We start from the raw sequence: 224,781 nt of genomic DNA, 5'->3' as shown, positions 1-224,781 counted from the left end.
ACCAAGATCCAAGGCTTCTGTTCGACACGTGGGCCAGACTGCTCCCCTTGATCGCTCAAAGCCACGAGAGTGACGGCAGCCAGCCATTTGCGACCGGGATCGTCCGCTCGCGCGATCATGGATCCCGGCGGTTGGCTGGCTGAGCGTATGGTTGCAATATAGGAAGCAATCGCGCGCGGACCAGAACGCTGTTCATCGCAGACATTCTTAGGGTGCCATTGCAGAGATTTCAGCTTTTGAGGAATAAAATTTCAGTGCAAGACGGTCCATTGCAGAAAAATTTGACTTGCGACTGACGCAACGCAGAAATTGCTGATGCACGGATGATGCAATGCAGAGATTACCGGCTAACAGATGCTGCAGCCCAGCCGGCCAACTGAGGGCTTTGCCCGATGGACGAGCCGTTACTCTTGCCTGCAGATCACGATTCTAGGATGACTTGTGCCTCAATCGGCTGACCAGGATCGGGCGTCTGTGCTGGAGGGCTCCTTAGAGCTCTTGGGTGAAATTCGAGCCGCTTGGATGGAGATAGAGCATGGACGTGACCGAAGATCGACGGCGGTGGCGGCACTTTGCCAGATGTCCCTTGATCACGCCGTGGCAGTACAGTCCCTGATCGCTACTCTGCCCCAGTCAGCAATCTCGCTGGTCCGGTCCCAGTATGAGGCCCTCGTGCGTGCAACCTGGGCATGTTATGCAGCTACCGACACCGACATCGAGAAGCTTCTTGCGCCCCTGACTCTGGAGAGTCAGCAAGCGGCAAAGAGGCTCCCTGGCGTTCAGGACATGCTCGTAAAGCTTGAGTCCTCTGGGCCCCGAGGAGCATCACAGTTGTTGGGCAGAGCCAGACAATGCCTTTATGTCGGCTTGAACTCCTATCTCCATGCCGGGATTCACCCCTTGGCAAGGCAGTTAAATGGCTACCCGGGCGCGCTTCTGGCGGGGGTGGCCATGAACAGCAATGCGCTTGCCATGCTAACCCTTCTGAATCTGGCGCACCTGTGGCCAGGCGAACCAGTTCTGGCATGGATGAATGCACTGCATCATCAATTTGGGGGTGTTTTGCCAGAGTTGGAGCCATTGACCCCCCATCAGCCCTCGCCATAGAGCTGTCCCGGATCGCCTGCGCGTCTAGGGTGGGGTCTGTGGTGAGTGACTAGGCAGTTGGGCCTCGCCCCCCTCTGGGGGCACGGGGAGAACATCACGGGCGCATAAGCAGTTGCCCCGGATTTCTCGTTGGGGCAAGTCCTGGCAGTTGATCTGTGTCGGGGGCCTGTCGGGCGACTGTCATGTTTCCAAGTTCGGCACCCTCCTAATCTGGGCTCCCTACCCCTCCGGAGTTATCTTCTATGACCACCAAGACCCCGCCTCGCCTGCTTACCGCTGCTGAGGTTGGCGCCTGCATTCGCCAGTTCCGCCAGTTGCGTCATTGGTCGCAAGAACAATTGGCCGAGATCTCGGGCCTGAACGTGCGAACAGTTCAGCGGGTTGAGCAGGGTGACTCGGCCAGTTTCGACACCCGTCGCGCACTGGCGCGCGCCTTCGATTTCAATGACATCGATGCACTCAACAAGCCTTTCTCGCTGCCGACAGACGAGGAACTGCAGGCGGCGCAAGCGCAGTTTGAGCGCGACTACATCACCCTGGCGGTGTCCCCGCTTGCTGCTGGGCGCGAGCTGGCCAGCCTGATCGTTTCGTGCGACATGGATCTGTCCGAACCGGCTTTCGAGCTGTCGCGCGAGGCGGCGAGCGAGTTTGCTGCACTGGTCGACTACTACCGTGAGTATCGCGACTGCCAAGACCTGTATTCAGAAGTCGACAAGCTAGACATCTACGACGGGCTGCAGCAGCGCATTGAGGTCCTGCGGGAACTGGGAGTATCACTGTCGCACGGTCAGCGTAAGGTCGTCATTCGGATGGGCTCAGGTATGCCGATGGATGCCACGGTCCTGTACGTCGTGGCGTTTCGCCTCGGCCACGAGTGCAGTCAGATCGTAACTCCTAAGGCAGCACGCATCGGCTGAGTCAGCATTCATTAGATCGATAGTGGTGGCGATACATCTGACAGATGTCTATTGATCGCGCCGTCGCAGTACAGTCCCTGGAGGTTGCCCTGCCTTAGTCAGCGATAGCGCTGGTCCGGCCCCAGCACAAGACCCTGATTCGTGCGACAGCAAGGTTCTTAGCTTTCGAGGCAGCGAATTTTTGATGTGCCCTGAACCCTCGCGAAGATCCACTATGGAGACGCCGTCGATTTCTGGATCCAGACCTAAGAAGCCCTCGAGTTCTGGATCCACAGGCAACTCGTCCTTGAGTTCCTGACTGCGCACCTGAGTGGTCAAGCTCCGCCCGGGTGAAGGCTCTGCGCCCAGTACTCTAGGAACTCCTCTTGAGCAATCGTTTCGATTGCGCCTGGCCTGGCATGCCGCACCATGTGGATGGCATCCGATGCCCGCTTGGCCTCGCCAGACTGCAGCAAAAGCATGGCAGCGACCGTTCCCGCGCGTCCCAACCCCCCCTTGCAGTGGACCACGATCCTTTGACCGCTCAGCATGTCAGCGACGAGCTCAGCACTTAGCTGTAGCCAATCTTTGAGGAGTCTGTCGTCTGGTGCGGCTCCATCAGTGATTGGCAGTCCATGCCAAGAGATGCCCTTCCCCGCCACTATCGCCGGTAAGCTCTCGATTCGAAGGTCCTTGAGCTCCCAAGGCTCAAGCAAGGTGACTAGGTGAGTGGCACCCCAGTCCTGAATAGCCGAGACGTCCACATCTAGGTCTCTCGCCCATGCTCCAGTCATGGCGACTTCCTGGTACTTGCCTGGCGCAAATGTCACCCCTATGCCGCCTCCATGGGCTCCAACAGGCAACTCTGCAATCAGTAACGGGTGGCTAGCGCTGGTGCGCATCATTTCGGCTCTCCCAACATGCGGTAACGTTCTGCGTCGTGCGCCGGGGCGCTCCCCGCTCATTCGCTGCACGGCTAGGATATCGGATGTTCAGATATCGTTGAACTGGAGAGAACACCTAAGGGTCAATATCGGAAAGTCAGATAGACAGTCTGTGGGCAGGTTGATATCCTGACAACTGGTATCGCGATTTGAGGGCTGTGTGGCCTATGTCGTTAGCCAACCGACCCTCATCGCGCCCTGGCCAGAACTGGACAATTTCGTTCGTTCAATAGGTCCCTTTCTTGCGTGCGCGTGGTGCGCGCTAGAGCGCTCAAGAACGGCTAGTTCGCCGGTAGCTGCTGAGGGGTTGGCCTCGCAGGCACTTGACACGCTTGCGACGCTGCGCGTCCTCCATCGCGAACCAGTCGAATGTTCTCGGCTTGCCGCAAGATCTCTGTATGAGCCCCTGGCTTGGTCCTACAAATCTCCGTGGTCTCGCAGTGACTTGAACCTTGAGTCGGCATTGACCCGGTCGCTCACCCAGTGGGCGGCTGAGTGCACGCCCAGTGCGAGGCGGAATCTCGGAATTTCACTGGCATCCACCGAAGCTCGAGCGTACTTGGCAAACCTTCTGCGGAAGCATCGGTTGGACCCGAAGCTAGGCGACGGGCTTCAGTCGATTGGATCGCCTGAATGGAATGCGCTCAGCTTGGGGCGTAAGCGCTACGTGCTGTGGGCGAGCATGCGAAATTCTGCCTCGGAGTTCATACAAAGCGGTTTGGATGAGCATGCCGCGAGGCGAGCACTTGATCGCGAGATAAAACGCAGATGCATCTGGTTAGCTGGACGCGAGCAAGCTGGAACCCTCGCCCGGAAGGATTTTTGCTTCTTGCCTGGTCAGGGTTGGCGTCAGCCGTTGATCCTGGACGTTGCAATGGAGACTTTCCTGCCGCTGGGCATGGCGTACTGGCTGGAACCTAGCGGCAGTTGGCAGCTTTAGCTTCTAGTCTGAGTAGACCGACCAGCTGCCACGGGTCCATGAGATGGTTTGAGGGGGCTCAGGACTCTATCGCGGTAAACGCCCCCCCAGGTCTATATCGACGGTTCTCCAACGAAGCGCTGGACCTTGGTTGACCGGCGAGCCTGTGGCCCATTGGACGCTGGCCAAGAGATGGCCCTCTAGTACTCGTTCAGTCGCTTACGGATTGCCTCGATGGCATCGTCCAGTCCCGCGTCGTCCTCGGGGTAAGGAGAACAAAACAGTTGAACCGGGACCCAGCAATGTTCCTGTCCCGGTTGTACATAGGGGGCGTAATCATCTAGTAGCCATGCAGAGCCGATGGGCTGGGAAACGTTGGCAAGATCCTTCGTCGGCCCAGTCCAGTCTATGTATGGCAAGCGGGCAAACCAACCCGGGGCCGCTCCTTCGCAAGCCAATAGGTCGGCAATCTCGCGAAATCTAGGCTCCGGAACTGTGGTGAAGATGACTAGACCCTCAAAGAGCGACTTTGCCGACTCCAGAAATTCGTAGAGGCCCGGGCGCGGGATCTGGCTTACAGCGTTGGAAATCAGCGTTCCTTCTAAGTCCAAGGCGAGGATGGACGGGCGCATTGTGTAATGGTCCTCTTTGGCGGGGGTGAACGTCGGTACCGCTACCAAGCCCCGCCGGAGGGTGATCCGCCGGCGGGGCTTGGTAGCATCAGACATCTTCGAACTCGCTCGCTTGCTTGAGTTGGTTCTCAAGGAAATCAATGCGCTTCTGAAGATCGGCACTTAGATAGGCTTTGTCCGTAAAGTCCATTGCTGTCTCAGGGATCATCTCCAGCTCGACGCGTGTGGATGTAGCTTGACGAATCGCCAAGGTGGTCCAGGCCTTATCGCCCTTGACGAATCCGACAGTGAATCGAGCCGTAACATGGTGTTCGGGCTTGAGGCCTTCGATGGAACGGAAATCGCTGCGCACCTTCGACGTGGCTACAGGCTGTACATCGCCATTGATGTACAGCGCCGCATTCCAGCTCGCTTCGCTCAATGGCAGTGTTGAGCGGTTGATGATGCGGGCGGTGATGACTGGCTTGGGCCCAAAGAAGCTGTTTTCCATCCGGAACTCTGGATCAACCGCACTGACCCTCTTTAGCTCGGCGATAGTAGGAAGTTGATCGTTGGCCTCCTGTCGTAGCGCTTCTATCTCCTTGGGATTGCTATCCCTGATGTGCTTAACCTGCCCTCTCACCACCTGCCTTACGGAAGCGTTTGGGTAGGTCTGGTTCAGTTTTTCAAGAAGGTCGGCAGGGATTCGTGAGAAAAACAGCCGAATCGTCTCTAACACCATGATTCAACGAGGAAACACCCCTCGACGTCAGGCAGTTCGTGGATTACAGACCTAGGCTTGATTGAACCAGAAGCCGCGTGACACAGGCATTCCTGGAGTACTGCTCAGGCACGCGTGCCCTTCTTGAATATTGGATTCAAGAGTTTCCACGCTCCTGACCCAACGGAAACCTTCAAGAAGGCTCTGACCGTCGCCTGATCCATTGCAGTAGTTCCTCGTGCGGGATCGTACGTCCAGCGTCGACGTCGGCCATACCCTCGCGGGTCCGCCGTTCCTTCTCTTCCTCGGTCAATCCCGGAAGGAGTGCTAGTAGCTTATCTTCAGGGCTCATAGGCCGATGAGCTGTGCTCAAGTTGGCTTGATTCTCGTGAAAAAATATGGGCAGGATCTGGGGATCATCCAAGCCCGCCGGCAAAGGCAGCGATACGTCGTGGACCGCCAAGTCGATGATGACGTCCAAATCTGAGCATAAGGGCTGTATGGCGGTGGTCACCAGACGAGCCGCCCGCTCGGCGAAAGCCAGGTCCACCACCAGCCAGATCAACAGACCGGGAGGCTGTTCGACGCCCCCTGACGAGTGAGTTTCCAGGAGATAGGCCGACGAGACGAAGTCGGCGTGCTCAAGGCTGCCGCTGATGGCCGGAGCGAGCCAAGCCGGCGCGGCCTGGGCAGGTCTCACCGCGAACTCCGCCGGCGCCAGACGTTCCACCCTGGCCAGAAAGCCCGTATCCAACAATGTCGCAACCTCTTCCGGGTACAGGACAACGCCGCCGTAGTTGGGATTGAGCATCAACGTCGCGCCGCGAGTACCGGTTAGCAGCTCACGGCCTGAAACTCCCAGAATTCTGACAGCAGACGAGCTGGCCGCCTGCGCCTTGTCGAGCGAGGTAAAGAAAGGGATCGCATCGAAACCGTCAGGATGGCGGAACTGGACCAGCCGCAGTGTCTGCGCGTCGTCCGAGATGGGCGCATGCACGTACACGATCGCATCCATCAGTCGCTTGAAGAATGCGCGTTCCTCGGCCGCACTGTCGCGGGCCCGTTCAAAGGAAGCCTCCAGCGCTGTCTCCGCAGACGTAGTCCCTCTTCCACGCGGCCTGCTCGGTTGCTTCATGGTCAGATGCGATGAGGGCCAAGCGGGTACCCGGAGAACCAATCCGCCTCGATCTCGCTGCTCAGGTAGGGTCGTACGAAGGCCGACTGGGTCAGCGCTCGCAGCCGCTCTTCGTGCTCAGCAATCGCCTCGATGTCGCTGACGGTTGGATAGTGCCGCAGCAGTCGATATGCCTCTTGCCGCACCTCTTTAGGCACGGCTTGGCTGGCCGCTAGCTGCCTGAGGAACGCGCCCGCCTGCAGCACATTGCGGGTGCGCTCAGATGGCATCGTCATGACATCAAGAATGACTAGCACTAAGGAATGCTTAGCTTATCGCGTTTGTGGCCGGCCAGGGCACGGTGCAACTACAGACCTTGCGATTCCTGTATTAATGTAATATAATCAATAACTTAATTCGCATAAGTGAGCGTTATGTCCATGGAGTGAGGGCCAATAGGAACGAGCAGGTAGCCTGAGCCTTCCCATGATGGGAAGGTCAACAACGCGGGACGGATTACCACTCAACTTGCCTGTCGTTTGACCTTCCCACCGTGGGAAGGCTCATCGTCACGCCGTCGGCAAACCGCCGATGCTTTTGGAGGGTTGTCCATGAATCTCGTTGTTGAAGGTATGACCTGTGGTCACTGTGTCCGAACGGTCACCCAAGCCATTCAGGCCCTTGACCCCCACGCCCAGGTGGACGTCGATCTGGGCAGTGGCGTGGTCAAGATCGAGGGCCTGCTTGCCGTAGAACAGGCGGTTGAGGCTATCCAGCGGCAAGGCTATGTGATCGCTGCGGTGCTCCCTTCTGAGGCTGGTACGCCGGCCGCCCCGGCCGTCGCATCCTCCTGCTGCGGCGGATGCCACCGCTGAGTCCGCGCGAGGGCTTGATCCTGATCAATGACAGTCGGCCCCAAGAGGGCTAGACTGGCCATCATGAGAGCTCGCACGTCCCCTGCCCTGATCTGCCCAGCGTCCGCAGGCGCTGCTTCGGGCGTGCGGGAGCTGTCATGGTGAGGCTGCTGAGGCGATGGCGGCGACCCCGTTCTCGTGCCCGACTGGCATGGCTGGGACTGTGGGCGCTGCTGCTGCAGCAACTCGCGCTGGTGGCTTACGCCTGTCCGCTGGAATCGGTGGAAGCTGGACAAGCGACCCTGATGGTCGGTTGCGAAGAGATGTCCACGCCGGATCCCGATGCTCCGGCGTTGTGCGACCAGCATTGCCAGCGCGATCACATCGCCACGGCCGATGCGAAGGCCCCTCAAGTGCCTTACCAGCCCGCGCTGGCCGCCTTCGCGCTGGTGCAGGCTCTGTTGCCACCGGTACACGCGCAGTTGTATCGGGATGTTCCGGTGTGCGTGTCCGATCCGCCTCCCCTGCAGCGCTTCTGTAGCCTGCTGATTTAAGCCCCCTCCTGGATTGACCCGTGCTCGTGCTGCATGCGTTGCAGCGCGCTCGTTGTCGTTTCCCGGAGGTCTTATGGAGATGTCTTTCTTCTTGCGTGCAAGGCGCAAGATGGCGTGTGGGTTCGTGTTTGCCCTGGCGCTCAGTGGTCCTGTGCTGGCGGCATCGCCCGCTATCCCGATCAGCTACACAGAAGCCCTACAACGGGCGCTTGCTAACGCCCCAACCCTGCAGGTGCGCCGATCGCAGATCGATGCCAGTACCGAAGAAGCCACGCGTGCTGGCGCGCTTCCCGACCCACGTTTGATCGTGGGGCTGGCGAACTGGCCCGTCAGCGGACCCGATGCCTTCAGCTTGCGGGCCGATGAGATGACCACCCAGCAAATCGGTCTGATGCAGGAGTTTCCTGCGCGTGCGAAACGACGTGCCGAGCACGCGTTGGCGCAAGCGACGCTGGCGCAAGCGCGCTCACTGTCGATGGCCGAACAGCAGATGGTGGCCCAAGCGGCCGCGCTGGCCTGGATCGAGCTGTGGAGTACGCAGCAAGCCGTAGATGCGTTGGAAGGTCTGCGCGAGCCGGCCCGTATAGCCGAGCGTGCGGCGCGTGCTCGCTTGGCAGGCGGCACGGCCGGGGCCAGTGATGTGCTTGCCGCCCAGGCCGCCCTACTGCAGTTGGACAATCGCCTGGAGCAGGTACATGCGGAGCACGCCGCCGCGCAGGCCGGCCTGGCGCGGTGGTTGGGTATTGCACCAGAGGCGATCTTGGCCAGTGGTGCGGCACCGGATTTTTCGCAGTTGCCATTGGAGCCCACCCAACTGCTGGCCAAACTGGACCAACACACGCCACTACTGGGCTGGGAGGCACGCGAGAGCTTAGCCCAGGCCCAGGTGGATGCGGCCGTGGCCGAAACCCGCCCGGATTGGAGTGTGGAGCTCACCTACGGACGTCGCGAGCGCGCACCCGACGGCATGGCGCGCAGCGACATGCTCATGGTGGAAGTGGGTGTGGGCCTGCCGCTGTTCCAGAAGAACCGCCAAGCACGAGGCATCGCGGCACGGCGGGCCGAGCTGGAGGCGGTGTCCGCAGAGCGCGATGAGGCCCGGCGCATCCAAGCCGAGTCGGTGCAACGCGCGATAGCGCGATGGCGCGGGTTAACCGGCCAGTTGGAGCGCCAGAACACGCAGAGCCTGCCTTTGGCGCGCGATCGTGCACGCACGGCGTTGGCCGCCTACGGCGCCGGTGCCGACCTGCAGCCGTGGCTGGAAGCGCGGCGCGATGAGATCGAATTGCACCTGGAGAACGCCCGTCTGCTGGGCGAACAGGGCCGTGCCTGGGCGGCACTGGCCTATCTGCTACCCCATGAGGAGAACACGCCATGAGCCCGACCAAGACGCGTCTCACACAGCTCGCCGTGGCCCTCGGGTTGCTGGCGCTCGGCTTTGCCGGCGGCTACGCCTGGATGACTCGAACCTCTGATACCACCCCGCCCCCCGGCACGAGCGTCGCAGATCAAGCACGCAAGGTGCTGTACTGGTACGACCCCATGGCGCCGGAGCAGCGATTCGACAAGCCGGGCAAATCTCCGTTCATGGATATGGAGTTGCTGCCCAAATACGCAGATGAGGCCATAGGGGGCGGAACGCAGATCGATCCGCGCCTGCAGCAGAACGTGGGCATACGCACTCAGGAAGTGACGGTAGAGTTACTAGGGACTGCCGTACGCGTGCCGGGCACACTGACGTGGGATCTGACCCAGGAAAGCGTGATCAGTGCGCGCATGGAAGGCTTGATCACCCACGTGCAGGTAAAGGCGCCGTTTACCGAGGTTCGTCGTGGTCAAACGCTGGCCACCGTGCAGGCCCCGGCATGGAACGCGGCCATCGCCGAAGCACATGCCCTGAGCCAAGCTCAGTCCGCGGGCGCGCGTGAGCTGCAGGGTGCGGCGCAACAACGGTTGCGTTCGTTGGGTGTTCCTTCTGGCGCCTCGGCCAGAAGTGGCGTCGTGCTTAGCGCAGACCACAGTGGTGTCGTGACCGAGATCCTGGCACGCGAGGGACAGACGGTGATGCCCGGTACGCCACTGTTCAAGATCAATGGGCTGGACACGTTGTGGCTGGAGGCCTCGGTACCCCAGGCAGCGCTGGGCACCTTGCGGCCGGGGACCTCAGTGCAGGCCACGGTCAGTGCCTGGCCGGCAGAGCGCTTTGCCGGACAGATCCAGGCGTTGCTTCCCCAGGTCGACATGGCTAGTCGCACGCAGCGGGCGCGAATTGTGCTGCGCAACCCGCAGCGTCGGCTGGTGCCGGGCATGTTCGCCGAGGTTCTGGTGCAGCCCGACGCCGAGCAGGCCCTGCCAGTCGTTCCCACGGAGGCGCTGATCGCCACCGGGCGGGACAGCCGGGTCATCGTGCAGGATCCGGACGGGAGCTTCCGGCCAGTGCGGGTGAGTGTGGGACGTAGCGTGCAAGGGCGCACGCAGATCGTGGCAGGCTTGGCCGGTGGTGAACGCGTGGTCGTCTCGGGTCAGTTCTTGCTCGACTCCGAAGCCAGTCTCTCCGGTGCGTTGGAGCGCCTGGGTGCTGCACAACCGACACGCCCTGCCAGCGCATCAGGTGTGCACGAGCGCCATGACGCCGGGCACGAACCACGCACTGTCGTGCCGTCACCGTCCAGACAGCCGGCGCCTGTCGCGCCAGACACCTCCACCTCTACGCCGCCGCGCTGCCCGGTGCAGTACTGGTATGACCCGATGGTGCCGGAGAAGCATTTCGACAAGCCGGGCAAGTCACCGTTCATGGATATGCAGTTGGTACCCAAGTTCGGCCCCGCCGCAGCCGCTGATTGCCAGGCAAGCGAGGTCATGTCCGAAGCGATGGAGGGCACACCATGATCGCGCGCCTGATCCATGCTTGCATCGCCAATCGCGTGCTGGTGCTGGTTGCCGCCGCGCTGCTGGCGGTGGTCGGTATCTGGTCGGTAAAGAACACGCCGCTGGATGCGCTGCCGGACCTGTCCGATACCCAGGTCATCATCCGCACGCAATGGGCGGGGCAAACCCCGCGCATCATCGAAGACCAGGTCACCTACCCGTTGGCCACCACGATGTTGTCCGTGCCGGGCGTGAAGGCGGTACGCGGCTTCTCCTTCTTCGGTGATTCATTCGTCTACATCCTGTTTGACGATGCCACTGATCTTTACTGGGCGCGCTCTCGAGTGCTCGAGTACTTGAGCCAGGTACGCGATCGACTTCCGCCGAATGTGAATCCGGCGCTGGGTCCTGATGCGACAGGACTGGGCTGGATCTACCAGTACGCCTTGGTGGATCGGACAGGTCAACGTGATGTGGGGCAGCTGCGTGCGTTGCAGGACTGGTTTCTTCGTTATGAGCTAAAAACCGTGCCGGACGTGGCTGAAGTAGCCAGTGTGGGCGGTGCGGTGCGCGCCTGGCAGATCCAGCCCGATCCGCAGGCGTTGGCGGCCCGTGGACTGACGGTGGCCGAGCTCATCGAGGCGGTGGATGCGGCCAACGGCGCTACCGGGGGCTCGGTGATCGAACAAGGCGAAGCCGAACTGATGGTGCGCAGCGAAGGCTACCTGCGCACACAGGAGGCGTTCGAACAGGTGCCGGTAACCGGCAACGACGGCATCCCCGTCCTGCTCGGCGAGGTGGCCACGATCAGTCGCGGGCCGGTCTTCCGTCGTGGTATCGCAGAGTTGGATGGTCAAGGTGAGGTGGCCGGCGGCGTGATCGTCCTGCGGACCGGCAAGGATGCCTTGGGGGCCATTCGGAACGTCAAAGCGCGACTGCAGGCGTTGCAATCCAGCTTGCCCGAGGGCGTGGAAGTGGTGCCGGTGTACGACCGCTCCGAGCTGATCCAGGATGCGGTACGCAACCTCACCCACAAGCTTGGCGAAGAGTTTCTGGTCGTAGCGCTGGTATGCCTGCTGTTCCTGTGGCACCTACGCTCGGCGTTGGTGGCCGTCATCACCCTGCCTTTGGGTATCCTGGCGGCCTTCATCGTGATGCACGCCCAGGGGATCTCCGCCAACTTGCTGTCATTAGGCGGCATCGCCATCGCCATTGGTGCGATGGTCGATGCAGCGGTGGTGATGATCGAAAATGCACACAAGCATCTGGAGCACTGGCGGGAGGCGCACGGCCGGGAACCTCAGGGTGAGGAGCGCTGGCAGCTGATGGCCCGCTCGGCGGCCGAGGTCGGACCGGCCCTGTTCGCCAGCTTGCTGGTCATCACCCTGTCTTTCGTGCCGGTTTTTGCCCTGCAGGCGCAGGAAGGGCGATTGTTCTCGCCTCTGGCCTACACCAAGACCTACGCGATGGCCGCCGCAGCAGGGTTGTCGGTGACCTTGATCCCCGTCTTGATGGGCTACCTGATCCGCGGCCGCATCCGCCCGGAACAGCAGAACCCCATCAATCGCATCCTGATCGCTGGCTATCGGCCCATCCTGCTGTGGGTCCTCAAACATCCCGGTGTCACCTTGCTGCTCAGCGGCCTGCTGCTAGTGCTCACCTTGATCCCCTTTAGCCGGTTGGGCAGTGAGTTCATGCCGCCCTTGGAAGAAGGCAGCCTGTTGTACATGCCCACGGCCCTGCCCGGCCTGTCCGCCGACAAGGCCCGTCAGTTGCTCCAGCTCTCGGGCCGGATGATCAAGACCGTACCGGAGGTTGAGCACGTGTTCGGCAAGGCGGGCCGTGCCGAAAGTGCGACCGATCCGGCACCGATCGAAATGTTTGAGACCACCGTGACCTTCAAGCCGCGGGATCAATGGCGCCCGGGCATGACCCCCCAGAAGCTACGCCAGGAGTTGGACGCAGCGGTCAAGATTCCCGGTCTGACCAACCTATGGGTCCCGCCCATTCGCAATCGCATCGATATGTTGGCCACCGGCATCAAGAGCCCGATTGGGATCAAGGTCTCCGGACCCGATGTGGAGCAGATCGAGCGCCTGAGCCAGCAGATCGAGCAGGTGGCCAAGACTGTGCCCGGCGTGAGTTCGGCACTGGCCGAACGCGTCACGGGTGGGCGCTATGTCGATGTACAGGTGCGCCCGGAAATCGCTGCACGTTACGGATTCACTCAAGGCCAACTCCAGCAACTGATTGCCACGGTCGTTGGCGGTGATCCAATCGGGGAAACGATCGAGGGGCGCGAACGCTATCCCATCGTCTTGCGCTACCCCCGTGGCCAGCGTGACTCGTTGCAGGCCTTGCAGGATCTGCCGCTGATCGCGCCAGGCGGTGTGCAACTGACCTTGAGCCAGGTGGCGGAGCTGTCAATCAGCCCAGGCCCGCCGATGCTCAAGAGCGATAACGGCCGGTTGGTGGGCTACATCTACGTGGATGTGGCCGATCGCGACTTGGGATCGGTGGTCCAGGAACTGCAAGCCGCGGTGCAGACCCAGGTGAGTTTGCCTGCCGGCTATGGTCTGGCGTGGTCGGGGCAGTACGAGTATCTGCAACGGGCTTTGGCACGCCTGCAATGGGTGGTGCCCGCGGCGTTGGCGATCATCTTCCTGGTCATCTGGATGGTATTTCGCCGGCTTAGCGATGTATCCATCATCCTGCTCAGCTTGCCCTTGGCGTTGGTGGGCGGTTTCTGGTTGATCTGGGGGCTGGGCCATGCGATTTCGGTGGCCAGCATGATCGGATTCATCGCCCTGGGCGGCGTTGCGGCTGAGTTCGGCGTCATCATGCTGCTGTACCTGCGTCATGCCTGGGAGCAGCGCTTGGCCAGCGGTGCGCCGGAAGATGTGTCTACCCTGCAAGAGGCTATCTACGAAGGCGCCGTGCAACGGGTGCGCCCGAAGGCGATGACGGTAGCCGTCATCCTGGCCGGGTTGTTTCCGCTTTTCGTCGGTGCCGGTGCCGGCTCGGAGGTCATGCAACGTATCGCCGCGCCGATGCTGGGTGGCATGCTCACCGCACCGGTGCTCTCTATGGTGGTGATTCCCGCAGCGTTCTATCTAGTGCGGCGACGTGGATTGCGCGCGGCGCGGGGCGACCAATGAGAGACAGACTGAGCACTTGAGGTAAGTCCCCACAAAAAGACGCCAGTCATGGAAGAAGTCATGACTGGCGTCAAAGGGGAGAGTACCGCCTACATGCTTACTTATCAGTGCCCGGCGTGCGGGGAAATCTCAAAGCTCAGCGACGCCCGATCCGACACAAAATCCAAACCCTTTTGTGTAGAGGGCACCATGTGATTGGTGTGGATGTACCAGGTCTTGGCGGTGGTCACCTGGAAACTGGCTTGGCCTTGGGCATCGGTGCGCAGGAGCGTAGCGCTACCGTGCCCACCCTTGACCGGTGCGTCAGCACGATGACCGACGTACACGCGTAGGTTGGGCACTGGCGTGCCCTGCTGCAGCACCTGGAACGACAGCTGTTCGCCGACCTTCACGCTTCCAGGATTGCGGGCCAAGCGGATCTCCAGCGGATAGCCCAGCGAGGCAGCGAAATCGTCGGTCAGTTTTGTGCCCACCTGTCCAATGGTACGAGCATGCTTGGTATAGCTATAGGTGACCCCTTTGGGAAACTTGCTCGCATCATAGGTGGCCAGGGTATCGGGCAAGTCTTCCAACTCCAGGTACTTGCCGAACTCGCTGGCCGTACGCGTGCTGGTGGAGGCCATCGTCGAGACCCCCAGCAGATAGGTGCCCTCGCCCGCCGGATGCACGGTGAGCTGGCTCTGCTTGCCGACCTCTTTCCAACTGGCCAAGTCCGGTGCAGTCTTAGCGCCGCCCTGACTCAGCGAAACGTCCTGTAGACGCGCTCGGGTGACTGCACCTGCACTTTCATCGAAGGTGCCATTGTTCACCAACGCTGTGTTCGCCTCGCCCGCTGCGGTGCCAGGCTTGGAGAAAGCGACAAACAGGTCGTGCGCACCGGCACTGCCGGCCACAGCGAACAGCAGTAGTGTGGCGGATAGTTGCGTGTTTCTCATGATGTGTAGCTCCTCGTGATCGTGGCTTACCAGTGGTAACCAAAGCGGACATTCCAGCGACGACCCAGCAAGTCGTACGTCATGGTGTCGGTGTCGGTGTTGGGGTTGTTCTTCACGAACGGCGCCTTCTTATCGAGCACTTTTTCAACGCCGGCGGAGATATCCCACTTCTTCTTGATGCCGTAGCTCAGTTGCAGGCTGTGGTACACCACGCTGGACACATGCGAGCCGATCGTGTCGGGCACGGCGATGATGTCGTCCGCGCTGCCGATGTACTGCGCCGAATAGACGCCGGTCCAACGGTTCTTGCCCATACGCAGTGAGCCCAAGCCACGCCACTGGGTGTAGCTACCCAAGCCGCTGGTGATCTTGCCGGCGTACTCAATGGTGGTGGCCCCGGGCGTGAGCGCCCCCAACCCACGCGGGGTGAGTCTGGAGGTCCTGGAAGCCCTGCTGGATCTGGTCATGGCCTCGGGCAAGGTACGTGTGGTCGACGTGGCGGAACTGTGTCCGCCCCTGGATCCGGATCAAGCCACCGCACGTGTGGCCGCGCGTTTGATCCACCGAATGGTCAGTGCGCAGGCTCAGTGAAGTGATATCGGCTGGCAAAAGGCAGTGAGCTAATGGGAACGCTCAGCCAGCAACTGCTTCATTTGCGCGATCTCCTGTGTCTGCGAGGTAATAATGTCCTGGCAGAGCTTCACCAACTCAGGATCCTTCAGACGATTCTCCTCACACATCAGGATGGCGCCAGCGTGGTGGGGAATCATCGAACGGATGAACTGTTTGTCAGTGACCGCTGCTTGAGTGCGAATGCCCCACCAGCAGAACAGCATGAACGCCACCGTCAGACCAGCCAGAATCAGATTGCGTCGGCGATCGGGGTACATGCTGGACATTAGCCACAGCTCGATCAGCAGCATGGGAGCGGCCATCAGGCCCGCCATGTAGAACTGGTTCACGTTGTTATAGACGTTAGCCCACTGATCGACCATTGCGTACATCAATGCGTACATGGCCACGAAAGACAGGCCCATCATCAACAACAGGCGGCCGTAATGGCCTTGATGCCCTTGTTGTGCCTGGTGGGCAGGTTGGTGTGAGGCGTGCGGTTTTGCGTGCTGGGACTGCGGGTCTTGCGCGTTTTCGTGCGTACCGTGCGAAGAGGACATAACAATCTCCGTGGGAATGGCAGAACGGCGGAAGAACCCGCGAACTGTTGGAACAGCTCCCGGGCTGAGAACACTTACATACCCTTGCCGGCAGCGAATTCCTGCGGGCTCAGCTTGCCATCTTTGTTGCTATCGAGCATGCCAAAGTGCGGCGCCAGCTTGTGCTTGGCCAGTTCTTCCTTGGACAGCGAGCCGTCCTTGTTGGCATCGAGCTTGGTGAAATCGGCATCGGCCGCCGCCGGCTTGTGCTGACCGTGGTCGGTGGTGGGCGTGGTGGTCTGGCCGCCGGCGAAGGCCGCGCCCGCCATCAGGAACAAGGCCATCATCGAGAGGGAGGCATAACGCTTCATTGCAGTACTCCTTGTGGGATATGAGCCATCAGTGACAGGAATGGCCGCGCGCAGGCTCATCGGCGCGGTCAGGGTGGGGGGTGGCAACAACGGTGGAGCCGGACAAACGCAGGGCATTGGTGACCACCGAAACCGAGCTCAGGCTCATGGCCAGGGCCGCCATCATCGGACTGAGCAAAAGGCCGAAGCTGGGATACAGCAAGCCGGCGGCGATAGGCACGCCGATGGCGTTGTAGACGAAGGCGAAGCCCAGGTTCTGCTTCATATTGGCCACCGTCAAAGACGAGATGGCACGGGCTTGCACGATGCGCCTCAAATCACCCTTGACCAGGGTGAGCTGGGCGCTGGACATGGCCACATCCGTGCCCGTCCCCATCGCGATGCCCACATCGGCTGCCGCCAGGGCCGGCGCATCGTTGATGCCATCGCCAGCCATGGCCACGCGACGACCCTGGGCTTTGAGTTGCTGGACCAGGTCGGCCTTGTCCTGCGGCTTGACGCCACCACGCACATCCTCGATGCCCAGCGTGCGCCCCACGGCCTCGGCCGTCGCCTGTGCGTCACCGGAGGCCATCACCACGTGCAGGCCATCGGCACGTAGCAGGTTCAAGGCAGGCAAGGTCGTGGCTTTGATGGGATCAGCCACCGCAATGGCGCCGGCCAACCGACCATTGACCGCCAGGAACATCACGCTAGCGCCTTCTTTCCGAAGACGCTCGGCGCTGCTTTGCAAAGGTGCTACATCGGCGCCAACCGACGCCATCAGGCTTTGGTTGCCGAGCACGACATCCTGATCGGACACGCGCCCGCGGACGCCTTGGCCGGTGAGCGAATCAAAATCTTGGGCGGCCACCAGGTTCAAGCCACGTCGCTGGGCTTCAGCCACGATGGCCTCGGCCAAGGGGTGCTCACTGCCCTGCTCCAAGCTGCCGGCCAAACAAAGGATCTGATCGGCGTCGAAGCCGGCGTTGGAGAGCGTGTCGCGAAAGGCTGGACGCCCCTCGGTCAACGTACCGGTCTTGTCCACGATCAACGTGTCGATCAGACGTAGCTGCTCGATCGCCTGAGCATCGCGGAACAGGACCCCGACCTGCGCAGCGCGGCCAGTGGCGACCATGATCGACATGGGGGTAGCCAAACCCAAGGCACACGGGCAAGCAATGATCAGAACCGATACGGCATTGAGGACGGCAAAGGTCCAGGACGGTTCGGGTCCAAACAGACCCCATCCGAAGAACGTGAGCACCGCCGTGGCCAGCACGGCCAGGACAAACCAGTACGCCACCTTGTCCGCCATACGCTGCATCGGCGCGCGGGAGCGCTGGGCTTGGGCTACCAACTGCACAATCTGCGCCAGTACCGTCCCGGATCCGACTTTGTCCGCCCGGATGACTAAGGCGCCCGTCCCGTTGAGCGTGGCGCCTATAACGTGATCACCGACAGCCTTCTCCACCGGAATGGGTTCACCGGTCAGCATCGACTCATCGACACTGGCGCGGCCTTCGATGACTTCCCCATCGACCGGCACCTTCTCGCCCGGTCGTACGCGAAGCAGATCACCCACGTGCACGTGATCCAGCGCAACGTCCTCTTCGCCCCCATCGGGTTTGACGCGGCGAGCCGTCTTGGGCGCCAATCCCAGCAGGGACTTGATGGCCGCCGAGGTTTTGGAACGCGCCCGCAGTTCCAGCAGCTGTCCGAGCAGGGTGAGCGAGACGATGACCGCTGCCGCCTCGAAGTAGACCCCTACCCGTCCATGCTCGCGGAAAGAGTCCGGAAACAGGTCCGGTGCCACGGTGGCCACCACGCTGTAGCCAAACGCGGCGGCCACGCCGATGCCGATCAGCGTCCACATGTTGGGGCTGCGATTGCCGATGGACTGTAGGCAGCGCTCAAAGAAAGGCCACCCCGCCCAGAGCACCACCGGGGCGCTCAGCACGAGCTCAATCCAGGTGCGCGCCTGCGTGGACAAGCCGGGCAGACGGTGTCCCAGCATGGCCAAGACCAGGACGATCAACGTCAAAGGCAACGTCCACCAGAACCTTCGGGTGAAATCGCGTAACTCTGGATTGTCGTCCTCCTCCAGCGAGGGCATCTCCGGCTCCAGCGCCATGCCGCAGATCGGACAGGTGCCGGGACCTGGCTGACGAATCTGCGGATGCATCGGGCAGGTGTAGACCGTGGCGTGGGTACCGCTGGGTTGGGCCACCGCTGCTGGGGCGGTCACTTCAACTTGCTGGGGAGCATCGTCCGTATAGCGGACGGGATTGATGATGACCCGTCCATCCGCAGCCTCGACAGGGGCTGCGCCTGCAGAATGGTGATGGTCATGGGACGACGGTGAGTTCATGCCGATGCTCGCTTTAGTGGGGATGGACTGCCAAGGCAGTGTGCCATTGCGGGTTACACAGCTATTCGGGGCTGAGCGTCCCGAGCACTGAAACAACAATCAGGATCAAGATGGCCAGCGCGGCCTCAGCCGTAACACTCTGCCGCAAAGCCCGCACCTCCTGCGCGGGATCTCCGCTGGTCAGCGCTCGTTCCAAGCGCGGCACCAGCGTCCATCGGTGCAGCGCTCCCAAACCCAGCATTCCAGCGAACAGGGCCAGTTTGAAAAGCAGCAACTTCCCGTAGGTGCTCTGGAACAGGGCCGAAAACGACCACGCGGTGAGATCCCCGTAGTGCGCGATGCCGGACACGATGAGCGCACCAACGAAGATCGTTCCCAGCGTCGAAAAACCATGCAGAAAGTCATGCGTTGATCGCAGACGCCCGCTGCCGTTCGTCTCTTTGCCGCGCAGCAGCATGGCAAGGAACATCAGGACCGCTGCGATCCAGCCGCCTGCCGCGAGAAGATGGACGATGCCTGCAGCAAGCCGGACCGCGCCTGCCAAGCCCTCGCCAGCGGCGGCGTGGCCGTTCCATGCCAGCGAAGCGAGTGCGCCGCCCGCCAGCATCGCCCCCAGCGGGAAGGCGGTCTCCACCTTCCCGCGGCGACGATGCCATCCGAGCACGAACATCAGGGCGACCAGCAGCGCGCCTCTCGCCATGGCTGCCCGGCCCGCGGACGTCTCGAGCAGATACCAGCCAAGCGATGCGCGATCAACCTCGGCAAGCGGCATTCCCATGATGCCCGCGGTCTTGAAGACGACATCGAGCCCGGTGAGCACGAGACCGGCTACGGCACCCGCCAATAGAACGCCCATGAGTGACCACCCGGCCAAGGCGTCGGCGAGTGCCGATCGACGCGACCCGTACCAACCGAAGAGTGGAACCCCGAAAAGAACCATGATGACAAGGTATTCCAAGAATCTCAGTGCATAAGCCGACAGGTCGAACATTCGCGACTCCTCAGCGCACCGTGAAGCTGAAGCTGCCCGGCATGGGGTGGTTGTCACCACCGACGGCGCGGTATTCCACGGTATAGACGCCCGGAGCCAGCGGTCCAGGCAACTTGGCACGCAGGGTCTTGCCGTTGTTGACGATCTCGGTCGTGAAATTCTCGATCGGCATGGTGGAACTGCCGTGCTTCATGAGCAACTTGAGACGCGACGCCCGCGAAATCAATGTCTCGTTGAACACGAGATCGATCTGGCCTGGCGAGGCCACCACCGCATTTGCCGCCGGTGTGGACTGCTGCAGCGCGGCGTGGGCGTGCGCGACCTGCAGCGAAAACTGCCCGGCCGCGATTGCGAGGACGAGCGCGAAGGAGCGAATGACGTTGGACGACTTCATATGGATAAATCCTCATTGGAATGTGATGCAAAGCCCGTTCGGGAGGGGCCGCGCTGTGTTCGATGCGACAAGCGTTAGATGTCGGACTGTCACTGAAACCACGATTTGTCGGATTTTCTTGATACTTCCGCTTTCGCGAGACGAGGATCCCACCGGCTCAGGCGGGATCCTCGACGCATTACGCTGCCATGGCGCTGCAGCTTTCCGCGCAGCGGCGACAAACTTCGGCGCAGCGCGTCATCTCAGGGTCGTTCATGGCGTCGCATGCATCGGCGCACTGGCGGCAGATCTCCGCGCAGGCACCGCAAACCACGTCGTGAACGCTGGCACCGCGCAGCATCGCGTCGGCACTGGTTGCGCAGGTATCGGCACACGTCGCCAACAGGGCGATGTGCTCCGGGGCCGCGTGAACACCTCCTTTGGTCAGGCAGTAGTTGATGGTCTCCAGGCAGATCGCATGGCATTGCGTGCAGTTGTCGATGCACTCGTTCATGGCCTGGGGCCGGTGTGCTGCGGAATGGTGAGTCATGTAGTTCTCCTTCTTCCTCGCGGGCGAGAATCGGCGCGCCCGCAACACCGTCCCCTGTTGCTGCGACGGATCAGTGCTGTGCGAACGGTTCAGTGGTTCCGTCGCGATGTATCAGCTCGACCGTGAACGGCTGCTGGCGTCCCTCCGGGACCTCCATGCCCGGAGAACCAAGCGGCATCCCTGGGAGGACCAGGCCGCGTGCGTTCGGCTTTTCTTCGAGGAGACGCTTGATGTCCGCGGCCGGAACGTGGCCTTCGATGACGTATCCGCCGATCTCGGCCGTGTGGCAGGAGCCCTTTGCATAGGGGACACCCAACCGCTCCTTGACCAGACCCAGGTCATCCATGTCGTGCACATCCACGGTGAATCCCGCCTTCTGCACGTGGTCGATCCAGACACCGCAGCACCCGCAGGTCGGGGTCTTGTGGACGGTCATGCGTGGCAGGGCTGCTGGAGTCGCGTCGGCTGATTGGACGACAACCTGTGCGGAGGGCGAGGTTGTGGGTTGCGCGGATGAAGCATCCTGGGTGCAAGCACCCAGACCAGCCACGGCAAGGACCACAAAAGTCAGACGGTGCAATGTGAGCGTAGTCATTTCAATCTCTCGACTCAGCGCTTGGTCCGCGAGGACCAGTGGATGTGGACGATCCGCCAGCCGTCCGCGGTCTCCTTCAGCACCATCGTCTCGTCGCTCTGGACGGTCAGTGGCTGGCCATCCTTCTGGGCATGCAACTCGCTTTCGGTTCCGACCCACGCGAACTCGCCAGCGGCTCGTGCGCGCTGACGGAGCAGCTGGCGATGGGCGCCCTTGAGGAACGCCGCATCGCTGACTGCGTGATGGCCCATGTATTCCTCGCGGCTGCGTTCGGCGCCCCCGGACTCGAGGATGAGAACGTCGGCAGCGAGCAGGGCTTCGACCGTGGCCAGATCGCCGCTAGACAGGGCCCTGTTGAAACGCTCCGCTACGGCGACCGCGGCCTCTGCAGTGACTGGGACGTCGACGTCCGCAGATGCCGCGGCAGCGGGGTGATGTGCGTGCGGCTGTGTCGCCTGCGCCATTGCGGGGGACACGACGGCCAGTGCCAGTGCGAGGGTGAACGAGATTGCTGTTGCGTTCATTGCGTGGGCTCCAAGAAGATCAATGGGGGTGCGCATGGCCGTCATCGGCCACGGGCGTGTGTGGTGCAGGGTGCGACTCCACCTTGCCGTCGGGATGGCCGTGGCTCACCAACCCGACTTCCGTGTCGCTGGGTGTCGGGCCGTGGTGATCGTCGTCCACGCCCGGCGGGTGCGCATGCGGCATGGAGTTGTTGCCCGGCTCGAATAAGGCAGGGTGATCCTCGGCCTTTTCGTCGTCATGGTGGCCTTGCGTCTCGCCGCCGCCATGCGAATGGCCCTCGCTGCTGTCGACAAGTTCCTTGTACGCAGTCGCGTCCAGCGTGGGCAACTTCTGCAGGAAGGCCGACATGTTCCATATGAACTCATCGTCCATGCTGCCGCCCCAAGCGGGCATGCCGCTGGCCTTGATGCCGTGCTTGATCACCCAGAACGCCTCAGCTGGAGCGACCGGCTGTTTGCTTAGGTTCGGTGGCGCGGGGTACAGGCCCTTGCTCATCTCGGTGGCCGCCGCGTCTGGTGAAAGATGGCAGGTCACGCACATGGCGTTGTAGTTGCCCGCACCCTGGCGGATACGCTCAGGATCATCAAGGTTCGTGGGTAGCTGAAGCTTGGCGGCGCGCACCTCAATGGAACGCTCGCGCGCCGTTTCAAGTAGCGCATACACCGGGCGACTATGCGGATCGTCGGCGGCCACGTTGTACACGCCCAGAGAGAGCGTGGCGGTTGCGACCACCGCAACCAATGCCACGCCGGCACCGAGCCATACCCACATCTTTTTGTTGGATTTCATTGTCAGTTCCCCTTAGAACCAGGTACGAAGGCCGATGACCAAGCGCGTGTCTTCAAAGGACTCGCCATGCTCGCGTCGCATGTCTGCGGTATTGCCAAACGCGCGCTCGTACACCACGCCGATGTAGGGAGCGAACTTTCGGGTGAACTCATAGCGAAGTCGTAGCCCCGCCTCAGCGGCACTCAGACCCGAACCTATCCCGCGCAATGGATCGTTCTTGCCATAGGCGGTGACTTCCACCAGCGGCTGCAAGATCAGCCGGTTGGTTAGCAGCAATTCGTACTCGGCCTCGACATTGGCGGCAGTCTGGCCCCCTTCGCCGAGATAGGCTGTGGCGGACACTTCGAACTTCATCGGCGCCAAGCCCTGTACACCGATAGCGGCGAAGTTCTGCGATGCCCCAGGCTTGAAGTCATGACGCACACCGGCCACCACATCCCACCACGTGGAGATACTGCGGCCGTAAAGCACTTCCAGATCAGCCGACTCGGTCTGACCATCCGTGCGTTCGCCTTCACTGCGGAGCCAGACGCGATTGAGGTCCGTACCGATCCAGCCCTGGCCCTCCCAGCCCAGCCCGGTGCCCGGATCGGCATCCCAGGTTTCCAGGCGATTGAGCAGCACGTAGCTCTTGATCGAGTTGTCATGCACCGGATGCGCGTGTTCCGGCGCGATGGCCGCCTTGCGATCCGCGTCCGTCACCGCGGGAATCGGGGTGCGCGGCTGCGTTGGCGCTGCAGGCCCGTGTCCCATCTGACTGTGGTCCATGCCCTCCATCGATTGCATTCCCGCTTCTGGTGTAGCGGGCGCGGGCGAATCATGGCCCATCTGCGAATGGTCCATCCCCTGCATCGCAGGCGTGGCCGTGCCGGAGGTGTCGGCTGCAGCGGGCTGTGCCATCTGACTGTGATCCATGCCCTGCATCGACTGCGCCTGCGCTGTGGGCGCCGCAGGTGTGCTCGCGGGCGAGCCGTGCCCCATCTGCGAATGGTCCATGCCCTGCATGGCAGGCTCGGCTGCGTTAGCCTGCGGCTCGGCGTGGCCCATCGCCGCATGATCGATCGTCGCTTCGCTCGTCTTGGCCGGTGTTGCAGGCTTTTGGGCTGGCGCAGGTTTTGATGTCGGTGCCTGATGTGCAGAGTGATCCTGAGTCTGGGTCTGCGCGCCCTGCTCCATCTGCATGGAGCCGTGCTGCATAGATTGGGCGCTGGCCGCATTGGCCAGGGCCAGCGAGATAGCCGTCAGCGCAGTCAGGGTGGTATCGCGTCTATTGATGTTCATTCGTCGACCCTCACCGTGCGCATCATTCCGGCTTCCATGTGATAAAGCAGGTGGCAATGGAACGCCCAGCTGCCCAACGCATCGGCACGCACGCGATACGTGCGTCGGCTACCTGGCGGCATATCCACCGTGTGCTTGCGCACCATGAAGTTGCCGTTGTCGTCCTCCACGTCACTCCACATGCCGTGCAAATGGATGGGATGGGTCATCATCGTGTCGTTAACCAATACGATGCGCATACGCTCGCCGTAGTTCAGCCGCAGCGGCTCGACATCGGAAAACTTCTGACCGTTGAAGCCCCAGGAGAATTTCTCCATGTGTCCGGTCAGATGCAGCTCGATCTCGCGACCGGGGTCGCGTCCGTCAGGGTCTTCAAAGGTGCTCTTGAGCATGGAATACGTCAGCACATGACGGCCGTTATCGCGCAGGCCATTGCCCGGATCATCCAAGCGCGAACTCACGCTCATGGCTTGGTTGTCCAACAGGGGATTGTTGGTCTCGCTAGCAGGGTGTGATTGCATGCCCCCGTGCTGCATGCCTGCCATGGCACCATCGCCGGCGGCGGGCATCGCATGGCCTGCATGGGCCGAGGTCGCGTTACCGCTGACAGGTGGGGTCATGCCAGGCATGCCCATGGCCGCACCACAGCCGCCTTCCATGCCCTTGCTGCCGCCAGACATATCCATCGACCCATGATCCATGCCCATGTCTGCCATCGTCAGCAGCGGCCGGGGATCCACAGACGGAACGGGCGCGCGTAATCCTTCGCGCACAGCGAGCGTGCCGCTGATGTAGCCGGTGCGACCGGAGTCTTGGGCAAAGATGGTGAATGCGTCCTGCCCGGAGGGCTCCACGATCACATCGAAGGTTTCTGCTACCGCGATGCGGAACTCGTCGACGGAAACCGGATGGACATACAAGCCATCTGCCGCCACCACGGTCATCTTCAGCCCCGGAATACGCACATCGAAGTACGTCATGGCAGAGCCATTGATGAAACGCAGGCGCACCTTCTCGCCACTTCGGAACAAACCGGTCCAGTTGCCCAGTGAGGTCGTGCCGTTCATCAGGTAGGTGTAGGTGTTGGCGTTGACGTCGGACAGGTCCGTGGGCGTCATCCGCATCACGCCCCACATCTTGCGATCTTCCAACGTGGCCGACAGGCCGTTGCGCTTCACATCGCGCGCAAAATCGCCGACCGTGCGCTTGTAGTAATTGTCATGGCCCGGCATCTTCTTCAAACGATCGAACAGGGCCGTCGGGTCCAGGTCTGTCCAATCGCTCAGCATCACGACGTAGTCGCGATCGAAACTGAAGGGCTCCGGCTCCAATGGGTCGATGACGATCGGGCCATAGAGCCCGGCTTGTTCCTGGAACCCTGAGTGGCTGTGGTACCAGTAGGTTCCGCCCTGATGCAGGGTGAACCGGTAGTGGTAGGTCTCACCACGTCCGATACCGTCAAAGCTCAGACCCGGCACGCCGTCCATGTTGGCCGGCAAAATGATGCCGTGCCAATGGATGGAGGTGTCCGCGCCATGGATGGAGTTAGCGGGCAATGCATTAGAGACGCGCAAGTTGACCGTGGTGCCTTCCCGCCACCGCAGCAACGGCGCCGGAACGGACCCGTTGACCGTGATCGCGGTGCGGGTCTTGCCGGTGAAGTTCATCGGCGTCTCGCCAATGGTCAGGTCAAACTCAGTGCCCGATAGTACGTTGGGTTGTCCCGGCCCCTTGAGCGCCCAACTGGCTTTGGGCCAGAAACCTAATCCTGCGACTGCGCCTCCCAAGGCCAAGCCTTGGACAAATCGCCGCCGCGAAGGCAGCAGCGGTCCACCGCGTGGACCACGAAAATCATCATGCGACATGAAAATGCTCCAAGCGTCGTGTTGCCACCGGCGGGCGGTGGTACAGAGCGGGCGGCTGGCCTAAACAGGCATGCAAGCCACACCAACGGCGCCATTGCGGCGCCTAGGGACGCTTAGCCGATCGGTGGTCGGATCAGATGAGGCAAGGCAGGTGCCGCATGCCCTAGGGGCAGCGGCATGACATCCAGGCCCAAGGCCAGTTGCACCGAAACATGCAGGCGCGCAGGAAGTGCGCTCGCGCAAGCGTGTACGCAGGCGCACCGGCACGCAGAAGACTTGCAACAGTCGGGACCGGCATGGTCGCCATGCCCAGTGCCAGCCTTTTCAATCGATGTGGCATCGGGATGATGCTCAGCACTGTGATGGGCGAAGCAGTCTTCGTCGACTTGCACCGCGGCAGCCACTTCGCTGGCCTGCTCTTCCATGACCGGGTTCATACTGACGGACGCAAACGCCGACCACGCGCCGTTAAGCACGAGCATGGCGATCAGGAACAGTCGCAGTAGAAGTGAGGAGGCTGACACGGGCGACATGGTATATCACTTTAGACAAGGCGCGTGTGTATCGGTCGTGAACAAAATCTCAAGTAAGCCTGAGATGTCGCGACTTGTCAGTCGCACTAGCCGCGGACACTGCAGCTCCCTCCAGAAGCGCCCAAAGGGCGGGTTGAGGCGAAGAGTTGCCCATAGGGCGAGCGCTTGTTCGGTTTACTTCTCGGGCGTGGCCTCGATCAGCTTCACCAACTCGCGCTTCTGCTGCTTGCTTAGCGAGCCCCAGCGCAGGAGCAACTTGGCCAGCAGATCATCGTCGGTGTAAAGGAAGGCGGCGGGGATCCCCAACGCTTGGGCCAACCGCTCAGCAATCTCCAGCATGGGCTCGTGCTTGCCACGCTCGTACTGGTTGATTCGGGGGCTGGCCACGTGAGGATCCAGACCGGCCCGGATGCCCAACTCCTTCTGCGACAAACCCGTGTGCAGGCGGGCTTGTTTGAGGCGTCGAGCGAAGGTCGGTGTTGAGTCGACGGACAAAGTCACGCGCGCACCCCATGGAGACCCCATAAGGATGGCGGATGTACCCTGCCTTGCATACTAAGATATTCTTAGCTTTGAGGCAACCGGCGACACCGGTAGCGCCGCCCCCCCCCCCAGGAGCCACGCCGCCCCCCCCCCCCAGGAGCCACGCCGCTCCCTCATCCCCGGAAACCGCATGCCCGGAACCTCGTCAATGACGCCATCTGGGGTCGCCAGCATCGAGGAGTTGGGCCTTCGTGGCACCCTTTTCCTAGCCGCACTGTTAGCCGCGCAGCTACGACGCCTACCGGTGGCGCCCACACGCCGCTCCACCTTGCTGGTGCTGGACACGCTGCGAGACTTGGCCTTGATCCAAGTTCCCTGGCCAGCGGATCGATGGCAGATCCGCCCCGATGCCGAGGTCACGCCCATCGAAGATCTGCAATGGGCTTTCGCCTGGTCTACCCACGAGCGCAGGCACCTGCTCCCGGTGCTGGAAGACCAACTCGGCGATATGGCACACGATGTAGACTTGGCGGACGCGAAACTGGAGCTGTGGGATGAACTTGCACTCTGGGAGACCGAGCAGTTTCTGGAGCAGCAATTGCTCAAACATCACTTCGACCCAGGCTGGGCACGTGATGTGGGGTTCGTCTTTCAATCCGGACCGCGGGGCTTGCCGATCGCGCGGTGGCGTTACTGCTGCTGGGCGGCGGTACGCCAAGGTGCCTCGGTGGCGATGCGTCTTGGCGTGCACGACAGCGCCCATGTGCGGGAAGCCATCTTTCAGGAGGTCCAGAAGCGCCTGCGCTACCTGATGACCAGTTCGCCCGAGCAAGGCATGTTCAAGCCCTATCATTTGGCACCGGAGTCCTCAGTAGCCAAACTGTTTGTAGATTGGGTCGTCCCTATGGAATGGGCGTACTGGACAGGTGAGCGCCACCCCAGCCGCTAGCAGACAAACGAGCAGCCTCGTCAGTCGGCTCCCCCATCTTGCGCATGGCCGCGCCGAGTTTTCTTCACCGCATTTTGTGCTGGCGTCAGTTGATTCAGTAGAGGCTCTAGCGCTTCAAGACGTGCATTGGCACGCAACGCATCGGCTTCAGCGCTCTCGCGGCGCTCACGCTCCCGCGCAAGGGTGTCTTGAACTTGAGCTAGCTCGTTGCGCATGGTATCCAAGGTCTTGGCGTCAGTCTTCCAGCGCTCCTGCAGTGCCAAATAGTCCGTCGCGGTCTGGCGCAACGCCACGACCTCGCTGTGTTGGCCTTCGTGGGCCTGTCGTAGCTGGGCAAGCTTACGCTCAATCCGCCCGTGGCGCTCCAGCCATTGACCATTGTCGCGGTTCAGCACCAACAGCTCCTGATTCTTCGCGCCCAAGGCTTCATTGGCCTGACGTAAGGCTACTTGCAGCTCTTGGACCTGATGCTCGTGACGGCGAAGCTCTTGCTCACGCTGCTCTTTGGTTGAAGTGCGGTAGTGCTCAAGCGCTTCCCGGGCATGGGCATGCTTGTCCTCCAGAGAACGCGTATGCGCCTCATGATCAGCCAGCCGCACCGTCATGCCAGCGATGCGCTCGTTCAACTGGGCGATTTCCGCGATCCTGTCACCTAGATTCTGTTGAAGGAGGGCGTGAGCAGCTTGCTCTTGGTGCAGGCTTGCTTCGGTGCGCTGCAGCCGACTGCTCAAGGCGGCAGCCTCCTCTTGGGCACCGGAAAGCGCCTGTTGCCGACTGTGGAGCTCAGCCTGATGGCGCTCACGCTCCTGGGTGAGGATGGCCTCTGCTTCCTCCTGGAGCCGCGAGGCCAAGCGCGCAACCAAGTCCTGCAAAGCATCACTAACGGCTACCGTCCTCGCCGGACCGCCGCCTTCCTCTCCTTCCAGTTCACGCAAGTAGCGGTGGATCGTGGTCTTGGAGCCCGTGTTGCCCAAGGCCACTCGCACCGCGTCGACTGACGGCTTCTTGCGTTGGGCCAGCAGCGCGTCGCGCGCCTTCTGGACGTCACTCTTATAGAGTCCTGCGCGCGCCATCGTGCCACCTCACTTTATTTCGTAATGTATTACATACCATGTAATTACATACTATTAAAGCAGGTAGACGACCGCTCGTCGGCGAAAATAATTATACGGGATAATATTGAATTATCCCGCGTAAGGCGGATTCTGACCCTTCCCCGCGTCCCAAGCAGTACGAAACCGCCCAGGGCCGGCGATCGCTGGGTAGTATGGCCCAGAGCGGAAAGGAGGCCAGCCAGGGTGCAGGCAGGCTCCGCCACCGAGCCCGTTGGCCATCAAAGGACTGTGCATGCCGATCGAACGTATCGTCATCGACAACTTCAAGTCGTTTCGCCATCTGGACCTGCCCCTCAATGCCCACATGAACCTGGTGGTGGGCGACAACGAGGTCGGTAAATCCACCCTGCTGGAGGCCATCCACGCGGTGGTCACCGGCCAGCTGCATGGGCGCAATCTTGCCTACGAGCTCACGCCCTACCTGTTCCACCAGCCCATGGTGCAGGAGTACTTGGGAGCGCTTGCCACGGGCACGCCGGCCTCGCCGCCACGGATCTCCATCGAAGCCTATTTGGGCGCCGACGCCGCGCTGGCGTCGTTACGCGGCACCAACAACTCCCTGCGTCTGGATACCGCCGGCATCCGGCTGCTGGTCGAGCTCAACGACGACTACCGCGAGGAGTTCAACGCCTACCTGCAGCAGCACCAGGGCGCGGTCAGCCTGCCGGTGGAGTACTACACGGTGCGCTGGTACTCCTTCGCCAACAATGGCGTCACCGCCCGTAGTATTCCGTTCGACTCGACCATCATCGACACGCACGGCATCAAGACCTTGTCCGGTGCCGATCGCTATATCGCCGGCATCATCGAGCAGGCACTGACGCCTGCGCAGCGCGTCTCGCTGTCGCTGAGCTTCCGCCGCATGCGGCAGAGCTTTTCCGAAGAAGCGGATGTGGCAGCGATCAATGCCTACTTGACCGAGCACACCGGGGACATCAGCCACAGGGCATTGACGGTAGGCGTGGACACATCGCCGCGCTCAACGTGGGAAACCAGCCTGTCACCCTACCTGGATGAGCTCCCGTTCATCCAGGCCGGCAAGGGCGAGCAAAGCGCGGTGAAGATGAAGCTGGCGATGCACGCGGCCGGCGCGGCTCACGTGCTGCTGATCGAGGAGCCGGAGAACCATCTGTCCTATTCCAGCATGACCCAGCTGATCGACAAGATTGCGGCCCACTCCACCGCCCAGCAGGTGATCATCGCCACCCACAGCAGCTTCGTGTTGAACAAGCTGGGCGTGGACAACGTGATCCTGTTCAGCGCGCAAGGCCAGATGAAGCTGGACCAGCTGCCCAGCGATACCCACGACTATTTCATGAAGCTGCCGGGCCACGACACGCTGCGGTTGATCCTGGCCAAGCAGGCGATCCTGGTGGAAGGCCCTTCCGACGAACTGATCGTGCAGCGTGCCTACAGTGACCATCACGGCGTGGCGCCGATGGCTCACGGCGTAGACATCATTTCGGTCAAGTCGTTGGCATTCAAACGCTTCTTGCAGATTGCCGATCGACTGAGGATTCAGGCCAAGGTGATCACCGACAACGACGGTGATATCGCAGTTGTGCAAGAGCGCTATGCCGAGCACATCAACGCGATCTATTACGATTCCGACGAGAGCGCCCCTTCGCTGGAAGAGCAGCTGATCAAAGCCAACTCGCTGGCCGAACTCAATACCGTGCTGGGCAAGGCCTTTGCCGATGAGGTGGCGCTGCTCAAGTACATGAAGGGCCATAAGACCGATACGGCCTTGGCGATTTTCAATAGCCCGCACTCGATCAGGTTCCCGGACTATGTCCAGCGTGCCATCACCTAACCGGGTCCTGCTCTCGGCAGCCGGCTCGGGCAAGACCACGTTGCTGGTCCGGCAGGCCTTGGAGCGACCTGGGCGCCGCATCGCGATTGTCACCTACACGCTGGAAAACCTAGAAGAGATCCGGCGCTCGTTTGAGGCCCACGCAGGCGCGGTCCCCGCGCATGTCACCTTGCACAGCTGGTATGGCTTTCTGCTGCGCCAGTGCATTCGCCCGTACCAAGCTGCGCTTTGCCCTGAGCCTCGCATCGAGACCATCCTGTTCGTAGAAGGTGTCACCAACAACCGCGCCCCACGCACCCAGGTGGCGCGCCACTACCTGGCGGGCAACCGGATGTATTCGGACCGAGCGGCCGATTTCGCTGTGCGCTGCGATGAGCTGACCCAAGGCCAGGTCGTGGCGCGATTGGCGGCGATGTACGACGAGCTCTACATCGACGAAGTCCAGGATCTGGCCGGCTTTGATCTGGATCTGGTCGAACGGCTGTTGAAGAGCGAGATTGCCATCACGTTGGTAGGCGATACGCGCCAAGCCACGTATGCCACCAACTATGCGCAAAGGTACAGCCAATACCGTGGTCCGAATCTGGCAGCGCTGTTTCAGATTTGGGAGGCCGACGACTTATGCCGGCTGGATCACCGCCTCACCAGTCTGCGCTGCGTCCAGGCCCTGTGCGATATGGCTGACACGCTCTATCCGCAGATGCCGCGGACCCAATCAGGCAATGGCGAGGTCACCGGACACGATGGCATCTACCTCGTCGCTCCAGGGGATGTGGCCGCGTACATGCAGGAGTTCGCCCCCACCGTGCTCCGGCATGACCGGCGGCAGGCGTGCGACGGACTGCCGGCGGTGAACTTTGGGCAGTGCAAGGGCCGCACCTACAGTCGGGTCCTCATCTTTCCGAACGGGCCGTTGACGCAGTACCTGCGCACGGCCGATGCAGCGCGTATCACCGCGCCGCCGAAATACTACGTGGCCTTCGCCCGGGCGCGGCAAAGCGTGGCCTTTGTGTATGCCGGCGCGTGCGCGTTGCCGGGTCATCAGCTCTATGCGCCTGCCAGCGCAGACGCATAGAGCCAGGGGCTGCGATCACATCTTCTTTAACGGCGCCGCGGTGGGCGGCGGCGGTACCGGGCCCGGGTCGTTGAAACACAGCATGATCTGATCGATGCCGAATTGATCGGCCAGGACCTGGGCAATCACAGCATGTACCAGGTCCAGGTCGACCGAGGGCGCCGCGACCGTGATGGTGGCCGCGATCGCACGGCCATGCTCACCGGCGACCAGGCGCAGGTCGTCCACCGCTTTCACGCCCGGGTCGGTAAACATCGCCGCACGGACCTGTTCCAGGTTGAGCTCGTTCATGGGGACTCCAAAGCAGTGCTACCGGCGCGGGGAGCTCGGTCGCGATGCAGCCAACGATAGAGCACCGGCAGCACCAACAAGGTCAATGCGGTGGATGAGACGATGCCGCCGATGACGACAGTGGCCAGCGGCCGCTGCACTTCCGAGCCAGCACCGACATTCAAGGCCATGGGTAGGAAGCCCAGCGAGGCTACCAGGGCGGTCATCAACACCGGTCGCAGGCGTCCAAGGGCGCCGTCGCGCACAGCGTCGTCTAGCGGATCGCCCTGTTCGCGCAGACGGCGGATGAAGGCGATCATGACCAGCCCGTTGAGTACGGCCACGCCCGACAGCGCGATGAAGCCCACACCGGCAGAGATCGACAACGGAATCCCGCGCAGAGCCAGTGCCAGCACACCGCCGGTCAGCGCCAGCGGCACGCCACTGAACACAATGGCCGCATCCTTGGCCGAGCCGAAGGCCATGAATAGCAGAGCGAAGATCAACGCCAGTGTCACCGGAACGACCACGCCCAGGCGTTGGGTGGCCGAGATCAGCTGCTCGAAGGTGCCGCCGTAATCGATCCAGTAGCCCTCTGGAAGCGCGGCATCCTGGCCGATGCGTGTGCGCAACTCGCCGACGAACCCGCCCAGATCGCGCTCGCGCACGTTGGCGGTGATCACCACGCGGCGCTTGCCGTTCTCGCGGTTGATCTGATTGGGCCCGCGCTCTACCTGGATCTTCGCCACTTCCCGCAGCGGCACCGTGCGAGGCCCCCCATTGGCGCCGGCGGCCAGACGGCTGGACTCATCGACACTGGTGCTTGCCGGCAGCGGAATGGGCAGATCTGCCAGCACAGCGGGGTCTTGGCGCTGCGCTTCGGGCAGGCGCACGACCAGGTCGAAGCGGCGGTCGCCCTCGATCAACTGGCCGGCAACACTGCCCCCAATGGCGGTGGCCACCGTTTCCTGCACATCGCCCGGGTTCAGGCCATACCGTGCCAATGCCGCCGGATCTGGCATGATGGTCAGCAGCGGCAGGCCGGAGACCTGCTCGGCCTTGACGTCTTCGGCGCCGGGGACGCTACGCATGACCCGCTCGACCCGGCTGGCCAGGCGCGTCAACTGGTCAAGGTTGTCGCCGTAGACCTTGACCGCCACGTCCGAACGGACGCCGGAGATCAACTCGTTGGTGCGCATCTGGATGGGCTGGGTGAACTCGTAGTTGCTGCCCGGGATTTCCTTGGCCGCCGCCTCCAGCTCTTCCACCAGCTCGGCCTTGGGCTTGCGCGGGTCGGGCCACTGGTCGCGGGGCTTGAGCATCAGGAAGGTGTCGGCCATCGACGGCGGCATAGGATCGGTGGCCACCTCGGCGGTGCCGATCTTTGAGAAGATGTTGGCCACCTCCGGGAACTGGGCCAGGCGCTTCTCCAGCGTTTCCTGCATGGCCACCGACTGCTCCAAGCTGGTGCCGGGAATACGCATGGGCTGCAAGGTGATGTCGCCCTCATCCAGGCTCGGCACGAACTCCGAACCCAAGCGGGTGGCCAGCACGCCACAGCCCACCACCAGCACGGCCGCGCCGGCCAGCACCACCACGCGCCGACGCAGGGCCCAATCCAGCAGCGGCGTATAACGGGCACGCGACCAGCGCATCAGGCGGTTGTCGTGCTCAGCCACACGGCCGCGCAGGAAGCTGGCGATCGCCGCCGGCACGAAGGTCAGCGACAACACCATGGCGCCGGTCAGGGCCAGCACCACCGTGATCGCCATCGGGTGGAACATTTTTCCTTCTACCCCGGACAGCGCGAAGATCGGCAGGTAGACCGCGGCGATGATGCCCAGGCCAAACAAGCTGGGACGGATCACCTCGGCGGTGGCCGAGGCGGTCAGGTCATAGCGCTCTTCATCGTTGAGCTGGCGGCCCAGCGCGTGCTGCGCCTCGCCGAACCGGCGCAGACAGTTCTCGATGATGATCACCGCCCCGTCCACGATCAGGCCGAAGTCCAGCGCGCCCAGGCTCATCAGGTTGCCCGACACGCCGCCACGCACCATGCCGATGATGGTGAACAGCATCGCCAACGGGATCACCGCCGCGGTGATCAACGAGGCGCGCACATTGCCCAGCAGCAGGAACAGCACCACCACCACCAGCAGCGCGCCCTCGATCAGGTTCTTGGACACCGTGCCGATGGTGCGATCCACCAGTGCGGTGCGGTCATAGACGGCCTTGGCATGGACGCCGGCAGGCAGGCTGGCGTTGGCGGCATCCAGCTTGGCCGCGGCCGCCTGGGAGACTTCCCGGCTGTTGGCGCCGAACAACATGAAGGCGGTACCGACCACGACCTCGTGGCCATTCTGGGTGGCCGCGCCCGTGCGCAGCTCCTTGCCTTCGCCCACGCTAGCGACGTCGCGCACCCGAATGGGCACGCCATCGCGCCGGTCCAGCACGATGTTGCCGATTGCCTCCAGATTGGCTAGCTGGCCCGGCACGCGCACCAGGAACTGCTGTCCGTTGCGCTCGATGTAGCCGGCGCCGATGTTCTGGTTGTTGCGCATGACCGCGGCGACCACGTCGTTCAACGTGAAGCCCAGCGCCACCAACTGAGCTGGATCGGGAGTGATGTGGATCTGCCGCTCGAAGCCGCCGATGGTGTTGACCTCGGTGACGCCGGGCGTGGTGCGCAGCTGCGGCCGGATCACCCAGTCCTGCAGGGTGCGCAGGTCCGTGGCCGTGTACGGGGTGCCGTCGGGCTTGCGAGCGTTGGGCTCGGCCTCCACGGTGTACATGAAGATCTCGCCCAACCCGGTGGAGATCGGCCCCATTTCCGGGTCCAACCCTTCGGGAAGCTGGGAGGCGATCTGCTGCAGGCGCTCGGCGACCTGCTGGCGGGCAAAGTACAGGTCGGTGCCGTCCTTGAAGACGACGGTGACCTGCGAAAGCCCGTAGCGCGACAGCGAGCGGCTGTAGTCCAGCTTGGGCAGACCGGCCATGGCCGTTTCGATGGCAAAGGTGACCCGTTGTTCGGCCTCCAGCGGCGAGTAACCCGGGGCCTGGGTGTTGATCTGGACCTGGACGTTGGTGATGTCGGGTGTGGCGTCAATGGAAAGGTGACGGTAGCTCCACACGCCCAGCGCAACCAGCGCAGCGGTGAGCACTAGCGTCAGCCAGCGATGGCGGATGGACAGCCCAATGAGGCGTTCGAGCATGGCGGGCCTCATTCTTCTTCCACGGTGGACTTTTCGATGTCGGCCTTGATCAGGAAGCTTTGGGCCACCACCACCTGTTCACCGGCCTTGAGGCCTTCCAGCACTTCGGCGCGTTCGGCGTCGCGGCGCCCCAGCTTCACCGGCCGGGTGTGGTAGGTTTCGCCCTGCTGCACGTAGACCACGTCCTGGTCTTCTGCGGTCTGCAGCGCCGTGATCGGCACCACCAACGCTGCCGATTGGCGATCCACGGTGACCCGCGCCTTGACCGCCGACCCCGGCCGCCACAGGCCATCGGTGTTGGCCACCGTGCCGCGCGCAATGGTGCTTTGGCTGGCGGTGGCGGTGCCGGGCAGGACGCGCTCCAAGGTGGTCTGTGCGGTGACGCCATCGCTCAAGCGGGTAATCGTCACCGGCACGCCAGCACCGATGTGCTGGGCGTCGGCGCCGAAGATGTGCAGGTCCACCCACAGCGTGGACAGGTCGGCGACCTCAAACAGCGGCGCGCCCTCAGCGGCGGCCATGCCTACGGCGGCCGTGCGCGCCATGACCACGCCACTGATCGGCGCGGTGACGGTATAGGTGGTCAGGCTCAGGTTGCTCTCTACCGTGGCCAGTGCCTGGCCGGCCCGTACCTGATCACCCACGCCCGCACGCACGGAGCGGACCGGTCCGGGGAAGCGTGCCGTGACCTGCGCGATGCGACCGTCAATCGGGGTCAACAGCCCTTGCACCTCATGCTCGTCAGCAATCTCACCGGGGCCTGCCGGTGCGACCTGGATACCCGCTGCCTGCGCAGCTTTGGCGGCAATCTTGGTTTCCAGCGGCGCTTCCTCGTGCTCGCCGTGCTCTTCGCCCTCAGCGGCGGCGCCGCCTTCGGACGCTTCGTTGGGGGCCGACGCGTTGCAGGCGGCCAGCATCATCAGGGCCATGCCCAGTGCGGTCCAGGAAAAGCGATTCATGGGGTCTCTCCGGTGGAAGCAGCCGCCGGCGGCGCGACAAGCGCCTGGCCGGTCAGGCGTTGAATTTCGATCAGGGCGCGCTGCGCATCGAGCGCCACGTCCAGCTGCTGCTGGGCCATGGCCGTGCGTTCGGACTGCAGCTGTGCCCATTCCAGGTAGCTGATCGCGCCGGCGCGATAGGCGCGCTCGGCGGCCTGCTCAGCCCGGGCCAACTTCGGCAGCACCTCGCCTTGCAGCCGTGCCACCTCGGCCTGCGCCACGGTGTAGCGACCATGGGCTTCGACCAGCGTGGAATACAGCGACAGGCCCTTGGCCTCGCGCTCGATCGTCAGAACCTCCAGCTCGGCTTCGCCGGCGCGGATCTCCGGCTGCGCGCGGCTGCGGCTGCCCAGTGGCATGGACAGGCTGGCCACCAGCGCGGTGTCGTCAGTCTCCTGCAGGCGGCGCACGCCCAGCTGCCACGACAAGTCCGGCGAGGCCGCCGAACGCGCCAGCTGCAGTCGTGCCTGCGCGATCCGGCGGGCATCGGCAAACTGCGCCAACTCGGGAGTGCGCTCCAATTCCTCGGCCAGCGACTGCATGGACGCGATCGCCGGCAGGGTCATGGGATCCGCCGCGGCCACCTCGAAGCTCGGAGCACGTTCGCCCCAGAGGGCAGCAAGGTGCTGCCGGGCGGCAATGCGCTGCTGCTCGGCCCGATCACGGGTCAATTCTGCTCTCGCCAGTGCTGCTTGTGCGGTGAGCATCACCGATTCGGGAGACGCGCCAGCCTGCAGGCGCTGCCGGGCAGCGGCGACGGTCCGCTGGCGCTGGCCGACATCCATGTTCGCCAGGCTGCGTTGCCGGTCGGCACCGACAACGGCCAAATAGCGCTGCGCCGTCTCGGCGAGCAGGTCCAGCCGCCCGGTCTCGCGCTGCACGGCCAGTGCATCAATCCGGCTTTGGGCCAAGGTGCGGCGGGCGTCGAGCTTGCCGCCGCGCTCCAGGACCGAGCTCAGGCTCAAGGTCAACTCCGCGCTGTCCAGGCCACGGGCCGCGCCCGTGCCCAGCGCATTTTCAACCTCCGCCCCCAACGTCCACGGTGGCCGCTGCACGGCCTGGTCGCGCTCGGCAGCGAGCACCGTGGCTCGCGCATCGACCAGGCGCAGCTCGGGGTGGGTTTGGGCCACGCGTGCAAACGCGTCGTCCAAGGTCATCAGCTCTTCTGCTGTCGCCGGCGTTGCCGCCGCGCTCAACAGTAGCCACGCGGCCAGGGCCGCCAATCGCACATGCATGAAGTACTCCAGAATTTTCGATAGCCAACAGGGATCCGGCGCACGCCGGCGCGCATCACCCTGCGACCGGCGGCCGGAACGGCGCGAGCAGGTGCTCATGCCGATATCTGTCCGCATGGGCTGTCGCCGACGGCCAATGCCGGCCGATATGAGCAATGGCCAACACTATTTCTGGAGCCGGCGCGGCCTGGCTACAGCACAGCACCAGCTGCTGTAGCCGGTGCAGCGCGGCGTCTACGCCACGCTCGGAAGCTGGTGATGCCACTGCCGGGTCATGGTCGGCCGCGGCCAGATGGGTTTGAGCATGGAGCTCGCCAACCACTGCCAGCACCGGCTGCGTCACAAGGCCCACGGCCAAGTGCGCCAGCAGCAGCCAGCGCAGGCCACAGCTCAGCCGGCCAAGCGCTGTCATGCAGGCGTTTTGCGCGCGTCGGCACGCGCCCGGCGAGCATCACCCAAGATCTCGAAAGCCTCCTTGATCACATACAGGCCGATCAGGGCGCCGATCACGAAATCCGGGTAGGGGCTGGCCAGCCACCACACCAACAGGCCGGCCAGAATCACCCCAACGTTGGCCACCACATCGGCGCGGGTAAACAGCCAGGTCGCTCGCAGATGCACTTCGCCAGACTTCAAGGGGGCGAGCATACGGAGCACCTTCAGGTTCACGGCCAGCGAGACCAGAGCGGTACCGATCATCCAACCGCTGACCGGCTCGGCGCCGTACATCACCCGGCGGCCGACTTCGACCAGCACGCCTACGCCCAGCACCAGCAGCACGCTGCCACTGACCCACGCGGCGTTGGCCTTGAAGCGCGCCGTGCGCCCGATAGCGACCAGGCCAATGGCATAGGCGGTGGCGTCAGACAGCATGTCCAGCGCGTCAGCCAGCAGCCCGGTGGAATGGGCAATCCAGCCGGCAATGCCGCCGATCACGGCCATCGCTGCATTCAGGACCAAGGCGATCCAGAGGATGCGTCGCTCCTCCTTGTTCTTGGCTTCGTGGTGGCACCCGCAATCACTCATGTCTTGGTCCTCTGCTGTGTTGTTTCATTGCTTGTTTGCGCCTGGCTGTCTACGCACACCGGAACGGGCATTGGCGAGGAACCCCACGATGGCGGCGGTGCCTACCAATACCTGCGCCAGCAGCGACTGCCAGGTGGGATACAGGCCGATCCACTCGATGCGCGGCAACGCGAGCGGTGTTTGAGAGATCCAGCCCGCTTCCTGCAACGCGGCCACGCCTTTACCGATCAGGATGACCGCCATCACCGCGATGAGAATCGAGCTGATCGAAAAGAACCGGCCAATCGGCAGCCGCCTGCTCATGCGCAGCATCCAGTACGCCACCGCAGCCAACACCGCGATTCCCGCCACCAGGCCTGCGAGGATGGCGGTGGACGCCTGATCGCTCCACATCGCGATGTAGAACAAGATCGTCTCAAACACCTCGCGGTACACCGCGACAAAGGCCAGCATGAACAGGAAAACAGCCGAGCGCCGTGTCAGCGCAGTCGTCAGCTTGGCGTGCAGGTACTCCTGCCACCGCCCTGCAAGGCTCTTTTGGTGCATCCAGATGCCTACGCTGAGCAGGACAGCGGCAGCGAACAAGGCCGAGACGCCCTCAGTGACTTCCCGGTTCGCACCGCTGATATCAACAAAGTAAGTGGCCACTGCCCAGGTAGCTGCGCCTGCCAACAACGCGCAGATCCAACCCGCATGCACATACGGCAACACATCAGACCGCTCGGCTTTACGCAAGAACGCCACGATACCAATCACGATCAGCAGCGCTTCCAGTCCTTCGCGTACCAAGATGGTAAAGCTGCCTAGAAACGCGGTGCTGGCGCCTATTCGGGTGTCCTGCAGCGCCACGTCCGCGCGATCAAACAGCTGGGCAATTTGCGCTGCCTGCCCGGCAACGTCAGCCGCGGGCGCATGCTGATCCAGCTGCGCGCGGTAGCCTGCCATGGCCGTCTCGATCTCTCGCAGCAATGACGGATTGCGCGTGGCCAGCGTGGGTTCAAGCGGCTCTACACCATCCAGATAGGACGAGAGCGCAAGCTTTTTGGCTTGAGCCAGGTCCTCATCAGCGTAAGCGCGCTGGCTGGCGGCCAGTCGCTGCCGCGCCACCGCAAAGCGATCGGCTCCTGGTACCGCTTCGTTTACTGCCTGTGGCTGCGAACGCAGGTAGGCGATGATCGCGTTTGCCTGATCGGCGGGCATCGTGGTGGCAAGATCGGCCTCTCGCGTGCGTGTCAGCGCTTCGAGCGAGGGAATGTGCGTATGGGCCTCGGCACTGGTGCGCCATAACGCCTCACCTTGAGCCTTGGCTTGCGAGGAGTACCCCAAGCTGCCCACATAGAATGCCAACGCCCAGCGATCACTTTCTGACAGCCCAGAGAAGCTGACCATGCCGGTACCCGGCACACCCTGGGAAATGACCTCGTACAACGACAGCGGCGTTCGCTGCGCGGCGCGAGTGGCATCGGTGAACGCGATCGGCGGCGGACTTAACGCTTGCGCGGCGGGGCCATCACCGTGACCTGTGGGGCCGTGACAGGCCGCGCACTGCTGGCTGTAGATGGACGCGGCCTGGGAGGTCTTCGGCGCGCTCGCCGGAACAGCGCCGATCGGGTAGCGGGCCAACAGCGTCGTGCCGAGCCCGCGCGCCAACGTTGCCACTTGCGCCGGGTCGGCCTTCTCTGCCACCGCCTGGACCAGGCGGTCGGCCTGGGCCGTCAGCTCCTGCTGGTTCTGGCCACCGGGCAATGCTGCCAGCTGACTGCGCACGGCGCCGGCAAACTCGCTCATTTCGGCGTATTCGTTGGGGGCAATTACGCGACCGGCCTGGACCGCGCCGGGGTAGTCGACCGCGATGTAATCGAGCATCTGCCAGGTTTGGCGCAGGTCTGCTGCGGCAGGCTCCGCCTGAGCAGAAGCGGGCAGAACCCAGCCGATCAGCAAGGCAATCAGGCAGTAGCGAATCAAGGCGATGGGCAGTGGCATGGTCGTCACATGCAGCGCCGCGGCCGGAGTGGCGGCGGATACGGGTTCAGCGTAAAGTCCGTAGCTACTACGGAGTCAAGCGTACTACGAATGAAAATCAGTGAGGCTGCCGACGCCAGCGGATGCCACTTGGAGACGATTCGCTATTACGAGCGGATCGGGTTGCTGCCGCGCCCGGGGCGCACGGGCAACGGCTACCGGGTCTATGGCCCGGCCGACATCGAGCGGCTGCGCTTCATTGCGCGTGGCCGGGACCTGGGCTTCAGCCTGGAGGAGGTCCGCAGCCTGCTGCAGCTGGCCGGCGATGAGGAGCTTTCGTGCGGGGACGTGGACCGGTTGGCCCGCAGCCATCTGGCCGACGTGCGCGCCCGCATGGCCGACCTGCAGCGCATGGCCAGCGAGCTGGAACGGGTGATTGCCAGTTGCCATGGCGGGCAGCGGGCGGAATGCACCATCCTGTCGACGCTGCGCCAGACGACCTCGGTGGAGGCCACGCGCCAGTGACCGAACTGGACCGCTACCTCGATGCGGCCACGCGCCAGAACACGGTGCGCAGCTATGCGTCGGCGCTGCGGCACTTCGAGGTTGAATGGCAAGGCCACCTCCCAGCGACACCTGACAGCGTGGCCCGGTACCTGGCCGCTTATGCGCAGACCTTGGCGACCAGCACCCTCCGCCAACGTCTGGCGGCCATCGCCTCTTGGCACCGCGACCACGGCTTTGTCGACCCGACCCGATCGCCGCTGGTGCGCAAGGTGCTCAAAGGCATCCAGACCCTGCACCCGGGCCAGGTCAAGCAAGCCGCGCCGCTCCAGATTCGGCGGCTGGTCGAGCTCGATGACTGGCTGGCCGCGGCGATCGCTGCGGCACATGCCCGGGGCGATGGGCCGGCGGCGCTGCGCCATCAACGAGACCGAGCGCTGGTGCTGCTCGGGTTCCGCACTCTGGAGCTGGCCGCCATCGGCGCCCGTGAGCGGGTCAATCTGGGCTACTACCGCAGCATCAGCCACGCGCTGACGCCTGCCACGCGCACGCTCATCGACGAACTGCTGCGCGCACCGGAAGGGTCCAGGTTCACCGGCTGGCAATCACTCAAGCGCGAGCCCGGCCGGCCCACCAACAAGGAAGTTCGGTTCTACCTGCAGCACATCCGCATGCTGCAGCAGTTGGCCGACCAGCTGCCTCCCATCGATGTGCCGGTGCCCAAGCTCAAGCAGTTCCGTGCAATGGCTCGGGCCTATGACGCCAGCGAGCTGGCCGAACTGGCTCCGGACAAGCGCTATGCGCTGGCCACCATCTTCATTCGCGCCCAGCATGCCAAGACACTGGATGATGCAGCCGAGTTGTTCATCAAGCAGGTGCGCGGGCTGGAGAACACGGCCCAGCAGAAATTGCTGGCCTACCAGCTCGAACATGCCAAACGGGCCGACTTCCTCATCGGCCAGCTCAAGGAAATCCTGCAGGCCTATCAGCTAGACGGCAGCGATAGTCAGCGCGTGGATGCCATCGACAACAGCCTGGAAGCGGAAGTGTCGACCTTGCTGGCCGAATGCGAAGAACATATGGCCTACGCCGGGAAGAACTACCTGCCTTTCATGCTGCAGCCCTATGGCGCGGTCAGGCCGCTGCTGTTCAATGGGCTGGAGCTGATGAAACTTCGGGCGACCAGCCACGACGCCGGCATGGAGCCGCTGATCGCAGCGGTGCTCTCGCTGCGCAACCAGCGCCGTGAGCTGATCGAGGTCGCCTCCCTCGGTTTGGACCCGGAAAAGGACTTTGACTGGATGTCCAAGCTCTGGTGTCAGCACGTGTTCGGCAAGCGGGCCAGTGCAGCCGGCGCCGGCTGGATGCACCGTAAGTACTTCGAGCTGGCCGTGCTGGTGCAGGTCAAGGACGAACTGAAGTCCGGAGATCTCTTCATTCCCAGCAGCGAACGGTTTGATGACTACCGTGAGCAGCTGGTCGATGAAGCCACCTTGGCCCAGGAACTGGAAGCCTACGGCCAGGTGTCAGGCCTGCCCACCGACGCCGAGTCTTTCGTGGCGGGATTACGTGCACAACTGACCTCCCTGGCCGATGAGGTCGACGCGCGTTTCCCGGAGAACGTACATGCGGACATCCTGGATGGGCGCCTGGTGCTGCGGAAGGGGCAACGCGCCGAAGTCTCCAGCGCGATTACCACGGTGGATCGCCTCATCGCCGAACGGCTTCCAGAATCCAGCATCGTCGATGTCCTGATCGATGCCAGCCAATGGCTGGATCTGCACCGTTTCTTCCGCCCGATCGCCGGCACCGAGAGCCAGGTCGAAGATCTGCCCCGACGTGTGATCACCACGCTATTCTGCTATGGCTGCAACCTGGGGCCGACGCAGACGGCGCGGTCGATCAAGGGCTTCAGCCGGCGCCAAGTCGCTTGGCTCAACCTGAAATACGTGACCGAGGATGTGCTTGAGAAGGCCATCGTGGAGGTCATCAATACCTACAACAAATTCGACCTGCCTGGCTATTGGGGCAGCGGCAAGAGCGCATCAGCTGATGGCACGAAGTGGAGCGTCTACGAGGACAACCTGCTGTCGGAGTATCACATCCGCTACGGCGGCTACGGTGGCATCGGCTACTGCCACGTGTCCGACAAATACGTAGCGCCGTTCAGCCACTTCATTCCCTGTGGCGTGCACGAGGGCATCTACATCCTCGACGGTCTGTTGGCCAACACTTCCGACATCCAGCCTGAGATCGTCCATGGCGACACGCAGGCCCAAAGCTATCCGGTCTTCGGCCTGGCCCACATGCTGGGCATCCAGCTGATGCCCCGGATCCGGAACATCAAGGACCTGACATTCTTTCGGCCCGAACCGGGTAGGGCTTATAAGAACATCCAGGCACTGTTCGGGGACAGCATCGACTGGCAACTGATCGCCACCCATCTCCACGACATGCTGCGGGTGGTGATCTCAATCCGATTGGGCAAGATCACCGCGTCCTCGATCCTGCGCCGGCTGGGCACCTACAGCCGGAAGAACAAGCTGTACTTCGCCTTCCGGGAACTTGGCAAGGCCGTTCGAACGCTGTTCTTGCTGCGCTACATTGATGACAATGAGATCCGCAAAACGATCCATGCTGCCACCAACAAGAGCGAGGAATACAACGGCTTCGTGAAATGGGTGTTCTTTGGCAGCCAGGGGATCATTGCTGAGAACGTCCAACACGAGCAGCGCAAGATCATCAAGTACAGCCAGCTGGTGGCCAACATGATCATCCTCCACAACGTGGAAGGCATGAGCCGGACCTTGGCCGAGATGAGGAAGGAGGGGATTGAACTGACGCCCGAGATCCTGGCCGGCCTGTCGCCTTATCGGACCAGCCACATCAATCGCTTCGGCGACTACCACCTGGATCTTGAAAGGGAAGTGGCGCCGCTGAGCTACACAGCCAAGGTGCTTGAACAGACCCCATAGATGGGGAGAACCTGATCGAGAGACGAGCAATCAACTTTGAAATTCAGTCGCTTAGGCAGCTTTTGGCCCTGTACGTAATGATTCCCTGCCGACCCTCTTCAAGGTTCATCCCAGCGACTGCCCAGTTGAAGGCCGCTCTTTCGTGGGCATTGAGTTCCGCGTCGATAGCGTCAATTGACTGCCGGTATTGCTGCTGGGTTCCATTCGTAACCATCTTCTTGTCTGTCGGACCGCTGCAGGCAGCTAGCAGTGCTGATGCTGCCAGGATCAGTGTTGCTCTGCTTCTGGCCGCGGTGATGAAGCGGTATGGCTGTTCGCTCATGCGTCCCCCTGTCAATGAAGAAGACAGAATATCGGGTTTTTAGATATCGGAGAACTGGATATAGCTTTCTAGGCCGCTCAGCCAAGGCGCGGTCGTGTCGAAGTCCATCCATCGAAAAGAGTACGCTGCCCTCATTGAGGCTGTTCGCGAGGCGCGGCTAGCTGCCGGTCTGACCCAGGCCCAGGTGTCCAGCATGCTGGGCCGCAGCCAGTCATTCATCAGCGACGTCGAAACAGGCAAGAGAAGGGTTGATGTGGTGGAGCTGAGAGATATCGCCCGCCTGACAGGCCTTTCGCTGGGCAAGTTGATCACAAACTTTGAGAAGCGAATCAAAGGCTAAAGCCCCTTAGGGTGTAGCGGTAGGTTCGCGCTTCTTGCCGGCCGGTCGGGACCAGGCGCACACGCCAGTGACAGACGGCCAACCGGATGGAAGGGGCACGCCCTGCCGGAAATCCCTGACGTAGATCGGCCTCGGCGTGCCGGGTCGAAACTTTAGGCTGTTTTGTGGAACCGTGGGGTCTGAACCCTCGTGTAGATCCGGGTGAAGCGACGTCTTTACAGTTGTTGATGTGAAGACATTTCTCCGGCCCACTCCACAGCAGCTCCACAGGTCGCTAAAGCGAACCCCTAAATGCCTCCGATGGGCTTGTCGCGGGGCCTATACCCTTTCGGCGCGACTGTCTGACGTGGAGGATTGCGCCCTACACAAGCTTCGAGACGCAAAGGCTATCGCTTGAGCGCTTGGCAAAGCGCGAGCTAGGGATGGGGTTCGGAGAGTGGCGCAGTCGGCTTCGTTTTCTGAGGGCAATTGATGCCTTGGGTTCAGACCGATCAATTACGCAGATTGCAGACGATCTGGGCTATGCAAACTCAACGTCTTTCAGTGAGATGTTCAAGCGACACTCTGGCCGGACCCCAGACCAGTATAGAAGGGGCCTCAGTCCGCTCCAGCGAGAGGTGGAGCCCTCCTCCCGCTGAATCGAGGCAGGCCTCGAAGCTGTTGGGTCAACCATTTAGCTGGCCCAGACAGTGGCCATTCGGATCGATGGATCATCCAGAGGGTGTCAACCACCGGAGATCCACAGTCAACCACCTCAATTGCGTCTTGCCGAGCGAAGGATTCACGGGCGTGTCGCGGAATGACAGTGAATCCCAGCCCGAGCGATACCGGCTCAAGGATGAGCGCAACCTGATTGGTGAAGCCGTGTATAGGAAGCGCGCGTACGCCTGGATTTCCTGGGAACTTGCGGGCGAGAAGGCGGGTGGCCATAGCCTGGCCATCTGGATGATCAACGAAACCCAACTTTTGAAGATCCGCCCAGCTGTCCGCGCAGGCACCTCTCGGAACTACCAGCTCAAGCGCCTCCTCGGTGAAGGGCTCAGCCCGCAGCCGAGGGTCATCCGGCCGAAGTGCAAGTAGACCCACCTCGTACTTCTTCTCCAGTACCGCCGATAGGATTTCTGGGTCCGGCGAGAAGCGATGACGAATGATCAAGCCGGGATGGGTGCGCTGGAAGTCCAGCAACACCGGGTAAAGAGCAAGGCCAACACTCCCGGGGGTTATCAGCGCAAACTCCCCCTGATCGCTGTCCGCGCTCGCGAGCTTGGCTTGAAGCCGGCGATCGGCCGAATCCATCTCTTGGCAGTACTGCAATAGAGCCATTCCCGCCGGCGTCAGTTCAATAAATCGTGGTCTGCGCAGAAACAGGGCACCCAGCTGTTGCTCAAGATGACGTACATGCTGACTGACCGCAGCCTGGGTGAGCTGCAGCTGGCCTGCGGCCCTGGTAAAGCTCCCGACCTCTGCGATAGCCCGAAAGGATCGGAGCCAATGCTCATTCAGCATAAGAATATTTTATCAATCTGATAAAAATGGATCAGATCATGGTTGAGTTGCAGGGTCTAATCTTGCGGCTACCCCTCTCTTCAGTGGTGTGCCGTGCCTGCCCTACCCCCTCCCTACCCTCGCGCCTTCTCCCACATCGGCCTGTCTGTTACCGATCTCGATGCCGCGGTTTCCTTCTATACAGAAGTCTTGGGCTGGTACCTCGTCATGCCGCCGACCAGGATTGCTGAAGACGAAAGCGCAATTGGCGTGATGTGCACGGATGTGTTTGGGCCTGGATGGGGCAGCTTCCGCATTGCACATCTATCCACTGGTGACCGGGTTGGAGTCGAAATCTTCCAGTTCAATAACGCCGAGCGTCCCGCGAACAACTTCGAGTACTGGAAGTCGGGCGTCTTCCACTTCTGTATTCAGGATCCGGACGTTGAAGGCCTGGCCGCTCGGATTGTGGCAGCTGGTGGAAAGCAGCGAATGCCGGTTCGAGAGTACTTCCCAGGGGAGAAGCCCTATCGGATGGTTTACATGGAGGATCCGCTGGGCAACATCCTGGAGATCTACAGCCACAGCTACGAGCTTACGTATTCAGCTGGCGCGTACGTCTAGCTCCACGCACACCCTCAGCCAGCTTTCGACTGCCAGGCAGTCCTCGCCAAACTGAGACACGACGGTACGGAGCAAGTGTCTCGGCTGTAGAAGTCAGAGGTCTGCAAGTTAGAAGCTGGCGAACGTAATTTTAACGATTCATCGGCGAGCCGCGCCGCTAGCCCTAAGGAGCATATGATGAAAATGAACGGCATTCGTTGGCCGGAAGGCTACCTTCCTGGTTACACCGAAAACTTTGTCTCGAATGAGCTGATCGTCCTCGGCCTTGCCGCAGCTGATGTTTGGCCGTTGCTTGAAGAGCCACGTCTGTGGCCGACCTACTACGGAAATTCAGCCAATGTGCGCTTCCACGATGGCGCCGGCCCTCTGTTGCGAAACGGGGATCGATTCTACTTTGAAACCTTTGGCTTCCCCGTGGAGGCTCAATGCGTCGAGCATGAGGCTCCTACCTCCGAGGGTCCGGGCCGGATCGCTTGGCATGGCTGGGCCGGTGAGCCCGGGTCTGCCGATCGACTTGACGTTCATCATGCGTGGATTACCGCGTAGTTGTAACGAACAGCATTTGCATGGGCTATTCATTAGGCAGCACGATTGTGTCGTAGTTGAAGTCTCGAGGCCGCTGACCGGTTGCCTTGATTGCTTCTTCGACGGCTCTATCGAGCATGAGCAGGTACTTTTTAACGATCTCGCTCCCCCGCCCCTTTTTCATCTCTTCTTTTCTCAGAAAGAGTTCCTGGATCTCCTTAAGTGCACTCACAGCCGTTGCTGATTGCTGCAGCGCAATCGCCAAGGATCGGTTCGGCACGTCAACATAGTTGACTGAATCGAAAGCCTTATGAAGCTGGGTCAGATGCGCCAAGATCAGCCGGGGGCCGCCGAATCCTCCCTCGAACTGCGCCAGCATCAGTGTCGCTGGAAATCGCGCATAGGAAATCAGCTCTATGAGGGACTGTGTGACCTCCCGTCTCCTGACTCTGGCGTGCCAAAGGGGGATCAGTCCCGCGGCGATGATGGCTGCGATGCTGCCGATCGCTTGCACCCACGCCGGCCAGTCAAGCGCTAACGTGGCGGATTTGGGACTCGGCTTGCTCATGAGTGCCCAAGTCAAGACGGCTCCTGCGGCAAAGGTCATCACAGCGACCACCGCCCAATCTCTGTCAGTTCTTCCCTGCTTCATGGCGTTCCTCCTCCGGCGTGCTGGTTTCTACCGTTCGTACGGGGCCTGTCGCGCCGTGCTCTCGGGCGCGGTCGAGGATGAACTTTGGGGGGGGGCGTGTACGTCCTCCAAGTCTTTCGGGGAAAGAAGCCTTGATCGAATGGATGGCCTCAAGTCTTAGATTTCCTGCTATTGGATTCTTGTGTCGGCTCGCCCACTCTTCTGGGCGCGGTGCGGCGTGGCTTGCTTTGCCTGCTTGGCGTTGCCGTGTTCGCTCTCCCTTGTCGGAGTGCCTCGGTAACTTGCCGAGTGGTTTCCTTCAGTGACGTCAGCTGCGCCTCCAAGCCATCAGCCCGCGCGTTCACGCCTTCCAGTCGGCGCAATGCCTGTTGCTCGCGGTTGGCAGCAGCAATGGCTTGTTGCTCGCTCTCTCGCAATGAGGTGGCCAAGGCCATGCGCTCCCGCCCCCACTCCTGCTCGGCTGACCGCAACGCCTGGCGATGCCGGTCAACCTCCGTATGGGCACGATCCTCCACTGCCCTGACGTGCGCCTGGAGCGCCCTCCTCTCTTCTTCGTGAGCGGCCGCGGCCTCGCCCAGACTGCGGCGTACGGCATCCAGTTCCTGCTCGAGTCGCTCCGCCCGTCCATAGGCTCCATCGCGTTGGCGCAGCAGGTCTTGTACTTGTGCCGTCATCTGGGAGACCTGTGCCGCCAACTGCTCCGCGGTGGTGGCGGCGGCCTGAGTCTGGACCTGAGCCTCCCTTTCGCGCTTCTGGCTGGCCTCAATCGCCAGCGTCAGGGCCACCCGGTCCTCCTCCAGCAGGCGCTCGCGTTCCTCCAGTGCGTGCCTGGTCGACTCCAGCTGGGTCTGAGCGAGCTCGCCGGCATCCTGCAGCGCGGCCTGCCACAAACGCTGGCTCAGGTGAGCTACCCGCTCTGGGATGCCTGGAACCGCCGCCTCAATGGCGCGCTGGCGCAGGCGAAAGCCTACGGTCTGCCACCAGGTCTCCAGCCAACGCGTGACGGTGTTGGGCGAGCCGGTGCCCAAGTGGGCTCGGATTCGCTCGACGGTGGGACGTTCGCCGGCGGCGATGATGTCGTCCGCTGCCTGGTGCACATCCAGTTCGCTGATGCCCTTGGCCATTGGGTGTCCTTCTGCGGAACGGTGAGAATTGGCAGGCCATGTCTGATAAGGCATATTTATCAGATGTAGCTCAACCTAATCATAGTGCACAATACATAGTACATATGAATAATATCACTGCTGCGTCAGGGGAACTCGTTTCGGGGCTGGTTCCGGAGCGGCTGGCCACTTCCGCCGCAGAAGCGGTGCGAGACATCCTGCAGGAGGCCGAAGCGCCTAACACCATTCGCAGCTACGCCGGCGCCCTGCGCTATTGGGCGGGCTGGTTCGAAGGGCGCTATGGCAGGCCCATCGCCCTACCCGTCCCCCCGGCGGCAGTGGTTCAGTTCATCGTGGATCACATGGGGCGCTCAGGCGATTTGGGGCTTCGTTGGGATCTGCCTGCAGACTTGGATAGTGCCTTGGTGCATGCGGGCCTGAAGAAGAAGCCTGGGCCGCTGGCGTTCTCCAGCCTGGTCCACCGGGTGGCGGTCTTGTCGGCGGCCCACAAGCAGGCCCGCCAAGACAACCCTTGCGAGGATCGCGCCGTGAGGACCCTACTGTCCAAGGGGCGCAGGGCTTCTCACAAACGAGGCGAGCGCCCGGCCAAGAAGACCGCGCTGTCAGCCGCAGATCTGCGCGCAATGGCGGCCACCTGCGACACCTCGCTCAAGGGGAAGCGCGATCGCGCCCTGCTTTACTTTGCCTTTGCTAGCGGCGGGCGCCGCCGCAGCGAAGTCGCCGAGGCGACGGTGAATCACCTCACCCGACTGCCCGAAGGCGGCTACACCTATCGCTTGGATCACGGAAAAACCTTGCAGTCCGGGCCAGTGGTTGGCAGCAGCCCCGACAAGCCCATCCTGGGAGAGGCAGCCACCGCACTGCAGGACTGGCTGGACGTGGCCGAGATTACCGACGGCCCCCTGTTCCGGCGCGTCTGGCCACGGTCATTGGGCGGCGCGCTCAGCGGCAAGGCGGTCGCCGCCATCGTTAAGGACCGGGCGCGGTTGGCCGGTCTGGACGGGGACTTTGCCGGCCACAGCCTGCGCTCGGGCTTTGTTACCGAAGGTGCGCGGCGTGGGGTGGCCCTGCCGGCGCTGATGGCGATGACCGATCACCGCTCCGTGGCCAGCGTGATCGGATATTTCCAGCAGGGCGGCGTCGGCAGCAACCCCGCCGCGCGCCTGATGGATGAGGACTGAGCCTCCGGCCCGAGCTGCCAGCAGTGCGCGTTGAATGTGCCCCGCTCGGGCCCTATCCTGCACAAGACGCGCACCATCCACGGCAGGAATCAGGGGGCAGCATGAAGCTAGTCAAGGCACGGATCCGAAACTTCCGTTCTGCAGAGGATTCCGGAACGTTCGATGTCGGAGAGCTGACCTGCTTGGTCGGTAAGAACGAGGCGGGCAAGACTGCAATTCTGACGGCGTTGTTTGGTACCCGTCCCATCGCCGACCAGTTTGCTTACGACACGGTGCGCGATTACCCCCGCCGCTTCCTCACGCGGTATGAGGAACGCCACGACGACGAACCCGCACCGGTTGCCACCCTGACCTGGGAGCTCAGCCACGAAGACCAAAAGGCGGTCGCCGACGTCCTGGGTGCCGGCGCGTTAAGTAGTACGACCGTTGACGTAACGACAGATTACAGTGGCCACAGCACTTGGAGCATTCACGTCGATCCCAACGTGGTGCGCGCGTTTCTGCTCGACCAGCACGGTGTGGCAGGCGAAGAGCGGGAGAAGTTTTCCAAGATATTGCTGGATCGACTCGTGGTCGAGATAGATGCGCACCCCGAGCCGTCTGACCAATTGCAGGCGGTCAAGCGGTCCATCAGCGGCTTCCGCAAGGGGAAACCAGTGCTGGCGGCCATCGATATCCTGCAGAAAAGGATGCCGGCGTTCTTCTATACCTCTCACTTTGATCGCATGTCCGGGGAGATATCGCTGGACAAGCTGTCTCGTGACACCCAAAGCGGCGCGACGATCTCCCCGGGTGACCAGATTTTCCTCGACTTCCTCGAGTACGCCGGGACGTCGGTCAGCGAATTGCAGTCCAGCACACGCCTGGAAGAGCTCAACGCACGTTGCCAAGCCGCCTCCAATGAAATTACCGATGAGATCTTCGAGTTTTGGAGTCAGAACGACGCGCTCAGTGTAGAGATAGCGCTTGCCCAAGGCCTCTCCGAGGATCCCGCCCCCTTCAATAGCGGGACTGTTGCCAAAATCCGCATTCGGAATGACAACCACAAGGTTTCGGTGCCCCTGTCTGAGCGCAGCGCCGGATTCGTCTGGTTCTTCTCCTTCCTGTCGCAGTTCAAGCAGATGCGAAAGAGGAACCCCGGTGCGATCATCCTTCTGGATGAGCCTGGATTGACGCTACATGGAAAGGCGCAAGCTGATCTGCTCCGCTACATCATTGAGCGTCTACTCCCCGACCACCAGGTCATCTACAGCACCCACTCGCCCTTTATGGTGCCGGCCGATCGTCTTGCGGACGTTCGCGTCGTCGAGGACGTTGTCACCTACGACCAGCGTCGCCGCCCCACCGTTAAGGGCACACAGGTCTCCGCGGACGTCCTGAGCGTCGATCAGGACACGCTGTTCCCCCTTCAGGCCCATCTCGGTTACGAGGTTACCCAAAGCCTGTTTGTGGGAGCGCATACCCTGTTGGTCGAAGGACCTTCGGATGTGCTCTATCTTCAGGCGGCATCGCACGCGCTCAAGCAACGCAAGCGCCAAGGCTTGGACAGCCGGTGGGTGATCTGCCCCACAGGCGGCATAGACAAAGTGCAATCGTTCGCCTCGCTCTTCTCTGGCAAGGGCATCCACATGGTCGCCTTGTGTGACTACGGCAATGGCGATAAAGGCAAGGTGCAGCGGCTGAGGGAGTCTCAGATCATGAAGACTTCCGGCGTCTTGGTAGCCACGGATTTCACCGGAAAGGCGGAGAGCGACATTGAGGACTTCTTCGCACCCGCCGTCTTCGCCGACATCCTCAACGGTGCCTACGGTCTGAAGGGAAAAGGGCAAATTTCCGCCCGGCAGTTCAGCCAAGACGGTGCCCTGACGCGCCAGGTCAAACAGGCCGAAGCACTGTTTAATGTCATGGGGGCTTCCGTTCCGCCCCTGGATCATTTCACTCCCGCCAACTGGCTCATCCAGAATCAGCACGTGCTGGCCGCGGAAACTACGGCCATCAATGAAACGCTGGAGCGCTTTGAGAAGGCCTTCGCTGAGATCAATGCGGCGCTAGGGGCCGGTGCGTAGATGAACCTCTGCCAGAGCTCCGCAATGGCAGCGGGTTCCTCTCCCGGCGCGCACTCATCGGAGGGCAGGACTCGGCTGCCTGACTCCCGCGCCATGAAATCGGCCTCTAACAGTGCGCCCTTTCCCTGCCATGCTGGCCCTGCGAATGCCGGGTCCGCAGAGGGCGCTTTAGACGCGCCAAGCCCAGTCTGATCCGTGAATGCGGCGACCACCCTGCCGGTTCCAGCGGAACGCCTCCCACATCAGAGTCGGCGGCGTTCCACCGTACTTCAACTCATCAGCCAACCGGATGAACACCTCATCGGTAATCCAGGTTGACGGGGCAAGGTCCAGGTCCGTGAGCTTGGCCGCATGATTGGCCGCGCGTCCAACCCAGACGATGTCGTTGCCGCCTCGAATACCCGTGCGAGCAGCTCGGATTGGGCTGCTGTCGATTCCGACGACATGCCTCACGGTACCTGTCCAGTCGGGGTACTGCTGTTTCAACGCTGGCATGACGATCATCTTGACCGCATAGTTGATTTTCAACCCGGCCTTAGCCGCCGGCGTGGCTTGCCGGTCACCCACCCAGATGCCCATGACACGATCTCCGTCGTAGGAGGTGATCTTGCCGCCCTCTTTCCTGATGATCGTCGCTGCACAGTGCAGGAACGCTTTGTAGATCTCTGCACTCAACTGCCAGGCTTCGGTGTCGACCATATTCGTTGAGCCGTTCAGGTCCGCGTACAAAACAGTGGCACGATCAAACTCCACTGCGTCATTGCCCAATCGCACATCTTCTGGATCGGGTACAACTTGACCTCTCCGTGTAGACCATCGGGTTTGTGCTATCGCCTGCACGGCGGCCGTCATCTCTTCCAGCAGTGCCACCGTCAGTCCCTCGGCCCAGCTTCGAGAATGCGGGAGCGAATTTGTTCGCATGCCGGTGCAATCAAAGCCCGGGCGTCCGGGCCAGGGGTGTATCGGTAGGGGACGGTCGTGAGCCCCGTGAGATCACTGGGAAGCTTCAGCTTGTCTTCGCGCGGCTCCATCAAGAAGGCGCGCCGACGCCCCAGGAATCCAATGAACATACCCAGTTCAAAGACGACGTTGTCGCGCATGACAGGCCACTCGTCACCGCGGCTGATGACCATGTCATCCGCGTGGGCCACGGCAATGGCAAAGTCTGCCTGTTCCAGCTGGCGCTCGAGCTCGTCAAGTGTGTAGTTGGCGGCGCGGAACACCCCGTGGTCCCATACCACCGTCAGGAACGGGTCGTGCTCGAAGTGCTGTACCAGCAACCGCGTGACAGGGAGCGCCTCCACCGACGACATCACAAAGACCCGGACCTGTCCGCGAGGTTGGGTAATCATGTGATTGCGCTCTTTTAGACGGCGCGAAAGGGTCGCGGCCAGCCGCCGCCAGATGACGGGGTGTGAATCCGCAATCCTGCTGAAATCGATTTCCGGCACCTTTAGCACTACGGTCGGCTCGCGTGCAGTAACAGTTGCCGCCCGCAGTTGCGCCGGTTCGATGGCTGCCATTTCGCCGACGTGGTCCCCAGCCCTTCGGGTATTAACCACTTTGCCGTTGACCAGCACGTCCACGGAGCCGGAGACAATGAAGAAAACGTCGGTCTCTGGGGCGCCCTGAGTGATAAAGGCCTGCCCTGTCCCCACGTCGAGCAATTCCCCGGCCTGTGCCAGCTGGGCTGCGGCCGCGTCCAAGCCGGCCAGCAGGCGGAACTCAGCCAAGGCGGCGATCAGTCGCCTGCCATCATCCGCCGCGAGGCGCTCGACGATCCCAGTCCCCATACTGCCCCCTTGAAAGTGTGAACTGGGTCCCAATATACGCCCAAAGGAGCTGGAATGAATCCGGCTGCCAGCCACGCCGTAGGCGACGCGACCCGCCCGGCCTGGCCTCCTCTTGGGCGCAGGGAGTAGCACGATGGGACACAGCTGGAAAAAAGATCGCACCAAGAAGCGCATTGCCACCCGTTACGCCGAAGTCCGCGACGTGGACATCCGCGATTACAAGCGGGAAACCTCGCTGGTGGATATTCCAGTCAATCGCGCCTATCGCGTCCAAGGGGCGCATGTCTACATCGACATCGTCAATCTGGCGGACATGCTTAGCTGCACTGACATCGAAGGCGAAACCTGCCACAAGCGGGCCCTTCGATTCCTGAATCAGCACTACCGCGCCGTCCATCGCATCCTCGTTGAAAGTGATGCCATCCGTGTGGACTTTCACAACCAGCGGCTGCATGCGGTTGTGACCAAGCCGTACGGCGATGCCAACGAACGCGCCCGGATCGAGCGCGCGGTTGCGATCGCCCAGCTCGCCATCGATGTGCTGGCTGAAACGGGCGACTCGGACGCGCACATCCCCAATGCCCAGGTTCGTGTCGGCATTGACAGCGGGATGGCGTTGGCCGTCAACAATGGTCGTCGCGCCAGCCGAGAACCTCTTTTCTTAGGCTCCCCAGCCAATCAGGCGGCCAAGTGTGCCGGGCATGGAGGGGCTGAAGGCATCTACCTGACGCACGGCGCACGTGCCGTGCTTGAACTGCCTACCTTGACCGGCAACAAGGACCGCACCACTTCGCTGACCGATGCTCAGATTTCCGCATGCGTCGAGGCCGCTGCACTCGGCATTTCCAAGTCGCGCATCATCGAACTCTGGAAAGATGAACAGGCCGAGCTCCCTATCGGCGAATTCAAGTTCAGTCGACCGACGCCTCCGCTTTCTGATCTGGACTTCTCCCTGCTCAGCGCGGCGAACTCAAGGCGATTTGATGGCGTTTCGATCTATGCCGACATTGACGGATTCACCGACTTCGTGGACAAGCACTTAGAGGAGGATCCCGAACATCTGGTTCGAACACTGCACGTATTGCGCTCTGAGCTGGATGCGGTCGTACACGAGGATTTTGGAGGGCGTCGTGTCCGTTTTATTGGCGACTGCCTTCATGGGGTGCTGCTGGAGGGCACGTCACAGACGACAGATGCGCAGGACACGGTCAGCACCGCTGCCCAGTGCGCGGGTGCATTGCGCAGCAGTTTCTCCACTGCCCTAGAGCAACTGAGCGCCGAAGGCGCGGAAGTGGCAGAGCTGGGATTGGCCATTGGCTTCGAACTTGGCCCCCTTGCCATTTCCCGCCTGGGCATGAAGGGGAGCCTTCTGCGGTGTGCCACGGGGCGAGCGGTGTTGGAATCTGAAGCCCAACAACGACTCTGCGACGGTGTGGAGACGGCCATTGGTGAAAATGCCTACAAGGCCGCCAGCGCCGCGATACGGACCGTCTTTACCGACAAGCGAAAGGCGGCGAACCTAGACTATGCCGCAGCGGTGGAGGAACTCGCCGCATCCGGGGACCGCGTGGCGAAGGCAACACTGGAGGCACACTACGCTGAAGTGGCACCCGCAGTGGCTCCTGCGCTCGCGCAGCCGATCCGTCCTCATGTGGCCGCGACGTGACGCCAAGGCCTTTGGAGCTGCTGCAGCGCGTGGCACCGGACTACGGTGCCACGTTGATCGTAGACCCTGTCGGGGGGCTGGTTGGGATCACAGTGGTTCGGGCCGGCGGAGCCGAGTACGCATTTAGATTGCTCGTCTCCGTTGCAGGCGAGCACGTCTCAGTGCGCGAGATCGCCGACCCCGGCATGCTGCCGGGGTTCTGTCCCGATCGGCATATCAACGGTGACCGTAGCTTCTGCCTCGGCTGGGGAGAAGACAATCCGAGCCGGATCCAAGACGAAGCAGCAGCGAGGCATTGGTGGGCCACGGTCTACCAGTACCTGACCTACCAGATCGGCGCGAACGCCCGCCGGGTCTTTCCTGGAGCGGAGAACGGCCGCGCGCACGGTCGTGCTGCGCAGCATCAGGCCAATGCTGAGCAGGCAGCCGAACGACTGGGTCCGGCATTCAAGGCAGATGTGCTCGCGGGGCAGTTCATGGTCCGCAAGGATTCGCGCCCTCAGAAGCGGAGGCTCGAGCTCTGGCACGGCAAACTACTCCTTGCTCGGGTGTCGACGCGCACTGAAACCTTGGTCGGGAGACCCCCAGTCTGCCCATGTGGCCGCGATCCTGACGGTGCGATCACTGCATGTGGCGACCACGCTGCGGCCCTGGTCACTTTCATCTTGGAACAGCACCGATGTGCGCTGGCCGACACAGCTTTCCTCGAGGATTGTGCGGCTGCAGGAGCGCGCTGCTGCGGAACGCTGGACATCTGCGGTCTTCGATCTGCCATCAAACGAACACAAACCGTATCCCTCAAGACAGAGAACTCACCCCGTGCAAGAACCTCAAAATTCTGGCGGCCACCCGCCAAATCAAAGCGACCGCGTTAGTGCCGCTTGGCAGCAGCTGAATTTGGTCTTGGGCTTCTTCTCCCGTGTAGACACAAAACTCTCGGTCGGCCTGGGTATCAACCTGGGCATGCTTGCCATGATCGCGACGCGGCTGCCGAAACTTGATGAACTAACGGCCCTGATCTCGGTTGTGGGCGTTTTGTTCCTTACACCGCTTACTGTTAGCTTCTGGCACCTGTGGTACGGATATTTTCCGGAACTGCGAGGCGGGTCAAATTCGCTCATCTTCTTTGAACGGGTGTCGAGCATGGCCGAGCACGAGTTCTTGCAGAAGTGCGCGGAGCGTACGCTGATGGAGTTCGAGGAAGACCTCCTGGGTCAATGTTGGCGCAATTCCAAGATTCTCTCGTCAAAATTCAGCTGTTTGAAGTACGCGTACATTGCCACTGTTCTGGCAATCGCCCCATGGATGGCACTCATCGTTGTGCTGCCTCCGCCGGCAAAGTGACACACAAGTGGCTTCTGCTCATCCAGTTGTTGAGCCGGAGCCCCGGGCAGCGCTGACAGGGCCGGGCCTTCCGGCCCAAGTCGGCCCAAGGTGAGAAACGGTGCTGGCCATTGCCGGAGTTTGGCCATCGGCTATCACACGCACGTCGCAGTTAGCTCCCTTTCGGAAGGGGATGCCAGCCTAGACGTGCAGCAAACTCACGACGATAGACGGTGTCAATCTGGGGCGGGGCTCGCCGGACGTACTCTTCTGCGAGCGTCGCAGTTTGCCCTGAGAGGCTTGCGAGGTAGGCAACTGCTTCTTCCACTGATGGGACGCGTTGATTTTCCCCGTTGAACTTCGGTGGCAGCGCCGTCCATAGCACAGTGGTAATCCCGCGAGCAGCGGCCCAGTCAGCGAGCCCAGGAATACTCGCCGGTGCTGGACAGCCATGTGTCCAGACCCCCAAGTGTCGCTCCATGTTCTTTGAGGGAATGGCTTCCCGCTCACGCAAGGCTCGCTTGGCGTCGCCCTCGTCGTCGGTACCAGCCTCAACCCAGAAGGAGGTGACAGCAGACGCGGCCGCATGCATGACCAACGTAAGCCGTCCATTGCCGGATTGCCTTAAAAACTCTACGCAAACCGTTGGCCCGTCTGCCAGCCACTGTCCACGAACCGGTAGACCGTCGGGTTGCCATACCAGCGACCCCCAACCAAGATAGGCAATCATCTTGAGCCTCTACTCGACTGCGACAGCCGTGCCGCCCACCACAAGCGGCTCATTTCGTAATCGGTCGAGCCTTTAGTCTCTGCGCTCACCATCCTGGATGCCTCCTCGTCTCAACAAGACTCTGTATTGATAGCGCTACCGCGCCATCTGCCGCGATGTTGCGCTGCAGGGTCCGACGCCGGGCGAGAAGAAGCGCGAAGACGGAGCATGCTGCTGATTGCGGACTACCCGCAAGAGCGGGTGACGCATGCCTGGGAGATAGTCGAACCCGCTGTCTTCAAGCTCAAGTACGAGGCGGGAGAGAACCTCATGCTGCAGGAGCAAGCGGCGTCGCGACGATGCAATCCGAACACCCCGGCACCCTGTGAAAGGAAGCACGAAATGGCTGAAGTACCAGAACAGCTCTTCGGCAATAAGCTGGATGGGACTATCCTGCCCCACCAGTAGCAGGCAATCGTGCAGTGCACGCCCCAAGGCAAAGCAGTCATGCCGTCTGCCCTGCTCATGGGCGACCCTCAACATCACCACTAGTGCCGCCAGGCTATCCAGAGTGCCCAGCCCGCACAAGCCCTCGGTGATCTCTCGTAACCGACGGTCTCGGCGGACAAACATGCCGGCTCGCAAGCTCGCTCCGCTGAACACTTCCAGTTGCACAGGTGCACTGAGCGACATGAGTATTGATTCTCCACAACCGCCAAGTGCCTCGTGGACATTCAGAGCGGCCCAGACCGGTGAACATAGAACCATGCGGGAGCCGGGATAGCGCGCCTCGGCTGCTGCCTGCGTCGCCTGGGACGGGACGTGTTCCGCATGGGCATATTTCACCCACACATTGGAGTGGCAGCCGGGACGCTCCGGGGATATCGACTGTCCGAGCGCGTATGCGCTGGATAGGCCCATTCGGCTTCGCAAGCATTCAAACCACAATCCGACACTGAGTGATCGCAGGCAGTACGGCACGGCTCGGTTGGCGGGAAGTATGCTCGTGCTTGCACGCATGCGGGCAAGTCGCGCCTCGCCGTAAAAGGGTATCTCTTTGAGCGCCATGGCCGTGCCCCTCCCCATTCACCTTTGATGGGTAACGAAACGCGAGTTTGTTACTCCTTCCACCATCCGTATTAGAGGGGCAGAATCAGGAGGACACAAGCGACGGGGTGTGACCACGCCATGACGGAGCGGACCAACGAATCAATCCTGGCCCCGGAACGCCGTGAGATCGAAAGAGAATTGACCTTTCATTTCGGGCCTCTCATCGGCTATGAAAACTTGCCGCGAGCTCTTGGCTATCGCTCCAGCCACGCGCTCCGCCAAGCAGAGGCACGCGGAACCTTGCCCGTGAAGATATTCAAAGTGCCCGGCCGCCGCGGCAAATTTGCCTTTGCGATGGACATCGCCGACTGGATGGTTGGGCTGAGGGCCGCAATCAGTCCGCCGGCAGTATCTGGCACCCCGCAAGATGAAGCGGCTGCTCTGAAGCCCAACCAGGAATGACGCCCCACAACCCAAACTCAAGGGGCCGGGCTTGTAGCGTTTCAAGAACAGACTCAAGACGTCCCCGAAGATGCGCTCGCCGAGCGCCGAGGAGAGTACCAAGAGCCGGAAACTAACATCTCCGAACCCTGGAAATGACTTGCCCCCGTTGGCGCGGGGGCAAGTGACATCTGTTGGAGCAGATGGTGGTGAAACTCAGCCTGTACCCTGAGGCTCACCCTTTTCCTTGACAAAGTCAAGCGACTTCCCGTTCGCGCGGAGGGGTGCGCCCATTTCCTCCCCATCTCATATGGCGGAGGCGAACCTGAATGGGCACCTTGTTCCAATCTCGAGACCGGGCAGACGTTCGCAAGCCGACGGCTGAGGAGCAGGATGATGACCGCAGGAAAAAGCGCGACCGCCAAACCGACGGACGAAGACCGCCGTGAGGGGCATCTGCCCCATTCCCCTCTCGAGCTAGCACGCGGCAAGCGCGACCGCCGCGAAATCTTTGTATTTCAGTCCCCGAAGAATGGGCGGACCGTAACGGTGGCCGACCTGGTCAACTTTTGCCAGGCGCTGATGCTCGAATTTGACCCCCAGGTGGAGATGTATGTTGAGAGGCCGCGTCGAATCACGGTAGGCGAGAAGCGCGACCTTGAGTTGAGCTTCTGGGTCGGGCGGAGGGATGGCACCCAGCACTACCAGTTTGTAATCCCTACAAAACGGGTGGCTTCACTGAGCGTTGGCTTAGTCAAGCTTCCCGCAGATGACGAGCTCATCCACATGGCCTTGAATCAAGGGCTCGTATTGCGACTTGTCCACGAAAACTCTCTGGCATCTCGCGCCAGCGAGGTCGCTGTTGCCTACGAACTACTTCCGCTTGTCTGGGCCAATGCAAAGATCGCGGGGGCCAGGCAGTTGGAAGTGAGGATTGAGGACATGCTCCAGAACGTTGAGCGCCTCACCATGAGCGCATTACAACTGCAGACGGGCCAGGCCCGGTTCGCAGTGGCTTGCGCAGTGGCAAGCCTCGTCTACACCGGCCGCGTACAACTCGTGGACTATCGCCCAGGGGATCCGGATGCCCTCGTGGAGGTGCGTCATGGCTAGGTACGAAATCTATGATCAGGCGACACTCGACGAGTGGTACTCCCCACATCCGGTTGATATTGCACCAGATCATCTCTCCAAGTTCCGCGTGGCCAAGGAAGCACTCACCGCCTTGCTTCTGGGCCGTTCCACCATCACCGCTATATCCCGGAGATATGGAATCTGCCACAAACGCCTGAAGCGCATGGCAATGAAAGCGCCCACGATAGCCCACGATGGCATGCCGCACGGATTTCGCGTATGCATTCCATGGGGCAGTTACTCGACTGAGCTTTCCTTCGAACCCGCGGAATTGCCGCTGGTTCCAGGAAGATTTGCGTGGCACAAAGTCTCCGAAGCTGTGCCAAGTGTTAAAGCCTTGATCGATGGCTTTGCAACCCATCTGCCGCCGGGCCGCCCTCCAAGCGCGTTCGTAAAATTGCACCAACGAGTCCTTGCGGAGCTGAAGCAGCACAACCTGGAGGACAAATTCCCCCTGAACGATCCTGGCAAGGGGAAGCGCTCGCTGCTTGCTTTGCTCAAGCGGCGGCAGTCGGCAGTAGCCGACGTGGACCTTTATGAACCTCAATCGGCATCGAACGCTCCTGTCGCTTTGGAGCAAGCAGTACGGATGGGCCTGTTCGCCAGAACGGAGTTTGACGCGCACCAAATCGATGTTGAATGCAAGATCTCCATCGATATGCCCAATGGCGCGCGTGTTACGCGCAAAGTGTCACGGCTATGGCTTCTCATCGAAATAGAGACTGAATCCAGGGCGGTAACGGGATGGCTTCTCTGTGTCGGCCAGAGCTATGACAATCTTGATGTAGCGCTCTGCTTGTCCAAGTCAATGGAACCCTGGGCTCCCAGGGACCTGACGATCCCGGACCTCTTCTACGCACCTGGCGCTGGAATGCCCGTCTATCAGGCAGCAACGCCGATAGTCACGCGCTCGGCCGCTGTCGCACTGGACAACTTCCTTGCGCACTCGGCCCATGCACTCGAAGCAGCATTCTGCAGGGCTCGGGGAGGTGTGATGATCTTCGGAAAGTCGCACACACCGCGCTCACGACCCATTGTAGAGCAATTCTTCTCGCGCTTGGAACGTGGTGCGCTGCGTAAGATCCCCGGCGGTTTTGAGCCCGCCAAACGGCTGGGGGAAAACAAGATCAGGATCAGCAACTTCTCTCCGGATGCCCATCCCATCCAGATGCACCTTCTCGAGGAGCTCCTGGACGTCATCATAGCCAACTACAACGCGACGCCTCACTCCGCACTCGGACAGATGACGCCGCTAGCGTATCTCACGAATCGCAAAGAGTCAGCGTTTGCGTTTGCGCCGGAAACCTGTGGCCTGGATGCTGCAGATATGGCTTCGACAATCGTAAGCCTGCCCGTAAAAGGCAACAAGGATAATGGGGAGTTGCCCCATGTCACCTACTTGTATGCGGACTACCGATCCCCTTCCCTTAACGATAAATGGGGACTGATTGGCACCAGGATTCTTGCGCGCGTGAATAGGCGCGATCTTCGTTCAATCGTGCTACTTCAAAGTGCCACCGTGCCATTCGGAGTGGCTACCGCGCGAGCGCCTTGGTCGCGCGCGCCGCATGACGAGAGGACGCGAAGGATCATCTGTCGTTGGTCCAAACAGCGCAGTGATTTCTCAATCGCTGGCGTGGAGTGTGCAATTGAAGCCTTCATAGCGCATCTTCGATCTACTGCAGACACGTCCCAACCCGCAGTCGACCAACTTGCGCGCTTGCAGCAGTTGCACTTCGGCCGTCTGCCCGACATTCGGTCCCAGCCAGCTCACATCCCGGTAAGAGTCCCCCGGGGAGGCAAGGTGAATCTTGATGACTAGATCGGACCTTGCGGAGGCCATCATGGCCGTCCGTCGCCTTGACCCCGACCATCCACTTTTCATTGAGTCTGGCTACCGTATCAACACGAAGCCTGTCGAACGCATGGCGGATTTCGTTCTGTACAACATTCAGCAGGGTCATCATGGGTGCTCTCTTTATTCAGAGAGCGGGGTTGGCAAATCCACGGCGCAAGACTATCTAGTCGAAACCGACTGGCGCTGGCTCGTGGAGGACGGACGCCGCGCAGGTGTGGCCAGGGCAATCGTCGCAACCTCAGATGCATGCAGGAGCCCGCTGAGCTTCTGGCACGCGCTTTCACATCAACTGGGAATGCCGCGCTGGTCATCGGCCAGGCCTCACGAGCTGAGGGCACGAATACACAATCACATGCGCGCCGCGTGTGGGCACGCCGACGTACGCAGGTACGTATTGTTCATCGACAGTGCTCAACGGCTCACCAATCTTGAGTTTCAGTGCTTAGAAGATCTTGATAACTTGATGAGCAAGGACAAGCTTACTCTCTTTTTGGTCTTTGTGTACCAAAGTGACCAGCAGGGCATCGAGCTTGGCGACATGTGGCAGCACCATCCGTCACATGTTGTTCGCCGGTGGTTTCTGGACTCAGCCCCATTTCTTCCTCTTGCGGCGCGAGATGAGGTCAGGCATGCCCTGTCGCGCTACGACGGCGCAGCATGGTGGCCGACAGAGGACATGCCATTTTCTAGATACTTCGCCACCGACGCATTTGATCGCGGATGGCGGCTGGAATCTGAAACGGAGATGATTTGCGATGCTGTGTCCGCCCTCCGGAGGGAGGTGGGACTTCCCGAACATAGTGGCTGGCCGATGTGCTCCTTCACATCGACCGTGCGGAATCTGCTAACGAACGCTTGGTTTCAGCAGAGTTTCGAACGCTTCACTCCATCTGACGTCCGTGCTGCGCTTGTGCATGTCGGGTACCTGCGAACCGAGTTCATTCGCATGCGCGAGAAGATGTCCGACAAGGCAATCGCCATCATTGAGAAGATACAGAATACGGCAAACCAGGTAGGGGGAAGCAATGAATAGCTCTCGCGCCGTAAATCCTTCTACGCCTCGGATTGTCGGCGCAGAGCATGAGTTCTATCCATACATATCGGGCTACGGCGTGCTGCAGCGGATCGTTGCACTGGGCATGCCAACAAGTGAGCAACTCATGATCATGGGGGTGAGGCGTAAGACTGGGCGCTCCATGCTCCGCCCTTTGCTTCTGCCGGGCCGGGTGCAGGATACTTTTGCGTCAGCCATCGAAGTCCGTGACGTCACAACGAAGAATCTATGGAATCCGGCCGCGTGGCTTCCAGTTCAATCACTTCGACTTCTCGCGGGTAGTGAGCTTCCATATATGCGGTGCCCCGCATGCGCACTTCACGGCTACCATTGTTCACTATTTCTCCTTCCTTCCATCTCTGCGTGCCCTTGGCATGGCGAGAAGCTCATCAGCCACTGCGAGGCATGCGGAAGGACGCTGGGCACCAGTTTTGACCACTCCGGTGGTCTCGGGACTTGTACTTGTGGATTTCAGCCAATCGACGCCCACACAGCGCTACTGGACGTCAGGCAATTTCCCGCTCGTGAAGTGTCGCAGTGGGTGGATGACTACCTTCATTGGGCATCACGCCAGCGGGCAGGCCGAGTGATTCACTTCCCCAGTGATGCGCAAAGCTGGCCTTCAGCTCTGGCGCGCCTGATTGATAGAACGACTCCTATGCCGCCCGTCCACCAGGACGATGGCAATGCTCACGTAAGGTATGAGGCTTTCCAGCCATCCGCTGACGATCCGGAGCCAGGGGCGTTCTGGGGCTGGGCAATGATTGGCGGCAACTCGGGCCTCATGTGCGCTCCGCTCCCATTGATGGCCTACGATGCTTTGACGCGGGCCACTGCAGCGGCATGCGCCAGGGTCGGACTTGAAGGCCTATCTGTCCTGAGCTTCCGCTCAACGCACTACGACACCCAAGGACCCACTGAGGTAGAGCGGCACGAGTCGTTCCTAGCTCCCTATGGTGTTTCTGCCAGCGGCGCGACTTGGCTCAATCTCTCGGTTGTCGACCCGATGGTAACGTTAGCGTGCGGCACAGCGCTGGAGCTGGCCGCTGCGGCCTTTGGTATCGCGAACGACAAGCCGGATAGGTCCCCTTCCGTAATCGTCGCTTCGGTATTGGACAGCATTAAGGGAAGATCCGCCTTGGTCGACGCGCTTGTGTGGGTTCTGGCAACCGCTTATGAGGAAGGCTTGGCGTTGACGCTTGCAAGGGTGTTCAAGCTGAATCCGAAGGATGTACTGCCTTCAGGTGGGTATCCGGTCATCGAGCTTCAGGGTTCCGCCCGTTCCTTGAGAGAAGTCCGGGTCGCCTGGGTGACACCTCGAAAAACAGCTAGAATCCAGCAGAAATCCTAAGGCAGGCAGTTCTTAGCAATTTTTGCCATCATTGGGGCAACGGCACTGTCTCGTGCCGGACTGCGAACGGCAGTAGCCTTCATGCGAGTACGCAACACAAGGGGAGGCTTTGCCGCCGCGTGGGCTAATTGGCAATTCTAATGAACCCCCGGCAGTCGTGGGCGTGTTTTATGGGCTTCCGGAACTGTTGGGCGTTATTTATGTACTTCTGGAAATGCCGGGCGTCTTTGGTGAACTTCCGGGAATATCGGGCATCTTTGGTGGACTTCCGGAAATATCGGGCATCTTTGGTGGACGGAAGCTGCCAGGAAGAGGCTAAGCTCACCCCATCCATATCTTCTACAATCAATGCGTTAGAGGCCGGGCGTTTTCGGTGCGGCAGACAACATGTTCACCCCCGAAGGTCATCAGCTAGAGCCATGCGACATGACCTGGTGGTCCCTGACCTGCAACATTGCGCGGGAATGGCGACTGATGATGGCTGAGGCGGCTCCCCGGAGACCAGCTGCACGAAAAGCTTCGGCCACGGCGAAATCCAGCGTCATCTACCTAGCCGAAGCGCTCAGAATTCGCCGAGAACGGCGGTCCGGCGTGCGTGATCCCGGCCCCGGCGCCGAGACGTCCAATGTGGTCTACATGAGTCGTGGGCCGAAGCCGCGTCAGCGCGTGTAAAGCGCTTCCGTAGGGGCGCTGCCCCTACACCCCCAGTACAATGCAATCTGGACGTGATTGGGGGGCGTATGGAACGCAAACGGCCTGAGTACCTTCCGCCGATTGAGCGGAAGCGTTGGAATTTCCCGTGGCTGATTACCGGATTTTTGACTCTGGTGAGTCTTGCAACCATTGGCGTGCTTACGCTGGGTCGCACAAACAGTGCCTGGAGTGAGCGTTTTGAGGGTGTGCGGCGATCCATTGAGGTCGCTGAGCAGCCGTCGACGGCTAGGACTGATCTGCCGACGGCCAATAGCCCGGTGCCGTCGGCGCTTCCAGAACGTCAGCACGCACAGCCATTCCAGAATGCGCAGAATCTGCGCTGTATCAATGGAATGTTCTTCCGTCGAATTGAGGGGGGCTGGGAGAACCTTCCGGGCTCTCGGTGTGGCGATATCCCGGAAAGTACTGTCCAGTGCTTTGCAGGAAAGCCGTACAGGCAAATGTCTGCTGATGGAGGCTGGGTTCTCTCACCGCGAGATCGCTGCCCGTGACGCGTCACGATAATCAGAGGGTCGCCGGGTAAGGTGGCGTCTCCGGGAACGTCCCCATTGAGCGTTTCCCGACCTCAACCAGCGCATGTGGTTACGGCTCGGGTGTCCCGGATGGCGATGACTGAGCGATGCCGCGATCTGGGTGATCCTGACTCGACTCCGATTCCTGGCGTGGTGCGCGATACGGGTTGTAGGCCGGGCCATCGCGTGCGATCGCCACGCATACCGGTAGAGAAATCTTTGCCTTGGTGCCCTGCTCTGTGACACACGTGCAGGTGGTGTCCTGCTCGGTGGTGCCGGAGGCCATGCAATACAGCTCAGGTTGCGATTGCACGGTGCGATCATCGAAGGCGGGGGGCAGACCACGGCTGAAACTCCACACGTGGTTTGTGTTTTTGCACGTATTCTTCGCGGGTGAGGGGCCGTGCCGCCGGCATGCCCGCGCCCAAGGGCGCCAGGGCACCTGCCGCCGGCAAAGCTCCGGCCCCCTGCTCTTCCTTCTTCGCAGCCTGTGCGTTGGAGGGTTTGATCAGGAACAGCCAGCCCAACCACAGTATGCCTATCAAGGCGACGGCCACTGACAGGCCCTGCCAGACTCGCTTAAGCACCTTGAACTTGTGACTGACCGTGTGCAGCGTTGCGCTGCGATACCTGTCATAGAGGTTCTTCGGGTAGACCCAGATTTCTTCTTCGGCCTTGTCGCGTATGCGCTCGTGTAGGGATCAGCCTGCGCGCGGGTCCACGTCAGAACACCCGAACGCTGCATGCCAAACGCACGATTCATGTGGGTGTGCGAGCCAATCAGGCTGCGCACCTGGTGGTGGATCTTGCTGGGCCACTGGGTGACGAACGCTAGATCGAAACCGCGATGCCGGTGCGTGGACATCGAGCGAATGCGTGGATGTTCCGATTCACCCGGCTTGCCGGTGGACGGGAACAGCCTGCCATAGCGTTCCAGTCCCTGAGTGTTGCCATCCGAATGAGCTTCGTCATACAGCACGAAGGAGCCATCGGGAAGCTGGGGCCAGTCGTTGTGGTCAGGCAGCTTTTCGAACCATGGGAAGGCGTCCGGATTCTCCTCCATGGTTGCACCGGCGACGTTGGTGAAGCTGAAGAGTCAGCCCAGACCCTGGCGGCTGGCCACCCTCACCCATCGCGTCTCGGTGCTGAGCAAGGTCCATCAGCTGCAGCAGCTGGCCAACCCCATCGACAGCGCAGAGGTGCGGCAGCTGCTGGCCAGCGCCCGCCGCGGCGCGCACAAACGCGGCGAGCGCCCGCACAAAAAGGCCGCAATTACCCGGATCGAGCTGCAGGCGCTGCTGGCCACGTGCGGCGACGATTTGGCCGGGGTGCGTGATCGGGCCCTGCTCTACTTCGGCTTTGCCAGCGGCGGCCGCCGTCGCAGTGAGGTGGCGGCGGCAAGTCTGACTCATCTGCGTCAGCTGCCCGACGGCGGATTCGTCTACCACCTGGACCAAGGCAAGACTCTCCAGAGCGGCCCCAAAGTCGGTGACAGTCCGGACAAGCCGCTGCTGGGCGCGGCTGCGACCGCGCTTCAGGCCTGGCTGGACGCCGCCCAGCTCACCGAAGGGGCGCTGTTCCGCCGGGTCTGGGGAAAGCGGATCGGTTCGGCGCTGAGTGATCGAGCCATCGCGCTGATCATCCAGCGCCGCGCCGCGCGGCGCTGGATGGCCTTGAAGGCGATTTCGGCGGGCACAGCCTGCGCTCGGGGTTTGTCACCGAGGGCGCCAGGCAGGGCGTGGCACTGCCCGCGCTAATGGCCGTGACCGATCACCGCTCGGTGGCCAGTGTGATTGGCTACTACCAGCATGGCCGTGTGGCCGAAAACCCGGTCGCGCACCTGCTGGAGGAGCGCTGATCGCCTATGGCGGGCGCACCCGTTGCCGCCGCAGGCGCCCGTCTGCAGGGTGCCGGGGTCTGCCGGCTCGATTGTAGGCGTGCCGCAGTACAATCGGACGCAGCACCATGTGCGCGGAGTTCGCACTGAAGGAGGGGGGGGGTGGATCCATCTGGTTTCCCGCACCAAGACTACGTTGGACGTGGCTTCGAGCGTTTGGTGACGAAGCGCCACGTCGCTGTCGGAGAGGTCATCGTCCGGCACAGTCCCATCGACCTTGACCGGCACGCTGCCAAGCGGCCGGTTGACGTCCACATCGTTCAACGACCTGCCCTCGCCATCTTCACTGCGAACTGCCCTGCGCCTTGGGCAGCCTTGATGCGGCGCTGGCGGGACGGATGCTGAACATAGGAACTGATCTGAAAAGCGTGCCCTGAAGGCCCGTCTTGGCGCACCTGCCTGGCATTCAGCGGCGCGATACATTGGCACCGACACACAACTACGAGAACAGGGGAGTTCAGTAATGGAGCGTACGTCGCAAGGGGCGCTGTGGAGAGTATGGGACTTCCACTGCCATACGCCGGCATCGTATCAATGGAGTGGCTCACCCAAATTGCGTGGAGCGGTTGGCGAGGCTAGGCAGGCGATCGTCGAACAGACGGTCCTTTCACTGAAGAATGCCGAACCAGATGTCTTTGTGATCATGGACTACTGGACATTCGACGGTTACCTGGCGGTAGCTGATCACGTGCGCCAGCACCCAGAAGAGCTGCCGAACAAGCAGGTCTTCCCCGGTATCGAACTGCGTGTCGAGAGCTCGCTGGACAAGCGGCTCAATGTGCATTTGGTCATCGATCCCACGGTGGAGCGGCAGGTCCTCCAGGACGTTTTGAATGATCTAAAAGTGAGCCTTCGTGCCGGCGAACGAGGGCTGAGCGAGGCATGTCTGATGCAGTACGCTCGGGAGTTGGGTGCAGACAAACTCACCCCTCACGGCTTCGATCCTGCACGTGTAGCCCAAGATGCTGAGTACGCTCTGACGGTCGGGTGGCAAACCGCAATGGTGACGCCTCAGTCTCTGTCCAAGGCGCTGGAGACGCTGGGCTCGCGTGGACTACTCTTGATGCCCTGGGACACCTATGGCGGCCTTAAAGACATCAAGTCGGGGCCGCACTATGCGGAGGTCAGGCGTCACATGACAGCCGCGAGCATCTTCGAGTGCAAGGACCAGGGCAATCGCGACGCCTTTCATGGCGTCAGGTCGGCTGCCAATGAGAAGTACTTTAATGCGTTCTGGGAAGCGCTGGGGTCGAGCCCGCGCTTGTGTGTGCGCGGCACCGATGCCCACAAGCATGCGGACTACGGCGTGTTTCCGGACGGCATGAAGACGTGGATCAAGGCTGAGCCAACCTTCCAGGGAATGTGCCACGCGATCAAGGAGCCGTCGTTCCGCTCCTACATCGGGGACATTCCGCCCAAACTGGCGCAGGTGAGAGACAACGGCCGCCTCTTCATGAAAGGGCTGACGGTCACGCGCAAACCATCGGCCACGCTCGCCGAGGCTTGGTTTGACGGCACGGATATTGAGCTGAATCCGGATCTGGTTGCGATCATCGGCAACAAGGGCTCAGGCAAGAGCGGCTTGGCGGAAGTGTTGGCCTTGGCCGGAAATTCCAAAGCTCATGAATACTTCACCTTCCTGATCGATGACCGTTTCAAGAGCGGGGCAACTCAACGAGCCGCAGCATTTGATGCAGCGTTGACATGGTGTAACGACGACGTCGGGCAAGTGTCGTTGGACCACAGGTTCAAAGAGGATCAACCTGAACGCGTGAAGTACATCTCGCAGGACTACTTCGAGATGCTCTGCAACGATCACATCAACGGACAGTCCGATCAGTTCAGTGCAGAGATTCGGCAAGTGCTTTTCTCGCACTTGGATAGCGCTGACAAGGGCTCGCACGCTGGCTTGGATGAGTACCTCGCGGACAAGGAGCGCCCCACACTGGAGCGCATAAGCGCGCACCGAGTTGCACTCGGCGAGATCAATCGCGCACTCGCTGATCTAGAGCGGCAAGCAAGTGCAGGCCATCTCAATGAACTTAGGGAGCGTCTGGCATCCAAGGAGCTCGAACTCGGCGATCACAACGCCAAGATGCCCGCCGAGGTGCCGAAACCTGAAGCTGGCGGGGATGAAGCATCGCCGGAAGGTGAGCGGCTGAAGGCTATTGCCGAAGAGCTCGCGGCTACAGAGTCGACGCGCCAAAACTCCGAAGCAACCAGGCGCATGCTTGCGTCACGCCGCACCAAGGTGGTCAGCGTTGCGCAGCGCCTGGACGACCATGTCGCATTGGCCGCACAGCTAGGGGCGAGCCTAGAAAAGGAGCTGGCAGAAGTGGCTGTCGACATCCGGCCGCTGATCACCGTTGAAGTGAAATCAGGGCTTCTGCGGGAAGTGGCGGCAGAGGATGCGCTTCACATTGAGCAGCTTGTTAATCGCGAGCTGGAGCATCAAGCCGTTCGCCAGAGACTGGAAGCCGAGCAGAAGCAGCTTCAGGAGAAGCTGGACGGCCCCTCCAAAGCGTACCAGGAGTACCTCACCGCTCGCGCGACGTGGGATCGCGTTCGCGCCCAGATCGTTGGCACGGATGGCCAGACAGACACCGTGGCGTTCTACAAGGCCAGAATTGCAGACCTATCCACCCTGCCCGACCGGTGCAAAGGACTGCAGGAAAAACAGGACGAGATTGTGCGCCAAATTCATAAAGAGCTCCTCTCGATTGCGGATTCGCGCCGACCGCTCTTCAATGGGGTTGAGGAGATTGTAAGGTCAGTGCCTGGTGTAGCTGAAGAGCTCAAAGTAGCGTTCCAGAGCGCCCTGTTCTTTGATCGGGCTGCGTTCTTCGACAGCTTCTTTGGGCAGGTAAAGCAGAACACAGGCGGCTTCCGGGGCGAGGTGGAAGGCGCATCGAAACTCAATGGACTCCTCCGCTCGATTGACTTCAATGACACAGAAAGTGTTGTTGCTGGCCTCCGATCCGTTCGCAACGAGATCACGCAGAATGGCGACAACGAACTGCCGTTGCAGCCGATCCTTCGCGCAAAGACTGAGGTGGAGGATTTCTATGACTCCCTGTTCGACCTTCGGAATTTGGAGGCAAAATTCTCTCTGAGCTTGGCAGGCACAAGCATCCAGCAAATGTCCCCCGGACAACGGGGTGCATTGCTGCTGATCTTCTACCTGCTGGTCGACACTGACCCCACCCCTCTGATCCTGGATCAGCCAGAGGAGAACCTCGACAACCAAACGGTCTATTCGATGTTGGTTCCGATCATCCAGCGGGCTAAGCAGACTCGGCAAATCGTGATGGTCACCCACAATGCCAACTTGGCCGTGTGCTGTGATGCTGAGCAGATCATCCATGCGGAGTTTGATCGCGCTGCCGGCTTCGCTTTGCGTTATCAAAGCGGGGCGATTGAGAGCATGGAACTGAATCGGTCGGTACTCAACGTGCTTGAGGGGACCACTCCAGCATTTGAGAATCGGCAGGCAAAGTACCTGCATTGATGGAGGCACCGGCGCTCGCTGCCTTGCGAGCGTCGGCCGGCCCACGCCCAATTCCCGGTGCATTTCAAGGTAGAAAATCCGGCGTTCTACGGCACCCTGGAGTTCGCAAGGGACCCGTGTTTCATGGCGAATTCTTCCGGGGTTTTCCATCCTAGTGCACTGTGGGGACGTTCTTCGTTATAGAAGCGCCGCCACCCTTCGATCTTGCTTCGTGCGTCGGCCACCCTACTCTTGATAGCGCACGCTTATCGCGAGTCGCGCGGCAGGATTTAATTCAATTAACGTGACGCGTCACGCCAAATCGCCCCGCCCATTGGCGGCCCACCCCTCCCCCACTATAGTTCCACCCCTCACAAGGACGAGGCGGCGCACATGCCCTATATCGGAATCGGACTCCACGCACTGGCCGCCATCTACTTCGCGGTGCACGCCATCCGCTCGGGCCAGAGCCTCTACTGGCTTATCCTGCTCTTCTCGTTCCCACTGCTCGGCAGCGTCGTCTACTTCCTGGCGATCTACTTCCCTGAAGTCCGTCGCTCACGCGGCGCCCGAAAGGCCATCCGCTCCGCCAAGCAGTTGATGGACCCGGGCCAGGACCTGCGCAATGCCCGCGCCGAACTGGCCCGCACGCCCACCGTGCAGAACCGGGTTCGCCTGGGCATGACGCTGCTGGATGCCGGCCAGGCCGAGGAGGCCAGAACCCTGCTTGAGCAGGCAGCCAGCTCAAGCTGGGCGACGATCCCTACATCCTGACCGGCCTTGCCCGTGCCCGCCTCGAGTCCGGGCACGCTGCGCTTGCGGTGGAGACGCTGGACGGCCTGTTCGCACGCCACCCGGACGTGCGCCGCAAACCGGAACAGACCTTGCTGTACGCGCAGACATTGGCAACCGCGCAAGCCCCCGGTGCCCGCGCCGCATTCGAGCGCGCCGTGGAATGCGGAAACGACGCGGCCGCCCGCTGCCTGTACGCCGAATGGCTGATGACGCAGCCCAAGCCCGCTGACCGCGAGCAGGCCCGCAGCCTGTTCGCCAGCATCATCGATGATGCCCAGCATTGGTCGCGCCACGCACGCAGCCACAACGCCGCATGGCTGGAGCGGACCAAAGCCGCGTTGAAGGGCTACTGACGCCTGACGGCCTTTGGCAAACCTGTCGCATCCGCCTCGCTCACAGCCTCGCCGGGCGGATGCCGACAGTCGGCAGACTTGCACCACCGACATCGCCGATAGCATTGCAGCGCAAGGCTCCAGCTTCATTGCGCCATATGCAACGATTCTGAAAATGTTGAAAGTGGTGACGTCATCGGCCTTACTGCATTGGCATCGCACGCAACCGGGCGTATTCCTTTTCGCGCCGCCAATACATCGGTGGTCGGGGCTCGAAATCCCGGTAACGCGACTGTAGTTTGCGCTTGCCAGTCGGCACCACGCTTTGTGGTGCCGGCTGGCAATCCGTCGGCCGGCTATGGCGGGCGGTGCGTGGGGGCCTCGTGCCCACCGGGCCTAGTCGCGTACCGGATTTCGAGCCACGCATCGTCCGCCACCTTTATCGGTGGCGGCTTCTGCATGCACGCAAGGAGCCCAGCCATGACCCAGCCCCACTCCCCTGCCCCGCACCCTATCCACGACGTGCCCGCGAACGGCCCTGCGCTGGATCCAAACACGCTCATCGCCCTGCTGCACAGCATCGGCGCCGGTGCCGCCTCCGATGGCCAGCCGTGGCCGGAACGCCACCAGATGCCCGGTCGACGCATCGCCTTGGCAGATACCGATTGCTCGCTGGCCGGCCTTCGGGTGGTGCTGGAGATCCTGCTGGCCGCGCAGCGCGCCCGCGAAAATGGCGAGCTGGAGCAGTACGTTGGCCCGCGCGTGATGGAAGGGCTGATCATGGCCGGAATCGGCCTTACCGCACACGCCAGTACCCGACTGCATCCGGAGGGCTGAGTGGACTGGTGGCGCTGGGCGGCCGCCGCGCTCTGTCTTTTGGTGGTGATTGCGGCACAGACGCAGTGGCTGGTATCGCCCCTGCCCTCGCCTATCGGTTTCCACAGCATCCCCGGCGATCGCTTTCTGCAGTTGCGCCGCCAAGCCATGCAGTTCGTGGAGGATCGGCCACGACAGGGCTTCCAGTTCGTCGAGCGGCATCAAAACGCCGGATTCCAGATTCACTGTGGAGGCGTTCCAGTGCTGTGGCTGGAGAGGCGCTCGCACCATCTGCTGTTGCAGGCCTCACTGGACGCGAAGCAGCGGGCGCCCGCGGTTGTGCGGTTGCGGGCGCTCCTCCAATGGCAGTTGGAGCCGTTGGATTACCTGGAGCAGGTACTGGCTGACGTGCCGGAACCTATTCTGTTGGATCGGGTGCTGCAGATTCTTGCCAGTGATGTGCCTGATGGGGCGCGATGTGGCGTGCCGTAGCCGAGCATGGCCCGACTCTACAGGGCTGGGGGGCAGCGAGGGTTCGGGCTCCAGCCCTGCCGCTCGTCACCTGCGCGACAGGCATTGGTCCAGTGATCATGCGAGTCACCTCCCGGCATCGATCCATCCCGCATCGCGCGCACGCGCAAGATCTTCTGGCGTATCGATATCCAGGCCCAGCTCCGGCGCTTGAAGGGCATGCACGGCATTGCTGGGAAGCTGCCTCAAGCGCGTTCCGAAGCCGCGGTCACCGGCTGCACCGACGTGGGCGAACCAGGCACGCGGCACTACTGCAGGAATGCCAAGCGCGTCTCCATGACGGGTGCCAGCGCACCCTGACGCCGAGACGCGGGCACCCGAAAGCAGCGCCTGCAGATGGGAGCGCTCGATTGCGGGCTGGTCGCATGCCACGACCATCACCGCGGTCACCGTGGGCAGCAGGTGCGCGCCGGCAACCTGCAGGCTGCTCGCCAGGCCGCGTTCCCAGTGGGGGTTGGTTACCGGAGTGGCATGCAGCCCGGCAATGCTGGATGTCACGACCTGTGCGTTCGAGCCCACCACGACCAGGACCTGCGCTGGCGCGAGCTCGCGTGCCAACCGCACCACGCGATGTATCAGGGTCTCGCCCTGCCGGGTCAGAAGCTGCTTGGGCTGGCCAAGCCGGGTGCTCCCGCCGGCAGCAAGCACGACGACCGCATGCGCGTCAGTCACCTGCCGTGCGCGCTTCGCCATTGCTGCAGCTGCGCAGCGATGCTGAGCGAAATCGCCTCGGGCCCTCGGCCGCCTATGTTCAGGCCGACCGGTGATCGAAGTCTCGGGGACAGGCGGTGGCGCTGATCCGGTGTCAGCAGCTTGAACAGGTCCTCGCGCCTTCGCCGCGGACCAAGCAGTCCAATGAACGCAACTTTGGTATCAGCCAGGGCCACCAGCGCCTCCCGGTCCAGTTCGAAATCGTGATGCATCACCAGTACCGCGTCGCACGGGGCGCCGTGAAGGGCCTCGGCCGGGCTGGTCTGAAGATGCGCATCTGCGCACTGCCCGGCTGTGGCCCAGCGCGCTCGCCGTTCGGCCACGCTCACCCGCCACCCCAGGCCCCTCAGCAACGGAACCAGCAAGGGCGTTTCGGGACCGCCCCCCAACACCAGGGCCCGCGGAAGCCGGGGCAACGGCAAATGCCATGCGCCCTCGCCAAAGGACTGCGCCCCGTCCATCGGATGCAGCTGCCATGCCTGCTCGCGATGGCCGGCGCGGAAAACGACCTGCCCCGACGTACGAAGGTCGCGCTGGAGTGACACACCTTCGCGCAACCAAGCCTCGATGACGGCGTCGATGCCGGCCATGGCACGCAATGGCAGGAGCGCAATCCGCAGCCGGCCGCGGCAGCCGAGCGCGGACCCGCTCAACAGGTCGTCGTCACTGCGGGTGTCGATCTCGATCCAGTCGACCCGCCCTGCCGCGCTCACCTGCTCCGCGCGTCGCGCGAGCTCGGGCTCCAGGCATCCGCCGCTGAGCCAGCCGACCTGGCTGCCGTTGCAGAACAGCACCATGTCGCCGGCACCGGCGTAAGTGGAGCCATCGGTTTCCAGCACCAGCGCGAGCACGGCGTGCTCCCCCGCGCGCACGCGCGTCAAGGCCGTCTCGAGTACGCCGCGCGGGCTGCCTTCGGCGAGGAAGCCCGGGGCTGCGGACAGGTCCCCGGCAAGATCGCCGGGCTCCCCTCCGCCTGCGGAGGAGGCCTCCAGAGTGGGCGAGGCTGCGGGTCGGTCCATGCGCAAGGGTCAGCCCACGTCGGGCAAGCCGGGCAGCAGCTTGTCCAGGGTAATGGGATAGTTGCGCACGCGCACGCCGGTTGCGTTGTAGACCGCATTGGCGATCGCGGCGCCGACCCCGCAGATGCCCAGTTCACCCACACCCTTGGCCTTCATCGGCGAGATCACCGGATCCAGCGTGTCGAGGAAGACCACTTCCTGGTACGGGATGTCGGCGTGCACGGGAACCTCGTAGCCGGCCAGGTCATGGTTGATGAACAAGCCCAGCCGTTTGTCGACCACCAGCTCCTCCATCAGGGTCGCGCCCGCACCCATCACCATCCCGCCGATGACCTGGCTGCGTGCGGAGAGCGGATTGAGGATCCGGCCGCCATCGCATACGGCAAGCATGCGGCGGATGCGCGTCTCTCCCGTGTAGGCATGCACGGCGACCTCGCAGAAATGCCCTGCATAGGTGCCGACGTCGTAGCCTTGCTTGAAGTCGCCGAAGGCAATGCCGTCCTCCGCCGACAGTGTCCCCGCCTCCGCCAGCTTGATCGTCCGCCCACCCACCTGGATGCGGCCATTGGCGAAGTCTGCGGTGTCGCCGTCGAAGCCCAGTTTCTCGCCCACCTTGCGGCGCAGGCTGACGCACGCCGCGTACACGCCCGCGGTGGAGCTTGCCGCGCCCCACTGGCCGCCGGAACCGGCGGAGGCGGGATGACGGGAGTCGCCGAGGGTCACCTGGACCCGTTCCAGCGGCACGCCCATGGTCTCGGCTGCCGTCTGCGCGATGATTGTGTAGGAGCCGGTGCCGATGTCGGTCATGTCGGTCTCGACAATCACCCCGCCCTGGCCGTCAAGCCGGACCCGCGCCGCCGACTTCATCGTCGGTGCGCCGCGATAGCCCGCAGATACGCCCATGCCGACCAGCCAGTCCCCTTCCCTGACCTGCGCCGGCCTGGGGTTGCGCTTGTTCCAGTTGAAGCGCTCCGCGCCTTCGCGCAGGCAGCGCACCAGGTTGCGGTCGGAGAACTTCTTGGACGGATCGCCGGGCACGACCTCGGGCTCGTTGAGGATGCGGAACGCGATCGGGTCCAGACCCAGCTTCTCGGCCATTTCGTCCATCGCCACTTCCAGCGCCATGTGGCCCGGTGCTTCGCCCGGTGCACGCATCGCATTGCCTTCGGGCATGTCGAGCGTGGCAATGTAGTTGGCCACCAGGCGGTTGGCGCCTGCATAGAGCTTGGGCGTCTGCAGGGTGCCGTTTTCGCCATCCTCGCCGTTGATGTTGCCCGACCAGTTCTCATGGGCGATGGCGGAGATCCGGCCATCCTTTCCGCAGCCGATCCGGATGCGTTGAATTGTCGCGTGCCGGTGGGTGGTGTTGTTGGGCATCAACGGGCGTTGCAGCGCGATCTTCACCGGCCGCCCGACCTGCTTGGCCGCCAACGCGGCCAGCACTGCGTCGGCACGGATGAACAGCTTGCCGCCGAAGCCGCCGCCGATATAGGGCGAGTCCACACGCACCTTGGCAGGATCGATGCCGAGGATCGCCGCCATGCCCTGCCTGGCCCAGTCGATCATCTGGTTCGCCGTCCACAGCGTAAGCGTGTCACCCTCCCAGGCGGCGATGGTGGCGTGCGGCTCCATCATCGAATGACTTTCGTCGGAGGTGTGGTAAGTCTCGTCGAGCTTGACCGCGGCGCTCGCGTAAGCGGTGTCGAAATCGCCGAGCGTCTGTCGGTCGGGCTTGCCACCGCGCCCCTTTGCCAGCGGCGCGGACGGTGCCAGTGCGGGAAAATCGAAGCGGCCCTTGCTGCGCTCGTAGCGGGTACGGATCAACGCCGCGGCGGCGCGGGCCTGCTCGAAGGTCTCTGCCACCACGCAGGCGATGGCCTGATGGTAGTGGGCCACCTCGGCTCCGCCGAACAACGGTGCATTGTTCCAGTTCGATTTGCCAACCGGCTTGGTTTCCGGTGCGGTGATGACCGCCAGTACGCCGGGCGCGGCACGTGCGCGGGAGGCATCCATCGAAATGATGCGCCCCTTGCCGATGCCCGCACCGACGATGTAGCCGTAGGCCTGGTTCGGCGCCACGTCATGGCGCTCGTAGGCATAGGGGGCGGTACCGGTGGTCTTGCGTGGACCGTCGATGCGCGGCGTCGACTTGCCGACGACCTTGGCCTTGTCGAACAGGTTGTCGCCGGCGGGGGCGTTGAATTCAAGGGGCATCAGCGCTCTCCTTCCACCAGCACGGCTGCGAGAGTGCGCTCGGCGAGCGCGATCTTGAACGCGTTCTCCCGCGTCGGGCGGGCACCGGCGAACACCTGCCGGGTCGCGGCCTTTACGCCATCGCGCAGCAGCGGTTCGACTGCCTCGACGCGCCACGGCTTCGGCGCGACCCCACCGAAGGCGAACCGCGCCGAGCCGTCACGCTGCACGACCGCGGCGACCGACACCAGTGCGAACGCATAGGACGCGCGGTCACGTACCTTGTGGTACACGTGCCGACCGCCCAGGGGTTCTGGCAGCGTGACGTGGGTGATCAGCTCACCGCGCTGCAGCACGTTGTCCTGCTGCGGCTTGTCGCCGGGGGAACGATGGAAATCGGCAATCGGGATGCTGCGCGTACTGCCGTCACCCCTGACGGTCTGGATCGAGGCGTCCAGCACCCGCAGGGCCACCGCCATGTCGCCCGGATAGGTCGCGATGCAGCTGTCCGAGGTGCCGATCACGCCCATCTGCCGGGAGAACCCCTCGAGTGCGCCGCAGCCGGATCCGGGCAGGCGCTTGTTGCAGGGCAGATTGGGGTCGTAGAAATACGGGCAGCGCGTGCGCTGCAGCAGGTTGCCGCCGGTGGTGGCTTTGTTGCGCAACTGCCCGGAGGCACCTGCCACGATCGCGCGGGTCAGCACCGCGTAGTCGCGGCGCACGCGCTCATGCGACGCCAGTGCGGTATTGGTGACCAGCGTGCCGATGCGCAGGCCGCCTTCGTCGGTGGGTTCGATCCTGTCCAGGCCGATGTCCTGCACATCGACCAGGTGCGCTGGCGTCTCGACCTCAAGCTTCATCAGGTCGAGCAGGTTGGTCCCTCCGGCCAGGAACTTCGCGCCCTCGGTACCGGCGACGGCCTTGGCGGCCTCGGCCGGGGATTTGGCGCGTTCGTAACTGAAGGCCCTCATGAGCGCCTCCCTGCAGAGGTCACGCCAGCGACCTCTGCCATCGCCTCGGCAATATTGGAATAGGCACCGCAGCGGCAGAGGTTGCCGCTCATGCGTTCGCGCATCTCCATGTTGGTGGCCCGGGGCCGTGCACTGACGTCTGCCTGTACATGGCTGGGGACGCCCCGCTTGATCTCGTCCAGTACCGCCACCGCCGAGCAGATCTGCCCTGGCGTGCAGTACCCGCACTGGTAGCCGTCATGCTTGATGAAGGCGGCCTGCATCGGATGCAGGTCATCGGGAGTTCCGAGACCTTCGATGGTGGTGATGGCATCGCCCTGGTGCTGTACCGCCAGGCTGAGGCAGGCATTGATGCGCTCACCGTTGACCAGCACGGTACAGGCGCCGCATTGACCGTGGTCGCAGCCCTTTTTCGTTCCAGTCAGCTTCAGATGTTCGCGCAGGGCATCGAGCAGCGTGGTCCGGGTGTCGAGCTCAAGCTCCCGCCGCTCGCCGTTGACGGTCAAGGCCACTGTGCTGATGACCGGCGGCCTGGGCGGCGGGGGCGCCGCCAGTTCGGCGGCGAGCGATGAGGCCCCCGGTGCGGCGGACATCGCCACGGTCGTGACGCCGCCGGCGATCACCTGGCGACGCGTCAACTTCATTCCTTCATCACAACTTGGCACAGTGACCTCCTGGCGTTCGGGGAAACCCCGTGGCTGGATGGACGCGCTCACACTACCGAAGGGCCACTATGCCCATCTGCGGGGTACAGATCTGTGAAGTCGGCGAAATGTACGACCCTGCCCACTTGGGCCATGCGTATGCCTCACTGGATGGCTCACAATCCTGTTTGTCCCTCAACATGAAGAACACGATGGGCCGACGCTACAAGGGCGTTGGCTGTGAGGGTTCGGGCTCGTGGATGGAGCCCTCCAACAAGGCAACGTAGGTATCGAGCCTGGTGCGAAGGCCGATCAGCATCCAGCCCAGCAGGTACAGCAGCACCATGGCGAAGATAAGTAGTGCACCCAGCGGGCCAACATCGAAAGCGCCCGCCCAGTCGCCCCATTTCCATCCGCGGAACTGCAGGTAGAGGGCAATCAACAGCGGGAATGGTCCCAGCCGCTGCAGGCCGCCATACATCATGCCCATGCGCTCAATCATGTTTGTGCGCAAGGTGCTGACGAACTTGAGTCGCCGCTCGCGCTGGACGCGCGGGAATCCGCGAAGCTCGGTCACCACCGCTTGCCAGTGAGCGAAGTCTTCATCCATCTCCCGGGCGTGCGAGAGCCGCGGCTGGCTGAACTGGCGAATGCCCCTGCGGGCGGCCAGGACGCCACCGACAATGAACCCTCCGATTTCGATTGCCAGGCAGGCAACAACCACCTGGAGCACTACACCAAGAGGCAGCCATCGATCCGGAAGCTGCCCCATGAGAATGCCGATGATCGCCGCACCCACGCCGATGCGAAACGCCCACGTCTCCACCCTGCCCGCCTTGGGGTAGATGCTGTGCTCAACCAGTCCCTGCACCCGCTGGTAGAGCCAGTGGAATGTCAGTTCCTGCGAATCGGTCTTTGCCGGCGGATCGAATCCGCCCCCTGCCTGCATGTCCATTGCGCCCCCTTCCCCCGGCCGGCGCAGACGCCGGCCACCCCATCGTACCTGAGCGTGCTTCGGATGGCGCCTCAGCGGGAATCACATACCCAGCTCCGACAACCCCGGGTGATCATCCGGGCGACGCCCCAGCGGCCAATGGAACTTGCGGTCGCTCTCCTTGATCGGCATGTCGTTGATACACGAGAAGCGGCGCTGCATCAGGCCATCCTCTCCAAATTCCCAGTTTTCGTTGCCATAGGAACGGAACCAGTTGCCGGAGTCGTCGTGCCATTCGTACGCGTAGCGGACCGCAATGCGGTTTTCGGTAAAGGCCCAGAGCTCCTTGATCAGGCGGTACTCGAGCTCCTTGTTCCATTTGCGTGCCAGGAACTGCCGGGCTTCCTCCCGACCGTTGGTGAGTTCGGCACGGTTACGCCACTGGGTGTCGAGCGAATAGGCAAGCGAGACCTTGTCGGCATCGCGGGAGTTCCAGCCATCCTCGGCAAGACGCACTTTCTGCGTGGCCGATTCAAGGGTGAACGGAGGAAGCGGTGGACGGGGTTGTTCAGCGGACACGGGGAAACCTCCAATCGAAATGGATATACGGGTTGCTTCAACGGATCTGGGGTACCCAGGCGCTAACGCTTGGCCTGTTCCAATAACAGCTTCGCGACATCCTTCGCGGTGTCTGCGGCGTCGAAATCACCCATCACGCGCGACAGGGTGATGGCGCCTTCCATCAGGACCAGCAGCTGACGGGCCAGGTCCGCCGGCTGCTCCACCTCCAGTTGCTCGGTAAGTTCCAGCGTGTAATCGAGCAGCTTCTGCTTGTGATCACGCGCGATCTGCCGGATCGGATCGGCCGGGTCGCCGACCTCCCCGGCAGTATTGATGAACGCACATCCGCGATAGCCCTCGGACTGGAACCATTCCTTGAGCACGGTGAACAGGCCGAGGATGCGTGCTTCCGGGGTGTCCGCTTTATCGCACTCGTGCCGGAACCAGGCCAGCCAACGCACGTCGCGGGCCCTGAGCGCAGCGGCGGCCACGTCGTCCTTGTTCTCGAAGTGGCGGTAGATGCTCTTCCGCGCCACGCCTGAGGTCTTCACCAGCAGGTCCATGCCGGTGGCATGGATCCCGTTCTGGTAGATCAGCGCCTCGGCCGTGGCCAGGATCTTCTGCGGGGTGTCGGTGCTGCTCTTGCTCATGGCTGCAAGGTAGAACGGTCGTTCTCCCTTGTCAACGGGCGATCGCGAGCGATTCGCTTGCCCACATCCGCGCAAGACGATCTATCAAGAAATTCGGACTTGTCATATCCCTGGCGCCTGATCGCGGGCGCAAAGTACGTCCCACCACCCACCCATGAGAGTTCCCGCATGAACACCTTCGCCCGTACCCTGGCCGTTGCCACCCTCGCCCTCTCGGTCCAGGCCGGCCTGTCCGCGCAGGCCGCCGAACCGGCCACGCCGGAGGCAGTCACCAGCATCGCGCGCACCGCCAGCTACATCACCACCGCCGATGGCGTGCAGCTGTACTACAAGGACTGGGGCCCGAAGAACGGTCCGGTCGTGACCTTCAGCCACGGCTGGCCGTTGAACTCGGACAGCTGGGAATCGCAGATGATCTTCCTGGCCAACCACGGCTACCGCGTCATTGCCCATGACCGTCGCGGCCACGGCCGTTCCAGCCAGCCGTGGGATGGCAACGACATGGATCACTACGCCGATGACCTGGCCACGGTGATCAATACGCTGGACCTGCACGATGTGACCTTGGTGGGCTTCTCCACCGGTGGCGGCGAAGTGGCGCGCTACATCGGCCGGCATGGCACCGGGCGGGTGAAGAAGGCCGTGCTGATCAGCTCTGTACCGCCGTTCATGCTGAAGACCGCCGACAACCCGAACGGCCTGCCGATCGAAGTGTTCGATGGCATCCGCAAGGCACAGATGGATAACCGCGCGCAGCTGTACAAGGACATTCCGTCGGGCCCGTTCTATGGCTTCAACCGCCCGGGCGCGAAGGTGTCGCAGGGGCTGATCGATGCGTGGTGGGCACAGGGCATGCAGGGCGGCCACAAGAACACCTACGACTCGATCGCTGCGTTCTCGGCCACCGATTTCCGCGCAGACCTGAAGAAATTCGATGTGCCCACCCTGGTCATCCACGGTGACGACGACCAGATCGTGCCGATCGATATCTCAGGCCGCCAATCGGCGAAGCTCATCAAGGGCGCAAAGCTGATTGTCTACCCGGGTGCGCCGCACGGCCTGACCGACACCCACAAGGACAAGGTCAACCAGGACCTGCTGGCGTTCCTGCAGGAAAAGTGAGCCGCCAGGGGTTCCGGCGATGCGCCGGAGCCCGCTTTCTGTTGAAAGGCGCGGCCTGCATGCTGGACTTCCGGCGCTGGGGATCGATAGCCGAGCATGGCTCGGCTCTACAGTGGAGCCAGCTCGCGCGCAAGGAACGGTGCCGTCCTGCTGCCCTTGGCGTGGGCCACCTGATGCGGCGTCCCAGCCGCCACGATGGTGCCGCCCGCGCCGCCAGCGCCCGGGCCGACGTCGATCACCCAGTCGGCCTGTGCGACAGAACGCATGTCGTGCTCGATCATCACTACCGTGTTGCCTGCGTCCACCAGCCGCTGAAGCTGCATCAGCAGCCTGTCCGCGTCTGCTGCATGCAGGCCGGTGGTGGGTTCGTCCAGCACGTACAGCGTGCGCCCGCGCTGGCTGCGCTGCAACTCTGTGGCCAGCTTGATGCGTTGCGCCTCACCCCCTGAAAGCTCCGTGGCCGGCTGGCCCAGCCGCAGGTAGCCCAGGCCGATCTCCTGCAGCAACTGCAGCGGGCGGGCGATGGCCTCTTCCTCGGCGAAGAAGCCATGGGCCTGGTCCACCGTCATCTGCAGCACCTCGGCGATGTTGCGGCCGTTCCACTGCACCCTCAGCGTGGCTTCGTTGTAGCGGGCGCCGTGGCAGGTGGGGCATGGTGCATAGACGCTGGGCATGAACAGCAGTTCGACGCTGACGAAGCCCTCGCCTTCGCAGGTTTCGCATCGGCCCTTGGCCACGTTGAACGAAAAGCGACCCGCGTCAAATCGGCGGCGGCGCGCGTCGGGTGTCGCGGCGAACAGCTTGCGCACGTGATCGAACAGGCCGGTGTAGGTGGCCAGGTTGGAGCGTGGCGTGCGCCCGATGGGCTTCTGGTCTACCTGCACCACGCGCTGGATGGCGTCCACGTCGCCGGCCAGCTGGCCCCGCGTGGCTTCGATTACGGTGGGTCCTTCGGCAGGTGCGCTGTCAGCGCTGTCGTCTACCGTCTCATGCCCGAGGTGCAGCAGTATCAGCTCGGGCAGCGCTTGTGCCATCAGGCTGGACTTGCCCGATCCGGAAATGCCGGTCACTGCGGTCAGAAGCCCCAGCGGCACCTGCGCGTCCACGCCCTGCAGGTTATGGCGATGGATACCCTTCAGCTCCAGCCAGCTGATGGCACTGCGCTGCCGGCTGGCCGGCGCAGGCACCTGGTCGAACAGGTACTGCGCCGTGCGCGAATCCTGAACGTTGCGCAGGCCGTCGGGCTCGCCACTGTAGAGAACGCGTCCGCCATGTTCCCCTGCCTGCGGGCCCACATCCACCAGCCACTGCGCGCGACGCATCAGCTCCAGATCGTGTTCAACAACGAACACCGAGTTACCGCCGTCGCGCAGGCGTTCCAGCGCGTCGTACAGCGCCTGGCTGTCGGCCGGATGCAGGCCGGCCGAGGGTTCGTCGAGCACGTACAGCACGCCGAACAGCAGCGAGCTGAGCTGCGTGGCCAGGCGCAGGCGCTGCAGTTCGCCGGCCGACAGCGTGGGCGTGGCGCGATCCAGCGAGAGATAGCCCAGGCCGAGCTCGCGAAGTTGTCGTACCCGCGCCATGACCCCACCCGCCAGCCGTTGTGCCGCCAGGCGCTTTTCCTCTGACAGGGCTGAGGTCAGGCGCACGTCGGGGGCGCCTTCGTGGGTCGCGCGGCCACTTGCTGCCCGCTTGGCGCGATCGCGGGGCGTTGCACGCCTGCTGGTACGCGCGCCGTGGCTGTGTGCACTGAAATCGCCCTGCGCGATGGGCTCGAGCAAGGCCGCCAGCTGGTCCAGCGGCAGCCGCATGAACTCGCCGATGTCCACGCCGGCGAAGGTGACCGAAAGCGCTTCCGGCTTCAGGCGCTTTCCCTGGCAGGCGGGGCACAGGCGGCCTTCCATGTAGCGGGAAACACGCTTGCGCATCAGCGCGCTCTGGGTGTTGGCAAAGGTGTGCAGCACGTAGCGGCGTGCGCCGGTGTACGTGCCCATGTAGCTGGGCTCCAGCTTGCGCTTGAGCGCGGCGCGGGTCTCGGCCGGCGTGAAGCCGGCATAGACCGGCACCGTGGGCGTTTCCTCGGTGAACAGGATCCAGTCCCGGTCCTTCTTCGGCAGCTTCTTCCACGGCGCGTCGATGTCGTAGCCCAGCGTGACCAGGATGTCGCGCAGGTTCTGGCCATGCCATGCCGGTGGCCAGGAGGCGATGGCGCGCTCGCGGATGCTCAGCGATGGGTCCGGCACCATCAGTGCTTCGGTCACCTCGTAGACGTGCCCCAGGCCGTGGCAGGTGCTGCAGGCACCCTGTGGGGTGTTGGGCGAGAAGTCTTCGGCGTACAGCATGGGCTGGTGGGCCGGGTAGGCCCCTGCCCGCGAGTACATCATGCGCACCAGGCTGGACAACGTCGTCACGCTGCCCACCGATGAGCGCGCATTGCTGGCACCGCGTTGCTGCTGCAGGGCGACCGCCGGTGGCAGCCCGTCAATGGCATCCACGTCGGGCACGCCGGCCTGATCGATCAGGCGACGCGCGTAGGGCGCGACGGATTCGAAGTAGCGCCGCTGCGCCTCGGCGAAGACCGTGCCGAAGGCCAGCGAGGACTTGCCGGACCCCGACACGCCGGAGAACACCACCAGTGCATTGCGTGGAATGGAGACATCGACATTCTTCAGGTTGTGCTCGCGCGCACCGCGCACCTCGATGCAGCCGCTGGCTGCGGCAGCACATGACGATTCGCCAAAGGGGGTGTTGGACATCTCAGCATTCCTGCATTCGGTGGGCGGATCGCGCATGGTGCGCCCGAGCGGCCATTGTCGCCGCTGTGGAGTGAATGGCGCGAGGGCGCCGGAGGCGGGATGTTGTCTTCACCTCCCCTTCGTACGGCGTTGCCCAGCCAGGGGCTAGCGTGGGGTGCCCACACATCGGAGGCCCTCATGCATCCCGACGTACTTGGCTGGGCCGCCACGGCGGTGCTGATGGCAACCCTGATCCGGCAGATGGTGAAGCAGTGGCAGTCGTCCCACCCGGAAGCCGTATCCAGGTGGCTGTTCGCGGGCCAGATGACCGCTTCTGCGCTGTTCACGGTGTACAGCGCGATGCTGGGGAGCGTGGTCTTCGTGGTGACCAATGCGATGCTGCTGTTGACGGCGGTGGTGGGCCAGGTGATGGCGTGGCGCCGCCGCGGCAGACGCCGGGCTCCTCCACCCTGCTGATTGTTAACGCGTGTTGCCTGAAGGTTTGACATCACGTTGCCCCACTCTTGATGGGGCCGCTCGCAGCGCACTCCTATGCTGGGCCCGCCACCTGAGGGGTGGTGATCAACCTGGAGATGCACCATGCAACGCGACCAGAAAGACCTTCCCCATCCGGACCAGGAGGCGCAGCGCCCCGATCCTGTCAGTCCGCTGCAGGCGAGGCTGCACAACCGCCGCAATCATGACGAGGCGCTGCAGGAAACCTTCCCCGCCAGTGACCCGATCTCCCCCTTCGTCGCTGCGCCAACGCCGGAAGAGCAGGACAAGCGCCTCGGGGAGCGGGTCAAACTGCCAGACCGGCACACGGATGAGGAGGCCGCGGGAGGTGACCAGTGATCCGGCGCGGTTTCGCCCGTGTCGCGGCCGCGACGGCGCGATTGTCCGGCAGCCTGGGGGCATTCGTCGCAGCGCTGGGGGTGATCATCGCCTGGGCTGCCAGCGGGCCGGCCTTCCACTTCAATGACACGTGGCAGCTGGTGGTGAACACAGGAACCACCATCGTGACTTTCCTGATGGTGTTCCTGATCCAGCATACGCAGAACGCCGATACCGCCGCGCTGCACATCAAGCTGGACGAACTGATCCGCGTGAGCAAGGACGCCAACCAGGAGTTGTTGAACCTGGAGTCGATGGAGCCGGCCCATCTTGAAGAGATACGCCAGCGTTACGAGGCACTGGCCAAGACCGCTGCAGACATCAAGTCCAAGAAGGAGCGCTGCATGCCCTGCGATGCGGACGCGGCCGCCGAAGCCTGAGGTCGCGGCTCCGGCGGCTACCTGCACCTATCACTGTTCTGGCGTGAGGCCCTGCCTGGCAGGGCCTTCCAGCAGCGCTCCGGTGGCCGAAAAGCGGCTGCCGTGGCAAGGGCAGTCCCATGTGCGCTCATGGCCATTCCATTGGACAACGCACTTCAGGTGCGGGCAGAGCGCCGACATCGTGTGCAGGCGCCCACCCTCGTCGCGGTAGACCGCAGTGCGCTTTCCATCCACGTCCAGCAGTGCGCCGCAACCACGGGCCAGCTCACTGGGCGAGCGCGAGGACGCCGTGGCAAGGCGATCTCCCACCATGTGCCGCGCCACCGTGGCGTTGGTGCGGGCCCAACCAGAGGCCGAGCGCACCGGGGTGAAACGCATGGGGCTGAGCAGCTGCTCGATCTCGCTGGCCGTGCCGATGATTCCCTCGGTGATCGCGCGCGCGGCCACGCCTGCCCAGGTCAAACCGTCCGGCCCATAGCCGGTAGCGACCCACACATTATCGTGCGCGCTGCTGCCGATGTAGGGCAGCTGGTCGGCTGCACGGAACTGCTGCGCGGACCAGCACAGCGGCTCTCCCTGCACGGTGAAATTGCGATGCGCGTCGGCGACCAGATGCTGGGCTGGATCCATCGGCGGCGTTTCGCCGGTGCGGTGGGTCTCGCCGACCAGCACCAGCCAGTCACGGCCATCAGTACCGCGCACCCCGCGCAGCGATCGGTGCCGATCGGCAATCCAATGAATGCCTGCCGCGGGCGGCGTGGCAACCGGTACCGCCACGCCGTATTCGCGGTAGACCTCCATCTCGGCCTGCACCAGGTTGAAACCTGCTGGCGAATGGGTGGCCAGCACGAAGTGCCTGGCGTGGATGCGGGCGCCGTCGGCCGTCGCAACGCCGGCGGATGCCTCGATGCTGTTGATCCGGGTCCAGTCGTGGATGCGCACCCGGCCCGCCAGATGTCGCGCCAGCTCAATGCAGAACGCCGCCGGATCCAATTGCGCCTGATCTGCAACGCGGAAGGCGTGGCCCAAGGTGAACGGCAACCCGGACTGGTGGTGTTCGCACTGAAGGCCGACGCGCTGATAGGCCTGCAGCTCACGCTCGAATCGCGCAGTGACCTCGCGGGTGCGTTCCTGCATGCCGTACTGCATGGCCACGCGTTCGAAGCCACAGCGCAGATCGTAGCGGTGAACCAGTGTTTCGATGGACCGCAGCGCCTGCTGCCGCCACTGCACGACACGGCTGGCCGTGTCACCGCCCCAACGGGAGACCAGATCGGCCAGCCGGGAGACGGGCGCGTAAAGATTGCCGGTGGACATCACCGTGTTGCGCCCACCGATGGGCCCCGCATCGACCACCAGCACATCCAGCCCGGCATCGGCCAGGCGGGCCGCTGTCAACAGGCCGGTCATGCCGGCGCCAACCACCAGCACGTCCGCCCGCGTGGTTCCGGCAAGTGGGCGAAAGCTGTTCGAATCGCTATCACGGGACCATAGGCTGGCGCGCAGTAACGGGTCGGTCATGAAATGCACCCTTGCAGAGTCAGCTGGAAGTCTTCCCTGATACGCCGCCGGGGGTGAAACAGCCGTGGGGCGACCGTGCAGAAAATCCTCACACACGTAGCCGTAGCGATGCCGAGCAGGGGGTGGCTGAACATCGCGTAGACGGCACGCCTGCGTCCGCTGTGCGGCCCACAACACCCTTCTTGCGGTGCGCGCGGTTGCCAGCTTGCCCGGAAGGGGGAAACCGCAGTGAGCACGCACCTGGAGATCGACCTGATGATCCCGCAACTGGAGGAAATGCTGCCGGAATGGGCGGCGTTCTACCTGGAGCAGCAGTTCATGCGCATGCTCGCCGAAGCGCTGGACTACATTGCTGCCAGTGCGGACCCGGAGGCCCGGCTGTACTGCGTGATGCGCACCGGGCACCTCCATCTGTGCAGCGGAGAGATTCCGTGGCCGGCGGGCCATGGAGGCCCTGGCCGTTTGCTACGGGTCTGCCTGCGCCCATCGCGCGAGATTCTGTTTCACTTTTCCGATGTCGGCCCACGGGTCCTTGCGGCGTCGTTTGAGCTTTGCCGGCACATCCTTGATCGTGAACCCGTCGGCGCGCTTGAGTTTTGACAGATCACTCCATGCAATCGGCAGCGCCACCGGTGCCCCCGGCCTGGCCCGCAGCGAGTAGGACGCGACCGCCGTTGCACCGCGCCCATTGCGCAGGTAGTCGACGAAGATCCGCTTGTTGCGCAGGCTTTTGGTGGCCGTTGCCACGAACCGCTGGGGCTCGGATTGCGCCAGCGCTTCGGCGAAGCCTCTGGCGAAGCGCTTGGTCAGGTCCCAATCACATCCCGGATCGAGCGGCACGACCACGTGCAGGCCCTTGCCGCCGGATACCCGGAGGAACGACTCCAGTTCCAGCTGCGCCAGCAGTTTGCGGATGTCGGTGGCCGCTTTCCTGACCTCGGCAAAGGGAACGCCGGGTCCTGGATCCAGATCGAACACCACCCGATCGGCCTTGTCGGGCGTTTCGGCGTGGCTGCCCCACGGGTGGAATTCCAATGCGTTGAACTGCACCAGTTCCAGCAGGCTGGCCGGGTCACGCACCACCAGGTAATGGGCGTTTATCCCGCTTTCCTCCTTGAGCTTTACTGCGTCGACCAGCTCCAGCCCGGCCGTATGGTGTTTCTGGAAGAAGCAGGGCTTTGTGGCGCCACTGGGGCATCGGATGATCGAGAGCGGGCGATCAATCACCTCGGGAAGCAGGTGCTCCATCACTGCCGTGTAGTAATTCCACACGTCCTGCTTGGTGTAACCGTCGCCGGGGAACAGGATCTTGCCCGGAGAGGACAGCGATGGCGCCGCGCGATCCGCCACCGGTGCCAGCCTGGTCTTGCGCGCAGGTCGCGGGGGTGCCGGTGTGCGCGCCGCCAGGGCCGTTCCAGCGCGATCGGAATCGGCGAGGTCGGCGATATCCTTGTCCGCGCGCACCGCCTTCAGCGACGCCTGGCGCAACAGCTTCTGCCCGCCGATGCCGCGGTAGAAGACCTCCACCACGAATCGCGGCTCGAACCAGGTCGCAGCGCGCAGGTCGGTGTCCTGGGTGGGCACGTACGCGGTTGGCTTGCGGCCGCCACCGCCCTTGATGCGCTTGCTGATCTCGCCGATCAGCTCGTCCGAGAACCCGGACCCCACCCGGCCGGCGTAAAGCCAGCCGTGCTCCGCATCTGGCCGGGCCAGCAGCAGCGCCCCGAAGCCGGCACGGCTGCCTTTGGGTGCGGTGTAGCCCACCACCGCAAACTCGTCGCTGGCAAGCTGTTTGGTCTTGCGCCAGTCATCACTGCGGCCGCTGTGGTAGCTGCGGTCGGCGCGCTTGGAAATGATGCCTTCGAAATGCTGCTCACCGGCCAGGCGATAGGCCTCGTCGCCATCGCCCTGCACATGGGAACTGAACGCCAACGGGCTGCCCTGCCCTTCCAGCAAGGACTGCAGCAAGGCCTTGCGTTCCAATAGCGGCGCATCGGCGACGTCCACGCCATCAAGATGCAGCAGATCAAACAGGGCATACGTCAGCACGCCCTGGCGCTCGCCGGAGAGCGTGGCCTGCAGCAGGTTGAAGTCCTCCTTGGTGCCGGCGCCGGCGATGAGCTCACCGTCCAGTGCGGCTGAAGTCAGGCCCAGCGCCGCCACCGCGTCACGTATCTCGGGGATCTTGCCGGTCCATTCCAGTGCATTGCGGGACCACAGCTGCACCTCGCCCTTGGCGACCGTGGCAAGGATGCGGTACCCGTCCCACTTGATTTCGTGGACCCACTGCTCGCCCTGGGGCGGCGCGTCTCCCAGCTTGGCCAACTGCGGTTCGAATGGACCGGACGGCGCTGCGGCCTTTCTTGCCTTGCTGAGCGCCAGCGCCTTCTTCGCCCAGTTCGTTCGCCGGGTACGCTTGGCGGGTACTGCGGTGAGCCGCTTCTTCGCGTTCTTGCCTGACCCGGCCCGCTTCAGATCTTCCGCGGGCGCTTCAGCGACATCCGCCAGCAGATCATCTGCCTCGATGTCGCTGGCGAATTCGTCGTCATCCTTGAACAGCAGCCACTGCGGTTGGCGCGCCGGCTTCCCGGAGCGGACCAGATGCCATCCGCCCTTCAGTTTGGCGCCGAACAGTTCGAATCGCAGATGGCCCTTGGCGAGCTGGGCTTCCGGGTCGCCCTGCGTCGCCCACACGCCATGGTCGAACTGGGCCACATGGCCACCGCCGTACTGGCCTTTGGGGATTTCGCCTTCGAAGGCCGCATAGTCGACAGGATGATCTTCCACCTCCACCGCCATGCGCTTGACCTTCGGGTCGTAACTGGGCCCCTTGGGCACGGCCCAACTCTTCAGCGCGTCCCCTACCTGAAGGCGGAAGTCATAGTGCCTCCGGCTGGCATGGTGCAGCTGCACCACGAAAATGGCGCGTTGCCCTTTCGGTAGCGCCTTGCCCGGCTCGGGCTCCTTGGTCTTGTCAAAACTGCGCTTGCGGCGGTACTCGACCAGGGACATGGGCAACTCCGCGCTATTTTCCCAGATGCTTGCGGACAGCAACGACGGTGGGTCCGACCGCCGCCACAGCAGCACGAAGTTCCTTGGCGGACACGCCCAGCGTGGTGGTCCAGTACTGCAGCTCGTAATCTTCGTTGACGTTGATGCGATCCCGGTCCGGACGGCCGGTTTTCTGCTTGTCATCGCTCATGGGAGTCTCCGCGCGTGGTCGGGCGTGAAGTGACCGTACCGGCCGGTGCATGGGCACGAGGCGATGCCATTGTGAAGCCATGGCGAAGGCCTGGCGGCACCGGCGCCAACCCGCAGTGGCGGTTCCCGCATCGTGAAGGGCACGCGCACGGTTCACGTGGACCTTCACATGCCGCCTTCACCTGGCACCTGCCTGATCGCAACCGGGAAGACCCTACGCTGATCGCTCCACTCACTGCGGAGCCCAGTATGGCTATCAAGACGGCGGAAGACCTGTTCATCCACGAACTCTCGGATATCTACAGCGCCGAGAAGCAGCTGACCAAGGCCCTCCCACGCCTGGCCCGTGCGGCCGAGAATCCGGACCTGGCCACGGCGTTTGAGACGCACCTGGAAGAGACCCAGGGCCAGATCGAACGCATCGACCAGGTTGTCGAGATCCTGGGCATTCGCCTGAAGCGCATCAAGTGCGCGGCGATGGAGGGCCTGGTGGAGGAAGGCAAGGAAGTGATCGACAGCATCGACAAGGGCCCTGTGCGGGATGCTGCGCTGATCGGCGGCGCGCAGAAGGTCGAGCATTACGAGATTGCGTCCTACGGGACCATTGCCGCGCTGGCCAAGCAGCTGGGCTACAAGGACGCCCTGCCGCTGCTGCTGGAGACGCTTGAGGAAGAGAAGGCCACCGACGAAAAGCTGACCCTGCTGGCCAAGGGCGGCGGCAACGCCAAGGCCGCGCAGGCCGCCTGATCGGCGCGCCTTGGAACCCGGCTGCCACGGACGGCGGCCTCAGTGCCCGTAGAGCACCTGATCATTGGGGCAGAAGAACGTGCGCCGCCGCGTGGTCCCCATGTAGAGCTTGCTGATTGGGCCACCGCACAGGGGACAGACCTTCTTCGTGTGCACCTGCCAATGCTTCTTCAGCTCGAAGCGCCGCTTCCATTCCAGAAAGTCGAAGCTGTAGGCGCGCGCCTGTTCGATCAGCGCGGTAAGCCTGCGTGGCGGCAGGTCGCCCAAGCGGGTGGCGGGGTGCACGCCTGTACGGAACAGCACCTCGTTCTTGATGATGTTGCCCACGCCGGCAAAGACCGTCTGGTCCAGAAGCGCATCGCAGACCATGACTTCCGGCATTGCCTTCAGTTTGCGCCGGGCCAGCTTCGGATCCCAGGCATCGTTCATCACGTCCGCGCGCCAGTCGTAGACGTCGTCCAACGGCTCGTCGATCAGCCGCACGGAACACGCATAGAAGTTCAGCTCGCCATTGTCGAACAGCAGGGATACACGCGCCGGGGTTGGCTTCCGTTCGTCGATGCGCCAGCTGCCGAACATCATCAGATGGATGCGCAGTGTGTGGCGGCTGAATTCCAGCAGGAAGTGCTTGCCCCAACTGCGGACCGCCTTGACCCTTCGGCCCTGCAGCGGCGACAGGTCGATGCGGCTGTTTCCGGAGACGGTGCGGACCACGTGCCCTTTGAAATGGCTAGTGGCTTCGCGCAGCAGTACGATGGAAGGACCTTCAGGCATGGGCGTTCTCCTGCAGCAGCGCCTGCAGGCGCAGTGCGTTGCCGGTGGCATGGCCCAGTGCTGTATTGTCCAGTACGAACCAGGACGGCCGTTGCGCATCAGCTTCGCGCCGCAGCCCTTGCGCCAGTTCCGCCAGGGCCTGTTCGCTGTACGCACTGCGATAGATCTGCGGCTGGCCGTGCCAGCGCCAGTAGCTCCACGCACGATCACCGCCGGGAACCGCTGCCGCCGGCACACGTGCCGGATCTGCGGCTACCCGTGCAACACCATGCGCGCTCAGCAGCGCATCCACGTCCGCCGTGAACCAACTCGGATGCCGCGGCTCGCACGCTACATCGGCCTGCGTGCGCGCGCGCAGGCCCCGCAGGAAGGCTTCGGCCGTGGCCGTGTCGTACACCAGGCTGGGCGGCAGCTGCAGCAGCAACGGACCGAGCTTTCCACCCAGCTGCAGCACGACCTCAAGGAACTGTTCGAGCGGCTGCATTGCATCGCGCAGCCGACGCTCATGGCTGATCTCGCGCGGGAGTTTCACCGCGAACCGGAAGCCCTCCGGAACGCTCGCCGCCCATCGCGCGTAAGTCCTGGGCTGGTGCGGTCGATAGAAGGAAGAGTTGATCTCCACCATCGACAGGCGTGTGGCATAGCGATGCAGTAGGCTGTCGCCCGCGCCGAACGCTTCCTGATCCGCCCGCGGCAGCGACCATCCCGCACAACCGACGCGTGGTGGGCCGGACGCAACCGGGGCGGCTGTGGCCTTCATCGTGCCAGCTGCCCGTCTGGCTCGATGATGCCACCCGCGCTTGCTTCCGTCTGCGATTGCGAAACCGACAGTAGTCGATCCAGGGCACTGGTGCCCGACTGCAGCGCCGACGCGCTGCGCACGAATCCGGTCCAGTCGGAAATGGCGATCTTTCCCAGCGCGAGCTCATCCACCCGCACGCTGCGCATCCGCCAGCGCGGAAACTGTCGGCGACCCACCCTGCCCCGGTTCAGTTCGACGATTCCGCTGTGGCTGCTTGCAGCCAGAATGCGCGTGTACACCGCCTTGACCCCTGCCTCCGGGCCTTCCAGGTACTGCAGGAAGCGCGAGCCATCGAACAGCAATGTGCCGGTGACATCGGCGGACTCGTTGAACTGCACCGCCTCCGCCACGAGTTGCTGCAGCCGCTGTTCCGTCAGGTTGCGGGAGGCTTCACTTACATAGGCAATCGCTCTGAAGGGCATGGCACCACCGGTTGTTGCAGACCGCTCTACCTTAGCCACACCGATCGTACGCGCGGTGAGACCGGTGTGGAGGCTGCGTCGAACTGTGGCGTGTACCTTCCGCATCGCGTTGACGCACGGTTGGGCCGCCGAACGTGTGTCTGCCACTGTGCGCACGCGTGCAGGGATGTTCGTGGAGGCCGGATGAGGAATCAGAGCCTTCCGGATGACGCGACGTTGGCGGTCGTGCCACCGCCGTCTAGCGCCGGATCTGGAAGATGGTCGCTGCCGCCAATGAGGCGGCTGAACCCAAGGAGACTTTCCATGGCCAACCAGAACCAGAACCAGGGCACCAGCAACCGCGGTTTCGCTTCGATGGACGAGGACAAGCAGCGCGAGATCGCCGCCAAGGGTGGACGTGCCGCGCACGAGTCAGGCAACGCCCATGAATTCAGCTCGGAAGAAGCACGCGAAGCCGGCCGCAAGGGCGGCGAAGCAGTGAGCCAGGACCGCCAGCACATGGCTGACATCGGCCGCGAAGGCGGCCAGAACAGTCGCGGTGGTGGCAACCAGGGCGGCAACCAGGGCGGCGGGCAGCAACAGCAGGAACGCGGCGGCGGCAACAACCGCGGTGGCCAGCAGCGCTGATCGGCGCTGAAACCCGTTGCATCCCTTCGTGGGCGGACGTGATGTCCGCCCACTTTTGTACGCCCCACGCGGCTCAGGGGCGTTGCAACCGGAGCGCCGCGAACGGGCGCCCCGGCTTCTTTCACGGCTCGCGTGGCGGCAGGTCCAGTGCACCTGCACCCGGGCCTGCCCCCAGCTCGGCCCCGGTGGCCGGCCGCGCTTCCGGGTCGGAGAGCGTGCGCAGGGTCATGGCCTGCACCGCCGCTTGTTCGCGCGGGTCCAGGTCCACCGTGCCGCCGCCGTCGCCACCATCCACAGCGGCCTGTGCGTCGCGGTCGCTGACCCGCTCCCAGAGCTCGCCGCTGTTCCAGCTGCCCTGCAGATCGTCGGCGCCGTCACCCTGCGACATGTCCATGTACAGGTCGGTGAACGCCGGATCCCCCGGCAGCTTGCCCGGTGGGAAGTTGGGCTGGATGCTGTGCAGCGCTTTCTCGAACGACTTCATGTGCGCGATCTCGCGGGTCATCAGGAAGCGCAGCGCATCCTTGATGCCCGGGTCGTCGGTAACGTTGATCAGGCGCTCATACACCAGCTTGGCGCGCGCTTCGGCCGCGATGTTCGAGCGCAGGTCGGCGGTGGGGTCGCCGATCGAGTCGATGTAGGCGGCTGTCCACGGCACCCCGCTGGAATTGACCAGCGCGGAGCCGCCGCCGTACAGGATCTGTTCGGTGTGGCTGGTGCTGTTCTGGCCCAGCAGCCGCATGTCCTCGGCCTCGGCAAGCCCTTCGGACTGGATCGCCTTGGGCCCGCGGTTGAGCATGGCGATGATGGTGCCGATGATCTCCAGATGACTGATCTCCTCGGTGGCGATGTCCATCAACAGGTCCTTGCGCCCGGGATCGCATTCGCCAAGTCCCTGGGTGAAGTAGCGCATCGCGGCGGCCAACTCGCCCTGTGGGCCGCCGAACTGTTCAAGCATGAGGCTGGCGAGCTGCGGGTTGGATTCGCGGACGCGCACGGTATACATCAGTTTCTTGTGATGAAAGAACATGAGGGCTTCTCCGGTGGCTGGTGTGGGCTGGCTTCGGGGTCAACGCTTGGCCTGGGCGCCGGGCGTTTCGTCACGGTTGAGGAACGCTCCGACCAGGCCGTCCTGGTGGTCCTCCAGCCAGTGCGCCATGGCAACCTCTTCCTGCAGGATCTGGCCGCACACCGCCGCAATGTCGGGCGCGCCGGCGCGCTCGGCAGCGATTACCAGCGCCCTGTACGTGGCGATCTCGGTGTTCTCGAAGCCAAATGAAAGGCCCACGCTCTTGACCACCTCGTCCTCCATGAGCGTGTTGCCGGCGGCGTGGATGGCGGCGGTCATGCTCGCGAACAATCCCTTCGCGGTGGGCACGCTTCCTCCCAGCGCCTCAATGCACTGCCGCAGTGAGGCAGCCTGCCCCTGCGTCTCCTGGACGTGCTGGCTGATGCGTGCGGCAAGCTGGGGATAGTTCTCGATCCGCGAAGCCATGGCCTTCATCATGGTCTCCGCTTCCTGTTCCATGGCGTAGGCGTCCTGCAGCCACTTCAGCAGGCGCTCGCTTCGGGCGGTGTTCTGGTCTGCCATCTCGATCTCCGGTGCGGGGCGACATGCCTCCGGAGACCATCGTGGAGCGAGCGCAATCACCGCGTTGTCGGGCGATGTGAGCCGCCGCAGGTTGGCATTGCACGCGGCGCTGATGCAGCGATAACATCCGCACCCCGGACTGGACCCGGGGCGCCCTCAGGTCGCCAGGGCGCTCGATGCGACCGCGCCCGCCCTGGGGCCCCGGGGGCGGGTGTTCGAAGCGCCCCCGCCGTCCGCCGCCATCACGGCCTGCATCACGCGGTGTTGAGCGCGGTGCCCACCCCCGTCCACGCCCACGACATAGACAAAACGGCCATCAAATTTGGCCTGTGCGCCTTCAAGGGCATCGTCGGCCTGCAATGCCCGCTTCAGCGACTTCATCCACGTCCGTTCAGGCGTACGGTCCAGTTCCACGACAATGGCGGCGCCGCCACAATCGAGCGGCATGCACTCGATACGCAGCACGCCTGGAGAGGCCGCTTCGTTTCCGGATAGAGGCATGACAGAAACTCCGATACAGGGGTCGGCGGCAGTATCCACAGCGCATGCCAAGAAGCCGTCAACGAGATCCATAAGGCCGTCCACGCCTCCTCCACGAGGTTGGCACGCGCGCAAGGCTTCGCGCCGGACTGACAATGCGCACGCAGGATCTTGATGCAGCACAGCAGAAACTCGTGTTCCCAGGACAACACAGGCATGTACGCATGCAATCCGCAATGAGCCAGCGCAGATGCAACCTGCTGCTGGTGGAAGACCAACTCGACCTGGCCGCACTCATGGAGCACGCCCTTGAGGACGTCGGCGATCAGGTGACGCATGCCTACAGCGTGTTCGACGCTCTCGGGCTGCTGGACACACAGCGATTCGACGGGGCCGTGCTCGATGTCGAACTTCGCGACGGTGTGGTCTTTCCCGTCGCTGATCGCCTGGCAGAGCTCGGCATCCCCTACCTGTTCGTCTCTGCGGTCTACGACCAGCTGGTGCCGCAGCGCCACCGGCGCGCAGCCTTCGTTGCCAAACCGTTCCATGTGAGTCAATTGCAGGACACGGTTCGGCGCGTGCTGGGCGATACCTGCGCGCAGCCGCCCCCGCATTGAATCCATGCAACCGTCACCCCAGGTGCGGGGCTACCACCAGGCCCAGCTGGCGCAGCGCGCCACCACGGGAGAGGCCATCCCAGTTGCCGTGCGCGACGCTGCGGATCTCGGAGGCCTCAACCCACAGCAATCGCATCGACCAATAGGGAAAGAACCTCCCGGAAACCCTGCCGCGGCCCAGTTCGATCAGCTCGCGATGGCTGCGGGCACTGAGAATGCGGCTGTACACCACGTTGATGCTGTCTTCCGGCCCCTCGATGTACTGCAGGCAGCGGAGCCCGTCATAAAGAAGCACACCCGTAACGCCGGCTTCAAGGTTGAAGCGGGCGGCGGCCCTGGCGAGGTCATCCACATGGTCCATGGAAAGCCCCGATGTCGCCTCACTTGCGTAGGCGACTGCACGGAGGGGCACATTCGTTCCTTCTGGCGCAGGAAATTTCCTGCTCGTCCATCATCGCTTCGCGGAGGTAGGCAGGGATGAGGGCCTTCGCAGCCTGCCCTGTCCCAACGCTCTCCTCAACCGCACGCTCCGATAACACGGGGCGTTTGCGTGACGGAGTGGCTGCCCCTCAGGTGATCGGGACCGATGCTTCCGGGCCAGAGCGCTCGCCACCCAGCGCCGCCAGATAAGCGGAGAATCCGCCTGTAGCGCGCCCCTGCAGACGCGCACTGGTCATCACCACGGGAGCGCCGGCCCATCGCACCACCGCACCGCAGCGTTGCAGCGCTCTGACAAGCGCCACGTCTTCACTACAGTGCAGGGGAGCAAAGCCGCCAACGGCCCGATAGGAACAGGCAGAGACGCCGAGGTTGGCACCGTGGATGCGCCCATGATGGTCGCCCCACTGCTGTCTTGCCTGGAATGCCCTGCGCAGGCGCCGTTCACTCTGGCAGGTCGTCGCTATGTCCACCAGTCCGCAGAAAGCGTCACAACTGCCCTGAACCTGTGCGGCCAGCCACTCGGGAGGCACCTCACTGTCAGCGTCCGTGCTTGCCAGCCACCTGGCGCCCCGCCACAGCAGTTCAGCAGCGGCTGCGGCCCGGGCGACACCGACGCAGCGTGCATCCAGCTGTACGCTTCCCACCCGGTATCGGTGGCAGATGGTGCCCGTTGCATCCGTACAAGCGTCCAGCGCGACCACTACCTCCACTGCTTCGCCGCCGAGGCCTGGGTGCAGGGCCGCCACCCGGATGGATTGCAGGCACCGCGCGATACTGTCCGCCTCATTGTGGGCGGGTATCAGGACGCCTATCACCGCAAGCCCTCGTTCCGGGCCAATGACAAGGGGCCCCGTGTCCATCCCTGAAGCACAAAGTCCGCATCGCGGTAGTGGAAGGCTTCCTGCAGGCCTTCCCCCAGGCATCGATGCACCACCTCGGTCCGGCTCGCGCGTCCCGGGAACGAGGGCAACCAATGGCAGGCGACCAGCAAGCCGTCATCGCGAAGTGCTTCATCGATGCCACCGCGCAGCTCGCGCAGTGCGCCTGCCCCCAGGTAGTAGCCCATTTCGCCGCAGACGATCAGGTCGAAGCGTCCTGGCGGCCATTGCTCGGGATGGCTGGCGCAATGGACCTGCACGTGCGACAGATGGGCCAGGTTGCGGCGCGCCTGGAACGCCGCACGTGGACTGATGTCGGTTGCAAGCAGGCGTTCGCAACGTGCCGCCAGCGCCTCGGTCAGTACGCCGTTGGAACACCCCAGTTCCCAGCCGCGAGCGAACTGGCGCTGGCTGAGGCTTGCCAGCAGCAGCGCACGCTTGCGCTCTTCATACCATCGGCTGCGGTAGCCGAACGGGTCCTCCTGCTCATGCAGGCCATCAAAGTACGGTTGCGCGCTCATGCCAGGAATACCTCGTAGTTTCGGAAGAATCGGGCGAGTACATGTGCGGGCAGCACCGGCGGGCTGTTCAGGCCCGCCACGTCGCCCGTCTGCGTCCGGAAATGCGCGATCGCGTTTCGTTTTGCGGACGCCACCGCTGCAATGTCGATCAGCTTCGGAACCTCCCACGCCATATGTGCGCAGGCAGGGTCAAGCCAGTGCCAGCCCCACACCGGGTACTCCAACCGGTGGCAACCGACCGCCCGCGCGGCGCGGCAGGCAGCGCGCCCTGCGGCTTCGTGATCGGGGTGGCCATCAAACCGCCATGGCGCCAGCACCAGGTCGCGCGGTTGCAGATACTGCTGCAGCCAGCCTTCCAGCCCCTGCTCGTGCGCGCTGACCGCGCCGTCGGCGATACCCAGGTGGAAGATGGAGCCGACCGGAATACCGAGTTCGCCCAATGCCGCGGCAAGCTCCGCTCGGCGCGCTGATCGCAGGCGTTCGGGCGTCCACCACGGCTCGCCCGGATAGCATGCTTCGCCGTCGGTCACGGCAACGACACTGACGTCGATACCCTGCGCCACAGCGTGATGCAGCAGCCCGCCACAGCCGAGTATTTCGTCATCCGGATGCGGCGCGACCACCACCATGCGGTCATGCCCGCTGCAGAGTGCGGTTGCCGATATGGTCGGTTGCTGCCAGAGCCAATCGCAGTGCAGCCAGGCCTGCTCCTGGGTTCCTTCCCCTTGCAGGGGTGTCCTGGCTACAGCGCCCATGTTGCCTCCTGTGTTGCACGCTGCTCGCCCAGCCATTCCCAATCGCGATCGGCGTGGCTCTGGCGAAGGAACACGGTCAGGTCCGCGCAGCGCCGGGCATGGGCGTCCTCCAGGCACATCGGGCCCGGGCCCAGCGCCCGACCCGCCAGGTCCAGCACACGCGTTGCCGCGCGCTCAACGACACAGCGCACGCGCACTACATCTTCGCGACGGGCCAGTTCGGGCGCGGCGTCGATGTGCGCCGCCAGTTCGCGAAGCAGCGCGGCTGCCGGGCCCAGGGCGAGGTCCACTTCACCCAGCAGCCGCGCGCGATTTCCCTCGGTGCAGGTCGGTCGCATGCGCTCGGCCAAAGCGGCCGCTGCACCAAACCAGACCGCCGCGATGCCTGCCCCGCCGTGCCAGAAGCCCGGGCGCTGCAGGTAGTCATCGCGCGTCCCCAGGATCACCATCGGTGCGCCGTCAAAGCGCACCGTGGTGGAAGGGATTGCGGCCATGCCCACGGCAGGCCATGGCTCGCCCGCAAGTGTGTGCCAGTGTTCCGCCGCTACCTGGCATAGCCACACTCCCTGCGGGTTGCGAACCGTTACCAGTGCCCCATCCACCCATGCGCTGCCGGAACACCAGGGTTTATCACCGTACAGTCCACCGCCGGCATCGATGCGAACGGTGTTGGCCGGACCCTCTGCAGCCCACACCGCCAGCAACGTGTCTTCAGCATGGATGGGCGCCTTCAACTCGGCAGCAATCGCTTGGGCGTCATAGTGGGCCTCCAGTACCTTGGCCAGGCAGAGATCCTCTGCCCCCCAGGCTGCCAGCGCCTGCCAACGCTGCAGCGTCTGGCCGCCCCCGGGCAAAGGCAATGCCGGTTGCTGTACCAGCACCTGGCGTGCGCGATTGAACAGCGAAGAGGATGACGTCACATCCTGCATGGGTGGCAGACCTGCAATGGAGATACGCCATGAACGTAGGCGGCAGGCAGTCACATGCCTGTCTTGACCGCGTGGCGGGCACATGAATGCCCGGTACCGTGATCCTCACGGACCCGTCTGCGTGCGCTGCTCTCGTGCACGCACGCACTGCCGCAGTTCCCACAGCCATGGCAGCACCACCAGGCCCAGTGCCGGCAACAGGGTGAACCACCAGACGTCGGGTGCTGCAGGTTTCACGTCGAGCGACCACCGGGGGTGGACCTGCCAGGCCACCCAGGCCAACAGGACCCACGGCGCGGCATCCAGCACACTGTGCACATGCTGCTCCGCCGGACTGATGCGTCTGCGGCCGTCTGCGCTGACGGTATCCAGGTAGCCGGCGATTGCGTGAGCAATGACCAGAAGCGCCAGGAGCGTGACCAGCGACAACGTGTTTTCCAGCAGCAGCCACGCCAGCACGCCGCTGCCGATCAGAAGCAGCTGCACCCCATGCAACAGGCTTTCGCGCATCGCGGAGGTGTGTGGAAGGTCGGTCCGGCGGTGAAAATGGAAGTCCAGCGAACCGGCCAACAACCACAGTGCGTACACACAGCCCACGACAATCGCACTCATGGCGCCACGCTCACGGTGTCAGAACGATCTTGCGGCAGTCGTCATCCTTGGCATCAAACATCGCATAGCCCTGCGCTGCATCGGCCAGGCGCATCCGGTGCGAGATGATGTCACCCGGATCCAGCTTTCCTTCCAAGATGGCGTCGAGCAGCTCCGGCATCAGTCCCTGCACGTGGGTCTGCCCCATCTTGAACGTCAAGCCCTTGTCGAACGCGTCACCCAGCAGGAAACCGTGGATGAAGCCGGCATAGACACCGGGGATGCTGACAACGCCGCCGCGGCGGGCCGCGGCGATGCACTGCCGGATCGCCACCCCGCTGCTGCCTTCCAGTTTCACGGCGGTCAGCGCTGACTCCAGCGCACTCCCTTCGGCCTCGAAGCCTACGGCCTCGATGCAGGCGTCTGCGCCCCGCCCGCTGGTCTGGGTCAGGATGTAATCGGCCGGGTCCTCGATCTCCCTGAAGTCGATGGGGGTCACCCCGTAGGCGCGACGCGCGTAGTCAAGGCGGTAGCGAAGATGGTCCACCATGAAGATGGTCTCGGCCCCCAGCAGCCGGCAGCAGGCTGCGCTCATCAGCCCCACCGGCCCGGCACCGAAGATGGCCACCGTCGAGCCGGGCTTGACCCCAGCGTTCAGCGCGGCCTGGTAGCCGGTGGGCAGGATGTCCGAAAGGAACAGAACCTGCTCGTCGGCCACGCCTTCCGGGATGCGCAGCGGGCCTACATTCGCCTTCGGCACGCGTACGAATTCGGCCTGCCCGCCGGCCACGCCGCCATACAGATGGCTGTAGCCGAACAATGCGGCCGGAGGCAGTATGCCCTTCTGGTTCAGTGCGGCGCCCTTGCCCGGATTGGTGGTCTCGCAGGCGGCATACTCGGCCAGCCGGCAGTGGAAGCACTCGCCACAGGCAATCACAAACGGGATCACCACGCGATCACCGGGTTTCACCTGGGTCACGCCGCTGCCGACCTCTTCCACCACGCCCATGAATTCGTGGCCCAGCACATCGCCATCGTGCAGGTCAGGAATCTTGCCCCGATACAGGTGCAGGTCCGAACCACAGATGGCGGTGGCGGTCACCCTCAGGATCAGATCATCCTCGGCCGCCAGCACCGGGTCCGGCACGGTCTCGACGCGCACATCCCTGCGGCCGTGATAGGTCAATGCCTGCATCGCGGTTCTCCAGAAAGATCGGAACATCAGCATCGCAGGGCTGTCCCCCTGCTGCGGTGACATCCGGGTGTGCGCGGCGTTCATTCCGCGGCGTCGTGGCGTTAACCCGGCGCGGTGCAGGCTTCAGGTTCTCGCCGCAGGAGCTGCTCATGAACGACAAGTTGCCTTTCAATCCAACCACGGACGTGGACGATCAGTCGAAGGCCCACACGCCGGACAAGCGTCGCAACGACCAGGCCAGGTGGAAGGACCACGACATGCCCGACGATGGGGACGGACCCAAGGCGGTACCTGAAGACTACGAGCGCCCGGATCCTGACCCGACAGGCAAGCGTTGAGCCCGCCTCACATCCTCGATGCGCAGTGATCACGAGCCCTGCCCTCTTGCCCGCGCATGCTTCCGCACGGTCTCTGGAACAGCTGATCGAGGTGTTGCATGTGGAAACGCAACGGTCTCTCGCTGGTGCTGCTTGCACTCACCGTCGTGTTCATCGTTGGGCAGGCAGTTGCGGGGCACCATGTCCACAACCAGGAGTTGACGCAGCACGGGCGCGCGCCGATCGATCTATGGCACTACCTGGCGACCGGCCACTTCGTCAGCGCCACATTCGAGAACTGGGAGAGCGAATTCCTGCAGATGGGCATGTATGTTCTCCTGACCGTCACCCTTCGCCAGCGTGGCTCGGCTGAATCGCGGCCGCTGGATCCTGCACAGGAGCAGAGCCGCGTCGAGCCAGGACCTACGCCCTGGCCGGTGAGGCGTGGCGGCGTCTGGAAGGTGCTGTACGGTCATTCGCTTGCAATCGCCTTCGGGCTATTGTTCCTGTTGAGCTTCACGCTGCATGCGTTGGGAAGCTGGCGAGCCGAGCAGGCCGAGCAGCTGTTGCGGGGCCTGCCCGCACCCGGCTTCCTGCAGCACCTGGCCAGCAGCACATTCTGGTTTGAATCGATGCAGAACTGGCAGAGCGAATTTCTCGCCGTGCTGTCCCTGGTTGTACTGACGATCTTCCTGCGCCAGAAGGATTCACCGCAGTCCAAGCCGGTCGAGGCCCCGCACGCACAGACAGGTGATTGAGCCATGGGACAGGATCCATCGACGGCCTTGCTGATCATCGACATGTTCAGCCGTTTCGACTTCCCCGGCGCGCAGGATCTTGCGCCCGTTGCGGAGCGGGCGGCCAGACAGATCCGGCGTTTGAGAGACCACTTCGATGACCGCAGGTGGCCGGTCATCTATGCCAATGACAATTTCTCCGACTGGAAGCGTGACTTCCGACAACAGGTTGCGCAATGCAGGCGGGACGGGGGCGCAGCCGGGCGGATAGCCGAGCTGCTCTCGCCCCTGCCCGATCACTACTTTGTACTCAAGCCCAAGCACTCGGCGTTCCTCGCCACCCCGCTGCCGGTCCTGCTGGCCAAGTTGGGCGTGCGCCGACTTTGGCTCAGCGGGATGACAGCCGATTCGTGTGTGCTGGCAACCGCGTTGGACGCCAACGCCAGGGAGTTCGACGTCGTCCTGGCAAGGGAGGCCGTGGCGGGCATGCCGTCACAGAAACAGCGGGCAATGGCGCTGCTCGCCGATTCGGGAGCAGCCCGGGTGGCACGAATTGCTTCTCTGGTGCCGGCATGACCAGCGGGATGGAGCAGTATCCGGCTCAAGCCCGGTCTGCGACACCCTTTACACCGGCATGACCGGCGCAATGTGCGCAGCAGAAAATCTGGCCGTTTCCCTCGACACCGTGTCCGATGACGGCGCAATCGCAGTGGGCGCAGCGCGGGGCGAACGCATGGATCGCGCATTCGAACGAATCGAACGTGCCGCTACGCCCGCCTTGCTGTACGGTGAAGCTCTTGTCGTAGTCGTTGCCGCAGACATCACAGGTAGCCATCGGGCACCTCCTGCTCTGGAAGGAGCCTGCAGTGTGGCCATCACGGATGTCGGCGGCAGTGAAAGGACCGTGTCACGACTGTGCAGGATCTTCACGCGGAGAGCGGCATGGCACCTGCCCTGCATCGTCCGTCCGGACCCGTCCAATGAACCGGCACGCCAGCATGATCTGCACGATGCAGTGAGCGCGGGCAGTGCGGGTTGACTGGAACTGCAGGAGATGACTGCTCGCCCGTAGCGTACGTTGGCAATCCCCTTGCGTTATGCGGCAAGGGCGTACGGCTCCACCAGTCCCACCAGCAGATCCATTGCCGATTGCCCACCGGCCGACGTATCGCCACGCTGCACGAAGCCGACCCAGTCCGCGTGGGCCAGCGACTTCAACTGCCCGGGATCTACCGGAAGCCAGCGCATCGGCCAGAACGGCAGGCGCCGGTTGCCCACCCTGCCCCGCTGCAGCTCCACCAGCCCTGCGTGGCTGGTTGCGCCCAGCACACGCGCGTACGCCACCCGCAACCCATCCTCCGGTCCCTCCATGTACTGGAGAAACCGCCCGCCATCAAAGAGAAGCACCCCGGTAACGCCGGCGTCCCGGTTGAAACGTGCGGCGTCGTCGACCAGCTGGTCCAGCCTGTTGCCCTCTTTGCGCCCGTTGTCGCCCACAACAGTTGGGCTGGCTTCGCTGACGTATACCACTGCCCTGATAGGCATCGGTTGCTCCTGTGACGAATCCCCCCAGATTCCGATGGCCTCACCGTAGCCCATCCGAGGACCTGGGATGTTCCCATCGTGTGTATTCCGTGATCCGATCGCCACTATCCGACCAGCGGTGCACCTTTCCTCGGCGTGTTCAGGATCCGCAGCCGGTCGTCCTCCTGTGCCGGCACCGCAGGTTCGGGGAGACGCATGCCAGTGCCAGGCTCACGCCCTGTCCGATGCCCACGCCAGGTCGAACGTCAACGCGAGGCGCTGGCCGGGCTCCAGCCGGTGCGGCGCCAGCGTGAAGCCGTCCGGCGGACCGCTCTGGGGCTCCACACAGGTGGCGTGCGGCGTGCCGTCGTAGACCACCCAATGGTCGTGGTCCGAGCGCAGCCGCAGGCGCTGGCCTCCGCGTATCAGCGTGATGTCACTGTCGGCGATGAAGCAGTCATCCCAGGGACCGGTAGTGGGATCCACACAGGGCAACATGGCAATACCTTCCCCGTCCCGCGGGTACATCGCACGAGGCGTGAACAGCAGCCCGTCAGGCTTCCGGAACCAGGGATGCCAGCCCAGCACCGCCGGCATCGCCTGCTCGCCGGCCTGTACCGAAAGGCGCATCTGCAGGGCGTGAGCCTGCAGCTGCAGGTCCAGCATGGCGATGCCACCGAAGGGCCAGTAGCCGTCGCGCGGTAACGCCAGCGACAACCTGGCTGCCGCCGCATCCAGCCGGTCGATCTGCCACGGTCGCGAGAAGCCCAACCCATGAATGGCATGCCCGTCGAAGTTGAGCGGCAGCCGATGCGGCCTGCCGTCAAAGCAGAACGTTCCATGGCGGATGCGCCCGGCCCAGGGCACCATCGGGTAGCAGCCCCAGGCGATCGCAGCCGCCCCGCCCTCCTGTGGATCCGCCAGCCACTCCACGCCCCGGTAACGCAGGTGCGCCACGCGCCCGCCCGCCCCTGCGGCGAGCGCAACCTCCAGTTCGCCGCATCTCAGCCAGTGCAGTTCACCGGCCGGCAGCGGGGCCAGCGCATCATCCACCGGCAGCATGCGCTCAGGCCCCATACGGATTGATCGTGCGGATGCTTCCGTCCGGCTCCATGTGCAGCGGTGTGCACTTGGCCGAGCGCAGGTGGGTGATGCCGCCGGACATCAGTGCATCGTGATAGAACAGGTACCACTGCCCTTCGAACTGGCAGATGGAGTGGTGGGTGGTCCAGCCCACGACGGGGGTGAGGATCACGCCGGCGTAGGTGAACGGGCCATACGGGCTGTCGCCGATGGCGTAGCACAGCTGATGGGTGTTGCCAGTGGAGTACGACAGATAGTAGCGACCCTGGTACCTGTGCAGCCACGGGCCTTCGAAGAAGCGGCGCGCATGGTCGTCCGCACGCAGCGGCTGGCCATGCTCATCCAGGATCTGCACTTCGCGGGTGGGTTCGGCCAGCTCGGTCATGCAGGCGTCCAGGCGGCCCACGCGCGGCCCCAGGGCCGGCGCGCTGCCCTCGGGTTCCTCGTGGGCCTCGCTGTACTGGTTGTCACGATACTTCTGCAGCTGCCCGCCCCAGATGCCGCCGAAGTACAGGTAGTGGCTGCCATCCTCGTCTTCGAACACGGCAGGGTCGATCGAGTACGCGCCCTTGATCGGCTCCGGCTGGGGCACGAACGGGCCCTCCGGCCGCGTGCCGATCGCCGCGCCGATGCGGAACCGGCCCTCGGCGTCCTTGGCCGGGAAGTACAGGTAGTAGCGGCCATCGCGGCAGGCGGCATCGGGGGCCCACATCTGTTTCCGCGCCCAGGGCACGTCGCGCACGTGCAGCGCCATGCCGCAATCCACGGCCGTGCTGTCGGGCGTATCCATCTTCAGCACATGATAATCCTGCATGCCGAAGTGGCCACCTTCGTCGTCGAACGGCTGGCCACCGTCGATGTCGTGCGACGGATAGATGTACAGGCGCCCCTCGAACACGTGCGCCGAAGGGTCGGCGGTGTAGATGTGGGTCACCAGCGGTTGCGAAATGGCGTGTGCGGTGAGCTGCGCAAGACGGGCTTCGCTGGCCTGGCCGTCTTCGCCGGCATGGAGGTCGATCATGGTTGTCATCTTGGCCTTACGCGGAAGCGTCGGCGGAACGGCGACGCTGGTGGAGGTCCTGCTCGATGCGGGTCTCGGTGCGCTTGTCGATCCTGTAGAAGAACAGCAGCGCCACGGCGAGCAGGAAAGGAAGGGAGCAGTAGACGCTTACGGTCAAGCGGATGCCCTGCACCACGCCCTCAGGCTGCTGCGCCAGTCCTGCCTGGTAGCCGTAGTGCGCAAGGATGGCCGCGACCAGCGCGCCTCCGACGCTGAGGCCGATCTTCAGTCCGCACAGCATCGCCGAGAAGATGATCGCGGTCGCCCGCCGATGGTTCTTCCACTCCGAGTAGTCCGCGACGTCGGCGATCATCGCCCACAGCAACGGGATGGTGATGCCATAGCAGAAGCCATGCAGCATGAAGGCAGCGAAGGCCACCGCCACGCCCGTGGGTGGAAACAGGTAGAAGGCAAGCAGGAACAGGGTCGAGACAAACAGGGCGCCACCGAAGACGTCGCGCTTGCCGAAGCGATCCGCCAGCCGTCGTGATGCGCCGATGCCCAGGATCATGCAGAGGATGCCGCACGCGTTGAACAGGCTGAACGCCGAGGTGGCCGCGTCCTTCGGCCAGGTGAACGCCGCGAAGCCGGCGCTGGCCAGGGCAGCATTCAAGGCGCTGATCAGGCCGTTGAAGCCTGAGCCGTCCAGGAAGCCGGCCAGCGCGGCTTCACTCATGTAGTACTGGAAGTAATAGATGTAGGTGCCGCCCTTCAGCGCCAGGTTGATGAATACCAGCACGGTCAGGGCCAGCATCACCTGCCACGGGCGGTTGTGCAGCAGGTCCGACAGGTCCTGCAGTACGCCCCCGGTCTGCTCGCGCGTCGGCACGATGCGTTCGCGAGTGGTGGCGAACGTGATCAGGAAGAACACCGTGCCGATGATGGCGAATGCGGTCATGACCTGCTCGAAGCCGCGCACCCGGTCGCCATCGCCCAGGATCAGCACCAGCGGCATCAGCAGCACCTGGATGATGAACTGCGCGACCATCACAGCCACGAAGCGGTAGGCCGAGAGGCTGTTGCGCTGGGCCATGCTGCCGGTCAGCACGCCGCTCAGCGCCGAGTACGGCAGGTTGTTCGCGGCGTAGACGCAGACCAGCAGCGCGTAGGTGGCCAGTGCATAGATCACTTTTCCGCGCTCGCCCAGGTCCGGGGTGCTGAACGCCAGCAGCGACAGCACGCCGAACGGAATGGCTGTCCACAGGATCCATGGGCGGAAGCGGCCCCAGCGTGTGGATGTGCGGTCCGCCGCGATGCCGATCAACGGCGTGAACACGAACGCACCCAGCAGGCCCACCACGAAGATGATCGTGGCCGCGGTGGCAGCCGGCAGGCGGTAGACGTCGGTGTAGAAGAACGCCAGGTAGGTGATCAGGGTCTGGAAGATCAGGTTGGCGGCGAGATCGCCCAGGCTGTAGCCGAGCTTCTCGCGTACCGATAGCGCGTGTTCAGTGCTTGCCATGCAGCGGACGTCCTTGAAAAGGAATCTGGTCGAAGCGGAATCGATGCCGGCGGGGATGATCAGTCATGCGCGGGCACCACGGTGAACCTGCCCTGCGCACGTATATCGGCACTGGACGCCCCCACCCTGACCTCATAGGCACCGGGCTGCACCGCGTACGCCGCGCGCGCTTCGTCATAGTGGCGCAGGGCCTGCGCCGCCTCCAGGGTGAACGTCACCGTGCGGCGTTCGCCCGGGGCCAGCTGGACGCGCTGGAAGCCACGCAGTTCCTGCACGGCGTCGCCGCTGCCAGCGTGCTCGCGCCGCACGTACAGCTGCACCACTTCGTCACCGCTGCGGTTGCCCGCGTTGGTCACATCCACCGCCACGCCCAGGCGGCCATCGGCGCGGAGGCTGTCTGCATCGAGGCGAAGCGTTCCATAGTCGAATCGGGTATACGACAGACCGTGACCGAACGGATACAGGGGCGTGCCGCGGAAGTAGCGATAGGTGCGGCCCTCCATGGCGTAGTCGTCGAATGCCGGCATCGCTTCGCCGGCCTTGTAGAACGTGACCGGCAAACGGCCGGCGGGATTGACGTCGCCAAACAGCGCCTGACCGACTGCGGTGCCGCCGCGTTGCCCGGGGTACCAGCTCATCAGGATCGCCGGCAGATGCGCCTGCGCCCAGTCCACGGCGATGGCCGAGCCACCGGTAAGCACCATTACCACCGGCTTGCCGGTGCCGTGCAGGGCCTCCAGCAGGGTGCGCTGCGGCGAGGGCAGCCGCAGGTCGGTACGGTCGCCACCGGCAAAGCCCGGGTAGTTGACCGTCATCTCTTCGCCTTCGACATCGCCGGTGAGTCCACCAACGAACACCACCACATCGGCATCGCGTGCGGCATCGAGCGCTTCATCGAACGGTGCCTTGGCGCCGGGCCTGCGCCAGCCCAGGCGCACGCCGGCATCGCGCTGGTCGTCGTAGTACTCCAGTTTCAGGTCATAGGCACGCCCGGCCTGCAGGTCGAGTTCGACACCCTCGGCATGCAGGCGATCCGTGTTCACCCAGTGATCGATCACGCGCTTGCCGTCCAGATACAGGCGGTAGCCATCATCGCCGGCCACCTCCAGCCGGTAGCGACCGGACACGGGGGGCAGCAGCTGGCCGCTCCAGCGGATGCTGAAGCGGTCGTTGGGAATCCCCTGCCCCGGTGCCGCTTCGCCGCGTGCCAGCAGGTTGTCGGTCGGCGAGCCGCGGTCCCAGCGGAAGCCGATCTGCGCGTCGGTACGCACCAGGGCCGGAGTGCCGGACAGGTCGGGCGTGCGGAAGTACTCACCGCGCAGGCCGCGCTCGGGCGACTCCGCCGAGGGCCGCAGGTAGGTCGGCTCGATCAGCGGTGTGGCGCCGGGATCGTCGCGGCCCTCCACCAGGTCGACGCCGCGGGCATAACGCACTTCAACGCCCTTGGCCGCCTCGCGTATGCCCTGCAGGATCGTCACCGGCGCCGCCGGTGTGCCGAAGTAGTTGCCGAGCAGTGCCATGGTGTCGTCGGCAGTGGGTCCGACCACGGCAATGCGCTTGATGTCGCGCGACAGTGGAAGGATGCCGTCGTTCTTCAGCAGCACGAGCGATGCCTGCGCGGCCTTGAGGGCCAGCGCATCATGGGCCGGCGCCTGGTTCACCGAGGCCGGAATGCGCGCCCAGCGCACCCGCTCCGGCGGATCGAACATGCCCAGGCGCATCCGTGCGGTGAACAGGCGGGTCACCGCATCGTCGATCTCCGCCTCGCTGATCAGCCCTTGGCGCACTGCGGCAGGCAGCGTTGCGTACTCCTGGCCGCATTCCAGCTCGGTGCCGTTCCTCACCGCCAGCGCCGCAGCGGCTTCGCGCGTGGTGACGATACGGTGGTGCTTCCAGATATCGACGATGGCCCAGCAGTCCGAGACCACGTAGCCCTTGAAACCCCAGTCGCGTCGAAGCACATCGTGCAGCAGGAAACGGCTGGCACTGGCGGACTCGCCGTACACGCGGTTGTAGGCGCCCATGACCGCATCCACTTCGCCCTCCTTCACCAGCGCCTCGAACGCCGGCAGGTAGGTGTCATACAGGTCGCGCCGGCTGGGCCGTGCATCGAAGTGATGGCGGTCGGCCTCCGGTCCGCTGTGCACGGCCAGATGCTTGACGGTGGCGTCCAGCTTGCGGTAGACCGGGTCGTCGCCCTGCAGGCCGCGTACGAAGGCCACGCCCATGCGCGCGGTGAGGTAGGGATCCTCGCCGTAGGTCTCCTGTCCGCGCCCCCAGCGCGGGTCGCGGAAGATGTTGACGTTCGGCGACCAGAAGGTCAGGCCCTGGTATCGGCCATGCGCGCCTTCGCGGAGGAACTGGTGGTGCTTTGCGCGGGCCTCGTCGCTGATGGTCGTGGCCACCTGCCCCATCAACGGTACATCGAAGGTCGCGGCCAGGCCGATTGCCTGCGGAAACACCGTGGCCTGCCCTGCCCGTGCGACGCCGTGCAGTCCCTCGTTCCACCAGTCGTAGGCGGGTACCCCCAGCCGTTCGATCGCCGGCGCGGCGTTCTGCATCTGCGCGGCCTTCTCTTCCAGCGTCATCTGCGCGACGAGTGCCGCGGCCCGTTGCTCGAAGCTGGCCGAAACATCCAGCCAGGGCCGCGGCGCGGCTGCGGATGCGGCGGCCGCCACACAGGTCAGTACGAACAGGGCGATCCCACCGCGCCAGGTATGGCGGCGGGCCTTGGACGAAATCGACAGCCTCATTTGCTTCTCCCGTTGCGCTCGTCGCGCGCGAAAGGACCCAGCAGTGCGCCCACGAAGCCGCCTGCCCGGTCCGTACTCAGGACGGTGCCGTCCACCTCGCCTGCGAGCAGTTGCCAGCCCTGCCCATCGCCAGTGTCGAACGAGAACGCATAGTCGCCCTCGTTGCCGGCAATCTTCAGGCGCAGTGCTGCAGGCACCGGTACTTCACGGCTGGCCAGCGTCCGCGTGCTGCGGCCACCGTCGCGCGCTTCGAGGAAGAGCGAGAGACGCCCCCCGCCAAGGTCCCGAACGCCAAGGAAGTACCAGTACGCCTCGCTCTGGAACGCCGCCAGACCGGCGGCAACTCCGGAAGCTGGCGGGGTCATCGCGGTGCTCGCCTCGAAGCGCAGATGCTGCTGGCGCCGGCCGAGAAACGCCGGATTGCGCAGCGTGTCCAGATCCTCGGCGAGCGGGTGCACGGCCAGCATGCCGGGGCGCTTGTGCAGGTCTGCCCAGGCATGCCTGGGCACGCGCACGCGCAGCCACTGGCGATCGAGCGTCGGGCCATCGAAATTGTCGCGCGCTACGAAATTGCCGGTCGACGGGGCCTGGGATGCCTCGCCCTGCATCCATGACGGCGCCTTGGCCACGTAGGGAATGGCCTGGTCGGTCGGCAGGATCTGCGGCCAGCCATCCTGCCAGCGCACCGGCAACAGGTAGGTCTCGCGCCCGGTGTTGTAGTGGCGCTTCTGATAGTTGCGGCTGGCCAGGAACACCGCCCACCACGAGCCATCCGGGCCTTCGACCAGGTCGGCGTGGCCGGCATTGGTGATCGGAAGCGGACGGTCGTCCGGCAGTTCGCGCTGGGTCAGGATCGGATTGCCCGCATAGGGAACGTAGGGCCCCCACACCGCGCGGCTGCGCAGCACCACCTGCGAGTGCTGCGGCCCGGTGCCTCCTTCAGCGTCGGACAGGTAATACCAGCCCTCCCGCTTGTAGATGTGCGGTCCCTCGATCCAGATCGGATTCTTCGCCGGCTCCACGCCTCCATCAACCAGTACCCGGCGGGGCCCGACCGGCTTGAACGCCGCCAGATCGATCTGCTGCATCCAGATGGCGCGGTGCCCGTCATAGCGCGGCGGACCGGGCGGTGCATCGTTGTTGATCAGGTACACCTTGCCGTCGTCGTCAAAAAACAGTGATGGATCGATGCCATCGATGCCGGGCAGCCAGTGCGGATCGGACCACGGCCCGGCCGGGTCGCGCGCGGTGGCGATGAAGTTGCCACCGCTGTCGGTCGCGGTGGTGACGACGTAGAAGGTGCCGTCATGGTATTCGATGGTGGGCGCGAAGATGCCGCGCGAGACGCTCAGGCCGTCGAAATCCAGTTGCGTGGGGCGGTCAATCACATTGCCGATCTGCTTCCAGTGCACCAGGTCGGCACTTTCGAACACCGGAATGCCCGGGAAGTAGGTGAAGCTGGAATTGACCAGGTAGAACCGGCCGTTCGCGCGCACGACGCTGGGATCGGCATGGAAGCCGGCCAGGACAGGATTGCGGTAGTGGCCGGCCGGCAGCGGCACTTCAAAAGCCTGGTCATTGCCGCGGTACTCGAACCAGTCGAAGTACACCGGGGGAGCATCCGGCGGCGCGCTGGCACGGGTGGTTGCGGCCGACAGCAGGAACAGCGCCCCCAGCAGGTGGCGCGCCATCGACCTCAGGCCGGCCCTGTCGCGGGCCAGAGGGGACTGCTTGGACAACGTCATCATCGTCGGGCCTCGGCTTCGGCAATGGGAAGTTCGAACGGGCCGGCCGGCGCCCCGCTGCGGTCGCGCAGCGTGCACACCGGGCCATCGGCCCAGCAGTAGCGCACATGCGTTGCGCGCGTGGACAGCGGGCCGCGCAGCAGGATCCGGCGCGCATCCAGTCCGGCATCGGCGTACTCGCAGTGGCGCGTATGGCCCCTGGCCTCGCACAGTTCAAAGCCGATCGGACGCAGTGCGCCGGTCGCGGTGAGCGCGCCTTCGACATCCTCGAACGCAATGGCGACGCCCGTGGGCGTCCGCACGGCGGTGACCGCTCGCGGGCCCGACGGTGCCACGCCCTGCTCGCCGTACACCACATGGCGCGCCACGCGCGCCAGGCGGCGCCCGAGCTCCTGCTTGTTCGGCGGATGGATGTCGTAGGCATCGCCGATGTCGATGGCAATGGCGAGTCCGCTCCGCGCATCCTCGGCGGCGACGCGCCGCTGCGCCTCGCGCACCTGCGCCCAACCGCTGTCGGCAGGCGCAACCGGCGGCTGGCCATAGTTGGCCAGCTGCACGAGCAGCAGTGGCGTGCGTGCACCGAACTGACGCCGCCAATCGTCGCGCAGCGCACGCAACGGCGCCGCGTATGCCGCGCCATCACCGGTGTTCGATTCACCTTGGTACCACAGCATGCCGCGCAGCCCGAAACCGCCGAGCGGCGCGATCATTCCGTTGTACAGCGTCGACAGCCCGGTGGCGGCCTGCCAGGGGGCAAACGGCGGCGCCTGTTGGCCCGGCGCAACCCGATACATCCACGGTCCCTGCAGTGGCACCCGCTCGCCGGTATCGAACTGCAGGCCGTGTGCCGTTGAAGGACCGGCCAGGCCGCCTTCGCCGTAGGTGTCCAGCACGTTGACCGCAATGCTGTTGGATCCTGCCTTCAGCAGGCCATGTGGCAACGGGTAGCGCCTCTCGCCGGCGCCGTACTGGCTGCCGACGGCGACCCCGTTCACCCAGGTCACGTCCACCTCGTCGGCCGATGCCAGCTCCAGGGTCGCGCCGCGTGCGGCCTGTTCAGCGCTCAGCATCACCTGCGTGCGATACCAGACCATGCCGTTGTAGTCGGCAAGTGCGGGCTCGTTCCACCGCTCCCATGCGCCCAGTGTGGCCGGTGCGCGCGACCATCCGCGGTCATCGGCATCCGCGCGCCATGAGGCGTCGCCGGGCAGCGTGCCCTCGCGTGTGGCCCACCAGTGCTGCCAGTAGCGGCCCCAGGCCGCGCGTGCCTCCAGCGGATCACGCGCAGACCGCGCGAGGATATCGAGTGCCTCATCCAGGCCGCCCTGCCCGCGCAGTGCACCAACGCTGGTCCAGGCCTCGATCCGCGAGCCACCCCACGCCGCCTCGATCAGCCCCATCGGCACGTCGACCGTGCGCTGCAGTTCGCGCGCGAAGTAGAAGCAGGTGGCGGAGAAGTCGCGCACCGCATCAGGCGTTGCCGATGTCCAGGCAGTGCTGTCGTTGAAGGTCTCCTGTGCCTGCACGGCGGCGTGCTGCGGCACGGTGAACAGCCGGATCCGTGGCATCGTGGCTGCGGCAATCTCGCTGGCTGCGTTGAGCGAGCGCCACACCGGCAGTTCCATGTTCGACTGGCCCGAGCACAGCCACACGTCGCCGACCAGCACGTCGCGCGCCGTTTGCCGGCGCGTTCCGTCGTTTACCTCCAGCGTGTAGGGACCGCCAGCGGCGACCGGGTACAGCATCGCCTGCCAGCGGCCTGCGGCGTCCGCCCGGCTGCTCACCGCCTGCCCCGCAAACGTCACGGAAACCGGCTGCCCAGGGCTTGCGTGCCCCCAGACCGCAATGGGCCGGTCACGCTGCAGGACGGCGTGATCCCTGAACAGCGGATGCAGCAGTCCCGTCGTCTCCCGCGCCGCGGCCGGCATCGCCACTACTGCCGCAGCCATCATCAACAGCACACACCCGACCGCTCCGAACCTGCTCATCGGCCATCCCCCGGTGCGAACGGAAACTGCAACGCCTGGTAGTACGACAATGGCTGCGGCGGTGGCCGTTCGCCGGCGGGCAGTGGCCGTCCGCTGAGCGACTGGAAGTACGCCACGCTGGCGTCACGCCACCATTGCGCTTCGTCGTGCTGGATCTGCAGGAACGCAGTAACGTGCCGATGCCGCTGCGGATCGATCCGGTCGCGCAGGCCGGCCCAGGTGTCCTGCATCGACCGCACCTGGCGCACACCCCGCGAATAGCGCCCGACCAGCTCATCCCAGAGCGTCCTGCCCGAGCGCATGCGGTGATCCCACGGCACATGATGGAACCACAGCAGCAGCGACTCGGGCACCCGCTCGGGGTCGCCATAGACCTCGGCGACCTGCGGGGCGTACTGGCCCACGGCGTTGCTTCCGCCGGCGCTGCGGTCAAAACCGATGCCCTGGCTGTCTGCGCGGTGGTAGTACACCGACGTCCAGTCCGCACGTGGGCCTCCGTCCACCCAGGGGCCGGGACCGTAGTGATGGCCGCGTGCCATCAGGTGGTGCAGGCCCAGCGGCGTCATGTAGTCCACTGCCGCCTCGCGCGAGTCCATCATCATCCGCACGATCGGGCCGGTCACCTGCGGGTCGGGCGAGAACGTCAACGCTGCCCAGTCTTCGGCAATCGCGCGCGCGGATTGCTGCGGGTTCCAGGCCAGCCGGCCGAAGGCGTACCAGTTGGCCTGGTCGAAGTGCGAGCCACTCCAGGTGCGGTCCACGCCGATGTTGGCGACGCCGGCAATACCGGTCAGTGCGTGGCCTTCCAGCGAGCCATCGATCACGCGGGCAACCGTGGAGCCCTCGCCGCGGGCATGGGTGTCGGCCTGCAGCACTTCCTCGTAGAGCGTTCCCAGGTAGACCAGGTGCGTCGCAAAACCCAGGTATTCCTTGGTGATCTGCAGTTCCATCATCAGCGGCGTGCGTGGCATCGCGCCGAACAGCGGATGGAACGGCTCGCGCGGCTGGAAGTCGATTGGGCCGTTCTTCACCTGCACGATCACGTTGGGGCGGAAGGCACCGTCCAGCCCGACAAACTCGCTGTACGCCTGCTTGGCGCGATCTTCGGGAACCTCGTGCGAATACACGAAGGCCCGCCACATCACCACGCCGTTGTAGGGTGCCAGCGCGTCGGCCAGCAGGTTGGCGCCGTCGGCATGGGAACGACCGTAATCCTGCGGGCCGGGTTGCCCCTCCGAGTTCGCCTTGACCAGGAAGCCGCCGAAATCCGGAATGCGCGCATGGATCTCATCGACCTTGTCGCGCCACCAGCGCCGCACGCCGGGATCCAACGGGTCAGCCGTCGCCAGGCCGCCGAGCTCGATGGGCGCACTGAAGCGTGCGCTCAGGTAGACCCGGATGCCATAGGGGCGGAACAGGTCGGCCAGCGCGGCGGCTTTGGCCAGATAGGCCGGCGACAGGCTCAGCGCACTGGCGTTGACGTTGTTGAGGACGGTGCCGTTGATGCCGAGCGAGGCGTTGGCACGGGCGTAGTCGGTGTAGCGCGGGTCACGCCACTGCGGCAACGTCTGCCAGTCCCAGAGGGAGCTGCCTGCATAGCCACGCTCGACGTAACGATCCAGGTTGTCCCAATGGTCGAGCACACGCAGTGCGACCCGCGGCGACTCCCGCACGTCCAGCCCCTGCAGCGGCATGCCACGCTGCAACAGGCGCAGCAGATGGAACGTGCCATACAGCACGCCGACATCCCGGCGTGCCGCCACCAGCAGTACATCGCGCCCCTCGATCCGGACCCGCCGGATCAGGAAGCCCTCGTCGCCCATCGTGGCAACCTCGTTGCCGAACGCGGCGACCAGCGCCGAAGACTGCGGCGTACCCAGCACCAGGGCATGGTCAGTACTGATTGCCGTTCGCATTGGCGGCGCCGTTCCCAGCAATCCAGGGAGGCTGCGCGCAAGCTCGTCGCGGGTAGCGCGCTGCATCGGCGTGCCATCCGGGGCCACCACTTCGGCCAATTGCCGCCGGTAATCGGCAGCGACCGTTGCGGCAATCGGCTGGTAGCGCATCCACAGCCCGTAGCCATCCTCCGCCCGCGCCACGCCAGCACAGGCCAGCAGCACGACCACGGCCCACAGGCGCGTGCCGACAGCACGCAACAAGGGCGTTAACATGCGCCTTTGTAGACTACGTCCGGGCCCGGGGCAGCGCATCATCGTCCTTCGCACCCCCGCGGCAGCGCCACCAAGAACAAAGGGATCGTGCATTGGACAAGCCGAAGAAATCGGTTCGCCGCAGAACCGCAGGCGTGACGATCGACGAGGTTGCGGCCCTTGCCGGCGTTTCGCCGATGACCGTGTCGCGGGTGATCAACCAGGGCAAGGTGCGCGACGTCACCCGCGAGCGCGTGCTGCGCGCCGTGCGTGAGCTGGGCTATACGCCCAATCTTGCCGCCAGTTCGCTGGCCGCCGCACAGCACACGCGCATTGCGCTGATCTACACCAACCCCAGCGGCGCCTACCTGCGCGAACTGCTGGTGGGCCTGCTGCGCGTCGCCTCCAGTTCCGCCATCCAGCTGGTCATCGACTATTGGGACAACCTGGATGCCGAATCCGAACGCAGGGCGGCGCGCGCGCTCGCCGGACGCGTCGACGGGGTGATCCTGCCGCCGCCGCTCTGCGAATCGCAGGCCGCCGTAAGCGAACTGGTCAAGGCTGGCATTCCAGTGGTGGCCATCGCATCGGGTCGCCTGAGCGAAGCCCTGTCCTGCGTCCGCATCGACGATTTCAGTGCGGGCAGAGAAATGACCGAGCACCTGCTCCGGCAGGGACACACCCGCATCGGCTTCATCCGAGGGCGCGATGACCTGAGCGCCAGTGCGCTCCGCTACGACGGCTTCGTCACCGCCCTGCGCGAGGCCGGGCTGGCGGTGGACCCCGGCCTGGTCCAGCACGGTGACTACACCTACCGGTCCGGCCTGGCTGCTGCCGAAAAGCTGTTGTCCCAGCGCCGGCCACCGACCGCGATTTTCGCCAGCAACGACGACATGGGCGCCGCCGCCATCTCCGTGGCGCATCGGCGCGGGCTGGAAGTGCCGCGCGACCTGTCGGTCGTGGGTTTCGATGACACCTCGGCCGCCACCACCGTATGGCCGGAACTGACCACGATCCACCAGCCCATCGCCTCGATGGCCAACGCGGCCGTCGACATCCTGCTGCGCACCATCCGCCGTCCGGCGGGGGACGCAACGGTGCTGCGCGATCATGTGATGCCGCATCGGCTGATCGCACGCGGTTCGGTAGCCGCGCCGCCCCGGTAGCGGTAGCGGTAGCGGAGGCATCATGGACCGCATCCGAGGGTGACCTCGGCTTCGTTCAGTGCGCCCAGCGCGACGCGTGATACGGAAATCGTCATCGCATCGTCCGTCACCACTGACCACGGTCGGTCGATCGCGTCCAGCTTGGCGCCCGCCGTGGCCAGGCACTTCAGCGGCACGCCAACGCGCTTCCACTGGCCTTGTGGAAGCGCCGCCAGCGATGGCCCGATGGCGATGCGTGCCGAGCAGCCCACGCCGCAACCGACCGACAGCCACACCTCACCCTGCGGCGCAACGTCGACCCGCAGCGTGGTCAGCAGCATCAGGTCGCCGTTCGATTCACGCCGCAGGTCCAACGCCGTGTGCGACTGCAGTGCCGCGCCGGCTTCGCCATTGCCCGACCAGGCCAGACGTCGCCCATCCTCCTGCGCCAGATGATCCACGCCGGTGATCTTCAGCCGATCATCGGGCAATGCGTCCGGCACGCGGGTCACGGTCAGGCCCTGGCCAGCAGCATCCTCGATCCGCAGCGCCATGCCAGGACCCGCGTCACCGCGCGCGAAGAACACGCCCGTCGCGCCCTCGTTGCCGGTCACGCCCGATGCCTCCGGCAGCGCGGCCAGGTCGCCGTTGTCGGCGTAGGTCAGGCCGAAGCCGAACGCAAACAATGGATCGCAGTCCTTTTGGCCCACGTTGTTGGCGTACTGGGTGGCAGTGCGCGGCCAGCTGAAACTGAGCTTGCCCTTGAAATCGTACTGCACGCGGCCATCGCTTCCGCGCAGCAGCACATCGGCAATCCCGGCGCCTTCCGAACCCGGCAGCCACGCAGCCACGAAAGCATCGGCGGCATTGATTTCCCGGTTCACCCAGAGCGGCCGCCCGCTCAGGAAAACCGCAACAACCGGTATGCCGTCGGCCTTGAGCCGCTTGAGCAGCGCCAGGTCCGTTTCGTTGCCGGGCTTGTAGGCCAGCGTCGGCCGGTCTCCCTGGAACTCGGCATAGGGGTCTTCGCCAAACACCACCACCGCCACATCGGGCTTCACTGCATAGCGACCGTCAACGGCAAGCACGGCTTCACCACCGGCCGCGCTGGCCTGGCGTGCGATGCCCTCGTAGATCGTGTCCGCATTGGGGAAGTCCTTGCGGGTGGTGCCGGTGCCCTGCCAGTTGAGCGTCCAGCCGCCCGCCTGCTTGCCGACATCGTTGGCACCGTCGCCGGCCACGAGGATCCGCTGCTTCGGAGACAGCGGCAGGACGTGGTCCTGGTTTTTCAACAGGACCAGCGATTCGCGCACGGCCTGCCGGGCGACCGCGCGATGTTCCGGCGCGCCGATCAGTGCGAACTGCCCGCCGACGGCCCGCGTGGATGGCCTGCCGGCCTCGAACAGCCCAAGGCGGAACTTGACCCGCAGGATCCGGCGCACTGCATCGTCCAGCCGCTGCGTCGTGATCCGGCCGTCCTTGACCGCAGCCAGCGTCGTCTCGTAGAAGCCCTTCCAGCTGTCCGAAGCCATCGCCATGTCCAGGCCCGCGATGATGGTGGCCGGGCAGTCTGTGGTGGTGCAGCCCTTGACCTGTCCATGACCATTCCAGTCACCCACCACGAAGCCACCGAAGTTCATGCGGCCCTTGAGCACATCGGTGAGGTAATGCCGGTGCCCATGCATCTTTTCACCGTTGACGCTGTTGAACGACGCCATTGCGGTCTGCGCGCCGGCGGCGATTGCCGGCGGGTATCCGGCCGCGTGGATGCGCACCAGATCTGACTCGCTGATACGGGTGTCGCCCTGGTCCTTGCCGTCAGTGGTGCCCCCATCGCCCAGGAAGTGCTTCACCGACGCGATCACATGGCGGCCATCGAGGAACTCCGGTGTTCCCACCCTGCCCTGCAATCCCTCCACCATGGCGCCCGCGTAGCTGGCCACCACCTCGGGCGATTCCGAGTAGCCCTCGTAGGTTCGGCCCCAGCGATCATCCTGGGGTACCGCAACGGTCGGCGCGAACGTCCACTCCATGCCGGTGACGCGGGTCTCCAGCGCGGTGATGCCACCGATCTGCCGCAGCAGCTCCGGATTGCGCGTGGCGCCCAGCCCGATGTTGTGCGGGAACAACGTGGCACCCATGATGTTGCTCTGCCCGTGCACGGCATCGATGCCGAACAGCAGAGGGATGGGCTTGCCGCCTTTGGACGTATCCATGGAGGCGTCGTAGAACGCGTCGGCCAGCGCCAGCCATTCGGCCGGCGAGGCGTCATAGCGGCCGCCGGGATCGGAGTTGCCTCCGGCCAGGATCGAGCCGAGCCGGTAGCGGCGCACATCATCTGGAGTGACGCTGGCGATGTCGCCCTGCACCAGCTGGCCGACCTTTTCCTCCACCGTCATGCCGGCCATCAGGTCGGTGATGCGCTTCTCCAGTGCCGGATCCGCGGCCAGCGGCCAGGCGACCTTCGGCCAGGGATCATTGTCGGTGGCTGCGGCGGCGGCAGCCCGGTCCTGGCCGCGGCAGCCGAGCAATCCCAGCATCAGTGCGGCGACCAGCGCGCCGCTGCGGATTACCAAGGCCTGCGATGTCATGGTGCTCATCCTTCCATCTGCTCCAGTTCCTTGCCCTTGGTCTCGTGCACATGCCGGACGACGAAGATCACCGAGATCACGGCAGCCACCAGGTAGATGCCGTAGGTGGCCGCCAGCCCTGCCGCGGCCAGCAGCATCGGGAACGTCACCGTGACCACGAAGTTGGAGGTCCACTGCGCCGCGCCGGCGACTGCCAGTGCCGAACCGCGGATCTGGTTCGGGAACATCTCGCCCAGCATCACCCACATCACCGGTCCCCAGGACAGATTGAAGAACACGACATAGGCATTGGCCGCCACCAGTGCCAGCGTGCCCATGCGGCCGGGCAGCTGCAGATGCCCGTCGGCCAGCGAACCGCTGGCAAACGCCACCACCACCAGTGCAAGCGACAGCGACATCCCGGCCGAGCCGAACCACAGCAGGGGTTTGCGGCCGATCCGGTCAATCAGCAGCACGGTGACCCCGCAGGCACCGATGCTCAGCGCGCCGGACAGCACGTTGATCAGCAGCGCGTCGTTTTCGGAAAAGCCGACCGCCTGCCACAGCACGGCGCCGTAATAGAACACCACGTTGATGCCGACCAGCTGCTGGAAGCAGGCCAGCCCGACGCCGACCCAGACAATCGGGCGGATCCGCCCTGTCGCCCGGCTCTTCAGGTCGGACAGTCGAGGGCGATGATGGTCGTTGGACAACGAGGCATCGATCTCCTCGAGCGTGGCGCGGGCCTTGTCGCTGCCCAGCAGCCGGGTCAGCACCCGCAGCGCATCGTCCTTGCGCCGCTTCACCACCAGGTAGCGCGGGCTCTCAGGAATGGTCAGCAACAGCAGCAGGAACAGCAGCGATGGCGCGGCCTGCATCCAGAACATCCAGCGCCAGGCGGCCTGCCCGCCCCACAGCGGTTCGGTCGACGCGCCCGCTGCGGCCGCCAGCAGGTAGTTGGACAGGAAGGCAGCGGTGAGGCCGGTGATGATCGCGATCTGCTGCACGGTAGCCAGGCGGCCGCGATAGCGGGCCGGAGCGACCTCGGCAATGTAGGCCGGCGAGATCACGCTGGCCGCGCCGACCGCGAATCCACCGACCACCCGCGCGGCAATGAACCAGCCCGACGACACCGCCGCCCCGGCACCGAGTGCCGACAGCAGGAACATCACTGCCGACAGGATCAGCACGTTGCGACGGCCCAAGCGGTCGGCCAGCCGGCCTGCACTGAACGCGCCCACCGCACAGCCCAGCAGCATCGACGCGATCTCGAACCCCTGCATCCACTCACCGGACCGGAACGCCTGGTGCAGGCCATCCTGGGTACCGTTGATCACGCCGCTGTCGAAGCCGAACAGAAAACCGCCAATCGTCGCCACCACGCTGATCAGTACGATCAGCCGCGTGTTCTCACCGCTGCCTGCTGCCTGGTTCATCCCCGTCCCCTTGAGTGCGCCGTTGCCGCGCTCAGCGCAGCAGGTACTGGTTGAGCAGGTTTTCGTAACGCTCCTGCTTGCCGCTGGCCTGGCGCGGTTCGCCGAGGCGGGCGGCCAGTGCCGCCAGGTCCGGCAGGCTGAGCGTGCCACGCTCGAAATCCTGGCCGGCGCCGGAATCGAAGCTGGCGTAGCGCTGCGCACGCCATTGCTCCCACGGCGACTCGGTCAGCAGTGCATGGGCAACCTCCAGGCCGCGTGCGAACGCGTCCATGCCACCAATGTGGGCAATGAACAGATCCTCCAGGTCGGTCGACTCACGGCGCACCTTCGCATCGAAGTTCAACCCGCCCTCCAGCCCACCCTGGCGCAGCACGACCAGCATCGCGCCCACGGTGTCGTACAGATCGCTGGGGAACTGGTCGGTGTCCCAGCCGTTCTGCGCGTTGCCGCGGTTGGCATCGATGCTGCCGAGCAGGCCATGATCGGACGCGACCTGCAGGTCGTGCTCGAAGGTATGGCCGGACAACGTGGCGTGGTTGGCCTCGATGTTGAGCTTGAAGTCCTTGTCCAGCCCGTGTTCCTTCAGGAAGCCCACCACCGTGGCACTGTCGAAGTCGTACTGGTGCTTCATCGGCTCCATCGGCTTGGGCTCGATCAGGAAGTTGCCCTTCAGGCCGATGCTGCGGCCATAGTCGCGGGCCATGGTCAGGAAGCGTGCGAAGTGCTCGATCTCGCGCTTCATCTGCGTATTGGCCAGCGACGCATAGCCCTCGCGCCCGCCCCAGAACACGTAGTGCTCGCCACCGAGTTCGACCGTGGCCTCCAAGGCGGCCTTGACCTGCACCGCGGCGCGGGCCACCACGGCGAAATCGGGATTGGTCGATGCACCGTTCATGTAGCGCGGGTGCGAGAACAGGTTGGCCGTGCCCCACAGCAGCTTGACGCCGGTGGCCTCCTGGCGCGCCTTGGCCAGGCCCACCATGTGCGTGAGGTTCTTCTGGTACTGGCCGATATCATCGGCATCCGGCGCCAGGTCGATATCGTGGAAGCACCAGTACGGCACGCCCAGCTTGGTGAAGAACTCGAACGCCGCGTCCACTTTCGCTTCGGCCGTGGCCAGCGGCGAGCCCGCCTCCCACGGGAACTGCCGGGTACCCGGGCCGAACGGATCGTGCCCGGCATTGCAGAAGGTATGCCAGTAGCACACGGCAAAGCGCAGATGCTCCTGCATGGTCTTGCCACCGATGACCCGGTTTGCATCGTAGACCTTGAAGGCAAGCGGATTGTCCGAGCCCTTGCCCTCGAACGGAATGCGGCCGATGCCGGGGAAGTATTCCTTGGCGCCGATGAAGGGCTGCGTGCTCATGGTGCGTGCTCCTGTCGTTGTACGGGGTGTCGTGGAGGAGCCATCAGCCGCGCTGCAGCGGCGTGATGGCATCAAGATGACTGAGGAAGCGTGCGTAGGCCCGTGCATAGGCATCGCTGCGGTCCGGATCCGGGCGCGCGGAGAGCGTGGGATCGACGGTGACGTGCCGTGCGGTGATGTCGCTGATCGAAGTGGCGTTGCCCTGCGATCGGGCGAGCGACCACAGCGCCTGTAGCGCCGCTCCAAACGCCGCGCCTTCGGCCTGCACCGGGACCTCCACGGGCAGGCCGAACACATCGGCCACCAGTTGACGCCAGGCAGCGCTGTTGCTGCCACCGCCGGTGAGTACGATGCGATCAAACTGCATGCCCGCGCGGACGAAGGCGTCGTAGCCGTACCTCAAGCTGTAGGTCGCGCCCTCCATGGCGGCGCGGTAGAGGTGCGCCGGAGTGAAGTTGGCGGTGTCCAGGCCGGCCAGCACACCCTTGCCGAGCGGCAGGTCCGGCGTACGCTCGCCATTGAGGAAGGGCAGCATCACCAGCCCGCCTGCTCCCGGTGGCGTCGCGCGCAGGTGCGCATCGCCGTCGCGAGTGCTGAAGCCGAAGGCACGGGCCACCTGTTCGGTCGCCACGGTGCAGTTCATGGTGCAGATCAGCGGCAGCCATCCTCCCGTGGACGAGCAGAACGCGGCCCAGGCGCCGTCCGCGTCGATCACCGGCGCGCTGGAATAGGCGAACAGCGTTCCAGACGTTCCCAGGCTCATCGCCAGGCGTCCTTCGGTGACGCAGCCAGTGCCGATCGCGGCCATCATGTTGTCGCCGCCGCCAACGGCCACCTTCACCGCCGCTGCAAGCCCGAGCGCGGCCGCGGCCTTCGGCGCGATATCAAACAGGGCGTCGGGTTCGGCGATCGGCGGCAGGCAGGCGGCAAGATCACGATCAGGATCGGTGGCGCGCAGCAGTTCCTGCGACCAGGTGCGTGTGCGCACGTCCAGCCAGCCGGTTCCGGACGCATCGCCAAGCTCGCAGAACCGCTGCCCGGTCAACACGAAATTCAGGTAGTCGTGTGGCAGCAGGATGGTCGCCAGCCGCGCATAGGCGTCGGCACGGTGGATCCGGGTCCAGGGCAGCTTGGACGCTGTGTAGCCGGCCAGGATCGGGTTGCCCGCCAGCGCGATGGTCCGTTGGAATCCTCCCACGGCGTCCATGATCTGGATGCATTCGGCCGAGGTGCTGGTGTCGCACCACAGCTTGGCCGGCGCCAGTACCTCGCCAGCATCATCAACCGGCACGAACCCATGCTGCTGCCCCGATACCGCCAGCGCGACGATGCGAGCGCGCAGCGAGGGGTCGATCCTGGCAAAGCAGTCGCGCAGGGCCGACACCCAGTCGGCAGGCGCCTGTTCACGGCTGCCGTCGGCACCGCTGTCCAGCGTGAGCGGCGCGCTGGTGACGGCGGCCACCGCTTGCGCCTGCGGGTCGTAGACCAGCACCTTCAGGCTCTGCGTCCCTGCATCGATTCCTGCAACCAGACCCATCGAAACCGCCTCCGATCAACAAAAAGGTAGCGCTAACATTCCGTGGACTCAAAAAGGGGGCGTGCTGTCCGGCCCCCTCGTTGCCACCGCACGCGTCATCGCCTGCGGTGTTCCCGCACTGTAACCAGCTGCAGCAGAAAAAGCGTGCTGCAACGCAAAACCTGCTATGCGTTTGCTGCCGTCGAACGCCACACGTCAACGCCGGACCTGCAGTACTGCGCGATGAACTCCGCCTGGGTCGGCATCTGCGCGGCGGCCTGCTGCACCGGCTGCTGGATGCCCTTCAACAGGGTGCGCAGATCGGCGTCGCTCACTGCCCGCGCCAGCGGATGCGGCGGGCCTGGCGGAATGCCCTGCCCGAGCAGCACGCTGGTCCAGGACTCGATGCGGAACAGCTCGCCGGGGTCCTGCCAGGCGTGCGCACGCTCGCGCCACGCCTGCAACCGCTGCTGCAGCGATCCGGGCACGCTCATCTCGCGACACGCCTTCCACATCGGTTCGGTGCGCTGCGTTGCGTGATAGTGCAGGATGATGAAGTCGCGCACGTGCTCCATTTCCTGGCGGCTGACATCGTTGTACAACTGCACCAGCGACGCACTGATGCCGTCGAACGGGAACAACTGGATCAGGCGCACCACCGCGCTGATCGTCAGATGGATGCTGGTCGACTCCAGCGGTTCGATGAAACCGCTGGCCAGCCCGAGCGACACCACGTTCCTGTTCCAGGCCTTCAGCCGGCGCCCGCTGCGGAACGGCACGTTCCATGGGTCGCGCAAAGGTGGAGCCCCTGCATCGCGCAGCAGTTTCGCGGCGGCCTCGTCATCAGACAGATGGCGGCTGTCATACACCAGCCCACAGCCAACGCGGTGCTGCAGCGCGATGTGCCAGCGCCACCCCGCCTCGTGGGCGATCGCCCGGGTATAGGGCACCGGCGGCGCCACCGCTTCGGTCTGCACCGCCACGGCCCGGTCGCACGGAAGCCATTCGTGCCAGTCCTCGTAGCCGGTGCCCAGCGCCTGCTCGATCAGCAGGCCACGGAACCCCGTGCAGTCGATGAACAGATCGCCCTCGATCACCTGGCCGTCGTCCAGTACCAGCGCCTGAACCGAGCCGTCGTGCGCGTGCTGCCTGACCTGGGCGATCCTGCCTTCGATCCGGCGCAGGCCGTTGGCCTCGGCCCTGCCGCGCAGGAACCGCGCATACAGGCTGGCATCGAAGTGATACGCATAGCTGGCCTGCGGCTGGGTGTGCAGCGAGAAGCGGTCGCCGCGCGACGCGATGCTCTCCAGGCAGAAGTCGCCCAGGTCCGAGGGCATGCCGCGGCGCAGGCTGTCCAGCCAGAAGTGATGGAAGGGAGCCGCCCAGGTGCCATGGCCGATGGTGCCGAACGGATGGAAGAAGCGATCCCCGGGCAGCCGCCAGTTCTCGAACGAGATCGACAGCTTGAAGGTGCCGGCCACCGCGCGCAGGAACTCCTGCTCGTCAATCTGCAGGAAGCGATGAAAGGTGCGGATCGGCGGCACGGTGGACTCACCGACGCCGACCGTGCCGATCTGCTCGGACTCGACCAGCGTGATCTGCAGCTGGTCACGGAACTGATGCGCCAGCGCGCAGCCGGCCAGCCATCCCGCTGTACCGCCACCGGCAATGACCACCTTGCGGATGCGCCCTGCAGGCGTGCTTTCGGTATCCAACGCGGTGCCCTCTCTCAACGGTTGAGCCTGCCCAGCAGCATCGCGCGCATGCGGCGGGCGCGCTGCTCGTCGAACGGTGCCAGATCCCCGCGCGCGGCGTCAGGCAGGTGCTGCCCCGCGCGCTCGCCGGGGCCGAATACGTAGTAACGGAAGAGCCCTTCCCAGGCCTGCTTCTCACGCGCTGGCAGGTCGCGCACGGACCACATCGCGTGCTGCAGCGCCGCCAGCGGCGACCCCAGCCAGGCCGGCGAGCTTCGCCACCAGTAGTTCACCAGCACGTTGAACGGCTCCAGGCTGCGTACATGGTGCCACCACATGCTGGGAATGAAGATCGCATCGCCGGGTCCAAGTACCGCGCTGCGTGCATGCGCCAGCGCCTCGCGGAAACGTGGATGCCGATCGAAGTCGGGGCGCTCGAAGTCCACCACGCTGACGACCTGTCCGCCCGGCGTGGGATCGAGCGGGCCCGGATAGAGGTTGTCGATCTGGGCGGGCGGGAACAGGGTGAACTCACGCCGCCCCACCGCGCAGCAGGCGAGGTTGTCGGGTGTGTCGAAATGGCACGAGGCCGTCACCCGGTTGCCGATCCAGATGCTGGCGGTGGCGTCGATGCCCTGCTTCGCCAGCCCGGCGTCGTTGGCCTGCGCGAATGCCGGCAGCAGTGCCCGCTCGATCGGCAGCGAGGCCACGTAATAGGTTGGCGGCCGAGGCGCATGCAGCGTCGTGGCGATCTCTTCCAGCACCTGGGCCAGCACGCCGCGTCGCACTTCGAAGTTCAACCGGGTGAAGTCCGCGCTGTAGAACGGGCGCCCCCCGATCTCGGGGCCGCCGAACGAGTACTGGATGGGCGCACCCGCATCGACGCTGCACAGGTACGCCATTGCGTCCTGCACCCCGCCCAGTCCGGCCTGGACCAGCGGCCAACCGCTGGCGATGCCGCGCAGTACAACCGGCTCACCGGCCTCCACCAGGTCAGCCAATGGCAACGCGGCAGGATCGATGCCTTCCAGGATCCGCATCGGCAGGCGGGCGTGCACCGGTCAGTTCCTGACCGCCTGCGCGGTGCCGTCCTGGACGCGGAGGCGGCGCTGCTTCTCGGCGATCAGGCGGCGCATGTTATGCAGCGAGGCAAGCATCAGGTACGCACCTTCCAGGTAACCGGCGCGGTTCAACGCAGCCAGGCGCGAACTGTCCAGCGCCGCCAGGCGCTCGCGGTCAATGCCGTGCAATCCGCTCACGCCCACCCGGTGGTGCGGCGCGATCTGCACATCAAGCGTGACCGGCTGGATGAGCCCGCAGTCGTCGAGCATCGTGAACATACCGGCCGCGAAGGCACTTCCCTCGTGGATGCCGCGCAGCACGCCGGCGATGTGGTCCAGGTAGGGCGTGTTGCCGCCCTGCGGCAGGAACACCGGCTCACCGGCGCCGACGGTGACGCGCGGATGGTCCAGGTCCACGTGCATCACCGCATCCTGGGTGAGCAGGCCATCGACGTAGTGCTCCTGGAACCCGATCAGGAACGGCCCTTTGGCGGCCGCACCAGGCAGGTAGGAGGCATTCCAGCGCCCGTCCTGCAGGAACAGGTTCTCGTGTTGTTCGAAACCCAGCAGAGCCACGGACTGCCACGCTTCTGACCCGGTTTCCCTGCGCAGGAAGATCGGATACTCACGCTGCAGTTCAGCGAACTCGCTGGGATAGGCCGGCACCATGCCCACCGCATCGCCGAACTGCGGCCCGAATCCGGTGGCGACCTTCAGGTCCCGATGCGCGATGTTGTTGAGCATTTCGTAGCGGGCCATCAGGGTATCCAGTCCAATGCGGGTTGCTGGCCGGCAGGGTAGCGCAGGCGCGACAGGTGCGGCGACACCGTCCCGGCACGGCACCGCTGGCGGGCAGCGGTGCCGTGCCGGACGCATCGGCAACCAGGTTCAGAACTTGTAGCGGACGCCCAGCATGTAGCGCGGGCTCTGGTCTGCCAGCTTGACGATCATCTGCGACGTGCGCGAGCGCCACCGCACATCCTCACCGGTCAGGTTGATCGCCTCCAGGCTGAAGGACCAGTGGTCATCGAGCGCGTAGTTGACGCTGAGATCCCACTGCTCGTACGGCTCCACATAGTACGGATTGCGGCTGGAGCCCTGGTTGGCCAGGATCAGGTACTGATCGCGCCAGTTCCATGCCAGTCGCACCGACCACCCGTACTTCTCGTACATCAGCATGGCGTTGGCGGTGTCGCTCAGGCCGGTGAGCGAGAACTGGTCGATACCCGGATCGCCGCCGTTGTTGTAGCCGACGTCACCTTTCACCACCGTGTAGTTGGCCAGTACGCCGAACCCGGTGTCACCGAAGAAGTACTGCCCGCCCAGCTCCCAGCCGTGCAGCTTGGACTTGTTCTGGTTGATCGGGCGATTGACGTTGAACTGGTACAGCGGATCGTTGGCCTGCCCATACAGATCGTAGGCCGCTTCGGTAGCCAGAACCTGCGCATCGGTTCCGTTGTAGGCGCCCAGGCCAGCAGGATTGTTGCGCAGCAACGCCAGTGCGGTGAACAGCGAGGTGTCGTTGGCCGAGCAGGCGGCCGCGTTGGCCGGCCCGACCTGGGCGACGCAGGCGCCGCTGGTCAGGAAGTCCAACGCCGCCCGTGCATCCGGCCCGGAGGTGGGGTCGGTGAGGCCGTACAGGCTTTCCTGGACGACGGTGTTGCCGATGAAGTTGCTGACCGACTTGTTCCAGTAGGTCAATGACACATAGCTGGCATCGGCGAAGTACCACTCCAGCCCCAGGTCGAGGTTGTCCGATTCCAGCGGCTTCAGGCTCGGGTTCTGGGAATTGCCGCTGGCGCGCGAGGAGGGATCGATCAGCACCGAGCCGAACGGCTGCTGGGCCCCGGGTCCCGCATAGAGATTGCCGTAAGGCGCGCGGGCGATGCTCTTGCCGAACGAAACGCGTCCCTTCAGCTCCTCGGTGAGGTCGATGCTGAAATCAAGGTTGGGCAGGATGTAGCTGTACCGCGCCTTCTCCGTGAAGGGCTGCTGCTCATCGGACAGCACGATGCGGAAATCGTTGTTGGCCTGCCACTCGATGGATTCGGGAACGGCAATGACCGAGGTCGACACCACGTCGGTGGTTTCATAGCGCACGCCCAGGCGGGTGTTGGTGCGCATGCCGCCCAGCTCCCCGTCCAGTTCCACCTGGAAGTACGCCGCCTTGGTCTTCTCTTCCACGAAGTTGTCGGCCGCGCGTTGCGGGTTCACACCCAGGCCGACGCCGTACTCGCCCGATGCCCATTGCGCGAGCTGTCCGGCATTGCCGCGCCAGGCGGGCCAGCTGTTGGCACTGTAGTCGTCGAACAGGCCGACGATGCTGACCGGCTGCAGCAGGTCCATCAGGCCCGCGGCGGTATCCCGGTCCACGTTGGCCACGCCCCAGTCACCCAGGGTGGAGTAGGCCTCGGCGGCCTGGATGCGGTGGGTGGTGGACTTGTTGGTGTCCACGCCGAACTGGAAGCGGCCGTGGTCGAAGTTCCATTCGCCATCGACGCGCGCCTGCTTGATCTCGCTGATCTGGGTCTGCGCGTTGACGCGCAGCACCTGCGTGCCAACCTCGCCTTCCTGGAAGCCCGGATTGACCACGCCATTGGTCCCGGCGACCGCATCGGCGGTGCTGGGATACCAGACCTGGGTGCCAACCGGCAGGCCATTGTTGAAGTTCAATTCCTGCACCCAGGAGCCGCCACAATGCGGGCCACGGGTGCAGTTGTTGGTGCCGGCGATGCTCATGAAGATCGAACCACCGCCGGTCAGCGGATCATTCGGGCGGCTCTCGTTCTTCGAGTTGTGCGCATCGAAGCTGAGCTTGAAGCGGTCGCTGACATTCCAGACGGCGTTGAAGCCCAGCGAGCCCAGCTTGTACTCCTGCATGCTGCGCTGCTGTTCCAGGCCGAAATCCTTGGTGCCGGCGATTTCACGGATGTATACCGGCGTCGCGACGGCGCCACTGGTGTCGAACTCGACGTTGGTGTAGTTGCTGTTCTGCAGCCACATGCCCTGCTCGCCGCGATTCTCGGTGATTTCGTTGGTCGAGTAGGTGTAATCCACGGTCAGGGTCAGGCTGTCCGTCGGTGCGAACTGCAGCACGGCCTGGCCGTTGACGCGTTCGCGTTCGAATTCGGAGAACGCGTAGCGCAGGTCGTTGGGCCGCGCGTAAAGCTGGCCGACGGCCGGGGCATTGACCACGGTCGGGTTGCCCGGCATCGACCCTGTCCACGGCTGCACGTTCCAGTAGTTCTCCGTGGCCTGCACCGAGCCACCCTTGCGCTTCTGCTGGCTCGCGCTGAGGCTGACGCCAAAGGTCTTTTCCGGATTGCTGTAGCTGAAGATGCCCGACAGCTCCGGTGTCAGGTCATTGTTGAACGGCTGACTCTGGTCGGAGACCAGCTTCGCCCCGGCGTTGGCCACGATGCCGGCGTGATCAAGCGGGCGCGAGGTCAGGATGTTGATCGTCGCACCGATGCCACCGCTGGGCACCTGTGCCTGGCTGGTCTTGTAGACCTCGATGCCATTGATGGCCTCGGCGGCCAGCTGCGCGAAATTGAAGGCGCGGGTGCCGCCGTCGACACCGCCGATGGCGACCTGTCCAGAGGCACCGAATGCATCGGCACCCGGCATCTGCCGACCGTTGAGCGTGACCATGTTGAACTGGGGGCCGAAGCCACGCGCGGTCACCTGCGCACCCTCGCCGTCACGGCGCTCGATGGAGATGCCGGTGATGCGCTGCAACGATTCGGCAAGATTGGTATCGGGGAACTTGCCGATGTCCTCGGCGCTGATCGCGTCGACCACGCCCGCCGAGTCGCGCTTGATGTCCATGGCCTGGCTCAGGCTGTTGCGTATGCCCGTGACCTGCACTGCATCGAGCTGGGTGGGCTGCGACTGGCTCTGCGGCTGCTGCCCGGTCGCCGGTGCTGCGTCCTGCGCAAAGGCAGGATTGATGACCAGGGCGCCACCCACGAAGGTGAACATGGCCCGGGACCGGAACTTCGCCAATGCGCGGCTCATGAACCGGACCTCGGGGCCAGGGTGCCGCGGAAACTGCAAGTGCTCATGAAAGTCCCCTCTGACATACGATCGAATGGATGTACCGCCCCCTCCCAGGGGCACGCACGGGCGTGGCCCGCATTCCAAACCGAACAGCACGGGTGCTCGGGCACGCCGCGACTTACACTTGCTTTTCAAGCCTGCCAGGACAAACACGCGGCAAAGAAGGCAGCCCCTGGACCTTGGATCCCCGTCCGACTGGTAGCGCTACCATCGCGTTGCAGCGGAGAGTAATCACCCCGGTTCGCGCTTGTCACCATGCAGCGCAGCAAACCAGCAGCGCGCGGCACAGCTCATGACCCGGCTGCTGCTGCATCCGGTCAGGCGCACCCGACGTAGGAAGGATGCCCGCACTTGCGGGTCATCCAGAAAGGAACGCACCGTGAACGCTCTTCAGCGCATCGCCGCCGCAGTCGGCTTCGCCCTACTCGTTTCGTCCGGCTCCTCAGTTTTCGCCGCCAACGCCGTCATCGTGGGCGGGGCAGAGATGTACCCCACCAGGACCATCGTCGAGAACGCCGTCAATTCCAAGGATCACACCACCCTCGTTGCAGCGGTCAAAGCAGCCGGCCTGGTCGACACCCTCAACGGCGCCGGGCCCTTCACTGTTTTCGCGCCCACCAATGCGGCCTTCGAAAAATTGCCTGCAGGCACTGTCGATACGCTGGTGAAGCCGGAAAACAAGGCACAGCTGACCCGGATCCTGACCTACCACGTCGTCCCGGGCAGCTACAGTTCGGCGCAGCTTCTGGCCGATGCCCGCAAGCACGGCGGCAAGGCCACCCTCAAGACCGTGCAGGGTGAGCCTCTCACCGTGGCGCTCCACGATGGCAAGCTCTGGATCATCGACGCAAAGGGTGGCAAGGCAGGCATCAGCACTGCAGATGTCAGCCAGTCCAACGGCGTCATCCACGTGGTCGACACCGTGCTGATGCCCAAGTAGGCGTCCTCATGCAACGGGCATCCGGCGCGATGCCCGTTGCCCGGGCCGGTCATGCCGCCGTCAACATGCGGATGCGCGGCCGGCATGGCGTAGTGGCTACCACACCGGTCCCAGCAGCTTCGTCACTTCGGCCTCCAGTTTCTGCGCGGCCTCGTCCTGGGAGGCGACCTTGATGCACAACCCCGACTGTGCCGGTCCCGGCACCAGCTGGTAGCGGTTGATGGTGCCGCCACCTTCACCGTCCAGCGCTACCCGCGCCACTACCGTTCGGCCATTGGCGTGGAAGGTCCAGTCCTGATAATCAAACATGCTTCAGTAGGTGTGCGGCCAAGATGTCATCCCACTTTAGGCGGCACGACAGTGAAGAACGCTCCAGGAAGATGTTCAGCGCGTGTGGACATGATGGCGACAGGGCCTATTGCAGTGTCCGCGCCAACTGCAGGACATCGGCGAAGAAGGAGGGATAGTCGTCCTGTGGAGCGTTGTGGCTCTCGCGCCGGTGGATCAGGCGCACTGCGACGACACGCTGTTCCGGAACGATCATCAGGTATTGGCCCAGGTAGCCGTTGGCGGCAAAGCCGACGACCGGCCCCCGTGAGATGTCGTAGAGATCGGCGAGCTTCAGGCCGCGCGCGGAGATCTGGCTGCCGTAGCGCTGGGACCAGTCCGCGCCCAGTTGATCGGCGAGGAAGGCGACCAGCGTGCTGCGGCTTTCGAATACTCGCCCTGCGCTGGCCTGCAGTGCGCGCTGTACGTCGTCGTCCACGCCCCTTTTCACCAGCAGATCCCGTAGCCGGGGCTTGAGCTGGTAGCGTTCCCAGGCCGGTACCCGCCACCACAGCAGCCCAACATCTGGCGCACGGGCGCTTTCGGTCGTCATCAACGCGACCGACTGCTCACTCAGGAGACGTTTGCCATCCGGCGCCACGCCTCCGTCCAGCAACAGTTGCCCGATGGCGGCAAGATCGGCCGCGCGCAGGGACAGCCCGGCCATGCCCAGCGGGGTGCCTGCCTCATCCTTCATCCATGTGTAGTGGGCAATGCCCAGGGGCTTGAACAGGCGCGCGTCCAGATAGGCATCCAGCGGCTCGCCTGCCAGGCGCTCGACAATACCGGGCAGCAGGTTGGTGGCCTTGTTGTTGTAGGAGAACACGGCACCCGGGGCATCGCTCAGCTCGGCGGCCAGTGCCAGCCTGACCAGGTCCGGGGCCCCTTCCAGCTCTTCGCCCGCGTTCGCCACGTTCTGCAGGCCCGAGGTATGGTCCAGCAGCATGCGCACGGTAATGGCGCTCTTCCTGCCCTGCTTCCATTCGGGATAGATCTGGCTGACCGGCGTATCGATCGAAGCCAGCTTTCCTTCGTCCAGCAGCAACGCAATGGCCAGCGCGACGACCGACTTGGTGGCCGACATGAGGTGAACCGATTCCTGCCCCGCGGCGGGCTTCAGCTCAAGCAGCGTCTCCCGGTCGTGCATCACCAGGACCGCATCGGAATGCGCGGCGCGCGCGTTGCGCTCGATCGCGGCAAGGGCTTCGGCACGCATCGCCGCTTGGGTTGGCCCGGCGATGCCGAACACCAGGGCCAGGGCGCAGGACAACCAGCAGGATCTTGGCATCGCAATCTCGTCCAATGAGTGTGTGTGTGCAGCTTGACTACATGTGTAGTCACACTGCAGTGCCTGAAGTCATGCCGTGCTTGAGTGCTGAACGTGGGCTGGGCGCCGCCCCCCGGCCCACCTGCAACGCGGTCGACGGCAGCGGTCGCCATGCCGCGCCGCACGGTATGATGCGGCGACCCGGAACCTGCGATGATTTGCAGCGGCCGCCCATCCGCTGATCGCGCGCGCCAGGCCCCCCCTGCGCCGGGGTCGCTGCAGGTGCCGCTGAAGCCCCACTCCATGCTCGCCCCCCAAGCCCCCCTCGTGATCTGGGCAGCGGTCGCCGTTGCCACCCTCGGTCTGCTGTTCCGTCCTTTCCGCATCCCCGAATATGTGTGGGCGCTGGGCGCTGCCGCCGTGTTGCCGTTGCTGGGCGCAGTGTCGCTGCACACCGCATGGAGCGCAGTGGCCGAAGGCCGCGACGTCTACCTCTTCCTGATCGGCATGATGATGCTGGCCGAACTGGCGCGGCGCGAAGGCCTGTTCGATTGGGTGGCGTTGTACGCGGTCCGGCATGCGGGTGGATCGGGGCGACGCCTGTTCGACCTGGTGTTCCTGGTCGGCACGCTGGTGACAGTCTTTCTTTCCAATGATGCGACAGCCGTGGTGTTGACGCCGGCGGTCTACGCCGCCTGCAAGGCGGCGCGCGCCAATCCCCTGCCCTACCTGTTCGTCTGTGCCTTCATCGCCAATGCGGCCAGCTTCGTGCTGCCCATTTCCAATCCGGCCAACCTGGTGGTGTACGGCCAGCACATGCCGCCGCTGCTGCAGTGGCTGGCGCAGTTCGCGCTGCCGTCGGCGGCGGCGATCGGTGCCACCTATCTGGTCCTGCGCTGGGTGCACCGGCGCGAGATCGCCCAGCCGCTGGTGGCCGCGCCGGCGCATCGCCCGTTGACCGACGGCGGCCGGCTGAGCGCACTGGGCGTGCTGTTCACCGGCACCGTGTTGCTGGTCACGTCCGCCTTGAACGGGCCATTGGGCCTGACCACGTTCTGCGCGGGCACGCTGAGTGTGGCGGTGGTGGCGATCCGCCAGCGGCGCAGCCCGCTGCCACTGCTGCGCCACGTGTCCTGGGGCGTGCTGCCGCTGGTGGCGGGACTGTTCGTGCTGGTGGAAGCGGTGGCGCAGACCGGTATCATCCAGAGCGCGGCCAGCGCACTGCAGGCCGTGGCGCAGGCATCTCCCCGCCAGGCCAGCTGGCTGGCCGGTGGCGCGGCCGCGCTGCTGAGCAACGTGGCCAACAATCTGCCGATCGGCCTGGCCGCCGGTTCGCTGGGCCAGATGGCTGAACTGCCCGCACAGACCCGTGCCGCACTGCTGATCGGCGTGGACCTGGGCCCGAACCTGTCGGTCACCGGCTCGCTGGCCACGATGCTGTGGCTGGTGGCGCTGCGTCGCGAAGGCGAGCATGTCAGCGCGCTCGACTTCCTGCGCGTCGGCGCGCTGGTGATGCCGCCTGCACTCATCGCTGCATTGTTGCTGCTGTGACCAGAATGCAGCCGGCGGCCCGGCCCTAGAAGGCCAACTGCAGACGGGTATTGAAGGTGGTGCCTTCATCCCTGCCCGCAGCACTGCCGCTGCGGTGGCGGGTCTGCCAGCGCACGGCTTCGAACATCACCCGGCTGAAATCGTTGAGGTACCAGTTCGCGCCCAGCGTCCACGCGTGGCCGGTACCACCACTGGGCAGTTCGGCATAGTCCACGTCCTCATAGCGGCCCTTCAGCTCCCACGCGCCACTGCCGCCGCGCGTCACCGGATCGGCCACCTTTACCTTGCCCCACGTGCCGGCCTTGCCCGAGTAGGACGGCAGCGCGCCCACCAGGAACCAACCAGCGGAGATCGCCCACGCCTCGTGGTCGCGATCATAGCGCCCGCCGGCATCGGCCCCGCGCAGGCTTCGCGTACCCCACTCGCCGGTTGCCCACGCCGGGCCGAAGAAGCCGGCCAGTTCCGCACCGTAGGCGGTGCTGCGCTCGGCGCCCACCAGCGTGCCCGGTGTGATCCTGACCAGATCGTTGAAATGCCCCGCGATGGCCGAACTGCGCACCACGCCGGTGGCCCCGGCGGGAATCTTCTCGTGGAAGGCCCATGCGCCCAGATGCACCGTGGCGTCGGCAGTGTCCAGCGGATTCCAGTGGACGCGGGTGGCCCAGGTCTGGCTGTCGTTGTCGGTGCCGGCGTTGTTGAGGTCGTTGCCGGCTACCGACAGGCTGGCATGCCAGCCCTTTCCATACACCCGCTCGGTGAGCCCGACACCGAACAGGCCGCGCTGCGGCAGCATCAGCGTGCCGACCACGTTGCGGTCCTGGAAAGGCGTGTTGGACGTGCTGCTGGAGCCGTCGATACCCCGGTCGTTGAGGCGGTTGCCCACGGTCAGGTCGGCCGGCAGCCCGAACAGGCGGTGGTCCAGGGTGGCGTAGACCGACTTCCACGCCACCGCGTTGTCGGCGAAGTCACCTTCCACCGCCCAGCCGAGGATGCCGTAGCGGCCTTCGGCGCCCAGCCGCACCGAGCGGATCTCGGTACCGGAGATGTTGCGGTCACTCACTGACGATCCGTCTGTGCTGGACGCGTCGACGAACAGGCGTCCGCGCGGACGGAACGCCACGCTGCCATCGGCACTGCTGAACTCCGGCGCACCCTTGGCCCAGGAGACCTTCGGCAGTCTGGACTGGCTGGTTTCCAGTGCGGCCACCCGCGTTTCCAGCGCAGGCGGGGGCGGCGTTGACGGTGCGCCCGCACTGCCCTGCCCGCCCTCCACGGCACGCAGGCGCGCCTCCAATTGCTGGATCTGCAGTGCCTGCTGCTGCACCAAGCGTGACAGCTCAGCCTGGCTCAGCGGCGCGGGCAGCGAGGACGTGGACTGTGCGTCGGCATGGCCACTGGCCAACAGCAGGCCGAGCGCGACCGACAGCGCTGCCAGCGGCAGCACGGTGGAATGGTTCATGGGCTCTCTCTCCGGCCAGCCGGCCGCCTGGCCCGGCGCTGGCCTGTTGCGGTGGTGCGGGGGAAGATCGGGGGAGGAAGCGCGCGCCGCCGGATCGGCCCGGCGGCGCGGCAGGCGGGCTCAGCCCGGCCCGGTCAGCTGGTGGCCTGTGCCTGCGCGTTGGGACGCCAGGTGATCAGCTTGTTCTCGACCACGTCCAGCAGCGCGTCGATGACCAGCACGAAGGCGGCCAGGATGATGATGCCGGCGAACACACCCACGGCATTGAAGTTGCCCTCGGCCTGCGCGATCAGGTAACCCAGGCCCGCCGAGGCCCCGAGGTACTCACCGATGATCGCGCCGACCACCGCGAAGCCCACCGAGGTGCGCAGCGAAGACAGGATCCAGCTCGCCGCTGCGGGGAAGTAGACATGGCGCAGCAGGTCGCTGCGGCTCGCCCCGAGGATGCGGGCATTGGCCAGCACCACCGGATTCACCTCGCGCACGCCCTGCATGGCATTGAAGAACGTGGTGAAGAACACCAGCGTGACCGCCAGCGCCACCTTCGACCACAGGCCCAGCCCCAGCCACAACACGAAAATCGGCGCCAGCACTACGCGCGGGATTGCGTTGAAGCCCTTGATGAAGGGATCGAGGATGCGTGCCGAGCGGCGGCTCAGGCCGAGCCAGACGCCGCCGGCCACACCCAGGCCGGTGCCAATGATGTAGCCCAGCGCGGTTTCGGTCAGGGTGATGTAGACGTGCTGGTAGAACGAGGTATCGGACAGCCAGGTCCAGGCCTGCTGCACGATGGCGGTTGGCGATGGGAAGAAGAACGGATCGATCACGCCCAGCGCGATGCCGCCTTCCCAGCCACCGAACACGGCGACCACCAGCGCGAGCTGGATGAACTTGTCAGTCTTGGCGTGCATAGCTCTTCTCCACTTCGCCGCGCAGGCAGGCCCAGATATCGCGGTACAGGTCGGTGAAACGGTCATCCAGCTTGATTTCGGCCACGTTCCTCGGCCGTTCCAGATCCACATCGAAACTGCGCACCACGCGGCTGGCCGGGCCGGAGGACAGCACCACCACGCGGTCGCCCAGGGCGATCGCTTCTTCCAGGTCGTGGGTGATCAGGATCACCGAGCGCCGGTCTTCCTGCCACAACCGCAGCAGCTCGTTCTGCATGAGGTGGCGGGTATGGATGTCCAGCGCCGAGAACGGCTCATCCATCAGGATCACCTTCGGCTCGACGATCAACGCCTGGGCCATCTGCACGCGCTTGCGCTGGCCACCGGACAGCTGGTGCGGGTAGCGATGCTCGAAGCCGGCCAGGCCGACCTTGGCCAGCCACGCGTTGGCCTTGGCCTTGCGTTCGGCCTCGGGCACACCACGGAAGCGCAGGCCGAGTTCAACATTCTGGTACGCGGTCTTCCACGGCAGCAGCGCGTCCTGCTGGAACAGGTAGCCGACCGACTCCTGCACGCCGCTGACGGCACGGCCATCGATGCTGACCTGGCCCGACGACGGCTTCAGCAGGCCCGCCACGGAATTGAGGATGGTGCTCTTGCCGCAGCCGGTCGGCCCGACGATGGCAAGGAACTCGCCGTCACCCACCTGGATGTCGACATCGCGTACGGCGGTGAATTCGCCGAAGGACATGGTCACCTTGTTGATAGCGACCATGGTCTGTGCAGGCTCCAGCTGCGGCGCGCCATTGAACTGGCGCACGGTGGCATTGAGGGCCATGGGTTACCTCCGCTTACGGTTGGGCAGCCGGCGCCGCAGCGTTGGCACGCTCGACGAAGGCATTGGTGTAGGTCCGGGACAGATCGATATCGGCCTTGGCGACATCCGTGTTGAACTCACGCAGCACCTTCAGCGGTGTTTCCAGATCGGCAGGCGTGAAGTGACCGTCCCGGGTGAAGATCGCGCGCGCGTTCTCCACCGCGCGGGCATAGGTGGCGCGGTCACCGGAGACGTAGCTGTCCGGAAGCGCAGCGACGATGTCTTCAGCACTGTTGTCGGCGATGAACTTCAAGGCCATCTGCTCGGCGCGGGCGATCTTCTCGGCCGCTTCGGGGCGCTTGTCCAGGAAGCTCTGGTTGGCGTACATCACCGAGGTCGGGTACAGGCCGCCATAGACCTGGCGGGCGCCGTCGTCGCTGCGCGCGTCGAGGAGGATCCTGCCGACCTTGCGCTCGGTGATCAGGGTGGCGGCGGGATCATAGTTGACCAGCAGGTCGATCTTGCCCTGCTCCAGCGCGGCCACTGCTGCGGCGCCCGAGCCGACCCCGATCAATGAGATGCTGTCGGCCGGAATATCGTGCTGGGCGAGGAAGTGACGGACGAAGAAGTCGGACGAGGAGCCCGGTGCGGTGATCCCGACCTTCTGGCCCTTGATGGTCTCCGGGCGCGCCGGATCGAAGGTGGCATCCTCGCGGCCGGCCATCACCAGGCCGGAGTTGCGCGAGAGCAGTACGAAGGCCACCACGTCCTTGCCCTTGGCCTGCATCTGGATGGTGTGGTCGTAGAAGCCGACGGCTACGTCGGTGGAATTGGCCACCAGCGCCTGCAGCACCTTGGAGCCGCCCTGGGCGAAGTTCTCGGTCTTCACCTGCAGGCCGACGTCCTTGAAGTAGCCCTTGGCGTCGGCAATGAAGAACGGCAGGTTGTTGAGGTTGTAGGAGCCGACGCTGATGCGCACCGGTGCGTTGTCGCTGCTGCCGGCGGCCGCGCCTTCCACGCGCCCGCTGTTGCTGCATCCGGCCGCGGCCAGCCCGGCCACGCACAGCGCGGCCATCAAGAACTGCTTGTACATCATCCCTCCCAGGAGTGAAGCATCTACGTTGTAATGGCGGGCATGCGCGTCTACGCAGGCCCGTCCGGGTTCAGATCATGCCGCTGACGTCCATTGGCGGGCTTGGGTGGCACTGGCCGTGGCGGGCGCGGGCGAAGTCGCGTACACGCGCCCCTCGAACAAGCGGCGTGCGGTGCGGACCACACTGGCAATCACCGGCGAATCGCCCGAGCTGCGACTGAGGCCCACCTCCAGGGCCCCGCTCGGATGTTCGAGGGTAATGCTGCCGGGAACGGACCGGCATCCGACCAAAGTGTGGGCCAGCGTGCCCGGCGTGACGGCGGCGGTGGCCAGGCCGACCGCGCCGGTAATGGCCAGTGCGGTGTGGCATTGGTGCGGCATGAAATAGCGCACCTGCAGATCGCCGCCCTGTTGCGGCGCCGACAGCAGCACCGGCTTGGGAATGACCTTGTTGCCGGCGTCGGCGATGCCCATGCGGGCGCCCGCCTCGATGCGCAGCGCTTCCAGCCGGCGCATGAACGCCGCGTCCGCGTTTAGTTCGGCGGGCGAGGCATCACCGCGCACGCCCAGGTCTTCGGCACGCACCAGCATCATCGGCATGGCGCAGTCCACCAGGCTGACCGGCACGCCATTGATGGTTTCCTGCGCATGCCCGCTGGGCAGCAGCTTGCCGGTGCGGGCGCCTGCCGCGTCAAGGAAGGACAGCCTGACCGGCGCGGCTGAGCCCGGCGCGCCGGCAATGCGCGTATCACCGCGGTAGGCCACATTGCCGCCCGGCGTTTCCACCGTGGCGATGATCAACTTGCCGGTGTTGACGTTGTGGATGCGCACTTCGGTCTGCGGATCCTGCGCCTGCACCAGCCCACGCTCGATGGCATACGGGCCTACGGCCGCCAGCATGTTGCCGCAGTTGGGCGAGGTATCCACCACTTGCTGCTCGACCCGTACCTGGGCGAACAGGTAGTCGACATCGGCGTCCGGGCGGCTGGAGCGGTCGATGATCGCCACCTTGCTGGTCAGCGCGTTGCCACCGCCGATGCCGTCGATCTGCAGCGGATGTCCCGAGCCCATCACTTCCAGCAGCAGGCGATCGCGTTCGGCGATGTCCGCCGGCAGGTCGCTGGCCAGGAAGAACGGGCCCTTGGAGGTGCCGCCGCGCATGAGCACGCAGGGAATGCTGAGCAGATCGTTGGACATACGTGTGCTAGATTGATGCGTATAGGGGATGAATGACCCCTCTGTGATTCGATACTGGCATGACCCCAATTGATCTGTGAATTGCTGATTTTTGGATGATTGATACCTGATGAGCATCAATTGCGAAATCCTCGATCTGCGTGCGTTCCTGCTGGTGTCGGAGACACGCAGCTTTCATCGGGCCGCGGAAATCCTTCACGTCTCCCAGCCCGCACTCAGCCGCCGGATCCAGAAACTGGAGCAGGCGGTGGGTTCGCCGCTGCTGGAGCGCACCACGCGCAGCGTCAGTACCACCGCTGTCGGCGAGAACCTGCTGCCACTGGTGCGCCGCATGCTGGAGGAATTCGATGGATCACTGTTCTCGCTGCGCGGCCGCGAAGACACCCGCGGCGCGACAGTGACCATCGCCTGCCTGCCGACGGCGGCGTTCTACTTCCTGCCCAGCGTGATGGCGCGTTTCCACGAAGCGCACCCGAACGTTCGCTTCCGCATCCTGGATATCCCGGCGACGGAGGGTCTGCAGGCAGTGGAACGTGGCGAAGTCGAGTTCGGCATCAACTTCATGGGCGCCAACGATCCGAATCTCGACTTCGACGTGCTGGCTGAGGACCCGTTCGTGCTGGCGTGCCGTCGCGATCATCCGCTGGCGCGCAAGCGCAAAGTGGAATGGGCCGACTTGGCCGAGCACCAGTTGATCACCGTGCATCGCACCAGCGGCAACCGCACGCTGCTGGATGGTGCGCTGGCGCGCGAGAACCTCAAGTTGAGCTGGCACTACGAAGTGACCCACCTGTCGACGTCACTGGGTATGGTCGAGGCGGGCATCGGGGTGTCGGTGCTGCCGAAGATGGCTACGCCAGATGGGGATCACCCCACCCTGGTGACGCGCGCGATCGGCAACCCTGTGGTGTCACGCACGATCGGCATCGTCCGCCGCCGCGGCGCCCTGCTCTCGCCCACGGCGGAGCGATTCCTGCAGATGCTGATGAGCCAGTGGCGTGGGGAGGCGTGAGCAGCCCCGCAGTTCACGCACCCATCCGTTCCGGCACACGGGGCGCTGACGGGGCCGCCCTTCATGACGAGGCCGCGAAGATCGACGCAATACCTGCAAGCGATCCCACGGCCACCCATGAGAGCGTGGCGAATGCAGTCAGCAGTACCTTCCGATGGACGGCCTGCGCTTCGTTCTGGGCCTCCGACCGTCGCGCATAGGGCCTGGAGAAGCCCAGCAGTTCGCCGGTGACAGTCAACACCCCCATCAGGATCAGTGCGGTCACGCAGAAGCCGAACATGGAGCCTATGAAGGCCAAATGGCGGGTGTCGCCGATAGCCGGCTGAGTCCCGGCCAGGGCTTCCACAAGTTGCCCCGTCCACCGTGCGGGCAGCCAAGCCAGGGCTGCGACAATGCCGAAGTGACTGGCCACGTTGATCCAGAATCAGGATGTGGTCTTCATGACGTCAGCGTTTCCGGTGTTGGCCAGTGGCGGGCATCGTGACGCCTGCGCCAGCCCCGCGCAACGCTGCATGGGGAAGCCGGCCAGCGGCCGGCACTACCAGGTCAATCAGCCTGCGGTTTCCAGCCCCTTGCCTGCCGCATCCATCCGCAGCGAGGCCAGGTACCGGCCGTACTTGCCGACGAAGATGCCAGTGAACCCGCCCGTCAGCAGCAGGTAGGCGGCACTGAAGCCGGCACTGGCGGACAGCGACGGCGACACCGCAAACGCGACTTCGAAGCCGTACTTCACCAGGAAGGTGACCAGCAGCAGCGGCAGCAGGCTGAAGTCCGCGCTGCGCCAGAGCTTGCCGGTGCTGCGGTCCAGCGTCAGCTTCAATCGATTCAGCAGCAGCCAGGCAAGTGCCGCGCCCGTGGCTATGCCGGCAAGCCACTCGCTCCAGGCGGCCAGCGACGCGCCGAAGCGATGACTGATCGACCACGCGCCCCAGACGGCGAACAGCGCGGGCACGATCGCCAGTTTGTGCAGCGAGGTTTCTGCAGGCTTCATGGCGGCGATGCCACGGGTGACCAGGAAGGCCAGGAGCAGCCAGACCCAGATCGGCGTCTGCGAGGCGAGTTGCTGGAGCATGTTCATGAGCGGTCCCCTTGATGAGTGGTGGCTGAAGGGTGGCGAGGTGCCCTCGCATTGGCGCTCACTATTCGCTTCCGCCCGGGCTGCAGCCAGTGACAGCTGTCAGCCATCGCGGATGACCCGCCGGCATGCTGCGCGTCCCCGGCAGCTGTCGGGGTGGATTCACCCGGTGCACCCTGCGCGGGCCGGCCCTCAGTCCGCGCTACCATCACCACGACGCCGCTGCGAGCCACGTGCATGTACCACGACCCTGTTCGACGTCGCCTGTGTGCGGCGCTGCTGGCCACTGGCTTCGGCCTGTCAGCACCGTCGGCGCTGGCGAGCCGGGCGACGTTGGCGGGATGCGGTTCGCTGACCGCATTGCTGCAGGCCGAACGGCAGCCTGGCATGGCGGCCGTTCTGGTCGATCACGGGCGCATTGCCGCGCTGTGCACGACCGGGCGGCTCAATGACACCCGGCCTGCACCGATTGATCGCCATACCGTGTTCGAACTGGGGTCGATCACCAAGCTGTTCACGGCCCTGCTGATTTTCCGGCTCCAGCAGCGGCATCTGCTCGACGTCACCGCGCCCATCGGCCAGTACGTGGAAGGGTTGCCTTCCGCATGGGCATTCACTTCGCTGCTGCAGCTGCTGAGCCATACCTCAGGCATTCCCAACTATCTGAATGAAGAAAATTTCCTGCGGTTGATGCCGACGAATCCAGCCCCCCGTGAATTGCTCGCAGAGGTGGCCGAGCGGCCGCTAGCGTTTGCGCCCGGTGCGCGGCACGCCTATTCCAATACGAACTACATCCTGCTCGGCCTGGCCATAGAGCATGCAACCGGCATGGACTACTGGCGGGTTCTGCAGGAGGAGATACTGTCGCCGCTGGGCATGCGCGATGCGGGACCGCGTCGTGCAGAAGATCGGCGCCAGATTGCCCAGGGGCATCTGTTCCAGGATGGCCACTGGCGCGCACCACCGCCCACTGCTCCGGGCTCGGCATGGGCCGCCGGCGGCCTGCTCGCCAGCATCGACGACATGGCGCGCTTTGCTGTGGCGCTGGACCAGCATCGACTGTTGCCCGAGGCGGCCCAGAAGCGGATGTGGTGCGACACACTCCTCGCCAATGGCAGCAAGGCGGGCTGGGGGGCCGGCTGGGAAGTTTCCGATGGCGGAAAGGTAGTCGGCCATGGCGGCGGGACCGCAGGCTTTACCGGGTATCTCCGGCACCGTCCCACCGATCGAAGAACGCTCGTCGTACTGATCAATCGCGCCGGAGACATCAACCCGCAGGGCATTGCAGAGCGCCTCGACCTGGGCATGCGTCGCTGCAATGGGAGGCTTTCCAGGCCGGCGCCTTCGCTGGATCAACCCGGCACCCGGACAACGCGATCCATGCCATGACGCAGATCATCGGCGCTGGCTGATGGAAATGCGCCGCCGGTACTGCGCCACCCACTCCAGCGACGGCGCAACACCGCCGAACGGGAAGAAATGCGGACTGACCTGGCCATGCGCGCTGGTCAGCCCCTTCACCAGGCGATCGACGAACACCTCCGGCCCCGCCGTTCCGAGCAGCCGGCCGATCGAGATGCCATACCGGGCCAGCATCGATGCACTGGCGCCCACGCCGCACATCGCGGCGTAGCGCAGCAGGCGAGAGACGCTGGCCGGGCCCGGCACGCCGACCAGCACCGGAACGCTGATGCCGCGCGCGCGCAGTGCATCCAGCCAGGCCAGCACGGCATCGGCATCGAAGGCGAACTGGGTGACGATCACAGGCGCCATGCGGCGCGCTTCGATGGCCTGGCACTTGCGTTCGAGTACCTGCCAGCGAGCGTCGCCGCTCATCGCCGGATGGCCTTCTGGATGCCCGCCGATACCTACGACCTTCATGCCGAAACGCTCAAGACGCCCGGTCTCAATGATCGAAGCACTGTCGGCAAACGGCCCGGCAGGCGTCGCGAGGTCACCGGCGATCAGCAGGCAGCGCTCCACCCCGGCTTCGCTGGTGGCGCGCTCCAGGAAGCGTTCAAGCGCTGTGCGTGACCCGATGCGCCGCGCGGAGAGATGCGGCATCGGCTCGAATCCGAGCGCGCGCACGGTGCGCACGGCGGCCAGGCGGGCGTCGTCATCCTCGCTGGCCAGCCAGGGAATGGAGATGACCGTACCGCGCGGGATCCGATCCGCCTCGGCGCGCAGCGCGGGCATGGCCTTCGCGCTGACTTCCAGTGAAAAGGCGTTGATGAAGGCTTCCGCGTGCGCTGAGGTACCGGCCGGCATCAGCGCGCCTCGCGTGCGTTGCCGGCAAGCGGCGAGCTGTTGCGGGCCAGTTCGATGAAGGCCTGCAGGTAGTCGATGCCAGTATCGGCCTCGCGCGCGCCCAGGTAGATCTGCTTGGGGATGCCCTTGGCGCCCAGGCGCACGGGCACCACGTCCATGCGCGTGGCGTACTCCTCCACCAGCCAGCGCGGCATGGCAGCCACGCCGCGGCCGCTGGCCACCATCTGCATCATGATGTCGGTGGTTTCGATGGCCTTGTGGCGCCGCGGCGTGATGCCGGCCGGCAGCAGGAACTGGTTGTAGATGTCCAGGCGCTCGAACGGCACCGGATAACTGATCAGCACTTCCTGGCCGAGCTGGCGCGGTTTTACGTAGTCCACCTTGGCGAGGGCATGGTTCCCGGCCACCACCAGCACCTGTTCGTAGTCGAACACGGGAATGAACTTCAGGCCCGGCTTCAGCAGCGGGTCGGGGGTAACCAGCAGGTCGATCTCGTAGCCGAACAATGCGCCGATACCGCCGAACTGGAACTTCTGCTTGACGTCCACATCCACGTCCGGCCATGCCGCCAGGTAGGGCGAGACAATCTTCAGCAGCCACTGGTAGCAGGGATGGCACTCCATGCCGATGCGCAGCGCGCCACGCTCGCCCTGCGCGAACTGGCGCAGGCGCTCCTCGGCCAGGTCCAGCTGCGGAAGCACCCGGTTGGCCACTGCCAGCAGGTACTGTCCGGCCTGGGTCAGCCGCAGGCTGCGACCCTCACGCAGCCAGACCTCGGTACCCAGCTGCTGCTCCAGCTTCTTCATGCTGTGGCTGAGCGCCGACTGGGTCAGGTTGAGCACGCCGGCGGCGGCGGTGAGCGAGCCCTGCTGCTCGACCTGCTGCACGATGCTGAGGTGGATGCGCTCCAGCATGACGATGAATCTCACTCATGGATAGGTGAAGTAATACCATTTTACGTCATGGAAAGGCATGACTAGGATCGGGTCATGCCATCATCCCACCGCCCTCTCCGTATCGTCGCCGTGTCCGGCGGACTGCAGCGCCCCTCGCGGGCCACCCTCCTGGCCGAGCATCTGCTGGGCGTGATCGGCAACGACGTCCATTGCGAACACCATCTGATCGAGCTCGGCGAGCTCGCTCCACAGCTGGCCGGCGCCCTGTGGCGCTCACAATTGCCCGAGGCTGTCGAGCGCCAGCTGCTTGCCGTCGAGCAGGCCGATGTCCTCGTGGTGAGCACGCCGGTCTATCGCGGCTCGTACACCGGGCTGTTCAAGCATTTCTTCGACTTCATCCACCAGGATGCGCTGGTCGACACCCCCATCCTGCTGGCCGCGACCGGCGGCAGCGAGCGCCATGCGCTGGTGATCGATCACCAGCTGCGGCCGCTCTTCAGCTTCTTCCAGGCCCGCACCCTGCCGCTGGGCGTCTATGCCACCGACCGCGATTTCGCCGACGGCCGCGTGCACAACGAACCGCTGATCGAGCGCGCTCGACTGGCGGTCCACCGAGCCATGCCACTGCTGGCCCTGGCCCGCCATCCCGTCGCCGCCCTCGAGGCTGCCGCAGCACCCTGAATGCCGGATGCGCTCGCCCCGCATCCGGATGTCACCCCGCATCACGGAACGCCGCCCATGACGAACGACACCTTCACCTTCAGCATCACGCGCATCCCCTTCAACGAGGACTACCAGCCCGCCGAGGGCACGCGCATCACCACCAATTTCGCCAATCTGGCGCGCGGCGCTTCCCGGCGGGAAAACCTGCGCAACACCCTCAGCATGATCAACAACCGCTTCAACGACCTGGCGCACTGGGACAACCCGAGCGCCGATCGTTATGCCGTCGAGCTGGACATCATCTCGGTGGAGATGCACATCGACGGCGCCGACGGCAACGATCCGTTTCCGTTGATCGAGGTGCTGCAACCGACCATCGTCGACACGCGGACCGGCGCGCGTACCGAAGGCATCGTCGGCAACAATTTTTCGTCCTACGTGCGTGACTATGATTTCAGCGTGGTGCTGCCGGCCAGCAACGAGGGCAAGGCCACCTTCGGTCTTCCGGAGGGCTTTGGCGACCTGCACGGCAAGCTGTTCAAGCACTTCCTGGGATCGGACGCCTACCGCGCCAGCTTCCGCAAGGGGCCGGTGATCTGCATCAGCGTCTCCAGCAGCAGGACCTACCACCGCACCGAGAATCATCACCCCATCCTGGGCGTGGAGTACCGGCAGGGCGAGTTCTCCGCCACCGACCACTACTTCGACAAGATGGGCCTGCAGGTACGTTACTTCATGCCGCCGGGCAGCGTCGCGCCGCTGGCGTTCTACTTCCAGGGCGACCTGCTGGGCGACTACTCGAACCTGGAGCTGATCGGCACCATCAGCACGATGGAAGCGTTCCAGAAGATCTACCGCCCGGAGATCTACAACGCCAATTCCGTAGCCGGCAAGGTCTACCAGCCCAGCCTGAAGCACCAGGATTACTCGTCCACCCGCATCGTCTACGACCGCGAAGAGCGCAGCCAGCTGGCGGTCAAGCAGGGCCGGTTCACCGAAGAACACTTCATCAAGCCGTACCGCGCCGTGCTTGAGCAGTGGGCTGCGCGCTGATCCATCGATTTCCCCTTCGCATACCAGGACAACCCGACACCGATGAAGAAACTGCTCCCCACCTCCACCGCCGGCAGCCTGCCCAAGCCGTCCTGGCTGGCAGAACCCGAAAAGCTCTGGTCGCCCTGGAAGCTGCAGGACGAAGGCCTGGCTGAAGGCAAGCAGGATGCGCTGCGCCTGTCGCTGCAGGAACAGCAACACGCGGGCATCGACATCGTCAGCGACGGTGAGCAGACCCGGCAGCACTTCGTCACTACCTTCATCGAGCATCTCAGCGGCGTTGACTTCGAAAAGCGCGAAACCGTGCGCATCCGTAACCGCTACGATGCCAGCGTGCCCACCGTGGTCGGCGCCGTGAGCCGTCCGAAGCCGGTGTTCGTGGAGGATGCGAAGTTCCTGCGCCGCCAGACTGCGCAGCCGATCAAGTGGGCGCTGCCCGGCCCGATGACGATGATCGACACGCTGTACGACGCCCACTACAGGAGCCGGGAGAAGCTGGCCTGGGAGTTCGCGAAGATCCTCAACGAGGAAGCGAAGGAGCTGGAAGCGGTCGGCGTGGACATCATCCAGTTCGATGAGCCGGCCTTCAATGTGTTCTTCGACGAAGTGAACGACTGGGGCGTGGCCGCCCTGGAGCGCGCGATCGAAGGGCTGACGTGCGAGACAGCCGTGCACATCTGCTACGGTTACGGGATCAAGGCCAACACCGACTGGAAGCAGACGCTGGGATCGGAATGGCGCCAGTACGAGGAATCGTTCCCGAAACTGCAGGCCTCCAGCCTCGACATCATTTCGCTGGAATGCCATAACTCGCACGTGCCGATCGACCTGATCGAGCTGGTCCGTGGCAAGAAGGTGATGGTAGGCGCGATCGACGTGGCCTCGAGCGCGGTGGAAACACCGGAAGAAGTGGCCGACACCCTGCGCAGGGCGCTGCAGTTCGTGGATGCCGACAAGCTTTACCCCAGCACCAACTGCGGCATGGCGCCGCTGGCCCGCACCGTGGCCAGGGGCAAGCTGCGCGCGCTCAGCGAAGGGGCCAGGATCGTGCGTGAGGAGCTTTCGGCGTAGCGCTTGCCAGGGCTGTGGGCGTCCTGACGGGTACCGACCACGCCTGACACGTTAACTGCCCCAAGGGCCTGGCAGGCTGCCGCGGTGCCAGCGCCTGCTTGATGCGTGCCACCTCCCCTGTCCCGGCCTCGGCCAGGCGGCGCGCCTGCTGGCGCTGCTCCCGTGTGAGCGGCGGCGGCCGCGCCGCGCCTGCCGAAGGCGCGGCGCCCACAAGACAGGCGACCGCGTCGCGCAGCCGCAACCGGGGGCAAAGCCGAGCCGCGCACCAGCGCTCGGCATAGCGCCGGGCTTGCCGCGCATTCACCGCGTGCACCACCTTGGCCGGGGACATCCTGCGTGCATCCAGGTACACCTGGAAGCCGAGCACTGCGTGCGGGACGATGCTGGCCACGATGCGGCCGCTCCACCATAGATCCCAGCGCTCACCGCGTTGCACCCAGCCGGAGGACGCGTGGACTGCCGGGAGACCGCGAAGATCGGAGAAGGAATGCATGCAGGAAGGATACGGGCTGCCGTCGCAGGGGATGAGATTCGAATGGGCACGTAGCCGCGGCCGTGAATCGTTCAATGGAAACGCAACGGTGCAGTATGGTCGCTGCCCTCTCGGCACCGGCATGCATCATTGGCATGACACATCACCGGCGATCACCCGCCGGCATGCTCAACGATGCAACAGCCATTACCCCCGGCGCTGGCCAGGTCGCGGCACGCAGACGCTCGGCCGGTGTCCGCTCCGTCGTTCAGATCCGCGTCGTGGCCAGGAACCGTTCACGATCCTGCTGCGTGCGCCGGCGGATCTCCTCCAGCGCCTGGCTTTCGGTCGCCTGCAGCATGGCCTCGAACAGGCGCTGGAAGTGATGGCGCATCGCATTGCGCGCGGCCACCGGATCACGTGCGCGCAATGCTTCGAAGATGGCCATGTGCTCGTCGGCACGGCTGGCGCCATCATCATGGCAGACCCGCGCATAGACTTCGGTTACCCGCGGCAACTCGCTGCGCATGCGCCAGATCTGCTGCACGAAGAACTCCACCACCGGGTTGCCGGAGAGGCGCGCGATGGTCAGGTGGAAGCGGCGGTCGTACTCGCCGGCTTCCGCGTCGCTCAGGTCGCGACGGCACAGCGCTTCGGCCAACGCCTGAAGCTCGGCAATGCCGGCATCATCCAGATTGCTTGCCGCCAGAGCGGCGGCCTCGGCCTCGAATACCGCGCGGGCAGCGGTGAGGTCGAAGGCGCTGACATCCGGCAGCCCGCCGGACGCCTGCGTCGGGCGTGGCTTCACGTGCACGCCCGAACCGATACGGATGGCAATCCAGCCCTGTGCCTCCAGTGCAATCTCCGCTTCGCGGATGGTGACCCGGCTGACGCCAAACCGTTCGGCCAGCTCGCGCTCGCCCGGCAGCCGCGAGCCCGGCGGGAATTCGCCGTCCTCGATCAGCTTGCGGAGCTTGGCAGCGATGGTCTGGTAAAGGCGGTTGGCGGACATGCGGCTGACCCTTGGCAATTCAATTCCTTCCGGGTCCCTGCCCTGCCACCGCGGCCGGCGAGGGTCCGGTTGGAGCGACGGCGCGGCCACTGGCCGCGCCGCCCTGTTCAGAACTTGTATCGTACACCGAAATACGCACGCCGCCCGTAGGTCACTACTTCGCGGAAGTTCCCATAAAGCGGCTGGTAGGCCACGCGCGGCTCGTTGGTCAGGTTCATCAACTCCAGCGACAGCGACAACTGCTTGTTCACCCGGTAGCGCAGGCGCAGGTCCACGCTGGTGTTGTCATCGTAGTAGCGGTTCTGCTGCGCGGTGTTGCCGGTGAAGTCCTGGTAGTAGTGCGAGCGGAACTTGCCGATGGCCTGGATGTTGAAGCGCCCGACGTCCCAGTAGATCGAGCCGGACAGGACGTGCCGCGAGAAGCCGCTGAGACCGGCCGGCGGCACGATCGCCGGAATGATCGTGCCATCACCGGCCAACTGCTCACCCAGCCGTGAATCCTGGGTCTGGTAGTCGGCATCGGCATAGTTGTAGCTGACCTTGAAACCCAGCCCGTCGAACGGCTTGGGCAGGTAAGACAGTCGATGGGTGGCGGTCAGCTCGAAGCCGGTCAGCGTGCTGTCCTCGTCGGTGGTTACCTGCTGCCGCACCGGCACGGTCACGCTCCGGCCGTCGATGGTGTAGGTCTCAGGCACCAGCGCGGTGGCGGTGCCGCCGTTGAACTGCTTCCAGTACACCGCGCCGGCCAGCATCGTGTCCGGGTTCGGGTACCACTCCAGGGAGAGGTCACCGTTCCAGGACATCAGCGGCTGCGCAGCGGGGTTGCCGCTGGCACTGATGTCATCCAGCGCGTCGGCCAGATTGCCGTAGGTGGCATCACTACTGACGTTGATGGTGCGCCCGGCGCCCAGCGCGGCGATGTCCGGCCGTGACATAGCGCGGTATGCACCGACCCGCAGCAGTACGTCCGGGCGCAGTTCGAAGGCCGCGTTGAGGCTGGGCAGCAGCTTGTCGTTGCCCGCCTTGAACACCTGCGTGCTGTACGCACCGGTGGGTTGCAGGCGGATCGTGCCGTCACCGTTGTCCTCGATACGCAGCCCCGTACGCACGCCTTCGGAGCGAACGTCGGTCTTGACCCAGCGCAGGCCCAGGTTGCCGGTCACCGGCAAGCCGAACAGGCTGCTGCTGAACTCACCCATCAGATAGAGCGCGCGTGTCTTCTCGGTGATATCGACATTGTTCGGATCCTGGAAACCCGGATCCAACCCACTGTCGAGGCTGCCACGGAACGACTGGTACAGGCAGTCCGGATCGAAGTACGCCCACGAGGAGATCGTGTTGCCGCTGGCGGCATCCATGAAGTCATCCTGCGGGAACGGCGCACGGCAGGCCTGGTTGGCGGCGATGATCTTCGCCTTGTCGGCCGCCACGCGCTGGTCGTAGTCGGTTACCAGGGTGTTGTCGCGCAGGCGGTAGTCGGCCTGGCTGGCACGCACGCCGCCCTTGATGCGGGTGAAGAAACCGGACTCGGGCATGAAGCTGGCATCGAAGCGGCCGGCCTTGATCCTGTGGTCGTTCTCCGTTGCGCTGGACGTGACGCGCGCCGCGCCGGTGTAGGCGTCCCAGTTGTTGGGGTCGAAGTTCGGCGCCAGCGCAACACTGGGCACTTCGCCGCGCCAGTCCCAGTCATAGTCCACGTAGCCGGTGGCACCACTGCTGATGCCCGGCACGATGGCATTGTTGACGTCGCGCTGGTTGGCGCGCAGGCGGGTCATGCGCTCGCTGTCGAGGCGATTGGTGTGCGAGTACGAAAGATCGGTGGACAGTTCCCAGGCCGGGGTCGGTCGCAGGATCAGGTTCAGGCCACCCCCGGTGTATTCCTCGCCACGCCAGTAGCGGTTGGAGGTGGAGTCGATCGAGGTGCTGCCATGCAGGTGGCGCACGATGCCCTCTGCGTCCACGTCGCGCTGGGTGATGCCGCGACGTGCGTTGGACAGGCTCAGATCGCTGCGGTTCTCGTACCAGCTGCGCTCGGTGTGTTCGAAGTCGAGATTCACTTCAACCACGTCATTGGGCCTCCACTGCAGGGCAGCGAACTCGCTCTGGCGGTCGTTGCGCTCCTGCTTGAGCCGGTAGATGCGGCTGCTGGGCACCAGGTAATAAGGTGCGCCGTTGGCGATGGCCTGCGCGGACACTTCATTGCAGTTGGCATTGCTCACGTTCTGCGTGCCATCGCAGGCATACCAGGTGGAACCGCTGGTGATGCTCTCTTCCGGGTCGGTGCCATCCAGGCGCTGGAAGCCCAGCGAGATGCCCAGCTTCTGCCCGTTGCCGAACTCGAACTGGTCGATGTAGCTGGCGGTGCCGCGATAGCCGATGCCGTCGTCGTCGCGGTACTTCTTGTCATACTCGGCCCAGCTGCCGCGCAGGTCCAGCTGCGCCGCACGCTTGCCGTACTCCAATGGGCGCACTGTTTCCAGGCCGATGGTGCCAGCCACGCCGCCTTCGATGATGTCGGCGCGCTGGGTCTTGTAGATGGCCACCGTATTGATCAGCTCGGCGGGGAACATGTTGAAGTTCACCGAGCGGTCGCCGCTGCCGTTGGTGATCTCGCGGCCATTGAAGTTGGTGCTGCTGAGGAAGGCCCCCAGGCCACGGATGGATATTTCCGAGGCGCCGGTCTTGTCGCGGGTCGAAGCGGCGCCGGTCAGGGTCTCGATCGCATCGGCCAGCGATGGCGCCGGCAGGTCGCCGATGTCATCGGCCGAGAGCACGTCGGCAATGACGGTGTCGTCGCGCTTCTTGTTGATCGAACTCTGCATCGATTCGCGGATGCCGGTGACCTGCACCTGGTCCAGCGTGGTGGGATCCTGCCCTGCCGCGTCCTTGCCGGATTGCGCGTGGGCAGCGGGCAGGCCAGCCAATACGGCAAGCAGCGCCACGATCAGGGGTGTAGGGGACAACGAGATGCTGTGCACTGCTCCGGCGGGTCGCCGCATGGTTTCCTCCTCCCAAAGGATCGCCTGCATGCCAGGCGCGGGACGCAGCTTCGGCACGGCGACATGAAAATGTCAACCAATTGGTATGCGATTGTGCAAATGCCTTTGATCCATACCAGTTGATCGCAATTTAATGTGCTCATGCAGCATGACTTTGCGCGAAAGCTGGCTTACAACAGACCTGAAAGTGGTATGCAGGCCCACCCTGAAACGACGGCCCGGCCGTCCCTGGAAGGATTTCATGCGCATTCACTCGCTGGCGCGTCACCGATCCAATGGTTCATGGCTTTTTTGCCTGACCACTGGTCTGGCAATGTGCCTGACCACTCCAGCAGCAAGTGCAGCCAGCTGGCTCGTCCACGATGTCGCGGAGTTCGCTACCGCCGCCTCGGCGCTGCAGCCCGGCGATGAGATCGTGCTGGCTGACGGCACCTGGACCGACGCCCGGCTGCTGCTGAAGGGCCAGGGCACGGCGGATGCCCCGATCGTGCTGCGCGCGCAGACCGCCGGCAAGGTCATCTTCAGCGGGCGCTCGGACCTGCGCCTGGCGGGGAGCTACCTGCAGGTGTCCAACCTGGTGTTCCGCAGCGGCTATGCGCCGGGTGATGCGGTGGTGGCGTTCCGCGAATCCAGCAAGGCGGTGGCCAGCCACAGCCGGGTGACCGGCCTGGTGATCGACGACTACACCAACCCCGATGCCAGCGACCAGGACTACTGGGTGTCGCTGTATGGCAGCCACAATCGGTTGGACCACAGCCAGCTGCGCGGCAAGACCAATGCGGGACCCACAGTCGTGGTGGTGCGCGATGCAACCCAGGGCCTGGACAACCAGCACCGCATCGACCACAACTGGTTCGGGCCGCGCCCGGCGCTGGGCGTCAATGGCGGCGAAACCCTCCGCGTCGGCACCAGCGACAGCTCACTGAGCGATTCCAACAGCACGGTGGAGAACAACTGGTTCGAAGGCTGCGACGGCGAGACCGAGATCATCAGCAACAAGTCCGGCGGCAACACCTACCGCGGCAACGTGTTCTATCGTTCCGCCGGAGCACTCACCCTGCGCCACGGCAATGGCAACCGGGTGATCGACAATGTCTTCCTCGGCGATGACAAGGCCGGCACCGGCGGCGTACGCATCATCAACGCCGACCAGACCGTCAGCAACAACTACTTTGAACGGTTGGCCGGGTCCAGCAACCGTTCGGCACTGGCGGTGATGGATGCGCAGGCCAATCCGCCGCTGTCCGGCTATGCGCCGGTGGTGAATGCCACGATCAGCCGCAACACCTTCGTGGACGTGGCGAAGATCAGTTTCGGCGTCGGCCATGATGAGGCGAAGGGCATCGTGGTGGCCGCCAGCAACAGCCGCTTCACCGGCAACCTGATCGTCAACCGCGACAACCGGAATCCGCCCACTGCCGCCAGTTCGCTGGCCGGCATCGACTTCAGCGGCAACGTGCAGTCGCCGGCAGCCAGCACCGTGTTCCCGGGGGGCATAGAGGGCCGCAGCGTCGGCCTGCAGCAGGGCGCCAGCGGATTGTGGGTCGCCACGCCGCCCTTGACCGCCGTGGGCGCCGATCCTGCCTTGACGATGACCGCACGCGAGGCGACCGGCGTCGACTGGTATCCCAAGGTGGGCGAAGCCACCCTCTCACGCACCCGCACTGGAGTTGATCGATGAGGTTGCAGCCGCTGTTCGTTTCCTTGGCTTTGGCCGCCCCCTTCGCCCTGCTGCCGAGCGCATCGCTGTTCGCAGCCCCCACTGCTGCCGTGCGACAGGCCGAAGCCGCGCCGGTGCTGGTCACCGCCGCACAATGGCAGCAGGTGGCCAGCGAAGGCCGCCGCTACCCGTGGTTTGCCAAAGAGCAGGCACGCACCGAGGCAACGCTGAAGAAGATGATGAAGGCCGGTATCGACGTGCCGGTACCCAAGGACAAGGGCGGCGGGCGCACCCATGAACAGCACAAGCGCAACTACCAGGCGCTGCTGGCGGCGGGCACGCTGTACCGGCTGACCGGCGACAGGGCCTACCTGGACTATGCGCGCGACATGCTGCTGCAGTATGCCCAGCTCTACCCGACGCTGGGCCCGCACCCGGAAGGCCGTGGGCAGATCCCCGGGCGCGTGTTCTGGCAGGTGCTCAACGATTCGGTATGGCTGGTCAACGCCATCCAGGGCTACGACGCGATCCGTGACGCGCTGTCCGCCGAGGACCGCGACACCATCGAATCGAAGGTGTTCCGGCCAATGGCCGAGTTCCTCGTCAGCGAGCCGAAGAACTACGACCAGATCCACAACCACGCCACCTGGGCGGTGGCCGCCACCGGCATGACCGGCTACGTGCTGCGCGACCCTGAGCTGGTGGAGAAATCCCTGCGCGGCAGTCGGAAGGACGATCAATTCGGCTTTCTTCGGCAGATCGACCTGCTGTTCTCGCCCGATGGTTACTACGAGGAAGGCCCCTACTACCAGCGCTATGCACTGGCGCCGTTCCTGCTGTTCGCCAATGCCATCGAACGCAACGAACCGCAGCGGAAGATCTTCGCGCGCCGCGACGGCGTGCTGTTGAAGGCCGTGGATGTGCTGGTGCAGTCCAGCTACAACGGCTTGTTCTTCCCGATCAACGACGCCATCCTGGACAAGGGCATCGACACCGAAGAGCTGGTGGCCGGCATCGGCATCGCCTATGCGCGTACCGGTGATGACCGCCTGCTGTCCGTGGCCCAGCAGCAGAAGCGCCTGCTCTTGTCGCCCGAGGGCCTGCAGGTGGCGCAGGCGCTGGCGGCGAACAAGACCAGGCCCTTCGACTATCGGCCGATGCTGCTGCGCGATGGCCCCGACGGCGATCGCGGCGGCCTGGCGATCCTGCGCATGAACGGCGAACGCGGCCAGGCGCTGGTGCAGAAGGACACGATGCAGGGCATGGGCCACGGCCACTTCGACAAGCTCAACTGGCTGTTCTACGACAACGGCAATCCAGTGGTGACCGACTACGGCGCGGCCCGCTTCCTCAACGTGGAAGCCAAGCGCGGCGGCATCTACCTGGCCGAGAACCGCAGCTGGGCCAAGCAGACCGTGGCGCACAACACCCTGGTGGTGGACGAGCAGAGCCACTTCAAGGGCGACTGGAAACGCGGCGAGGAACACGCGCCGCAGGTGCGCTTCTTCCAGGCCGATGCCGATACCCAGATTGCCTCGGCAACGATGCGCGACGCCTACCCCGGCGTGGTGTTCACCCGCACCCAGGCGCTGCTGCGCCATCCCGACCTGGGCCTGCCAGTCGCGCTGGACCTGCTGCAGGTGCACGGCGGCAAGGCCGCGCGCTACGACCTGCCGCTGCACTTCAACGGCCACATCGTCACCACCGGCTTCGAAGCCGAACACTTCCCCGCCCAGCGCCCGGTGCTGGGCAAGGACAACGGCTACCAGCACCTGTGGCTGGATGCACGCAGCAAACCCGGCAGCGAGCCGCGGTCGCTGGCATGGCTGCTGGACGGACGCTTCTACACCTACCGCTTCGGCAGCAGTGCGCCGGCACAGGCGCTGCTGGTGGAAAGCGGCGCGAACGATCCGGAATTCAACCTGCGCCGCGAACCGGCCCTGCTGCAGCGCGTGGACGGACAGAAGGACGTGACCTTCTTCAGCGTGCTGGAGCCGCACGGCGAGTACAACGGCACCGCCGAATACGTGCACGGCGCGGACAGCCGCATCAAGGACATCGTGCGCAGCCGGGGCAACGATGCCGAGGTGATCGAGCTGCGCCTGGCCAGCGGTGCACGCATCGCCCTCGGCGTGGCCGACGACAGCAGCGCCAAGGGCGAGCACAGCGTGAGCGTGGACGGCCATGCCTACCGCTGGAGCGGCAGCCATGCGCGCATGGACCGCAGCAAGGTTGACGGCAAATGAACGGCCCTGCGGTGGTGGCCAACCTGCGCAAGGTGCCGGTACGGTCGGCCGTGCGCTGGCTGATCGTGGGCCTGATCGCCGTGGCCACGGTGATCAACTACATCGACCGCAACGCACTGGCGGTAATGTGGCCGGAAATCGCCAGGGAAGTGGGCGCGACCAAGGATGACTACGCCCTGCTGGTGACGGTGTTCATGCTGTTCTACGCCGCTGGCCAGTTCCTGTTCGGGCGCCTGTTCGACATGATCGGCACGCGCCTGGGTTTCGCCCTGTCGATCAGCGTGTGGTCGATCTCCATCGCCCTGCACGCGATCACCCATTCGATGCTCTCCTTCAGCCTGGTGCGGGCGATGCTCGGCATCAGCGAAGCCGGGGCGTGGCCGGGCGCGGTCAAGGCCAATGCCGAGTGGTTCCCGGCGCGCGAGCGCGCATTGGCGCAAGGCGTGTTCAACGCCGGCGCGTCGATCGGCGCGATCGTTTCCGCGCCGGCCATCGCCGGCCTCTACCTGTGGCTGGGCTGGCGCGGTACCTTCGTGCTGGTCGGTGCCATAGGTTTTCTGTGGCTGCTGCCGTGGCTGTTTGTCTACCGCGCCGGGCCGGACAAACACCCATGGGTGAGCGATGCCGAGCGCCGGCTGATCCAGGAAGACCAGGCCGGGCAACAGGCGGTGGTGGCGCCGAAGGCCAGCGTACGTTCGCTGTTGGCCCATCGGCAGAGCTGGGGCATGCTGGCCTGCCGCTTCCTGCTCGACCCGATCTGGTGGCTGTTCGTGTCCTGGCTGCCGATCTATCTGGCTGAAACCTTCGGCTTCGACATCAAGCAGATCGGCCTGTTCGCCTGGGTGCCGTTTGTCGGCGCGATGCTGGGCAGCCTCAGCGGTGGTTGGCTGTCCGGGCGGATGATCCGCGCCGGGCACAGCGTGGACCGCGCCCGCAAGCTGTCCATAACGCTGGGCTGCGTGGTCATGGCTCCTGCCCTGCTGGGTGCCGTGCTGGCCAACCAGCCGCTGCTGGCGGTGCTGGCAATCGCTGCGGTGCTGTTCGGCTTCCAGGTGGCCATCGGCAACATCCAGACCCTGCCGGGCGACCTGTTCGACGGCCGCTCGGTGGGCACGCTGGCAGGCCTGGGTGGCCTGGCCGCCGTGGCCGGCACCTTGATCACCACCTGGCTGGTGCCGGTGCTGACCCGCCACTCCTATGCGCCGATCTTCATCCTCGTCGCCGCCCTGGTGCCGCTGTCGCTGGCCGCGCTGTGGTGGTGGACCGGCCCGATCCACAAGCTCGACCGCCGCGCCGGCTGAGCCTGCATCTCTCTTCAGTTCCCCCGCAAACCAAGGAGTTTTCCCCATGTCGTTCCAGGACAAGGTGGCCATTGTCACCGGCGGTGGCCGCGATATCGGTCGCGCCGTTTCGATCAAGCTGGCTGCCGCCGGTGCACGCGTCTGCATCAACTACGCCAATGATGAAGCCAGTGCCCAGGAAACGCTGGCACAGATCCGTGCGGCCGGTGGCCAGGCCATCGTGCACCGTGCCGACGTCACCGACGCCACGGCCGTCGCCGGCTTGGTCGCTGCGGCACAGGCCGCGTTCGGCGAGCGCATCGACCTGCTGGTGAACGTGGCCGGTGGCATGGTGCAGCGCCGGCCGCTGGCCGACATCGACCCGGCGTTCTTCCACACCGTGATGGACCTGAACCTCACCTCGACCTACCTGACCACGCACGCGGTGGTGCCGCACATGCGCGAAGGCGCGGCCATCGTCAACTTCGCCTCGCAGGCAGGCCGTGATGGCGGCGGCCCGGGCGCATCGATCTACGCCACCGCCAAGGCGGCGGTGATGACCTTCACCCGCGCCATGGCCAAGGAGCTGGGGCCGAAGGGTATCCGGGTGAACGCACTGTGCTGCGGCATGATCGCCACCCGCTTCCACGATGAATTCACCAAGCCGGAAGTACGCACGGCCGTTGCCGGCGCCACCCCGTTGCGCCGCCAGGGGGCACCGGACGAAGCCGCCGACGCTGCGGTGTTCCTGGCCTCGGATGCGGCGGCGTTCATCACCGGTGCGAATCTGGACGTCAACGGCGGCACCTACTTCTCCTGACACCTGACCGGACTCCTGCCCATGCAGCGCTGGACACTTCTGTTTTCATTGACGCTCTGCTCCGCCATGACGGCGCCCGCTGCGTGGGCCGCACCCGTGTGGGTCACTGCCTGGACGGCCGCGCCCGCGCCCGACCGCAAGGACGGAACGTCCGATGCGCCGGTTCAGTTCGCCGCGCAGACCGTGCGCCAGGACATGCGTGTCGGCAGCCGTGGCGATGCGCTGCGGCTGCGCATCAGCAACGAGCTCGGCACGGCGCCGCTGCGGGTCGAGGACCTGCGCGTGGGAGTGAAGAACGGCAAGGCCGCACCGCTGCCGGTAACGGTGGATGGCAGCGCGGTCATCGAGGTGCCGGTCGGAGCCGCGCTGCTGAGCGACCCGGTGCGGATGCCGGTGGCGGCGCTGCAGGAGATCAGCGTGAGTGCCTATTTCCCGCAGCCCACCCGCCCCGCCGTGCGCCGCACCGAGCTGCGGGTCGCAGATGGCAGGCAGACAGCCGTCGCCGACAGCGTGCGGCTGAGCTACCAGCAGAACGTGTTCTCGGCAGTGATGGTGCAGCGTGATGATCGTCCCCAGGTGATCGTGGCGCTGGGCGATTCCATCACGGAAGGCGCCACCGCACGTCGCGGCACCTTCAACCAGTGGCCGGAGCGATTGGCGCAGCGCCTGCAGCAGGCCTGCCCGAACCGGTTCGTGGTACTCAACCAGGGCATCAGCGGCAACAAACTGCTTGACCATGGCCGCAGCCACAGCGCCCTGTCACGATTGGATCGCGATGTGATCGCCGTGGCCGATGCCGATCAGGTGATCCTGTTCGAAGGCATCAATGACATCCGCCACGGCGGTGGCGCGCAGCCGCTGCCTGGACGCAGTGCGGCGGACATGCTGCTGGGCTATCAACAGGTCGCGGCGCGGCTGCATGCGCACGGCATCCGCGCCTGGCTGGGTACGTTGACCCCGTTCGGCGGTTCCGAGCGCTACGAGCCCGTGTCCGCCGCCACCCGCATCACGATCAACCAGTGGGCACGCGGCGGCAACAGCGGCTTCGACGGCATCATCGATTTCGATGCCGCGCTGCGTGACCCGAAGGCAGCCGAATCGCTGCCCGACGAGATCACCCGCGACCATCTGCACCCCAACGACGAAGGCTACCGGCGCATGGCCGATGCCATCGATCTGCGCATGCTGGGCTGCACTACCCCCGAGTGAGAGAGAACCGATGAGCCACGTCGTTTGTTTCGGTGAGTTGCTGCTGCGCCTGGGCGCACCCGGTCGTGAACTGCTGCTGCAGACGCCGCAGCTGCAGGTTCACGTGGGGGGCGCCGAGGCCAACGTAGCGGTCTCGCTGGCATGCCTCGGCCACGATGTGCAGATGGTCAGCACGGTACCCGGCAACGCGCTGGGCCGGCATGCCGTGGCCGAGCTGCGGCGGCATGGCGTGGGCGTGGCCGCCGTGCGTGAAGTGGAGGGTGACCGCATGGGCCTGTACTTCCTGGCGACCGGTGCGGTGCAGCGCGCCAGTGAAGTGGTGTATGACCGGGCCGGTTCTGCATTCGCAAACAGCAATGCCAGTGACCATGCGTGGCCCGCCCTGCTGTCCGGCGCGCACCTGTTGCATGTCTCGGGCGTGGGTCCGGCGCTGGGCGCCAACGTGGCCGAGTCGGTGCTGGGTGCGGTGCGTGCGGCTCGCGCGGCCGGTGTGCAGGTGTCCTTCGACGGCAATTATCGTCCGTCACTGTGGCGACGCTGGGATGGCGACGCAGCGGCGATCCTGCGCGAGGTCTTCGCCGAGGCCGACATTGTCTTTGCCGATCATCGGGACATCGAACTGGTGCTGGGGCTGCACTTCGCGCAGGACGATGCGGTCGCCCGAACCGAGGCCGCTGCGGCCGCTGCCTTTGCCGCGTTCCCGCACCTGCGGTGGCTGGCCTGCACCCAGCGCGAGGTGATCAGCGCCGACCATCACGTGCTCGGCGCGCTGCTGCTGGGGCGCGATGGAACCCGCGCGCAGGCTCCTCCGAGGCCGCTGCCCGGCACCGTTGATCGCATCGGCGGTGGCGATGCCTTTGCCGCCGGCATCCTGCACGGATTGCTGTCCAGGCTGGACGCAGAAAGCACCGTGCGCTTCGGACTGGCCGCGGGCGCGTTGAAGCACGCCATTCCCGGCGACTTCAGCCCTGCCCGCGAAGCTGAAGTCCGGGCACTGATGGAGAGCCACCCGTTCGACGTTCGTCGCTGATCTCCCCCCGGGAGAATCCCGCTAGAATCCAACGGGCGCTGGAATCGCGCAGGGATCGCCCATGGATTACACCGGATACACGCGCAAGTTTCCCAACAACCGCCCGCTGAATGCGTTTGAACGCGAGCACCGCCTGCTGCAGAAGAAGCGGCTGGATGTCGTGCCGTTGGCGCAGCTGTGCGTGGTGAAGATGAATTCGAACGGCCTGGTTTCGGTGGATCGCTGGTTCGCCGCGCGTGGCTTTGCAGCCCTGCTGGGCGCGATCGGCATTGCCTTCGGGCTGGGCGGCATGCTGATGCTGCTCTGGTCGCTGGTCGTGAACAGGCTACCCAACGAAAACGGCCTGTGGGAGGCGATATTCATCGGCCTGGCGATGCTGGCCGCCTTCACTGCAGCGAGCATCTGGGTGGCTTGCCTCGAGCTGTTCCGCTGGACCTACTATCCGATCGCGCTCGATCGCAAGCACCGGCAGATACACGTGTTCCGGCTGGATGGCACCACCCTCAGCGTGCCCTGGGACCGGGTCTATTTCACGCTGGGCCGCGGAACCGGAACCTTCGGATGGTACAACTGGGATGTCCGCGGACTGATCCTGGACGCGGATGGCGTGACAGTACGGGAGACGTTCGCGTTCTGCATCGCGACCTCCCGCATCGAGAACGCGCATGCCCACTGGGAGTTCCTGCGGCGCTACATGGAAGAAGGACCGGCAGCCGTCGTGGACGCGGTGCACTACTGCATGCCGCTGGACGGCAAGCGCGAGAGCTTCGCGTCCGGCAAGGAGCGCATCTTCGCCGAAGACGCGCGCCTCCCGGGTTTCATGTGGCTCACGATGCTGCCACTCAACTACCTGCACACGATCATGCGCTGGGTGGTGATGCAGACCAGCAGGATTCCGCGGTTTCCACCGGACATCGAGGCGCGCCTGACACCGGACGCCGGTGATCCCTGTGTCCGCGACGCTTCGATGAATCCACCGGACCTGCGATGACCCATCAGTGCAAAGGCAGCTTCAGTACCGACGGCGCGTTCGCCGGTGAACTGAAGGTTACCGTGCCACCCAACTGGCTGATGCCCGCATAACGCAGGTCCACCGTGTCCACCACCAGGGTCAGGCGACTGCCGGCCGGCACCTCCCAGCTGCTGGCCTCCAGCCGCAGGTCGATGGTCTTCGCCTGCCCCGGCGTGGCACCCCGCAGCGTATAGGGCTTGTGACTGATCAGCTGGCCATTGCCCAGCACGTCCTCGGCATAGAGATAGGCATACAACGTGGTGTCGGCGCGGCTTGGCGTGACCGTCATCCGCACTTCCGGCGCGCCATCCAGACGGCGCGCACTCCAGTAGATCGGCCCTTGCCAGACTCCCGCGGCGTTGCGTCCGACGAACGGCACATACGCGCCCGGTGGCAGGTTGATCATCTGCAGCGCGCCGGACGCCATCACCACGCCGGAGTTGGCGGCCGTCAGCAGGCCGCTGCCGATGCGGTAGCTCCAGCCGGTGCCGCCACCGTTCGCCACCAGTCCACCGGTGGGTTGTAACAGCCCGCTCGGCGCGGTCAGCCCGTAGCTGACCGCGCCCGTCCGGGTAGCCTGCCAGTCCGGATAGTAGCTCCAGCTGCCCTTCTGCGACTTCAGCTGCACCGTCGCCTGGCGGTCGATTCCATTGGTCACCCCCTTCAGGTAGTGGTCGAACCAGTCGCCCGCGGCGGCATACACCTCATTGGGAATACCGAAAGCGCCAAGGGCCTCGTTGAGGGCGTGGTCGCCATGGCGCAGCTGCAGCTGCTTGGGACCCTTCAAACGGTTGAAGAAGTCCACCAGCTGGCCCGGCGGAAACAGGCTGTCGTTGAAGGCGTTGGCCAGGAATACCGCTGGCTGGTTGGCGTTGATCTCATCGATGCTGGACCCGGGGCTGCGCTGCGCCGCCACCGGCAACAGCGAGTCCACCGCGCCCTGGTAGTTGCCGACCAGCACATTGCGATTGATGGTGGACAGCTCCGGTCCCGGGCGACCGGTGGCCAGGCCCGCGGCAACCAGCAGCGCGATGCCCTGCGCGCTGGGGGTGCCGTTGCTGTACAGCGAGGCCTGCAGGTCGGCCCAGCCGCTCAGTGCAGCCACTGCCTTGATGCGCGGATCGCGTGCCGCCGCCAGCAGACTGGTGCCGGCCCCATAGGAGATGCCCGATACGCCGATTCGTGACGGGTCGGCGCGGGTGTTGTCCAGCGCCCAGTCAATCAGCGCACTGACGTCCTCGACCGTGGCCGGCCCGGCGATGTCGATGCTGCCGCCGGACTCCCAGAAGCCACGCGAACTATAGCTGATGACCACATAGCCGCGCCGGGCCAGTGACTGCGCCACGCCCACGTATTCCACGCTGGGCACCGCCCAGCTGCTGGGCATCACCAGCAAGGGATACAGCCCGCTGCCCGCGTCCTGCGGTTCGATGACGAAAGCCCCGAGAGGCGTTCCATCCCAGCTGGGAATGGTGCGATGGGTGGTCTTGACCGTGGCCGCCCAGGCGGTGGGCGCCAACCCGGTCAGCAGGATCAACAGCAGCACTACCTTGCGCATCGTGGTCTCTCCCCGTCGGTGGTGGTGCAACGGATCGGACCGTACCAGTGCGAATGGTGGGTGGCACCTTGCGACGCAGCATGGCGCTTTCGAACCCGCCGCCCGGCTGGATCGATGCAGGACCACATTCAGGCGCGGTGGATCACCCACGCCACCAGGCCTGCAAGTGGCATCAATGCAAGTGTGCCAACGACGCCCAGGCATCCGGACGCCCCGCGGTGCGGCGCGGAAGCCTGTGGATGCGATCGCAGCCAAGCGGCATGACAGGCCCTGCAGTAGAAGCGCTGCTTCCCGGCGCGCCAAGCGCCACGGGTACGTTCGTCATGGAGGGCGGCGTTGCCGCAGCGCCCACACTTGAAACTGCGATGTGGCGGGCGTCTCTGCCGACGCAGCGCAGCCACGATTGCAACCCCGATCAGCGCAGCAGCAGCGCCCCCTGCAAGCAGTTCACTGTTGATCATTCGCCTTGCTCGATCCTGCGGTTTCCGGTCCTGCTGCGCAGGATATCGAGTCGTACACCCCCTGCGCTACGACGCCCTAGCACGCGCGCATGTCACCCACGCGCCGTGTGATCTGACACCTCTCCAGTGCTTGCGGGCGGTCACAGCTTCGTCCTTTCGTCGTTGACCGAAAGGCGACAGCTTGTGACGCTTACGACACCGCAGGGCCTCCACAGCCCAACAACGCGGTCACGTCCCACCGCAATCCGCTGCACCCGACTCCGCACCGTCTCCCCGTGACCTCGCCCTGCCAGGTCGTGGCGGACGGCTGCGCCCTGAACTTCTGCTGGAGAACCGCAATGCGCCTTGCAAGCTTCTTCTTCGCGTTCGTCCTCAGTGCCTTCGCCAGCGCTGCCCAAGCCCAGGTCGTCACCCTCAACAAGGGCGGCTTCGTGCTCACCTACGACTGCAGCATCCACAGCGCCACCCGCTACGAATACACCCTGACCGCAGACACCGGTTCGGCCGCGCGCCCGTCCAGCTTCTACAAGGATCCGGACCTGCCGGCAGGCTGCCTCGGCCAGACCAGCACCGCCTCCTACGCCAGCATCACGTCCGGCTATGACCGGGGTCATCTGGTGACGTCCAATCACATGGACTACAACGCGACCTACATCCGCCGCGCCAACTACATGACCAACATCGTTCCGCAGGTCTCCAGCTTCAACCAGGGCATCTGGGTGAAGGCCGAGAACGTGGCCGAGTGCTACCGTGACATCGCACCGGTGGATGTCTATGGTGGCGTGGTCTACGGCGACGCCTCCAACGACTATTTCCTTTCCAGCCACGGCATCCCGACCCCGGAGTTCTTCTGGAAGACGATCATCACCCGTGATCCGAACACTGGCACGGCCAAGGCGATCAGCTGGATCATTCCCAACGAAGCCAATCTGGGCAGCCTCGACAGCTACCTGGTGACCATCGCCGATCTGGAGGAGCTGTTGGGTGCGAGCTACGTTGCGATCAACGCACCGGCCTCGCTGAAGAACATGCTGCCGGCCAGCACCTGGCCGCAGCCGGCGGGGTGTGATCTGGGCTGACCGGTCTGCCGGGAATGGGTGGCACCCGGTCCGGGTGCCACGCAAGGATGGCTGTGGGAAAATGGCGGGCAATTGCACCACCGCATTGCCCCCTGGAGCTGTAGATGTCCTGTTTCCCCTTCGATGCCGTGCTGTTCGACTGCGACGGCGTACTCGTCGATTCCGAGCCGCTGGTCGCCCGCGTTCTCTCGGAAATGCTGACCGCACGCGGCTGGCCGCTGACCCCGGCGCAGGCGGGTGAAGTCTTCCTCGGGCAGTCCGTGGCCCATCTGGCAGGGCTGATCGCAGAGCGCACCGGCAAGCCGTTCACCGAGGAATGGCTGGAGGAGTTCCGCCAGCAGCGCAACCGGGCGCTGGAACGGGATCTGGAGCCGATCCGGGGGGCGCCCGAGGCCGTGCGTGCGATCGCCGCAGCGACCGGTGGCCGCATTGCCTGCGCGTCCGGTGCCGACCTGATCAAGGTGAAACTGCAGCTGGGCAAGGTCGGCATCCTCGATGCATTCGGCGACCACGTCTACAGCGGCCAGGACATGCCGAACACCAAGCCGCACCCGGACGTCTATCTGGCGGCCGCTGCCGCGCTGGGTGTGGATCCGAAGCGCTGCGCGGTCATTGAAGACACCGTGACCGGCGCGACCGCCGGCGTGGCGGCAGGTGCCACCGTGTTCGGCTTCAGCGAGGGCGGCCCGCACCACAGCACACCCGAAGCTCTGCGCGCGGCCGGTGCCCAGGTGATCTTCCAGCGCATGGAAGATCTTCCCGCACTGCTGGCGGCCTACGCCGCCGACGCTGCCGCCTGACCCGGCGTCAACCCGCAGCGCCCTGCCCGGCGCTGCGGCACCTGCCGCTGTAGTGCAGCGCAAACAGGTACAACCCGGTGAACAGTTGCAGGAACAGCGGCGGCAGCGGCGCATAGGTGATCCACGCTGCAGGTTCGCCCTGCCCCAGCCCGCGAACGGCGAAGTTGGCGATCACCGCCAGGGTGAACACGATCGAGGTCCAACGATGCACGGGCCGCGCCCAGCCACCGCGGCTCATTGCCGGCGCCTCGCTTCGGAACGGGCTTCGATCATCTTCCAGCCATTGCCTGACGGGTCACGGAATCCGGCGTCGACGGCGCCATAGCGCTCGATCGGCTCCTGGGTGAATTCCACGCCCTGTGCCAGCCATTGCGTGTAGCGCGCCTGGCAGTCATCCACGGCCAGCACCAGCGGCGGCATTGCGCCCTTGGCCACCAGCTGCTGCAGCGCAAGTGCGGTAGCGGCGTCGTGGGTGGGCGGGCCTGGCACGAACAGGCCCAGCTGGAAACCGTCCTGGCCCGGGCTGCGGACCGTCAGCCATCGGTAGCTGCCATTGCGTACGTCGGTATGCACTTCGAAGCCGAGCTTGCCGACGTAGAACGCCAGCGCCTCATCCTGGTCGCGCACATACAGGCCGACCGTGTTCACAGTGTTCGTCATGGGACCTCCCTCAGGTGGGGTCCACGTTAGCAACCGCCTCGCGGCGGCGCTTCTCCAAAACTGCGATCTTCAGGTCCGGGCGCTGCGCGGCGCGTGCATGGCATTCCGGCACGCTGGCCGACGCCGCCCGGGTTGCACGCTCACGCTCACGCACATTGCCCGGGCTGTCACCGGTGATGTCACGGAAGATGCGGCCGAAGGTACCCAGGCTGCTCCACCCGGTCTGCGCGGCGATTTCGGTGACCGGCAACTCGGTGTCACGCAACATCGCCACGGCCCGTTCGATGCGCCGGCTGAGGAGATAGCGGTGCGGTGGCAGCCCGAAGGCCTGCTTGAACGAGCGGGCGAAGTGCGCCGGCGACACCGCACTGACCTCGGCCAGGCGCGCGACCGGCCATTCCTCATGGCTGGCGCGGTCCATCCGGTCCTTGGCACGCAGCAGGCGCCGCAGCAGTTCGGGGCTCTGGTTCATGGCACCACCGCCTGGGCCAGGTAGTGGCGTGCCGCGTGCCGCGCCTCAGCGGCCTGCTCGACCAGCCAGTCACGCAATGCAATCACCTTGGCACTGCCATTTCGCGCCGTGGGTGCCACGAACCAGAAGCTGCGACCGTCGCTGGCGACACCCGGATGCGCCTGCACCAGCCGCCCGCTGTCCAGCTCGGCCTGGAAAAGGATCGGCGAACCAATGGCGATGCCTTGCCCGGCGATCGCGGCGCCGACATCCAGATGCTCGACGGCAAAGGGCGCGACGAAACTCTCCGGTGCCGGCGGTGGAATGTGCCCGTGCGCGGCAAACCACAGGGCCCACCAGTCCGGCCGCCCGAGCAGGGGAATCTCCAGCGCGCTGCTGCCCAGCCCACGCGCCTCGTGCAGCAGCGCCGGCGCACACAACGGTGTGAACACGCTGGGAAACAAGGGAGTTGCCTGAAGACCCGGCCATTCGCCCTGGCCATTGCGGATGGCGGCATCGAAGTGACCGGCGGCCAGATCCTGCGGCGCTGCCGACAGCCAGTTCCAGCACGAGCTGCCGGTGGCGGGCACGGAACGTGCCCAGTCGCGGCGTCAGCCAACTGGTGCCCAGCGTGGGCAGCACGGACAGGCGCAGTCGCGCCGCATCCATGTCTGCGGCGCGCATGAAGCTGGCGCGCAGTGCATCGAATGCCCGGGTGGCCTCCTGGGCGACGCTGGCACCCGTCGCTGTCAGTTCTACGTGCTGTGCATGGCGCAGGAACAGGCAGGTACCGGTCTGGGCCTCCAGCCGCCGCACGTGGTAGCTCACCGATGCCGCACTGGTGTCGAGCTCTTCGGCGGCACGCGCGAAGCTGCCCAGCCGCGCCGCCGCCTCGAAGGCACGGATGGCGGCAAGCGATGGCAGCTGGCGTTGGGTGACCATAAGTGTGACTTAGCCTGAGCCCCGATATCTGCGTGGTCAATCCCCCTGGTACGCGCAACGATGGAGGCACCTTCGACAGGGGATCACGCACATGGATCGACGGCAGTTCCTGGCCACCCTGGCCGCCGCGGCGGCATCTACGGCGCTGCCCTCCGGGTGGGCCCTGCCCAGCCACAGCGAAGACTGGAAATGGTTGCAGGGCAACTGGCAGGTCCGGCACCGACGCCTGAAGGAGCGCCTGGTCGGCGATACCCGATGGGAGTCCTTCACCGGTTCCAGCGCGGTCTGGCTCACCCTGGGCGGACTCGGCACCATCGATGACAACGTCATGGCGCTGCCTTCGGGCCCCTACAGGGGCCTGGGCGTGCGTGCATTCGATCCGGTGTCTTCCACGTGGTCGATCTGGTGGATCGATGGTCGCAACCCTGCCCATATGGAAGCCCCTGTGCGCGGCGCTTTCAAGGGCGATGCCGGCAGCTTCCGCGGCACCGACCGGATCGACGGGCGCCCCGTCGAGGTCTGGTTCCGTTGGCATGACATCCACGGCGAGGAGCCGTGGTGGGAACAGGCGTTCTCCGACGATGCCGGTGCGCACTGGGAAGTGAACTGGCGCAACTGGTTCCGCCGAACTGCTGCGGCCCCCTCTCCGCTTCCGAAGCTGCCGGATGCACCGGGCGACTTTGATTTCCTGGTGGGCCATTGGAACGTGCGCCATCGTCGCCTGCGCGCTCGGCTGGCAGGCAGCGACGCGTGGAACGCGTTCAACGGCACCCTGCACAACTGGCCGGTCCTGGGAGGATTCGGCAACGTGGGTGACAACCTGATGGACGTGCCTGGAGCACCGCTGCGCGGCATGGGCATCCGTGCCTGGAATGCGGCGGAGCAGCACTGGCTGAGCTGGTGGCTGGATGGCCGGGAGCCAACCCGGATCGGCGCGCCACTGCGTGGTGGTTTCCAGGCCGGTGTCGGCCGCTTCTTCGGCGAAGACCAGCACGACGGTCGATCAATCCAGACGCGGGTGATCTGGTCACGCATCACCCCGCGCTCGGCGCGCTGGGAACAGGCGGCCTCGACCGATGGTGGACGCAGTTGGGAAACCAACTGGGTCAGCGACTTCGAGCGACAGGCATGAAGGCGCTGCTGGCCGTGATGCTGCTGGTTGCTGCGTCGCCTCCCGCGTCGCCATCCAGGGCGCTGCGGATCGTCGGCCCCGCCGAGCGCTTTGCCCCGGGCGTTGCATCCACGCAATACGACGAGATTCGACTGACCTTGAGCCCGGACGGAAAAACCGCACTGTGGTTCAGCCGCAACCGGCCCGGTGGGCCGGGTGGGTATGACATCTGGGTCTCCCGCAACGAGGGGCAGCGCTGGCGGCCGGCGACGCCGGTGCCGTTCAACTCGCCGGGGCGCGACTTCGATCCCGCTTTTTCCGCCGATGGCCGCGTGGTGTATTTCTGTTCGGATCGCGCAGGCGGCCTGGGCGGCGACGATCTGTACCGGGTCAGCATTGGGAGCGACGGTCGATTCGGGAAGCCGGTCAATCTTGGCCCGGCAGTGAACAGCGCGGCCGATGAATTCGCGCCGATGCTCTCGCCGGACGCAGCCACGCTGCTGTTCTCCAGCGATCGCGCAGGCGGTGCGGGTGGCCATGACCTCTACGTCGCAGCGATGGTCCGTGACATGGCGCAGCCGGCACGGCCGCTGCCGGGAGACCTCAATACCGCAGCGCAGGAGTTCGATGCCACCTTCCTGGGCGACGGCCGGACGCTGGTGTTTGCCCGCGCCCTGGACTTCGGCAGTGCACCGGTACGCCAGTTCATCGCCTACGAGCGTGGAGGCCGGTATGACGCGGGCCTTGCATTGCCCTCCCCCTTGAACGAGGCCTCCGGCGACAGCTACGGCGCGATGCTGGATGGCTCGCAATCCGACACCTTGACCTATTCGGCGCGGCGCGCGGACGGTGCAGGGTTGGACCTGTACCGCATCCGCTATCGGATGATGCGCCCTTGAAGGCAGATGTTGTCGATTTTCCGCGCCCCGGTTCATCGAGAGGATGACTACCCCAGGAGAAAACGCAGATGGCCTCACACCAGTCCCTTGCCTGCGCCTGCGGCCAGGTACGCCTGACCGCCACGGGCCAATCCATTGCCACCGTCGAATGCTGCTGCGACAGCTGCCGCAAGGCCGGCGCCATGCTGCAGTCGATGCCCCGAGCACCGGACGTGCTGGGCCCGCACGGCTAGACGCTCTTCGTAATGCACCGCAAGGATCGCGTCAGCATCGATGCCGGGCATTCCATGCTGCGTGCCTTGCGATTGTCCAGCAGGGGCGGCAGCCGCCGCGTGCTGGCCGGCTGCTGCAATACGCCGCTCTTCCTGGAGTTCAGCGGCGGCCATTGGCTGAGCCTGTATGGCCTGTTGTGGCCGGCATCGACAAGACCTGCCGTGGAGATGCGGACCATGGTCAGCGATCTTCCTGATGCGTCTGTGCTTCCTGACGATGTGCCGAACCTGAAAACCCGGTCGCTGCGCTTCTATGCGCGGTTGATGAAGGCGTGGATCGCCATGGGCTTCCGCAGCCCACGCATCGAGGTCGCGGGAGATGCCCATGCCTGAGCCAGGACGGATCGAGATCGAAAGCATCACCACGCCCGGGCACATCCAGCGCGTGGATCGCGCCAAGTACCTCGCCATGCGCCATGCCTTGCTGCGGGCGCTGCCCGCGCAACCGCCCGGCCTGACCGTCGCGCAGGCGAAACAGGCACTGCTGCCACACCTGCCCGCCGCGCTGTTCCCGGCAGGTGCCACCGCCGGCTGGTGGTTGAAGGCCGTGCAGCTGGACCTGGAAGCCAAGGGCGTGATCGAGCGCGTCGCGGGCAAACCGTTGCGCCTGTTCAAGCACCTGGCGGCCGGCTGATCAGCGCTGTGCAGGCAGTTCCAACCGGTGCTTGCGGCACAGGCGATACACCGTGACCCGCGATATCTGCATCTGCCGCGCGCACTCGGAGACGTTGTAGCCGGTCTGGCGCAGGGTCTGCAGCAGTACATCGCGCTCGGCCTGGCCGCGCGCATCGTGCAGCATCGCCGCGGGCAGGGCCGCTACCGATGCGCCCAGCTCCAGGTCACGCTCACTGATCAGCTCGCCTTCGGCCATGATCGCTGCACGCTGCACACGGTTCAGTAGTTCGCGTACGTTGCCGGGCCAGTCGAAGCGCCGCATCGCCTGCAGTGCGGCCGGTGCGAAGCCGCGTGCACGCACGCTGTGGCGCAACCGGAAGCAGCGCAGGAAGTGCTCGGCCAGCAGCTGCACGTCGGCACCGCGCTCGCGCAGCGGTGGCATCAGCAGGCGCAGCACGTTCAGGCGGTAGTAGAGATCGCTGCGGAACCGCCCCTGCGCCACCGCGTGTTCCAGTTCGACGTGGGTCGCGGCAAGTACCCGCACGTCCGCGCGCAGCGGCTGGCTGCTGCCCACGCGCTCGAAGGTCCCCTCCTGCAGCACGCGCAGCAGGCTGGTCTGCGCTTCTGCCGGCAGATCGCCTACCTCATCAAGAAACACCGTACCGCCATGGGCGGATTCGAACACACCGATCTGCCGCTTGTCGGCACCGGTGAACGAGCCACGTTCGTGGCCGAACAGCTCCGACTGCACCAGGCTGGCCGGAATCGCACCACAGTTCACCGCAATGAAAGGCCTGCCGGCGCGCCCCGACAGCGCATGCAGCGCATGTGCAGCCAGTTCCTTGCCTGTACCGGTTTCGCCGGTGACCAGCACCGGCAGTTCCACCGGCGCGAACTTGTGCAGCACCGTGCGCACCGCATGCAGCGCGGCGCTTTCGCCAATCAGCGCGTGCGGTCCGTGCCCACTGCAGGTTGCATCGACAGGCGGATCATCCGCATCGAACTGCTGGCGCATTGCGCAGACCAGATCCTGAAGGCCGAACGGCAGCGTGAAGCGCGCGCCACATCGCTGCAGCAACGGCAGCCAGGCCGGCGATGTGGGTCCGGCGCCCGGTGGCAGTACCGCCAGCCAGGGCAGATGCTGGTGCTGCTCGATCCACGGTTCCAGCAGCTGCAGCGACGCCGCATCGAGATGGCGCAGATCGAGTACGGCGAGCAATCGATCGCGCCCGCGCAGGCCAATCGCCATGGCGGGATCGGGATGGATGCTGCGCACATGCCAGCCCGCTGCCGCCAGCGCACTGCGCTCGTTCGCCAACGGCTCGCCAAACCAGAGCACGCAACGTGACGTAGAAGCCTCCGGGACCGCTGCCATGCTTCCCCCAGCATCCGGACACCGTCGGCGGACTGTCAGGCAATCACCGGCGTGCCGCCCTCCGCCGGGACCTCTACGGCCACCGGGGTGGCTTTGTTGGGCGGATCCTAGCGCTTCCCTAAACGGCGGCGCAATGAGCAGTGCGTCAAGAAATTCCTGACTGAAGCGGCACCGTAGCAGACGGCGACGGCACCTGTAACACCGATGCGACAGTCGCCCGCAACCCTTGCCCTGCGGTGCCTGGCGCTTCGAAATCCCGACAATTCCCCGACGTGCCTGTAACACCGTGGCAGCAGCACGGTCAGGTGCTGCACGGTCCCGACATTCGCGGGTGGGCACTTCCAGGTTGGCACGGTTGATGCGTGGTTCCGCCGCACCCATCGCGGGAGATCGGCATGGACGGCACCACCCTGGTTCGCGGCCTGGCCGCAGCACTGGCAATCGCCCTGCTGTTGGTTGGCACGGGCGCATCCGCGTCCGGCGCCCGCCAGGGCGTGAAGGCACAGCCGGGCGAAATCGTCCTGTTGCGGGACGTCTCCGCGCGGCCGGCCTATCGCATGGCACCACCGGGCATGGCCCTGATTGCCGACCCGAAGCCACAGCGCGAGATCGCCACCGCATTGGGCGCCGGTGGCACGACGAACGGCATGGACGAGTTGAGCGATGAGGACTATGCCGGCATGGGTGCCGGCCAGGCAGCGTCCGTCGCGACACCGGGCGGCACTACCGTTGAACGGGTCACCCAGCAGGCCCTGGGCGGCACGCTTGGCCGCGGTGGCGATGGCATGGTCGGCAGCAACCTAGGGGGCGCCATGAGCGGTCCGCTCGGTGCGGTCGGCAGCAGCACCCGCGGTATCGCCGATACCGTGCGCGGCGCACTGGCCCAGTTCCCCCTGCAGGGCACGGCCCCGGCAGGTGGAAAATGAAGGCCCTGCACGGCTTGCTTCTGCTGCTCGCTGCCGCGCCCTGGGCGACCCGGGCCGATGACTACAGCGGCATGCTCGCCTATCTCGACGTGGCCCGCATCGACGGCCACGCACTGGCCGGGGCGACAGGTGCCATCGCCGTCAACCAGGCCGCCGGCGACCTCAACGTGCAGGCCAACCTGCGGGGTATCGCCAAGGGCGATCGCGCCGACGTGGCGATCAATGCCCGGCAACTGCAGCAGGGCAACCGCGTGCTGTCCGGGCCGCTGCAGGCCACCGCGTTCATTGGCGGTGACGCACTGGCCGGTGCCAGTGGCATCGCATCCATCAACCAGGCCGGCGGCATCGCCAACACGACGCTCAACGTCGTCAGCGCGACGCTGGCCCGACAGGGCATACGCGAAACCGACGATACGGCCTTGGCCGCCGAGGGTTCCGCGTTGGCAGGGGGGCGGGACGACACCGGTTACGGCGTCGCGACGGGCACCCGCAGCGCCGGTGTAGCCAGCACCGCACTGCGGGGATTCGACGGGGTCCTGCAACTCAATCAGATCGCGGGCAACGGCAACGACACGGCCAACGTACTGGGCCTGGTCGTGCAGGACCGCCCGTGACAACCACCCAACCGATGCACCACCTGATGAGAGAGAGGGCACCATGAAGGCGACCGTCAAAAAGACCATGCTCGCCATGGCGATTGCCACTGCCTCGACCGCCGCTGCGGCCAATGGCTGGGACAACCAGAACGCCAACGCGAACATCAACCACAACCACACCGTCAGCGAGACCCGCAACGACACGCACAACCACACCGACAACGACGTGCGCAACCGCACCGTCAACGTCAACGTGCAGAAGCACAGCAACATCCAGGCCGACGAACGCAAGGAAAAGAACAACCACGGCGTCGACGTGAACCTGGAGAAGGACCTGCGCCTGAGCACCGACATCAATTTCTCCGGCGACCCGAACATCACCGGCGACATCGACCTCGACTCGGCGGCCATTGCCGTGATCGACAACCGGCAGTCGATCAGCAACAACGCCACCAGCAACAGCCTGGTCACCAACAGCGCGTCGATCGGTGACAGCGTCGGCGCCGGTGCCTCGGGCAATCTGGGCTTCAATGTCGTCTCCGGCGACAACAATGCGCAGGACAACGCGGCCTCACTATCTGCGGCCGATGCGTCCTTCAGCTTCGGCATGGCCGACGCCGAGGTATTCGTCAACCAGGCCGGCTTCGGCAACGCCACCATGAACTCCGGTGTCACCAACGCCGCAGGTCTCAGCGGCAACGCCTTTGGCGGCGCGTCCGGCAACATCGGCGTGAACATCGCCTCGGGCAACAACAACGAGCAGAAGAACGCCCTCGCGGCCTCGGTCGCGACCACGGCGGTGGCTCAGTCGAGCATCAGCTCCAACCAGGTCTCCACCGGCAACACGGTCAGCAACGCCGGCTTCGTGCAGTCCTACACCGATACCGTGCAGGTCGGCATGCGTGGCGGCGTCAGCGGCCTGACACTGGCCTATGGCGCGGGCACCTACCGCGGCACCGGCAACGCCTACCAGATGGCCAACTACTACCTGGATACGTGGAGTGGCGAGCTGCCGCACCCGGGTGGCAACAGCACCGGCCATATCGATCTGGACAACCAGATCCAGAACGCCACGATGAACCCCAACCGGCCAGGGGTGGGCGGCCTGGGCTTCGATACGCGTGAGAGTGGCACCAGCCAGTTCGTCGAACTGGGCGTGGCTGACCTGTATGCCAGCCTCAGCGGCACGGTCAGCACCACGCGGTGGGTGAACGTCAATGCGACCAACACCTCGGCCTTGTCCGGCAGTGCCTTCTCGGGCGCCTCCGGCAACATCGGCGTGAACGTTGCTGCGGGCACCGGCAACCTGCAGGCCAACAGCCTGGCCCTGGCAGTCGCCCAGCCCAGCACCGGCGGCGGTGGTGGCAGCGGCGAGTAAGCGCAACACCCCGGCCGTCCGCCAATGGCCGGGTCCCCGGGAGCCCCTGTTCCTCCTCCCCCTTGGAACGGGGGCTCCCCCCTGCTGCCGGAGAACGTAGATGATCCGTTGCCCTCCATCGATGCGCCTGCTGGCCTGCCTGTGGCTGCTGGGCACCGCATCGGCGTGGGCCGGCGAGGTCCACTTCGCCGGCGTGCTGCCCAACGGCGCGCTGCTGCAGCAGAAGGTCGAAAGCATGCAGGAGCGGCGCTACCGCAACGTGGTGCGCCAGCACACCGATTACAGCTGCGGGGCAGCCGCATTGGCGACCATCCTGCGCCATGCCTATCACCTGCAGACCGACGAAGCGACGGTGATCGAAGGAATGATGGGGGTCTCCGATCCAGCGCTGGTGGCCGAACGCGGCTTCTCCCTGCTCGACATCAAGCGCTACGTGGAATCGCTCGGCATGCGTGGCCGGGGCTACCGCATCGATGAAACACGACTGCGCACCCTTCGCGTGCCAGGACTGGTGCTGATGGACGTGCGCGGCTTCCGCCATTTCGTGGTGCTCAAGCAGGTGCGCAACGGCATCGTGGAAGTGGCTGACCCGATCCTCGGCAACCGCAGCCTGGCGCTGCCGGAGTTCCTGGCCGCCTGGCCATCGCGCGCGGTCTTCGTGGTGATCGGCAGCGACTTCGATCGCAACACCGTTCTTCTGCAACCCAGCGAACGGCCAAGCGCCCGCGCGCTCTACGCGCGGCAAGGGCCGATCACCGATGCCGAACTGGTCGACTTCGGCTTCAGCCACGCCGACCTGTTCTGAGGAGGTACGACCATGTTCCGTCAACACGTATGGATGGCTCTGCTGCTGATGGCCCCTGCCCTGCCCCTGCAGGCCGCCGACGGCAGGACGGGGCGTGGACTCACGGAAATCCCCGACCCGGAGCTGAGCCTGATGCGGGGGCGCTACACCGTGGGTGGCAACAACGTTGCCTGGTTCGGGGTCACCATGGTGTCGCAGTGGCAGGCCAGCAACGGCACGACCCTGCAGGGCAGCCTGACCCTGGGCATGGACTTCCGTGGTGCTGGCGCGCCGAAGCTCAGCTTCCAGCCCAGCGTGCATGTCACGGCAGCCGATGCGCCGCTGCCCGATACCCACGGACGCAGCATCGACAGCAGCGGCCTGGCCAATGCCAGCGGCCTGGTGCAGAGCGTGCAGGTGGCCGGCGATGGCAATGTCGCGCGCAACGTCACCACGCTGACCGTCCGCGAGGGTGGCGTGCCGGCTGTTCTCTCTGATGGCGCAGGCAACGTCACCGCGCAGCCGGCCGGCGCCAGCGCGACGGCCGTGCTGGAAGGCAACCAGGCACACCTGCTGCTGCAGGTGGATGGCCAGGGGCTGGTGCAGCAGTGGATCCGCAATGGCAGCGTCGGCCAGGGCATCGCCCTTACCGGTGACGGCCAGATCGCCAGCAACCAGCTGCGGCTGGAGCTGGTGCGCAACGCCGTGGGCGGCAATCTGCCGTTGAGCCAGAACGTGGCCCAGGCGATTGCGTTGAACCGCGGCATGGGGCCGGGCCAGTAGCAGGGCCTGGCATTGGGGGAAACGCTCCACAACGCAGGACACGAACATGCACACCCTGATGAGGATCACCCCGTTGGCGCTGGCGGCGCTGGCGGGCACCGCCCTTGCCGTGCCGCCGACGCCTGACGATGGCGCCGACGTGCAGGCCCTGGCCAACCAGCTGGAACAGCTGAAAGCCAACTACGCACAGGAAGTGCGGCGGCTGCGCGAACTGGACATGCAGGTGCAGGCCATGCAGGCGCGCCTGGGCGGGCGGGTTGGCCCGGCTTCGACCCCACCGGCCGCGCCATTGGCGCAGGCGGCGGCCGCCGCGGTTCCACCGAGCAGCGAGGGCTACGCCAGTACCGCTGCCGAGGCCCAGCAGGCCAGGCAGGAGTCGCGGCGCAGCGTGGACGACGCGAAGCAGCAGCAATCGGCCCTGTTCTCCCGTCGCTTCACCGTCGAGAACAGCCTCACCTACGCCCGCTATGACCGCAAGCAGCTCACCCTCAACGGCTTCCTCGCGTTGGACGCGATCTTCCTCGGCAATATCGCCATCGAGAACGTGGAGTCCGACTCGCTGACCTATAACGTGGCAGCCCGCTGGGGCGTCAGCCCGAACCTGACCCTCAACCTGGATGTGCCCTACCTGGCGCGGCGCACCGTGTACCAGAAAGGCGGCGCGGGCGGTGCAGCGGCCGCCGTCGCGCAGGAGCAGACCAACGGCAACGGCCTGGGCGACATTGGCCTGAGCGCGAACTACCGGCTGTTCGGCGAACGCGGCTGGCGCCCTGAGACCGTGCTCACGGCCGGTGTCACCGCCCCCACCGGGCGCGCGCCCTACGGCCTGGACTGGAAGGTGATCGAACGCGATGACGACGACTACATCCGCTTCGCCGTGCCGCGCGAGCAACCCACCGGCAACGGCGTATGGCAGGCCAACCTCGGCCTGTCGATGGTGAAGACCGCTGACCCGGCCATCCTGTTCGCCAACATCGGGTACGTGCACTCCATCCCTCGCGGCTTCAGCGACATCGACAGCAATCCGGATACGGTCAACCCAGGCGACGTGAAGCTGGGCGGCTCGGTGTACTTCGGTGCTGGGGTGGCCTTCGCATTCAACGAGCGGACCAGCCTGAGCCTGTCCTTCAGCGACCGCATCAGCGCCCGCGCCTCCACCCGCTTCCAGGGTGGCAAGTGGATGAAGGTGATCGGCAGTGACGCCAATGCGGCATCACTGAACCTGGGCGTGACCTATGCGTTGAACCAGCACACCACGCTGGTAACGTTGCTGGGCATCGGACTGACCCCGGACGCACCGGACTTCACGCTGGCGTTCAAGATTCCTTACATGCTCTAGCGGCCACTGCCCATGGCATGATGGGCGCTCTGCGGCCAGCGGACGTCCATCATGCGCATCGGATTCCTGGGACTTGGAGTGATGGGAACGCCCATGGCGGCCCATCTGGCTCGCGCAGGTTACGAGGTATGCGGCTGGTCGCGCTCCGACCGCAACCATGCGGCCGCGCGCACCGCCGGCATCAACGTCTGCGAGGCGGTGGACGAGGTATTCGCGGCCTGCGACACCCTCATCCTGATGCTGGCCAATGACGATGCCATCGACAGCGTGCTCGATCGGCATGGCGCGGCGTTTGGCGAGCGGGTCGAGGGCCGCCTGCTGATCAACATGGGTACCAGCTCGGCAGCCTACTCACAGGCGCTGGCCGAACAGATCCGTGCCGCGGGCGGCCGCTACGTGGAAGCGCCGGTGTCTGGCTCACGCGTGCAGGCCGAAGCGGCGCAACTGGTGATCCTGCTGGCCGGTGCCGATGTCGACCTCGCGGCAGCCGCCCCACTGGTTGCACCGATGGGCAGGCAAACGGTGTGCTGTGGTGCAGTGCCGTCCGCACTGCGCATGAAACTGGCGGTGAACCTGTACCTGATCACCTTGGTCACCGGCTTGGCCGAAGCGGTGTACTTCGCCGAAGCACACGGCATCGAGCTTGACCGCTTCGCGCAGGTGCTCAACGCAGGGCCGATGGCCAGCGAAGTATCGCGAATCAAGCTGGACAAAATGATCCGTGGTGACTTCAGCGTGCAGGCGTCGATCACCGACGTGCGCAAGAACAGTGGGCTGGTAGCCGCTGCCGCCCATGAGGTGGGCATGCATGCGCCCTTGATCGACGCCAGCGACGCGCTGTTCGCACAGGCACTGGCGTCCGGATCGGGGGCGCTGGACATGGCGGCCGTGCTGCAGGCGGTACGGGCCGGGCCAACCGGCACTGGCCGGCGCTGATCCGGATTCATGTTCCGGCACTACTGCCGTCCTCCACCGCTGCTATATTCAGTCCAGCTCGGCAGGCATGGTGCCTGCCTTCGAATCACAGGGAGTTGGTCATGGGTCTGGTACAGGCGGTGAAGGGGGCGGTTGGCGGTGTGCTGGCCGACCAGTGGAAGGACTTCTACACCGTGCCGGCGGGCCTGCCGTCCACGGCCGCCCTGTTCGCGGCGGTGCCGCAGGGCACCAATGCCGGCCGCGGCTCCAACACCAGCGGCTCGTCCAACATCATCACCAACGGCTCGAAGATCATCGTGCCCGAAGGTTACGGCCTGCTGCTGCTCCAGGACGGCGCGATCACCGCCTTCGTCGCCGAACCGGGTGGCTACGAATGGCGTTCGGACGACCTGAACTCGCAGTCGATCTTCGCCGGCGACGGCCTGGTCAGCACCTTCATCAAGCAGAGCTGGGAACGCTTCAAGTTTGGCGGCCAGCCGGGTTCGCAGCAGGCGGCCTATTTCGTCTCGCTGAAGGAACTGCCGGACAACCGCTTCGGCACCCAGTCGGAAATCTACTGGGACGACGGTTTCCTCAACACCCAGGTAGGCGCGGTCACCCGTGGCTCGTACACCCTGAAGATCGTCGACCCGATCCTGTTTGTGAAGAACTTCGTGCCGGCCAGCTACCTGCGGCCGGGCCAGGTGTTCGACTTCACCGATCTGGACAACGCCGCTGCCAGCCAACTGTTCAATGAAGTGGTCGGTTCGCTGGCCCCGGCCTTCAGCCTGTATACCAACGATCCGGGCAAGGGCAACCGCATCACCAAGCTGCAGCAGGACTCGCTGGGCTTCGCGCAGAGCCTGTCCGCCGCCGTCGAGCAGGGTTACCAGTGGAAGTCCGACCGCGGCCTGGCCATCGTCAAGACCGCCATCGTCTCGATCGAGTACGACGCCAACACCCGCGAACTGCTGAAGACCGTGCAGCGCGCCGATGCGCTGTCCGGTTCGCGCGGCAATTCCAACCTGCAGGCCAGCGTCGCCCAGGGCATCCAGTCGGCCGGCGAGAACGGCGGTGCGGCGGGCCTAGTCGGGGTCGGCATGGCCTCGGGCATGTTCGGTGTGGGCGGCATGCAGCAGCCGGTCACCCCGGCTGCGGATGACCCGGTGGCCAAGCTGAAGAAGGCAAAGGAAATGCTGGACCTGGGCCTGATCACCCAGGGCGACTATGACGCCCTGAAAGCCAAGGCACTGGGCCTGTAACAGCAGAACGCACAACCCACATGTCCGATCCCAGAAACGGCCCACCGCCGCTGCCCGGATCCGTGCCCGCGACGCCGCCGCCCCTGCCGGCGGCGTCGTTGGATGGGCCCGGTTCGCCGCAGGACGTCCCTCCCCTGCCCGGCAGCTTCCCGCTGGACACCTCGAAGCTGCCGCAGGCCATCCGCGATGAAGTGGAAGCGCCCGATCCTGTGGCCATCGATACCTCGGCCAGCGAGCTGAAGGACGGTCTCAACCGCTGCCCGAAGTGCGGCGCCACCGACATCCGGCCCAAAGCCGGGACCGATATCCTGGTCTGCCTGTACTGCCGTCACGGATGGCATGGCGCGCGGGTCGAGGAAGAATTCGGCCTTGGCGAAGCCATCGACCAGCTGCGTGGTACGGTCATCGCCTCCGGCGCGCGTGACATCGATGCCGACACCTCGGCACTGATGACGTTCAAGTGCACCGGGTGCGGCGCCGAAGTCACGGTCAATACCGAGAGTACGATGACGGCGCGTTGCCACTGGTGCCGCCACGTCTTCGGCGTCAACGAGCAGATCGCCAACGGCGCGGTGCCCGATGCGGTGCTGCCCTTCCATATCAAGAAGGACGATGCGGTCGCGCGCATCCGCCAGTTCGTCGACAAGCGCCGCATGTTCGCGCTGAAGGCATTCAAGGATCAGTTCACCCCGGAGAACGTGGTGGGCGTGTTCCTGCCCTACATGATCGTCGACAGCAATGTCAGCGCGGCCGTGGCCGGCAAGGGCGAGATCCAGACCCGGCAATACACGGTCGGCACCGAGAAGAACAAGCGCACCCTGTACGACGCAGATGTCTACCAGGTCGAACGCCAGGTCGATTTCACCGTTGATGACCTGCCCCTGGAATCCTCGGCCGAGCGCGGCAATCTGGATACCCGGGCCAACACCAACAACATCATCAACACCATCCTGCCATTCGACACCAAGAACGCGGTGAAATGGAACGCTTCGTACCTGGCCGGCTTCACCTCTGAAAAACGCAATCTCGACGTGGAAAAGCTGCGGCCGCGGCTGGAAGACCAGCTTCTGTCGATTGCCCGCGCACAGGTGGAAGGTTCGGTGAGGCGCTACAACCGTGGCGTGCGTTGGGAACAGGAACAGCTGGAGGTGCATGGAACGCGCTGGGTGTCGATGTACCTGCCGGTGTGGTTGTACTCGTATCACCAGCCCGGAAAGAACGGCGGCATGCTGCACTACATCGCGGTGAACGGCCGTACCGGCGAAACCATGGGCAGCGTGCCCGTGCAGCAATGGAAGATGCTGCTGGCGGCACTGGCCACCGGCACCATCATTGAAGCCCTCGCAATTGCCTTCCTGGTAGCATCGACATGAGCGACGACAGTGGACTCTGGCTGTTGGCGGCAGGTCCAGCCGGCGCGACCGCGCTGTATTGGGCGCTGTACCGCTATTACCGCAACACCGACAAATCGCATTCCTTCGAGCACGAGACCGAAATCGAGGCACAGCCCGTGACCGGTTCGGACCAGCAGGTGGGCCGGGTCACCGGCACCGAGGAAAAGCGCATCCGCGGTGACAACGTGTACGAGTACCGGAAACGGGTGGTAAGGGTGAAACCCGACCAGTAGAGCCAAGCCATGCCTGGCTGCGGGAGGTGCCGGCCGCGGGCCGGCATTCCTTCGGCTCTGGGCGTCAAAGGGGAGCCGGCCAGCGGCCGGCACTACCCTTCAGCGGACAGCACCTGTTCTTGGCTGGCTTGCCTCAGGGCGCGCCCTCACACCGTCTCCCACCCCACCGGTTCGATACTCGCGCGATCCACCCTTCCGAGGATCCTGCGATGGCTGCTCTGCTTGCCCGTAGCTGCCTGTCGGCGCTGTACTTCCTGGCCCTGCCCGCCCTTGCCCAGGACGCTTCGTTCGGCTTCGGCGAACAGACCACCCACACCGACCACACCACGCAATCCAGCAGCACCCAGACCCAGACCAGTGGTTCGATGACCACGCAGACCACCACCAGTGGCAGCTCCCAGTCCGAGTCGCGCACCGAAAGCAAGGAGATCGACGTGGGCTTCGGTTTCCACGACGACAACGACGACTGGAACCATGACCGCCACCGCGGCGACCGCGATGTGCGCGACAGCGATCTGTTCGGCAGCTGGACGCTGGGCCAGGAGAACGGCAGCACCTGCACCATCGAGCTGAAGAACAGTGAGTGGTTCGGTGGCTACAGCGCCTACGTGCCTGCCGGCTGCCCGGACGGCTTCTTCTCGGCCAACCGCTGGGTACTGTCGGGCAACCAGCTGCTGCTGACCGATACCAACAACACCGTATTCGGGCGCTTCCGCGCGTCAGGAGGCGGGCGCTGGTCGGGGTTCCGCGAGCCGGATGGAGCCCGGCTTTATCTCAATCCCAGGGGGCGTTGACCGCGACGTGCACGCGATGGGCACGGGCAGACCGCGAAGATCAGCCGTCCACCGTGCCCCGCTGCTGACATGTCCGCTCCCACCGGTTCCCGCCTTGTCATCTATGCCGCGCTCGCGGGCAACCTCGCCATTGCGATCGCCAAGTTCATCGCCGCCGGCATCTCCGGCAGCTCGGCCATGCTCAGCGAAGGCGTGCATTCGCTGGTCGACACCCTCAACGAGGTGCTGCTGCTGTACGGGCTGCGCCGCGCCGGCAAGGCGCCGGACCCGGTACATCCGTTCGGCTATGGCCGCGAACTGTACTTCTGGAGCTTCATCGTCGCCCTGCTGGTGTTCGCTGCCGGCGCCGGTGTGTCGGCCTACGAAGGTATCCAGCACATCCGCCAGCCGGAGCCGGCCACCAACCACGCGTTGAGCTACAGCGTGCTGGGCATCTCCATCCTGTTCGAGGGTGCCTCCTGGTGGGTGGCGCTGCGCGAGTTCCGGCGTACCAAGGGCAAGCTTGGCTACTTCGAAGCCTTCCGCCGCAGCAAGGATCCTTCCACCTTTACCGTGCTGCTGGAGGATAGCGCGGCCCTGCTGGGCCTGGGTTTCGCACTGATCGGGCTCGTGGCCGCACAGATCCTGGACATGCCGGTGCTTGATGGTGTGGCGTCGCTGTGCATCGCGGGCGTGCTTGCCGCCACCGCCTTTCTTCTCGCACGCGAAACCAAGGGACTGCTGGTGGGTGAGCCGGCCCACCCGGCGGTGGCCGAGCGGATCATGGCCGTGGCGGAAACCGATCCAGACCTGCGCCGCGCCAATGGCGTGACCACCATGCAGATGGGCCCGGAACAGGTCGTGGCCATGCTCAGCGCCGAGTTCGAGGATGACCGGCGGACCCCGCAGATCGAAGCCTGCATCACCCGCATCGAAACGGCGGTGAAGCGCGAGTATCCGGAACTGGTGGCACTGTTCATCAAGCCACAGACGCCGGAGGTCTATGCCGCACGGAGAGCCGCACTGGCCGCCGGTCCTGCGCAGCAATGACACTGCGTCTGCGCCCGTTTCACCTGCCTGATGCCACAGTGCCATCACCGTTTGCCCGAGCCTGCCTCTACCGTGCCGGATTGGTTGCCTGCCTCTCTTCAGATCCTCCCGCGCAGCTTCTACCGGCGCCCGCCCGTCGAGGTTGCGCCCGAGCTGCTCAACAAGCTCCTGGTCCGTGACGATGGCCGGGCCGGTCGCATCGTTGAAGTCGAAGCCTACGCGGGCAGTGTCGATCCGGCCGCACACTCCTATCGCGGGCAGACGCCGCGCACGGCCAGCATGTTCGGTGAGGCCGGCCACCTGTATGTCTATTTCACCTACGGGATGCACTGGGGCAGCAACGTTGTCTGCGGCGAAGTGGGTGAAGGCGTGGCGGTGCTGCTGCGGGCCATCGAGCCGCTGGTGGGCCTGGAGCGCATGCGCGAACTGCGTCCCGCCGCGCGCCGCGACCACGATCTGGCCAGCGGGCCCGGCAAGCTCTCGCAGGCCTTCGGGCTGGACCGCAGCTTCGACGGCGCTGATCTGGTGACCGGCAACCACGGCATTGTCATCGTCAGCGACGGCGTGCCGCCGCCGGAGGATCCAGTGGTCGGGCCCCGCATCGGCATCACCCGCGCTGTTGATTTCCCCTGGCGCTGGCACGTCCGTGATCATCGTCACGTATCGATACAGCCACGCCGCGCTCTCTCCCCGGCGAGGAAACGATGATGACCCCGCTCGACAAACCGCTGCGACGCGAACTGGACATCGATGGCCAGCCCTACACCCTCATCGTGGACCCCGAAGGACTGAAGCTGGTTGAAAAGGGGCGCCGCAAGGGCATCACGCTGCGCTGGCAGGACCTGGTGTCCGGTGATGCCGCGCTGGCTACCGCCTTGCAGGCATCGCTCCGGCAACACTGAGCCGGTGCGCGCGCCTCACGCCGGCATCACCCTGCCATGGCGATACATAACGCCGCACGCACTACCGTGATCCAAGACAGCCGCCGCAACCGCCCTCGCCACCCAGCCCTGAAAAGCGCCATGGACGAAGCCGAACGACTGCTCGAAATCGAACGACTGCACCTGTTGGATACGCCCCCGGAGCCGGTGTTCGATGCCATCGTCGCCGCCGCCCGCGCCGCGACCGGCCTGACGATGGGCCTGATCACCGTGGTGGCCGAAGACCGCCAGTGGTTCAAGGCCAACATCGGCCTTGAGGGCGTCAGCGAGACGGCTCGCGAAATTTCCTTCTGCACCCATGCCATACGCCAGGACGAGCTGTTCGAGATACCCGATGCGCGCCAGGACCCACGCTTTTCCACCAATCCGCTGGTGACGGGTGGGCCGCGCATCCGCCACTACGCTGGCATACCTCTGGGCTCGGCGCACGGCGCACGTATCGGCACGCTGTGCCTGCTCGACCCGATGCCCGGCGTGCTGTCCCCCTCCCAGCGCGAACTGATGGTGCATCTGGCGCGGGTCACCACCCAGGTGCTGGAACAGCGCAGTACCCTGATGGCGCAGGTTGGCCAGGCGAAAGCGCTGCATCGCGAGCTGAAACGCAGCGAAGACTTCCTGGAGCGCACCAACCGCGCGGCGCGGGTGGGCGGCTGGGAGATGGACCTGGTCACCAACGAAGTGCGCTGGACCCGCGAGACCAAGCAGTTGCACGGCGTGCGCAGCAACTTTGAACCGACGCTCGACACCGCGCTGTCGTTCTATCGCGAAGACAGCCGCAACATCATCCGCGCGGCAGTGCAGCGTTGCATCGACGAAGGCACGTCCTGGGAGGTGCAGCTGCCAATGACGACCGCCGACGGGCGCGCGATCTGGACCCGGGTGGTCGGCAGCCGGCAACAGGTCGACGGCCATCCGCGCCTGGTCGGGGCCATCCAGGACATCACGGATGAGCGAGCCGCGCTCGACGCGCTGGAAGCCAGCGAAACCCGCTACCGGCGACTGTTCCACTACAGCCTGGGCCTGATCTGCACCCACACGCTGGACGGGACATTGACCTCGGTGAATCCGGCGGCGGTGCAGTCGCTGGGCTTCGAGGAAAGCCAGATGATCGGGCGCAGCCTGTGTGACCTGATGCCACCGGAAAAGCGCGAGGGCTTCAAGGCCTACCTCGCCCGGATCCAGGCAAACCACACCGACGCTGGCGTGATCGAGCTGATTGCCGCCGATGGTACGCGCCATTACTGGGCGTACCACAACGTGCTCGACAACGAAGCCAGCCCGCCCTACGTGCTGGGGCATGCGCAGGACGTCACCGCGCTGAGGATGCAGGAGCAGCAGCTGCGCGACATGTCCTTCAAGGATCCGCTCACGCAGTGCTACAACCGGCGTTACCTGCACCGGCTGGATGAACTGATTGACGAGCGCTGGGCGTGCGTGATGTTCGATCTGGACCATTTCAAGCACATCAACGACACCCAGGGCCACCGCCGTGGCGATGCCGTGCTGGTCGAGTTCGCCACCTTCCTGCGCTCGCCGCTGGGCAAGGACGAGACCGTGGTACGGCTGGGTGGCGACGAGTTCATGGTGGTGCTGGTCGCGCCCGAAAATGGCCGGTTGAGCGAACTGGAACACTGGTACCAGGACCACGCCGCGCTCTCGCCCAGCGCGTTCTCGATGGGTGCGGCCATCAACACGCCCGGCGAACCCGTGGCCGACACCATCCAGAAGGCGGACAGCCGCCTGTACCGCACCCGCGCGCGGGTACGCCGCGAGCGGCGCGAAGACCCAGCCGCACGCTGATCACGCCCTGACCGTCACCCAGGCTGGCGCGTGGTCGCTGGCCTTTTCCTGCAGTCGTACCCAGCGGTCGACGCCGGCATCCTTCAGTCGCTCCGCCAGTATCGGATTCAACAGCAGATGATCGATGCGCAGCCCACGGTCGCGCTCGGCATGTTGGCGGAAATAGTCCCAGAAGGTGTAGATCGTGGCGTCGCCGTGCACCTTTCGCAGCGCATCGGTCCAGCCCTGCGCGAGCAGCCGCTCGAAGGCATCGCGAACCTCGGGCAGGAACAGCGCATCGCGGCGCCAGGCCTTGGGGTCGTAGACGTCGGCTTCGGTGGGAATCACGTTGAAATCACCCAGCAGCAGCGCCGGGTGCGGCAGCTCGACCAGGCTGCGCGCATGCCGGATCAGGCGTTCCATCCAGCGCAGCTTGTAGTCGAACTTCGGCCCGGGCTGCGGGTTGCCGTTGGGCAGGTAGAGGGCACCCACGATGACGCCGTGCACCGCTGCCTCCAGGTAGCGACTCTGCGTATCCTTGGGTTCGCCCGGCAATCGGCGGCGGCTCTCGACCGGCACGGTGCCCCGGGCCAGCAGCGCCACGCCGTTCCAGCGCGCCTCACCCTGCCAGAGTGCACCGTAGCCGGCCTCTTCCAATGCCGCAGCGGGAAACGCGGCGTCGGTCGCCTTCAGTTCCTGCAGGGCAACCACATCCGGCGATTCCCTGTGCAGCCATTCCAACAGCTGCGGCAGGCGTGTGCCGATGCCGTTGACGTTGAACGTCGCAATACGAAGCGTTTTGCGGCGGGACATGGCTAGAGGCTCCTCGGCGCATCGAGTGAGCGTTCACAGTGCGCGTCCGGGCATGCAGGGGCCGTGGATGCCGCGTCATGATGCGGTGCCGTCCGGTTCACGGACCGCTGCCATGTCGCGCAGCAGGCTGGTCACACTTGAACGGTGCTGGAGCGGCCCAATGGCGGTGCGTCCGCTGCGCGCGATCTACCAGGTCGACCCCTACCTCTTCCGCGACAGCAATGGGCGCGGCTGGGGCACTCTGGATGGCATCACCGAAAAGCTGGACTACCTGCAATGGCTCGGCATCAGCCACCTGTGGCTGCTGCCGTTCTACTGCAACGCCGGCCGTGACGGTGGCTACGATGTCACCGATCACTACCGCATCGATCCACGCCTGGGTGACGAGGCGGCGTTCCAGCGCCTGGTCGATGCTGCCGCCGCACGCGGTATCGGCATCATCGTCGAGCTGGTGATGCAGCACACTGCCAGCGCCCACCCGTGGTTCGTCGCCGCGCAGCGGGGCGACCCGGCATGGCGCCGCTGGTACCTGTGGAGCGACCACGTGCCCGACGACGGCCTGCAGCCGATGTTCCCGCCGATCGAGGCCTCTGCCTGGACATGGGACGCCGAGGCCGGCGCGTTCAACCGGCACATGTTCTACCGGCACGAGCCAGACCTGGAGCTGGCCCATGCGCCGGTACGCGAGGAACTGCTGCGGGTGATGACGTTTTGGATGCAGCGCGGCGTGGCCGGCTTCCGCGTGGACGCTGCTCCGTACATGGTCGAGCGCGCGCGACACGCCGACCCCCGCGACGACGGGCTGTGGCTGCTGGAGGAAATGCGCGCCACGGCAGACGCGCAGCAGCCAGGCCTGCCGCTGATCGGCGAAGCGGACGTCCCCGCGTCGCGCTACGGTGACTTCCTCTGCCATGGCCGGCGGCTTTCGCACCTGCTGGATTTCCACCTCAACAATCATTTCTTCCTGGCCCTGGCGCGCGGCGACGCCAGCGAAGTGGCCCGGGTCATGGCCGAATACGGACCGCAGGCGCCGCCGCACACCCGCATCGCCTGGCTGCGCAACAACGATGAGCTTGACCTGGAGCAGCTGGAGCCGGAGGAGCGCGAAGCGGTGATGGAGCGCTTCGCCCCTGAGCGTGGCATGCGCATCTATGGCCGTGGCATCCGTCGCCGGCTGGCGCCGATGCTGGAGGGCGACATCGCATGGCAGGGTATGGCTTGGGCGGCATTGCTGTCGCTGGGCCAGGTACCGGTGATCCGCTATGGCGAAGAGATCGGCCTCGGTGACTGCCTGGAGCTGCCAGAGCGCAATGCCGTGCGCATGCCGATGCACTGGCACGGTGGACCAGCGGCGGGGTTTACCGATCAACCGCTGCATGCCTGGCGCGCACCACCGGCAGACGGCCCGTACGGTTACCGCACGGTGAACGTCGAGGCGCAACGCGCGACGCCAGGTTCACTGCTGCTGCGGGTGCGCGAGCTGCTGCAGCAGCGCAATGCTCATCCCGTGCTGCAGCAGGGTCCTCACACGCTCGACCCGCCATCTCCCGCGCTGCTGATGCTCCGCTACGGTGAGGCACCCCATCAGGCGCTGGCACTGATCAACTTCGGCGACGAGCCGGTCGAGGTGGACGTGCCCCTGCGCGGTCCGTTGAACACGCTGGTTGGCCGCGGCGCCAAGCTGCAGGATCGCCGCTGTTACCTGCAGGGCCATGGCTATACGTGGCTGGCCGCCGAGGGTGCCTGAGTGCGCAGCGCAGGCAGTACGTGCTCGGCGAAATCATCGATGAAGCGTTCCTGCTCGCGGTTCACGTTGTGCAGGTAGATGCGATCGAAGCCCAGTCCCTGCAGCTCCTGCAGCCAGGCCCGATGCTGGCCCAGGTCTGCCGAGACATGCACGTGCTGGCGCACCACCTCGGCGCTGACCGATCGGGCCTGTGCTTCGAACTGTTCGGGCTGGTCCAGCCCTTCGGCCAGTTCCGGCGGCAGCACGTTGGCGCTCCACTGCTCCATCGCACCTTCCAGCGCCGCCTGCTCGGCGCGCGCGTAGGACAGCTTGGCCTGCAGGTACATCGGCTTGCCCCTGCCACCGCCGTCCTCGAACGCCGCCACCACACGCCGCAACTGCGCCAGTGGCTGGCTGATGGTGATCAGGCCATCGGCCCAGCCCCCCATCCAGCGTGCGGTTTCCTCGGTGACGGCCGCCCCCAGCAGCGGCAGGGGAAGCGCCGGGCGACTGTAGAGCCGTGCCTGGCGCACCTGGAAGCCACCGCTGTGGTCGACTCGCTCGCCACCCCACAGCCGCCGCATCACCTCGGCCGCATCGCGCAGTGCCTTCTGCCGCTCTCGCTTGGCTGGCCACGGCTGGCCAGTAACGCGCTCATTCAGCGCCTCGCCGGTGCCCAGCGCCAGCCAGATCCGGCCCGGCGCCAACTGCTCCAGCGTCGCCGCTGCCTGTGCCACCAAGGCCGGGTGCTGGCGCAGCATCGGGCAGGTCACCATGCCCAGGGTCAACGCGCTCTGCACCGCCAGCGCGCCGGCCCATACCCAACTGTGGCCGGACTGCCCTTGCGCGGTCGTCCACGGGTGGAAGTGGTCCGAGCACATCAGGGCCTCGAATCCCGCCTGTTCGGCGCGCAGCGCCAGGCCCAGCAAGGTGGCGGGCGGGAACTGCTCATGCGATGCGTGGTAGCCGATGGTCATCACGGATTCCGTGCGGGGACTGGACACGATGGCAACACCCCTCCAGCTAAAACGGCGTCATGGAAACGAACGCTTCCTGCATCGGGCATCGACGCTGGGCTATCGCCGAGGGCTACATTCCAGCCTGGAGCAACGGCCCAGCACCGGAAATGCAGAGTCACGAAACCTGCTGCGTCCTCAATGCCGGCAACGAGGACGCGCATGTCACGCTGACCCTCTACTTCGAAGACCGTGATCCGGTGGGCCCCTACCGGGTCACCGTGCCGGCGCGACGCACTTGTCACCTGCGCTTCAACGACCTGCAGGATCCGGCGCCGTGCCGCGCGGCACCGGCTTTGCCACCCTCGTTGAATCCGACCAGCCGATCATCGTGCAGCACACGCGGCTGGATTCGCGTCAACCGGCCAACAGCATCATGACCACCATCGCCCATCCGCTGTGAAGTCCTGCGCGCACACATCCACGCCGCAACGACACCGCGCCGTCCGGCCGTTTACCGCCATGGAGGGAGACTGGCCCCGGTTTCCTTCCGGAGAGTGACGATGGCCCTGCCCGACTACCCACGCCCGCCCTTCCCCGCCCAACAGCAATCCTTCCCCGGCAAGACCGCGCAGATGCAGCCCCGGCCGGACCACGGCGAGGACAGCTACCGCGGGCATGGACTGCTGCAGGGCAAGAAGGCACTGATCACTGGCGGTGACAGCGGCATCGGCGCGGCGGTGGCGATCGCGTTCGCGCGCGAACGCGCCGACGTTGCCATCGCATTCCTCGATGGAGAGCAGGACGACGCCCGCCATGTGCAGCAGCAGATCGAACAGGCCGGGCGCAAGGCCGTGCTGGTGCCCTGTGACATCAGCGACCCGGCGCAGGCGCGCTCGCTGGTCGACCGCGTGGCCAGCGAGCTTGACGGCCTCGACATCCTGGTCAACAACGCGGCCTACCAACGCTACTACGAGCATTTCGACGACATCACCCTGGATGACTGGAAGCGGACGTTCGATACCAACGTGCATGCCGTGTTCAATCTGACCCGGCTGTGCGTGCCACATCTTCGCGGTGGCGGCGCGATCATCAACACGGCGTCGGTCAACTCCAAGCGGCCGACGCCGAACATCCTTCCCTATTCTGCAACCAAGGGTGCCGTCGCCAACCTGACGCTGGGGCTGGCCGGCCTGCTGGCCGAACATCAGATCCGCGTCAATGCCGTGCTACCCGGCCCGATCTGGACGCCGTTCATTCCCGCTGGCATGGCCGCCGAAGAGGTCGAACAGTTCGGCGCGCAGACGCCGTTCGGCCGCCCCGGACAGCCGGCCGAGCTGGCCTCAGCCTATGTGATGCTGGCTTCGGACAGCGCCAGCTATACCTCCGGCGCACTGCTGACCATCTCCGGCGGCGCGGCAACACTGTGACCCCTCATGGCCGGATTGCCCGCCTGGATCCAGGATTGGCTGACCGTGGTTGTGCCGGTGGCCGAGGTGCTGGCCATCCTCGGCGTCGCGTGGGTGATGGTGCGCGCGCTGGCGTGGCTGCTGGTGCAGGCCCGGCAGCGCGGCAGGCTGGCGCCAGAGCTTCATGTGGGCCTGCGCCGCGGCGGTGCATTGCTGCTGTATCTGGCGGCCGCGCTGCTGATACTGGAGCGGCTGGGCGTTTCGCGCTCGGTGCTGTGGACCGCGCTGACCGGGTTCATGGCGGTCGGTGCGGTGGCGTTCTTTGCAGCGTGGAGCGTGTTGTCCAACCTGTTCTGTTCGTTCCTGATCGTGGCTACGCGCCCGTTCCGCATCAATGACACCATCGAAGTGCTGGAAAGCGTGGACAAGCCGGGCTTGTGCGGTCAGGTGGTGGACATCAACCTGATCTACACCACGCTGAGTGATCGTGGCGAAGGCGCGCGCGGCTGTCTGCTGCGCGTGCCCAACTCCTTGTTCTTCCAGCGCATCACCCGCCACTGGGGTGACAGCGGCTATTCCCAGCTGCCGGGAAGCGTGCCGATCAAAGGCAAGGTGCGCTGAGTAGCTGTAGAGCCGAGCCCATGCTCGGCTTGCTGCGCGCAGCGCTCGGTACGGCGCGACCTGAACGGAGTGCAGCCGAGCGCGGGCTCGGCTCTACAGGTGCATAGCGGGCGGCCCTATTCCGCCGTCAATGCCTGGATAGGTTCCAGCTGTGCAGCACTGTGTGCCGGGAAGCAGCCGAAGCCCAGTCCGATCACAGACCAACACATCAACGCGGCCAGCACCAGATAGGTACCCATGCGCCGCTTGACGCTACAGGAACTCCGCCATGCGCTGCAGCTCGTCGTCCAGCGCACCACCAAACACCTTGTCGCGGGCCAGCGACTTGCCGGCATAACCCACGTTCGACACCAACTCACCCTCGCGTGCGCTGAGATTGGCCCAGCCCACCACCTGGTCGTGCCACAACACCGGCAGCGCGTAGTAGCCGTACTGGCGTTTCGGCGCAGGCGTGTACGCTTCGAACTTGTAGACCCAATTCCACAACAGCTCGAAACGGCGGCGGTCCCACACCACCGGGTCGAACGGCGCCAGCAGGCGCACCTGTTCGTCCGGCGCATGGCGGCGCGAACGCGGATTCTCGTCCGCCGGCCAGTACCAGGTAGTGCCCTCCAGCGTGCAGCTGGCCAGCTGCTGCTTTGCCAGTGCCAATGCCTTGCGGGTCTGCTCGGCCAGATGCGGCGCACCATAGCCCAGCAGGCGCACCAGATAGGTCAGGCTGGCCGAGGGCAGCGGCGCGTACTTGCGCACCACCAGGTCGATCAGGGCGGCGGCCCGTTCAACCTGCGCCTGCTCGCTGGCGTCCGGCTCGGCGTGCTCGGCCACTGCATAGATGCGGGTGCCACTATCGCGCCGCTGCACCCGCAGGAGGCCACGGTAGTGCATGCCGTCAAGCAGATGCGTGCTTGCGTTGCTGGTGCCGCCCCAGTAATTGGTGACCCGCCCATGCGCGAACGCCTGGTCCACCTCACGCGGGTGCACGCTGCCGCGCTCGCGCACGAAGGCCAGCACGTCGGCGGCGCGGCGTTGGGTCTCGGCGTCCCATTCGCGCTTGGACACGCGCGGGTGCATCAGTGCCAGATGCTCGCGCGGCAGGAAGCCGTAGTTCACCAGGCAATCCTCTTCCACCGGCAGGCGGGTATACCGGCGCTCAAGATCGCCTGCGCGATAGTCCTTCACCCGGTGCCGCAGGGTCAGGTCCTGCGCGCGCGCCGGTGCCCTGATCGGGTCGGCCTGCACGAAGCCCAACCGTCGTATCGCGGTCAGCAGCGTGGTCGGCTTGAACAGGGTGCGCGCCACCGCGTAGCGGCGAAGGTCATTGAGAGTGGGCGTGGCAGGCATGGCCGCATTGTAGAGCCACGCCATGCGTGGATGGGGTCACGGCAATCCGTCCCCGTCGTCCGCATCCAACAACTGCAACGACCCGATCACCAGCGCCCGCATGCCCTGCTTGAACTCGGTGATCACCTGCCCCTCCTCGTCATCCGCAATCGCGTAGATGGTGTCGGCGCCGGCGATGCAGTAGAACGCGATCGTGGCCAGCAGCCAGCGCGCCTTGTCCACCGGCAGGCCGAACACCTCGGCCACGTGCGCCTGGTGCGAGGCGATCTTTTCCAGCATCGGCGCGGTCGCCACCGTGCGCCGCAGCAGGTACGGGGGCAGCCCGGGATGCGCCTTCACCACCTCGCACAGTGACTCCACGAACACCGTCAGGTAGCCCTGCAGGCCACCCGCCGCATCGGCCGAGGCGCGGGGGATCTGCCAGCGCTGGAACACGGCTTCGGCCACCAGCCGCTTCAACGCCTCCAGGTTGGCCACGCGCTTGTACAGCGCCGCCTGGGTCACCGCCAGTTCGGCGGCCACGTTGGCCATGGTCAGGTTGGGCAGGCCCAGACGGATGCCGATGTCAGCCAGGCGCTCCGGGGTGATGGTGGGCGGGCGGCCACGGGTCGGCGCCGTTGGATCGGGGTGCGGGCTCATACGGTGCGTGTTCATACCCTGCCGAGGGTGCCAGCAAAGGGACCCTCTTGTCCGCTTCGGTCTATTTAGTTTAATTTACTCAACTAATTCGGAATGCGTCTGGTTCGCACTCATGGCGCCGCCCGGATCGAGCCCCGTGGCTCACTTTCCGCCAGGTCCCCACCCAGCCAACAACCCTGCGCTGCGCCCCTCTTCCCGTGCGTGCCGATGGCCGCGCGCGAGGCGCGCTCGCCCTCGCGATTCACAGGACCCTGGCATGACCGTGTACCCCTTCTCCTCTCCACAAATCCGAGCTGCCGCCGCGTTCTGCAGCCAGCCACTCCCACACGGCCTGGCGCGGCGCTACCGCGCATCGGCGCTCGCGCTTGGCCTGATGGCATCGTGCGCCGCGCTGGCCGAAACCGCGCCGTCCACCCTGCCCTCGGTGCAGGTGCAGGAACAGCGCCGCGTGACCGGCGACTATGCCGGCGGTCAGGTGGCCGCCGGCGGCCGTATCGGCCTGCTCGGCGACAAGGATTTCATGGACACGCCGTTCAGTACGGTCAGCTATACCGAGTCCTTCATCCGCGACCGCCAGGCCAAGGACCTGACCGACGTCATCGCCGCCACCGACCCCACGGTGTTCAGCAACGGCGTCACCGGTGCGTGGAGCGAGAACTACGCGATCCGAGGCTTTGCCTCCAACACCAGCGACACCACCTTCAATGGCCTCAGCGGCATGGCGCCCTACTACCGCACCTCGCCGGAAATGTTCGAGCGCATCGAAGTGCTGAAGGGCCCCTCCGCGCTGCTCAACGGCATGCCGCCGGGTGGTTCGGTCGGTGGCAGCGTCAACCTGGTCCCCAAGCGCGCAAGCGAGCAACCGCTGCTGCGGGTCAGTGCCAATTTCGCCTCCGATGCTCAGTTCGGTACCCATGTGGATACGGGTCGCCGCCTCGGTGCCGACAATCAGTTCGGCATCCGCTTCAACGGTGCCTACCGTGATGGTGACGGCGCCGTCGGCAAGCAGCGCAAGAAGGTACAGCTCGGTTCGCTGGCACTGGACTGGCGCGGCGAACGTGCGCGGCTGTCGGCCGATCTGTACAGCGCCGATGACCGTGTTGACGGCCCCTCGCGTGGCGTCGGCCTGGCACCGGGTGCGGCCATTCCGCGCCCGCCGCGCGGCGATACGCTGATCAACCCGGACTGGGCCTACATGGACAGCCAGGACAAAGGCGCGATGCTGCGCGGCGAGCTGGACATCAACGATAGCCTGATGGCCTATCTGGCCTACGGCACCAGCAAGACCGACTACCGCTACAACGGTTCGATCAGCGCGCAGATCCTCAATCCAGCTGGCGACTTCACCACGGTGATCGGCCAGCTCGCCTTCAATATCAAGAAGCAATCCGCAGATGCTGGTCTGCGTGGCAGTTTCCGCACCGGCGCTGTCGGCCACCAGTGGGCCGCCAACGTGACCCACTACCAGCACACCCAGAACGACTACGGCCGGCGCAGCGTACCCGGCTGGGACTGGACCACCAATCTGTACAACCCGGTATGGGGCCCGGCCGCGCCGTTCGTGGCACCGCACATCTCGCATACCGAACTGCGGCTGGACAGCCTCGGCGTCGCCGACACGCTGGCCTTCGCCGATGATCGCGTGCAGTTGACGCTGGGTATACGCCGTCAGCAGGTGGTCAGCGAAACCTTCAACGTGGCCAGCGGCGCACGCACCTCACGCTACGACGAGAGCGCCACCACCCCGGCTGCGGCGCTGCTGCTGAAGGCCACCGACACGATCTCCCTCTACACCAACTACATCGAAGGCCTTAGCCAGGGCGCCACCGCGCCGATGACCGCCGCCAATGCCGGCGATGTGTTCGCACCGTTCCGCACCAAGCAGAAGGAGCTGGGCGTGAAGCTGGACTTGGGCACCTTCGCGCACACCTTCAGCGTGTATGAAATCAAGCGACCGAGCAGCTACACCGACCCGGTCACGAATATCTTCTCGTTTGGCGGCGAGCAACGTAACCGGGGTGTGGAATGGGGCTTCTTCGGTGCACCGATGGACGGCGTGCGCCTGCTCGGTGGCATGGCCTATGTACAGCCGAAGCTGACCCGGACGGCTGGCGGCGTGAATGAAGGCCGCATGGCCACGGCAATTGCGCAGCGGCAGGCCAAACTCGGTGTGGAATGGGATGTGCCCGCGCTGGAAGGCCTGACCCTCACCGGCAATGCCACGGCGATGTCGAAGCAGTACATCAGTGCCGACAACCGCCTGTCGGTGCCTGGGCGGACGTTGTTCGATGTCGGCGCGCGCTACAGCACCACACTGGCCGGCAGGCCGCTGGCGCTGCGCGCCACCGTCAACAACGTGACCAACAAGGCGTATTGGGGCATGCCGTTGCTTTCCAGCCTGGCGCTGGGGGCACCGAGAACGGCTTTGTTGTCGGCAACCATGGATTTTTGAGCGGGCATGGAACTCCTGTAGAGCCGAGCCCATGCTCGGCTCTCTTCCATTCCGTCACGCGATCTGCGCCCACCCTCGTTCGCACTGCGGCATGCATCCGTGCATGGCGTGGATCCACAAAAACGCACTATCGGATTCGTACGAATCCGATAGTGTCCCTCCCGGCGGGACGCCACCATCGACGTGACCCTCCCCACGCGATGGTGCCATGCCCCTTCCAGCCCTCCCTTCGTTCGCCGCCTCATTGCGGAATGTGCTGCTCGCAACACTGCTGTTGGCACCCCAGCTGGCCAGCGCCGCCTCGGTCTGCGTCATGCGCTCGGGTGAGCGCATGCTGCTGGTGCAGGACGTCACCTCGCGCTGGCAGCTGCCTGGTGGTACCGCGCTACACGGTGAGCTCCCGCCGCAGACAGCCCTGCGCGAAACGTGGGAGGAGACCGGCCTGCAGGTCGCCACCACCGACCTGCTGGAAGACGACGCCGGTGTCCATGTGTTCGCCTGCCGCGCGACCGAGCCCATACAGGTGCAGGGGGCTGCCATAGATGTCCTGGACGCCCCGCATCTCGGGCGCGAGCTCATCCAGGCGCGCTGGGTCACCCGCGACGAAGCCCGCCAGCTGAGTACGCGCTTCCCGCAACAGCTGGAGCACGCCTATCGGCGCCTGCACGCAGTAGCCGAGAGTGAAGTACGCCCCGTCGCGCGCTTCGGGCCCGCCTCTGCCTTCCGACAGGCGGAGCTGGATCGCGTGCAGCGCACCCAGCAGTGGCCGGTGCGCGGGCTGGCGGTGGTGGGCAACGCCCTGGGCGAATTCTGGTTCTATCTGCTGGCGATGCCAGTGCTGTGGGTGGCGTTCGGCGCGCAGGCAACGCGCCTGATGCTGATGGCGTTGATGGCCGTCACGTTGGCCGTGCAGAGCATCAAGGTCTTCGTTCCCGTGCCGCGCCCCTTCAGCTTCGACGCCACGCTCAGCCTGGCCGGTGCCGCCGGCCCTTCCCTGCCCAGCGGGCACACCACCAGCGCTACCTGCTTCTTCGTGCTGGCCGCGCTGTGGTTGTTGGCACGCCAGAACATCACGGGCAAGTTCAAGACTGCGGCAGTGCTGGGCATCGCGCTGATGGCCGGGGTAATCGCCGGGATGGCCCGGGTCTGGTTGGGGGTTCACTATTGGAGCGACGTCGCTGCGGGGTTGTTGCTGGGCAGTGCGGTCGCGGCTGGTATCCACGCGTTGGGGACATCGCTGGCCCGCCACGAACAGCCGGCGGTGCGCGAGCGGATCTGCTGGGGTGTCATCGCCGTTGCCAGCCTGGCCGTGGGCGTAGCCGGGCAGGCCACGCCGCTGCTGTTGCCGTTCTGCGTGGCTGCCGCCTGTGCAGTGGTGCCGCGTGTCGGCCGGGAGCGTTCGTCGATGGGCTCGGCAGCATGGCTGCTGGCCGGCCTGCTGGTGCTGGGTGGCGTGTGCCCGCCGATGGCACAGCGCGCCGAACCGTTCGTGCTTGCGGCCGGCCTGCAGGCGCTGGTCTACATAGGCCTGGGCGCGTGGGTGGCGTGGGGTGCCAGCGCGGTTGCCACGTGGCGGCCGATGAGGCACCAGCGGTAGCGCCCACGCATGGCGTGGCTCTGCTGTAGCGCCACGCCATGCTCGGCTGCGTTTTGTCCGGTGAGCCCAGCGTGGGCCCGGCCCTACATGAACAGCATCCACGCATGGTGCGGATCTATTCGGGGTGCAGCCGGAAAATGGCGTGGTTGGTCAGCGCCAGCGCGGCCAGCTTCAACCCTTCCATCACGCGGTCGCCCACGTAGTGTTCCGGGCCGCCATTCTGGCGGGCGCGCTCGGCGGCCAGCAGGATCTCGTTGACGATGCGCAGGCCGGCCAAGGCGCCGTCGCTGTCGGCCAGCGCCAGGCAACGGCCGGGCAGCTGATGCCGCTCGGGCCAGGGCTGGCCGTCAGCGGCCACGCCCAGGCCGATCTGGTGCAGCAGCGCGATGAGGTTGTTGGGGTCGGGCTTCGCGCTCGCTTCCTCGCCCTCATCGGCGTTGGCCGGGGCGTACCGGCTGCGCAGAGGGGGAATGTCCGATGGGTTCATGGCAGGTCTCCGTACAAGCTACGGTGCCACCGCCCTTAACAAAGGCGGCGGGACGGTACGTGTGTGGAAACCGGTGGTCGATTAATCGGCCGGTGGGCGCACTTGCGTACACCCCACGTACCGCCCGCCATGGAACGCGAGCGGATTGCCAGCCGGCGCCACACGAGGCGACGCCGACTGGCAAGCGCAGACATCAAACATCAATCGACCAAACGGGTTTCCACACCCGGCCACCCTTTTCCGGTGGCAACCCATCATGCGCACAACCGGCTTGCCATCAGCAAGCGCTGCGGTGCACAGACGGAGACATTCATGCAGCGGGCGGCATTGTCGCACACCCACAGACGCCCGTGTTTCAGGGCTCGCGCGTGCCGCTGCCACGCTTCCCAACTGGGCCCGGCACATCCCCAACTGCCAGCGCCTCGAACCCGCAGCAGCGCCACGGGCAAGCCGATGCCGACATGTCCACGCCCTCAGTGCCGTCAGAGCGTCCGCGTCAGAGCGTCCGCGTCACCGCATGCAGCACGCCATCATCGTCCACCCACTCATAGCGCACCGCCGTCAGCGGGCCGGCAAACCCCTCGGGCAGCGCCAATGTCCGGCTCTCACCCGGGGCCAGGTAGAACGCGTCCACCGCCCGCTCGCCGGACGCGGAGACCAATGTCATACCCGCCAGGTTGAAGTAGTGCCGTGCCGCATTGCGCAGCGCCAGCCCGCCCGCGCCTGCTGCCATGCTCACCTGGCCGTCAGGATTCACCGGCGCCCCGAGCCCCTGCGGGCGGTACAACAGCTTCATGCGGAGGCGGATGGCCACCTGCACTACGTTGTCACCGTCCTTGGCCTCGCGTGCGGGTACATCCACCACGTTCAGCCAGTACAGGTGCTCGTGGTCGCCCGTCGGCAGCCGCGGTGCGATGCCTCTTATCCGCAGTGCGTGGGATGCACCGGGGTCCAGCCGCAACATCGGGCGATCAAGCACGAACGGCGCTGCGGAGGCTTCCGGGGTCTGCTGAAGGTTTCCGTCGGCCACCCATGCCTGCACCAGCGACGCGCGTTCGCCGTCATTCTTCAATCGCAGCGCCGCCTCACGCTGGCCTGCTGCATAGATCAACCGCGTGCCTTCCACGGTCACGTCGGCCTGCGCGCCAGGCGCGAGGAACAGCAGCCACAAGGCGCTGCTCCAGCAGGCCGCGCGCAATCCAGTCTTTGCTTGCACGTGATAGGGCATGAGGCCTCAGGGGAAGGTCAGACTGAAGGTCAGCCCCGCGTTGGCGGGGCCGGGCGTGATGGCCGGAAGTGTCTGCCGATAGCGCACACCAAATGTCTTGCGCAGGATCTCGGCGTTGGCCGAGCCCCGGCCAAACTCATCGGACCCATAGAAGCGCATCGGCGAACCATCGCCGTTGAGGAACTGATAGCCCACGCCGACCACGCCACCGCTGGCCTCGGCGATGCCCTGCGCGGCATCCAGCACCGCCGTGGTGGGAACCACCTGATAGTCAACCCGCCCGACACCGGCTTCGCAGTCGAGCACCAGTTGATAGCTGCGCTCGCCGGCGATGGACCCCACGCCGGTGAACGCCGCCACCGGCACGAAACCCATGTTGACCTCCTGCGTGCGCATGCGGCAGCTGGGGCGGTCCTGCACCTTCAGGGTCGTTGCACCTACCCACAGCTGATGCCGCAGTGGACCGGCGCCGCCTTCATACAGGCGTGACTCGATCACCATTTCCCGCGTGCTGGTAGCGCTGCCGTAGGCGATGTTGCCGGTACGGATGTACTTCACCTTCAGCCGCGCCCCCACCGGCCCGGTGCCGCTGTCGCCGGCATGCAGCACCACCTCGTCGTAGCCCAGTGCTGATGGGCGTCCGCGGGTACTGCGATCGAATTCCGCCAGGAAGGCCATGCCGACCCCCGCAACCCCGGTCTCATACACCACATACTCTGCGCCGCTTTCGTGATAGCGCTCACGGATGAACCCGCCGTGCGTCTCCATCCGGTAGTCGATGGAGACGTTCGAATCACAGCGGAACTCGCCGCTGGATGCGCCGCTATTGACGGGCAGCCACGGTGTAAGGCCCGCGCCTACGGGAACGTCGCGCGCGGTGAACTCCACCAGTGCGGGTGGTTGGAAGTCCGTGTGGCCGCCACCGCCGCTGCAGGAGGCCGCCATGGCGATGCCAGGCGCGAGCACACAGGGGACCAGCAAAAGCCCTAGACGCACGACTGGCCGCCGCGCAGGAGCCTCGTTCAGAACCTCGCCAGCGGGTGGGTCCATAGCCAGGAACGTGCCGCCTCAAACCGTGATGCCGAAGGGTATACCCTCCTGCACGTCGCCTGCGCAAGTCCGGCGCGGCCCGGCGCGTTGACAGTCCCGGTTGCCGCCCGCCTGCAGCTCCCCCCTACCCCGCGTGGCCCAGGTCGCGAACGATCGGCAGCAGGCGGCCGTCATCATCGATCCAGTTCAAGCGCGCACTCAGCTGTCCGTCCGGGGCATCGCCGGGTATCGGAATCGCGACGTTGCCGAACGGTGCCACATGGGGGTTGCCCAAGCGGGTATCGCCCGACGCGTGCACCAACGTTACGTCGCCCAGGTTCAGGTAGTACGGCGTCGGATTGGTCACGACCAGGGATCGCGCCGCGCCCTCGCGCCGCAACTGCACCGCGACCGCCTCTGCCCGCTTCACGCTTGGCGCCGGAAGGCCTTCAGGCCGGTACAGCAGCTTGTAGATGCTGCGCACCGGCAATTCGAGCCGATCGCCTTGCGCGAGGTCCGAACGTGATGAAATGGTGTGCACGTTCAACCAGTACAGGTGCTCGCGCGCATCGGTGGGCGCGCGCGTTTCCAGCACCCTGATGCGCAGCGGCTTGTCCTTGCCGGGGTCAATCCGCATCAACGGTGGCGCCATCGCAAATGGTGCAGCTGACTGCTCCGGCGGCTGATTCGGGTCACCTTCGGCAATCCACGCCTGTACCAGCACTGGCACCTCGCCCATGTTGTGCAGCGGTACGGTTACCGCGCCCTGTTCGGCCCGGATGACGACGCGGGTGCTGGGCAGAGCAACCTGCGCTGCGGCCTCACCCATGCTGCTCAGCAGCAGGCAGGCCACCAGCACCCGTGCCACCGTCATGCCGCAGGCTGCCAGTCGACGGCTCATGGGTAGGCCATCACGATGGAAATGGAGGCGTTCGCATTGCCCGGCACGATATCAGCGGCATTACCGACCGTCTGCACATAGCGCGCCTCGAACGTGCGTCGCAGCTCACCGGCCGCATCGCCGCTGTGGCCGAACGGCCTGAGCGTGTCGAACGGAATCGGCGTTCCGCCCACGTCCGTCATCTGCAGCGCGATGCCCTTTGCCCCACCACTGACTTCAACCAATCCCCGATCACGATCAAGCAGCGGGCTGGCCGCGTTCTCTTCGAGGTAGAACAGGACATCACCGACCTTCTCCTCACAGTCCAGCACGATATCGAAGGTACGCGGTGCACTGTGGCTGTAGCGCGTCGAGAACTCCGTCTGCAGCGCACGGCCCATGTTCACCGATGTGTTCCTGGGATAGCAGAGTTTCCGGTAGACGCCTTCTATCGAAGTTGCGGCCAGCAGAAGCCTATCCCCGGTAGACACGCTGGTGGTGTCGCGCAGAACGAAGTCCGCCGCAGCGACGTCCGGAACAACCAGGTTGCCCTCAGGAATATCGCCGACCTTGATGAAGCGGATTCTCAGATCGAGCGTCGGCCAATGCCGGATGCGGACGTTTGAGTTGGTAAAGCCTGCAACCACCGGCTGATAGTCAATGCCGTCTTCCCGTGCCTCGTCCCGGAATGCCATGACGAAGCCAAGTCCTGGGACACCCGTCTCATAGATCGAATAGGTAGTCCGGCCCTCGGTGTAGTTCCCCAGGGTGGTGGCACGGCCAGTCACTTCGAGCCACCCATAGTCGGTGCAGCCACCGACGTCATTGACGGACGACAGGTTGTACCACGACGAAACCGGCCTGCCGACCTGAGTCCCGTTGACTGTGAGCCGAACGCCGGTGAGGGTAGCGCGACCAGGCTTCCCGAAGTCGCAACGCGCCATGGCTGGAGCAGCGATACTCATGGCGACCACCGCCATCATGGGAAGCAGTCCCCGCTTGGTCCATTTCCGTACGTGAAATCTCATGTTACGTGTCCTCTACGCCGAAAGTAATTCATTCAGCCGCAAGCTGAGCCTGATCCCCCGATGGCAGCACACAAGCCGCAACCAGAAGATCGGCGCCCTGGCTGTCGCGCAGGTCATAAGGAATGCGGCACTGCGCACCTTCACCTGCCCCGTGTGCAACAAAGAGCTCGCCCTGCTCATCCAGGCCGCGCACCCAGAGCCGGCTGCCCTGCCCCACCACGCCCACCACGTCGCCCTGTGAATTGAGCACATCGGTGCCGAAGGGCAACGCAGTGCCGTCCGGCAGCCGCGCTTCGATCAGTGCGTTGCGGCCCACGGCGGTCGGCAGCACCATCTTCACCACCGCACCCGCGTTGGGGATGGCAGACACGGAACCGGCACTCAGCTCGACGTCCAGTGACAGGTCACTGGGGTCCACGCCCAACTCGTTGCGGCGGAACGGGCTCAGGTGCGGTACCACGGCATAGCCACGCGAGTCGGTCTTCACGCCGGTGGCGCTGTCGATCTTGGCGCCCGCCGCACCCGGCACATGCACCAGGCCAACGGTCTCACCCAGGCGCTGGGCCAGCGTGATGCCGCCACCGTGCACCACCAGGCCGCCGCTGGCGCCCAGCGAGAGCCTGCTGCTCTGCGTTGAGCGGTTGAAGGAACCGGTGACGTGTGCCACCGGCAGCTGATAGTTGGCACTTACGCCGTAGCTGGAACGGTCGCCGTCGCGATTGAGTGAGGCGCTGTAGCTGCCCAGGCCGGTGTCACCAAGGGATCCGATCACGCCCACGCCATAGCCGCTGCGCCCGCTGCTGTCGCGGCTTGAATTCACATCCAGGCGCGGCGCGCTGGCCGGTACGCCCAGCGGTACGTTGACGCTGAGGTACACGCTGTTGGTGGCCTTCGCCGCGTCGCTGGAGAACAGCGACGATTCCAGCGTACGGCGGGCGCTGATCGTATAGCTGGCGCGCCCGATGCGGCTGCCATAGCCCAGCGAGAAGCTGGTCTGGCGTCGGTTCTGGTCCCAGTAGTCACTGGTGCTGCCGGTGAAGGTCAGCTGGCCTTTGCCGTCCTGCAGGCGCTGGTTGACGGTCAGGTCCAGGCGGCTGCGTTGGCGCCCCACGATGTCATAGCCAGCCTCCTGGCCTACATTGCCACGCAGGCGCATGGCGTCGGCCAAGGTCAGGAAGTCGCTGGTCGAATAGCGGTAGGCCGCCATCGTGATGTTGGTGTTGTCGTCGAACAGCGCCTTGTTGTATGCAACGCGGTAGGATTGGCCACGGCGACGCTCGACGCCGCCGTCGATGCCCGGAATCCGCGCGTCGCTGAAGGTGACATCGCCGGAGAACGCACCGATGGGCGTCGACCAGGCACCGCCCAGCACCAGCCCGGTATAGCCCGACGCTGCCGTGGTACCCGCATAGCCGGTGAACCGGTTGCTCACGCCCCGGCGCAGCGTCGCCTCAATGAAGCGCGGCTTCTGCACGAACTGGTCGTCACGCAATTCACCGGCGGTGATGCTGTAGCGCTGCTGGCCAGGGCGCAGCAGCTGCGGCATGGCGGTGAACGGCACCACGAAGCGCTCGATGCGGCCATCGGCCTCGGTAACCTCCACCTCGATGTCGCCACTGGAACCATAGATCTGCAGGTCGTCAATCTCAAAGGGACCCGGCGCGACGCTGGTCTCGTGAATCACGAAGCCGCGCTGGCGGATGGTTACCCGTGCATTGGTCTGCGCGACGCCGCGCACCACGGGCGCGAAATTGCTGGCACCATCCGGCAACATGCGCGGATCGGTGGTGATGTTCGCACCACGGTAGTTCACGCCCTGCAGCATGTCACCGCTGGTGGAGGACTCACCTACCGTCAACTGCGCATTCAACGACGGCACATTGCGCTGCAGGTAGCTTCGCCCGGCCGCATAGCGCACGCCATCGTCATTGCTGTGGTGCAGATAGCCACTATGGCGCAGCCGCCATTGCCCCAGGTTCAGGCCGGCATCCACGGTCATGCTGGTGCTCTGGCTCTCCGTGCCACCGTTGCGATAGCGATCGTGGCTAAGGCCGTAGCCCAGCGTGGCGGCAGTGATGCCCTGGTCCCACCTGGCCGGGTCTATCCAGCCACGCGGGGTGCGGCTCAGATAGATCTGCGGAATGCTGATCAGCAGCGTCTGTTCGCCAACATCGAACTCACTCGTTGCACCCGGAATGAAGGCGTCCAGGCGTTCGCAACTGGACTCCGCCGGCAGCGGCTGCAGGGTGCCTGCGACATCGTCGACAGAGGCACGCTCGGCCTCCAGCCGCTTCTCGTCCAGGCCCATCAGTTCAAAGAGCGCTGCATCGAAGCAGATGCGCACCTCATCGTCCTGGGCAACACGGGCGACGATATCCCGTCGGTCAACGACCTGGCCGTTGATGCTGATATCTGCGTTGTAGGTGCCCGGCAGAAGATCGCCACGCTCGAACCGACTGAGGTCTACATGCTCACCGCCCATGCCGAACAGCAGATCGGGATTGAACTCCACCTTCGGCGCGGCCCATGCGGACATCGGCAGCAGCGCGGCCACCACTGCGGCCGCCAATGGGCGACGGCAGAGCGAGTTGTGCATGGCATGTCGAGTCATGGTCATGGTCCAGTGTTCGGGCAAGGCGCTGCCAGCCCAGGCGGAGCCCAGGTGGAGCACGTCAGCGGGGGTACGACGGATCAGTTCGTGGTCAGCGGCATCGTGCGTTCGACAACGCCACCGTGGTCATTGATGTACTTGAAGGTGACCGTACCGGTTGGAGTTGACGCGGCACCCGGCAACGGAAACACTTGCTTGGAATAGGGGCGAAGCATGTCAACATCGTTGGCATCGGTCTTGCGGCCATTCACGGTTACCGATGCCTTGACCGTGCTCACGTTGAAGGGGCTGTTGTTGTCTGCCTGCAGCGCCCAGCCCTGGCCTTGAGGCACGACAGACCAGCGGAGACTGTCGATGGCGCTCGCAGCATTGAGCTTGCTGATCGACTGGGGCCGGTAGAACAGCTTGAGCCGGTTGCGGATGACAATGTTGAGCACGCCCCCAGGCTTCGATTCGCCCGCGGTGGTAGCCGGAATCTCGGCAAGGGTGAGCGTGAAGGCACTCTCGCGGTCCTGCGGCAGTTCCGCGCCGACATGGCGCAAGCGGAACACCTGGCCCTTCCCTTCGTCGATCCGGACCACCGGCGGCAGCATTGCGAACGGTGCATGGCTGTCCGAGGGCGAGGTTCGGGCGCCATACGCACTGGTCCACGCTTGTACCAGCACCGGGCCGGTCCCTGCATTACGCGCCCGCACACTTACTTCCTTCGCTCCGGCTGGATAGATCACCCGGCTGGATTCAACAACAACCTTTGCTCCAGCCAACGGTGCGACCAGAAGCGCAGTTGTAGTCAACGCGCAATGCATCAGCATTCGATTGTTGAAGCGCATGGAAAAGGCCCTCCAGACTCGGGGCATGCCGGGGGCCCAAACGCCCCCGGCAGCACGGATCAGTAGTTGTCGACGTCGAAGGCCAGCTTTCCGCTGAAGTCACCTTCGGTCAGGTCGGCTGCGGTCGGGTTGTGATAGCGGGCGATCAGGTTGTATTCGAACTTGCTGGACGCCTTGGTACGCACCAGACTGACGTCATTGCTGTCGCTCAGATCGATCACGCGGTCGCCATTGTCCGCATCCAGCAACTTGACCACCGCGCTGGTCGGACTGCCGGTTTCCATGTTCTCGATCATGCCGTCTGCGGTCAGGTTGCTTGTGGCCGTATCGATGTACAGGCGCGCGTTGTCCTTGCTGCAGGTTGCAGTGCCGCTGCCTGCTGCCGTGAGCGTGATGGTGAACGGGGTGCTACCCACGGTGTCGTCAGTCTTGAAAGCGCCCGCGTTGATCTGACGAAGCGGCACGGTAGCCGTGCTGCCGCCGCCCCCGATATCGACCGAACAGGTCGATGCGACGACCTTGCCGGTGAAGGTGATGGTGGCGTCAGCGGCGTGAGCCGAGGCAGCAGCGCCCAACGAGAGCGCGGCCGAAAGAGCGATTGCAAGCTTGTTCATGAGGTTGAATATCCAATGTTTGATAGGTGTACTGCGTTCAAGCCGCGCTATGTCTGGGCTTGACCGAAGGGCATTCCCTTCGAGAGGAAATGCTAGGGATGGCCCGCATCTGCAGGCATAGGACAACGACTAATTTTCGATCGCCAGGCTCCCTGCCCGGCGGTTGATTCAGAACGCGTACCGCAATCCCAGCGTCGCCTCCCGCGACACCAGGTCCAGCTTCATCCTTTCGTCCTGCAGGCCGCGGGCGTTGCTGAAGGTATTCCAGCCGCTTTCAGTACTCCCCAGGTCCGCATAGCGATAGCCCAGATCGACGGTGGCATTGCTGCCGGCTGCCACCGAGATGCCCACACCGAGCGACCAGGCCAGGCCGGTCCGGGTGGCCTTGGCATACCGGCGGCCTTCATTGCCCTGCCAGCCACCGGACTGCAGGTGCGACAGTCCCGCGCCGGCACTGCCATACACCGACCACGCCTCGTTGATGGCGACATCGCGGTAGACGTTGAGCATCAACCGCTGTGAGCGCACATCGTGATGGTTGTGGCTGGTGGCAAAGATGGAGGAGCCGCTGGTGTAGGTGTCGGTGCGCCGAACCACATACTCGCCTTCAGTGCGCCAGCCGTTACCGTAGGCATGTCCCAGTGCAGCCGAGCCGGTGGCGAATCGCTGTTTCTGGTCACCGGCCACGAACTGGCCGATGCCCGGCCGCGCGCTGGCATCCATGTTGCGGGCCTGGTGGTGGGCGTCAATGATGCGCACGGACGCGTAATAGCCTGCCGCGGCCTCGGCGCAGGCCGCCGATGGCAGCGCACAGGCCGCAATGGCGCACAGCGCCAGCAGAGAGGTATTCATGGGGAGTTCTTCAGGAGCAAATGAAGAGAACACGACGCAGGGCCGAACGACCCTGCGCCGATTGCGCTGCTTAGAAAACGCCGGGCCGCCAGCGGCCTTCGCTGGCGAAATAGCGGTAGGTCCTGCTGTTGAAAACAGCGCCATTGACGCTGTAGAAGTTCGAGTTCGACAGATCGGTGAACTGGATGACATCACCATCCACCGCTTCGACCGGCAGCGTCATGTTGCGTGGAGTGATCACATCTTCGGCCGGCCCGGCAAGCACGATGTCGGTCCAGCGCTGCTGCATTCTCGGCAGCTGCGCCGTGGTCGGCTGAAAGTGTGCGCGGCCGCGACGTGCGTGCCACCTGCCATCGGCACCATCAAAGACGAAGCCACAGGTCTGCGCGACAGCACAAGTCTGCTCCCCGCCAGCCACTTCCGGCCCCTTGATCGTCACGTCGTTCTGGGTGTAATTCACCAGACCCAGCACGGCACGCGCCGGAGCCTGCGGCGGCAGGCCGATACTGGAGACGTTCCTGGTGACATGTAGGTCGATGAGGGTCTTATCAGTCGCCGGCGCTTGGGCGTGCGGGCCGTCTCTCAGCACGATGCGCGTTTCATCCGTGCCGTGGCCAGCTGCGTACCAACGCCCCAGGACATCACTCTTTGTGAACACGAAGCTGCTCAGGCGCGTCGCCGGAATGTAGACCATATCGGCCACGCTGGTGCCTGCGGCGTCCAACATGGCATCGCGACGGCCTGCCACCGAAGTCAACACGACCTGGTCGAGATTGCGCGGATTGGCCGGCAGCTTCAGATCAGCCACGAAATCACTGTCTGAAATTTCGAAGAACAACGTGCTGTAGCCCGACGGCATGGCACCGCTACCACCATTGGACTTAGGGGTCAGATGGGCTTCGGCGGCACTGGCGGCAAACGGGGCCAGGCACAGGAGGGTGGCGGCACACAGGAGCTTGCGTGAAATCATGGTGTCTCGTGGTTCCAGTTGAGGGATACCCCCCCTTCGCACACGGGTGCGGCGGGATGGCGCCCACAACGATGCCGCCTGTACGGACGCGCATCTGTCTGACGAGTACGATTTTCACAGGTCTTTCACGCAGCTTCCGGGACGTGGAAGCGAGGGTTGTTGCGGGCAGCGTCAGCTGCACGATCCGATGCCATTCTGCAGGCCGGAATACGGGGTGCCGTTGGCCGACGGCGTGGCGCCGCTGCCGCCATGGATGTTTGGCGACAGGCAGGCATCGACGGTCTTGGCTGACGTTGCGGCGCCGGCCAGTGCGAACAGCACCGCCGCCACAAGAGAAAAGGGATTCATCAGGAGTTCTCCAGTCAAGGGATTGCCCGCAACCCTCACGGCGCATGCAGGCGCTGGCCGCTCAACAATGGAGAAGGCAGACCGGAGGATCCTTCTGACGAGTACGAGATTGCCTTCGATCAACTTCGAATTGTCTCAGCCAACCCTGCTGCTTGCCGGTGACTGTGGCACATCCTCGTGGCACCCGCACGGCTCGATCACCACGTCCGGCCACGTGCTGCGCAGCTGCCTGCGCTGTGCGGGCGAGGCATACAGGTACACATTCAGAAGGTCCAGGAATCGCTTCTGCCCTTGGGGCGACAAGCGGGAGAAGCTGGACATCAATGCGGCGATGCGAACATCGAGCAGACGCGACACGGCGGCTCCGGAATGAGAGTGAGGGGTTCCCATCACCCTATCCAGTGCAGCGGCCAGTTCCATCGGACGACGTCTGATTTGCAGGGCGTCAGTCATCTTCTTTGCTGCCGGTTCCGCGGGCCAGGCGTGCGCCCTGCGATGCAGAGACCATGCCTTCGCTCACGGCGTACTCAAAGATTTCAGCCGTGCGATCGAGCTTCAGCTTGCGCATGGCCGAGTGCTTCTGCGTGCTGATGGTCTGGCGGCTGCGCTGCAGCTGTGCGGCGATTTCCTTCTGCGACTTGCCTTCGGCAATCAACCGCACCACTTCGGCCTCGCGCTTGGTCAGCACCGCCGGTGGCGCATCATCATCATCGCCCAACTGGTGGCGCACGTCGCGCGAGAGGTAGCGCACGCCCTGCTTGGCGCAGCGGATCGCCTCGGCCAATTCGTCGATGGGGTCGGTCTTGGCCACGATGCAGTTCACCCCTGCCCTGCGGATGCTGCTCAGAACCTGCCGGCCGCCGACGGCGGTCAGCACCACCAGCGGGACGGCGGCGAAGCGGCGGCGCAGGAAGCCTACGAGGGCGACACCGTCACCATACTGCCCTCCGGGCATCGAGAAATCGGTGACCGCCACATCCACCGGAAAGCGGCCCATCGCCTCGATCAATGCCGTAGAATCCTCTACGCTCGCTACGACCTTGATGTCGGCTACCTTGTCCAATGCTTCGCGCACGCCAGCAAGGATGACAGGATGGTCATCGGCAATAACGATACGGATACTCATGGTGCGTTCTCCTTGAAGCGGTTCGTGTTTCCTGCTGCGCTGCCAGCCATCCCGTTTACGACCGGACAGTTCCCCTCATGATCCAGCTCGCCATCCGTGTTGCGCTCGCCGACGATCATCCGGTCATACGACTGGGCGTGCAGAGCGCGCTGGACCAGGCGCCCGCCATCCACTGCATCGGTGCGGTGGAAGACTCGACGGCGCTGGTGGCGCTGCTGGAACAGGCGGACTGCGATGTGGTGGTGACCGACTACGCGATGCCTGGTGGTGCGTATGGCGATGGCCTGGAGCTGCTGGCGTACCTGCAGCAGCATTTCGCACAGCTGCGCATTGTGGTGATGACCGGCCTGGACCAGCCCAGCCTGCTCAACCGGCTGGACGCCCTGGGCGTGTCCGGCATCCTCAGCAAGGGCGACGACCTGCATCACGTGCAGGCTGCGGTGATGGCCGTGTATGCCCACCGCCGCTACTTTTCGCCCAGCGTGGCCGAGCTGCTGCAGCGCAAGGAGGCGCGGCGCGTGACCGAGCTGTCGCCGCGCGAAAAGGAAGTCGTCGCCCTGTTCGTCAATGGGCTGACCGTTGCCGAGATCGCTGCCCGGCTGGACCGCAGGAAGCAGACCGTCAGCACGCAGAAAATGAATGCCATGCGCAAGCTCAACGCCACCAATGACGCCGAGCTGCACAAGTTTGCCGTTGACCTGGGCCTGAACCTGCTCGGCAGCTGAGTCCGTTCGGCGCGCTGCGGGGATCACGGGGCCCCCTCCAGCGTCTGCCTGTACTGGTCCAGGCGCACCTGCAACGCGTGCTGCAGGGCATCCAGTGCCTGGGCATCGACCGTCTCGCCGTCACGCAACGCACGTTCGATGACGCCGCACTGCTCGGCCAGCGTCTTCTCGCCCAGCATCTGCAGTGCGCCCTTGAAGGCATGCACGCGTTCCAGCAGGCGCTGCGCATCGCCATCTGCACGGGCCTGTGCAATCGCACGCAGGTCCTTGTCACCGGTTTCGACGAAGATGCGGCGGATCGCGGGCGACACGGTCGCTGTGGGCGTAGCCGCGTCCATGGCGGGCGTTGCATCCACACGCACCCGGGTCAGTCCGGCTTCCAGGCGGTCCAGGTTCAAGGGTTTCAGCAGCAGGTCGTCGATGCCGGCCGCCAGGCAGCGCTCACGCTCACTGGCCAGCGCGGTGGCGGTGATGGCCAGGATCGGAAGCGAGTGGCCACGGCTGCGCAGTTCGCGCGCCAGCGCGTAGCCGTCCATCACCGGCATGTTGATGTCGGTCAGCACCGCCAGGTAGGTGTCGTCCTGCCACATCGCCAGGGCCGCTTGGCCGTCTTCGGCGGCGTCCACGGCAAAGCCCAGCTCCTCCAGCTGCTGCTGGATCAGTTCGCGGTTCACTGCATTGTCTTCCACCAGCAGCACCCGGCCGCGCGCGTTCGCCGCTGGAACCTTGATCGGCTGTGGCGCAGGCGCGGCGCCTTCGTCGGCCCCGATCGCCGCCAACAGCGCATCGCTGGCATAGCACGTGACTTCGGTATAGCCGCCGCGCAGTTCGGGATTCAACGGCCCCTGTGCGTAGGCCAGCACGGCATGGCGATGGGCGGCAGCCAGCTGCCGTTCCTCCTCGCGGTCCCACGGGCGGTGATCACCAATGACCAGCAGCACATCGCCACCGGTATCGGCCTGCGGATGATCCAGCACGGTGACAGCCGCACCCCACTGCACCAACAGGCGCTCGAACTCGCCGCGCCATTCCGGTGACGACGACAGCACGGTGATCCGACGCCCACGCAGCGGCTGCCGCCACGCTGCGGTCGCGGCCTGCGTGCGCACCGGCAGCCACAGGGTGAAACTGCTGCCCACGCCCACCGTGCTCTGCACCGACACCTGGCCGCCCATGGCGTGCGCCAACTGCTGGCACAGGGCCAGGCCCAGGCCACTTCCGCCGTAGCGGCGCGAGACGCTGGCATCGGCCTGCTGGAAAGGCTGGAACAACTGCTCGGCCTGTTCGGCGGTCATGCCGATGCCGGAATCCACCACCTGCACCCGGAGCTGCGATGCGCTGCCGTCGACCAGCAGTTCCGCACGCAGCAGGATGCGACCGGAGGCGGTGAACTTCACCGCGTTGCTGACCAGGTTGTTGAGGATCTGGCGTAGCCGGTGCACATCGCCGATGCAGTCCTGGCCGGCCGGTGCTTCCACCGCGAAGTACAGGCGCACGCCCTTGCGCAGGGCGTCGGGTGCGTACAGCAGGGCCACACTCTCGATCAGTGGCCGCAGCGGGAACGGGGCCAGCTCGACATCCAGCTGCCCGGCCTCGATCTTGGAGAAGTCCAGCACGTCGCTGATGATCCGCATCAGCGCGTCTGCGGAGAACCGGATGCGGTCCAGTCGCTCGCGCTGGCTCGGCTGCAGCGGCGATCGGCCGAGCAGCTCCAGATGGCCCAGCACGCCGTTGAGCGGCGTGCGGATCTCGTGGCTCATGGTGGCCACGAAGGCCGACTTGGCCCGGGTGGCGGCTTCGGCGGACTCGCGCGCGGCTTCGGAGTCCTCGCGCGCGCGGCGCAGGTTCTCTTCCAGTTCCACCTGTGCGGTGACGTCGCGCAGCGCACACACCCACACCGCTTGGTCGTGGTACCTGGCCAGCGCCAGGCTGATCTGCAGCTGGGTGGCATTGCCTTCTTCGGCCGACCAATGCAGGTCCAATGATTCGTCACCCTGCACGCCCCGCCCGGCTTCGGCCAGGCGCGCGTACAACGGCGGCACTTCACCTTCCTCGGCATCCTCCTCCTCAACGGCCCGCACCAGTTGCCGCGCGGTTTCGTTCTCAAGCAGTGGGCGGCCATTGTCGCGGGCAAGCAGCGCCAGCCCGATCGGTGCAGTACCGATGATGGCGCGGCTGAGGGCCTCGCTTTCGTAGACACGCGACGCATCGGCCAGCGCCGGTGCAAACACCCGCCGGTCGATGCGGCGCAGCAGCCACCACAGCAGGACGATGATCAACAGCGCGCTGCTCCAGCGTACCAGCAGGTAGTTGCCCTGTGCCTGCCAGATGTCGGACCAGTCGTAGACGTGGCTGAGCGTCCAGTCCACGCCGGGCAGCGCGCAGGCCAGGATGAAACGGCCGTTCCCGTAGTGGCGCACAGGCTTGGTGCCCAGCCCGCTGGCGACGGCAGCCAGTGCCAGCGCCTGCTCGTCAGCGGTGAGCCCGCCGCTGCTCAGCACCACGCGATGGTCGCCGGTGGCTACCAGGTAGCGGCCTTCCTCGCGCGCTTCCAGGCGTGCACGGATGGTATCAATGGACTCGAACACGACCCGCCTGAAATACGGGGTGGTGCCTTCGGCCATGGTCACGGTTCCCACCAGGGATGCCTGGCCATTGAACGGATTCACGGCGAAATGCGAGCGCAGGCGTCCTTCACGCGATGCCGAGCGGATCGGACCGGGGCGCGCTGCCAACCGCCGCACGTCGGGCTCGTCGCGCAGCAGCCGTGCGAAGGCCTGCTGCCGTGTCGCCACCCCAAGCGTCTGCAGCAGCTGCGCCTCATCACGCACGTTGGACACGGCCAGCAACCGCCCCTGTGGCTCGTAGGCGTAGACCATCACCGCGCCGGGAGCCTCCTGCGAGGTGATCGAATCGGCGGTGTAGGCCGAGTAGATCTCGATCATGCCCAGATAGGCGCTGAGCTCATCCGCCGGCAGCGGATTGTCGCGTAGGCCGAGCACCAGCCACGGCACCGCCGTGCGGCCTTCGGCGCGCACCAGGAGCTTCTGGTCCTGCGCCTGGAAGCGCTCGGCCAACGGTCCACCGGCGTGCTGCAGGACCGCCCGCTGGTCGCGCCAGAGCACGTCGTTGCCGTTGACCACTGTTGCGTACGCGCGATCGCGCTGGAACAGGAAGTAGTCCAGCGCGGCACGGGCTTCCATGAACGACTGGCGTTCGCGGCCATGGAACTCCTCCACGTCGGCGATGGAACTGACGACGGCCGCCAGCAGCACCAGCACGGTGATCAGGGCGCCACCGCCGACCAGCAGGCGTTTGCGCAGGCGGCGCAGGTCGTCCAGGCGTGCTTCGGCGGCCGAGCTTCCTGCGGTAGGCGCGGTTGCGGAACCTGCCATGACGTTGATCCTGACGTGGGTGCCCATGCAATTTATCCGATTGCGACATTCACTGGCGGTTCTGGCTCGCTTTGAACCAGAGCCTGATACAGCGATTCGCTGGCATAGCAGGACACCACCTGCCCCTCCCCTTGCCACTGCGGACGCAGCGGACCTTCGCGGCAGACCCGCACCCACGCACGGCCGGAGCGCAACACCCCCTCCCATTCACCCAGGCCAGGCTCGAACATCACCACCGTCGCCTCCTCGGGAAGTTCCAGCCATGGCGCCTGTGCCAGCACTTGCGGTGTGACCACCTGTGCGCCGAAGCCGCGCAGCCGCCGCTCAAGTTCGGTGCGCCACGGCCCGGCAGCGGCCAACAGGCCTACCACCCGGCCTGCCAGTGGTACGGCCGCGACCTGCGTGACCGAGGTCGCCAGCGGGGTTTCGAACGCGAAAAGGCTGCCGACCCCAGGCGTGCTTTCCACCCAGATCCGTCCGCCCATGCGTTCACAGAGCTGCTGGCACAACGCCAGGCCCAGCCCGGAGCCGCCAAATCGCGACAGGATGGTGGTGTCTGCCTGCACGAAGGGTTGGAACAGGCGGTCGCACTCTGCCTGGCTCAGGCCGATGCCGGAGTCGGTCGCCTCCAAACGCAACCAGGCCTGGGCAGCCTCGCGACGGCACGACACACCCAGCTGCACACGACCGGACGCGGTGAACTTCAGCGCATTGCTGGCCAGGTTGCGCAGCACCCGCTCGATCGCCGCCATCGGCGCCACGGCACCTTCCGGCACGTCGGCACCCACCACGCAATCGAGCTGCAGGCCCTTGGCATTGGCCATCGGGGCATACAGCAGCGCCACCCGCTCGAGCATCGCCGCCGGTGAGAAGCGCTCGGGCGTCAGTGTCCACTGGCCGGACTCGATGCGCGACAGGTCAAGCACGTCGGTGATGATGTCCATGAGTGAATCGGCGGACTGGCGCAGGCGCAGCACCCGTTCCATCGACTCTGCGGGCAGGGGCGCGCGCGCCAGCAGTTCCAGGTGGCCGATGATGCCGTGCAACGGCGTGCGGATCTCATGGCTCATCGCCGCCACGAAATGCGATTTGGCGCGGCTGCATGATTCGGCGGCAGCGGTCTGCGCTCGCTCGGCCAGCAGGGCGCGCATGTCCTCGCTGATGTCCTCCACCATCAGCAGCACCCCGCCCGGCCACGCGTGCCCGCCGCAGTGGACATGAGTACGGTGGAACAGGCGCTGCTGCGGATCGCTGGCCAGCGGCAGCTCACCGCCGAGGGTGACCGGGCCATCGGCCAGATCAGCCTGCTCCACCGCGGCACGCAGCTGTGGAATCAAGCGGCCACCACAGGCGCGATCCATCCGTTGCAAGGGACTATTGAGGTCCTGCACTTCGCCGCTGCGGGCGTCCAGCAGCGCGACCCCGACCGGGACGTACTCCAGCAGCAATCGCAGCCGCTGGTCGCGCGCATAGATGGCCTTCACCTGGCTCAACGCTGGCATGTACATGCGCTTGTGCAGCCACAGCAGGAAGACCCACAGCACGGCCAGCGCGGCGATCAGTGAGGCCACACCCGACAGCAGCATCGGCGCGATGCCACGCAGGATGTCGCGCCAGCGATAGGTTTCCACCAGCGTCCAGGGCGTGCCGTTCACCGCCAGCGCCAGGGTGAAGCGCCCGTTGTGGAAGCGTGCGCGGGTGGCATTGCCGAGCAGCACCCAGTCGACATCGGCGCTGGCAACATCATGAGCATCCTCGCGACTGGACAGCACGCGCAGGCCGTCACGGTCCAGCAGCATCAGGTGGCCCTGGCTGTTGCGGCGAAGCAGGTCCTGCAAGCGGGCCAGGGGTTCGTACGCGACGAACGTGGCAATGGGGGCGTCGCCGGCACTGGCCTGGAACACCGACACCAGCGAGGATTCGCCGCTGATCGGATGGCGGCCGAAGGTACGTTGCGGCGCGTCGCTGCGCGCCAGGCTCTCCAGCAACGGCACCTGGTCATGCAGCGAGGCCGGCGCCAGCAGCTGCGCCGGGGCCCGCAGGTGCGCGAAGATCTCTTCGCGCGAGCGCATGCCCAGCGCGTCCGCTAGGCTGCGCTCGGTCAGGCCGTTGTCCAGCGACAGGTACTGTCCGCTGGGGTCGAAGAAGTATGAAGCCCCCACTGGCTCGCCTTCATCAGAGGTGCGGGTCAGGCGTTGGATCAGCGAGACGGCGGCGCTCAGCTGCAGGTAGCGCTTCAGCTCCCGCGGCTGCCACTGCAGTGTCTGCAGGCCCAGTGCCATCTGCGGCCGGCTGCTGTCGTCGGCCACCACCAGCAGCCGCTGGCCACCCTGCAGGTACGCCTGGTACATCGCATCGGAACTGGCCTGGCCCAATCGCGCGTCGTGGCCCCAGGCGTACTCGGCCATGTTGGCCAGGCGGGCGTAGCTGGCATCCTGCCGCGCCAGCTGGATCTGCAATGCATTGTGGGCACGGCGGAAATCGGCGATGCGACGGGCCTCGTAGGCGTTCACCTGGACCACGATGAGGGTGATCAGCACGCTGATCGACAGCAGGCTGAGTACCGCCCCGCACGCCAGCATCAGCCGACGTGGGTAGCGTCGCAGTGCCAGCAGCTCGCCGCCATCGGCCGGACCCGCGCCAGCACGGGCGTGCAGGCGGTACGGGGACGCTGCGATGGCGGGACGGGACGACGGCATGGCAGAAGGCGGCGCTGGACGCACGCAGGAAGATCGGGGACGGTCAGCATGCAATCGCCCTCTCCCTATCGATGTAGGACGATGTCCAAATTCGACGATTGATATGTCGTATTCCGCCCGAATCTCTACCCCCCCCCCCCCACAATTCGTACTTGTCCGGTTTCTACACTTCCCACCCACCGCGACCCTGTTCGTCCCGAATGTCAGGACACGGAGAGACCGCGATGTGGGCACGACGCATGGGCGAACGCTGGTGGCTGCTGCGGCTGTTCAGCCGGCATGCACTCGATCAGGCCAGCTTGCGCCTGGGCGGCGTCGCCGCGCGCCTGCTGTCGCCGTCGCAACAACGGCGCATCGCCTGCCGGATCTCCACTGCGCTGGGGCCCTGCCTGCAACCCCGTCGCTACCAGAGCGCCTGTAGCGCCCTGCAACAGCTCGGCCTGCCCGCCGGCACGGCGAGCAGGCTGGGCAGCATCGTGCTGGCGCACGCGTGGCTGCGACGCATGCGCCTGCGCCACCTGCGCTTACTCCCCTTCCCCGCCGTGAAACGGCATGCGCGCCTGATCACCTGGAAAGACCCTCAGGCGCTCTGGGCAGCAGGAGCCGGCAGGCGCCGGGTGGTCTGCGTGCTACCCACCGGTGATGTCGAACTGGCCATCGCCGCCGTGCTGGACCGGCCGGGTGCGCCGGCACACTACTTCATCCGCTGCCCGCACGCTCCAGGCTCGGCCGAGCATCGAATCCTGTCGGCACTGCAGGGCCAGGGCCATCGCCTGGACATCGGATCATCGTCCATGCCCGGCCAGGGCTGGCGGCAGCTGCAACGTGGCGCCACGATCATCGCGCTGCTGGACCCACTGCTGATGGCACATTCCGCCCTGCCGGGCCATCACCAACCCGCACCGTTGCGGCTTGCGCGACTGGCGCGGGTGCCGGTGCTGCTTGCCGGGCATCGCAACGATGACGACGGCGCCGGCACCCTGCACGTGCTGGGTGAGTTCCGGCTGGATGGGAGCGCTGCGCAGTCGGACGCACTGTCCAGCGCGGTGCAGGCATTTCTTGCCGCATCACCGTTGGACTGGATGGCGCCAGGGTAAACCCGAAAGCCGCAGCGGTCGGGTCCCGCTGCGGCTGTGGGCTCAGGCTACGATGAGCGCGACGTTGATGTTGTTGCGGGTGGCATGCGAGTACGGACAAACGACGTGGGCCTTGCTGACCAGAGCACGTGCCTGCTCGCTGTCGACGCCCGGCAGCGAGATGGTCAGCGCTACGTCGATGGCGAAGCCGGTGCTGACCGGGCCAATGCCCACGCGACCGGTAACCGAAGCATTGTCGGGGATGCTCACGCCCTCCTGGCCGGCCACATGACGCAGGGCCCCCAGGAAGCACGCGGAATAGCCTGCCGCGAACAGCTGTTCCGGGTTGGTGCCCTTGCCGCCAGTGCCCCCCAGCTCCGCCGGCGTCGACAGTGCGATATCCAGCGCCTTGTCCGACGACGCGGCATGGCCTTCGCGGCCGCCGACAGCGGTGGCCTGGGCGGTGTACAGGATCTTTTCAATGCTCATGGAGTGCTCCCTTTGCGTGGTTGCGCGGCCACGGATGCGGCCGCGACATGCATCGTGGGAGCGGAATCGAACCGGTTCCATCGGACAGGGACGATTGCCTGCTGCCTTGACGACCCGCATCAGGGACGCGATTGTGCGAACGCGGCCAGTACCGCCAAGTGCCCGACGTAGTACAGATAGAACGCCCACCGCCAGCGCGGCAGTGGCCATGTCACCCGCGCGGCCAGCAGCACCACCGGCACGGCCAGCAATGCCCAGCCGTTGTGGTTCGCCCAGCACACTGCTGCGAGCCCGACCAGCAGCAGCCACCACGCGCGATGCCGGAACGCGATCCATCCCAGCAGCACGCAGCCGACACCCGCCCACTGGTAATCCACGAACATCGGCAGCACGCCGGCAGCCAGCAACAGCAGAACGGGCCGATGGTTCGCCAGCGCATGAACGGCCACGACCGCCAAAGTGAAGGTAAGCAGGATGTTGAGCGGCAGCCAGGAACCAAACGCGAATGCGTGCAATGGCTGCGCGATCAGCCCCCACAACGCGAGCCGGCGTATCGATTTGCGCAGGTCGGCCCCGGGCTGGGCCAGGTTGCAGGCCATCACCAGCGCGAACAGCGGGAAGGCAATGCGCCCCAGTTCGCTGACCACCGGTACGTAGCCGCCAAAGACCACCTTGGCCACGTGATCACCGGTCATGGCCAGCAGTGCGATCCACTTCAGCAGCTCGCGCGCGCCGCTGCAGAGGGTGAAGTTGAAGGTTGACGTCCCGGTCGTGGTCGCTTGCATCGCGGAAGCTTATGCGCATCGGCCAGCCCATTTCCAGCGCCGCGCAGGAGCCCGTCGCTGCAGCCCGCAGGTGGCGGCGCTATGCTGGCCGCCCCAGCTTGTGAGACACCTGCCATGCGCACCCTGTACCCCGCCATCGAGCCCTATCGCGAGTTCACCCTGCCGGTAAGCGATATGCACACGCTGCACATCGAAGAGTGCGGCACGCCGGGCGGCATTCCGGTGGTGTACCTGCACGGCGGCCCAGGCGCGGGCATTTCAGCTACCCATCGCCGTTTCTTCGATCCGGCACGCTACCGCATTGTGTTGATCGACCAGCGTGGCAGCGGCCGCTCCACCCCGTTCGGCGAGCTGCGCGACAACACCACGCAGGACCTGGTGGCGGACATCGAGACGGTGCGTGAGCACCTGGGCATCGAGCGTTGGCTGGTCTATGGCGGCTCCTGGGGGTCGACCCTGTCACTGGCCTACGCACAGGCGCATCCCGAGCGCGCCACCGGCCTGATCGTGCGTGGCGTATTCCTCGGCCGCGAAATGGAAAACCGCTGGTTCGCCGAGGCCAACGGCGGTGCGCGCTGGATCTTCCCGGAGCGCTGGGACCGCTATGAGGCCTACATTCCGAAAGCCGAGCGCGGCGACATGATCGCAGCCTACTGGTCGCGGCTGGACAGCGCGGACGAGACGACCCGCATCGAAGCCGCGCAGGCCTGGCTGGGCTGGGAGGACAACGCGGCCACCCTGCAGCACGACGTGGATGCGCAATCCACCGACGACCCGCTGGACACATTGGCAAAGGCCCGCATTGAAGCGCATTACTTCCGCAACAGCGTCTTCCTGGAGCCGGACCAGCTGCTGCGCGATATCGATCGCATCCGCCACCTGCCCTGCGTGATCGTGCAGGGGCGCTACGACATGATCTGCCCGCCGCGCAGTGCGTGGGATCTGGCCAAGGCCTGGCCGGAAGCCCGGCTGGAGATGGTGACCTCCGGCCACAGCGCGAACGAGCCGGCCACGGTGGATGCGCTGGTGCGGGCGACGGACGCCTTTGCCGACCGTTTCTGAGCAGATGGTAGTGCCGGCCGCTGGCCGGCATCCCACCGTTCGAGGGTAGCGCCGACTCCGCGCAATCGCTGCTGCGCGGCCAGGTGAATGGCGACCCACCGGCAACGGTCCACGGCCCCATTCTTCGCAGCCCGCTTACAGCTCCGCGCAGAAGATCCGGCGGTGACCACCGCACCGGTGGTTCGCCCTTTCCCCAGGAGCACGCCATGACCGGTTATCGCTGCCTTCCCATCGCTCTCTCGCTATCTGCGGGCCTGCTGCTGGGCGCCTGTTCCAATCCGCAGGAGGCCAGCAAGGCCACCGCCGCCGAGGATGTGACAGAAGTAAGGCTCATCCCTGCCTACGAATCGCTGGACAAGGACAAGGACGGCATCGTCACGCTGGCCGAGGTGGATGCCGTGGCACCGGACTGGGCCGAACGACTGCACGCCTGCGACACCGACCGCAACAAGACGCTGAGCCGCGGCGAGTACGACGTGTGCAAGCAGACCAGCGCTTCGCATTGATCCATCATTGAGCCCTCGACTGGCGCTGCGCATGCTGGCTATACCAAGGTATAGCCGGGCTAACCCACGAGCCTCTAGGCCCGTCCCATTCAGGGGCGGACAATAGCGCCACTGGCCAGGGCAATCCTGGCCGGCACCCTCCCCTCATGGAGACGCAGATGGACCCCGACCCTGCCGGGCGCACCGCGCCCCGGATGACCGCTTGTTGCCTGTTCCTGGCGCCTGCCCGCCGGCCCCTGCCTGCCTGAGTGACGGGGGGCCGCCAGGCGCCGTTTGCCTGGAGAGCACCCCCATGTCCTACAAGATCCTCTACATCACCCTGCGCCGCCTGATCGGCGAGCGCGATGTTGCCGCGCTGCGCAGCCAGCTGCTGCAGCACGGCCCCGTGATGTTTGCCCGTTCGCTGTCACTCGGTTCGCCACGCGTGGTGGCCGACGCGCTGTCGCTGCTGCCGATCAGCGAGCGCATCACCGTGCTGCGCCACCTGCCCTATCCCCTGCGCGATGCAATGAAGCCGCTGTGCGTCGGCGGCAGCCAGCGCCTGCACATGCAGCCGTGGTCGCCGGCAGTGCTGGCGATGCGCCACGCCTGATCTGCCTCACCCATTCCGTTCGTGTTCCGGCTGCGGCCGGCTCTGACATTCGAGGAGCGTCCCATGAGCCTGCTCAATGCCTGGTTCAACGCCTTCCTGCGCAGCCGTCGCGCAGGCAACCTGTTCCGCCGCCGCGCGATGCCCGAAGCCGGGTTTGGCCCGGGCAGCGCCGAAGCGGCGCCGTTCGCGCTTACCACCGGCTTGGTCACCCTTGCCCAGCAGGATGAAACCCAGCTGCTGGCCACCTTGGAATCGCATGCCGATGGCCTCAGCCCGCATGAGGCCGAGGAGCGACTGGCCACGCTCGGCCCCAACGAGGTGGATCACGAGAAGCCGCTGCCGTGGTGGCGCCATCTGTGGCAGTGCTACCGCAATCCGTTCAACCTGCTGCTGACCGTGCTGGCGGCGGTGTCCTGGCTGACCGAGGACATCAAGGCGACGATCGTGATTGGCGCGATGGTGCTGTTGTCGACGCTGATCCGCTTCGTGCAGGAAGGTCGCTCGAACCGCGCCGCCGAGCGGCTGAAGGCATTGGTCGGCAATACCGCACGCGTGCTGCGCCGCAATCCGGGCACCGAGGCTGCGGATGTGGCCGACCAGTACTTCGGCGCGCACCTGCACAGCCGGCGCCCGGCGCGCCTGCTGGACCTGCCGATCCGCGAACTGGTGCCCGGTGACCACATCGTGCTGTCGGCCGGCGACATGATTCCAGCCGATTGCCGCGTGCTGACCGCCAAGGACCTGTTCGTCGCTCAGGCAGCGATGACCGGCGAATCGCTGCCGGTGGAAAAGTTCGCATACCCCGGCGACGGCCTGGCTGGCCTGCTGGAACAGCACAACCTGCTGTTCATGGGCACCAATGTGGTGTCCGGCACTGCCACGGCCGTTGTGCTGGCCACCGGCAACCGCACCTATTTCGGCACGCTGGCCCTGCGCAGCACCGCCACCGACCGTGCGCCGACCGCGTTCCAGGCCGGCGTCAACAGTGTCAGCTGGCTGCTGATCCGCTTCGCGCTGGTGATGGTGCCGTTCGTGCTGCTGATCAACGGCTGGACCAAGGGCGACTGGACCGAAGCATTCCTGTTCGCGCTGTCGGTGGCGGTGGGCCTGACGCCGGAAATGCTGCCGATGATCGTTACCTCCACCCTGGCCAAGGGTGCGGTGCTGCTGTCGCGGCGCAAGGTGATCGTCAAGCGCCTGGACGCCATCCAGAACTTCGGCGCGATGGAAGTGCTGTGCACCGACAAGACCGGCACGCTCACCCAGGACAGGATCGCGCTGGAGCGCCACACCGACGTGTTCGGTCACGATTCGGAAGACGTGCTGAAGTTCGCCTACCTCAACAGCCACTTCCAGACCGGCCTGATCAACCTGCTGGACCGTGCGGTGCTGGAGCACGTGGAGCTGCAGAGTTCGCTGCGGCTGTCCCAGGACTACCACAAGGTGGATGAGATCCCGTTCGACTTCGAGCGCCGCCGCATGTCGGTGGTGGTGTCCGAGCGCGAGGACCATCATGAGCTGATCTGCAAGGGGGCAGTGGAAGAAATGCTGGCGGTGTGCAGCACCGTGCGCGAGAACGGCCAGGACATGCCGCTGGATGAACATCGCCTGGCCCGCGTGCGGCAGACCACCGAAGAGCTGAACGAACAGGGCCTGCGCGTGGTGGCGGTGGCGATGAAGGAGACCGCCGCGAGCCAGACCACCTATTCGCAGGCCGACGAATGTGGCCTGACCCTGGTCGGCTACGTCGCCTTCCTGGACCCGCCGAAGGAATCGGCAGCGCAGGCGCTGCAGGCGCTGGCCGCGCATGGCGTGGAGGTCAAGGTGTTCACCGGCGACAACGAACTGGTGACCGCCCGCGTCTGCGCGCAGGTGGGGCTGGACGCCGACACCATCCTGACCGGCCCTCAGATCGAGCGCATGGATGATGGCGCATTGTCACGGGCACTGCACCACCACCGCGTGTTCGCGCGGCTGACGCCGCTGCACAAGGAACGGCTGGTACGCGAGCTGCGCGCCCAAGGCAAGGTGGTCGGCTTCCTCGGTGACGGCATCAACGATGCCCCGGCACTGCGTGCGGCCGATATCGGCATCAGCGTGGACAGTGCAGTGGACATCGCCAAGGAGGCGGCTGACATCATCCTGCTGGAAAAGAACCTGATGGTGCTGGAGGAAGG

205 protein-coding genes and 6 pseudogenes (2 of these 211 cut by a window edge) are annotated in these 224,781 nt (G+C 64.9%); 94 read left to right on the top strand and 117 right to left on the bottom strand.

The window, feature by feature from the left end; all coding sequences use genetic code 11:
- From R5H29_RS20515 to R5H29_RS20510, 3 genes are all read left to right on the top strand, one after another.
- A protein-coding gene (locus R5H29_RS20515) for a hypothetical protein (protein ID WP_049401600.1) crosses the window boundary here: on the top strand, nucleotides 1-143 show its 3' portion. The gene continues 118 nt to the left of window position 1, outside the view; only the last 143 of its 261 coding nucleotides appear in the window; its start codon lies beyond the left edge, outside the window; its stop codon occupies nucleotides 141-143.
- 379 nt (nucleotides 144-522) lie between these two features.
- Nucleotides 523-1,107, top strand: a complete 585-nt coding sequence (locus R5H29_RS23025; protein ID WP_407073562.1) for a DUF6988 family protein — start codon at nucleotides 523-525, stop codon at nucleotides 1,105-1,107.
- A 242-nt stretch (nucleotides 1,108-1,349) separates the two neighbouring features.
- Complete coding sequence (locus R5H29_RS20510; protein WP_005413401.1) at nucleotides 1,350-2,024, top strand: helix-turn-helix domain-containing protein; 675 nt, start codon at nucleotides 1,350-1,352, stop codon at nucleotides 2,022-2,024.
- Between the two features lie 314 nt (nucleotides 2,025-2,338).
- Here the strand turns inward: R5H29_RS20510 and R5H29_RS20505 are convergent, their stop codons facing one another.
- The 5 genes from R5H29_RS20505 to R5H29_RS20485 form a co-directional block, all read right to left on the bottom strand.
- Entirely contained in the window at nucleotides 2,339-2,797 is a 459-nt protein-coding gene (locus R5H29_RS20505; protein WP_021201830.1) for a cyclin-dependent kinase inhibitor 3 family protein, read from the bottom strand.
- Between the two features lie 1,269 nt (nucleotides 2,798-4,066).
- A complete protein-coding gene (locus R5H29_RS20500) occupies nucleotides 4,067-4,498 on the bottom strand; it encodes an NIF family HAD-type phosphatase (protein ID WP_031269101.1) in 432 nt (143 codons plus the stop codon).
- An 88-nt stretch (nucleotides 4,499-4,586) separates the two neighbouring features.
- Nucleotides 4,587-5,216 (bottom strand): hypothetical protein, encoded by a 630-nt coding sequence (locus R5H29_RS20495; protein ID WP_136191796.1) that lies wholly within the window; start codon nucleotides 5,214-5,216, stop codon nucleotides 4,587-4,589.
- 175 nt (nucleotides 5,217-5,391) lie between these two features.
- Nucleotides 5,392-6,333 carry an SseB family protein gene (locus R5H29_RS20490; RefSeq protein WP_049401588.1) on the bottom strand — a complete coding sequence of 314 codons (942 nt, stop codon included), beginning with the start codon at nucleotides 6,331-6,333 and terminating at the stop codon, nucleotides 5,392-5,394.
- Between the two features lie 2 nt (nucleotides 6,334-6,335).
- Nucleotides 6,336-6,629, bottom strand: a complete 294-nt coding sequence (locus tag R5H29_RS20485) for a BPSL0761 family protein (protein WP_223224794.1) — start codon at nucleotides 6,627-6,629, stop codon at nucleotides 6,336-6,338.
- 294 nt (nucleotides 6,630-6,923) lie between these two features.
- Here R5H29_RS20485 and R5H29_RS20480 point away from each other — a divergent pair, with 294 nt between their 5' ends.
- From R5H29_RS20480 to R5H29_RS20460, 5 genes are all read left to right on the top strand, one after another.
- Entirely contained in the window at nucleotides 6,924-7,187 is a 264-nt protein-coding gene (locus R5H29_RS20480) for a heavy-metal-associated domain-containing protein (RefSeq protein ID WP_021201833.1), read from the top strand.
- Between the two features lie 233 nt (nucleotides 7,188-7,420).
- Nucleotides 7,421-7,720, top strand: a complete 300-nt coding sequence (locus R5H29_RS20475; protein WP_232017559.1) for a hypothetical protein — start codon at nucleotides 7,421-7,423, stop codon at nucleotides 7,718-7,720.
- Between the two features lie 73 nt (nucleotides 7,721-7,793).
- A complete protein-coding gene (locus R5H29_RS20470) occupies nucleotides 7,794-9,098 on the top strand; it encodes a TolC family protein (RefSeq protein WP_172958416.1) in 1,305 nt (434 codons plus the stop codon).
- Nucleotides 9,095-10,609 carry an efflux RND transporter periplasmic adaptor subunit gene (locus tag R5H29_RS20465; protein ID WP_005413406.1) on the top strand — a complete coding sequence of 505 codons (1,515 nt, stop codon included), beginning with the start codon at nucleotides 9,095-9,097 and terminating at the stop codon, nucleotides 10,607-10,609. The genes R5H29_RS20470 and R5H29_RS20465 overlap by 4 nt, the downstream gene beginning before the upstream one ends.
- Nucleotides 10,606-13,746: an efflux RND transporter permease subunit gene (locus R5H29_RS20460; RefSeq protein WP_033835136.1), complete on the top strand. Its 3,141-nt coding sequence runs from the start codon at nucleotides 10,606-10,608 to the stop codon at nucleotides 13,744-13,746. The genes R5H29_RS20465 and R5H29_RS20460 overlap by 4 nt, the downstream gene beginning before the upstream one ends.
- 104 nt (nucleotides 13,747-13,850) lie before the next feature.
- Here the strand turns inward: R5H29_RS20460 and R5H29_RS20455 are convergent, their stop codons facing one another.
- Both R5H29_RS20455 and R5H29_RS20450 read right to left on the bottom strand, forming a co-directional pair.
- Nucleotides 13,851-14,681, bottom strand: a complete 831-nt coding sequence (locus tag R5H29_RS20455; protein WP_033835137.1) for a DUF4198 domain-containing protein — start codon at nucleotides 14,679-14,681, stop codon at nucleotides 13,851-13,853.
- A gap of 26 nt (nucleotides 14,682-14,707) precedes the next feature.
- Entirely contained in the window at nucleotides 14,708-15,037 is a 330-nt protein-coding gene (locus R5H29_RS20450; protein WP_223025135.1) for a TonB-dependent receptor, read from the bottom strand.
- Between the two features lie 46 nt (nucleotides 15,038-15,083).
- On the opposite strand from R5H29_RS20450, the gene R5H29_RS20445 reads away from it, so the two are divergent.
- On the top strand, nucleotides 15,084-15,272 hold the full coding sequence (locus R5H29_RS20445) for an arginase family protein (RefSeq protein WP_187756563.1): 189 nt from the start codon (nucleotides 15,084-15,086) through the stop codon (nucleotides 15,270-15,272).
- 29 nt (nucleotides 15,273-15,301) lie between these two features.
- On the opposite strand, the gene R5H29_RS20440 is transcribed toward R5H29_RS20445, so the two are convergent.
- From R5H29_RS20440 to R5H29_RS20380, 13 genes are all read right to left on the bottom strand, one after another.
- Nucleotides 15,302-15,853, bottom strand: coding sequence for a DUF305 domain-containing protein (locus tag R5H29_RS20440; RefSeq protein ID WP_031269107.1), 552 nt, complete (start codon nucleotides 15,851-15,853; stop codon nucleotides 15,302-15,304).
- Nucleotides 15,854-15,927: 74 nt separating this feature from the next.
- Entirely contained in the window at nucleotides 15,928-16,203 is a 276-nt protein-coding gene (locus tag R5H29_RS20435) for a hypothetical protein (RefSeq protein WP_005413412.1), read from the bottom strand.
- A gap of 28 nt (nucleotides 16,204-16,231) precedes the next feature.
- Nucleotides 16,232-18,553: a copper-translocating P-type ATPase gene (locus R5H29_RS20430; RefSeq protein ID WP_332329737.1), complete on the bottom strand. Its 2,322-nt coding sequence runs from the start codon at nucleotides 18,551-18,553 to the stop codon at nucleotides 16,232-16,234.
- Nucleotides 18,554-18,614: 61 nt separating this feature from the next.
- The gene (copD, locus tag R5H29_RS20425) at nucleotides 18,615-19,544 is read right to left on the bottom strand and encodes a copper homeostasis membrane protein CopD (protein ID WP_017354978.1); all 930 of its coding nucleotides are present in this window, start codon (nucleotides 19,542-19,544) and stop codon (nucleotides 18,615-18,617) included.
- Between the two features lie 10 nt (nucleotides 19,545-19,554).
- Nucleotides 19,555-19,938, bottom strand: coding sequence for a copper homeostasis periplasmic binding protein CopC (gene copC / locus R5H29_RS20420; protein ID WP_033835139.1), 384 nt, complete (start codon nucleotides 19,936-19,938; stop codon nucleotides 19,555-19,557).
- Nucleotides 19,939-20,116: 178 nt separating this feature from the next.
- Complete coding sequence (locus R5H29_RS20415; protein ID WP_012480213.1) at nucleotides 20,117-20,467, bottom strand: four-helix bundle copper-binding protein; 351 nt, start codon at nucleotides 20,465-20,467, stop codon at nucleotides 20,117-20,119.
- Nucleotides 20,468-20,537: 70 nt separating this feature from the next.
- Nucleotides 20,538-21,062 carry a DUF411 domain-containing protein gene (locus tag R5H29_RS20410; RefSeq protein WP_012480214.1) on the bottom strand — a complete coding sequence of 175 codons (525 nt, stop codon included), beginning with the start codon at nucleotides 21,060-21,062 and terminating at the stop codon, nucleotides 20,538-20,540.
- 14 nt (nucleotides 21,063-21,076) lie between these two features.
- Nucleotides 21,077-21,622, bottom strand: a complete 546-nt coding sequence (locus tag R5H29_RS20405) for a nuclear transport factor 2 family protein (RefSeq protein WP_223224792.1) — start codon at nucleotides 21,620-21,622, stop codon at nucleotides 21,077-21,079.
- On the bottom strand, nucleotides 21,606-22,376 hold the full coding sequence (locus tag R5H29_RS20400; protein ID WP_005413420.1) for a cytochrome c: 771 nt from the start codon (nucleotides 22,374-22,376) through the stop codon (nucleotides 21,606-21,608). Before R5H29_RS20400 ends, R5H29_RS20405 begins: the two co-directional genes overlap by 17 nt.
- A 12-nt stretch (nucleotides 22,377-22,388) precedes the next feature.
- Nucleotides 22,389-23,657 (bottom strand): copper-binding protein CopB, encoded by a 1,269-nt coding sequence (locus tag R5H29_RS20395; RefSeq protein ID WP_005413421.1) that lies wholly within the window; start codon nucleotides 23,655-23,657, stop codon nucleotides 22,389-22,391.
- Entirely contained in the window at nucleotides 23,654-25,522 is a 1,869-nt protein-coding gene (locus tag R5H29_RS20390) for a copper resistance system multicopper oxidase (RefSeq protein ID WP_012480217.1), read from the bottom strand. The genes R5H29_RS20395 and R5H29_RS20390 overlap by 4 nt, the downstream gene beginning before the upstream one ends.
- A 113-nt stretch (nucleotides 25,523-25,635) precedes the next feature.
- Nucleotides 25,636-26,055, bottom strand: a complete 420-nt coding sequence (copL, locus tag R5H29_RS20385) for a transcriptional regulator CopL (RefSeq protein ID WP_012480218.1) — start codon at nucleotides 26,053-26,055, stop codon at nucleotides 25,636-25,638.
- A 174-nt stretch (nucleotides 26,056-26,229) separates the two neighbouring features.
- Entirely contained in the window at nucleotides 26,230-26,580 is a 351-nt protein-coding gene (locus R5H29_RS20380) for a helix-turn-helix domain-containing protein (RefSeq protein ID WP_043033515.1), read from the bottom strand.
- A gap of 148 nt (nucleotides 26,581-26,728) precedes the next feature.
- Here R5H29_RS20380 and R5H29_RS20375 point away from each other — a divergent pair, with 148 nt between their 5' ends.
- On the top strand, nucleotides 26,729-27,487 hold the full coding sequence (locus tag R5H29_RS20375; RefSeq protein ID WP_223224790.1) for a hypothetical protein: 759 nt from the start codon (nucleotides 26,729-26,731) through the stop codon (nucleotides 27,485-27,487).
- A gap of 20 nt (nucleotides 27,488-27,507) precedes the next feature.
- Here the strand turns inward: R5H29_RS20375 and R5H29_RS20370 are convergent, their stop codons facing one another.
- Nucleotides 27,508-28,560, bottom strand: coding sequence for a DNA-binding protein (locus tag R5H29_RS20370; protein ID WP_033835653.1), 1,053 nt, complete (start codon nucleotides 28,558-28,560; stop codon nucleotides 27,508-27,510).
- Nucleotides 28,561-28,834: 274 nt separating this feature from the next.
- Here R5H29_RS20370 and R5H29_RS20365 point away from each other — a divergent pair, with 274 nt between their 5' ends.
- Together R5H29_RS20365 and R5H29_RS20360 are read left to right on the top strand one after the other, a co-directional pair.
- A complete protein-coding gene (locus R5H29_RS20365; RefSeq protein WP_033835654.1) occupies nucleotides 28,835-30,415 on the top strand; it encodes an ATP-dependent endonuclease in 1,581 nt (526 codons plus the stop codon).
- The gene (locus tag R5H29_RS20360) at nucleotides 30,393-31,490 is read left to right on the top strand and encodes a UvrD-helicase domain-containing protein (protein ID WP_033835655.1); all 1,098 of its coding nucleotides are present in this window, start codon (nucleotides 30,393-30,395) and stop codon (nucleotides 31,488-31,490) included. The genes R5H29_RS20365 and R5H29_RS20360 overlap by 23 nt, the downstream gene beginning before the upstream one ends.
- Nucleotides 31,491-31,505: 15 nt before the next feature.
- On the opposite strand, the gene R5H29_RS20355 is transcribed toward R5H29_RS20360, so the two are convergent.
- From R5H29_RS20355 to R5H29_RS20330, 6 genes are all read right to left on the bottom strand, one after another.
- Nucleotides 31,506-31,781, bottom strand: coding sequence for a hypothetical protein (locus tag R5H29_RS20355; RefSeq protein WP_019184735.1), 276 nt, complete (start codon nucleotides 31,779-31,781; stop codon nucleotides 31,506-31,508).
- Nucleotides 31,778-34,969, bottom strand: a complete 3,192-nt coding sequence (locus R5H29_RS20350; RefSeq protein ID WP_033835656.1) for an efflux RND transporter permease subunit — start codon at nucleotides 34,967-34,969, stop codon at nucleotides 31,778-31,780. Before R5H29_RS20350 ends, R5H29_RS20355 begins: the two co-directional genes overlap by 4 nt.
- Nucleotides 34,970-34,977: 8 nt before the next feature.
- On the bottom strand, nucleotides 34,978-35,928 hold the full coding sequence (locus R5H29_RS20345; RefSeq protein ID WP_154263525.1) for an efflux RND transporter periplasmic adaptor subunit: 951 nt from the start codon (nucleotides 35,926-35,928) through the stop codon (nucleotides 34,978-34,980).
- On the bottom strand, nucleotides 35,925-37,202 hold the full coding sequence (locus R5H29_RS20340; protein WP_012480227.1) for a TolC family protein: 1,278 nt from the start codon (nucleotides 37,200-37,202) through the stop codon (nucleotides 35,925-35,927). The genes R5H29_RS20345 and R5H29_RS20340 overlap by 4 nt, the downstream gene beginning before the upstream one ends.
- A 408-nt stretch (nucleotides 37,203-37,610) precedes the next feature.
- Entirely contained in the window at nucleotides 37,611-38,228 is a 618-nt protein-coding gene (locus R5H29_RS20335; RefSeq protein WP_005413376.1) for a cation transporter, read from the bottom strand.
- Between the two features lie 24 nt (nucleotides 38,229-38,252).
- Entirely contained in the window at nucleotides 38,253-40,211 is a 1,959-nt protein-coding gene (locus R5H29_RS20330) for an FTR1 family protein (protein ID WP_021201907.1), read from the bottom strand.
- A gap of 90 nt (nucleotides 40,212-40,301) precedes the next feature.
- On the opposite strand from R5H29_RS20330, the gene R5H29_RS20325 reads away from it, so the two are divergent.
- Nucleotides 40,302-40,715: a helix-turn-helix domain-containing protein gene (locus R5H29_RS20325; RefSeq protein WP_012480230.1), complete on the top strand. Its 414-nt coding sequence runs from the start codon at nucleotides 40,302-40,304 to the stop codon at nucleotides 40,713-40,715.
- A complete protein-coding gene (locus R5H29_RS20320; RefSeq protein ID WP_229295631.1) occupies nucleotides 40,658-43,669 on the top strand; it encodes a Tn3 family transposase in 3,012 nt (1,003 codons plus the stop codon). The genes R5H29_RS20325 and R5H29_RS20320 overlap by 58 nt, the downstream gene beginning before the upstream one ends.
- A 43-nt stretch (nucleotides 43,670-43,712) precedes the next feature.
- Here R5H29_RS20320 and R5H29_RS20315 read toward each other — a convergent pair whose 3' ends face one another.
- Nucleotides 43,713-43,991 (bottom strand): hypothetical protein, encoded by a 279-nt coding sequence (locus R5H29_RS20315; protein ID WP_033835997.1) that lies wholly within the window; start codon nucleotides 43,989-43,991, stop codon nucleotides 43,713-43,715.
- Nucleotides 43,992-44,085: 94 nt separating this feature from the next.
- Between R5H29_RS20315 and R5H29_RS20310 the strand changes: the two genes are divergently transcribed.
- Entirely contained in the window at nucleotides 44,086-44,331 is a 246-nt protein-coding gene (locus R5H29_RS20310) for a helix-turn-helix domain-containing protein (RefSeq protein ID WP_033835998.1), read from the top strand.
- Between the two features lie 320 nt (nucleotides 44,332-44,651).
- Nucleotides 44,652-44,969 (top strand): helix-turn-helix domain-containing protein, encoded by a 318-nt coding sequence (locus tag R5H29_RS23020; RefSeq protein WP_369333260.1) that lies wholly within the window; start codon nucleotides 44,652-44,654, stop codon nucleotides 44,967-44,969.
- Here the strand turns inward: R5H29_RS23020 and R5H29_RS23015 are convergent.
- A complete protein-coding gene (locus R5H29_RS23015; RefSeq protein ID WP_033835999.1) occupies nucleotides 44,929-45,837 on the bottom strand; it encodes a LysR family transcriptional regulator in 909 nt (302 codons plus the stop codon). The genes R5H29_RS23020 and R5H29_RS23015 overlap by 41 nt on opposite strands.
- A gap of 93 nt (nucleotides 45,838-45,930) precedes the next feature.
- Between R5H29_RS23015 and R5H29_RS20300 the strand changes: the two genes are divergently transcribed.
- Both R5H29_RS20300 and R5H29_RS20295 read left to right on the top strand, forming a co-directional pair.
- Nucleotides 45,931-46,440 carry a lactoylglutathione lyase family protein gene (locus tag R5H29_RS20300; protein WP_033836000.1) on the top strand — a complete coding sequence of 170 codons (510 nt, stop codon included), beginning with the start codon at nucleotides 45,931-45,933 and terminating at the stop codon, nucleotides 46,438-46,440.
- A 177-nt stretch (nucleotides 46,441-46,617) separates the two neighbouring features.
- Nucleotides 46,618-46,986, top strand: coding sequence for a hypothetical protein (locus R5H29_RS20295; protein ID WP_229295632.1), 369 nt, complete (start codon nucleotides 46,618-46,620; stop codon nucleotides 46,984-46,986).
- 25 nt (nucleotides 46,987-47,011) lie between these two features.
- Here the strand turns inward: R5H29_RS20295 and R5H29_RS20290 are convergent, their stop codons facing one another.
- Together R5H29_RS20290 and R5H29_RS20285 are read right to left on the bottom strand one after the other, a co-directional pair.
- Nucleotides 47,012-47,617: a hypothetical protein gene (locus tag R5H29_RS20290; protein ID WP_033836002.1), complete on the bottom strand. Its 606-nt coding sequence runs from the start codon at nucleotides 47,615-47,617 to the stop codon at nucleotides 47,012-47,014.
- 149 nt (nucleotides 47,618-47,766) lie between these two features.
- Complete coding sequence (locus tag R5H29_RS20285) at nucleotides 47,767-48,741, bottom strand: DNA-binding protein (protein WP_049453653.1); 975 nt, start codon at nucleotides 48,739-48,741, stop codon at nucleotides 47,767-47,769.
- A gap of 104 nt (nucleotides 48,742-48,845) precedes the next feature.
- Here R5H29_RS20285 and R5H29_RS20280 point away from each other — a divergent pair, with 104 nt between their 5' ends.
- Together R5H29_RS20280 and R5H29_RS20275 are read left to right on the top strand one after the other, a co-directional pair.
- Nucleotides 48,846-49,922 carry a site-specific integrase gene (locus R5H29_RS20280; protein ID WP_049453654.1) on the top strand — a complete coding sequence of 359 codons (1,077 nt, stop codon included), beginning with the start codon at nucleotides 48,846-48,848 and terminating at the stop codon, nucleotides 49,920-49,922.
- A gap of 101 nt (nucleotides 49,923-50,023) precedes the next feature.
- Nucleotides 50,024-51,988, top strand: a complete 1,965-nt coding sequence (locus R5H29_RS20275; protein WP_024956865.1) for an AAA family ATPase — start codon at nucleotides 50,024-50,026, stop codon at nucleotides 51,986-51,988.
- 168 nt (nucleotides 51,989-52,156) lie between these two features.
- Here R5H29_RS20275 and R5H29_RS20270 read toward each other — a convergent pair whose 3' ends face one another.
- A complete protein-coding gene (locus tag R5H29_RS20270) occupies nucleotides 52,157-52,858 on the bottom strand; it encodes an adenylate/guanylate cyclase domain-containing protein (protein WP_197467664.1) in 702 nt (233 codons plus the stop codon).
- Nucleotides 52,859-52,860: 2 nt separating this feature from the next.
- Entirely contained in the window at nucleotides 52,861-53,781 is a 921-nt protein-coding gene (locus tag R5H29_RS20265; RefSeq protein ID WP_088428977.1) for a TIR domain-containing protein, read from the bottom strand.
- A 133-nt stretch (nucleotides 53,782-53,914) separates the two neighbouring features.
- On the opposite strand from R5H29_RS20265, the gene R5H29_RS20260 reads away from it, so the two are divergent.
- The 9 genes from R5H29_RS20260 (at nucleotide 53,915) to R5H29_RS20225 (ending at nucleotide 64,367) form a co-directional block, all read left to right on the top strand.
- Complete coding sequence (locus tag R5H29_RS20260) at nucleotides 53,915-55,447, top strand: adenylate/guanylate cyclase domain-containing protein (protein ID WP_043033494.1); 1,533 nt, start codon at nucleotides 53,915-53,917, stop codon at nucleotides 55,445-55,447.
- On the top strand, nucleotides 55,444-56,322 hold the full coding sequence (locus R5H29_RS23010) for an E2 domain-containing protein (RefSeq protein WP_353949944.1): 879 nt from the start codon (nucleotides 55,444-55,446) through the stop codon (nucleotides 56,320-56,322). Before R5H29_RS20260 ends, R5H29_RS23010 begins: the two co-directional genes overlap by 4 nt.
- Before the next feature lie 88 nt (nucleotides 56,323-56,410).
- A complete protein-coding gene (locus R5H29_RS23005) occupies nucleotides 56,411-56,791 on the top strand; it encodes a Pycsar system effector family protein (protein WP_353949956.1) in 381 nt (126 codons plus the stop codon).
- Nucleotides 56,792-57,707: 916 nt separating this feature from the next.
- Entirely contained in the window at nucleotides 57,708-57,947 is a 240-nt protein-coding gene (locus tag R5H29_RS20250) for a hypothetical protein (protein WP_126412177.1), read from the top strand.
- A gap of 720 nt (nucleotides 57,948-58,667) precedes the next feature.
- Nucleotides 58,668-58,991, top strand: coding sequence for a hypothetical protein (locus R5H29_RS20245; RefSeq protein ID WP_024956858.1), 324 nt, complete (start codon nucleotides 58,668-58,670; stop codon nucleotides 58,989-58,991).
- Between the two features lie 375 nt (nucleotides 58,992-59,366).
- Complete coding sequence (locus tag R5H29_RS20240) at nucleotides 59,367-60,083, top strand: hypothetical protein (protein WP_049401583.1); 717 nt, start codon at nucleotides 59,367-59,369, stop codon at nucleotides 60,081-60,083.
- On the top strand, nucleotides 60,076-61,926 hold the full coding sequence (locus R5H29_RS20235; RefSeq protein WP_024956856.1) for a hypothetical protein: 1,851 nt from the start codon (nucleotides 60,076-60,078) through the stop codon (nucleotides 61,924-61,926). Before R5H29_RS20240 ends, R5H29_RS20235 begins: the two co-directional genes overlap by 8 nt.
- Nucleotides 61,927-61,948: 22 nt before the next feature.
- Nucleotides 61,949-62,995, top strand: coding sequence for an ATP-binding protein (locus R5H29_RS20230; protein WP_157806056.1), 1,047 nt, complete (start codon nucleotides 61,949-61,951; stop codon nucleotides 62,993-62,995).
- Nucleotides 62,996-63,821: 826 nt separating this feature from the next.
- Complete coding sequence (locus tag R5H29_RS20225) at nucleotides 63,822-64,367, top strand: hypothetical protein (RefSeq protein WP_126412179.1); 546 nt, start codon at nucleotides 63,822-63,824, stop codon at nucleotides 64,365-64,367.
- Nucleotides 64,368-66,134: 1,767 nt separating this feature from the next.
- Here the strand turns inward: R5H29_RS20225 and R5H29_RS20220 are convergent.
- Nucleotides 66,135-66,656 carry a zonular occludens toxin domain-containing protein gene (locus tag R5H29_RS20220; RefSeq protein WP_332329735.1) on the bottom strand — a complete coding sequence of 174 codons (522 nt, stop codon included), beginning with the start codon at nucleotides 66,654-66,656 and terminating at the stop codon, nucleotides 66,135-66,137.
- Nucleotides 66,657-66,681: 25 nt separating this feature from the next.
- On the opposite strand from R5H29_RS20220, the pseudogene R5H29_RS20215 reads away from it, so the two are divergent.
- A pseudogene (locus R5H29_RS20215) lies at nucleotides 66,682-67,451 on the top strand (site-specific integrase); the annotation flags it as partial.
- Nucleotides 67,452-67,953: 502 nt separating this feature from the next.
- A complete protein-coding gene (locus tag R5H29_RS20210) occupies nucleotides 67,954-70,998 on the top strand; it encodes a TrlF family AAA-like ATPase (RefSeq protein WP_180832657.1) in 3,045 nt (1,014 codons plus the stop codon).
- An 86-nt stretch (nucleotides 70,999-71,084) separates the two neighbouring features.
- Here the strand turns inward: R5H29_RS20210 and R5H29_RS20205 are convergent.
- Nucleotides 71,085-71,222: pseudogene (locus R5H29_RS20205) on the bottom strand (integrase core domain-containing protein); the annotation flags it as partial.
- A 148-nt stretch (nucleotides 71,223-71,370) separates the two neighbouring features.
- On the opposite strand from R5H29_RS20205, the pseudogene R5H29_RS20200 reads away from it, so the two are divergent.
- From R5H29_RS20200 to R5H29_RS20190, 3 genes and pseudogenes are all read left to right on the top strand, one after another.
- Nucleotides 71,371-72,125: pseudogene (locus R5H29_RS20200) on the top strand (tetratricopeptide repeat protein).
- Between the two features lie 459 nt (nucleotides 72,126-72,584).
- Nucleotides 72,585-72,941, top strand: a complete 357-nt coding sequence (locus R5H29_RS20195) for a hypothetical protein (RefSeq protein WP_044570193.1) — start codon at nucleotides 72,585-72,587, stop codon at nucleotides 72,939-72,941.
- Nucleotides 72,942-73,412, top strand: coding sequence for a hypothetical protein (locus R5H29_RS20190; RefSeq protein ID WP_332329733.1), 471 nt, complete (start codon nucleotides 72,942-72,944; stop codon nucleotides 73,410-73,412).
- A gap of 105 nt (nucleotides 73,413-73,517) precedes the next feature.
- Here R5H29_RS20190 and R5H29_RS20185 read toward each other — a convergent pair whose 3' ends face one another.
- From R5H29_RS20185 to R5H29_RS20150, 8 genes are all read right to left on the bottom strand, one after another.
- Nucleotides 73,518-74,144 (bottom strand): nucleotidyltransferase family protein, encoded by a 627-nt coding sequence (locus R5H29_RS20185; protein ID WP_332329732.1) that lies wholly within the window; start codon nucleotides 74,142-74,144, stop codon nucleotides 73,518-73,520.
- Nucleotides 74,120-75,181, bottom strand: coding sequence for an XdhC family protein (locus tag R5H29_RS20180; RefSeq protein WP_332329731.1), 1,062 nt, complete (start codon nucleotides 75,179-75,181; stop codon nucleotides 74,120-74,122). The genes R5H29_RS20185 and R5H29_RS20180 overlap by 25 nt, the downstream gene beginning before the upstream one ends.
- 9 nt (nucleotides 75,182-75,190) lie before the next feature.
- Nucleotides 75,191-77,395 carry an aldehyde oxidoreductase molybdenum-binding subunit PaoC gene (gene paoC, locus R5H29_RS20175; RefSeq protein WP_332329730.1) on the bottom strand — a complete coding sequence of 735 codons (2,205 nt, stop codon included), beginning with the start codon at nucleotides 77,393-77,395 and terminating at the stop codon, nucleotides 75,191-75,193.
- A complete protein-coding gene (locus R5H29_RS20170; protein ID WP_332329729.1) occupies nucleotides 77,395-78,345 on the bottom strand; it encodes a xanthine dehydrogenase family protein subunit M in 951 nt (316 codons plus the stop codon). Before R5H29_RS20170 ends, paoC begins: the two co-directional genes overlap by 1 nt.
- Nucleotides 78,342-78,989, bottom strand: coding sequence for an aldehyde dehydrogenase iron-sulfur subunit PaoA (paoA, locus tag R5H29_RS20165; RefSeq protein ID WP_005416549.1), 648 nt, complete (start codon nucleotides 78,987-78,989; stop codon nucleotides 78,342-78,344). The genes R5H29_RS20170 and paoA overlap by 4 nt, the downstream gene beginning before the upstream one ends.
- Nucleotides 78,990-79,212: 223 nt before the next feature.
- Nucleotides 79,213-79,944 carry a hypothetical protein gene (locus R5H29_RS20160; protein ID WP_332329728.1) on the bottom strand — a complete coding sequence of 244 codons (732 nt, stop codon included), beginning with the start codon at nucleotides 79,942-79,944 and terminating at the stop codon, nucleotides 79,213-79,215.
- 81 nt (nucleotides 79,945-80,025) lie between these two features.
- Nucleotides 80,026-80,502, bottom strand: a complete 477-nt coding sequence (locus R5H29_RS20155; protein ID WP_332329727.1) for a nuclear transport factor 2 family protein — start codon at nucleotides 80,500-80,502, stop codon at nucleotides 80,026-80,028.
- Between the two features lie 62 nt (nucleotides 80,503-80,564).
- Nucleotides 80,565-81,134 (bottom strand): TetR family transcriptional regulator, encoded by a 570-nt coding sequence (locus R5H29_RS20150; RefSeq protein ID WP_332329726.1) that lies wholly within the window; start codon nucleotides 81,132-81,134, stop codon nucleotides 80,565-80,567.
- A 168-nt stretch (nucleotides 81,135-81,302) separates the two neighbouring features.
- On the opposite strand from R5H29_RS20150, the gene R5H29_RS20145 reads away from it, so the two are divergent.
- The gene (locus tag R5H29_RS20145) at nucleotides 81,303-82,256 is read left to right on the top strand and encodes an alpha/beta hydrolase (protein WP_332329725.1); all 954 of its coding nucleotides are present in this window, start codon (nucleotides 81,303-81,305) and stop codon (nucleotides 82,254-82,256) included.
- Nucleotides 82,257-82,363: 107 nt separating this feature from the next.
- On the opposite strand, the gene R5H29_RS20140 is transcribed toward R5H29_RS20145, so the two are convergent.
- Entirely contained in the window at nucleotides 82,364-85,012 is a 2,649-nt protein-coding gene (locus R5H29_RS20140) for an excinuclease ABC subunit UvrA (RefSeq protein ID WP_332329724.1), read from the bottom strand.
- A gap of 177 nt (nucleotides 85,013-85,189) precedes the next feature.
- Here R5H29_RS20140 and R5H29_RS20135 point away from each other — a divergent pair, with 177 nt between their 5' ends.
- The 3 genes from R5H29_RS20135 to R5H29_RS20125 all read left to right on the top strand — a co-directional run bounded on the left by R5H29_RS20135 (nucleotide 85,190) and on the right by R5H29_RS20125 (nucleotide 86,265).
- Nucleotides 85,190-85,468, top strand: a complete 279-nt coding sequence (locus R5H29_RS20135; protein WP_021202427.1) for a hypothetical protein — start codon at nucleotides 85,190-85,192, stop codon at nucleotides 85,466-85,468.
- Between the two features lie 123 nt (nucleotides 85,469-85,591).
- Entirely contained in the window at nucleotides 85,592-85,846 is a 255-nt protein-coding gene (locus tag R5H29_RS20130; protein ID WP_019659705.1) for a hypothetical protein, read from the top strand.
- Nucleotides 85,843-86,265 (top strand): low affinity iron permease family protein, encoded by a 423-nt coding sequence (locus tag R5H29_RS20125; RefSeq protein ID WP_134729265.1) that lies wholly within the window; start codon nucleotides 85,843-85,845, stop codon nucleotides 86,263-86,265. Before R5H29_RS20130 ends, R5H29_RS20125 begins: the two co-directional genes overlap by 4 nt.
- Nucleotides 86,266-86,295: 30 nt before the next feature.
- On the opposite strand, the gene R5H29_RS20120 is transcribed toward R5H29_RS20125, so the two are convergent.
- Genes R5H29_RS20120 through R5H29_RS20110 form a run of 3 tightly spaced genes read right to left on the bottom strand, consistent with a single transcriptional unit; the run spans nucleotide 86,296 to nucleotide 90,988 of the window.
- The gene (locus R5H29_RS20120; protein ID WP_332329723.1) at nucleotides 86,296-88,197 is read right to left on the bottom strand and encodes an FAD-dependent oxidoreductase; all 1,902 of its coding nucleotides are present in this window, start codon (nucleotides 88,195-88,197) and stop codon (nucleotides 86,296-86,298) included.
- A 54-nt stretch (nucleotides 88,198-88,251) separates the two neighbouring features.
- Complete coding sequence (gene ligD, locus R5H29_RS20115; protein WP_332329722.1) at nucleotides 88,252-90,798, bottom strand: DNA ligase D; 2,547 nt, start codon at nucleotides 90,796-90,798, stop codon at nucleotides 88,252-88,254.
- A gap of 13 nt (nucleotides 90,799-90,811) precedes the next feature.
- Nucleotides 90,812-90,988 (bottom strand): DUF3606 domain-containing protein, encoded by a 177-nt coding sequence (locus R5H29_RS20110; RefSeq protein WP_019659710.1) that lies wholly within the window; start codon nucleotides 90,986-90,988, stop codon nucleotides 90,812-90,814.
- A gap of 248 nt (nucleotides 90,989-91,236) precedes the next feature.
- Between R5H29_RS20110 and R5H29_RS20105 the strand changes: the two genes are divergently transcribed.
- The gene (locus tag R5H29_RS20105) at nucleotides 91,237-91,734 is read left to right on the top strand and encodes a ferritin-like domain-containing protein (RefSeq protein ID WP_019659711.1); all 498 of its coding nucleotides are present in this window, start codon (nucleotides 91,237-91,239) and stop codon (nucleotides 91,732-91,734) included.
- A 39-nt stretch (nucleotides 91,735-91,773) separates the two neighbouring features.
- On the opposite strand, the gene R5H29_RS20100 is transcribed toward R5H29_RS20105, so the two are convergent.
- The 3 genes from R5H29_RS20100 to R5H29_RS20090 are packed head-to-tail and all read right to left on the bottom strand — an operon-like array spanning nucleotide 91,774 to nucleotide 93,732.
- Nucleotides 91,774-92,508, bottom strand: a complete 735-nt coding sequence (locus R5H29_RS20100) for a DNA-formamidopyrimidine glycosylase family protein (protein ID WP_164143756.1) — start codon at nucleotides 92,506-92,508, stop codon at nucleotides 91,774-91,776.
- On the bottom strand, nucleotides 92,501-93,268 hold the full coding sequence (locus R5H29_RS20095; protein WP_332329721.1) for a DUF72 domain-containing protein: 768 nt from the start codon (nucleotides 93,266-93,268) through the stop codon (nucleotides 92,501-92,503). The genes R5H29_RS20100 and R5H29_RS20095 overlap by 8 nt, the downstream gene beginning before the upstream one ends.
- Complete coding sequence (locus tag R5H29_RS20090; RefSeq protein ID WP_019659714.1) at nucleotides 93,265-93,732, bottom strand: BLUF domain-containing protein; 468 nt, start codon at nucleotides 93,730-93,732, stop codon at nucleotides 93,265-93,267. Before R5H29_RS20090 ends, R5H29_RS20095 begins: the two co-directional genes overlap by 4 nt.
- Before the next feature lie 303 nt (nucleotides 93,733-94,035).
- Between R5H29_RS20090 and R5H29_RS20085 the strand changes: the two genes are divergently transcribed.
- Nucleotides 94,036-94,359, top strand: a complete 324-nt coding sequence (locus R5H29_RS20085) for a KGG domain-containing protein (protein WP_058982980.1) — start codon at nucleotides 94,036-94,038, stop codon at nucleotides 94,357-94,359.
- Nucleotides 94,360-94,480: 121 nt separating this feature from the next.
- Here the strand turns inward: R5H29_RS20085 and R5H29_RS20080 are convergent, their stop codons facing one another.
- From R5H29_RS20080 to R5H29_RS20070, 3 genes are all read right to left on the bottom strand, one after another.
- Complete coding sequence (locus R5H29_RS20080) at nucleotides 94,481-95,389, bottom strand: manganese catalase family protein (RefSeq protein ID WP_332329720.1); 909 nt, start codon at nucleotides 95,387-95,389, stop codon at nucleotides 94,481-94,483.
- 39 nt (nucleotides 95,390-95,428) lie between these two features.
- A complete protein-coding gene (locus R5H29_RS20075; protein WP_332329719.1) occupies nucleotides 95,429-95,950 on the bottom strand; it encodes a ferritin-like domain-containing protein in 522 nt (173 codons plus the stop codon).
- A gap of 156 nt (nucleotides 95,951-96,106) precedes the next feature.
- On the bottom strand, nucleotides 96,107-96,523 hold the full coding sequence (locus tag R5H29_RS20070) for a hypothetical protein (RefSeq protein ID WP_227844341.1): 417 nt from the start codon (nucleotides 96,521-96,523) through the stop codon (nucleotides 96,107-96,109).
- Nucleotides 96,524-96,654: 131 nt separating this feature from the next.
- On the opposite strand from R5H29_RS20070, the gene R5H29_RS20065 reads away from it, so the two are divergent.
- The gene (locus tag R5H29_RS20065) at nucleotides 96,655-97,047 is read left to right on the top strand and encodes a response regulator (RefSeq protein WP_026346987.1); all 393 of its coding nucleotides are present in this window, start codon (nucleotides 96,655-96,657) and stop codon (nucleotides 97,045-97,047) included.
- Between the two features lie 13 nt (nucleotides 97,048-97,060).
- On the opposite strand, the gene R5H29_RS20060 is transcribed toward R5H29_RS20065, so the two are convergent.
- The 7 genes from R5H29_RS20060 to R5H29_RS20030 all read right to left on the bottom strand — a co-directional run bounded on the left by R5H29_RS20060 (nucleotide 97,061) and on the right by R5H29_RS20030 (nucleotide 102,357).
- Complete coding sequence (locus R5H29_RS20060) at nucleotides 97,061-97,459, bottom strand: BLUF domain-containing protein (RefSeq protein WP_332329718.1); 399 nt, start codon at nucleotides 97,457-97,459, stop codon at nucleotides 97,061-97,063.
- A 157-nt stretch (nucleotides 97,460-97,616) separates the two neighbouring features.
- Nucleotides 97,617-98,303, bottom strand: a complete 687-nt coding sequence (locus R5H29_RS20055) for a glycosyltransferase (protein WP_332329717.1) — start codon at nucleotides 98,301-98,303, stop codon at nucleotides 97,617-97,619.
- Entirely contained in the window at nucleotides 98,300-98,887 is a 588-nt protein-coding gene (locus R5H29_RS20050; RefSeq protein ID WP_171953087.1) for a class I SAM-dependent methyltransferase, read from the bottom strand. The genes R5H29_RS20055 and R5H29_RS20050 overlap by 4 nt, the downstream gene beginning before the upstream one ends.
- The gene (locus R5H29_RS20045; protein WP_227844340.1) at nucleotides 98,884-99,642 is read right to left on the bottom strand and encodes a PIG-L deacetylase family protein; all 759 of its coding nucleotides are present in this window, start codon (nucleotides 99,640-99,642) and stop codon (nucleotides 98,884-98,886) included. The genes R5H29_RS20050 and R5H29_RS20045 overlap by 4 nt, the downstream gene beginning before the upstream one ends.
- The gene (locus R5H29_RS20040; protein ID WP_332329716.1) at nucleotides 99,630-100,571 is read right to left on the bottom strand and encodes an acyl-CoA dehydrogenase; all 942 of its coding nucleotides are present in this window, start codon (nucleotides 100,569-100,571) and stop codon (nucleotides 99,630-99,632) included. The genes R5H29_RS20045 and R5H29_RS20040 overlap by 13 nt, the downstream gene beginning before the upstream one ends.
- Before the next feature lie 105 nt (nucleotides 100,572-100,676).
- Nucleotides 100,677-101,183, bottom strand: coding sequence for a hypothetical protein (locus R5H29_RS20035; RefSeq protein WP_332329715.1), 507 nt, complete (start codon nucleotides 101,181-101,183; stop codon nucleotides 100,677-100,679).
- A gap of 10 nt (nucleotides 101,184-101,193) precedes the next feature.
- On the bottom strand, nucleotides 101,194-102,357 hold the full coding sequence (locus R5H29_RS20030) for a zinc-dependent alcohol dehydrogenase (protein ID WP_019659722.1): 1,164 nt from the start codon (nucleotides 102,355-102,357) through the stop codon (nucleotides 101,194-101,196).
- Nucleotides 102,358-102,506: 149 nt separating this feature from the next.
- On the opposite strand from R5H29_RS20030, the gene R5H29_RS20025 reads away from it, so the two are divergent.
- The 3 genes from R5H29_RS20025 (at nucleotide 102,507) to R5H29_RS20015 (ending at nucleotide 103,987) form a co-directional block, all read left to right on the top strand.
- Nucleotides 102,507-102,695, top strand: coding sequence for a hypothetical protein (locus tag R5H29_RS20025; protein WP_019337695.1), 189 nt, complete (start codon nucleotides 102,507-102,509; stop codon nucleotides 102,693-102,695).
- Between the two features lie 98 nt (nucleotides 102,696-102,793).
- Nucleotides 102,794-103,432: a DUF6766 family protein gene (locus R5H29_RS20020; protein ID WP_021202411.1), complete on the top strand. Its 639-nt coding sequence runs from the start codon at nucleotides 102,794-102,796 to the stop codon at nucleotides 103,430-103,432.
- A 3-nt stretch (nucleotides 103,433-103,435) separates the two neighbouring features.
- Nucleotides 103,436-103,987: a cysteine hydrolase family protein gene (locus tag R5H29_RS20015; protein WP_019659724.1), complete on the top strand. Its 552-nt coding sequence runs from the start codon at nucleotides 103,436-103,438 to the stop codon at nucleotides 103,985-103,987.
- A 25-nt stretch (nucleotides 103,988-104,012) separates the two neighbouring features.
- Here R5H29_RS20015 and R5H29_RS20010 read toward each other — a convergent pair whose 3' ends face one another.
- The 9 genes from R5H29_RS20010 to R5H29_RS19970 all read right to left on the bottom strand — a co-directional run bounded on the left by R5H29_RS20010 (nucleotide 104,013) and on the right by R5H29_RS19970 (nucleotide 117,197).
- Nucleotides 104,013-104,246 (bottom strand): hypothetical protein, encoded by a 234-nt coding sequence (locus R5H29_RS20010; protein ID WP_111098449.1) that lies wholly within the window; start codon nucleotides 104,244-104,246, stop codon nucleotides 104,013-104,015.
- 260 nt (nucleotides 104,247-104,506) lie between these two features.
- On the bottom strand, nucleotides 104,507-104,956 hold the full coding sequence (locus tag R5H29_RS20005; protein ID WP_031269501.1) for a BLUF domain-containing protein: 450 nt from the start codon (nucleotides 104,954-104,956) through the stop codon (nucleotides 104,507-104,509).
- 210 nt (nucleotides 104,957-105,166) lie between these two features.
- The gene (locus tag R5H29_RS20000; RefSeq protein WP_111098450.1) at nucleotides 105,167-106,012 is read right to left on the bottom strand and encodes an aldose epimerase; all 846 of its coding nucleotides are present in this window, start codon (nucleotides 106,010-106,012) and stop codon (nucleotides 105,167-105,169) included.
- Entirely contained in the window at nucleotides 106,002-107,039 is a 1,038-nt protein-coding gene (locus R5H29_RS19995; protein WP_021202407.1) for a glycoside hydrolase family 43 protein, read from the bottom strand. Before R5H29_RS19995 ends, R5H29_RS20000 begins: the two co-directional genes overlap by 11 nt.
- Before the next feature lie 16 nt (nucleotides 107,040-107,055).
- Nucleotides 107,056-108,540, bottom strand: coding sequence for an MFS transporter (locus R5H29_RS19990; RefSeq protein WP_332329714.1), 1,485 nt, complete (start codon nucleotides 108,538-108,540; stop codon nucleotides 107,056-107,058).
- A 59-nt stretch (nucleotides 108,541-108,599) separates the two neighbouring features.
- Complete coding sequence (locus R5H29_RS19985; RefSeq protein ID WP_332329713.1) at nucleotides 108,600-111,293, bottom strand: glycoside hydrolase family 3 C-terminal domain-containing protein; 2,694 nt, start codon at nucleotides 111,291-111,293, stop codon at nucleotides 108,600-108,602.
- Nucleotides 111,290-112,984 carry a glycoside hydrolase family 43 protein gene (locus R5H29_RS19980; RefSeq protein ID WP_332329776.1) on the bottom strand — a complete coding sequence of 565 codons (1,695 nt, stop codon included), beginning with the start codon at nucleotides 112,982-112,984 and terminating at the stop codon, nucleotides 111,290-111,292. The genes R5H29_RS19985 and R5H29_RS19980 overlap by 4 nt, the downstream gene beginning before the upstream one ends.
- A gap of 53 nt (nucleotides 112,985-113,037) precedes the next feature.
- Entirely contained in the window at nucleotides 113,038-114,990 is a 1,953-nt protein-coding gene (locus R5H29_RS19975) for a sialate O-acetylesterase (RefSeq protein ID WP_332329775.1), read from the bottom strand.
- 32 nt (nucleotides 114,991-115,022) lie between these two features.
- Nucleotides 115,023-117,197 (bottom strand): alpha-glucuronidase family glycosyl hydrolase, encoded by a 2,175-nt coding sequence (locus tag R5H29_RS19970; protein ID WP_332329712.1) that lies wholly within the window; start codon nucleotides 117,195-117,197, stop codon nucleotides 115,023-115,025.
- Between the two features lie 92 nt (nucleotides 117,198-117,289).
- Between R5H29_RS19970 and R5H29_RS19965 the strand changes: the two genes are divergently transcribed.
- Entirely contained in the window at nucleotides 117,290-118,342 is a 1,053-nt protein-coding gene (locus R5H29_RS19965) for a LacI family DNA-binding transcriptional regulator (RefSeq protein WP_171953080.1), read from the top strand.
- A gap of 20 nt (nucleotides 118,343-118,362) precedes the next feature.
- Here R5H29_RS19965 and R5H29_RS19960 read toward each other — a convergent pair whose 3' ends face one another.
- The 8 genes from R5H29_RS19960 to R5H29_RS19925 form a co-directional block, all read right to left on the bottom strand.
- On the bottom strand, nucleotides 118,363-120,921 hold the full coding sequence (locus R5H29_RS19960) for an exo 1,3/1,4-beta-D-glucan glucohydrolase (protein WP_332329711.1): 2,559 nt from the start codon (nucleotides 120,919-120,921) through the stop codon (nucleotides 118,363-118,365).
- Nucleotides 120,918-122,327, bottom strand: coding sequence for a sugar porter family MFS transporter (locus R5H29_RS19955; RefSeq protein ID WP_332329710.1), 1,410 nt, complete (start codon nucleotides 122,325-122,327; stop codon nucleotides 120,918-120,920). Before R5H29_RS19955 ends, R5H29_RS19960 begins: the two co-directional genes overlap by 4 nt.
- A 31-nt stretch (nucleotides 122,328-122,358) precedes the next feature.
- Nucleotides 122,359-123,693 (bottom strand): xylose isomerase, encoded by a 1,335-nt coding sequence (xylA, locus tag R5H29_RS19950; protein ID WP_134729237.1) that lies wholly within the window; start codon nucleotides 123,691-123,693, stop codon nucleotides 122,359-122,361.
- A 43-nt stretch (nucleotides 123,694-123,736) separates the two neighbouring features.
- Nucleotides 123,737-125,230 (bottom strand): xylulokinase, encoded by a 1,494-nt coding sequence (gene xylB / locus R5H29_RS19945; RefSeq protein WP_332329709.1) that lies wholly within the window; start codon nucleotides 125,228-125,230, stop codon nucleotides 123,737-123,739.
- 164 nt (nucleotides 125,231-125,394) lie between these two features.
- Nucleotides 125,395-126,924: a tryptophan halogenase family protein gene (locus tag R5H29_RS19940; RefSeq protein ID WP_233654111.1), complete on the bottom strand. Its 1,530-nt coding sequence runs from the start codon at nucleotides 126,922-126,924 to the stop codon at nucleotides 125,395-125,397.
- Between the two features lie 14 nt (nucleotides 126,925-126,938).
- Nucleotides 126,939-127,961 (bottom strand): cupin-like domain-containing protein, encoded by a 1,023-nt coding sequence (locus tag R5H29_RS19935; RefSeq protein ID WP_164143764.1) that lies wholly within the window; start codon nucleotides 127,959-127,961, stop codon nucleotides 126,939-126,941.
- Nucleotides 127,962-127,964: 3 nt separating this feature from the next.
- Entirely contained in the window at nucleotides 127,965-128,723 is a 759-nt protein-coding gene (locus R5H29_RS19930) for a SapC family protein (protein ID WP_164143765.1), read from the bottom strand.
- Nucleotides 128,724-128,852: 129 nt separating this feature from the next.
- On the bottom strand, nucleotides 128,853-131,981 hold the full coding sequence (locus R5H29_RS19925) for a TonB-dependent receptor (protein ID WP_332329708.1): 3,129 nt from the start codon (nucleotides 131,979-131,981) through the stop codon (nucleotides 128,853-128,855).
- A 421-nt stretch (nucleotides 131,982-132,402) separates the two neighbouring features.
- Between R5H29_RS19925 and R5H29_RS19920 the strand changes: the two genes are divergently transcribed.
- Entirely contained in the window at nucleotides 132,403-132,963 is a 561-nt protein-coding gene (locus R5H29_RS19920; RefSeq protein ID WP_134734826.1) for a fasciclin domain-containing protein, read from the top strand.
- A gap of 96 nt (nucleotides 132,964-133,059) precedes the next feature.
- On the opposite strand, the gene R5H29_RS19915 is transcribed toward R5H29_RS19920, so the two are convergent.
- Nucleotides 133,060-133,272, bottom strand: coding sequence for a hypothetical protein (locus tag R5H29_RS19915; RefSeq protein ID WP_010485683.1), 213 nt, complete (start codon nucleotides 133,270-133,272; stop codon nucleotides 133,060-133,062).
- A gap of 106 nt (nucleotides 133,273-133,378) precedes the next feature.
- Nucleotides 133,379-134,560, bottom strand: a complete 1,182-nt coding sequence (locus R5H29_RS19910; RefSeq protein WP_332329707.1) for a serine hydrolase domain-containing protein — start codon at nucleotides 134,558-134,560, stop codon at nucleotides 133,379-133,381.
- Between the two features lie 300 nt (nucleotides 134,561-134,860).
- Between R5H29_RS19910 and R5H29_RS19905 the strand changes: the two genes are divergently transcribed.
- Nucleotides 134,861-136,108 (top strand): arsenic transporter, encoded by a 1,248-nt coding sequence (locus R5H29_RS19905; protein WP_332329706.1) that lies wholly within the window; start codon nucleotides 134,861-134,863, stop codon nucleotides 136,106-136,108.
- A gap of 25 nt (nucleotides 136,109-136,133) precedes the next feature.
- Here R5H29_RS19905 and R5H29_RS19900 read toward each other — a convergent pair whose 3' ends face one another.
- The 5 genes from R5H29_RS19900 to R5H29_RS19880 form a co-directional block, all read right to left on the bottom strand.
- Nucleotides 136,134-137,567: a porin gene (locus R5H29_RS19900; RefSeq protein WP_332329705.1), complete on the bottom strand. Its 1,434-nt coding sequence runs from the start codon at nucleotides 137,565-137,567 to the stop codon at nucleotides 136,134-136,136.
- A 134-nt stretch (nucleotides 137,568-137,701) separates the two neighbouring features.
- Complete coding sequence (locus R5H29_RS19895; RefSeq protein ID WP_005409726.1) at nucleotides 137,702-138,478, bottom strand: ABC transporter permease; 777 nt, start codon at nucleotides 138,476-138,478, stop codon at nucleotides 137,702-137,704.
- Nucleotides 138,462-139,295, bottom strand: a complete 834-nt coding sequence (locus tag R5H29_RS19890) for an ABC transporter ATP-binding protein (protein WP_014647218.1) — start codon at nucleotides 139,293-139,295, stop codon at nucleotides 138,462-138,464. Before R5H29_RS19890 ends, R5H29_RS19895 begins: the two co-directional genes overlap by 17 nt.
- Before the next feature lie 13 nt (nucleotides 139,296-139,308).
- Nucleotides 139,309-140,367, bottom strand: a complete 1,059-nt coding sequence (locus R5H29_RS19885; RefSeq protein ID WP_111098466.1) for an ABC transporter substrate-binding protein — start codon at nucleotides 140,365-140,367, stop codon at nucleotides 139,309-139,311.
- A 75-nt stretch (nucleotides 140,368-140,442) separates the two neighbouring features.
- Nucleotides 140,443-141,564 carry a 4-oxalomesaconate tautomerase gene (locus R5H29_RS19880; RefSeq protein ID WP_164143771.1) on the bottom strand — a complete coding sequence of 374 codons (1,122 nt, stop codon included), beginning with the start codon at nucleotides 141,562-141,564 and terminating at the stop codon, nucleotides 140,443-140,445.
- A 109-nt stretch (nucleotides 141,565-141,673) separates the two neighbouring features.
- Here R5H29_RS19880 and R5H29_RS19875 point away from each other — a divergent pair, with 109 nt between their 5' ends.
- Complete coding sequence (locus R5H29_RS19875; RefSeq protein WP_010485668.1) at nucleotides 141,674-142,576, top strand: LysR family transcriptional regulator; 903 nt, start codon at nucleotides 141,674-141,676, stop codon at nucleotides 142,574-142,576.
- A 61-nt stretch (nucleotides 142,577-142,637) separates the two neighbouring features.
- Here the strand turns inward: R5H29_RS19875 and R5H29_RS19870 are convergent, their stop codons facing one another.
- Both R5H29_RS19870 and R5H29_RS19865 read right to left on the bottom strand, forming a co-directional pair.
- Nucleotides 142,638-142,988, bottom strand: coding sequence for a hypothetical protein (locus R5H29_RS19870; RefSeq protein WP_332329704.1), 351 nt, complete (start codon nucleotides 142,986-142,988; stop codon nucleotides 142,638-142,640).
- A gap of 138 nt (nucleotides 142,989-143,126) precedes the next feature.
- Nucleotides 143,127-143,654: a DUF6622 family protein gene (locus tag R5H29_RS19865; protein WP_155029570.1), complete on the bottom strand. Its 528-nt coding sequence runs from the start codon at nucleotides 143,652-143,654 to the stop codon at nucleotides 143,127-143,129.
- 234 nt (nucleotides 143,655-143,888) lie between these two features.
- Between R5H29_RS19865 and R5H29_RS19860 the strand changes: the two genes are divergently transcribed.
- On the top strand, nucleotides 143,889-145,040 hold the full coding sequence (locus R5H29_RS19860) for a serine hydrolase domain-containing protein (protein WP_332329703.1): 1,152 nt from the start codon (nucleotides 143,889-143,891) through the stop codon (nucleotides 145,038-145,040).
- Nucleotides 145,041-145,046: 6 nt separating this feature from the next.
- On the opposite strand, the gene R5H29_RS19855 is transcribed toward R5H29_RS19860, so the two are convergent.
- The gene (locus R5H29_RS19855) at nucleotides 145,047-145,919 is read right to left on the bottom strand and encodes a methylenetetrahydrofolate reductase (RefSeq protein ID WP_227844322.1); all 873 of its coding nucleotides are present in this window, start codon (nucleotides 145,917-145,919) and stop codon (nucleotides 145,047-145,049) included.
- On the bottom strand, nucleotides 145,919-146,833 hold the full coding sequence (locus tag R5H29_RS19850; RefSeq protein ID WP_053443057.1) for a LysR family transcriptional regulator: 915 nt from the start codon (nucleotides 146,831-146,833) through the stop codon (nucleotides 145,919-145,921). The genes R5H29_RS19855 and R5H29_RS19850 overlap by 1 nt, the downstream gene beginning before the upstream one ends.
- A 75-nt stretch (nucleotides 146,834-146,908) precedes the next feature.
- On the opposite strand from R5H29_RS19850, the gene msuE reads away from it, so the two are divergent.
- The 3 genes from msuE to R5H29_RS19835 are packed head-to-tail and all read left to right on the top strand — an operon-like array spanning nucleotide 146,909 to nucleotide 149,602.
- Nucleotides 146,909-147,496: an FMN reductase gene (gene msuE, locus R5H29_RS19845; RefSeq protein ID WP_155029573.1), complete on the top strand. Its 588-nt coding sequence runs from the start codon at nucleotides 146,909-146,911 to the stop codon at nucleotides 147,494-147,496.
- 57 nt (nucleotides 147,497-147,553) lie between these two features.
- Nucleotides 147,554-148,531, top strand: coding sequence for a DUF1852 domain-containing protein (locus R5H29_RS19840; protein WP_111098471.1), 978 nt, complete (start codon nucleotides 147,554-147,556; stop codon nucleotides 148,529-148,531).
- Nucleotides 148,532-148,573: 42 nt separating this feature from the next.
- Entirely contained in the window at nucleotides 148,574-149,602 is a 1,029-nt protein-coding gene (locus R5H29_RS19835) for a methionine synthase (protein ID WP_227844321.1), read from the top strand.
- Nucleotides 149,603-150,342: 740 nt separating this feature from the next.
- On the opposite strand, the gene R5H29_RS19830 is transcribed toward R5H29_RS19835, so the two are convergent.
- Nucleotides 150,343-151,086, bottom strand: coding sequence for a FadR/GntR family transcriptional regulator (locus tag R5H29_RS19830; RefSeq protein WP_021202377.1), 744 nt, complete (start codon nucleotides 151,084-151,086; stop codon nucleotides 150,343-150,345).
- A 107-nt stretch (nucleotides 151,087-151,193) separates the two neighbouring features.
- Nucleotides 151,194-154,085, bottom strand: a complete 2,892-nt coding sequence (locus tag R5H29_RS19825; protein WP_332329702.1) for a TonB-dependent receptor — start codon at nucleotides 154,083-154,085, stop codon at nucleotides 151,194-151,196.
- A 241-nt stretch (nucleotides 154,086-154,326) separates the two neighbouring features.
- Between R5H29_RS19825 and R5H29_RS19820 the strand changes: the two genes are divergently transcribed.
- The 7 genes from R5H29_RS19820 to R5H29_RS19790 all read left to right on the top strand — a co-directional run bounded on the left by R5H29_RS19820 (nucleotide 154,327) and on the right by R5H29_RS19790 (nucleotide 163,321).
- Entirely contained in the window at nucleotides 154,327-155,766 is a 1,440-nt protein-coding gene (locus R5H29_RS19820) for a polysaccharide lyase 6 family protein (RefSeq protein WP_180876870.1), read from the top strand.
- On the top strand, nucleotides 155,763-157,991 hold the full coding sequence (locus tag R5H29_RS19815) for an oligoalginate lyase (protein ID WP_332329701.1): 2,229 nt from the start codon (nucleotides 155,763-155,765) through the stop codon (nucleotides 157,989-157,991). The genes R5H29_RS19820 and R5H29_RS19815 overlap by 4 nt, the downstream gene beginning before the upstream one ends.
- On the top strand, nucleotides 157,988-159,292 hold the full coding sequence (locus tag R5H29_RS19810) for an MFS transporter (protein ID WP_164143781.1): 1,305 nt from the start codon (nucleotides 157,988-157,990) through the stop codon (nucleotides 159,290-159,292). Before R5H29_RS19815 ends, R5H29_RS19810 begins: the two co-directional genes overlap by 4 nt.
- A gap of 46 nt (nucleotides 159,293-159,338) precedes the next feature.
- Nucleotides 159,339-160,091 carry an SDR family NAD(P)-dependent oxidoreductase gene (locus R5H29_RS19805; protein ID WP_021202372.1) on the top strand — a complete coding sequence of 251 codons (753 nt, stop codon included), beginning with the start codon at nucleotides 159,339-159,341 and terminating at the stop codon, nucleotides 160,089-160,091.
- A 21-nt stretch (nucleotides 160,092-160,112) separates the two neighbouring features.
- Nucleotides 160,113-161,300 carry a GDSL-type esterase/lipase family protein gene (locus tag R5H29_RS19800; protein ID WP_308305056.1) on the top strand — a complete coding sequence of 396 codons (1,188 nt, stop codon included), beginning with the start codon at nucleotides 160,113-160,115 and terminating at the stop codon, nucleotides 161,298-161,300.
- 10 nt (nucleotides 161,301-161,310) lie between these two features.
- Nucleotides 161,311-162,330, top strand: coding sequence for a sugar kinase (locus tag R5H29_RS19795; protein ID WP_332329700.1), 1,020 nt, complete (start codon nucleotides 161,311-161,313; stop codon nucleotides 162,328-162,330).
- A 61-nt stretch (nucleotides 162,331-162,391) separates the two neighbouring features.
- Entirely contained in the window at nucleotides 162,392-163,321 is a 930-nt protein-coding gene (locus tag R5H29_RS19790) for a DUF6708 domain-containing protein (RefSeq protein WP_332329699.1), read from the top strand.
- Nucleotides 163,322-163,325: 4 nt separating this feature from the next.
- On the opposite strand, the gene R5H29_RS19785 is transcribed toward R5H29_RS19790, so the two are convergent.
- Nucleotides 163,326-164,900 carry an alpha/beta fold hydrolase gene (locus R5H29_RS19785; protein ID WP_332329698.1) on the bottom strand — a complete coding sequence of 525 codons (1,575 nt, stop codon included), beginning with the start codon at nucleotides 164,898-164,900 and terminating at the stop codon, nucleotides 163,326-163,328.
- A 799-nt stretch (nucleotides 164,901-165,699) separates the two neighbouring features.
- Between R5H29_RS19785 and R5H29_RS19780 the strand changes: the two genes are divergently transcribed.
- Together R5H29_RS19780 and R5H29_RS19775 are read left to right on the top strand one after the other, a co-directional pair.
- Entirely contained in the window at nucleotides 165,700-166,440 is a 741-nt protein-coding gene (locus tag R5H29_RS19780) for a DNA/RNA non-specific endonuclease (RefSeq protein ID WP_111098480.1), read from the top strand.
- 104 nt (nucleotides 166,441-166,544) lie between these two features.
- Nucleotides 166,545-167,240 (top strand): HAD family phosphatase, encoded by a 696-nt coding sequence (locus R5H29_RS19775; protein WP_134729206.1) that lies wholly within the window; start codon nucleotides 166,545-166,547, stop codon nucleotides 167,238-167,240.
- 7 nt (nucleotides 167,241-167,247) lie between these two features.
- On the opposite strand, the gene R5H29_RS19770 is transcribed toward R5H29_RS19775, so the two are convergent.
- The 4 genes and pseudogenes from R5H29_RS19770 to R5H29_RS19755 all read right to left on the bottom strand — a co-directional run bounded on the left by R5H29_RS19770 (nucleotide 167,248) and on the right by R5H29_RS19755 (nucleotide 169,293).
- The gene (locus tag R5H29_RS19770; RefSeq protein ID WP_021202364.1) at nucleotides 167,248-167,478 is read right to left on the bottom strand and encodes a hypothetical protein; all 231 of its coding nucleotides are present in this window, start codon (nucleotides 167,476-167,478) and stop codon (nucleotides 167,248-167,250) included.
- Nucleotides 167,475-167,900, bottom strand: coding sequence for a VOC family protein (locus R5H29_RS19765; RefSeq protein WP_005409768.1), 426 nt, complete (start codon nucleotides 167,898-167,900; stop codon nucleotides 167,475-167,477). Before R5H29_RS19765 ends, R5H29_RS19770 begins: the two co-directional genes overlap by 4 nt.
- A gap of 10 nt (nucleotides 167,901-167,910) precedes the next feature.
- A complete protein-coding gene (locus R5H29_RS19760; RefSeq protein ID WP_021202362.1) occupies nucleotides 167,911-168,372 on the bottom strand; it encodes a helix-turn-helix domain-containing protein in 462 nt (153 codons plus the stop codon).
- A pseudogene (locus R5H29_RS19755) lies at nucleotides 168,369-169,293 on the bottom strand (LysR substrate-binding domain-containing protein). Before R5H29_RS19755 ends, R5H29_RS19760 begins: the two are co-directional and overlap by 4 nt.
- A 91-nt stretch (nucleotides 169,294-169,384) precedes the next feature.
- Here R5H29_RS19755 and R5H29_RS19750 point away from each other — a divergent pair.
- The 5 genes from R5H29_RS19750 to R5H29_RS19730 all read left to right on the top strand — a co-directional run bounded on the left by R5H29_RS19750 (nucleotide 169,385) and on the right by R5H29_RS19730 (nucleotide 172,209).
- Nucleotides 169,385-170,425, top strand: a complete 1,041-nt coding sequence (locus R5H29_RS19750; protein ID WP_332329697.1) for a hypothetical protein — start codon at nucleotides 169,385-169,387, stop codon at nucleotides 170,423-170,425.
- Nucleotides 170,422-171,303, top strand: coding sequence for a hypothetical protein (locus R5H29_RS19745; protein WP_332329696.1), 882 nt, complete (start codon nucleotides 170,422-170,424; stop codon nucleotides 171,301-171,303). Before R5H29_RS19750 ends, R5H29_RS19745 begins: the two co-directional genes overlap by 4 nt.
- Nucleotides 171,304-171,371: 68 nt before the next feature.
- Complete coding sequence (locus R5H29_RS19740; RefSeq protein ID WP_332329695.1) at nucleotides 171,372-171,536, top strand: hypothetical protein; 165 nt, start codon at nucleotides 171,372-171,374, stop codon at nucleotides 171,534-171,536.
- 54 nt (nucleotides 171,537-171,590) lie between these two features.
- The gene (locus tag R5H29_RS19735; protein ID WP_332329694.1) at nucleotides 171,591-171,908 is read left to right on the top strand and encodes a hypothetical protein; all 318 of its coding nucleotides are present in this window, start codon (nucleotides 171,591-171,593) and stop codon (nucleotides 171,906-171,908) included.
- Nucleotides 171,901-172,209, top strand: a complete 309-nt coding sequence (locus R5H29_RS19730) for a DUF6958 family protein (RefSeq protein ID WP_019337410.1) — start codon at nucleotides 171,901-171,903, stop codon at nucleotides 172,207-172,209. The genes R5H29_RS19735 and R5H29_RS19730 overlap by 8 nt, the downstream gene beginning before the upstream one ends.
- Here the strand turns inward: R5H29_RS19730 and R5H29_RS19725 are convergent, their stop codons facing one another.
- On the bottom strand, nucleotides 172,210-173,565 hold the full coding sequence (locus tag R5H29_RS19725; protein WP_332329693.1) for a sigma-54 dependent transcriptional regulator: 1,356 nt from the start codon (nucleotides 173,563-173,565) through the stop codon (nucleotides 172,210-172,212).
- 395 nt (nucleotides 173,566-173,960) lie between these two features.
- Here R5H29_RS19725 and R5H29_RS19720 point away from each other — a divergent pair, with 395 nt between their 5' ends.
- The 16 genes and pseudogenes from R5H29_RS19720 (at nucleotide 173,961) to R5H29_RS19645 (ending at nucleotide 187,739) form a co-directional block, all read left to right on the top strand.
- On the top strand, nucleotides 173,961-174,491 hold the full coding sequence (locus R5H29_RS19720; RefSeq protein WP_332329692.1) for a hypothetical protein: 531 nt from the start codon (nucleotides 173,961-173,963) through the stop codon (nucleotides 174,489-174,491).
- A complete protein-coding gene (locus tag R5H29_RS19715; RefSeq protein ID WP_332329691.1) occupies nucleotides 174,488-175,105 on the top strand; it encodes a hypothetical protein in 618 nt (205 codons plus the stop codon). The genes R5H29_RS19720 and R5H29_RS19715 overlap by 4 nt, the downstream gene beginning before the upstream one ends.
- Before the next feature lie 43 nt (nucleotides 175,106-175,148).
- Nucleotides 175,149-176,465: a hypothetical protein gene (locus tag R5H29_RS19710; RefSeq protein ID WP_049409613.1), complete on the top strand. Its 1,317-nt coding sequence runs from the start codon at nucleotides 175,149-175,151 to the stop codon at nucleotides 176,463-176,465.
- A 100-nt stretch (nucleotides 176,466-176,565) separates the two neighbouring features.
- Complete coding sequence (locus R5H29_RS19705) at nucleotides 176,566-177,270, top strand: C39 family peptidase (protein WP_049481097.1); 705 nt, start codon at nucleotides 176,566-176,568, stop codon at nucleotides 177,268-177,270.
- A gap of 12 nt (nucleotides 177,271-177,282) precedes the next feature.
- Nucleotides 177,283-178,032, top strand: a complete 750-nt coding sequence (locus R5H29_RS19700) for a hypothetical protein (RefSeq protein WP_021202351.1) — start codon at nucleotides 177,283-177,285, stop codon at nucleotides 178,030-178,032.
- Between the two features lie 46 nt (nucleotides 178,033-178,078).
- On the top strand, nucleotides 178,079-179,371 hold the full coding sequence (locus R5H29_RS19695; protein WP_164143794.1) for a transporter: 1,293 nt from the start codon (nucleotides 178,079-178,081) through the stop codon (nucleotides 179,369-179,371).
- Nucleotides 179,372-179,416: 45 nt separating this feature from the next.
- Nucleotides 179,417-179,890: pseudogene (locus R5H29_RS19690) on the top strand (NAD(P)-dependent oxidoreductase); the annotation flags it as partial.
- Nucleotides 179,879-180,307, top strand: coding sequence for an NAD-binding protein (locus tag R5H29_RS19685; RefSeq protein ID WP_306341177.1), 429 nt, complete (start codon nucleotides 179,879-179,881; stop codon nucleotides 180,305-180,307). The pseudogene R5H29_RS19690 and the gene R5H29_RS19685, both read left to right, overlap by 12 nt.
- Before the next feature lie 101 nt (nucleotides 180,308-180,408).
- A complete protein-coding gene (locus tag R5H29_RS19680; protein WP_227844307.1) occupies nucleotides 180,409-181,548 on the top strand; it encodes an SPFH domain-containing protein in 1,140 nt (379 codons plus the stop codon).
- 20 nt (nucleotides 181,549-181,568) lie between these two features.
- The gene (locus R5H29_RS19675; protein ID WP_332329690.1) at nucleotides 181,569-182,921 is read left to right on the top strand and encodes a TFIIB-type zinc ribbon-containing protein; all 1,353 of its coding nucleotides are present in this window, start codon (nucleotides 181,569-181,571) and stop codon (nucleotides 182,919-182,921) included.
- Complete coding sequence (locus tag R5H29_RS19670; RefSeq protein ID WP_046983345.1) at nucleotides 182,918-183,175, top strand: hypothetical protein; 258 nt, start codon at nucleotides 182,918-182,920, stop codon at nucleotides 183,173-183,175. Before R5H29_RS19675 ends, R5H29_RS19670 begins: the two co-directional genes overlap by 4 nt.
- A gap of 209 nt (nucleotides 183,176-183,384) precedes the next feature.
- Nucleotides 183,385-183,969, top strand: a complete 585-nt coding sequence (locus tag R5H29_RS19665; protein ID WP_332329689.1) for an AprI/Inh family metalloprotease inhibitor — start codon at nucleotides 183,385-183,387, stop codon at nucleotides 183,967-183,969.
- Between the two features lie 69 nt (nucleotides 183,970-184,038).
- Entirely contained in the window at nucleotides 184,039-184,998 is a 960-nt protein-coding gene (locus R5H29_RS19660) for a cation diffusion facilitator family transporter (RefSeq protein ID WP_227844304.1), read from the top strand.
- Nucleotides 184,999-185,070: 72 nt separating this feature from the next.
- The gene (locus R5H29_RS19655) at nucleotides 185,071-185,706 is read left to right on the top strand and encodes a DNA-3-methyladenine glycosylase (RefSeq protein ID WP_026346997.1); all 636 of its coding nucleotides are present in this window, start codon (nucleotides 185,071-185,073) and stop codon (nucleotides 185,704-185,706) included.
- Nucleotides 185,706-185,900: a hypothetical protein gene (locus tag R5H29_RS19650; protein WP_019659790.1), complete on the top strand. Its 195-nt coding sequence runs from the start codon at nucleotides 185,706-185,708 to the stop codon at nucleotides 185,898-185,900. The genes R5H29_RS19655 and R5H29_RS19650 overlap by 1 nt, the downstream gene beginning before the upstream one ends.
- A gap of 120 nt (nucleotides 185,901-186,020) precedes the next feature.
- The gene (locus R5H29_RS19645; protein WP_329858971.1) at nucleotides 186,021-187,739 is read left to right on the top strand and encodes a PAS domain S-box protein; all 1,719 of its coding nucleotides are present in this window, start codon (nucleotides 186,021-186,023) and stop codon (nucleotides 187,737-187,739) included.
- On the opposite strand, the gene xth is transcribed toward R5H29_RS19645, so the two are convergent.
- Nucleotides 187,740-188,531, bottom strand: a complete 792-nt coding sequence (gene xth / locus R5H29_RS19640; protein WP_332329688.1) for an exodeoxyribonuclease III — start codon at nucleotides 188,529-188,531, stop codon at nucleotides 187,740-187,742.
- Between the two features lie 160 nt (nucleotides 188,532-188,691).
- On the opposite strand from xth, the gene R5H29_RS19635 reads away from it, so the two are divergent.
- Nucleotides 188,692-190,278 (top strand): alpha-amylase family glycosyl hydrolase, encoded by a 1,587-nt coding sequence (locus R5H29_RS19635; protein WP_332329687.1) that lies wholly within the window; start codon nucleotides 188,692-188,694, stop codon nucleotides 190,276-190,278.
- On the opposite strand, the gene R5H29_RS19630 is transcribed toward R5H29_RS19635, so the two are convergent.
- Nucleotides 190,248-191,234: a TIGR03885 family FMN-dependent LLM class oxidoreductase gene (locus R5H29_RS19630; protein ID WP_332329686.1), complete on the bottom strand. Its 987-nt coding sequence runs from the start codon at nucleotides 191,232-191,234 to the stop codon at nucleotides 190,248-190,250. The genes R5H29_RS19635 and R5H29_RS19630 overlap by 31 nt on opposite strands.
- Nucleotides 191,235-191,293: 59 nt before the next feature.
- Between R5H29_RS19630 and R5H29_RS23000 the strand changes: the two are divergent.
- From R5H29_RS23000 to R5H29_RS19610, 3 genes and pseudogenes are all read left to right on the top strand, one after another.
- Nucleotides 191,294-191,676: pseudogene (locus R5H29_RS23000) on the top strand (sensory rhodopsin transducer).
- 100 nt (nucleotides 191,677-191,776) lie between these two features.
- Nucleotides 191,777-192,643 (top strand): SDR family oxidoreductase, encoded by an 867-nt coding sequence (locus tag R5H29_RS19615; RefSeq protein WP_332329685.1) that lies wholly within the window; start codon nucleotides 191,777-191,779, stop codon nucleotides 192,641-192,643.
- Between the two features lie 6 nt (nucleotides 192,644-192,649).
- A complete protein-coding gene (locus tag R5H29_RS19610) occupies nucleotides 192,650-193,243 on the top strand; it encodes a mechanosensitive ion channel domain-containing protein (protein WP_155029604.1) in 594 nt (197 codons plus the stop codon).
- 252 nt (nucleotides 193,244-193,495) lie between these two features.
- Here R5H29_RS19610 and R5H29_RS19605 read toward each other — a convergent pair whose 3' ends face one another.
- Together R5H29_RS19605 and R5H29_RS19600 are read right to left on the bottom strand one after the other, a co-directional pair.
- A complete protein-coding gene (locus R5H29_RS19605; protein WP_332329684.1) occupies nucleotides 193,496-194,608 on the bottom strand; it encodes a DNA glycosylase AlkZ-like family protein in 1,113 nt (370 codons plus the stop codon).
- Between the two features lie 12 nt (nucleotides 194,609-194,620).
- Nucleotides 194,621-195,223 (bottom strand): TetR/AcrR family transcriptional regulator, encoded by a 603-nt coding sequence (locus tag R5H29_RS19600; RefSeq protein ID WP_180876815.1) that lies wholly within the window; start codon nucleotides 195,221-195,223, stop codon nucleotides 194,621-194,623.
- A gap of 256 nt (nucleotides 195,224-195,479) precedes the next feature.
- On the opposite strand from R5H29_RS19600, the gene R5H29_RS19595 reads away from it, so the two are divergent.
- Together R5H29_RS19595 and R5H29_RS19590 are read left to right on the top strand one after the other, a co-directional pair.
- Entirely contained in the window at nucleotides 195,480-197,675 is a 2,196-nt protein-coding gene (locus R5H29_RS19595) for a TonB-dependent siderophore receptor (RefSeq protein WP_332329683.1), read from the top strand.
- Between the two features lie 208 nt (nucleotides 197,676-197,883).
- Complete coding sequence (locus R5H29_RS19590; protein WP_332329682.1) at nucleotides 197,884-199,272, top strand: phosphatase PAP2 family protein; 1,389 nt, start codon at nucleotides 197,884-197,886, stop codon at nucleotides 199,270-199,272.
- A 115-nt stretch (nucleotides 199,273-199,387) separates the two neighbouring features.
- Here the strand turns inward: R5H29_RS19590 and R5H29_RS19585 are convergent, their stop codons facing one another.
- From R5H29_RS19585 to R5H29_RS19525, 13 genes are all read right to left on the bottom strand, one after another.
- Nucleotides 199,388-199,759, bottom strand: a complete 372-nt coding sequence (locus R5H29_RS19585; protein WP_332329681.1) for a hypothetical protein — start codon at nucleotides 199,757-199,759, stop codon at nucleotides 199,388-199,390.
- Between the two features lie 496 nt (nucleotides 199,760-200,255).
- Entirely contained in the window at nucleotides 200,256-200,930 is a 675-nt protein-coding gene (locus tag R5H29_RS19580) for a molecular chaperone (RefSeq protein ID WP_332329680.1), read from the bottom strand.
- A gap of 63 nt (nucleotides 200,931-200,993) precedes the next feature.
- Nucleotides 200,994-202,037, bottom strand: a complete 1,044-nt coding sequence (locus tag R5H29_RS19575; RefSeq protein WP_332329679.1) for a fimbrial protein — start codon at nucleotides 202,035-202,037, stop codon at nucleotides 200,994-200,996.
- Nucleotides 202,038-202,161: 124 nt separating this feature from the next.
- Nucleotides 202,162-202,884, bottom strand: coding sequence for a molecular chaperone (locus R5H29_RS19570; protein ID WP_332329678.1), 723 nt, complete (start codon nucleotides 202,882-202,884; stop codon nucleotides 202,162-202,164).
- A 29-nt stretch (nucleotides 202,885-202,913) separates the two neighbouring features.
- Entirely contained in the window at nucleotides 202,914-203,861 is a 948-nt protein-coding gene (locus tag R5H29_RS19565; protein WP_332329677.1) for a fimbrial protein, read from the bottom strand.
- 91 nt (nucleotides 203,862-203,952) lie between these two features.
- The gene (locus R5H29_RS19560) at nucleotides 203,953-206,535 is read right to left on the bottom strand and encodes a fimbria/pilus outer membrane usher protein (protein WP_332329676.1); all 2,583 of its coding nucleotides are present in this window, start codon (nucleotides 206,533-206,535) and stop codon (nucleotides 203,953-203,955) included.
- A gap of 80 nt (nucleotides 206,536-206,615) precedes the next feature.
- Complete coding sequence (locus tag R5H29_RS19555) at nucleotides 206,616-207,365, bottom strand: fimbria/pilus periplasmic chaperone (RefSeq protein ID WP_332329675.1); 750 nt, start codon at nucleotides 207,363-207,365, stop codon at nucleotides 206,616-206,618.
- 59 nt (nucleotides 207,366-207,424) lie between these two features.
- A complete protein-coding gene (locus R5H29_RS19550; RefSeq protein ID WP_332329674.1) occupies nucleotides 207,425-207,979 on the bottom strand; it encodes a fimbrial protein in 555 nt (184 codons plus the stop codon).
- 168 nt (nucleotides 207,980-208,147) lie between these two features.
- Nucleotides 208,148-208,831: an outer membrane beta-barrel protein gene (locus R5H29_RS19545; protein ID WP_332329673.1), complete on the bottom strand. Its 684-nt coding sequence runs from the start codon at nucleotides 208,829-208,831 to the stop codon at nucleotides 208,148-208,150.
- A gap of 70 nt (nucleotides 208,832-208,901) precedes the next feature.
- On the bottom strand, nucleotides 208,902-209,801 hold the full coding sequence (locus R5H29_RS19540; RefSeq protein WP_332329672.1) for a hypothetical protein: 900 nt from the start codon (nucleotides 209,799-209,801) through the stop codon (nucleotides 208,902-208,904).
- Between the two features lie 171 nt (nucleotides 209,802-209,972).
- Complete coding sequence (locus tag R5H29_RS19535) at nucleotides 209,973-210,149, bottom strand: hypothetical protein (RefSeq protein ID WP_332329671.1); 177 nt, start codon at nucleotides 210,147-210,149, stop codon at nucleotides 209,973-209,975.
- Nucleotides 210,150-210,284: 135 nt separating this feature from the next.
- Nucleotides 210,285-210,602: a hypothetical protein gene (locus R5H29_RS19530; RefSeq protein ID WP_332329670.1), complete on the bottom strand. Its 318-nt coding sequence runs from the start codon at nucleotides 210,600-210,602 to the stop codon at nucleotides 210,285-210,287.
- On the bottom strand, nucleotides 210,595-211,275 hold the full coding sequence (locus tag R5H29_RS19525; RefSeq protein WP_332329669.1) for a response regulator transcription factor: 681 nt from the start codon (nucleotides 211,273-211,275) through the stop codon (nucleotides 210,595-210,597). Before R5H29_RS19525 ends, R5H29_RS19530 begins: the two co-directional genes overlap by 8 nt.
- A gap of 77 nt (nucleotides 211,276-211,352) precedes the next feature.
- On the opposite strand from R5H29_RS19525, the gene R5H29_RS19520 reads away from it, so the two are divergent.
- Nucleotides 211,353-212,000, top strand: coding sequence for a response regulator transcription factor (locus R5H29_RS19520; RefSeq protein ID WP_005416690.1), 648 nt, complete (start codon nucleotides 211,353-211,355; stop codon nucleotides 211,998-212,000).
- A gap of 23 nt (nucleotides 212,001-212,023) precedes the next feature.
- Here R5H29_RS19520 and R5H29_RS19515 read toward each other — a convergent pair whose 3' ends face one another.
- Both R5H29_RS19515 and R5H29_RS19510 read right to left on the bottom strand, forming a co-directional pair.
- Nucleotides 212,024-215,395 carry an ATP-binding protein gene (locus R5H29_RS19515; protein ID WP_332329668.1) on the bottom strand — a complete coding sequence of 1,124 codons (3,372 nt, stop codon included), beginning with the start codon at nucleotides 215,393-215,395 and terminating at the stop codon, nucleotides 212,024-212,026.
- A 32-nt stretch (nucleotides 215,396-215,427) separates the two neighbouring features.
- A complete protein-coding gene (locus tag R5H29_RS19510) occupies nucleotides 215,428-218,094 on the bottom strand; it encodes an ATP-binding protein (protein WP_332329667.1) in 2,667 nt (888 codons plus the stop codon).
- A 224-nt stretch (nucleotides 218,095-218,318) separates the two neighbouring features.
- Between R5H29_RS19510 and R5H29_RS19505 the strand changes: the two genes are divergently transcribed.
- Nucleotides 218,319-219,191, top strand: a complete 873-nt coding sequence (locus tag R5H29_RS19505) for a hypothetical protein (protein WP_332329666.1) — start codon at nucleotides 218,319-218,321, stop codon at nucleotides 219,189-219,191.
- 42 nt (nucleotides 219,192-219,233) lie between these two features.
- Here R5H29_RS19505 and R5H29_RS19500 read toward each other — a convergent pair whose 3' ends face one another.
- Together R5H29_RS19500 and R5H29_RS19495 are read right to left on the bottom strand one after the other, a co-directional pair.
- A complete protein-coding gene (locus tag R5H29_RS19500) occupies nucleotides 219,234-219,659 on the bottom strand; it encodes an organic hydroperoxide resistance protein (protein ID WP_332329665.1) in 426 nt (141 codons plus the stop codon).
- A gap of 119 nt (nucleotides 219,660-219,778) precedes the next feature.
- Nucleotides 219,779-220,444, bottom strand: coding sequence for a TraX family protein (locus R5H29_RS19495; protein ID WP_332329664.1), 666 nt, complete (start codon nucleotides 220,442-220,444; stop codon nucleotides 219,779-219,781).
- Nucleotides 220,445-220,558: 114 nt separating this feature from the next.
- On the opposite strand from R5H29_RS19495, the gene pip reads away from it, so the two are divergent.
- The 4 genes from pip to mgtA all read left to right on the top strand — a co-directional run.
- Nucleotides 220,559-221,506 (top strand): prolyl aminopeptidase, encoded by a 948-nt coding sequence (pip, locus tag R5H29_RS19490; RefSeq protein WP_332329663.1) that lies wholly within the window; start codon nucleotides 220,559-220,561, stop codon nucleotides 221,504-221,506.
- A gap of 206 nt (nucleotides 221,507-221,712) precedes the next feature.
- Entirely contained in the window at nucleotides 221,713-222,012 is a 300-nt protein-coding gene (locus R5H29_RS19485) for a hypothetical protein (RefSeq protein WP_019337231.1), read from the top strand.
- A gap of 292 nt (nucleotides 222,013-222,304) precedes the next feature.
- Entirely contained in the window at nucleotides 222,305-222,604 is a 300-nt protein-coding gene (locus R5H29_RS19480; protein WP_155029611.1) for a hypothetical protein, read from the top strand.
- Between the two features lie 63 nt (nucleotides 222,605-222,667).
- A protein-coding gene (gene mgtA / locus R5H29_RS19475; protein ID WP_332329662.1) for a magnesium-translocating P-type ATPase crosses the window boundary here: on the top strand, nucleotides 222,668-224,781 show its 5' portion. Its footprint extends 646 nt past the window's final position; 2,114 of the gene's 2,760 nt are visible here — the first part of the coding sequence; the start codon lies at nucleotides 222,668-222,670; its stop codon lies off the right edge, out of view.

The organism is Stenotrophomonas sp. A3_2, from assembly GCF_036624925.1.
Lineage (GTDB): Bacteria > Pseudomonadota > Gammaproteobacteria > Xanthomonadales > Xanthomonadaceae > Stenotrophomonas > Stenotrophomonas hibiscicola.
Note: the sequence above shows the minus strand (reverse complement) of the source record. Positions and strands in the feature narration are given on the sequence as shown.

What these genes read in the sequence shown, in the direction of transcription:
- R5H29_RS19820 (WP_180876870.1), top strand. Translation starts at nt 154,327, where the DNA reads ATGCGCATTCACTCGCTGGCGCGTCACCGATCCAATGGTTCATGGCTT.
- R5H29_RS20080 (WP_332329720.1), bottom strand. Translation starts at nt 95,389, where the DNA reads ATGTTCTTTCATCACAAGAAACTGATGTATACCGTGCGCGTCCGCGAA.
- R5H29_RS20010 (WP_111098449.1), bottom strand. Translation starts at nt 104,246, where the DNA reads ATGGCTACCTGTGATGTCTGCGGCAACGACTACGACAAGAGCTTCACC.
- R5H29_RS19550 (WP_332329674.1), bottom strand. Translation starts at nt 207,979, where the DNA reads ATGAACAAGCTTGCAATCGCTCTTTCGGCCGCGCTCTCGTTGGGCGCT.
- R5H29_RS20105 (WP_019659711.1), top strand. Translation starts at nt 91,237, where the DNA reads ATGGCTATCAAGACGGCGGAAGACCTGTTCATCCACGAACTCTCGGAT.
- xth (WP_332329688.1), bottom strand. Translation starts at nt 188,531, where the DNA reads ATGTCCCGCCGCAAAACGCTTCGTATTGCGACGTTCAACGTCAACGGC.
- R5H29_RS19915 (WP_010485683.1), bottom strand. Translation starts at nt 133,272, where the DNA reads ATGTTTGATTATCAGGACTGGACCTTCCACGCCAATGGCCGAACGGTA.
- copD (WP_017354978.1), bottom strand. Translation starts at nt 19,544, where the DNA reads ATGTTCGACCTGTCGGCTTATGCACTGAGATTCTTGGAATACCTTGTC.
- R5H29_RS20220 (WP_332329735.1), bottom strand. Translation starts at nt 66,656, where the DNA reads ATGGAGGAGAATCCGGACGCCTTCCCATGGTTCGAAAAGCTGCCTGAC.
- R5H29_RS19800 (WP_308305056.1), top strand. Translation starts at nt 160,113, where the DNA reads ATGCAGCGCTGGACACTTCTGTTTTCATTGACGCTCTGCTCCGCCATG.
- R5H29_RS19880 (WP_164143771.1), bottom strand. Translation starts at nt 141,564, where the DNA reads ATGTCCAACGATCTGCTCAGCATTCCCTGCGTGCTCATGCGCGGCGGC.
- R5H29_RS19865 (WP_155029570.1), bottom strand. Translation starts at nt 143,654, where the DNA reads ATGAACATGCTCCAGCAACTCGCCTCGCAGACGCCGATCTGGGTCTGG.
- R5H29_RS20285 (WP_049453653.1), bottom strand. Translation starts at nt 48,741, where the DNA reads ATGGCCAAGGGCATCAGCGAACTGGATGTGCACCAGGCAGCGGACGAC.
- R5H29_RS19770 (WP_021202364.1), bottom strand. Translation starts at nt 167,478, where the DNA reads ATGAGCCGCGGTGGCTGGGCGCGGCCCGTGCATCGTTGGACCTCGATC.
- R5H29_RS20030 (WP_019659722.1), bottom strand. Translation starts at nt 102,357, where the DNA reads ATGCAGGCATTGACCTATCACGGCCGCAGGGATGTGCGCGTCGAGACC.
- ligD (WP_332329722.1), bottom strand. Translation starts at nt 90,798, where the DNA reads ATGTCCCTGGTCGAGTACCGCCGCAAGCGCAGTTTTGACAAGACCAAG.
- R5H29_RS20210 (WP_180832657.1), top strand. Translation starts at nt 67,954, where the DNA reads ATGGAGCGTACGTCGCAAGGGGCGCTGTGGAGAGTATGGGACTTCCAC.
- R5H29_RS20110 (WP_019659710.1), bottom strand. Translation starts at nt 90,988, where the DNA reads ATGAGCGATGACAAGCAGAAAACCGGCCGTCCGGACCGGGATCGCATC.
- R5H29_RS20290 (WP_033836002.1), bottom strand. Translation starts at nt 47,617, where the DNA reads ATGAAGCAGGGAAGAACTGACAGAGATTGGGCGGTGGTCGCTGTGATG.
- R5H29_RS20460 (WP_033835136.1), top strand. Translation starts at nt 10,606, where the DNA reads ATGATCGCGCGCCTGATCCATGCTTGCATCGCCAATCGCGTGCTGGTG.
- R5H29_RS20480 (WP_021201833.1), top strand. Translation starts at nt 6,924, where the DNA reads ATGAATCTCGTTGTTGAAGGTATGACCTGTGGTCACTGTGTCCGAACG.
- R5H29_RS19720 (WP_332329692.1), top strand. Translation starts at nt 173,961, where the DNA reads ATGGACGGCACCACCCTGGTTCGCGGCCTGGCCGCAGCACTGGCAATC.
- R5H29_RS20240 (WP_049401583.1), top strand. Translation starts at nt 59,367, where the DNA reads ATGACCGCAGGAAAAAGCGCGACCGCCAAACCGACGGACGAAGACCGC.
- R5H29_RS20005 (WP_031269501.1), bottom strand. Translation starts at nt 104,956, where the DNA reads ATGCCTATCAGGGCAGTGGTATACGTCAGCGAAGCCAGCCCAACTGTT.
- R5H29_RS20465 (WP_005413406.1), top strand. Translation starts at nt 9,095, where the DNA reads ATGAGCCCGACCAAGACGCGTCTCACACAGCTCGCCGTGGCCCTCGGG.
- R5H29_RS19925 (WP_332329708.1), bottom strand. Translation starts at nt 131,981, where the DNA reads ATGAGCCGCGCATTGGCGAAGTTCCGGTCCCGGGCCATGTTCACCTTC.
- R5H29_RS19850 (WP_053443057.1), bottom strand. Translation starts at nt 146,833, where the DNA reads ATGCTGGAGCGCATCCACCTCAGCATCGTGCAGCAGGTCGAGCAGCAG.
- R5H29_RS20180 (WP_332329731.1), bottom strand. Translation starts at nt 75,181, where the DNA reads ATGGACCGACCCGCAGCCTCGCCCACTCTGGAGGCCTCCTCCGCAGGC.
- R5H29_RS19510 (WP_332329667.1), bottom strand. Translation starts at nt 218,094, where the DNA reads ATGCCGTCGTCCCGTCCCGCCATCGCAGCGTCCCCGTACCGCCTGCAC.
- R5H29_RS19500 (WP_332329665.1), bottom strand. Translation starts at nt 219,659, where the DNA reads ATGAGCATTGAAAAGATCCTGTACACCGCCCAGGCCACCGCTGTCGGC.
- R5H29_RS20335 (WP_005413376.1), bottom strand. Translation starts at nt 38,228, where the DNA reads ATGAGTGATTGCGGGTGCCACCACGAAGCCAAGAACAAGGAGGAGCGA.
- R5H29_RS20095 (WP_332329721.1), bottom strand. Translation starts at nt 93,268, where the DNA reads ATGAAGGCCACAGCCGCCCCGGTTGCGTCCGGCCCACCACGCGTCGGT.
- R5H29_RS19830 (WP_021202377.1), bottom strand. Translation starts at nt 151,086, where the DNA reads ATGTCCGCCAACCGCCTTTACCAGACCATCGCTGCCAAGCTCCGCAAG.
- R5H29_RS20225 (WP_126412179.1), top strand. Translation starts at nt 63,822, where the DNA reads ATGGCCTACGATGCTTTGACGCGGGCCACTGCAGCGGCATGCGCCAGG.
- R5H29_RS20260 (WP_043033494.1), top strand. Translation starts at nt 53,915, where the DNA reads ATGGGACACAGCTGGAAAAAAGATCGCACCAAGAAGCGCATTGCCACC.
- R5H29_RS19630 (WP_332329686.1), bottom strand. Translation starts at nt 191,234, where the DNA reads ATGACCATCGGCTACCACGCATCGCATGAGCAGTTCCCGCCCGCCACC.
- R5H29_RS19740 (WP_332329695.1), top strand. Translation starts at nt 171,372, where the DNA reads ATGGCCTCACACCAGTCCCTTGCCTGCGCCTGCGGCCAGGTACGCCTG.
- R5H29_RS19990 (WP_332329714.1), bottom strand. Translation starts at nt 108,540, where the DNA reads ATGGCAAGCACTGAACACGCGCTATCGGTACGCGAGAAGCTCGGCTAC.
- R5H29_RS19970 (WP_332329712.1), bottom strand. Translation starts at nt 117,197, where the DNA reads ATGTTAACGCCCTTGTTGCGTGCTGTCGGCACGCGCCTGTGGGCCGTG.
- R5H29_RS20045 (WP_227844340.1), bottom strand. Translation starts at nt 99,642, where the DNA reads ATGGGCGCTGTAGCCAGGACACCCCTGCAAGGGGAAGGAACCCAGGAG.
- R5H29_RS20100 (WP_164143756.1), bottom strand. Translation starts at nt 92,508, where the DNA reads ATGCCTGAAGGTCCTTCCATCGTACTGCTGCGCGAAGCCACTAGCCAT.
- R5H29_RS20090 (WP_019659714.1), bottom strand. Translation starts at nt 93,732, where the DNA reads ATGCCCTTCAGAGCGATTGCCTATGTAAGTGAAGCCTCCCGCAACCTG.
- R5H29_RS19600 (WP_180876815.1), bottom strand. Translation starts at nt 195,223, where the DNA reads ATGAGCCCGCACCCCGATCCAACGGCGCCGACCCGTGGCCGCCCGCCC.
- R5H29_RS20320 (WP_229295631.1), top strand. Translation starts at nt 40,658, where the DNA reads ATGCACCATCCTGTCGACGCTGCGCCAGACGACCTCGGTGGAGGCCAC.
- R5H29_RS19635 (WP_332329687.1), top strand. Translation starts at nt 188,692, where the DNA reads ATGGCGGTGCGTCCGCTGCGCGCGATCTACCAGGTCGACCCCTACCTC.
- R5H29_RS19735 (WP_332329694.1), top strand. Translation starts at nt 171,591, where the DNA reads ATGCTGCGTGCCTTGCGATTGTCCAGCAGGGGCGGCAGCCGCCGCGTG.
- R5H29_RS20330 (WP_021201907.1), bottom strand. Translation starts at nt 40,211, where the DNA reads ATGCCACTGCCCATCGCCTTGATTCGCTACTGCCTGATTGCCTTGCTG.
- R5H29_RS19540 (WP_332329672.1), bottom strand. Translation starts at nt 209,801, where the DNA reads ATGATTTCACGCAAGCTCCTGTGTGCCGCCACCCTCCTGTGCCTGGCC.
- R5H29_RS20365 (WP_033835654.1), top strand. Translation starts at nt 28,835, where the DNA reads ATGCCGATCGAACGTATCGTCATCGACAACTTCAAGTCGTTTCGCCAT.
- R5H29_RS20035 (WP_332329715.1), bottom strand. Translation starts at nt 101,183, where the DNA reads ATGAGTGCGATTGTCGTGGGCTGTGTGTACGCACTGTGGTTGTTGGCC.
- R5H29_RS20170 (WP_332329729.1), bottom strand. Translation starts at nt 78,345, where the DNA reads ATGAGGGCCTTCAGTTACGAACGCGCCAAATCCCCGGCCGAGGCCGCC.
- R5H29_RS20440 (WP_031269107.1), bottom strand. Translation starts at nt 15,853, where the DNA reads ATGTCCTCTTCGCACGGTACGCACGAAAACGCGCAAGACCCGCAGTCC.
- R5H29_RS19675 (WP_332329690.1), top strand. Translation starts at nt 181,569, where the DNA reads ATGTCCGATCCCAGAAACGGCCCACCGCCGCTGCCCGGATCCGTGCCC.
- R5H29_RS20360 (WP_033835655.1), top strand. Translation starts at nt 30,393, where the DNA reads ATGTCCAGCGTGCCATCACCTAACCGGGTCCTGCTCTCGGCAGCCGGC.
- R5H29_RS19505 (WP_332329666.1), top strand. Translation starts at nt 218,319, where the DNA reads ATGTGGGCACGACGCATGGGCGAACGCTGGTGGCTGCTGCGGCTGTTC.
- R5H29_RS19960 (WP_332329711.1), bottom strand. Translation starts at nt 120,921, where the DNA reads ATGAGCACCATGACATCGCAGGCCTTGGTAATCCGCAGCGGCGCGCTG.
- R5H29_RS20160 (WP_332329728.1), bottom strand. Translation starts at nt 79,944, where the DNA reads ATGGACATGCAGGCAGGGGGCGGATTCGATCCGCCGGCAAAGACCGAT.
- R5H29_RS20415 (WP_012480213.1), bottom strand. Translation starts at nt 20,467, where the DNA reads ATGACTCACCATTCCGCAGCACACCGGCCCCAGGCCATGAACGAGTGC.
- R5H29_RS20435 (WP_005413412.1), bottom strand. Translation starts at nt 16,203, where the DNA reads ATGAAGCGTTATGCCTCCCTCTCGATGATGGCCTTGTTCCTGATGGCG.
- R5H29_RS19745 (WP_332329696.1), top strand. Translation starts at nt 170,422, where the DNA reads ATGAAGGCGCTGCTGGCCGTGATGCTGCTGGTTGCTGCGTCGCCTCCC.
- R5H29_RS20315 (WP_033835997.1), bottom strand. Translation starts at nt 43,991, where the DNA reads ATGAGCGAACAGCCATACCGCTTCATCACCGCGGCCAGAAGCAGAGCA.
- R5H29_RS20455 (WP_033835137.1), bottom strand. Translation starts at nt 14,681, where the DNA reads ATGAGAAACACGCAACTATCCGCCACACTACTGCTGTTCGCTGTGGCC.
- R5H29_RS20195 (WP_044570193.1), top strand. Translation starts at nt 72,585, where the DNA reads ATGACCCAGCCCCACTCCCCTGCCCCGCACCCTATCCACGACGTGCCC.
- R5H29_RS19685 (WP_306341177.1), top strand. Translation starts at nt 179,879, where the DNA reads ATGGGCAGGCAAACGGTGTGCTGTGGTGCAGTGCCGTCCGCACTGCGC.
- R5H29_RS19900 (WP_332329705.1), bottom strand. Translation starts at nt 137,567, where the DNA reads ATGAACCATTCCACCGTGCTGCCGCTGGCAGCGCTGTCGGTCGCGCTC.
- R5H29_RS20350 (WP_033835656.1), bottom strand. Translation starts at nt 34,969, where the DNA reads ATGCTCGAACGCCTCATTGGGCTGTCCATCCGCCATCGCTGGCTGACG.
- R5H29_RS19645 (WP_329858971.1), top strand. Translation starts at nt 186,021, where the DNA reads ATGGACGAAGCCGAACGACTGCTCGAAATCGAACGACTGCACCTGTTG.
- R5H29_RS19795 (WP_332329700.1), top strand. Translation starts at nt 161,311, where the DNA reads ATGAGCCACGTCGTTTGTTTCGGTGAGTTGCTGCTGCGCCTGGGCGCA.
- R5H29_RS20065 (WP_026346987.1), top strand. Translation starts at nt 96,655, where the DNA reads ATGCAATCCGCAATGAGCCAGCGCAGATGCAACCTGCTGCTGGTGGAA.
- R5H29_RS20430 (WP_332329737.1), bottom strand. Translation starts at nt 18,553, where the DNA reads ATGAACTCACCGTCGTCCCATGACCATCACCATTCTGCAGGCGCAGCC.
- R5H29_RS19590 (WP_332329682.1), top strand. Translation starts at nt 197,884, where the DNA reads ATGCCCCTTCCAGCCCTCCCTTCGTTCGCCGCCTCATTGCGGAATGTG.
- R5H29_RS20280 (WP_049453654.1), top strand. Translation starts at nt 48,846, where the DNA reads ATGAATAATATCACTGCTGCGTCAGGGGAACTCGTTTCGGGGCTGGTT.
- R5H29_RS20085 (WP_058982980.1), top strand. Translation starts at nt 94,036, where the DNA reads ATGGCCAACCAGAACCAGAACCAGGGCACCAGCAACCGCGGTTTCGCT.
- R5H29_RS19905 (WP_332329706.1), top strand. Translation starts at nt 134,861, where the DNA reads ATGCTCGCCCCCCAAGCCCCCCTCGTGATCTGGGCAGCGGTCGCCGTT.
- R5H29_RS19760 (WP_021202362.1), bottom strand. Translation starts at nt 168,372, where the DNA reads ATGAACCAGAGCCCCGAACTGCTGCGGCGCCTGCTGCGTGCCAAGGAC.
- R5H29_RS19585 (WP_332329681.1), bottom strand. Translation starts at nt 199,759, where the DNA reads ATGAACCCATCGGACATTCCCCCTCTGCGCAGCCGGTACGCCCCGGCC.
- R5H29_RS20235 (WP_024956856.1), top strand. Translation starts at nt 60,076, where the DNA reads ATGGCTAGGTACGAAATCTATGATCAGGCGACACTCGACGAGTGGTAC.
- R5H29_RS19750 (WP_332329697.1), top strand. Translation starts at nt 169,385, where the DNA reads ATGGATCGACGGCAGTTCCTGGCCACCCTGGCCGCCGCGGCGGCATCT.
- R5H29_RS19810 (WP_164143781.1), top strand. Translation starts at nt 157,988, where the DNA reads ATGAACGGCCCTGCGGTGGTGGCCAACCTGCGCAAGGTGCCGGTACGG.
- R5H29_RS19825 (WP_332329702.1), bottom strand. Translation starts at nt 154,085, where the DNA reads ATGCGGCGACCCGCCGGAGCAGTGCACAGCATCTCGTTGTCCCCTACA.
- R5H29_RS19485 (WP_019337231.1), top strand. Translation starts at nt 221,713, where the DNA reads ATGACCGGTTATCGCTGCCTTCCCATCGCTCTCTCGCTATCTGCGGGC.
- R5H29_RS20325 (WP_012480230.1), top strand. Translation starts at nt 40,302, where the DNA reads ATGAAAATCAGTGAGGCTGCCGACGCCAGCGGATGCCACTTGGAGACG.
- R5H29_RS20135 (WP_021202427.1), top strand. Translation starts at nt 85,190, where the DNA reads ATGCATCCCGACGTACTTGGCTGGGCCGCCACGGCGGTGCTGATGGCA.
- R5H29_RS19835 (WP_227844321.1), top strand. Translation starts at nt 148,574, where the DNA reads ATGAAGAAACTGCTCCCCACCTCCACCGCCGGCAGCCTGCCCAAGCCG.
- R5H29_RS20070 (WP_227844341.1), bottom strand. Translation starts at nt 96,523, where the DNA reads ATGGATCTCGTTGACGGCTTCTTGGCATGCGCTGTGGATACTGCCGCC.
- R5H29_RS19790 (WP_332329699.1), top strand. Translation starts at nt 162,392, where the DNA reads ATGGATTACACCGGATACACGCGCAAGTTTCCCAACAACCGCCCGCTG.
- R5H29_RS20120 (WP_332329723.1), bottom strand. Translation starts at nt 88,197, where the DNA reads ATGGAGGTGCCCGGTGCGCATCACGCAGTACAGCCGGGCCTCCGGGTC.
- R5H29_RS20075 (WP_332329719.1), bottom strand. Translation starts at nt 95,950, where the DNA reads ATGGCAGACCAGAACACCGCCCGAAGCGAGCGCCTGCTGAAGTGGCTG.
- R5H29_RS20015 (WP_019659724.1), top strand. Translation starts at nt 103,436, where the DNA reads ATGGGACAGGATCCATCGACGGCCTTGCTGATCATCGACATGTTCAGC.
- R5H29_RS19715 (WP_332329691.1), top strand. Translation starts at nt 174,488, where the DNA reads ATGAAGGCCCTGCACGGCTTGCTTCTGCTGCTCGCTGCCGCGCCCTGG.
- R5H29_RS20050 (WP_171953087.1), bottom strand. Translation starts at nt 98,887, where the DNA reads ATGAGCGCGCAACCGTACTTTGATGGCCTGCATGAGCAGGAGGACCCG.
- R5H29_RS19975 (WP_332329775.1), bottom strand. Translation starts at nt 114,990, where the DNA reads ATGATGGCTGCGGCAGTAGTGGCGATGCCGGCCGCGGCGCGGGAGACG.
- R5H29_RS20000 (WP_111098450.1), bottom strand. Translation starts at nt 106,012, where the DNA reads ATGGGGCCTGAGCGCATGCTGCCGGTGGATGATGCGCTGGCCCCGCTG.
- R5H29_RS20250 (WP_126412177.1), top strand. Translation starts at nt 57,708, where the DNA reads ATGCTGCTGATTGCGGACTACCCGCAAGAGCGGGTGACGCATGCCTGG.
- R5H29_RS23015 (WP_033835999.1), bottom strand. Translation starts at nt 45,837, where the DNA reads ATGCTGAATGAGCATTGGCTCCGATCCTTTCGGGCTATCGCAGAGGTC.
- R5H29_RS20400 (WP_005413420.1), bottom strand. Translation starts at nt 22,376, where the DNA reads ATGAAATCCAACAAAAAGATGTGGGTATGGCTCGGTGCCGGCGTGGCA.
- R5H29_RS19775 (WP_134729206.1), top strand. Translation starts at nt 166,545, where the DNA reads ATGTCCTGTTTCCCCTTCGATGCCGTGCTGTTCGACTGCGACGGCGTA.
- R5H29_RS19705 (WP_049481097.1), top strand. Translation starts at nt 176,566, where the DNA reads ATGATCCGTTGCCCTCCATCGATGCGCCTGCTGGCCTGCCTGTGGCTG.
- R5H29_RS20140 (WP_332329724.1), bottom strand. Translation starts at nt 85,012, where the DNA reads ATGTCCAACACCCCCTTTGGCGAATCGTCATGTGCTGCCGCAGCCAGC.
- copC (WP_033835139.1), bottom strand. Translation starts at nt 19,938, where the DNA reads ATGAAGTCGTCCAACGTCATTCGCTCCTTCGCGCTCGTCCTCGCAATC.
- R5H29_RS19815 (WP_332329701.1), top strand. Translation starts at nt 155,763, where the DNA reads ATGAGGTTGCAGCCGCTGTTCGTTTCCTTGGCTTTGGCCGCCCCCTTC.
- xylB (WP_332329709.1), bottom strand. Translation starts at nt 125,230, where the DNA reads ATGGGTCTGGTTGCAGGAATCGATGCAGGGACGCAGAGCCTGAAGGTG.
- R5H29_RS20395 (WP_005413421.1), bottom strand. Translation starts at nt 23,657, where the DNA reads ATGAACATCAATAGACGCGATACCACCCTGACTGCGCTGACGGCTATC.
- R5H29_RS23005 (WP_353949956.1), top strand. Translation starts at nt 56,411, where the DNA reads ATGCTTGCCATGATCGCGACGCGGCTGCCGAAACTTGATGAACTAACG.
- copL (WP_012480218.1), bottom strand. Translation starts at nt 26,055, where the DNA reads ATGTCGCCCGTGTCAGCCTCCTCACTTCTACTGCGACTGTTCCTGATC.
- R5H29_RS20265 (WP_088428977.1), bottom strand. Translation starts at nt 53,781, where the DNA reads ATGGGGACTGGGATCGTCGAGCGCCTCGCGGCGGATGATGGCAGGCGA.
- R5H29_RS19535 (WP_332329671.1), bottom strand. Translation starts at nt 210,149, where the DNA reads ATGAATCCCTTTTCTCTTGTGGCGGCGGTGCTGTTCGCACTGGCCGGC.
- R5H29_RS19530 (WP_332329670.1), bottom strand. Translation starts at nt 210,602, where the DNA reads ATGACTGACGCCCTGCAAATCAGACGTCGTCCGATGGAACTGGCCGCT.
- R5H29_RS20230 (WP_157806056.1), top strand. Translation starts at nt 61,949, where the DNA reads ATGGCCGTCCGTCGCCTTGACCCCGACCATCCACTTTTCATTGAGTCT.
- R5H29_RS19520 (WP_005416690.1), top strand. Translation starts at nt 211,353, where the DNA reads ATGATCCAGCTCGCCATCCGTGTTGCGCTCGCCGACGATCATCCGGTC.
- pip (WP_332329663.1), top strand. Translation starts at nt 220,559, where the DNA reads ATGCGCACCCTGTACCCCGCCATCGAGCCCTATCGCGAGTTCACCCTG.
- R5H29_RS19660 (WP_227844304.1), top strand. Translation starts at nt 184,039, where the DNA reads ATGTCCGCTCCCACCGGTTCCCGCCTTGTCATCTATGCCGCGCTCGCG.
- R5H29_RS19575 (WP_332329679.1), bottom strand. Translation starts at nt 202,037, where the DNA reads ATGGACCCACCCGCTGGCGAGGTTCTGAACGAGGCTCCTGCGCGGCGG.
- R5H29_RS19855 (WP_227844322.1), bottom strand. Translation starts at nt 145,919, where the DNA reads ATGCCGGCCGGTACCTCAGCGCACGCGGAAGCCTTCATCAACGCCTTT.
- R5H29_RS19515 (WP_332329668.1), bottom strand. Translation starts at nt 215,395, where the DNA reads ATGGCAGGTTCCGCAACCGCGCCTACCGCAGGAAGCTCGGCCGCCGAA.
- R5H29_RS19995 (WP_021202407.1), bottom strand. Translation starts at nt 107,039, where the DNA reads ATGATCGACCTCCATGCCGGCGAAGACGGCCAGGCCAGCGAAGCCCGT.
- R5H29_RS20340 (WP_012480227.1), bottom strand. Translation starts at nt 37,202, where the DNA reads ATGCATGTGCGATTGGCGGCCCTGGCCGCGTGGCTACTGTTGAGCGCG.
- R5H29_RS20370 (WP_033835653.1), bottom strand. Translation starts at nt 28,560, where the DNA reads ATGGCGCGCGCAGGACTCTATAAGAGTGACGTCCAGAAGGCGCGCGAC.
- R5H29_RS19955 (WP_332329710.1), bottom strand. Translation starts at nt 122,327, where the DNA reads ATGAACCAGGCAGCAGGCAGCGGTGAGAACACGCGGCTGATCGTACTG.
- R5H29_RS19605 (WP_332329684.1), bottom strand. Translation starts at nt 194,608, where the DNA reads ATGGCGTGGCTCTACAATGCGGCCATGCCTGCCACGCCCACTCTCAAT.
- R5H29_RS19885 (WP_111098466.1), bottom strand. Translation starts at nt 140,367, where the DNA reads ATGTACAAGCAGTTCTTGATGGCCGCGCTGTGCGTGGCCGGGCTGGCC.
- R5H29_RS19985 (WP_332329713.1), bottom strand. Translation starts at nt 111,293, where the DNA reads ATGAGGCTGTCGATTTCGTCCAAGGCCCGCCGCCATACCTGGCGCGGT.
- R5H29_RS19785 (WP_332329698.1), bottom strand. Translation starts at nt 164,900, where the DNA reads ATGCGCAAGGTAGTGCTGCTGTTGATCCTGCTGACCGGGTTGGCGCCC.
- R5H29_RS20025 (WP_019337695.1), top strand. Translation starts at nt 102,507, where the DNA reads ATGAACGACAAGTTGCCTTTCAATCCAACCACGGACGTGGACGATCAG.
- R5H29_RS20510 (WP_005413401.1), top strand. Translation starts at nt 1,350, where the DNA reads ATGACCACCAAGACCCCGCCTCGCCTGCTTACCGCTGCTGAGGTTGGC.
- R5H29_RS23025 (WP_407073562.1), top strand. Translation starts at nt 523, where the DNA reads ATGGAGATAGAGCATGGACGTGACCGAAGATCGACGGCGGTGGCGGCA.
- R5H29_RS19930 (WP_164143765.1), bottom strand. Translation starts at nt 128,723, where the DNA reads ATGGCCCGCTACGAAATGCTCAACAACATCGCGCATCGGGACCTGAAG.
- R5H29_RS19710 (WP_049409613.1), top strand. Translation starts at nt 175,149, where the DNA reads ATGAAGGCGACCGTCAAAAAGACCATGCTCGCCATGGCGATTGCCACT.
- xylA (WP_134729237.1), bottom strand. Translation starts at nt 123,693, where the DNA reads ATGAGCACGCAGCCCTTCATCGGCGCCAAGGAATACTTCCCCGGCATC.
- R5H29_RS20150 (WP_332329726.1), bottom strand. Translation starts at nt 81,134, where the DNA reads ATGAGCAAGAGCAGCACCGACACCCCGCAGAAGATCCTGGCCACGGCC.
- paoA (WP_005416549.1), bottom strand. Translation starts at nt 78,989, where the DNA reads ATGAAGTTGACGCGTCGCCAGGTGATCGCCGGCGGCGTCACGACCGTG.
- R5H29_RS20040 (WP_332329716.1), bottom strand. Translation starts at nt 100,571, where the DNA reads ATGCAGGATGTGACGTCATCCTCTTCGCTGTTCAATCGCGCACGCCAG.
- R5H29_RS19595 (WP_332329683.1), top strand. Translation starts at nt 195,480, where the DNA reads ATGACCGTGTACCCCTTCTCCTCTCCACAAATCCGAGCTGCCGCCGCG.
- R5H29_RS20020 (WP_021202411.1), top strand. Translation starts at nt 102,794, where the DNA reads ATGTGGAAACGCAACGGTCTCTCGCTGGTGCTGCTTGCACTCACCGTC.
- R5H29_RS19805 (WP_021202372.1), top strand. Translation starts at nt 159,339, where the DNA reads ATGTCGTTCCAGGACAAGGTGGCCATTGTCACCGGCGGTGGCCGCGAT.
- R5H29_RS20185 (WP_332329732.1), bottom strand. Translation starts at nt 74,144, where the DNA reads ATGGCGAAGCGCGCACGGCAGGTGACTGACGCGCATGCGGTCGTCGTG.
- R5H29_RS20410 (WP_012480214.1), bottom strand. Translation starts at nt 21,062, where the DNA reads ATGACTACGCTCACATTGCACCGTCTGACTTTTGTGGTCCTTGCCGTG.
- R5H29_RS20505 (WP_021201830.1), bottom strand. Translation starts at nt 2,797, where the DNA reads ATGACTGGAGCATGGGCGAGAGACCTAGATGTGGACGTCTCGGCTATT.
- R5H29_RS19545 (WP_332329673.1), bottom strand. Translation starts at nt 208,831, where the DNA reads ATGAATACCTCTCTGCTGGCGCTGTGCGCCATTGCGGCCTGTGCGCTG.
- R5H29_RS20405 (WP_223224792.1), bottom strand. Translation starts at nt 21,622, where the DNA reads ATGCGCACCCCCATTGATCTTCTTGGAGCCCACGCAATGAACGCAACA.
- R5H29_RS19565 (WP_332329677.1), bottom strand. Translation starts at nt 203,861, where the DNA reads ATGAGTATCGCTGCTCCAGCCATGGCGCGTTGCGACTTCGGGAAGCCT.
- R5H29_RS19840 (WP_111098471.1), top strand. Translation starts at nt 147,554, where the DNA reads ATGACGAACGACACCTTCACCTTCAGCATCACGCGCATCCCCTTCAAC.
- R5H29_RS19860 (WP_332329703.1), top strand. Translation starts at nt 143,889, where the DNA reads ATGTACCACGACCCTGTTCGACGTCGCCTGTGTGCGGCGCTGCTGGCC.
- R5H29_RS19765 (WP_005409768.1), bottom strand. Translation starts at nt 167,900, where the DNA reads ATGACGAACACTGTGAACACGGTCGGCCTGTATGTGCGCGACCAGGAT.
- R5H29_RS19610 (WP_155029604.1), top strand. Translation starts at nt 192,650, where the DNA reads ATGGCCGGATTGCCCGCCTGGATCCAGGATTGGCTGACCGTGGTTGTG.
- R5H29_RS19895 (WP_005409726.1), bottom strand. Translation starts at nt 138,478, where the DNA reads ATGCACGCCAAGACTGACAAGTTCATCCAGCTCGCGCTGGTGGTCGCC.
- R5H29_RS19555 (WP_332329675.1), bottom strand. Translation starts at nt 207,365, where the DNA reads ATGCGCTTCAACAATCGAATGCTGATGCATTGCGCGTTGACTACAACT.
- R5H29_RS20390 (WP_012480217.1), bottom strand. Translation starts at nt 25,522, where the DNA reads ATGTCGCATGATGATTTTCGTGGTCCACGCGGTGGACCGCTGCTGCCT.
- R5H29_RS20375 (WP_223224790.1), top strand. Translation starts at nt 26,729, where the DNA reads ATGCCCGGAACCTCGTCAATGACGCCATCTGGGGTCGCCAGCATCGAG.
- R5H29_RS19725 (WP_332329693.1), bottom strand. Translation starts at nt 173,565, where the DNA reads ATGGCAGCGGTCCCGGAGGCTTCTACGTCACGTTGCGTGCTCTGGTTT.
- R5H29_RS19670 (WP_046983345.1), top strand. Translation starts at nt 182,918, where the DNA reads ATGAGCGACGACAGTGGACTCTGGCTGTTGGCGGCAGGTCCAGCCGGC.
- R5H29_RS19890 (WP_014647218.1), bottom strand. Translation starts at nt 139,295, where the DNA reads ATGGCCCTCAATGCCACCGTGCGCCAGTTCAATGGCGCGCCGCAGCTG.
- R5H29_RS20275 (WP_024956865.1), top strand. Translation starts at nt 50,024, where the DNA reads ATGAAGCTAGTCAAGGCACGGATCCGAAACTTCCGTTCTGCAGAGGAT.
- R5H29_RS20130 (WP_019659705.1), top strand. Translation starts at nt 85,592, where the DNA reads ATGCAACGCGACCAGAAAGACCTTCCCCATCCGGACCAGGAGGCGCAG.
- R5H29_RS19650 (WP_019659790.1), top strand. Translation starts at nt 185,706, where the DNA reads ATGACCCCGCTCGACAAACCGCTGCGACGCGAACTGGACATCGATGGC.
- R5H29_RS19875 (WP_010485668.1), top strand. Translation starts at nt 141,674, where the DNA reads ATGAGCATCAATTGCGAAATCCTCGATCTGCGTGCGTTCCTGCTGGTG.
- R5H29_RS19780 (WP_111098480.1), top strand. Translation starts at nt 165,700, where the DNA reads ATGCGCCTTGCAAGCTTCTTCTTCGCGTTCGTCCTCAGTGCCTTCGCC.
- R5H29_RS19480 (WP_155029611.1), top strand. Translation starts at nt 222,305, where the DNA reads ATGTCCTACAAGATCCTCTACATCACCCTGCGCCGCCTGATCGGCGAG.
- R5H29_RS19560 (WP_332329676.1), bottom strand. Translation starts at nt 206,535, where the DNA reads ATGACTCGACATGCCATGCACAACTCGCTCTGCCGTCGCCCATTGGCG.
- msuE (WP_155029573.1), top strand. Translation starts at nt 146,909, where the DNA reads ATGCCATCATCCCACCGCCCTCTCCGTATCGTCGCCGTGTCCGGCGGA.
- R5H29_RS19495 (WP_332329664.1), bottom strand. Translation starts at nt 220,444, where the DNA reads ATGCAAGCGACCACGACCGGGACGTCAACCTTCAACTTCACCCTCTGC.
- R5H29_RS19615 (WP_332329685.1), top strand. Translation starts at nt 191,777, where the DNA reads ATGGCCCTGCCCGACTACCCACGCCCGCCCTTCCCCGCCCAACAGCAA.
- R5H29_RS20145 (WP_332329725.1), top strand. Translation starts at nt 81,303, where the DNA reads ATGAACACCTTCGCCCGTACCCTGGCCGTTGCCACCCTCGCCCTCTCG.
- R5H29_RS20490 (WP_049401588.1), bottom strand. Translation starts at nt 6,333, where the DNA reads ATGAAGCAACCGAGCAGGCCGCGTGGAAGAGGGACTACGTCTGCGGAG.
- R5H29_RS20355 (WP_019184735.1), bottom strand. Translation starts at nt 31,781, where the DNA reads ATGAACGAGCTCAACCTGGAACAGGTCCGTGCGGCGATGTTTACCGAC.
- R5H29_RS20245 (WP_024956858.1), top strand. Translation starts at nt 58,668, where the DNA reads ATGACGGAGCGGACCAACGAATCAATCCTGGCCCCGGAACGCCGTGAG.
- paoC (WP_332329730.1), bottom strand. Translation starts at nt 77,395, where the DNA reads ATGCCCCTTGAATTCAACGCCCCCGCCGGCGACAACCTGTTCGACAAG.
- R5H29_RS20500 (WP_031269101.1), bottom strand. Translation starts at nt 4,498, where the DNA reads ATGCGCCCGTCCATCCTCGCCTTGGACTTAGAAGGAACGCTGATTTCC.
- R5H29_RS19730 (WP_019337410.1), top strand. Translation starts at nt 171,901, where the DNA reads ATGCCTGAGCCAGGACGGATCGAGATCGAAAGCATCACCACGCCCGGG.
- R5H29_RS19695 (WP_164143794.1), top strand. Translation starts at nt 178,079, where the DNA reads ATGCACACCCTGATGAGGATCACCCCGTTGGCGCTGGCGGCGCTGGCG.
- R5H29_RS19980 (WP_332329776.1), bottom strand. Translation starts at nt 112,984, where the DNA reads ATGGCGCGCCACCTGCTGGGGGCGCTGTTCCTGCTGTCGGCCGCAACC.
- R5H29_RS20470 (WP_172958416.1), top strand. Translation starts at nt 7,794, where the DNA reads ATGGAGATGTCTTTCTTCTTGCGTGCAAGGCGCAAGATGGCGTGTGGG.
- R5H29_RS19680 (WP_227844307.1), top strand. Translation starts at nt 180,409, where the DNA reads ATGGGTCTGGTACAGGCGGTGAAGGGGGCGGTTGGCGGTGTGCTGGCC.
- R5H29_RS20295 (WP_229295632.1), top strand. Translation starts at nt 46,618, where the DNA reads ATGAAAATGAACGGCATTCGTTGGCCGGAAGGCTACCTTCCTGGTTAC.
- R5H29_RS19525 (WP_332329669.1), bottom strand. Translation starts at nt 211,275, where the DNA reads ATGAGTATCCGTATCGTTATTGCCGATGACCATCCTGTCATCCTTGCT.
- R5H29_RS20380 (WP_043033515.1), bottom strand. Translation starts at nt 26,580, where the DNA reads ATGGGGTCTCCATGGGGTGCGCGCGTGACTTTGTCCGTCGACTCAACA.
- R5H29_RS20345 (WP_154263525.1), bottom strand. Translation starts at nt 35,928, where the DNA reads ATGAATCGCTTTTCCTGGACCGCACTGGGCATGGCCCTGATGATGCTG.
- R5H29_RS19665 (WP_332329689.1), top strand. Translation starts at nt 183,385, where the DNA reads ATGGCTGCTCTGCTTGCCCGTAGCTGCCTGTCGGCGCTGTACTTCCTG.
- R5H29_RS19700 (WP_021202351.1), top strand. Translation starts at nt 177,283, where the DNA reads ATGTTCCGTCAACACGTATGGATGGCTCTGCTGCTGATGGCCCCTGCC.